At 49.0% G+C, this 230686-nt stretch carries 211 protein-coding genes, 1 tRNA gene and 1 riboswitch (2 of these 213 cut by a window edge); of the genes, 106 read left to right on the top strand and 106 right to left on the bottom strand.

All coding sequences use genetic code 11. The annotated features are described in order from the left end of the window. The 3 genes from moaA to ACJJIE_RS17820 form a co-directional block, all read right to left on the bottom strand. A protein-coding gene (gene moaA / locus ACJJIE_RS17830; protein ID WP_444892542.1) for a GTP 3',8-cyclase MoaA crosses the window boundary here: on the bottom strand, positions 1-226 show its beginning. Its footprint begins 752 nt before the window's first position; the window shows 226 of its 978 coding nt (coding positions 1-226); it begins with the start codon at positions 224-226; its stop codon lies beyond the left edge, outside the window. Beyond that, positions 215-365, bottom strand: a riboswitch (molybdenum cofactor riboswitch). Its footprint overlaps the gene before it by 12 nt. Before the next feature lie 194 nt (positions 366-559). Further along, on the bottom strand, positions 560-1777 hold the full coding sequence (locus tag ACJJIE_RS17825) for an alginate export family protein (RefSeq protein ID WP_282930386.1): 1218 nt from the start codon (positions 1775-1777) through the stop codon (positions 560-562). A 143-nt stretch (positions 1778-1920) separates the two neighbouring features. Beyond that, entirely contained in the window at positions 1921-3231 is a 1311-nt protein-coding gene (locus ACJJIE_RS17820; protein WP_444892541.1) for an MFS transporter, read from the bottom strand. Positions 3232-3633: 402 nt separating this feature from the next. Between ACJJIE_RS17820 and ACJJIE_RS17815 the strand changes: the two genes are divergently transcribed. The 7 genes from ACJJIE_RS17815 to ACJJIE_RS17785 all read left to right on the top strand — a co-directional run bounded on the left by ACJJIE_RS17815 (position 3634) and on the right by ACJJIE_RS17785 (position 10309). After that, positions 3634-5109, top strand: a complete 1476-nt coding sequence (locus tag ACJJIE_RS17815) for a NarK family nitrate/nitrite MFS transporter (RefSeq protein WP_020413728.1) — start codon at positions 3634-3636, stop codon at positions 5107-5109. Between the two features lie 101 nt (positions 5110-5210). Next, entirely contained in the window at positions 5211-6983 is a 1773-nt protein-coding gene (locus tag ACJJIE_RS17810; RefSeq protein WP_444892540.1) for a bifunctional protein-serine/threonine kinase/phosphatase, read from the top strand. Between the two features lie 201 nt (positions 6984-7184). After that, on the top strand, positions 7185-7661 hold the full coding sequence (locus ACJJIE_RS17805; protein WP_444892539.1) for a hypothetical protein: 477 nt from the start codon (positions 7185-7187) through the stop codon (positions 7659-7661). Then, a complete protein-coding gene (locus tag ACJJIE_RS17800; protein WP_444892538.1) occupies positions 7658-7924 on the top strand; it encodes a hypothetical protein in 267 nt (88 codons plus the stop codon). Before ACJJIE_RS17805 ends, ACJJIE_RS17800 begins: the two co-directional genes overlap by 4 nt. Before the next feature lie 621 nt (positions 7925-8545). Further along, positions 8546-8923: a hypothetical protein gene (locus ACJJIE_RS17795; protein ID WP_444892537.1), complete on the top strand. Its 378-nt coding sequence runs from the start codon at positions 8546-8548 to the stop codon at positions 8921-8923. A 111-nt stretch (positions 8924-9034) separates the two neighbouring features. Further along, positions 9035-9649 carry a magnesium transporter MgtE N-terminal domain-containing protein gene (locus ACJJIE_RS17790; protein ID WP_444892536.1) on the top strand — a complete coding sequence of 205 codons (615 nt, stop codon included), beginning with the start codon at positions 9035-9037 and terminating at the stop codon, positions 9647-9649. Positions 9650-9739: 90 nt separating this feature from the next. Next, complete coding sequence (locus tag ACJJIE_RS17785) at positions 9740-10309, top strand: hypothetical protein (protein WP_444892535.1); 570 nt, start codon at positions 9740-9742, stop codon at positions 10307-10309. A 48-nt stretch (positions 10310-10357) separates the two neighbouring features. Here the strand turns inward: ACJJIE_RS17785 and csrA are convergent, their stop codons facing one another. Next, the gene (csrA, locus tag ACJJIE_RS17780) at positions 10358-10546 is read right to left on the bottom strand and encodes a carbon storage regulator CsrA (protein WP_444892534.1); all 189 of its coding nucleotides are present in this window, start codon (positions 10544-10546) and stop codon (positions 10358-10360) included. 912 nt (positions 10547-11458) lie between these two features. On the opposite strand from csrA, the gene ACJJIE_RS17775 reads away from it, so the two are divergent. The 13 genes from ACJJIE_RS17775 (at position 11459) to ACJJIE_RS17715 (ending at position 20106) form a co-directional block, all read left to right on the top strand. After that, positions 11459-11956 carry a DNA-deoxyinosine glycosylase gene (locus ACJJIE_RS17775; RefSeq protein WP_444892533.1) on the top strand — a complete coding sequence of 166 codons (498 nt, stop codon included), beginning with the start codon at positions 11459-11461 and terminating at the stop codon, positions 11954-11956. A gap of 95 nt (positions 11957-12051) precedes the next feature. Continuing rightward, a complete protein-coding gene (locus tag ACJJIE_RS17770) occupies positions 12052-12315 on the top strand; it encodes a hypothetical protein (RefSeq protein WP_282930395.1) in 264 nt (87 codons plus the stop codon). Beyond that, complete coding sequence (locus ACJJIE_RS17765; protein WP_282930396.1) at positions 12312-12467, top strand: hypothetical protein; 156 nt, start codon at positions 12312-12314, stop codon at positions 12465-12467. Before ACJJIE_RS17770 ends, ACJJIE_RS17765 begins: the two co-directional genes overlap by 4 nt. Continuing rightward, the gene (locus tag ACJJIE_RS17760) at positions 12467-12730 is read left to right on the top strand and encodes a type II toxin-antitoxin system RelE family toxin (protein ID WP_282930397.1); all 264 of its coding nucleotides are present in this window, start codon (positions 12467-12469) and stop codon (positions 12728-12730) included. The genes ACJJIE_RS17765 and ACJJIE_RS17760 overlap by 1 nt, the downstream gene beginning before the upstream one ends. A gap of 365 nt (positions 12731-13095) precedes the next feature. Then, complete coding sequence (locus tag ACJJIE_RS17755) at positions 13096-13401, top strand: hypothetical protein (RefSeq protein ID WP_444892532.1); 306 nt, start codon at positions 13096-13098, stop codon at positions 13399-13401. Between the two features lie 577 nt (positions 13402-13978). Continuing rightward, positions 13979-14383 carry a YybH family protein gene (locus ACJJIE_RS17750; protein ID WP_444892531.1) on the top strand — a complete coding sequence of 135 codons (405 nt, stop codon included), beginning with the start codon at positions 13979-13981 and terminating at the stop codon, positions 14381-14383. A 211-nt stretch (positions 14384-14594) separates the two neighbouring features. Continuing rightward, positions 14595-15086, top strand: coding sequence for a DUF4240 domain-containing protein (locus ACJJIE_RS17745; RefSeq protein ID WP_444892530.1), 492 nt, complete (start codon positions 14595-14597; stop codon positions 15084-15086). A gap of 553 nt (positions 15087-15639) precedes the next feature. After that, positions 15640-16098, top strand: a complete 459-nt coding sequence (locus ACJJIE_RS17740) for a hypothetical protein (protein ID WP_444892529.1) — start codon at positions 15640-15642, stop codon at positions 16096-16098. A gap of 79 nt (positions 16099-16177) precedes the next feature. Further along, positions 16178-16630 carry a hypothetical protein gene (locus tag ACJJIE_RS17735; protein WP_444892528.1) on the top strand — a complete coding sequence of 151 codons (453 nt, stop codon included), beginning with the start codon at positions 16178-16180 and terminating at the stop codon, positions 16628-16630. A gap of 1049 nt (positions 16631-17679) precedes the next feature. Further along, entirely contained in the window at positions 17680-18042 is a 363-nt protein-coding gene (locus ACJJIE_RS17730; RefSeq protein ID WP_282930405.1) for a hypothetical protein, read from the top strand. Positions 18043-18137: 95 nt separating this feature from the next. Beyond that, entirely contained in the window at positions 18138-18467 is a 330-nt protein-coding gene (locus ACJJIE_RS17725; RefSeq protein WP_444892527.1) for an energy transducer TonB, read from the top strand. Positions 18468-19108: 641 nt separating this feature from the next. After that, positions 19109-19639: a hypothetical protein gene (locus ACJJIE_RS17720; RefSeq protein ID WP_444892526.1), complete on the top strand. Its 531-nt coding sequence runs from the start codon at positions 19109-19111 to the stop codon at positions 19637-19639. A 164-nt stretch (positions 19640-19803) separates the two neighbouring features. Beyond that, positions 19804-20106, top strand: a complete 303-nt coding sequence (locus tag ACJJIE_RS17715) for a hypothetical protein (RefSeq protein WP_444892525.1) — start codon at positions 19804-19806, stop codon at positions 20104-20106. Between the two features lie 83 nt (positions 20107-20189). Here the strand turns inward: ACJJIE_RS17715 and can are convergent, their stop codons facing one another. From can to ACJJIE_RS17685, 6 genes are read right to left on the bottom strand one after another with little or no spacing between them, the layout of a single operon-like run. After that, positions 20190-20825 (bottom strand): carbonate dehydratase, encoded by a 636-nt coding sequence (can, locus tag ACJJIE_RS17710; protein ID WP_444892524.1) that lies wholly within the window; start codon positions 20823-20825, stop codon positions 20190-20192. Position 20826: 1 nt separating this feature from the next. Next, complete coding sequence (locus tag ACJJIE_RS17705) at positions 20827-21651, bottom strand: peptidylprolyl isomerase (RefSeq protein WP_444892523.1); 825 nt, start codon at positions 21649-21651, stop codon at positions 20827-20829. A 54-nt stretch (positions 21652-21705) separates the two neighbouring features. Next, positions 21706-22395: a respiratory nitrate reductase subunit gamma gene (narI, locus tag ACJJIE_RS17700; protein ID WP_282930422.1), complete on the bottom strand. Its 690-nt coding sequence runs from the start codon at positions 22393-22395 to the stop codon at positions 21706-21708. Between the two features lie 4 nt (positions 22396-22399). Further along, positions 22400-23122: a nitrate reductase molybdenum cofactor assembly chaperone gene (narJ, locus tag ACJJIE_RS17695; protein ID WP_444892522.1), complete on the bottom strand. Its 723-nt coding sequence runs from the start codon at positions 23120-23122 to the stop codon at positions 22400-22402. Positions 23123-23141: 19 nt separating this feature from the next. Next, positions 23142-24689: a nitrate reductase subunit beta gene (gene narH, locus ACJJIE_RS17690; RefSeq protein WP_282930424.1), complete on the bottom strand. Its 1548-nt coding sequence runs from the start codon at positions 24687-24689 to the stop codon at positions 23142-23144. Between the two features lie 2 nt (positions 24690-24691). Beyond that, positions 24692-28462, bottom strand: coding sequence for a nitrate reductase subunit alpha (locus tag ACJJIE_RS17685; RefSeq protein WP_444892521.1), 3771 nt, complete (start codon positions 28460-28462; stop codon positions 24692-24694). Positions 28463-28782: 320 nt separating this feature from the next. Here ACJJIE_RS17685 and ACJJIE_RS17680 point away from each other — a divergent pair, with 320 nt between their 5' ends. Further along, complete coding sequence (locus tag ACJJIE_RS17680; RefSeq protein ID WP_444892520.1) at positions 28783-30633, top strand: histidine kinase; 1851 nt, start codon at positions 28783-28785, stop codon at positions 30631-30633. Positions 30634-31114: 481 nt separating this feature from the next. Next, entirely contained in the window at positions 31115-31792 is a 678-nt protein-coding gene (locus tag ACJJIE_RS17675) for a CHRD domain-containing protein (protein WP_444892519.1), read from the top strand. Positions 31793-31888: 96 nt separating this feature from the next. Here ACJJIE_RS17675 and ACJJIE_RS17670 read toward each other — a convergent pair whose 3' ends face one another. Beyond that, on the bottom strand, positions 31889-33088 hold the full coding sequence (locus tag ACJJIE_RS17670; RefSeq protein WP_444892518.1) for an alginate export family protein: 1200 nt from the start codon (positions 33086-33088) through the stop codon (positions 31889-31891). 378 nt (positions 33089-33466) lie between these two features. On the opposite strand from ACJJIE_RS17670, the gene ACJJIE_RS17665 reads away from it, so the two are divergent. Then, positions 33467-33910, top strand: coding sequence for an SRPBCC family protein (locus ACJJIE_RS17665; RefSeq protein ID WP_444892517.1), 444 nt, complete (start codon positions 33467-33469; stop codon positions 33908-33910). Between the two features lie 201 nt (positions 33911-34111). Here the strand turns inward: ACJJIE_RS17665 and rtcA are convergent, their stop codons facing one another. The 4 genes from rtcA to ACJJIE_RS17645 form a co-directional block, all read right to left on the bottom strand. After that, positions 34112-35131, bottom strand: coding sequence for an RNA 3'-terminal phosphate cyclase (gene rtcA / locus ACJJIE_RS17660; RefSeq protein ID WP_444892516.1), 1020 nt, complete (start codon positions 35129-35131; stop codon positions 34112-34114). 46 nt (positions 35132-35177) lie between these two features. Continuing rightward, the gene (locus ACJJIE_RS17655; protein ID WP_444892515.1) at positions 35178-36338 is read right to left on the bottom strand and encodes a slipin family protein; all 1161 of its coding nucleotides are present in this window, start codon (positions 36336-36338) and stop codon (positions 35178-35180) included. A gap of 369 nt (positions 36339-36707) precedes the next feature. Further along, a tRNA-Ser gene (locus ACJJIE_RS17650) sits at positions 36708-36779 on the bottom strand. Positions 36780-36968: 189 nt separating this feature from the next. Next, complete coding sequence (locus ACJJIE_RS17645) at positions 36969-38198, bottom strand: RtcB family protein (RefSeq protein WP_444892514.1); 1230 nt, start codon at positions 38196-38198, stop codon at positions 36969-36971. Positions 38199-38417: 219 nt separating this feature from the next. Between ACJJIE_RS17645 and rtcR the strand changes: the two genes are divergently transcribed. From rtcR to ACJJIE_RS17630, 3 genes are all read left to right on the top strand, one after another. Then, a complete protein-coding gene (gene rtcR, locus ACJJIE_RS17640) occupies positions 38418-40016 on the top strand; it encodes an RNA repair transcriptional activator RtcR (RefSeq protein WP_444892513.1) in 1599 nt (532 codons plus the stop codon). 60 nt (positions 40017-40076) lie between these two features. Next, positions 40077-41567, top strand: a complete 1491-nt coding sequence (locus tag ACJJIE_RS17635; protein ID WP_444892512.1) for a C13 family peptidase — start codon at positions 40077-40079, stop codon at positions 41565-41567. Between the two features lie 87 nt (positions 41568-41654). Then, the gene (locus ACJJIE_RS17630; protein WP_444892511.1) at positions 41655-42437 is read left to right on the top strand and encodes a TSUP family transporter; all 783 of its coding nucleotides are present in this window, start codon (positions 41655-41657) and stop codon (positions 42435-42437) included. Positions 42438-42520: 83 nt separating this feature from the next. Here ACJJIE_RS17630 and ACJJIE_RS17625 read toward each other — a convergent pair whose 3' ends face one another. The 10 genes from ACJJIE_RS17625 to ACJJIE_RS17580 form a co-directional block, all read right to left on the bottom strand. Continuing rightward, positions 42521-43747, bottom strand: a complete 1227-nt coding sequence (locus ACJJIE_RS17625) for a glycosyltransferase family 2 protein (RefSeq protein WP_444892510.1) — start codon at positions 43745-43747, stop codon at positions 42521-42523. Further along, positions 43744-44727, bottom strand: coding sequence for a glycosyltransferase family 2 protein (locus tag ACJJIE_RS17620; RefSeq protein WP_444892509.1), 984 nt, complete (start codon positions 44725-44727; stop codon positions 43744-43746). The genes ACJJIE_RS17625 and ACJJIE_RS17620 overlap by 4 nt, the downstream gene beginning before the upstream one ends. 268 nt (positions 44728-44995) lie before the next feature. Continuing rightward, positions 44996-46039 (bottom strand): DUF5700 domain-containing putative Zn-dependent protease, encoded by a 1044-nt coding sequence (locus ACJJIE_RS17615; protein ID WP_444892508.1) that lies wholly within the window; start codon positions 46037-46039, stop codon positions 44996-44998. 252 nt (positions 46040-46291) lie between these two features. After that, complete coding sequence (locus ACJJIE_RS17610; protein ID WP_444892507.1) at positions 46292-48076, bottom strand: DUF885 domain-containing protein; 1785 nt, start codon at positions 48074-48076, stop codon at positions 46292-46294. 199 nt (positions 48077-48275) lie between these two features. After that, on the bottom strand, positions 48276-49013 hold the full coding sequence (locus ACJJIE_RS17605) for a YopT-type cysteine protease domain-containing protein (protein ID WP_282930441.1): 738 nt from the start codon (positions 49011-49013) through the stop codon (positions 48276-48278). 979 nt (positions 49014-49992) lie between these two features. Then, on the bottom strand, positions 49993-50817 hold the full coding sequence (locus ACJJIE_RS17600; protein WP_444892506.1) for a hypothetical protein: 825 nt from the start codon (positions 50815-50817) through the stop codon (positions 49993-49995). Between the two features lie 1115 nt (positions 50818-51932). Next, positions 51933-52940: a fumarylacetoacetate hydrolase family protein gene (locus ACJJIE_RS17595; protein WP_444892505.1), complete on the bottom strand. Its 1008-nt coding sequence runs from the start codon at positions 52938-52940 to the stop codon at positions 51933-51935. Next, complete coding sequence (locus ACJJIE_RS17590) at positions 52937-53497, bottom strand: VOC family protein (protein ID WP_252084079.1); 561 nt, start codon at positions 53495-53497, stop codon at positions 52937-52939. Before ACJJIE_RS17590 ends, ACJJIE_RS17595 begins: the two co-directional genes overlap by 4 nt. 14 nt (positions 53498-53511) lie before the next feature. After that, positions 53512-54591 carry a 4-hydroxyphenylpyruvate dioxygenase gene (hppD, locus tag ACJJIE_RS17585; RefSeq protein ID WP_282930444.1) on the bottom strand — a complete coding sequence of 360 codons (1080 nt, stop codon included), beginning with the start codon at positions 54589-54591 and terminating at the stop codon, positions 53512-53514. A gap of 274 nt (positions 54592-54865) precedes the next feature. After that, positions 54866-55117, bottom strand: a complete 252-nt coding sequence (locus ACJJIE_RS17580) for a hypothetical protein (protein WP_282930445.1) — start codon at positions 55115-55117, stop codon at positions 54866-54868. A 350-nt stretch (positions 55118-55467) separates the two neighbouring features. Between ACJJIE_RS17580 and ACJJIE_RS17575 the strand changes: the two genes are divergently transcribed. Both ACJJIE_RS17575 and ACJJIE_RS17570 read left to right on the top strand, forming a co-directional pair. Continuing rightward, on the top strand, positions 55468-56448 hold the full coding sequence (locus ACJJIE_RS17575) for a calcium/sodium antiporter (protein WP_413663970.1): 981 nt from the start codon (positions 55468-55470) through the stop codon (positions 56446-56448). Positions 56449-56586: 138 nt separating this feature from the next. Next, positions 56587-57573, top strand: coding sequence for a glycerophosphodiester phosphodiesterase family protein (locus ACJJIE_RS17570; RefSeq protein WP_444892504.1), 987 nt, complete (start codon positions 56587-56589; stop codon positions 57571-57573). A 6-nt stretch (positions 57574-57579) separates the two neighbouring features. On the opposite strand, the gene ACJJIE_RS17565 is transcribed toward ACJJIE_RS17570, so the two are convergent. The 7 genes from ACJJIE_RS17565 to ACJJIE_RS17535 all read right to left on the bottom strand — a co-directional run bounded on the left by ACJJIE_RS17565 (position 57580) and on the right by ACJJIE_RS17535 (position 63561). Next, complete coding sequence (locus tag ACJJIE_RS17565; protein WP_444894780.1) at positions 57580-57900, bottom strand: chaperone modulator CbpM; 321 nt, start codon at positions 57898-57900, stop codon at positions 57580-57582. A 5-nt stretch (positions 57901-57905) separates the two neighbouring features. Then, positions 57906-58859 carry a DnaJ C-terminal domain-containing protein gene (locus ACJJIE_RS17560; RefSeq protein WP_444892503.1) on the bottom strand — a complete coding sequence of 318 codons (954 nt, stop codon included), beginning with the start codon at positions 58857-58859 and terminating at the stop codon, positions 57906-57908. Positions 58860-59079: 220 nt separating this feature from the next. Beyond that, positions 59080-59448 carry a hypothetical protein gene (locus ACJJIE_RS17555; RefSeq protein WP_444892502.1) on the bottom strand — a complete coding sequence of 123 codons (369 nt, stop codon included), beginning with the start codon at positions 59446-59448 and terminating at the stop codon, positions 59080-59082. A gap of 403 nt (positions 59449-59851) precedes the next feature. Beyond that, positions 59852-60181: a TFIIB-type zinc ribbon-containing protein gene (locus tag ACJJIE_RS17550; RefSeq protein WP_444892501.1), complete on the bottom strand. Its 330-nt coding sequence runs from the start codon at positions 60179-60181 to the stop codon at positions 59852-59854. A 354-nt stretch (positions 60182-60535) separates the two neighbouring features. Further along, complete coding sequence (locus tag ACJJIE_RS17545) at positions 60536-62245, bottom strand: flotillin family protein (RefSeq protein WP_444892500.1); 1710 nt, start codon at positions 62243-62245, stop codon at positions 60536-60538. Beyond that, entirely contained in the window at positions 62246-62899 is a 654-nt protein-coding gene (locus tag ACJJIE_RS17540) for a YqiJ family protein (protein ID WP_444892499.1), read from the bottom strand. Then, a complete protein-coding gene (locus ACJJIE_RS17535; RefSeq protein WP_444892498.1) occupies positions 62899-63561 on the bottom strand; it encodes a PspA/IM30 family protein in 663 nt (220 codons plus the stop codon). The genes ACJJIE_RS17540 and ACJJIE_RS17535 overlap by 1 nt, the downstream gene beginning before the upstream one ends. Before the next feature lie 562 nt (positions 63562-64123). Here ACJJIE_RS17535 and ACJJIE_RS17530 point away from each other — a divergent pair. The 11 genes from ACJJIE_RS17530 (at position 64124) to ACJJIE_RS17480 (ending at position 78547) form a co-directional block, all read left to right on the top strand. Then, entirely contained in the window at positions 64124-64261 is a 138-nt protein-coding gene (locus tag ACJJIE_RS17530; protein WP_444892497.1) for a hypothetical protein, read from the top strand. 37 nt (positions 64262-64298) lie between these two features. Then, the gene (locus tag ACJJIE_RS17525) at positions 64299-65711 is read left to right on the top strand and encodes a nicotinate phosphoribosyltransferase (protein WP_444892496.1); all 1413 of its coding nucleotides are present in this window, start codon (positions 64299-64301) and stop codon (positions 65709-65711) included. 198 nt (positions 65712-65909) lie between these two features. Continuing rightward, positions 65910-67541 carry a TldD/PmbA family protein gene (locus ACJJIE_RS17520; RefSeq protein WP_444892495.1) on the top strand — a complete coding sequence of 544 codons (1632 nt, stop codon included), beginning with the start codon at positions 65910-65912 and terminating at the stop codon, positions 67539-67541. 35 nt (positions 67542-67576) lie between these two features. After that, a complete protein-coding gene (locus ACJJIE_RS17515) occupies positions 67577-68908 on the top strand; it encodes a TldD/PmbA family protein (RefSeq protein ID WP_444892494.1) in 1332 nt (443 codons plus the stop codon). A 27-nt stretch (positions 68909-68935) separates the two neighbouring features. Next, positions 68936-70567 (top strand): TldD/PmbA family protein, encoded by a 1632-nt coding sequence (locus tag ACJJIE_RS17510; RefSeq protein WP_444892493.1) that lies wholly within the window; start codon positions 68936-68938, stop codon positions 70565-70567. 214 nt (positions 70568-70781) lie between these two features. After that, positions 70782-71507 (top strand): DUF4159 domain-containing protein, encoded by a 726-nt coding sequence (locus tag ACJJIE_RS17505; protein WP_282930459.1) that lies wholly within the window; start codon positions 70782-70784, stop codon positions 71505-71507. Positions 71508-71509: 2 nt separating this feature from the next. After that, the gene (locus ACJJIE_RS17500) at positions 71510-72508 is read left to right on the top strand and encodes an AAA family ATPase (RefSeq protein WP_413663963.1); all 999 of its coding nucleotides are present in this window, start codon (positions 71510-71512) and stop codon (positions 72506-72508) included. A gap of 5 nt (positions 72509-72513) precedes the next feature. Continuing rightward, the gene (locus ACJJIE_RS17495; RefSeq protein ID WP_444892492.1) at positions 72514-73416 is read left to right on the top strand and encodes a DUF58 domain-containing protein; all 903 of its coding nucleotides are present in this window, start codon (positions 72514-72516) and stop codon (positions 73414-73416) included. Between the two features lies 1 nt (position 73417). Then, positions 73418-74638: a BatA domain-containing protein gene (locus tag ACJJIE_RS17490; protein ID WP_444892491.1), complete on the top strand. Its 1221-nt coding sequence runs from the start codon at positions 73418-73420 to the stop codon at positions 74636-74638. Next, entirely contained in the window at positions 74631-76859 is a 2229-nt protein-coding gene (locus ACJJIE_RS17485; protein ID WP_444892490.1) for a hypothetical protein, read from the top strand. Before ACJJIE_RS17490 ends, ACJJIE_RS17485 begins: the two co-directional genes overlap by 8 nt. Next, positions 76856-78547, top strand: coding sequence for a hypothetical protein (locus ACJJIE_RS17480; protein WP_444892489.1), 1692 nt, complete (start codon positions 76856-76858; stop codon positions 78545-78547). Before ACJJIE_RS17485 ends, ACJJIE_RS17480 begins: the two co-directional genes overlap by 4 nt. Here the strand turns inward: ACJJIE_RS17480 and ACJJIE_RS17475 are convergent. Together ACJJIE_RS17475 and ACJJIE_RS17470 are read right to left on the bottom strand one after the other, a co-directional pair. Further along, positions 78536-79099, bottom strand: a complete 564-nt coding sequence (locus ACJJIE_RS17475) for a lipocalin family protein (RefSeq protein ID WP_444892488.1) — start codon at positions 79097-79099, stop codon at positions 78536-78538. The genes ACJJIE_RS17480 and ACJJIE_RS17475 overlap by 12 nt on opposite strands. A gap of 140 nt (positions 79100-79239) precedes the next feature. Next, a complete protein-coding gene (locus ACJJIE_RS17470) occupies positions 79240-80016 on the bottom strand; it encodes a ferredoxin--NADP reductase (protein ID WP_413663957.1) in 777 nt (258 codons plus the stop codon). Positions 80017-80140: 124 nt separating this feature from the next. Between ACJJIE_RS17470 and ACJJIE_RS17465 the strand changes: the two genes are divergently transcribed. The 3 genes from ACJJIE_RS17465 to ACJJIE_RS17455 all read left to right on the top strand — a co-directional run bounded on the left by ACJJIE_RS17465 (position 80141) and on the right by ACJJIE_RS17455 (position 82210). Then, entirely contained in the window at positions 80141-81022 is an 882-nt protein-coding gene (locus ACJJIE_RS17465; protein WP_413663956.1) for a LysR family transcriptional regulator, read from the top strand. Between the two features lie 274 nt (positions 81023-81296). Further along, complete coding sequence (locus ACJJIE_RS17460; RefSeq protein ID WP_413663955.1) at positions 81297-81788, top strand: hypothetical protein; 492 nt, start codon at positions 81297-81299, stop codon at positions 81786-81788. 23 nt (positions 81789-81811) lie between these two features. Next, positions 81812-82210 (top strand): ApeA family protein, encoded by a 399-nt coding sequence (locus ACJJIE_RS17455; RefSeq protein ID WP_444892487.1) that lies wholly within the window; start codon positions 81812-81814, stop codon positions 82208-82210. Between the two features lie 58 nt (positions 82211-82268). On the opposite strand, the gene ACJJIE_RS17450 is transcribed toward ACJJIE_RS17455, so the two are convergent. The 19 genes from ACJJIE_RS17450 to ACJJIE_RS17360 are packed head-to-tail and all read right to left on the bottom strand — an operon-like array spanning position 82269 to position 98981. After that, positions 82269-82802: an acyloxyacyl hydrolase gene (locus ACJJIE_RS17450; RefSeq protein WP_444892486.1), complete on the bottom strand. Its 534-nt coding sequence runs from the start codon at positions 82800-82802 to the stop codon at positions 82269-82271. Between the two features lie 36 nt (positions 82803-82838). Then, positions 82839-84065 (bottom strand): beta-ketoacyl-ACP synthase, encoded by a 1227-nt coding sequence (locus ACJJIE_RS17445; RefSeq protein WP_444892485.1) that lies wholly within the window; start codon positions 84063-84065, stop codon positions 82839-82841. Further along, positions 84065-84793 carry a 3-oxoacyl-ACP reductase FabG gene (gene fabG, locus ACJJIE_RS17440; RefSeq protein ID WP_282930472.1) on the bottom strand — a complete coding sequence of 243 codons (729 nt, stop codon included), beginning with the start codon at positions 84791-84793 and terminating at the stop codon, positions 84065-84067. The genes ACJJIE_RS17445 and fabG overlap by 1 nt, the downstream gene beginning before the upstream one ends. Beyond that, the gene (locus ACJJIE_RS17435) at positions 84794-85240 is read right to left on the bottom strand and encodes a hotdog family protein (protein ID WP_444892484.1); all 447 of its coding nucleotides are present in this window, start codon (positions 85238-85240) and stop codon (positions 84794-84796) included. Between the two features lie 5 nt (positions 85241-85245). Further along, the gene (locus ACJJIE_RS17430) at positions 85246-86406 is read right to left on the bottom strand and encodes a beta-ketoacyl-ACP synthase (protein ID WP_444892483.1); all 1161 of its coding nucleotides are present in this window, start codon (positions 86404-86406) and stop codon (positions 85246-85248) included. Between the two features lie 2 nt (positions 86407-86408). Beyond that, complete coding sequence (locus ACJJIE_RS17425) at positions 86409-86909, bottom strand: ApeN family LolB-like membrane protein (RefSeq protein WP_444892482.1); 501 nt, start codon at positions 86907-86909, stop codon at positions 86409-86411. A gap of 35 nt (positions 86910-86944) precedes the next feature. Continuing rightward, positions 86945-88174, bottom strand: coding sequence for an NAD(P)/FAD-dependent oxidoreductase (locus tag ACJJIE_RS17420; protein ID WP_444892481.1), 1230 nt, complete (start codon positions 88172-88174; stop codon positions 86945-86947). Between the two features lie 3 nt (positions 88175-88177). Next, positions 88178-90442, bottom strand: a complete 2265-nt coding sequence (locus ACJJIE_RS17415; RefSeq protein WP_444892480.1) for an MMPL family transporter — start codon at positions 90440-90442, stop codon at positions 88178-88180. Positions 90443-90446: 4 nt separating this feature from the next. Next, positions 90447-91061, bottom strand: coding sequence for a LolA family protein (locus tag ACJJIE_RS17410; RefSeq protein WP_444892479.1), 615 nt, complete (start codon positions 91059-91061; stop codon positions 90447-90449). 2 nt (positions 91062-91063) lie between these two features. Further along, positions 91064-91498 (bottom strand): acyl-CoA thioesterase, encoded by a 435-nt coding sequence (locus ACJJIE_RS17405; protein ID WP_413663945.1) that lies wholly within the window; start codon positions 91496-91498, stop codon positions 91064-91066. Beyond that, positions 91488-93047: an HAL/PAL/TAL family ammonia-lyase gene (locus ACJJIE_RS17400; protein WP_444892478.1), complete on the bottom strand. Its 1560-nt coding sequence runs from the start codon at positions 93045-93047 to the stop codon at positions 91488-91490. Before ACJJIE_RS17400 ends, ACJJIE_RS17405 begins: the two co-directional genes overlap by 11 nt. Further along, on the bottom strand, positions 93044-93967 hold the full coding sequence (locus ACJJIE_RS17395) for a lysophospholipid acyltransferase family protein (RefSeq protein ID WP_444892477.1): 924 nt from the start codon (positions 93965-93967) through the stop codon (positions 93044-93046). Before ACJJIE_RS17395 ends, ACJJIE_RS17400 begins: the two co-directional genes overlap by 4 nt. Beyond that, positions 93964-94704 carry a glycosyltransferase family 2 protein gene (locus ACJJIE_RS17390; protein ID WP_282930482.1) on the bottom strand — a complete coding sequence of 247 codons (741 nt, stop codon included), beginning with the start codon at positions 94702-94704 and terminating at the stop codon, positions 93964-93966. Before ACJJIE_RS17390 ends, ACJJIE_RS17395 begins: the two co-directional genes overlap by 4 nt. After that, positions 94697-96403 (bottom strand): ApeI family dehydratase, encoded by a 1707-nt coding sequence (locus tag ACJJIE_RS17385; protein WP_444892476.1) that lies wholly within the window; start codon positions 96401-96403, stop codon positions 94697-94699. Before ACJJIE_RS17385 ends, ACJJIE_RS17390 begins: the two co-directional genes overlap by 8 nt. Before the next feature lie 9 nt (positions 96404-96412). Next, positions 96413-96913, bottom strand: a complete 501-nt coding sequence (locus ACJJIE_RS17380; protein WP_444892475.1) for a COG4648 family protein — start codon at positions 96911-96913, stop codon at positions 96413-96415. A gap of 47 nt (positions 96914-96960) precedes the next feature. Beyond that, on the bottom strand, positions 96961-97215 hold the full coding sequence (locus ACJJIE_RS17375) for an acyl carrier protein (RefSeq protein ID WP_202862844.1): 255 nt from the start codon (positions 97213-97215) through the stop codon (positions 96961-96963). Between the two features lie 11 nt (positions 97216-97226). Then, on the bottom strand, positions 97227-97484 hold the full coding sequence (locus ACJJIE_RS17370) for an ApeE family acyl carrier protein (RefSeq protein ID WP_108731261.1): 258 nt from the start codon (positions 97482-97484) through the stop codon (positions 97227-97229). Next, positions 97481-98266, bottom strand: a complete 786-nt coding sequence (locus ACJJIE_RS17365) for a lysophospholipid acyltransferase family protein (RefSeq protein ID WP_444892474.1) — start codon at positions 98264-98266, stop codon at positions 97481-97483. Before ACJJIE_RS17365 ends, ACJJIE_RS17370 begins: the two co-directional genes overlap by 4 nt. Continuing rightward, positions 98256-98981 carry a beta-ketoacyl synthase chain length factor gene (locus ACJJIE_RS17360; protein ID WP_444892473.1) on the bottom strand — a complete coding sequence of 242 codons (726 nt, stop codon included), beginning with the start codon at positions 98979-98981 and terminating at the stop codon, positions 98256-98258. Before ACJJIE_RS17360 ends, ACJJIE_RS17365 begins: the two co-directional genes overlap by 11 nt. A 356-nt stretch (positions 98982-99337) precedes the next feature. On the opposite strand from ACJJIE_RS17360, the gene ACJJIE_RS17355 reads away from it, so the two are divergent. Beyond that, a complete protein-coding gene (locus tag ACJJIE_RS17355) occupies positions 99338-100057 on the top strand; it encodes a 4'-phosphopantetheinyl transferase family protein (RefSeq protein ID WP_444892472.1) in 720 nt (239 codons plus the stop codon). 26 nt (positions 100058-100083) lie between these two features. Here ACJJIE_RS17355 and ACJJIE_RS17350 read toward each other — a convergent pair whose 3' ends face one another. The 9 genes from ACJJIE_RS17350 to ACJJIE_RS17310 form a co-directional block, all read right to left on the bottom strand. After that, positions 100084-101709, bottom strand: a complete 1626-nt coding sequence (locus ACJJIE_RS17350; RefSeq protein WP_444892471.1) for a M28 family metallopeptidase — start codon at positions 101707-101709, stop codon at positions 100084-100086. Positions 101710-101885: 176 nt separating this feature from the next. Beyond that, positions 101886-102629, bottom strand: a complete 744-nt coding sequence (locus tag ACJJIE_RS17345) for a hypothetical protein (RefSeq protein WP_444892470.1) — start codon at positions 102627-102629, stop codon at positions 101886-101888. Positions 102630-102643: 14 nt separating this feature from the next. Beyond that, positions 102644-103054, bottom strand: coding sequence for an ACT domain-containing protein (locus tag ACJJIE_RS17340; RefSeq protein ID WP_282930496.1), 411 nt, complete (start codon positions 103052-103054; stop codon positions 102644-102646). 368 nt (positions 103055-103422) lie between these two features. After that, entirely contained in the window at positions 103423-104097 is a 675-nt protein-coding gene (locus tag ACJJIE_RS17335; protein ID WP_282930497.1) for a hypothetical protein, read from the bottom strand. 45 nt (positions 104098-104142) lie between these two features. Then, entirely contained in the window at positions 104143-104622 is a 480-nt protein-coding gene (locus tag ACJJIE_RS17330) for a hypothetical protein (RefSeq protein ID WP_444892469.1), read from the bottom strand. Positions 104623-104887: 265 nt separating this feature from the next. Continuing rightward, complete coding sequence (locus tag ACJJIE_RS17325; RefSeq protein ID WP_282930499.1) at positions 104888-105352, bottom strand: ecotin family protein; 465 nt, start codon at positions 105350-105352, stop codon at positions 104888-104890. A 44-nt stretch (positions 105353-105396) separates the two neighbouring features. Then, entirely contained in the window at positions 105397-106593 is a 1197-nt protein-coding gene (locus ACJJIE_RS17320) for a c-type cytochrome (protein ID WP_282930500.1), read from the bottom strand. A 123-nt stretch (positions 106594-106716) separates the two neighbouring features. Next, a complete protein-coding gene (locus ACJJIE_RS17315) occupies positions 106717-107403 on the bottom strand; it encodes a thiol:disulfide interchange protein DsbA/DsbL (RefSeq protein WP_282930501.1) in 687 nt (228 codons plus the stop codon). 229 nt (positions 107404-107632) lie between these two features. Beyond that, positions 107633-108307 carry a c-type cytochrome gene (locus ACJJIE_RS17310; protein ID WP_282930502.1) on the bottom strand — a complete coding sequence of 225 codons (675 nt, stop codon included), beginning with the start codon at positions 108305-108307 and terminating at the stop codon, positions 107633-107635. A 124-nt stretch (positions 108308-108431) separates the two neighbouring features. Here ACJJIE_RS17310 and yihA point away from each other — a divergent pair, with 124 nt between their 5' ends. After that, positions 108432-109091, top strand: a complete 660-nt coding sequence (gene yihA / locus ACJJIE_RS17305; RefSeq protein WP_282930503.1) for a ribosome biogenesis GTP-binding protein YihA/YsxC — start codon at positions 108432-108434, stop codon at positions 109089-109091. A 76-nt stretch (positions 109092-109167) separates the two neighbouring features. Here yihA and ACJJIE_RS17300 read toward each other — a convergent pair whose 3' ends face one another. The 4 genes from ACJJIE_RS17300 to polA form a co-directional block, all read right to left on the bottom strand. Beyond that, entirely contained in the window at positions 109168-109380 is a 213-nt protein-coding gene (locus ACJJIE_RS17300) for a hypothetical protein (protein WP_282930504.1), read from the bottom strand. Between the two features lie 13 nt (positions 109381-109393). Next, on the bottom strand, positions 109394-109852 hold the full coding sequence (locus ACJJIE_RS17295) for a hypothetical protein (protein WP_282930505.1): 459 nt from the start codon (positions 109850-109852) through the stop codon (positions 109394-109396). Positions 109853-110593: 741 nt separating this feature from the next. Continuing rightward, entirely contained in the window at positions 110594-111562 is a 969-nt protein-coding gene (locus tag ACJJIE_RS17290; protein WP_282930506.1) for a ribose-phosphate diphosphokinase, read from the bottom strand. Positions 111563-112427: 865 nt separating this feature from the next. Further along, the gene (polA, locus tag ACJJIE_RS17285) at positions 112428-115166 is read right to left on the bottom strand and encodes a DNA polymerase I (RefSeq protein WP_444892468.1); all 2739 of its coding nucleotides are present in this window, start codon (positions 115164-115166) and stop codon (positions 112428-112430) included. Positions 115167-115501: 335 nt separating this feature from the next. Here polA and ACJJIE_RS17280 point away from each other — a divergent pair, with 335 nt between their 5' ends. Continuing rightward, entirely contained in the window at positions 115502-115795 is a 294-nt protein-coding gene (locus ACJJIE_RS17280; RefSeq protein WP_444892467.1) for a hypothetical protein, read from the top strand. 74 nt (positions 115796-115869) lie between these two features. On the opposite strand, the gene ACJJIE_RS17275 is transcribed toward ACJJIE_RS17280, so the two are convergent. Then, a complete protein-coding gene (locus ACJJIE_RS17275; protein ID WP_444892466.1) occupies positions 115870-116640 on the bottom strand; it encodes a metal ABC transporter solute-binding protein, Zn/Mn family in 771 nt (256 codons plus the stop codon). A gap of 232 nt (positions 116641-116872) precedes the next feature. Between ACJJIE_RS17275 and znuC the strand changes: the two genes are divergently transcribed. The 3 genes from znuC to ACJJIE_RS17260 all read left to right on the top strand — a co-directional run bounded on the left by znuC (position 116873) and on the right by ACJJIE_RS17260 (position 121301). Beyond that, the gene (gene znuC / locus ACJJIE_RS17270) at positions 116873-117658 is read left to right on the top strand and encodes a zinc ABC transporter ATP-binding protein ZnuC (RefSeq protein ID WP_444894779.1); all 786 of its coding nucleotides are present in this window, start codon (positions 116873-116875) and stop codon (positions 117656-117658) included. After that, positions 117659-118459, top strand: coding sequence for an iron chelate uptake ABC transporter family permease subunit (locus ACJJIE_RS17265; protein WP_282930510.1), 801 nt, complete (start codon positions 117659-117661; stop codon positions 118457-118459). A 229-nt stretch (positions 118460-118688) separates the two neighbouring features. Continuing rightward, positions 118689-121301, top strand: a complete 2613-nt coding sequence (locus ACJJIE_RS17260) for a TonB-dependent receptor (protein ID WP_282930511.1) — start codon at positions 118689-118691, stop codon at positions 121299-121301. Positions 121302-121383: 82 nt separating this feature from the next. On the opposite strand, the gene ACJJIE_RS17255 is transcribed toward ACJJIE_RS17260, so the two are convergent. From ACJJIE_RS17255 to ACJJIE_RS17210, 10 genes are all read right to left on the bottom strand, one after another. After that, positions 121384-121554 carry a hypothetical protein gene (locus tag ACJJIE_RS17255; protein WP_282930512.1) on the bottom strand — a complete coding sequence of 57 codons (171 nt, stop codon included), beginning with the start codon at positions 121552-121554 and terminating at the stop codon, positions 121384-121386. A gap of 2 nt (positions 121555-121556) precedes the next feature. Beyond that, positions 121557-121736 (bottom strand): hypothetical protein, encoded by a 180-nt coding sequence (locus ACJJIE_RS17250; RefSeq protein WP_282930513.1) that lies wholly within the window; start codon positions 121734-121736, stop codon positions 121557-121559. 12 nt (positions 121737-121748) lie between these two features. Continuing rightward, positions 121749-122009 carry a hypothetical protein gene (locus ACJJIE_RS17245; protein WP_444892465.1) on the bottom strand — a complete coding sequence of 87 codons (261 nt, stop codon included), beginning with the start codon at positions 122007-122009 and terminating at the stop codon, positions 121749-121751. Between the two features lie 57 nt (positions 122010-122066). Next, positions 122067-123263, bottom strand: a complete 1197-nt coding sequence (locus ACJJIE_RS17240) for a dipeptidase (RefSeq protein ID WP_444892464.1) — start codon at positions 123261-123263, stop codon at positions 122067-122069. A gap of 197 nt (positions 123264-123460) precedes the next feature. After that, positions 123461-124252, bottom strand: coding sequence for a CPBP family intramembrane glutamic endopeptidase (locus tag ACJJIE_RS17235; protein WP_282930516.1), 792 nt, complete (start codon positions 124250-124252; stop codon positions 123461-123463). Positions 124253-124308: 56 nt separating this feature from the next. Continuing rightward, positions 124309-124977, bottom strand: coding sequence for an SCO family protein (locus ACJJIE_RS17230; RefSeq protein ID WP_413663917.1), 669 nt, complete (start codon positions 124975-124977; stop codon positions 124309-124311). Between the two features lie 7 nt (positions 124978-124984). Then, positions 124985-125878 (bottom strand): heme o synthase, encoded by an 894-nt coding sequence (cyoE, locus tag ACJJIE_RS17225; protein WP_444892463.1) that lies wholly within the window; start codon positions 125876-125878, stop codon positions 124985-124987. A 37-nt stretch (positions 125879-125915) separates the two neighbouring features. Further along, a complete protein-coding gene (locus ACJJIE_RS17220; protein ID WP_444892462.1) occupies positions 125916-127007 on the bottom strand; it encodes a COX15/CtaA family protein in 1092 nt (363 codons plus the stop codon). A gap of 25 nt (positions 127008-127032) precedes the next feature. After that, complete coding sequence (locus ACJJIE_RS17215) at positions 127033-127671, bottom strand: redox-active disulfide-containing membrane protein (RefSeq protein ID WP_282930520.1); 639 nt, start codon at positions 127669-127671, stop codon at positions 127033-127035. After that, positions 127658-128434: an SURF1 family protein gene (locus ACJJIE_RS17210; RefSeq protein WP_444892461.1), complete on the bottom strand. Its 777-nt coding sequence runs from the start codon at positions 128432-128434 to the stop codon at positions 127658-127660. The genes ACJJIE_RS17215 and ACJJIE_RS17210 overlap by 14 nt, the downstream gene beginning before the upstream one ends. Before the next feature lie 17 nt (positions 128435-128451). On the opposite strand from ACJJIE_RS17210, the gene ACJJIE_RS17205 reads away from it, so the two are divergent. Next, positions 128452-128691 (top strand): DUF2909 domain-containing protein, encoded by a 240-nt coding sequence (locus tag ACJJIE_RS17205; RefSeq protein ID WP_444892460.1) that lies wholly within the window; start codon positions 128452-128454, stop codon positions 128689-128691. 45 nt (positions 128692-128736) lie between these two features. On the opposite strand, the gene ACJJIE_RS17200 is transcribed toward ACJJIE_RS17205, so the two are convergent. The 4 genes from ACJJIE_RS17200 to coxB are packed head-to-tail and all read right to left on the bottom strand — an operon-like array spanning position 128737 to position 132925. Beyond that, positions 128737-129627, bottom strand: coding sequence for a cytochrome c oxidase subunit 3 (locus tag ACJJIE_RS17200; protein ID WP_282930522.1), 891 nt, complete (start codon positions 129625-129627; stop codon positions 128737-128739). A 5-nt stretch (positions 129628-129632) separates the two neighbouring features. Continuing rightward, positions 129633-130205 (bottom strand): cytochrome c oxidase assembly protein, encoded by a 573-nt coding sequence (locus tag ACJJIE_RS17195; protein WP_444892459.1) that lies wholly within the window; start codon positions 130203-130205, stop codon positions 129633-129635. A gap of 3 nt (positions 130206-130208) precedes the next feature. Next, positions 130209-131759 carry a cytochrome c oxidase subunit I gene (gene ctaD / locus ACJJIE_RS17190; protein ID WP_282930524.1) on the bottom strand — a complete coding sequence of 517 codons (1551 nt, stop codon included), beginning with the start codon at positions 131757-131759 and terminating at the stop codon, positions 130209-130211. Positions 131760-131779: 20 nt separating this feature from the next. Then, entirely contained in the window at positions 131780-132925 is a 1146-nt protein-coding gene (gene coxB / locus ACJJIE_RS17185) for a cytochrome c oxidase subunit II (protein WP_413663910.1), read from the bottom strand. 953 nt (positions 132926-133878) lie between these two features. On the opposite strand from coxB, the gene ACJJIE_RS17180 reads away from it, so the two are divergent. After that, the gene (locus tag ACJJIE_RS17180; RefSeq protein WP_444892458.1) at positions 133879-135165 is read left to right on the top strand and encodes an MATE family efflux transporter; all 1287 of its coding nucleotides are present in this window, start codon (positions 133879-133881) and stop codon (positions 135163-135165) included. 211 nt (positions 135166-135376) lie between these two features. On the opposite strand, the gene ACJJIE_RS17175 is transcribed toward ACJJIE_RS17180, so the two are convergent. The 3 genes from ACJJIE_RS17175 to ACJJIE_RS17165 are packed head-to-tail and all read right to left on the bottom strand — an operon-like array spanning position 135377 to position 138566. Beyond that, positions 135377-136207, bottom strand: coding sequence for a hypothetical protein (locus ACJJIE_RS17175; protein WP_444892457.1), 831 nt, complete (start codon positions 136205-136207; stop codon positions 135377-135379). Continuing rightward, entirely contained in the window at positions 136204-136482 is a 279-nt protein-coding gene (locus ACJJIE_RS17170) for a YheV family putative zinc ribbon protein (protein WP_282930528.1), read from the bottom strand. The genes ACJJIE_RS17175 and ACJJIE_RS17170 overlap by 4 nt, the downstream gene beginning before the upstream one ends. Before the next feature lie 35 nt (positions 136483-136517). Continuing rightward, positions 136518-138566, bottom strand: a complete 2049-nt coding sequence (locus ACJJIE_RS17165) for a M3 family metallopeptidase (protein WP_444892456.1) — start codon at positions 138564-138566, stop codon at positions 136518-136520. A gap of 65 nt (positions 138567-138631) precedes the next feature. Here ACJJIE_RS17165 and ACJJIE_RS17160 point away from each other — a divergent pair, with 65 nt between their 5' ends. The 3 genes from ACJJIE_RS17160 (at position 138632) to ACJJIE_RS17150 (ending at position 140724) form a co-directional block, all read left to right on the top strand. Next, positions 138632-139186: a gamma carbonic anhydrase family protein gene (locus tag ACJJIE_RS17160; RefSeq protein WP_444892455.1), complete on the top strand. Its 555-nt coding sequence runs from the start codon at positions 138632-138634 to the stop codon at positions 139184-139186. Positions 139187-139205: 19 nt separating this feature from the next. Further along, on the top strand, positions 139206-140120 hold the full coding sequence (locus ACJJIE_RS17155) for a LysR family transcriptional regulator (protein WP_444892454.1): 915 nt from the start codon (positions 139206-139208) through the stop codon (positions 140118-140120). A gap of 85 nt (positions 140121-140205) precedes the next feature. After that, positions 140206-140724, top strand: coding sequence for a carboxymuconolactone decarboxylase family protein (locus ACJJIE_RS17150; protein ID WP_413663903.1), 519 nt, complete (start codon positions 140206-140208; stop codon positions 140722-140724). Positions 140725-140756: 32 nt separating this feature from the next. Here the strand turns inward: ACJJIE_RS17150 and ACJJIE_RS17145 are convergent, their stop codons facing one another. The 9 genes from ACJJIE_RS17145 to ACJJIE_RS17105 all read right to left on the bottom strand — a co-directional run bounded on the left by ACJJIE_RS17145 (position 140757) and on the right by ACJJIE_RS17105 (position 148155). Further along, positions 140757-141158, bottom strand: coding sequence for a hypothetical protein (locus ACJJIE_RS17145; protein WP_282930533.1), 402 nt, complete (start codon positions 141156-141158; stop codon positions 140757-140759). Between the two features lie 15 nt (positions 141159-141173). Next, positions 141174-142007, bottom strand: a complete 834-nt coding sequence (gene aroE / locus ACJJIE_RS17140; protein ID WP_444892453.1) for a shikimate dehydrogenase — start codon at positions 142005-142007, stop codon at positions 141174-141176. Beyond that, a complete protein-coding gene (locus ACJJIE_RS17135) occupies positions 142004-142453 on the bottom strand; it encodes a DUF6841 family protein (RefSeq protein WP_444892452.1) in 450 nt (149 codons plus the stop codon). Before ACJJIE_RS17135 ends, aroE begins: the two co-directional genes overlap by 4 nt. A gap of 30 nt (positions 142454-142483) precedes the next feature. Beyond that, positions 142484-143389, bottom strand: coding sequence for an oxygen-dependent coproporphyrinogen oxidase (gene hemF, locus ACJJIE_RS17130; protein WP_444892451.1), 906 nt, complete (start codon positions 143387-143389; stop codon positions 142484-142486). Positions 143390-143417: 28 nt separating this feature from the next. Beyond that, entirely contained in the window at positions 143418-143984 is a 567-nt protein-coding gene (tsaC, locus tag ACJJIE_RS17125) for an L-threonylcarbamoyladenylate synthase type 1 TsaC (RefSeq protein ID WP_444892450.1), read from the bottom strand. A gap of 16 nt (positions 143985-144000) precedes the next feature. Continuing rightward, positions 144001-144126 (bottom strand): hypothetical protein, encoded by a 126-nt coding sequence (locus ACJJIE_RS17120; protein WP_444892449.1) that lies wholly within the window; start codon positions 144124-144126, stop codon positions 144001-144003. Positions 144127-144277: 151 nt separating this feature from the next. Further along, on the bottom strand, positions 144278-145711 hold the full coding sequence (locus ACJJIE_RS17115; RefSeq protein WP_444892448.1) for a catalase: 1434 nt from the start codon (positions 145709-145711) through the stop codon (positions 144278-144280). 128 nt (positions 145712-145839) lie between these two features. Further along, the gene (gene dprA, locus ACJJIE_RS17110) at positions 145840-147006 is read right to left on the bottom strand and encodes a DNA-processing protein DprA (protein WP_444892447.1); all 1167 of its coding nucleotides are present in this window, start codon (positions 147004-147006) and stop codon (positions 145840-145842) included. A gap of 78 nt (positions 147007-147084) precedes the next feature. Then, positions 147085-148155 carry a LysM peptidoglycan-binding domain-containing protein gene (locus ACJJIE_RS17105; RefSeq protein WP_444892446.1) on the bottom strand — a complete coding sequence of 357 codons (1071 nt, stop codon included), beginning with the start codon at positions 148153-148155 and terminating at the stop codon, positions 147085-147087. Positions 148156-148338: 183 nt separating this feature from the next. Between ACJJIE_RS17105 and def the strand changes: the two genes are divergently transcribed. From def to ACJJIE_RS17060, 9 genes are all read left to right on the top strand, one after another. After that, a complete protein-coding gene (def, locus tag ACJJIE_RS17100) occupies positions 148339-148845 on the top strand; it encodes a peptide deformylase (protein ID WP_282930542.1) in 507 nt (168 codons plus the stop codon). A gap of 71 nt (positions 148846-148916) precedes the next feature. Beyond that, entirely contained in the window at positions 148917-149864 is a 948-nt protein-coding gene (gene fmt / locus ACJJIE_RS17095; protein ID WP_444892445.1) for a methionyl-tRNA formyltransferase, read from the top strand. 2 nt (positions 149865-149866) lie between these two features. Then, complete coding sequence (rsmB, locus tag ACJJIE_RS17090) at positions 149867-151174, top strand: 16S rRNA (cytosine(967)-C(5))-methyltransferase RsmB (protein WP_444892444.1); 1308 nt, start codon at positions 149867-149869, stop codon at positions 151172-151174. 30 nt (positions 151175-151204) lie between these two features. Then, positions 151205-152590, top strand: coding sequence for a Trk system potassium transporter TrkA (gene trkA, locus ACJJIE_RS17085; protein ID WP_282930545.1), 1386 nt, complete (start codon positions 151205-151207; stop codon positions 152588-152590). Between the two features lie 86 nt (positions 152591-152676). Beyond that, positions 152677-154128, top strand: a complete 1452-nt coding sequence (locus ACJJIE_RS17080) for a TrkH family potassium uptake protein (protein WP_444892443.1) — start codon at positions 152677-152679, stop codon at positions 154126-154128. A 97-nt stretch (positions 154129-154225) separates the two neighbouring features. Beyond that, positions 154226-155257: an efflux RND transporter periplasmic adaptor subunit gene (locus ACJJIE_RS17075; protein ID WP_108731210.1), complete on the top strand. Its 1032-nt coding sequence runs from the start codon at positions 154226-154228 to the stop codon at positions 155255-155257. 46 nt (positions 155258-155303) lie between these two features. After that, a complete protein-coding gene (locus ACJJIE_RS17070) occupies positions 155304-155999 on the top strand; it encodes an ABC transporter ATP-binding protein (protein ID WP_444892442.1) in 696 nt (231 codons plus the stop codon). Next, entirely contained in the window at positions 155996-157156 is a 1161-nt protein-coding gene (locus ACJJIE_RS17065) for an ABC transporter permease (RefSeq protein WP_444892441.1), read from the top strand. The genes ACJJIE_RS17070 and ACJJIE_RS17065 overlap by 4 nt, the downstream gene beginning before the upstream one ends. 63 nt (positions 157157-157219) lie before the next feature. After that, the gene (locus ACJJIE_RS17060; protein ID WP_444892440.1) at positions 157220-158407 is read left to right on the top strand and encodes an ABC transporter permease; all 1188 of its coding nucleotides are present in this window, start codon (positions 157220-157222) and stop codon (positions 158405-158407) included. 33 nt (positions 158408-158440) lie between these two features. Here the strand turns inward: ACJJIE_RS17060 and ACJJIE_RS17055 are convergent, their stop codons facing one another. After that, positions 158441-159328 (bottom strand): lysophospholipid acyltransferase family protein, encoded by an 888-nt coding sequence (locus ACJJIE_RS17055; RefSeq protein WP_444892439.1) that lies wholly within the window; start codon positions 159326-159328, stop codon positions 158441-158443. A gap of 159 nt (positions 159329-159487) precedes the next feature. Here ACJJIE_RS17055 and glyQ point away from each other — a divergent pair, with 159 nt between their 5' ends. The 4 genes from glyQ (at position 159488) to ACJJIE_RS17035 (ending at position 166417) form a co-directional block, all read left to right on the top strand. Beyond that, positions 159488-160444 carry a glycine--tRNA ligase subunit alpha gene (gene glyQ, locus ACJJIE_RS17050; RefSeq protein WP_282930551.1) on the top strand — a complete coding sequence of 319 codons (957 nt, stop codon included), beginning with the start codon at positions 159488-159490 and terminating at the stop codon, positions 160442-160444. Continuing rightward, on the top strand, positions 160444-162525 hold the full coding sequence (gene glyS / locus ACJJIE_RS17045) for a glycine--tRNA ligase subunit beta (RefSeq protein ID WP_282930552.1): 2082 nt from the start codon (positions 160444-160446) through the stop codon (positions 162523-162525). The genes glyQ and glyS overlap by 1 nt, the downstream gene beginning before the upstream one ends. A 56-nt stretch (positions 162526-162581) precedes the next feature. After that, positions 162582-163133 (top strand): D-glycero-beta-D-manno-heptose 1,7-bisphosphate 7-phosphatase, encoded by a 552-nt coding sequence (gene gmhB, locus ACJJIE_RS17040; protein ID WP_282930553.1) that lies wholly within the window; start codon positions 162582-162584, stop codon positions 163131-163133. 302 nt (positions 163134-163435) lie between these two features. Next, positions 163436-166417 (top strand): S8 family serine peptidase, encoded by a 2982-nt coding sequence (locus ACJJIE_RS17035; RefSeq protein WP_444892438.1) that lies wholly within the window; start codon positions 163436-163438, stop codon positions 166415-166417. 66 nt (positions 166418-166483) lie between these two features. Here ACJJIE_RS17035 and ACJJIE_RS17030 read toward each other — a convergent pair whose 3' ends face one another. Beyond that, positions 166484-167758 carry a serine hydrolase domain-containing protein gene (locus ACJJIE_RS17030; RefSeq protein WP_444892436.1) on the bottom strand — a complete coding sequence of 425 codons (1275 nt, stop codon included), beginning with the start codon at positions 167756-167758 and terminating at the stop codon, positions 166484-166486. Between the two features lie 426 nt (positions 167759-168184). Then, entirely contained in the window at positions 168185-169180 is a 996-nt protein-coding gene (locus ACJJIE_RS17025) for a GlxA family transcriptional regulator (protein WP_282930555.1), read from the bottom strand. A gap of 369 nt (positions 169181-169549) precedes the next feature. On the opposite strand from ACJJIE_RS17025, the gene ACJJIE_RS17020 reads away from it, so the two are divergent. The 3 genes from ACJJIE_RS17020 (at position 169550) to ACJJIE_RS17010 (ending at position 172134) form a co-directional block, all read left to right on the top strand. Further along, positions 169550-170722 carry a class I SAM-dependent rRNA methyltransferase gene (locus ACJJIE_RS17020; protein WP_444892435.1) on the top strand — a complete coding sequence of 391 codons (1173 nt, stop codon included), beginning with the start codon at positions 169550-169552 and terminating at the stop codon, positions 170720-170722. A 159-nt stretch (positions 170723-170881) separates the two neighbouring features. Continuing rightward, a complete protein-coding gene (locus ACJJIE_RS17015; RefSeq protein ID WP_282930557.1) occupies positions 170882-171325 on the top strand; it encodes a GNAT family N-acetyltransferase in 444 nt (147 codons plus the stop codon). A gap of 128 nt (positions 171326-171453) precedes the next feature. Then, complete coding sequence (locus tag ACJJIE_RS17010; RefSeq protein WP_444892434.1) at positions 171454-172134, top strand: phosphoadenosine phosphosulfate reductase domain-containing protein; 681 nt, start codon at positions 171454-171456, stop codon at positions 172132-172134. A gap of 223 nt (positions 172135-172357) precedes the next feature. On the opposite strand, the gene ACJJIE_RS17005 is transcribed toward ACJJIE_RS17010, so the two are convergent. Continuing rightward, a complete protein-coding gene (locus ACJJIE_RS17005) occupies positions 172358-172864 on the bottom strand; it encodes an SRPBCC family protein (protein ID WP_444892433.1) in 507 nt (168 codons plus the stop codon). Between the two features lie 97 nt (positions 172865-172961). Here ACJJIE_RS17005 and ACJJIE_RS17000 point away from each other — a divergent pair, with 97 nt between their 5' ends. After that, positions 172962-173855: a LysR family transcriptional regulator gene (locus ACJJIE_RS17000; protein ID WP_444892432.1), complete on the top strand. Its 894-nt coding sequence runs from the start codon at positions 172962-172964 to the stop codon at positions 173853-173855. Between the two features lie 251 nt (positions 173856-174106). Here ACJJIE_RS17000 and ACJJIE_RS16995 read toward each other — a convergent pair whose 3' ends face one another. The 5 genes from ACJJIE_RS16995 to dnaA form a co-directional block, all read right to left on the bottom strand. Next, on the bottom strand, positions 174107-175888 hold the full coding sequence (locus ACJJIE_RS16995) for a hypothetical protein (RefSeq protein WP_444892431.1): 1782 nt from the start codon (positions 175886-175888) through the stop codon (positions 174107-174109). 311 nt (positions 175889-176199) lie between these two features. Beyond that, positions 176200-178620, bottom strand: coding sequence for a DNA topoisomerase (ATP-hydrolyzing) subunit B (gene gyrB, locus ACJJIE_RS16990; protein ID WP_444892430.1), 2421 nt, complete (start codon positions 178618-178620; stop codon positions 176200-176202). An 18-nt stretch (positions 178621-178638) separates the two neighbouring features. Beyond that, a complete protein-coding gene (gene recF, locus ACJJIE_RS16985) occupies positions 178639-179745 on the bottom strand; it encodes a DNA replication/repair protein RecF (RefSeq protein ID WP_444892429.1) in 1107 nt (368 codons plus the stop codon). A 117-nt stretch (positions 179746-179862) separates the two neighbouring features. Further along, positions 179863-180969 carry a DNA polymerase III subunit beta gene (gene dnaN, locus ACJJIE_RS16980; protein ID WP_444892428.1) on the bottom strand — a complete coding sequence of 369 codons (1107 nt, stop codon included), beginning with the start codon at positions 180967-180969 and terminating at the stop codon, positions 179863-179865. Positions 180970-181002: 33 nt separating this feature from the next. Continuing rightward, positions 181003-182634 (bottom strand): chromosomal replication initiator protein DnaA, encoded by a 1632-nt coding sequence (gene dnaA / locus ACJJIE_RS16975; RefSeq protein WP_444892427.1) that lies wholly within the window; start codon positions 182632-182634, stop codon positions 181003-181005. 511 nt (positions 182635-183145) lie between these two features. On the opposite strand from dnaA, the gene rpmH reads away from it, so the two are divergent. The 19 genes from rpmH to ACJJIE_RS16880 all read left to right on the top strand — a co-directional run bounded on the left by rpmH (position 183146) and on the right by ACJJIE_RS16880 (position 200917). Then, entirely contained in the window at positions 183146-183280 is a 135-nt protein-coding gene (gene rpmH, locus ACJJIE_RS16970; protein ID WP_020413885.1) for a 50S ribosomal protein L34, read from the top strand. A gap of 29 nt (positions 183281-183309) precedes the next feature. After that, on the top strand, positions 183310-183696 hold the full coding sequence (gene rnpA / locus ACJJIE_RS16965) for a ribonuclease P protein component (protein WP_282930565.1): 387 nt from the start codon (positions 183310-183312) through the stop codon (positions 183694-183696). After that, positions 183693-183926 carry a membrane protein insertion efficiency factor YidD gene (yidD, locus tag ACJJIE_RS16960; protein ID WP_108735100.1) on the top strand — a complete coding sequence of 78 codons (234 nt, stop codon included), beginning with the start codon at positions 183693-183695 and terminating at the stop codon, positions 183924-183926. Before rnpA ends, yidD begins: the two co-directional genes overlap by 4 nt. Positions 183927-183934: 8 nt before the next feature. Beyond that, on the top strand, positions 183935-185605 hold the full coding sequence (gene yidC, locus ACJJIE_RS16955) for a membrane protein insertase YidC (RefSeq protein WP_444892426.1): 1671 nt from the start codon (positions 183935-183937) through the stop codon (positions 185603-185605). Between the two features lie 79 nt (positions 185606-185684). After that, positions 185685-187061 carry a tRNA uridine-5-carboxymethylaminomethyl(34) synthesis GTPase MnmE gene (gene mnmE, locus ACJJIE_RS16950; protein ID WP_444892425.1) on the top strand — a complete coding sequence of 459 codons (1377 nt, stop codon included), beginning with the start codon at positions 185685-185687 and terminating at the stop codon, positions 187059-187061. Positions 187062-187951: 890 nt separating this feature from the next. Then, a complete protein-coding gene (mnmG, locus tag ACJJIE_RS16945) occupies positions 187952-189841 on the top strand; it encodes a tRNA uridine-5-carboxymethylaminomethyl(34) synthesis enzyme MnmG (RefSeq protein WP_444888995.1) in 1890 nt (629 codons plus the stop codon). Positions 189842-189926: 85 nt separating this feature from the next. Further along, positions 189927-190556 (top strand): 16S rRNA (guanine(527)-N(7))-methyltransferase RsmG, encoded by a 630-nt coding sequence (rsmG, locus tag ACJJIE_RS16940; protein ID WP_444892424.1) that lies wholly within the window; start codon positions 189927-189929, stop codon positions 190554-190556. 126 nt (positions 190557-190682) lie between these two features. Next, a complete protein-coding gene (locus ACJJIE_RS16935) occupies positions 190683-191492 on the top strand; it encodes a ParA family protein (protein WP_020413891.1) in 810 nt (269 codons plus the stop codon). Positions 191493-191504: 12 nt separating this feature from the next. Beyond that, entirely contained in the window at positions 191505-192407 is a 903-nt protein-coding gene (locus ACJJIE_RS16930) for a ParB/RepB/Spo0J family partition protein (protein WP_444892423.1), read from the top strand. Positions 192408-192609: 202 nt separating this feature from the next. Then, positions 192610-192972 carry an ATP synthase subunit I gene (locus ACJJIE_RS16925; RefSeq protein ID WP_282930569.1) on the top strand — a complete coding sequence of 121 codons (363 nt, stop codon included), beginning with the start codon at positions 192610-192612 and terminating at the stop codon, positions 192970-192972. Between the two features lie 49 nt (positions 192973-193021). Next, the gene (atpB, locus tag ACJJIE_RS16920; RefSeq protein WP_444892422.1) at positions 193022-193948 is read left to right on the top strand and encodes a F0F1 ATP synthase subunit A; all 927 of its coding nucleotides are present in this window, start codon (positions 193022-193024) and stop codon (positions 193946-193948) included. A gap of 59 nt (positions 193949-194007) precedes the next feature. Beyond that, positions 194008-194253, top strand: coding sequence for a F0F1 ATP synthase subunit C (atpE, locus tag ACJJIE_RS16915; RefSeq protein WP_020413895.1), 246 nt, complete (start codon positions 194008-194010; stop codon positions 194251-194253). A 52-nt stretch (positions 194254-194305) separates the two neighbouring features. Beyond that, the gene (locus ACJJIE_RS16910) at positions 194306-194776 is read left to right on the top strand and encodes a F0F1 ATP synthase subunit B (RefSeq protein WP_282930571.1); all 471 of its coding nucleotides are present in this window, start codon (positions 194306-194308) and stop codon (positions 194774-194776) included. A 12-nt stretch (positions 194777-194788) separates the two neighbouring features. Beyond that, positions 194789-195325, top strand: a complete 537-nt coding sequence (locus ACJJIE_RS16905; RefSeq protein ID WP_108735091.1) for a F0F1 ATP synthase subunit delta — start codon at positions 194789-194791, stop codon at positions 195323-195325. A 48-nt stretch (positions 195326-195373) separates the two neighbouring features. Beyond that, complete coding sequence (gene atpA, locus ACJJIE_RS16900; RefSeq protein ID WP_108735090.1) at positions 195374-196918, top strand: F0F1 ATP synthase subunit alpha; 1545 nt, start codon at positions 195374-195376, stop codon at positions 196916-196918. 77 nt (positions 196919-196995) lie between these two features. Then, positions 196996-197856 carry a F0F1 ATP synthase subunit gamma gene (gene atpG / locus ACJJIE_RS16895; protein WP_282930573.1) on the top strand — a complete coding sequence of 287 codons (861 nt, stop codon included), beginning with the start codon at positions 196996-196998 and terminating at the stop codon, positions 197854-197856. Positions 197857-197909: 53 nt separating this feature from the next. Continuing rightward, positions 197910-199313, top strand: coding sequence for a F0F1 ATP synthase subunit beta (atpD, locus tag ACJJIE_RS16890; protein WP_282930574.1), 1404 nt, complete (start codon positions 197910-197912; stop codon positions 199311-199313). 18 nt (positions 199314-199331) lie between these two features. Then, positions 199332-199751 (top strand): F0F1 ATP synthase subunit epsilon, encoded by a 420-nt coding sequence (locus ACJJIE_RS16885; RefSeq protein WP_444892421.1) that lies wholly within the window; start codon positions 199332-199334, stop codon positions 199749-199751. A 179-nt stretch (positions 199752-199930) separates the two neighbouring features. Then, positions 199931-200917 carry a hypothetical protein gene (locus ACJJIE_RS16880; RefSeq protein ID WP_444892420.1) on the top strand — a complete coding sequence of 329 codons (987 nt, stop codon included), beginning with the start codon at positions 199931-199933 and terminating at the stop codon, positions 200915-200917. A 1-nt stretch (position 200918) separates the two neighbouring features. Here the strand turns inward: ACJJIE_RS16880 and guaD are convergent, their stop codons facing one another. Continuing rightward, a complete protein-coding gene (gene guaD, locus ACJJIE_RS16875; protein WP_444892419.1) occupies positions 200919-202313 on the bottom strand; it encodes a guanine deaminase in 1395 nt (464 codons plus the stop codon). A 239-nt stretch (positions 202314-202552) separates the two neighbouring features. On the opposite strand from guaD, the gene ACJJIE_RS16870 reads away from it, so the two are divergent. Next, positions 202553-202981 (top strand): VOC family protein, encoded by a 429-nt coding sequence (locus ACJJIE_RS16870; protein WP_282930577.1) that lies wholly within the window; start codon positions 202553-202555, stop codon positions 202979-202981. A 113-nt stretch (positions 202982-203094) separates the two neighbouring features. Next, a complete protein-coding gene (locus ACJJIE_RS16865) occupies positions 203095-203733 on the top strand; it encodes a glutathione S-transferase family protein (protein WP_444892418.1) in 639 nt (212 codons plus the stop codon). 78 nt (positions 203734-203811) lie between these two features. Here ACJJIE_RS16865 and ACJJIE_RS16860 read toward each other — a convergent pair whose 3' ends face one another. Next, positions 203812-204810 (bottom strand): hypothetical protein, encoded by a 999-nt coding sequence (locus ACJJIE_RS16860; protein WP_444892417.1) that lies wholly within the window; start codon positions 204808-204810, stop codon positions 203812-203814. Between the two features lie 25 nt (positions 204811-204835). Continuing rightward, the gene (locus ACJJIE_RS16855) at positions 204836-206182 is read right to left on the bottom strand and encodes a methyltransferase (RefSeq protein WP_444892416.1); all 1347 of its coding nucleotides are present in this window, start codon (positions 206180-206182) and stop codon (positions 204836-204838) included. A gap of 409 nt (positions 206183-206591) precedes the next feature. Between ACJJIE_RS16855 and ACJJIE_RS16850 the strand changes: the two genes are divergently transcribed. Genes ACJJIE_RS16850 through ACJJIE_RS16830 form a run of 5 tightly spaced genes read left to right on the top strand, consistent with a single transcriptional unit; the run spans position 206592 to position 215286 of the window. Next, entirely contained in the window at positions 206592-207821 is a 1230-nt protein-coding gene (locus ACJJIE_RS16850) for an NAD-dependent epimerase/dehydratase family protein (protein WP_444892415.1), read from the top strand. 15 nt (positions 207822-207836) lie between these two features. Further along, positions 207837-208814 carry an NAD-dependent epimerase/dehydratase family protein gene (locus ACJJIE_RS16845; RefSeq protein WP_444892414.1) on the top strand — a complete coding sequence of 326 codons (978 nt, stop codon included), beginning with the start codon at positions 207837-207839 and terminating at the stop codon, positions 208812-208814. Continuing rightward, positions 208804-211935 (top strand): glycosyltransferase family 4 protein, encoded by a 3132-nt coding sequence (locus ACJJIE_RS16840; protein WP_444892413.1) that lies wholly within the window; start codon positions 208804-208806, stop codon positions 211933-211935. Before ACJJIE_RS16845 ends, ACJJIE_RS16840 begins: the two co-directional genes overlap by 11 nt. A 13-nt stretch (positions 211936-211948) precedes the next feature. After that, complete coding sequence (locus ACJJIE_RS16835; protein ID WP_444892412.1) at positions 211949-214051, top strand: glycosyltransferase; 2103 nt, start codon at positions 211949-211951, stop codon at positions 214049-214051. Next, the gene (locus tag ACJJIE_RS16830) at positions 214048-215286 is read left to right on the top strand and encodes a glycosyltransferase family 2 protein (protein WP_444892411.1); all 1239 of its coding nucleotides are present in this window, start codon (positions 214048-214050) and stop codon (positions 215284-215286) included. Before ACJJIE_RS16835 ends, ACJJIE_RS16830 begins: the two co-directional genes overlap by 4 nt. A gap of 70 nt (positions 215287-215356) precedes the next feature. Here ACJJIE_RS16830 and ACJJIE_RS16825 read toward each other — a convergent pair whose 3' ends face one another. Beyond that, complete coding sequence (locus ACJJIE_RS16825) at positions 215357-218710, bottom strand: amidohydrolase family protein (protein ID WP_444892410.1); 3354 nt, start codon at positions 218708-218710, stop codon at positions 215357-215359. Between the two features lie 226 nt (positions 218711-218936). Between ACJJIE_RS16825 and glmU the strand changes: the two genes are divergently transcribed. From glmU to ACJJIE_RS16775, 10 genes are all read left to right on the top strand, one after another. Next, positions 218937-220298 carry a bifunctional UDP-N-acetylglucosamine diphosphorylase/glucosamine-1-phosphate N-acetyltransferase GlmU gene (glmU, locus tag ACJJIE_RS16820; protein ID WP_444892409.1) on the top strand — a complete coding sequence of 454 codons (1362 nt, stop codon included), beginning with the start codon at positions 218937-218939 and terminating at the stop codon, positions 220296-220298. A gap of 125 nt (positions 220299-220423) precedes the next feature. Continuing rightward, positions 220424-221515 carry a pyruvate dehydrogenase (acetyl-transferring) E1 component subunit alpha gene (gene pdhA / locus ACJJIE_RS16815; RefSeq protein WP_444892408.1) on the top strand — a complete coding sequence of 364 codons (1092 nt, stop codon included), beginning with the start codon at positions 220424-220426 and terminating at the stop codon, positions 221513-221515. After that, positions 221515-222510, top strand: a complete 996-nt coding sequence (locus tag ACJJIE_RS16810; protein WP_444892407.1) for an alpha-ketoacid dehydrogenase subunit beta — start codon at positions 221515-221517, stop codon at positions 222508-222510. Before pdhA ends, ACJJIE_RS16810 begins: the two co-directional genes overlap by 1 nt. Next, entirely contained in the window at positions 222507-223724 is a 1218-nt protein-coding gene (locus ACJJIE_RS16805; RefSeq protein WP_444892406.1) for a dihydrolipoamide acetyltransferase family protein, read from the top strand. Before ACJJIE_RS16810 ends, ACJJIE_RS16805 begins: the two co-directional genes overlap by 4 nt. Positions 223725-223842: 118 nt before the next feature. Further along, positions 223843-224667: a DeoR/GlpR family DNA-binding transcription regulator gene (locus ACJJIE_RS16800; RefSeq protein ID WP_282930591.1), complete on the top strand. Its 825-nt coding sequence runs from the start codon at positions 223843-223845 to the stop codon at positions 224665-224667. Between the two features lie 2 nt (positions 224668-224669). Next, positions 224670-226499: a glutamine--fructose-6-phosphate transaminase (isomerizing) gene (gene glmS / locus ACJJIE_RS16795; protein WP_444892405.1), complete on the top strand. Its 1830-nt coding sequence runs from the start codon at positions 224670-224672 to the stop codon at positions 226497-226499. Between the two features lie 24 nt (positions 226500-226523). After that, positions 226524-227402 carry an alpha/beta fold hydrolase gene (locus ACJJIE_RS16790; RefSeq protein WP_444892404.1) on the top strand — a complete coding sequence of 293 codons (879 nt, stop codon included), beginning with the start codon at positions 226524-226526 and terminating at the stop codon, positions 227400-227402. A 156-nt stretch (positions 227403-227558) separates the two neighbouring features. Further along, entirely contained in the window at positions 227559-228575 is a 1017-nt protein-coding gene (locus ACJJIE_RS16785; RefSeq protein ID WP_444892403.1) for a zinc-binding alcohol dehydrogenase family protein, read from the top strand. A gap of 310 nt (positions 228576-228885) precedes the next feature. After that, positions 228886-229701 carry a class II aldolase/adducin family protein gene (locus ACJJIE_RS16780; RefSeq protein ID WP_444892402.1) on the top strand — a complete coding sequence of 272 codons (816 nt, stop codon included), beginning with the start codon at positions 228886-228888 and terminating at the stop codon, positions 229699-229701. 455 nt (positions 229702-230156) lie between these two features. Beyond that, positions 230157-230686 carry the 5' end (the start) of a Na+/H+ antiporter gene (locus ACJJIE_RS16775; RefSeq protein ID WP_444892401.1) on the top strand. The gene runs 1090 nt beyond the window's last position, so 530 of the gene's 1620 nt are visible here — the first part of the coding sequence; the start codon lies at positions 230157-230159; its stop codon lies beyond the right edge, outside the window.

The following is a 230686-nucleotide window of genomic DNA, read 5'->3' as shown; positions in this document are numbered from 1 at the left end:
TGCGCAGGGAGGGCTCTCCGCCAGTAAGGCGTACCTTTTCCGTACCCAGGGAAGCGAAAGCGCGCACCAATGTGCCCACCTCGGCCACCGAGAGAGGATTTTCCCCTTCCAGGGAACGTCCGCAACCGATGCCCTCGGGCAGGCAGTAGTTGCAGCGGTAATTGCAGATGTCCGTCACGGACAGGCGCAGGTAATAAAACCTACGGCCAAAATTGTCTTGTAACATTAAACGCCTTTCCAATTTCGGGAGGCCGCGCAGTTTCCCGCTAGACCCTGGTGGCCGGTACGGCCACGGTCCCGGCACCTTGCAACGTCAATAAAAAATGGCGCTGTTTAGGTAGCGGGACTCGGTGTTTAAACTGATGTCAGTGTATCAAGCTGGTTAATTTATGCTTGGGGCAAAGGTGGTACTCCCTTGGCGCTCGAATTGATGTCCCTTTAGGGACATCAAAATGTGGAGCTTCAGTCGATTATAATTTATAGATCAGAAAATCAGGTCAAGGTGCGGGGAAAACCCCGGCCGAAGCCGGGGGCCTCGCTAAGGAGTTCTTTCAGCCGCTTAGAAATTAGCGGTTACCATGATCCAAAGTTTGTCGGTGTCAGCATACGCTGTGGAGTCATCATCAGCATCGAAAGCGGCGTACTTAACCAGAGCGGAAATATCCTCGGTGATTTTGCGCCCATAGCTCAGGTTCCACTCATCTCCGTAACTTTCAGAACCCTCGGCCGCTTCAAAATTGTGATAGGTCAAACCCAGCTTGCCGCCGGCCACTTTCATGGAACCGCCAACATACAGATCTTCGACACCATCAGCGGGGGTTCCCAGGAATTTATCAGTGAAGCCCTGGAACTTGTGCAAGGTTGCCAGCGGGGTTTTAAAACCAACGTCATTGTCGGAACCCAAAACTTCATAACCAAGTTTTGCCGCAACTGGACCCAGATCTGCGCCAAGCTCTGCCAGGTAATAATTAGCGCTATAGTCATACTGGTTGTCACCAATATCTGACTGGTGCGCATAACTGAGGTTGGCTTTTACCGGACCAAATTTACCTTTGTAATCTACCCCATAAGTGCGGCTGGCATTATCGGTGAGATCTTCCAGATCCAGGTTGTAAACAAAAGCGCTGATTTTATGGTTTTCAGCTACTGGATAAATCGCGTGTAGCAGTTGGATGTCGCCGCCCATATCGGAACCAGCACTGTCTTCACCGAAAATACGGTTAACGTTGTAGACGTAGCTATAATCCAGCTGGAAACTATCGGCACTGCCATACTGATAACGCACACCATCGTAGGTCTGCTCGTTTTGTCTCCAGCCAACACCGCCGACAAATCTTTGCCCATCCAGGTTAATGCGCTGGCGGCCGGCGGTAATTATGGAATTCTCACCGCTGTAGCGAATGTAGGCCTGGTTAATTTCAGTTCCTTCCGGATCAGCCACCACCGGATATCCATCTTCACCATTAACAGTGGAGTTGTAGCTGTCATTGCCAACCGCAGTTACATCATCCATTTCCAGGAAGCTGGTAAAGCCACGGTAGCTGCCACTGCGCCAGTTGAGACGGGTTCTTAAAGTGGATGCAACTGCTTCATCATCGATACCATCCTGATCAACAGTCTCTACGCGGTAACGCAGATTCAATCCGACTTCACCGGATTTCAACGCATCTACCAGAGTGGCATTTTCACTTTCCTGCGCAGCGGCCTGCAATGCGACAGTGCTGCAGGCCCCCAACAGTAAAGCACCGAGAATTTTTGGAAATTTGGAAACGGTCATGACGCTTTTCCTTTGCAACAACGGAGTGAACAGTGACAAATTACAATTTTTCAGACTCGACTGAAACCATATATTTTTTCCTGCTTAATTAATCTTTACTCCCTAGCCTTTACACAGGCGTAATCCCTTATTGGTAGTGGGCACTACCTATCCGGCAAAGCCTCGGTTTCACTGGTTTCCTCAAGCAGGAAATTATTTTGCTGTGCGTACTGTAAACGCTGCATATAATTTTCTCTTTGAATCGCCAAATACATAACCAACATACAAATAGCGAGCACACCGTAGAGCAGCATAAAGGCCGCACTGTGGATACCTACTAAGTCCTGAGCGATTCCAAAAAGAACAGGCAGGGTAAAACCACCGAGGGCACCAATAGTGGCTACGGTACCGCCAACACTCCCCATATGCGCGGGGAAATTATCGTGCAGCGCTTTGTAAACAGAAGCGCGGCCAAATCCCTGGGCGATACCAATAACCAGTAGCAGTAAAGTGAACAGCTCAATACCCACTTCAATATTTAAATGCACATCCCGTTCCACCCCATGAATCGTCATGCTGGTGGGCGGGTAACTGAGGAAGAAAAGACAGACCAGGCAGGTCCAGAAAACACTCCAATTGACGGTGCGCGCACCGTAGCGATCGGCAAACCAGCCCCCCAAAGCGCGCAGTGAACTGGAAAGGGCCACAAACAGCAGGGTGAGTGCCATTGCCACCGGCGTACTGACTTGGTACACCGACAGATAGTAATTCGGTAACCACAATAAAAGCGCAAGAAAACTGCCAAAAACAAAGTAATAGTAGAGCCCATAACGCCAAACCCGGATTTGCGTTAACGGCTTTAAATGACTGCGCAGATCCGGTTTTCCCCGGCTGCGCATATAGCGGGTTTCCTCTGGTGCAAAAAATTCGAATAAAACCATCATCAGGATAATCCCGGCTCCGTAAACCGGCCCTATCCACTCGCGGCCAAACCAATTTTGAATGGCAGGAGCCAATGCCAAGGTAATTGCAGCTCCGGCATTTCCTGCACCAAAAATGCCCATCGCAGTACCCTGTCGCCCTCTTTCGAACCACGGGCTGATATAGCGAATTCCCAAAACAAAAGACACCCCGGAAATACCCAGCCACAACCCCGCCAGCAAATGGGCCCCGTAGCTATCGATAAAGGGCAACAAAAAGAGCACCGGCAGCAATAACAGCATCTGCAATAAAATCAGCTTTTTCGCAGAAAAATATTCCACCAGAAATCCCGCCGGAAAACGCAGCAGCGCCCCGCTCAAAATCGGCGCAGCCAGTAGAACCCCGTATTCAGTTGCAGACAGATCCAACTGTCCGCGAATCTCTACCCCCAATACCGCGTAGAGCGTCCAAACAGAAAAGTTAGCGGCGAACATGGCCGAGGCAAATATCAGCGCGCGCCCGGCGAGTTGCTGTGTATATTGCACGGCAGGCATCTCCAAAATATTGGCTGTCGAAAATTAATTGCCACCCCGGTTATTCACCGCATTGAGCCCCCGCCCAAGAAAAGTGATCACAGAATTACAGCTGGGCAAGAAATCTATAGAGGCAAGCTACTGGCAAGATGCACAAAAAATCGGCTAGCGACAATTACTCCCAAAAACCCTTTTTAATCATTATCAATTTCCGCCGACTACCCCCACAGGGGTAGAAACGCACTAAAAACCGCCCCTACCCACTCCGAGCTACTAACCCCAAGGGGTTACTCCCTTCCATATACAAATCGATTTCCCTTCCACTTACCCCTTTTGCGCGCTTTCCCTCTGGCGCTGCTCAAATACTATCGGTCATGACCCTATCCACCTCTAAAAATTTCTGAGAAGCCGGAGAAAATAGTCATGAGTCAATCCAGCGGCCTCAATTTATTTAATTGGGGCGATCCCAAAATAAAGACGCTGCACGTTACTTGGTTTGCGTTTTTCCTGACTTTCGTGGTGTGGTTCTCCCACGCTCCGCTGATGGTCTTTATCAAGGAAGCGTTCGACCTCACCAGCCAGCAAGTAAAAGCCCTGTTAATCCTCAATGTGGCACTCACCATCCCCGCCCGTATCATTATCGGTATGCTGGTGGATAAATTGGGGCCGCGCCTGGTGTACAGCGGGCTGCTGATGACCTCATCTTTAATCTGTTTGGGCTTTGCCACCGCAGACAGTTATGAATCCCTGGCCCTGTTCCGCTTCCTGCTGGGATTTGTGGGTGCCGGCTTTGTAATTGGTATCCGCATGGTGGGTGAATGGTTCCCAGCCAAACAAGTTGGCCTGGCAGAAGGTGTTTACGGCGGCTGGGGGAATTTCGGTTCTGCTGCCGGTGCCATGACCCTGCCCACCATCGCCCTGCTGTTCGGCGGTGAAGATGGCTGGCGCTATGCCCTGGGCCTCACCGGCATCATCGCCGGCCTGTACGGCATCATCTACTACCGCGTTGCCCGCAACACTCCTAAAGGTTCCACTTACTTCAAGCCGAAGAAGAGCGGCGGCCTGGAAGTGACCAGCAAGCGGGATTTCTACTTCTACCTGCTGATGAATGTGCCCATGTACCTGGCACTGGCAGCGCTGGCTTACAAACTGTCTCCCAGCGGTGTAGCCCTGCTGAGCCAGAATGCCACCTACGCAATGTGGGGACTGCTGGTAGCACTGTTCGCCTTCCAGACCCGCATGATCTGGAATGTAAACAAAGACCACCTGCGCGAAGGTGTGCCCGAGCTGGAGAAATACAACTTCAAGCAGGTAGCCATCCTCGACCTGGCCTACTTCGTCACCTTCGGCTCAGAGCTGGCCGTGGTTTCTATGCTGCCTCTGTTCTTCCTGGAAACCTTTGAAGGATTGAGCCCGGTGAAGGCCGGCCTGCTCGCCTCTGGCTTCGCCTTTATGAACCTGGTGGCTCGCCCAACCGGTGGATACTTCTCTGACAAACTGGGACGCCGCCGCAGCCTGATGTTCCTGATCGGCGGCCTGGCAGTGGGTTACTTTGTTCTGAGCCAGATCAACGGCGGCTGGTGGATTCCCGCTGCGGTAGTGGCCACCATGTGCTGCTCTTTCTTCGTGCAGGCCGGTGAGGGTGCCGTATTCGCCGTCGTCCCCCTGGTGAAGCGTCGTATGACCGGGCAGATCGCCGGTATGGCCGGAGCCTACGGCAACGTGGGTGCGGTTACTTTCCTTACCGCCCTGTCTTATGTCAGCTACAGCCAGTTCTTCCTGATTATCTGCGGCGCAGCAGCGGTGATCTTCTTCGCCTGCCTGTTCCTGGAAGAGCCCAAAGGCAATATCGCCGAAGTGCTACCGGATGGCACGGTGCAGCTGATCAGCGTGGAGTGATCGGAAAGCTGTTATCAAGCAACAAACGCAAAGGAGGGCCAATGGCCCTTCTTTGTTTTTCGCCGTTGGTCTGAGGGGATGAAAAGAGAGTGGAGAAAGCTGTGAGCGAAACCAATTCCGGGGTGCAAACAGAAACCGAGGCAAACCCCGAAGCCCAGACACCGCGATTGAGCCACGGCCTTTGCACCAGTGCCGGCATCAAACCGCAGAACGAAGATGCCGCAATCTACCACTGGCCAGACAACCCGCACTTGCAGGAATACCTGGGCGCGGTAGCGGCACTGGCAGACGGCGTCAGCTCTGCCGAAGCCGGCGCCCTCGCCAGCCACACCGCCACCGAGCAGTTTGTGCGGGACTACTACAAGGTGCCGGATACCTGGTCTGTGGCCCACGCCGGACAGAAAATCCTCGCCTCCATTAACAGCAAGCTATACCGCAAGAGCCACGACTTTCCCCAACAGGAAAAGGGCTTCCTCTGCACCTTCTCTGCCCTGATTTTTAAATCCCGCACCGCCCACTACTTCCATATCGGCGACAGCCGTATCTATCACCTACGCGGTGACAACCTTAAATGCCTCACCCGGGACCACAATATCACCCTGGCCCACCGCCAGCAGATGCTGTCCCGCGCGTTGGGAATGGATACCGGCCTGCAAGTGGATTACGGCCAGCTCAGCCTGGCTAAGGACGATGTACTGCTGATTACCAGCGACGGTGTGCACGACTTTATCAAACAGGATTTGCTGCGCGAGCTGCTGGCAGATACCCAAATAAGCGAACAGGAAACAGCGGAAATCCTGGTGCGCCTCGCCGAGGAAAACGGCAGTGACGATAACCTCTCCGCATTAGTGGTAAAGGTAAAGGCATTGCCACAAACCACCCTGGACGACTACAGCCGCCAGCTTACTCGTCTGCCATTCCCGCCGGAATTGGAACCCGGCATGGTACTAGACGGTTACCAGGTGGAACGGGAGCTATTCTCCTCCCAGCGCAGCCAACTGTACCTGGTGCGCGACAGTGCTACCGGCGAAATCCTGGTAATGAAAACCCCCTCGGTAAATTACGAGGACGATATCCACTATATCGACCGCTTTATTCAGGAAGAGTGGATAGGCCTGCGTATTCGCAGCCCCCAGGTAGTGCGCCTGCACCGTCAGACCCGCCCGCGCACCGCGCTCTATTACCTGATGGAGTATGTGCAGGGCAGCACCCTGGAACAGTGGATCACCAATAACCGCTTTCCCAAACCGGCGGAAGCGTTTCGTATCCTTAAGGAGATTGCCACCGGGCTACAGGCCTTCCACGATCAGGAAACCATTCACCAGGATTTACGCCCCGCCAATATCATGATCGACGGCAACGGGCGGGTAAAAATTATCGATTTCGGCTCAGTTTATGTAGCCGGCAGTGCCGAGATTTTCCGCCCCCTGGAGCACCCGGAAGCGCTGGGCACCGCCAGCTACTCCGACCCCCACTATATCCTCGGGCACAACAGCGGTATTCGCGGCGATATCTACGCTCTCGCCACCATTGCCTACGAAATGTTTACCGGCGAATTGCCCTACGGCGAAGAAATTGAAAGCTGCCGCTCCCACGCCGACTTCGAACGCCTGCGCTACCGCACCGCCAGCCAGTTTAATCCCGTAGTCCCCATCTGGTTCGACCGCGCCCTGGAGCGCGGATGCAGTATCGACCTGGAACAGCGCTACTCCACACTGACGGAATTTATGCGCGATCTGGCTAACCCCAACCCGGATTACCTAAGGGAAGATCCTACTGAGAAAGGGGATGCTTCCCTTTTCTGGAAGATCCTTTGTGGGATTTGGGTGGCTACTTTGTTGGCGGTGGCGGCGTTGTTTTCTTCTAGCGCTTAAGGGTTCATTTTGAGTAGCGAAGCTTGATAGATTAGTAATAGCTGAGTATCTATGGTTGCCATTTGGTTGAAAATCTATAACCTTCCGCAAGGATGAACTTTGCCTTGCCTTGGGGCAAATGGGACCAGCCATATGGTCAGCTCTGGGCACTTTAATCAGATATAAATATTTGAAGTAGTTAAAGTTATATAAGGAAATAGAGTGGAGCAGTTCAAAACAACGGAAGACTTAAGGGACTCGATCAAAAGGCTAAGCAAATGGTTTGCAAGACCAATTGTCGAAGGTGAACACCCAACACTGCATGTCAATCCAAACAGTACTAATCGGGAAGTCGTAAATGGTATCCAAAGAGATGATTACGTCTTCTCTGGGTGTGGCAACTGGATTATCCCTTCAGCAGAGCACGGGCTCTCATTTTCTGGACACTGGCAGCATTTAAAGGGTATCCACCGGATGAAGTCCAAAAGAAATCCGGGACAAAGAGTTCATGTATATTGGATATTAGAAAAGGCTGATATTCCCGAAGGTTTAGAGTTCGTAGTAGACCCAACAGACAAAAAGAAGCAACACTACCTTCTTGCCGCTACAAAACGAATGACTGTTTCAGAGTTGCGTTCAAAATTAGAATGGGTCGCTGATAGAATGTCAATAATCCGAGATGCACAGGAAACGTTATGATTGAATTTAGAAATATAAAAGAGAAAGAGCTTTTAATTCATTATGCAAATGAGTTTGGAGACTCAAATATTCTAAATATCATTGAATCTGGTGTCAGTAGCGAATTAGAAGCAGCAGCCTTAGCGAAGTTCTACTGGAAAATAGTTGACGAAACAATTGAGGAAAAAGATCTGGAGTATATTCTTGAGAGAATATACACAACCTTACACATCCATTGTGGCAATAATGGGTACTTAGATGTCTGGGATAACGAAATGCCTTAATCGCAGGCCCTAGACACAACCAACTATCTCGCCACGGAGAAACAATTTCTCGGTCGTAACGGGCAGTAGCGGTAAAGCTAGAGGTACCACAAAAAACCAGCCTGACACTCCAGCGACTACTTTGAACGTCAGTGCTACCACACCGCTAACCAGTTTAATCCCGTAGTCCCAATCTGGTTCGACTGTGCTCTGCAACGCGAATCAGTATCGACTTGGAATGGCGCTATTCCACTCTAACGGAATTTATGCGCGATCTGGCCAATCCAAGTCCAGATTACCTGCGGGAAGATCCTACTAAGAAAGACGATGCCTTTTTGTTTTAGAATATTCTGTGTGTGATTTGGATGGCTACTTTGTTGGCAGTGGTGGTATTGTTTTTATCTAGTGCTTGAGGCCAGGGCCATCCTGTACGATAGTTCGTATTTGCTAATAGTCTGGCTCAGAATATACATAAAACACTCAGCTTTATCAGAGGTGATGATTCAAGAGAATCCGTCCATATCTACTATGCGATTATTTACTAACCTAACTGACATACCTATTAGTATGCTCTTTGATTAAATGGCTTTCTACTCTTTGAATAATTTGACAAGTGATATAAAGTCTTTTTAAGGTTATTTAATGCATCAAACCAGAATGGAATTAAGAACGCCTGAAATATTAGAAGTAAAATTTTTTAAAGATGGGATCGATGACTTTATCAATTTATTGAAAAGTGAAAAAGTTCCTTTTGAGGAATCTTTTCGCTTTCCATCACAAGTAGTAGCTGCCTCTGGAGACTCCCTCGAGATAATGAAAGCAGTTGCAGGCTTATCCATTACTCCATCAATTGCGGCAATAGTTGTTCAGTGGTTAAAGAATAGATCTTCTCGAAAAGTAATCCTCCAAATGACCGACAAAAAGATAGTACATATTGAAGGTTATTCTAAGGAGGAGATCTCTAACTTGATTGCAGATGCTTCGAGTATTACCATTATTCAAACTGAGCCTGACCAATAGTATAATAAGCTAATTGGCCACACCTATATTACGCGTCGTTGTATTTCACTTACAGATAATATAGAAAGCATCCTATCAAGAAAACATAGGAATTCTTAGTCAGGGAAGAAAATGGAAACAAATAGCATAAGAATTAGCAATTTACAAAGGAGCGAACTTCCTGTTCTTTGGAAGAATCTAAATTCTAATGAGCTAAACACGCTCATCAAACGTTCAAACTCAAAAGAGATTTCGTTGCTCATAGGGCACACAAACGAGCAGGGGCTAACATATTTATTCTCTATCTTTGAGTCAGAAAATATAAACAAGATATTTGACAGCCTTTCAAAGAATGAATTAAACAAAATATTTGTCCTTCTTAGCAAGAAAGAGCTATCCAGAATATCAAAAACATTAAATGAAAAAACATTAATAAAAGTACTAGCTTCAGCAAGCCAAACTCAAAGGGATAGATTGCTATCATCCTTTCCTATAGATGAGAAAAAGGCAATTCTAGAAGTAATAGATGAAGAAATTGATCTTGATAAAAACTATAAAAAATATCTTGGAGAAAAATTCGAAAATTCTTTAGAGAGAGAAGCATTTCAAAGAATCATAGAGCTAGAAGAGAAGGAAATATTCCTAGAGAGGCAGCAACAAGTAAGAAAAGACCAATATGTCGAACAACTTGAGAATATGCGTTCTCAAATTGCTCATGCAGAGAAAGAGTATGCATTCCAGACTTAGAGACTTAGAGACTTAGAGAATAATCAATTTAAAAGAGAAAATGATCTAAAGGAACGCATTAGAATACTGCAGGAGGAGCATCAAAAGCAGGTGCAGGGCAAGATAGAATTGAAGGTACCTGAATTTGTAAAAGAAGCAGTAACTACTTTAGAAATAAAGGAAACCGATTTTTCTTCTAAGTCTAAAAACTGGAATATTCAGGGAACAATAGCATTAGGCCTGTCGATATTAGCCGCCGTAGCTGCTTTGATTTATGGCAGCTTTGAATTTAATACTGCAGCAAAAGAAAATATTGACTGGTTCTTTTTTTCTTTTCTCTTAATAAAAGGCTTAATAGTTGTTACCTTATTTGGAGCATGGGCTAACCATGCATACAATATTGGCAATGCTTATATGCATGAGTCACTTAAAAGAAGTGACGGAATTCATGCTATAAACTTCGGTAAGTTATATCTTGAAGTATATGGTAACGATGTAAGTCAATCCGACATGAAGTCAATTTTCGAAAATTGGAATCTAGAAAGTGATAGCGCGTTCACAAAAGTTCAAAAAACTTCATTTGAACCAAAAGTAATTGAACAAGTTACTCAGCTTGTTGCAGTAATTTCTGCAGCAGCCAAAGATACCCAAAGTAAAAATGAAGAAGAAACAAATAAGTAAATCCAGGTGGCGCCTACGGCGCGCCTGGTTTGATGTTTGTTTAAAATCTCAACGATTTCCATCCTCCAACGCCCGTTCCTTTCGGAGATGAATATATATTTCTTCACGATGGACGGGTAAAGATTTGGGAGCACGTATCCCTATCTTCACCTGATTGCCCTTAACTTCCAATACAGTGACTGAAACATTGGTTCCAATCCGTAAATTTTCACCAGTCCGGCGCTTTAAAATCAACATAGTTATTTCCTACTGATAGTTAAACCATGGGTAGAGCTTCCTACGATGGAAGGCTGAGAAAGTAATGCCTTGAGGAAATAAAGGTGGTGCGCGGGAGCGGTAGGCATAGAAGAAGAAAAGGCAGGCACAACGCCTCCAGAGCTTGGGGAATCGCTCCAAGCTGCTGAATGTACTCCACTTTATTGAAGACGAGCGGGTTTCTAGCGTATGATCCATATAGCCATTTTGATAGGTGGTTTATCAATTTGGTCAGCTGGCCCCTGGTGTTGCTGCACCTTGGGTCAGCGCCTTTTACTGTCTCTTACGTCACGCTACCGTTCTCCTGTGAGAAGATGGTTCTTTAGAAAACTCTTAGATATCTTGATTCTCTCGAATCCCTGTGGTCTTTGGTCATCGGCCCACAAAAGGTCACCCAATTCCGGCCAAAATACCAATAAACATCAATCGATTTTACGCAGCTTTGACACTAAAACAAACTGAATAAAATCCAATAAGATCATTTTTGTGCCTATATTTTTATGTGTTCACACTGTGGAAATTTTCAGTTGTCCATAGAAAAAGGGGATTGGATAGGTAGTTTTCTCCAGTTGTAACATTGGAATTCATGAATCAACTAATCACCAATACCACCGCTCTATGAGTTTGCCAGTCTTATATCGATATAAAAGACCTCACTACCTAGGTATCTTGTAGCCTTTGAAAATATTGCTATGGGTTATCGATGACCACCCTATTTTTAGTGGCGACGATATTTTCGTTAAGTACTTAAATCTTGGCCGCTTGGTACGATAGTCCATTCTGGTTAATATTGTTGATTCAGAACGTCCTTTGATTAAGGTGATCTCCCATTATTGAAATATGTTGGCAAGTGGTATAATCCAGCTTCTTTTGAACACCCTGTTAGGCACCACAATGAGCACTATTGCAGGCTTCAGTCCTATCGCAGATAAAGCATCTCGTATTCTAATTTTAGGTAGCATGCCGAGTGAGCTTTCACTCGAATACAGCCAGTATTATGCCAACCCCCGAAATGCATTCTGGAATATCATGGCTGGCATTGTTGGCTTTAGTGCTGAGTTACCCTATGAAGCTCGTATAAAGGCATTAAAAGCATCAGGGATCGCACTTTGGGATGTACTTCATACTTGCGTTCGTTCAGGCAGCCTTGATAGCTCTATTAAATCAGGCACTCGGGTTCCAAATGACTTTCAATCATTCTTTGAAAAGTATCAAAATATTTGTAAAGTTGGGTTCAACGGAGTAGAGGCAGAAGAGAGCTTTAATACTTATGTTAAACCCAATATAAACTGTGAAACTATTAGCTTTGTTCGCTTGCCTTCATCAAGTTCTGCTTATGCAGTAACCTTGGAAAATAAAATTGAAATATGGCAAGAGAAACTCACTCCCTAACAAACGGCGACATTATCATACGTCTCAAAAGACGCGCTTCGCTCGCCTGAGTAACGAGCATATGCTCAATATAAAACAAAACTAAGGAGATCTAAATGGGTATTGATGAATATATAGAAAAAGATGTAACTGATACGGAATCCATTTTGAATTTCGTAAACTCGATCGAAAAAAACAAGTCGGAATTAGTTTTATCGACTAAAGGGAAGGTTGTTGGGGCGATACTTACAGCTGAACAATACGAATGGTTTCTTGACCAAATAGATGCTCAGCAGGATATTGAAGAAATTAATAGCCGCTCAAAGGATAGGCAAGGATCTCAGAGTTTAGATGACTTTAAAAAGGAGCTGGATAAATGATCGACAGTGAAGATAAAAAGCTTACAAATGAAGAAAGAGCTGAAATTGCTAAGCGAAAGCTGGAAATGGAAATCCAAAAAAAAGCAAATCAAGTAACTTCACTTTCTGAACTTAAAAATGAATTAAGAGAACCAAATAAAGGGAATTGGTAATGGCATATGATGTAGTAATTCACCGTGAAGCAAAAAAGGATATTAAAAAACTACATCCTCAAATTAGGGACCGTGTGATTTCGGCATTAGAAGCAATCTCTGAAGATCCAAGGCTTCATGGATCTATTCAACTATCTGGTTACTCTGACTTATACCGGTATAGAGTGGGGCATCATAGGATTGTATATAGGATTAATGATGGTGAATTGGAAGTTTTAGTATTGGATGTAAAGCCGAGAGGCGAAGTATATAAAAAGTACTAATATAAAAAGATTGTATTGCCTTTAAAAGGTATGGGCTGGGACGGCTTATACTACGTGTTGTACCGTCTTAGCTCTTATATTCTCGTATTCTGTGCTATGAATTAGTTCTTAAACTAACTTGAATGCTATAATTTTTTGGTTGCATTTTAGCCCCTGAAAGCTGAAAACATATCGTACGTCCGGCTCTTCAAGCAAAAGGCTTACACATATTTTTATATTCAAAAGGCTTAAGTTAGAAAAGACAGAAATAAAAAGGACCACTATTTATTAACCGTTACAGATCAAACGCTTCTTACTCAATTAATTTCAAAACTTAAGATTGTTGCCCAAGGAATGGCGTTAATAAGAGAAGGGGTTTCTTACCTATGATTACTTATAAATTTCCTGAAGAAAAAGAATACGCGGAGTTCTACGCAAAAAAGTTAGATGATGAATTTATCCTGCAATTCCTTCAATATGGAATTATTTTAAACAAATCTCAAGCCGAGCATATCTGTCGTTTCTTTTGGGCTATGGTAGATGCATCAATTGAGGACGAAAATAACGGAGTAAAGCTTCAATGGAATGAAGGAGCTGAATTTTGGAACGAGAAAATAATGAACTCTATTTCAGCACGCCTTGAAGCCCTAGGCTATGAAGAAGAATGGGAAAATGAAGTCGATAAACAATAAGCATAACTTATAACGATAGATCGCGCACAGGCGCGATCTATCGTTATTAAACACTCGTAGGTCCCCAAGCCAATAGCGTGCACAAGTATTGGCGAGCTTCAGATTAAGCAATTTCCTGATGAGATACTTGCTAACCCCATGAAGAAGATAGAGAAATCATTATTAATAGTCTTAAATGTGTACACACTGGGATTCTTTACTCTAGCCTTGGCTTATTCTCAATTGAGAATTGATCTGAATAAGTATTTATATGCACCATGGATCAGACATCTAGAAATACACAATCCCATAAGAATAACTTATAACAAAAGCGTAGTATTCTAGTGTACACGCTTAGAGGGTTATAGTTATCCGAACCCCAGCAATTAACAAACCGCTGTAGTTCCATACGTTGGTCGATGCGGCGTTATGAGTAATTAAGAATTTTGCGCCAATAAATACAAATACTTTATTATCGAGGCTTTTTAGACTGGAGTGGTTCCCCATTTTTAGAGTATATTCCCGGGTGCTATGATGAGGTTTTTTGAATACGCTGTTTATATGCCTTTCAAACCACTAATCTAATGAGAGCCAACCAATGAATAAAGCTAGCGTCGATGAAATAAAATCACTTCTTTCCGACTGGGCCAAATCAACTCGCCAAGATAAAAAAGACAAAATCTTGGAAAATCATCAACCAGAAGCGGTCATCTTTGATGTCCTGGCTCCCATTAAGTATGAAGGGAAGCTTGCGTACAGAAAGAGCTTTGATGAATGGCAGCCACCTTTCGCTATACCATGCCTTTTCGAGCTATCAGAACTAAACATTCATGCTGGAGATGACACGGGTTTTGCTCATTGTCTTATAAATTGTGGAGGTACCTTACCGGACGGAAAACAGGTTAAAGACACCGTTCGCGCAACCTTTTGCTTTGTTAAAACTAAGGATTCATGGCAATTTGCTCACCACCATATTTCGTCGCCAATGAAGGTTGGCAAGTGAGCCGAAACTTATAGCAAGGGAAACTATACTGAACACCCATAGGTCAGTGGTGTGCTTAGTTACATAGATACCTCTCATATTTTTTACAAATATTAGCTTGCATAATAATAAATATCGCTCTATTCAGAGTGCATTTAGACTCTTGATATTTGTCAGTGGATGATATGATACAGCTTAGTTTGAATACGCTGCTGTATAAAAGGAGGGGGCCGTGGAAGACTCTAGGTTTTGGGATATTGTTGAAAGCGTTACAAATCGAGTTTCTGATATTGAAGACATTTTCGGGGGGTTAGTTGAGGTTGTAAGCAAACTCACCCCTGAAGAAATTATCGCATTCAAGCAAAAGCAATATGAGGTAAGTGACCTCGTTTATCGTTGGGATATTTGGGCTGTAGCCTATATCTTAAATGGTGGCTGTTCTGATGATGGCTTTACTTATTTCAGGGCCGGCTTGATCTCTGGTGGGCGAGAGAAATTTGATGCAGCACTTAAAAATCCTGAATCGCTTGCCGATTGGCTACCTGAAGACTTCGAAGCTGAGGACTTCATGTATATAGCTAATGATGCCTACGAGAAGGTCACCGGAGAGGAGTTTCCTTATGACCGTCTTACTTCTGAAGGCAGAGAAGATCCCGCTGGCGAAGCGTGGGATGAGAGTGATTTACCCAAGCTATATCCTGCTTTATATAGTAAGTATTTTTAACTTCGGGTATTGTCCATAGTAAAACTATATACAGTAAGCAGCTTTCCCATCGTTTGATTTCATAACGAGCGTTATGTTCGCACAAGACGATCAAAAAGAAAGCTGCTACTTGATTATGGGGTTATCTTGCGAAGTAAAGTGAATAAAAAATTACTCGGCATACTCCCTGGTATAGGGGTCTATGTCTATATCTTGGCAACTCAAGAAACTTTATCAGCCTCAAGCGTATTTGGATGGTTGGCATACTCTATATCCATCGGATCAATAATATTCTTTGTCATGTGTGCCCCCTATGGTAAGCAAAGCTCATTCACTGTCTTTGGCCGAAAGCAACGTTATAGGACCCCTGTACCCGTTATTCCAACCAAAGTAGCATTCAGTATCGTTGGGGCTATAGTAGCCTCTCTAACAATCAGTTTTGTTCTCTACCATGTCAGCCAGTAGCCACTTAATAAGGCTTACAGGCAAGGCAGTCCACTCCTCCTACCTTCATCTGCAGTTATTATCTACTAGGCAAAGCTTAAATTCCCATGTCAACTCTAGAAGTAAGTAAATGAAAGAAGTCATCCCGATATCTGAGCAGCAGGCAAAAGCGAAATTGGTAGAGCTTCAAGGAGCAAAGGTCTCTTATGCCTGGAGAGGGCATGGAAGCGCAATCTTTTTGGAGTTGGGTGAGCTGACCCAGTCGAAACGAGGAAATAATCCTTCCGGTGATCAAACAATAATGATTGAATGGTCATGGCGACTGGAGAATAGAGATTCAATATTACTGGGAAGCTGGAGTGACCCAGATGAAATCGAACGGTTTCCAGAATTATTAGTTGGCACCAATATAAAGAAGATCGATTTCTTTAGCCGAATTCCTGAACTAGAGATATCACTGAGCAAAGACCTATGGTTGCTCACGTTTATGACCGAGAAAGCGTATCCTGAGTGGTCAATCAGGTTAAAGAATGGACAGTGGCTATATTATGACGAAGGTTCTTTCAAAATCGAAACAACAAGTGCATAGTGAATTTTAACAAACAGATTTTAGACTTTTTAAATAGCATTCTCTAATACTAATTTTACGAATTTATATACCAATAAAGATGAAAATTACGTTTAAAAATATAACAATCTTGTCACCTTTTTTAATGCTACCATCGCCTTTTTCATTTTCTTGCACAGCAATTGATAGTGTCAGATTTTATGAAACTGAAGTTGAGGTTGTATTGCGAGAATGGAACCAAAAGGGATTTGGCAATAAGATCGAAACCTCTACGATAACGATAATAACCGCACCTGATTATAAAGGTGATATCGTTATTCTACGCAATAATGACGAGAAGTCCGGTTTCACTGCGGAAGTTTACAAACCAAAACCGAATGCACTGACCCCTGATCTATGGAAGTTTGTATCTGGTAATGTTGAAAAATCCATAGTGAAACAACCTAACGGCACATTCCATTTATCTGAGGTGGTTGATAACGGGGTAAGGGTTGAGATTATTAATCTTAATAATAAAAGCTTGAAACCAATGAATTTCTCAGAAAGTGGTTAAATTATCAGTTTCATTGATAGTGAAATAGCTTACATGCTTGAATATAACAAGTACCTCGGTAAAGCAGGCTCTAATTACCAAAATCAAGCAGATCTTTTAAAGAGAAGATAGTATTATTCTAGAATAGATATAAAGTCATACAACTATAGGCATGATGAAGCGATCAGTCACATTTATTATTGGGTTAGGCATTCTGCTATTCGTGGGCGCTTTATTGCTTTCACAACCCATAGCTTGCAGCACAGATTACGAGTTTCAAAAGTCCCTTATTGTAAAACATATTGAATCTAAAGGTTGGCCAATAAAACATCTGACTCCAATGGACAATCCTGATAACAGTTGCCAAGCAAGTTTTCTTTATAGATCAGACAATCAACACGTAAAGTTTGTTGTTGTCGCCGGTACTAAAGTGACATGGTGGGACTTCAATGAACGCGATTAATAGAAACTCAAAAACAATGGCACTATTGAACAGTTAGTTATGTACCAAGTAGGAAGAAATGAATGGCAATAAAATGCCCTGAGTGCAAGTCGAAAAATGTAGATGAAGTATTCCCTTTTAGTTTTTCTAAGTCGAGCTGCCCAGATTGCGGTTTTGAGTATATTTTAAGTATTTGGTACCGCCTATCTATTCATGCGTTCTTGTGGTCGGTGCTGATATTCTTAGTCATTCCTTTTAACTTTATTGTGTCAGCTGATAATGTTTCTAATACAGTAGGGTTTACATTGGTTGGCTTGATGATGATTTGTCCTATGACTTACTGGTATATCACGTATAGATGCTATCGAGTAGAAACTCCCAATAGGGTTAGTAAAACCAATTTTTTGATTTTTTGGGTACTTACTGTGGCAACATATACCCCGGCAGTTATCTACTTAGCAGGCTATAATGCATAACAATGCGCTGTATACCAAGGGCCAACTTTGTGCATTTTTACCCGGTCGCTGCGCTCCCATTATCGTGCATAAAGCGTCCAAAACTGTCCGTAGCTGAACGTGGCGATATTAATCAATTACTAACATCAGCCTTAAACTAAAGAAGAAGAAAATTGAAATATCTATTCCTGACTCTTATCTTTCTTACCATTTTCGGCTGTGCTTCTCAAGCGCCGAGAGAAATTTTGTTACCGAAGATCATGAATATTGAAGGTAAGAATTTCATTTCTGCAAATGTATTCAAAGAGTATGAATTAGAAATAAGCAGGCCAAAGGGTGGTGAATTCACTGTAAATATACCAGAAAAGGAAGCACCAAATTACTATGCATGCGGTGGAGTTTACTGGGACGAGTCCCTATATGCTCAAAAGATTCTAGAAGAAGCAGATTTAGTATTGGATTTTAAGGGCGTGAAAGAAGTTTGGGTCCCAATTGAAGGCGAGCCTAAAAAACTATATATTTTCGAAGTTCGGTAGTATAGCGAGTTTCTGTATCCGATTGTGTACACTTTTTTCGCCATACTGAAGCAGGACGGATTCATTCCGATAGGATAATAAGGAATCAATACCTTATGAGAATAGCCACATTATTTATATTGCTTTTTTTCGCTACATTTAGCTATTCTGAAGAGATTACCCATTGCCCCCAAAAACTTCAACGAATTGAAGGATATGACCCTAGTTATCCAATCCGAGAGAGCCGACAACCTGTAGATGGCTGGGTAGTTCTAACCGCTCGCCTTAATCCAGATGGGGAATTAGAAGAAGTCGACATTGTAGAATCAGTGCCAGATAAATTTTTTGATCGATCTGTTTTAAATGCTGTAAGCAGTTGGAAGTTCGACTGGTCGGGTAGCTGGTGTAAGTATAAAACTAAGCTTAGCTTCGTATTTAGTGGCTGACCATTTTATGACTAAGTCACTTACGAGTACGTTATATAAATTATGAAAAGATACGGCTACAAATTTGCCAAAGATGATGGCGGACTATCTAGGTTAAGTGGGCTCCGATTCTTTATCGGACTATGTACTTTTTTCAGTACAATCGCCAGCTTGATTTTCTCTGGTGAGAGCTACTTAAAGCTATACTTGGCCTCACTCTTCGCTTTCTGGCTTGCGGCATTCTTGGCCGAGGTTACCCCCAAAGTAAGATCCTACCCTGTAGTATTTTTTGCAACAGTGGCATCTATCATTTTTTGGCGTGATCCGAGAAATGTTTTTATAGTCCGTCAGTGTGAAAAATGGCAGTGTGTTGATGTTGAAGATTTAAACGGTAAAATAATATATTTGGGTTTTTGTGGATTAGTAATAATTGCTTCTCTGTGGTCTTTGCGACGGCACTCAGGGTAGTTATTTTAGAGAGGAGAGTGTTACTATCCTAAGAAGTTAAATTCCAGTCATAATAGCAAGAAAGCTTATATGAGTTATTACCCCTTATGCTAAGGATGAATACTGGCACCAATTAGTAAGTGATGTATTTACTAATACTTTTGGTGCTTCGCACCATAAGTCCGCTTATCAATTGCAAGGTTATCAAGCCATTCATGAAGGTTTTTACACTTTTTATAGCACTAATAATTTCTATAAATTTATCAGCCGATCAGCCACCTGATTGGCAGGACTATGTTGTTACTTCAAAAAACCGGAAATGGACCGCATTAATAAGTAGAGACCATACTATCCAAGAGCCCTGGAGAGATAACTGGACGCTTTCTGTCTACGAGGGTTTTAAATATCCATTCCCTAGACCAGACTTTGTTCCCGTTTGGTCTAGAACCTATGAGCACCATGGATATTCAGAGGGAATACTGTCAGATGACGGTGAGATATTTGTCTATGTTGAATTTTGGTATAGAGAAAACTACCCCGTCATCAAGATATATAAAAAAGACTGTACTTTGTCAAAAAATGGTTCTTTTTTTAATATTGGGGAACATCTAGAAAAAAGCACATCACATCAACTTTGGCTTGATGGTAGCGGGGAAATTAAATTCCTTTCTATAAATTCCAAGCCCTATATTAAAGTTCAGACTTTGGCTGGAGATCGATATGTATCAACAACCTGTGGGGAGTAGGCCTTACAATCTCAAGCGGGCTAGTCAGACTTTGCAGGGACTTAGGACCGCTATATTAGTGTAGGCGTTACATATCAATGATCTGCAATCAATGTGGTAAACAATTCAAAAGTGACGAGATTAGGCTGTCCTTGTACGGTTTCTGCTCTAAATGTGGGCGGAAGTTGCAGCTCTACCATGTTTTAGAGGGGTATTGGTGCGGGATTCTTGGATCGGCCCTGCCTATCTATATTTTGATTCTCAGCCCAAATAGCGGCAGTTTATTCTTGCCTATTACTGTCTTGGGACCACTTGCCACATTTGCGGTTTTGTATCTATTTGTTAGGCGTAAAGGCAAGAAGTTTTATAGATCGAAAGTAGAGTTTGAGAAGTGGCGTTTTCTGAAAGAGCTTGCTGGAGCAACTGTTGGGTTTGCGTCAATCTTTTTGTGGTTCTATTTGGCGATTCAATTCATGGGCAGTGAATAGATATAACCAATTACTCGAACTCCTCCAAGGCAAAAGACTGTTTTAGAAGCCATGAAGTTGAGAGAAGAATCTCACCCCTCCTCCTACACCTCACCATAAACATGATAAATTTCCGGCACTTGACCGCGATCATCCATCCGCATACCCAGGTCCCGAATCAGACCATCGCGAATATCGTAGATCCAGCCATGCAAGCTGAGGCGTTGGCCTCGGTCCCAGGCGTGCTGGACTATTTTGGTCATGGCCAGGTTTTGTACCTGCGCCATCACATTTAATTCACAAAGGCGCGCTGAGCGGGATTCTTTATCGAGGGATTCCAGCTCTTGCCGGTGGCGGGCGTAGACATCCTTGATATGGCGCAACCAGTTATCCACCAGGCCACATTCGCTGTGGCCCATGGCGGCCTGTACACCGCCACAACCGTAATGGCCACACACCACCACGTGTTCCACCTTGAGTACTTCTACGGCGTATTGCAGCACCGAGAGGCAATTAAAGTCTGTGTGTACCACCACGTTGGCGATATTGCGGTGAACGAACAGCTCCCCCGGTGCCATGCCCACAATCTCGTTGGCGGGCACGCGGGAATCGGAGCAGCCGATCCATAAATACTTGGGTACTTGCAGGCGGCTCAGGCGTTGGAAAAACTCCGGGTCCTGTGCCGTCCTATCCTCTGCCCAGGCGCGATTGCGCGCGAACAATTGGCGAATCTCTGCCACCTCAGTGGGCCTCCCCCGATAAATCCAGGCCAGAGATTTGCGCGGCCTGCACCATTTTTTGCAGGTAGTCGCTGGTCATCCGGCGGCGGCGTTTTTCGGTCAGGTATTCCTCGATTCGCTCCGAGACATATTCGTATTCCAGTGGGCGGCCCGGTTCGCATTGCTCCACATAAATCAGGTGCACACCGTAGGGAGTCTCCACGGGTTCCGCTACCAATCCGGTGCCCTGCTCGAACACTGCGCGCTCGAAGGAGGCGACGGTATCACCGCGCCCTACTTGGCCGAGGCTACCACCGGCTTCGGAGGAGGAGCAGGCTGAGTGGGATTGGGCCAAACGAGCGAAAGATTGAAGCGGATTGGAGTCGGCGCGAATCTGTTCCAGCATATTCTCGGCTGCGGTGCGTGCCTTGGCGCAGGCCTCGGAGTCATCCGGTGCAGCCGGGATCAGGATATGGCGTACTTCTGCGAGGGGATCGGAGCGGAACTTATACGGGTGGGCTTCGAAGTAAGCGCGGCACTCGGCGTCGGTTGCCGGGTTCACCTGTAGCTCGCCTTTTAATAGATCTGAGACTGCGCGATCGAAAGCCTCACTGTGCAAGTCTTCGTCGGCAGCGCAGAGACCCTGCCCTGCGGCTCGATCTCGTAACAACCAGCCGATAACCAGAGCGCGTGCGGCGCAGTAGATCGCCTGACGCGGAGAATCGGCAGGCTGGTACTGCATCTCTTGGTAGATCAGGTCGGCGGGGATTTCAGTTCCGTTGACGGCCACTACCTCGGCCATCTCAAATTCGCCGCCGGCAGCATCAGTGGCCAGTAATGTATTCATGACTCAACTCCACACTGGGCCCGCTCATGGCGGGCCATTTAATAGTTGCAGGGATTAGCGCGCGGCTTTGGCGCGAACTACCTGGTAATTGCGGCGGAAGTACTGCACCGGAACACTCCATACGTGTACCAGGCGGCTGAAGGGGAACAGCAGGAACAGTGTCATGCCGAGGAAAATATGCAGCTTGTAAATGATGTTCACTCCGCTAATCGCGGCAGCTGCACCGGCACCATCTAGCGTGACAATGGACTGAGCCCAAGCCATCAGTTTGAGCATTTCAGCACCGTCCATATGGCCGGCAGATACAACAATACTGATCAGGCCGAGGATCAATTGCGCGTAGAGCATCAGCAGTATGGCCAAGTCCATTTTGGAAGTGGTGGCGCGTACGCGCTTGTTGGTGAGACGGCGCTTAACCAGAATGGTGAGACCGATAAAGCAGATCACCCCGAAGAAACCACCGATCCCCATTGCCATCATCTGTTTGGTGGAAGCTTCAATGCCGAGGAAGTGCCACACTGCCTTGGGTGTGAGTAGGCCGACAAAGTGGCCCGCGAGAATGGCGATCACCCCGATATGGAACAGGTAACTGCCGATGCGTAATTGCTTGCGCTCCAGCAGCTGACTGGAGCCGGTACGCCAGGTGTACTGATCCCGGTCGTAGCGGATCAGGCTACCCACCAGAAATACCGTGAGGGCGACAAAGGGATAAATGGCGAAGAGCAGCGTATTCAGATAGTTCATCTTGTTACTCCTGTGGTGCGGGCTGGGCAGAATTCTGCGCGGCGTTGGCCCAGTTAAGGGGCTGGCCGTCGCGCAGCTGCGTATTGCTGGGCCGCGTTATTGACTGGTCGCAACTGTTGGCGCCGCTAAAGCTAACGGCCTCTTCCTCCCAGATCTTGTCCAGCGCCTCGGGGGTATCGTCACGTTCTTCGTTGGCGACTTCTTCTTTGAGTGCTGTCAGATCGACATATACCCCTGCCATCTGCAAGAGCGCATCCATCAACAGGTGGTAGGGACTCTCACGCTTGGACAAGCGCGCGCTCAACAGGGCAATCACATGGGTAATATCGTGAACCCAGCCGTAGGCTGCTTCCCCCTGGGTGGCACAGAACTCTAAGTAGGTGGGCAGGTAATCCGGCAGTTCGCGCTCATTCAGCTCAAGGCCGGCGCTGCGATAGCGCGCGGTCAGGTCTACCATGGCTTGGCCACGATCACGGGATTCGCCGTGGATATGCTCGAAGATATGCAGGGATACAGCGCGGCCGCGCTCGAACAAACCGTCGTATTCGCTCTGCCAATCGAGCGCATCCATACGCTCGTAATGAGAGATAAATGCCAGCAGCTTGTCGCGCAGCGGAACATCCAGATCCTCTGATTCAGCCAACCAGCTGGTCAGCTCATCCAGGTGCGCCACCAGCTCATCGGATGGGTAATCCAGCAGGCGGGCGATCAGGTTTAGTACTTTCATCAGTATTCTCCGCTCGACCTTAGTCGACTACTTTGGCGGGTATTACTTCGCGCACTGCGTGCTGCTTGCCACCGAAAATATTGGTGCTGTCGTTGCCGGTGCTACAGCCGTTGCCGAAGCTGAAACCACAAGAGGACTTCATGTCGTAGGCGTTTTCGGCGTAGGCCTTATGGCTTGAGGGCACCACGAAGCGATCCTCGTAATTGGCCAGTGCCATGTAGCGATACATCTCTTCTACCTGGGCTACGGTCAGGCCAGCCTCTTCCAGCAGTTCGCGCTCCTGAATACCGTCCACATGGATGCCGCGCATATAGGCGCGCATCACAATCATGCGTTCCAGGGCACGGGCCACTGGCTTCTCGTCGCCGGCGGTGAGCAGGTTGGCCAGGTATTGCAGCGGGATACGCAGGGTGGAGAGATCGGGGATCTCGGCGCCGCGACCCACGGTAACGGTTTCCACTTGGCCGGCCTGTACTGCGTTCTGGATCGGAGACAGGGGTGGCACGTACCAAACCATGGGCAAGGTGCGGTATTCCGGGTGCAGCGGCAGGGCGATCTGCCAGTCGATAGCCATCTTGTACACCGGAGATTTTTGCGCAGCTTCGAGCCAGGCTTCGGGGATACCTTCGGCGCGGGCAGCTTCCTGGACCTTCGGATCGCTGGGGTCGAGGAAGATATCGCACTGGGCCTGGTAGAGCGCTTTTTCGTCTTCTACAGAAGCGGCTTCCTCGATGCGGTCTGCGTCATAGAGCAGTACGCCCAGGTAGCGGATACGGCCCACACAGGTCTCGGAGCAGATGGTTGGCTGACCCGCCTCGATACGTGGGTAACAGAAGATACACTTCTCAGATTTACCGGTTTTCCAGTTGTAGTAAATCTTCTTGTAGGGGCAGGCGGATACGCACATGCGCCAGCCGCGACATTTATCCTGATCGATCAGAACAATGCCGTCCTCTTCGCGCTTGTAGATGGCGCCGCTGGGGCATGCAGAAACACAGGCCGGGTTGAGGCAGTGTTCGCACAGGCGCGGCAGGTACATCATGAAGGTGTTTTCAAATTCACCGTAAATGTCGGCCTGCACCTGCTCGAAGTTTTTGTCCTTTTTACGCTTCTCGAATTCGGTGCCGAGAATCTCTTCCCAGTTGGGGCCCCATTCGATTTTTTCCATGCGCTCGCCAGTAATCAGCGAGCGCGGACGGGCTACCGGTTGGTGTTTCTGCTCCGGTGCCTTGTGCAGGTTCTGATAGTCGAAGTCGAACGGCTCGTAGTAGTCGTCGATCTCCGGCATATCCGGGTTGCCAAACAGGTTGGCTAGTACGCGGTGCTTGCCACCAATCTTCGGCTGCAATTTACCGTTCTTCTTGCGGGTCCAGCCGCCGTTCCATTTGTCCTGGTTCTCCCACTCTTTGGGGTAGCCAACACCGGGTTTGGTTTCGACGTTATTGAACCAGGCGTATTCAACCCCCTCGCGGGAGGTCCACACATTTTTACAGGTCACCGAGCAGGTGTGACAGCCGATACATTTATCGAGGTTCAGCACCATGCCTATCTGGGCTCTAACTTTCATTGCTACACCTCCTCTCGCGTCGGCTCTTTGACGTCTTCGCCATCCAGCCAATCGACCTTGTTCATTTTCCTGACCACCACAAATTCATCCCGGTTACAGCCCACAGTGCCGTAGTAGTTGAAGCCGTAGGACTGCTGGGCGTAGCCACCGATCATATGGGTGGGTTTCATCACCGCGCGGGTTACGGAGTTGTGGATACCGCCCCGGGTGCCGGTAGTTTCCGCTCCCGGTGTATTCACGATGCGCTCCTGGGCGTGATACATCATGGCCATACCGTCGGGCACTCGTTGAGATACCACTGCGCGGGCAGCAATGGCGCCGTTGACGTTGAAGATTTCGATCCAATCGTTGTCTTCAATACCTGCCAACTTGGCGTCGTACTCACTCATCCAAACGATGGGTCCACCACGGGACAGGGTGAGCATCAGCAGGTTGTCGGAGTAGGTGCTGTGGATGCCCCACTTTTGGTGCGGGGTGATCCAGTTCAGCAGGATCTCCTTGTTACCGTTGGGCTTCTGGTTCAACACCGGTTGCACGGTTTTCAGGTTGATGGGCGGCTTGTACACACACATGTTCTCGCCGAAGTCACGCATCCACTCGTGATCCTGGTAGAACTGCTGGCGGCCGGTGATGGTGCGCCAGGGGATCAACTCGTGCACATTGGTGTAGCCGGCGTTGTAGCTCACATGCTCATCTTCCAGGCCAGACCAGGTGGGCGAGGAGATAATTTTGCGGGGCTGCGCCACGATATCGGCGAAGCGAATTTTTTCGTCTTCCTTGGGCTTGGCCAAATGGGTGTGATCGCGACCGGTAATCTCACCGAGGGCTTCCCAGGCCTTCACGGCTACCTGGCCGTTGGTTTCAGGGGCCAGTGAAAGAATCATTTCGGCAGCATCTACCGCACTGTCGATACGGGCGCGGCCATCGCGAGCAGTTTCGTCTTTCCAAGTGCGATTGAGCTTCTTGAGGAAGTCCACCTCATCGTCAGTGTTCCAGCTGATGCCCTTACCGCCGTTGCCGAGTTTCTCCAGCAGCGGGCCGATAGAGGTAAAGCGGTTGTAGGTGTTGGGGTAGTCGCGCTCCACCTCAATCATGCTCGGCGCGGTAACACCGGGGATCAGGTCGCACTCGCCTTTCCACCAAGCCTGTACACCGAACGGCTGGGCGATTTCTCCGGGGGTATCGTGGTGGATCGGCAGAGTCACCAGATCCTTTTCCACCCCCAGGTGGCCATCGGTCAGGTTGGAGAATTCCTTCGCTATGCCTTTGAAAATTTCCCAATCACTTCGCGCTTCCCAGGCCGGGTCCACCGCCTTGGTGAGCGGGTGAATAAAGGGGTGCATGTCTGAGGTATTGAGGTCGTCTTTCTCATACCAGGTGGCCGTCGGCAATACGATGTCGGAGTAAAGACAGGTGGTGGACATACGGAAGTCCAGTGTCACCAGCAGATCCACTTTGCCCTCACTGGGGGCGTCATGCCAGGCCACATCTTCTGGTTTTTTGCCGCCTTCTTCACCCAGGTCTTTGCCCATCAAACCATGCTTGGTACCGAGCAGATGGCGCAGCATGTACTCGTGGCCCTTACCAGAAGAGCCGAGCAGGTTGGAGCGCCAGATAAACATATTGCGCGGGAAGTTCTGCGGGTTATCCGGGTCTTGGTTGGCGAATTTGAGCGCACCGCGCTTGAGCTGCTGCACCGTGTAGTCTTTGGCAGACATACCGGCGGCGGCGGCATCTTTAGTCAGTTGCAGAGGGTTGATCCCCAGCTGCGGCGCGGAGGGCAACCAGCCCATGCGCTCGGCGCGGCTGTTGTAGTCGATGATGGAAGCCTGCCACTTGCTCTTGTCGGCCAGCGGCGAAACCACTTCATCCATCTCCAACTTCTCATAGCGCCATTGGCTGGCGTGGTTATAGAAGAAGGAGGTACCGTTCATATGGCGCGGTGGACGCTGCCAGTCGAGACCGAACGCGAGTGGGGTCCAGCCGGTCTGCGGACGCAGTTTTTCCTGCCCCACATAGTGGGCCCAACCACCGCCGCTCTGGCCGATACAACCGCACATCATCAGCATATTGATGATCCCGCGGTAGTTCATATCCATGTGGTACCAGTGGTTGAGTCCGGCACCCAGAATTACCATGGAGCGCCCACGGGTCTTGTCGGCGGTGTTGGCAAACTCACGGGCAACCTGGATGACATTCTCACGACGACAACCGGTCACCTTTTCCTGCCAGGCGGGTGTGTAGGGCTTGTCTTCGTCGTAGCTCTGAGCACAGTTGGGGTCGTCGAGGCCGTGCTCGACACCGTAGTTCGCCAGGGTCAGGTCGTAGACGCTGGCTACTTTTAGAATCTCGCCATCTTTGTTTTGAACAAGCTTCACCGGCACCTTGTAGTCTATCACTTCATCGTGTTCGGTATGCTGGAAGTAGTTGTGCTCGTGGGTCTGGCCACCGAAATAGGGGAAGGCGACCTGGGCGATTTCATCGGCGCAGTCTTTGAGGCTGAGCTTCAGCTCCAATTCTTCGCCACTGCGACCATCGCGCTGTTCAATATTCCACTTGCCACGGCCTTCTTTCGCTGAGGGCTCTCCCCAGCGATAACCCATGGAGCCCTGAGGGGAAACCAGCTGGCCATCGTGATTAACACCGATAGTTTTCCATTCCGGGTTGTTATCCTGGCCGAGGTTGTCCGCCAGGTCAGAAGCGCGCAGGAATCGGCCCTGTACCAGCTTGCCGTCGCGCTCTTCCAGGGTCACCAACATCGGCATATCGGTGGTGGTGCGCACATACTCGGTGAAGTAGGCGCTGGGTTTGTCGACGTGGAATTCTTTCAGGATCACATGGCCGAAGGCCATCGCCAGAGCCGCATCGGTACCCTGGCGCGGTGCCAGCCAGGTGTCGCCAAACTTGGAGCACTCTGAGTAGTCAGGGGTGACCACACAGGTTTTGGCGCCCTTGTAACGCACTTCACTGAGGAAATGCGCATCCGGGGTACGGGTTTGAGGCACATTGGAGCCCCATACGATCAGGTAGTTGGAGTTGTACCAGTCGGCGGACTCCGGCACGTCGGTTTGCTCACCCCAGACCTGCGGTGAGGCGGGCGGCAGGTCGCAGTACCAGTCGTAGAAACTCAGACAGTTGCCGCCGATCAGAGACAGATAACGAGCACCAGCGGCGTAGGAAACCATGGACATGGCGGGAATCGGCGAGAAGCCGGTCACCCGGTCGGGACCGTATTTCTTTGTGGTGTAGACGTTGGAAGCGGCAATCAGCTCGTTAACTTCATCCCACTTGATCCGCACAAAGCCGCCCATACCGCGACGCTCTTTGTAGGACTGCGCCTTGGCCGGGTCTTCGACAATACTGGCCCAGGCCTCCACCGGATCGCTGTGTCTCAACTTGGCTTCGCGCCAGAGTTTTACCAGACGTTTGCGGATCTTCGGGTACTTGAGGCGGTTGGCCGAGTACATATACCAGGAGTAGCTGGCACCACGGGGGCAGCCACGAGGCTCGTGGTTGGGCAGGTCCGGGCGGGTGCGCGGGTAGTCGGTCTGCTGGGTTTCCCATGTGACCAGGCCGTCTTTGACGTAGATCTTCCAGCTGCAAGAGCCGGTACAGTTCACCCCGTGGGTGGAGCGCACAATCTTGTCGAACTGCCAGCGACGACGGTAGCCATCTTCCCAGCTGCGGTCGTCATTCGTCTTTTCCCCGTGTCCTCCGGAAAAGGGCTCTTTTTGTTTCTTCAGATATTTCAGTCGGTCCAGGAAATGGCTCATGCGGTACTCCCAGGGCATCGGCATGCGGTTAAAGCATCGGTTTACCGGGAATATAAAAGGGAGGGACGGCGGGATCACCTGACCAAAAAGGGGTAGAAAAGCGACGAACTACCCCCGAATAGGTAGGGAAACGACGCCAGGGGGCCGCTATGGTGGAGCCCTATCCCAGCAATAACAGGGCCTCTGTGTAAAAAACAGGCGCCAGGTTAAATTATGTGCAAAACTGGCGATCTTTAGTGGTACCCACAACTTTGTGCGCCAATGGACGGCACAATAGAGATCAGCCATCCACAACCGCCCCAGGGCGAAGTGAATCCGATATGCTGAACCGAATTCGACAGTCCATCGTCTACCGCATCGGCACCCTGATGCTGCTCACTGTGCTGGTAGCACTGAGCTCTATGGTGGCGTCCTATATTATCTCCGATGCCGCCGAAAACGATGCCGCCGCCGTTAACCTGGCCGGCTCATTGCGGGCTATGAGCTACCGACTTGCGGCCACTGCACCCTCTGGGGATATCGAAGCCACAGCTGAGTTGGCAGACGAGGTGACCGCACGCCTGACCCGGGTACTCAGCATTTCCGACTTCACTGCCAGCGATAACCTGCCCGCAGCGCGCAATTACCGCAAGGTAATCGAAAGCTGGGAGGGAGAAATCCGCCCACTGCTGGAGTCCATTGCCGCCGGGCGCACTTCCATGGACTCCTTGCAATTGGCCAACCGCCTGGAGCCCTTTATCGGTGATGTGGATACATTGGTGTTCGATTATCAGACCATCGCCGAGGAAAAAATAAGCCTGCTGCGTTTGGTCCAGGTGGGCTCACTGTTTGCCATTGTGACCCTGGTTTATCTCTCTTTGTGCATTCTGCACCGCTCTGTGGAGCAGCCTCTCAAGCAGCTGACCAACCGCTCCCTGAGCATCGCCCAGGGAGACTTCAACCAAAACCGTCTGGAGATTAACAGCGAGGACGAGCTGGGGGTTTTAGCGCGCACCATCAATTATATGAGCGATGAAATTCACGCGACTCACCGGGATCTTGCCCATCGCGTGGAGTTGAAAACCTCACAGTTACAGAAGAGCCATGAGGCATTGGACTTCCAGTACCGCTTGGCTCGACGGATAAGCGAGGGGCCGCTCTCGGGAGCGGAATTGGGCCAGTGGCTTGGAGAGTTTGCCAATGTCGCCAGCCTGGACAACCTGGATCTGTGTCTGATGACCCCGGAGGGCGAAGCACCCTACGAGCATCTGGTACAGGGGCTCGGCAACACTCAGTGCACAGGTAGTGAATGCCACATCTGCGTAAACACCTGCGGCCCCTCTGATGAAGACCAACAGCGCGTGTACCGATTCCCGCTGGAAGTGGACAAACGCAATTACGGCGTACTCACCTGCACCCTGCCCCGAGGTGAAAGCCTTGATGAAGAACAGCAACAACGCTTGGCTACCTTTGCCGACAGTGTCACTGCGGCCATCGCTATTAATGAGCGGGAGGCACAGGAGCGCCGTGTTGCCCTACTGGACGAGCGCGCGATCATCGCTCGGGAGCTACACGATTCCCTGGCCCAATCCCTGTCCTATCTGAAAATTCAGGTTACCCGACTCAACCGCGCCAATCGCAGTGAGCAGGTGGACAAGTCCAAGGTAGAGGAGATTATTACCGAGCTGAAAGAGGGTCTGGATTCCTCTTACCGTCAGCTGCGCGAACTGCTCACCACCTTCCGCCTGCAAATAGGTCCCGGCGGCCTGCGCAGTATCCTGGAGCAATCTATCCTCGCTTACCGGGAGCAGCACCCGCAAATTAATGTGCTGCTGGATTACCATCTGGACGAGGTGCCCCTCACTCCCCACGAGGAAATTCACCTGTTACAACTGGTGCGCGAGGCCTCGCAAAACGCTGTGTACCACTCCCAGGGCGACATGGTGCAGATCAGCCTGACCCAGGCCGACAACCACTCCCTCAATGTACGTATCCTCGACAACGGCATCGGTATCAGCAACGCGCCGGAGAAACGCAATCACTTCGGTATGTCGATCATGCAAGAGCGCGCCAGCAACCTGAATGGCAATCTGAATATCCGCCGCCGCGACGAAGGGGGCACCGAAGTGCGTTTCAACTTTATTCCTCTCTACGCCCGCGAGCGGGAGTTGGTGTGGAAGGACGTGGGGTGATAACTCTCTACCTTTATGAAAGGTCACTTGGGGCGAGCACATAATTGCCGCCCCTATCATTCGAAATCCGTCAGTATCTTTATTACTAAAAAGGGAGAAAGAGAGAATACACCGCACTCGGAACCCTATGAGGCATGGATGCCGATTAGGAGGTTACAGGGATGTATTCACTGCGTGTCTCGAGTGCGGTGTATTCTTTCCTTCCACCCCAGTAGTAACTATCTTCAACGACCTTATTACCTATCCAAACGCTCTTCCATCCTGAAGCTCCTCCAACACCCAAGTAGCTATCGTCAAAAATACTGACTCTTAAATTGACCCCCGAGGGCCAATTGCGAGCCCATATGCTACAAGTACTTATCGCTAGCCTATCCCGTGATTCACACCGATGACATTGGTGAATATCAGCTTCCTTGATGGCCTGGCATCCAACCATTCCATCAAGCAATGACTATATCGATTTAATAGAGAGGAGAGGTTTATGAAACTGAGTTCATTGCCCAGAGCCACTTTCTTAATGTTGGCAGTATTTCTTCTGGCTTATTCTGCATTCACGGTTTCCGATAGCCATAACAAAAAAGAGAAAGATCCATCAGCTGCCAAGCATGGGGCTGGTGGTGAGAAAGCCTGGTCCAAAGCGGGCAATGACAAGATGTTCACCATCTTTAAATCTGACTTAACCACCGCTAATGAGAATATGCTCGGCAAGAAGGTGAATCCGCAAACCCCCAAAGATGCCGATGGCTTCTTTATTGGCGCCTACGACAAACAGTCACATATGCTGCACTTTATGGTGGGTTACAGCGATCTATCAAAGGGCGGGGTGGCAATGTCGCACTTCCATATGCAATGTGCAGGCGATGGCAAAGAGCCCCCTATTTGCAAGCCAGGTAAACCCAGTGGCCCAATTATTCAAACCATCTGCGGAATGCCCAATCACCCGGGTATGGTTCCCGACTGGCCCGAGACTAAAACTGACAAGGGCAAGCACGGCCTGGCAAAAAAATGTGCTGAAGGCACCAGTGGATATATTATGGGTAAATGGATGGTGGAGGAACCCTATCGCAAGGCGCTAATGGATGGGAAGGTCTTTGTTAACTTGCATACCCAGCTGGACCCCAAAGGCGAAGTTTCCGGCCTGTTAACAATGGATAAGTAGATTACAAATTTACTGCTGAGACAAGAAAAAGCTGGGCTTCGTTATATACAAGCCCAGCTTTTTTATATCTACCTAAAAATTGTTAATTAACAAAAATCAGAATTTTGCTGTAAGCATCAACCAGAGCTTATCGGTATCTTCACTGTAATCTTCTGCATTGTAAGCTGCGTATTTTACCAACGCTGAGAAATATTCATTAAACTCGTGACCGTAACTGATATTCCACTCAGTCCCGTAATCTGCTGAACCTTCATTGGCCTCAAAACTGTGGTAAGTAATTCCCAAATCTCCCCCGGCAAGCGCCAAGCTGGCACCGAGATATAAATCTTCAACACCATCCGCTGGAGTTTCAATGAACTTATCTGTGTAGCCCTGGAATTTGTGTAGTGTCGCCAGTGGTGTGCTAAAACCCACACCGTCGTCAGAACCCAGAACTTCATAACCCAATTTGCCTTTTACTGGCCCTAATGGCGCGGCAACTTCAGCAAGGTAATAGTCGGCTGCAAAATTACTGGGATTATTGCCGATATCCTCCTGGCGGGCATAACTCAGCTGAGTTTCAAACAGGCCAAAATCTCCCCGGTAAGCGGCACCGAAAGTACGGGATGAGAAGCTCTCAGCATTATCCAGGTCCAAGTTGTAGAAGAAGGCAGTTAACTTATGCGCTTCTACCAATGGATAGCTGGCATGAAACAGTTGAATATCCCCATCCAGGTCCGATAAGTCACTGTCTTCACCAAAAATACGGTTTACGTTGTAGATATAGCTGTAATCCAGCTGTAACTCCCCTTCCCCGCCAAATTGGTAGCGCAGGCCGTCATACGTCTGTTCATTCTGGCGCCAACCCACGCCACCGATAAAGCGCTGATCATCCAGGTTAATTCGCTGTCGACCAGCAATCACCATGGAGTTAAAACCACTGTACTTTAAATAGGCTTGATTAACCTCTGTGCCCTGGGGGTCGACAACCACGGGGTGCTCGGTATTGCCATTCACGGTGGAATTGTAATTGTCGTTGCCAATTTCACTAATATTATCCACCTCAAAAAACGCATCAAAACCTCGGTAACTGCCACTGGTCCAATTCAGGCGGGTTCTCAAGGTTGAGGCGATAGCAACATCGTCCATATTGTCCTGATCAACATTTTCTATCCGGTAGCGAAGATTTACCCCCGCCTGCCCTGAAGTCAGGGCATCAGTGAGTGTGGCGCTTTCATTCTCTGCTGCAATTCCCTGAGAGCCGGAAATGCCAAGGATGATGGCCGCGATTACGGTGGACAATTTCTGTTGTTTCATTCGCCGTTCCTTTGCAAAAATATTTTGGGTGGAAGGCAACTGCACAAATATGATCGAAACTATTACCGATCACAGCAGTTATCCCAGTGCGAGTGAATTATGCAGGCGTAGTACCTAGCGATTTATTGATGTATATCAGATTGATGCCTCGCTTTTAGAAAGATTTACCGGAGGTTTATGAATAAAAATTTCTTACGGGAAAAAATATTGATTAAGCGCAGTTGAAAATACAAAGCTAGCGGCTACTAACAAAAAACGAAATAGCTTTCATATTTACCAGAAAAATTAATGGGCTTAAAAACTTGTGAAAGTAATGCCAGCTGCTAAAAGTTATATTCAAATTCGCTCCAGCAATGAAAACAAAAGGGAAAGACAATCATGCCTGACTACACCACCTCTTTCTTAAGCCCTGTCACTCAGGAAGAAGCTTACCGGGCAGTTGCTGAAAAGATGTCCCAATGGTGGACGCCAACTAGCGGCCCTTTCCTGGCAGTGGGTGATACCGCCAAGACCGGATTTGGTGGCGAGTCCTACTGGGTGTTTCGCGCCAAAGCTTTGGTGCCGCAGAAGTTAATCGAACTTGAGTGTGTAGAGTCTTATATGGTTTCTGAGCAGGTTGATGATCCCCAAGAGTGGCAAGGCAGTACTCTTCGCTTTGAATTTGCTAGCGAACCCGGTGGTACCCGCCTCACCTTTACCCATATCGGTCTCTCGCCAGAGATGAAATGCTGGAAGATGTGCAAAAGCGGATGGGATTACTATTTGCCAGGAAGTCTTCAGGATTACCTCAAAGATGGGACTGGCAAACCAAATAGCTATTAGTGAGGTAAACGTGCCCCGCAAATGCGGGGAACAAAAGGTGTGAAAGCAGGGCTTTTAATCGCCTTCCGGTTTACCGCTGCATCTACAGAGAACACTAAAACTCTAACCTATTGTTTTTAAACAATTTTTCGACGGCTTTGGCAATATCTCAGGGCTGGGGCAACCCAGCCCCTTGTACCTAACATCGGGCTTTCTTTTCTCTTAGCAGTTCTCAACCACTACTCGCCACTGATCCTCTCCCACTTGGTTCAAATCGATGGTCACTCCTGTTATCTGACGCACAACTTCGATACTGGTCAAGAGGTGGAGGCTCGGCTTCAGGCTAGTGAAGCTTCCACCGGCCCCCAGCACCAATGGGAGTATTAGCTGGTCGGCCAGATGTTCGCCCACTGGCACGCCGGCGTGCATATAGCGCTGCATCTGCCGAATCGCGCGATCGGCAACGCGCTCAGCGCTAACACCCTGCTCCCCCATAGCCTCAAACACCTCAGTCACTTGCTGGGATTGCAGACGCAGGGAAAGTACATTGCCAGGCCCTTGGGACTTCACCTGCCTTTGATGCAGACGCTCCGATCGCCATTCGCACTTCTTACGTACCTGTGCCAACTCCCGCTGGGCCACATGAGCAGGAATATGGGCCGAGGTCGCCACAGCTTCAGCATCCAGAAGTTCACCCCGTTCTGTCAGCTCCAGTTTTGACCACTGCGATAGCGGCTGGATACGTGTGCGCCATGAACCACCCCCGGCAGGATAGAAACCGTAATCATCCAGAGCCACTTCCACACCAGCGCCCATGCGAGCCAACAGAGGTAAATATGCCTGGGCTATAAAATCAAAGCTGGGAGCCTTTTTATTATGAGTGCCGCCTTCAAGACACAGCTCACTGACACCATCGGACAATAACAGCGGTAGCAAGACGGTTTGAAACACCAAACTGGTACTACCGGCCGAGCCAATAGGGAAGTGGTATTTACCGGGACGTACTTTTCCCGGTGCAAAAGTTATTTCCGAAGCACCCAATTGTTCGCCGCTAACTTCGGCATGGCTAATCGCTTTAGCTGCTCGCAAGCAGGCTAGGTGCTGACGCAACAAACCGGTTTTTTTACGACCCGCTCGAATATTCTTAATTCGAACCGGTACCCCTAAACAAACAGACAAGGTGAGGGAAGTCCGCAAAATCTGTCCGCCGCCCTCCCCCTGGGCGCCGTCTATCTCAATCACTGTTTAATTCCTTAAAATTTACATCTTTTTTTGGTTAATGGCGCCTTTAAGCCGTAGGACGTAACTTCACCAACTCATTCATCACCCCATCGAGACCGCCATATACGGAAATTTTATCGATGCGGGTACTGACCCGTTCCAAAGCTTCCAGTTCTTTCAAGCGCAACAGTACCGGGTTGTTATCCATCAGCTTGGCGGTATTGTGCAGAGATCTCATTGCTTGGGTTTCTTCTCTGCGCTTAATCAGATTTGCCTCAGATTCCTTCTGCGCTTCTACAACCTGATTAAGGATCATCTTCATATCACCGGGCAAAATAATATCCTTGACTCCCACACTGGTAAGCTCGATACCATATTTCGCCAGCTTGTCGCGGATGCCGGTCGCAATCACAATATTCAACCTGTCCTTATCAGCCAGAAGGCTATCCAGGGTTTGAGTACCCACGGCCTCGCGCAAGTGCAGCTGCAATTCGCGATAAATAAAACCTGTACTATCGCTGAGCTTTAGCGCTACTTTTTTTGCATCGGCAATTTTGTAAGCGCCAGTCAAGTTGATACGCAGGCTGACCCGATCCTTGGTCAGAATTTCCTGGCCGCTAACTTCGATGGTTTTCAATCGCAAGTCCAGTACCTTGACCTCGATAGAGCGGTTGTATTTCCAGTAGCCATAACAGCCGGGCTGTAACACCTTTTCCAACTTACCGTTGACCATTAACAGGCCCACGTGCTCATCGGGAATCTCGTTGTAGCTTACCGCCTGAAGGGCGGTGCGCATTTGTCCAGCACGTACACCTCGCCCCAGTAAGCCCAGGACTTTTTTATCGATGGCGTATTCCTCAGAGATATCCACGATTTCCACCCGCACGGATTCACCGCCCTTCCACACAGCGCGAAAAGTACCCGGTGGCAAAATATCGACCAAGTGATTATCCCGGTAAAACAATCCCACCTGATGGTCTGACAATTCATAGGATTGCAGGTAGTCACCAAGGATCTCACCATAGGTGTTTAACAAAAATTTGGCTTTGATTTCACCGAATACCACATCGGTAATATCGTAAGTTTCTGCCCGTACATCACCGGACAATAGGGATATACGATGGCTGCCAGGTGGCAGCACCCCTTCAAAACGGTTGCGGCGAAATAGCAACACTCGCTCGCTATCCGCAACATCCACGTTCTTCCATATTTTGAACAGAGATATCATGGTTCTTATCTTTTATTCCATTTCCATACTGCGCTACCCCATTGGGCCGCAAGGGTGGGGCCCGTCCAGCGAAAGGTGGTAAACCGTTTGTGCCGAGCGGGGCCCAGCGGCAGAGGACTTACGATTTCCCCCACATGGCTCCCCCTGAGCCTGCAGCCAATATCCTTGGCCAGGAGACACAATCATAAATCTTGCCGCTGGATCGCACAGGGCAGACCCACGATTAACGACACAGTTGCCAGAATGCCTCCGCAGTAAATCGCTAAATCCTATTTACCGTATCGAGAGGCTATCGGACCCCAGGTAGATTTTTAATGGGGAGTCGAACCCCAGGCTCTCGCCTCTTTCCAGGTCGTTTGGATAACGATGGGACTTTGGCAGGAATCGAACCTGCTACCAATCGATAAGTTATCGACTGCTCTACCAAATGAGCTACAAAGTAGGCGTTTGAACTTCTATCCCGTGGGTACACCTGCCGCCATAGGCGGTGGTGCCGGGCCGGGATTCAGAACCGGCTCCGCTGACGGGCTAAAGGCCTCAAACTCGGTTGCGGCAACCCGGCGAATTCGCCCGGCGGCCTGCATACTTTAGCAATTGCCTTAGTTCGGCCGATCCCTGGCCTAAAACGCGTCAGCCTTTGACGCAAACCACTTGCTTGAGGGTGTAGACGATTTCCACCAGGTCTTTCTGTGCTGCCATAACCTTTTCTATAGGTTTGTAGGCCGATGGGGTTTCATCGATCACACCCTCGTCTTTTCGGCATTCCACATCGGCGGTGGCCGCGCGATGCTCTTCCAGGGAGACCAGCTTTTTGGCCTTGGTACGGGACATCACTCGCCCGGCCCCATGGCTACAGCTACAGAAGCTTTCTTCGTTACCCAGCCCCCGCACAATAAATGACTTGGCCCCCATACTACCGGGAATAATACCCATTTCACCGGCACGCGCTCTTACAGCGCCTTTCCGGGTCACCAACACATCTTTGCCATAATGATGCTCACGGGAAACGTAATTGTGGTGACAATTCACCGCTTCCATCCGTGCCTCAAAATCCATCCCCAGGGCCTGCTTCACCGCGCTAATAGTTCGCACCATCATTACTTCGCGATTGATACGGGCAAACTCCTGCGCCCACTCCACCGCCTGCACATAGTCATCAAAGTGCTCTGTACCTTCCGGGAAATAGGCCAGGTCACTGTCCGGTAAGTGGATATGCCAGCGCTCCATATCCCGCTTGGCTTTCTCAATAAAGTAAGTGCCTATTCGATTTCCTACTCCCCGAGAGCCACTATGCAACATCAACCACACGCTACCCTGTTCATCCAGGCACATCTCGATAAAGTGATTGCCTGTACCAAGTGTTCCCAAGTGATTGATATTATTAGTATTTTTTAATACCGGATGCCTCTCTTTGAGCAGTTCAAACTGGGCGGCTAGAGGCGCCCAACCGGCAAGTGCATCGTCCGGTGGATTCTCCCAGGCCCCCTTGTCCCGCCCTCTCCCCCGGTGCCGGCCAGTGCGGCCGTGGGGCACGGCGCGTTCGATGGCGCTGCGCACTCCAGCCAGGTTGTCCGGCAGTTGCCCCGCCGTCAGACTGGTGCGAACCGCCATCATGCCGCAACCAATATCCACCCCTACGGCAGCGGGAATTACTGCCCCCAGAGTTGGGACCACACTGCCAATGGTGGCGCCTTTGCCAAGATGTACATCGGGCATCGCCGCAACCCATTTATGGACGAATGGCATCTGCGAGATATTTTTGAGCTGCGCTTTGGCCTCATCTTCAAAAGGCACACCCAGGGTCCAGGACTTAATCGGTACCCCACCTGCCTGCATTACTTCATATGGCATTGGTTTCATCTTCCACTCCTTTTGAAACCGCGCTTGGTATTCATGTGTTTCATTTAGTTATTGATATAGCGAATTGGGTGCCAACTTTTGCAAACAGCTGAAAAATACTTGTAACTTATTGTTTTTTAACGATTTATTTTCTATCTCAGGGTTTTTTAGTAGATTTCTTGAGACAAGGGATTCATAAATATCTATCTTTTTTGATAGTTAAATCATATTTTAGATAGCATGAAGACAATCGCTATCAGTATTCTCGGTACCAGTAAGGACCGGCGCGGCAAAGGCGACAAGCGCTGGGATAAGTGGCGCCCAAACATTTCCATGTGCCAGCACGATGACCTATTGATCGATAGGCTGGAGCTCCTTTTCGACAACCACTCGAGAAGCCTGGCTGACCAGGTCACAGAAGATATTGCGCGGATCTCTCCAGAGACCGAAGTGGTCCACCACCGGGTGAACTTCAATGACCCTTGGGATTTCGAGAGCGTGTATAGCAATCTGCTGGATTTCGCCCGCGCCTATAACTTCAAGCCGGATGACGAGCAGTACCTGGTGCATATCACCACCGGTACCCATGTAGCCCAGATCTGCTTGTACCTGTTAACAGAAGCGGGGTATTTCCCCGGACGTCTACTGCAAACTTCCCCGGCGCGAAAGAACAGTAGCTTACCGGGCGAATACCAAATCATCGATTTGGACCTGTCCAAATACGACCAGATTGCCTCGCGCTTCCAGAGGGAACACCAGGAGGGCACCACCTATCTGAAGGGGGGAATCGAGACCAACAATCTCGCTTTTAACCAGATGATCGAGCAGCTGGAGCAGGTATCGATTCGCTCCGACGCCCCCATACTAATTACCGGTCCCACAGGGGCAGGTAAATCCCAGCTGGCCCAGCGTGTCTTTGAACTACGCAAGCAGCGGGGCAAGCTGGAGGGTGGCCTGGTAGCCGTTAACTGCGCCACCCTGCGCGGCGAAAATGCCATGTCCGCCCTGTTCGGCCATCGTAAAGGCGCCTATACCGGTGCCACCACCCACCGGCCAGGCTTGCTTATGGAAGCAGATAAGGGCCTGCTGTTTCTCGATGAAATCGGTGAGTTGGGATTGGATGAGCAGGCCATGTTATTGCGTGCGATTGAGCACAAACGCTTTATGCCTTTCGGCTCTGATAAGGAAGTAAGCAGTCACTTCCAGCTGATTGCCGGTACCAACCGGGATCTGGTACAGCTCTGCCAGGAAGGTAAATTTCGCGCGGACCTGCTCGCCCGTATCGATCTGTGGACCTACCGACTGCCCTCTCTACGAGAGCGTATTGAAGACCTGGAACCCAATATAGATTTTGAGCTGGAGGCTTTCTCCAGGAAATCCGGGCATCTTGTCAGCTTTAATAGAGCAGCACGGGAAAAGTACCTGAGTTTTGGGCGCTCCCGCGAGGCCAGCTGGTCTGCGAACTTTCGCGATCTTAATGCCAGTATCCTGCGTATGGGTACCCTCGCCAATGGTGGGCGTATCACAACTCAGGTAGTGGAAGAGGAAATCCATAGGCTGCGAATTAAATGGCAAAATCCACTAACAGATTCATCGCTACCTCTTGCCCACATTGAAGCACTGTTGGGCCCTGATCAGATAGAACAGATGGATTACTACGAGCAAATCAAACTTGCTGGGCTAATTCAAGTTTGTGAAGAATCCAACTCGATGGCCGAGGCCGGACGCAAATTATTTCAAGTGAGCCGCACCTCAAAAAAATCCAACAACGACTCACACCGGGTACGCCAACTTTTAGATAAATACGGTCTTAAATTCGACCAGCTGAATAAAACATAGAGGCCACTTAGCATCATTTTTTGTTAGTCTGATTCCAAAAGCCGGACGCTGGATCATGGAATGAGATACACCTATTTAACGCCTTTTATTTTCTTACTCAGCGCCTGTGAACCAACCCAGTTCGCAGGTGGTACCGCCTTGCCAGATGGCTCTGTTTACAAAGGCGAGATGCTTAACGGTCTGTTTCATGGGCAGGGTCAGCTCGAATGGCCCAATGGCAGCCATTATCGTGGCGACTTTCGAGAAGGTCGCATGACAGGTGAAGGTGAGTTAACTGGAAGTGATGGCTGTAGCTATGAAGGGGAATTCCTCAATGGAGAGCCCCACGGCAAAGGTCGCTATAGTTGCGATGAAACTGAGTGGGCGGGAGAATTCCATGAAGGGGAGCTGCAAAGCGGTACTTTAAATTGGGATGAAGGTGGGAGTTATCATGGTGAGTTTTTAAACTTTGATCCCCATGGCGAAGGCAAACTCACTGAGGAAGATGGCAGTCTTTATCAGGGCGCCTTTGAATACGGATACTTAATACAGGGCAGCTACTCAGATAGCGATGGCTATCGCTATACCGGCAACTTCGAGTACGGCTCCTATTCCGGCGAAGGTGAACTCACACAGCCCGACGGTACGATTATCCGTGCCACTTTCCGCTATGGAGAAGCAGAAGGTGAAGGTGTGCGAATTAGTGCCGATGCTAAGGGTAACACAACAGAAGAGCCTGGTTATTTCTCCGATGGCACTTATTATCCCAGCGAAGACGCCTGGCGCGCACAGACGGATATTCCCGGTGCCCAGGCAGAAACCCGTCTCTATAGCGAAAGTGAGCGCTTACATGACGCTATAAAAGCCCTCCCCTCGCAGAGGCCCGGCGTGCGCGATATTTATACCCTACTTATAGGTGGTGATGGCACCTCTCCAGTATTTGCCAGGGAGCTGGACTGGGTGGCAGAGCGCCTCGACGAAGCCTTTAGCATTGACCAACGTATGCTGCGCCTCAGTAACGGCGGCGGATACAGTTTCCCCCTAGCTACCCGCACCAGTATCCAGGAAAGCCTTAATGCAATTGATCAGTTAATGGACCCCAAAGAAGATTTACTTCTTATACACCTGGTCAGCCATGGTGCTCGAAATGGAGATTTCAAAATTGCCGAGGGGGAGATTCCCCTAAATGATTTCTCACTGAAAGATGGGCAACGATTGCTGAACAATATTAACGCCCAGTACCAGTGGATCGTTGTTTCAGCCTGCTTTTCCGGTCAATGGGTAGAAGCCCTACATAGCCCCAATCGGGTCATCTTTACTTCGGCCGCTGCGGATCGCAGCTCCTTTGGATGTAGCGATGATTCCGAGCGCACCTGGTTTAGTTCCGCGCTTTACGGTGAAGCCCTCAATCAGGGAGTGAATAATCCTGGGGCATGGTTTGAAGCCGCCAAGTTAAAAGTAACCGAGATGGAACAGGAACAGGGGATTAAAAGAAGCCGCCACTCCCTGCCCCAATATTCAGTGGGAGAGAATTTCCTAATGTGGTGGCATGGAAAAAAATCGATTTATTAATTTTGGAATTCCGGTACAAACCGACTAAAAATTATTTTTGGTACTAATCACTATCTACCATAATACCAAGCGAAAGGAGATACCTTCTTGGAGTTCGCTAGCCTCTCTATAGAGTTATTGTTTATTTTGTTTTTCGTCGCCGTTATTGCGGGCCTACTTGATACACTAGCAGGTGGGGGCGGCCTGATAACTGTACCGGCCCTTATTCTTAGTGGCGTCCCACCACTAGCTGCCTTGGGCACCAATAAACTACAAGGCAGTATTGGTACTGCAACTGCTACCTACATGATGCTTAAAAACAACAAGATCAGTTGGGATGGAATTAAAAGTCTAATGCTATTTGCCTTTATTGGCGCAGCCATGGGCACAATAGCGGTACAGTTCATCAATACTGATGTTTTGTCATTTATTATCCCTGCTGTTCTTCTATTTATCGCTATTTATTTTATAGTTTCGCCATCCCTTACTCATAGTAGTACTAAACCCAAGGTCTCAAGAAAGAAATACCAATATGGCGTAATCCCATTTATTGGTTACTATGATGGTATGTTTGGCCCCGGAACTGGATCATTTTTTGCTTTATCAGGCGTTGCCTGTAGGGGACAGGATTTACTAACCTCCACGGCCAATGCAAAACCTCTCAATTTTTCCACTAATATCGCATCTTTAATCGTATTCTTATTTGCCGGTCAAATTTTATGGGTTGCGGGAATCTTAATGATGATTGGACAAGTTATAGGTGCCTGGCTGGGATCTCATTTTCTATTTAAAATTAATCCTGGTTATTTACGGGGATTGGTAGTTCTTATGTGTGGTGGAATGTTAATAAAATATATCCACTCTATGGGATGGATAGATTATATTTTCTGAAGGGTATGGGGTGGCTGGAATTCAGAAAAACCAGACTAAACATTAAGACTTTGGATTATTTTATGGAGCATCTAAAAAGATCTTTAATGAACTTCTTTTTTAAGCTCCATCAACTCCTTCTTGATCTCGGCAATTTGATTCGATAGCTTGCTCTCAAAATCCTCATTGATTATCGACATATACTGCTCAAACCGGCTCTGTTTTATTAGATATTCTAATCTTTCTAGCAATTCATCATTGGAAACTCTTCTCTTGGCTCGTTTCCTGGTAAATTTTATCAGTGGCTTTACCCAGTCAGGCAGTCGATAATAAGTATTTTGAAAACCTCTGCTCATGGAGTATCTAAAACCATTTTGCTGCATATAACTAGCTAGTTTTAATGGTAGCAACCTATAAAATAGACTGAAATATTTATCCATCTTATTGCAGCCAGAATGCCACTCTCTCACCAAAATTTTCTTATCTCTTTCCAACTCCAGACACGCTAAAGCTTCATTAAATTCTTTTTCTGTATATCTTTCGATTAATTTTGACTTAACTAATAGAGAATTTACTTTTTTATCACCATAAATCGGACGCAACTCTAATAAATATAACAACCAACATCCCAAAAGATAATTTTTATAATCCGTATCACTATTATTTTTTATTAAGCAATCAAATACAAAGTGGTATTGATTCGCCAATTGCTGAACCATTAGATCACTTTCTATTTCATCCTCATTGAATAAACTATACGAACCAATTTCTGGTAAAACTAATACTGATTTAGCCTTGACAGTTGCTATCCAATGTAGGGAATGACTATTAACGCAGGAACCCAAAGCAAATTCGGATATTTTATTTCCGCGGACAAAGTCCCTTCGATAAAACCTCCTAACATTTATAGAATTTATTTTTAAAACAAACTTGGATTCATCATCAATAGATTCAGTAAATTTTTGTAGGGGTTTATTATGACTAAAAAATACTACATCTGGGTTCTCACTATTGACTACATTCTGTAAGTTAGGGATCAATGTAGGATACAAGCAATCTCCCTCATCGACAAACCCAACATATTCTCCAAAAGTATTTTTTACGCCAAATTCAAAAATCAACTGGTCATTTATCTGTGAAGTACTTGGAAAATGAATACTTCGAATTCTGGGCATTGAACCTGTAAAGTTATTAACCCGACTGCACTCATCATTTTCGAAAAAATGCAGAACAAGAATCTCTATGTTCTTGCATTGCTGTCGAATAATACTCTGCAGACAGGTATTGAGATAAACACCGCTGGACTTTGAAATAACGACGATCGAAATCATGCGCATACCACTGAAGTTCGGTAATCTAATACAGAATTAGCAGTATCTGGATCTTTGTCAAAGAGCATTCTCAAATCCACATTACTCAATGATAGAAAAGATCTTGCAAACTGAGCTTGAAAGCTCCCCCTATACTCTTCGTCAAGATTACGCCAACACCAGTTAAACAATGCTAACTTGCTTTTGACATACAAGTGATAAAATCTATCTCTAAGATTAATATTATTTTTAAAGAACTCTTCAATTTCATCGAAAACCTGTAATACAGATATACGCCGTGCATCTGAAATATTTGACAGCCTATTTCCTGTGGAATCTACATTATGAATACAAAAAGGGGATTCAAATAATACAATATCTTTAGCATTTGTGAGCAAATTCCAATGTGCTAATACATCATTATGTACAGGCGTTTGTGAAAATCTAAGGGAAACCCTTTTTGCAAAACTGGTTTTAATCAATCTATTCCAAGGGAAGGGTGTTAAACATAGAATGCTATCAAAATCAAAAGTGGAGAAAGTCCTGTTACCAAAGGCTCTAAGCGCTCTGTAGAAAATGGAATTGTCATCACCTGCCATACCGAGATTAATAGTATTTTCTGGGAATCTACACTGGTAGGCCATCAACAAAACATCAGTGTTCATTTTTGTAGCAATTGAAACAGCTCTATCCAACATATTTGGGAGGATTAGATCATCGGCATCAAAAAATAAAGTCAGCGGTTCAGCTATTTGATCGAGAGCGCTATTCCTACAATAGCCTGCCCCATTGTTACCATCGTTTAAAATAATTTTATATGGGATTCTATTTTTCTGAAGAAAATCAGCGGCCAACCCAGCCGTGGTATCTGAGGAATTATCGTCAGATAAGTAAATTTTTACATCAGTCGTATTATTATGAACAATAGAGTTCAACGTATTAACAATATTATTTTCTTCATTGTATGTTGGTATCACCACCCCAACTTTACTGTTAGGCATACAAATTCTCTTTATAATTCTCTCAATTATCCCAAAGCAGCAGAATTAAATGTAAACACAATAAGTAAATTAATTTGAATATAATCAAGTCTGATAAAGGCTGTACCACTTAAAGTAGACAGCTATACACCTTTTTTCAAACTTATTAATCGATAATTTGCTTAAGCTAGATGCTTTCGGGAAGGCTAGGGTATGTAACAAGAGAATTAGACGCCTACCCAAGGCGCCTAGATTTTCCAGAACCAACTCTTAGAGTTTTGATTAGGTGCTATATGGCAAGAATAATATCTTCAATCGGTTTATCAAATTTTATTAAATCTTTATTTTTCTCATCTTTATATAGCTTGATATAAGCTTTAAACATAGCTGAAGGTGATTCCTGCAAAAGTGAAACCAGATAATCCCTACCCTTTAACTCTTCGATTCTATTACCGATATAGAAACCTACAAAATACAACGGACTATCCCATACTGCAGAAAAACCCAAATGATAGATTTTGTCAAAGTCTAAACTTGAGTCAATGCATGCACGAAAAAGCATTATTTCAAATAAAACAAAGTTACTATCTATTCGCTGCAAATTTCTTTTAAATTTTTTCTTAAACCATTCTGTGTACTCTTTTCCGTCTGTAACATTTAATGGAGAACCCACAATAGAGGCTATACCCTCCAGACGGGTTTGATTTAAGATTTTCTCACAATTAGAGTCTGGATTTTCTCCCTTTCCATAAAAATTGGACTGAACAACATGATATAACTCATGTGTTGAAAGTGTCAGTAAACCTTCATAATCTCCTTTAAAATACTGCAGCGCAATATAAAAGTTATCATCTTTGGCCCAACCGTCAGAAGTTCCCCCGACTACCATAAAAATATTGGTATCAAAGGAAATATCTTTAGGAGAATAATCACCAATCCCCCTCTTTACACTGTTTAAGTATTGCTGAGGATTGCTCTTTATTATCTTGAGTATATCTTCAACTTCGGACAATCGTTCATTTAACTGTTGAAATCTAAAGGGATCATTTTTAACTGGATTACCTTCAACAACGTCGATCAAACTAGACCGAAATGACTCAGTATTGGCTTTACTGTCAAATCTTGAGGTTTGATGGATCGTTGCTTGTATACCCTGCAAACTCACCAGCTTATCTAATTGATCATCAGATACTTTGTCTCCAGATAAAATATCAACTAATCTATCAGCACTCTCAAAATCAATTGTTATATTATCCGTTACTTTCCCTGAGGAAAAAGCCGTAAGACTTATCAGCGACAAGCCTAAAAAAATCACGCACTTAAAGATATTCATTTTACCTCTCGTAAAAATGTAAAAGAAAAGAATAACCAGGTATTTAATCTAAAAAGAATGCTTATTGTGTGATTATTAGACCTTTATTGCCTACACAACCTCCACTCCGAATATGAGACAAAAACAATGCACTTTATGCCAACAAAGCGACTTGTGTTTTCAGCTGTCTCTAAGAAAGTTTTGCTTACGACAGAGGAAATCTTAAAAAGATTAAATCCCACCCACAGGTTGTGAATGGGATTCAGGGTAGGCTTAGGCAGACTTCTGTTCTTCAATAAAGCGCTGCATCTGCTCTTCCAGCATCGAAAGAGGCAAAGCACCATTACTTAACAGTGCATCGTGAAACGATCGCAAATCAAACTTATCGCCAAGCTCCTTTTCCGCAAGAGCTCGCAGCTGGCGAATTTTGATTTCCCCCATCTTGTAAGATAGCGCCTGCCCCGGCCAGGATATGTAGCGATCTACTTCTGCGCGTACATTTGCTGGGGACAGCGAGGTGTTATTAGATAAGAAGTTCAGTGCCTGCTGCCGTGTCCAGCCCTGAGAGTGAATACCGGTATCGATCACCAAGCGAGCGGCACGCCACATTTCATAGCTGAGTCGCCCAAAGTGCTCGTAAGGAGTGGTGTACAGCCCCATCTCTTTACCCAGTCGCTCTGAATAAAGTGCCCAGCCCTCTCCATAAGCGCTAAGGTAAAGGTTGCGACGAAAGTCCGGTACATTCTCAAGCTCTTGCGAGAGAGCATTCTGTAAGTGGTGGCCAGGTACAGCTTCATGCAGGCTGAGAGCTGGTAGCTCATACAGGGGTCGCTGGTCCAACCCATGAGTATTCAGCCAATAGGCACCGCCACGGGTGCCGCCAACGGCGGCTGGGTTATAAGAAGCTGTGGTGTAGTTGGGTGCTATTTCACTAGGCACCGGTACCACGCCATAGGGCGTACGTGGTAACAGGTTAAAGAACTCCGGCAGTACGTAGTCAATACGTTTGGCAATATAGGCCGTTTCCTTGAGCAGCTGTTCCGGTGTTTTGGCATAGAACTGCGGATCTGTACGCAGGAATTGAGTAAACTCAGAAAAACTTCCTTTAAAGCCTGACTCCTTAATCAGAGCTTTCATTTCCGCGCGGATTCTCTTCACCTCAGCAAGTCCTGTGCGATGGATCTCTGCGGGGTCCAGATCCAGAGTCACGTAGTAGCGGATGTTGTGACGATAGTAGTCACTGCCACCGGGCATCTGCTCAGCACCCAGGGTCTTACTGGCAGCCTTCAGGTAGTCACGCTCAAGGAAATCCGCCACCCGTCCAAATGCGGGGATCGCCACTTGCTCAATCGCGGTAAGGCCCTGCGCACGCAAGCGCTTTTGTTCATCGGGAGCTATGGTTTGCGGCATTTCAGCAAAAGGTTTGTACAAACTGCTCTTGCTGGGATCTTTGTATACCTGGGCGCGTACAGTTGGTGCTATACCTTCAACAACGATTTTGGGCAGCACAAAGCCTGTGCGAATTCCCTCGCGCATGTTGGCAATATTCTCATCGAAATAGCGACCAAACTCACCAATACGGGCGATATAGGCTTCGTAGTCAGCGACATCCCTCATCCCCAAACCACTATTTGCCTCCAGTGCACTAGCGTAGAAGCTCGAGAAGGTGTTCAGGGGAATTCGATCAAGGAACAGCTCTTTTTCTTCAACGGAGCTGGCCAAGACCCAAGAGAGCAGTTCACTGTTCACTCGATCTGAGGCACTCAGCTTACTTTGGTCAATCGCTTCCAGACGCCCTATAAAAGCCTGCTCTGCCTCAATACGACGCTGGCGGTCCTCGGCAGTAACGCCTGGCAGCTTGTGGTTATAAGCGGAAACCCCAACCCGGCCCGCAGTAATCGGGTTCTCTCTAAGGGTGAACTGCCAGTGATCGGCAATAACACTCTGAAGCTCTTCGGTAGCAGTTGCAGCCCAGGCTGAGGGCACCATTAAACTGGCGGTAATCATCGCTCCCGCCAGTGACTTCAGATAATCAGTAAAGGATCTCTTGGATTTCACCCTGGGCTCCATAGTGTTGTTAGTAGCTTTAGAGAACAACAGAGCTTGCTCAATTAATTCACCTAATGACCATAGGGAAGCAAGCTTGTTTCAGCACTATACATGAAGGGAGCTAAAGGGGCTCGGTGGGATAAACATGCCACTACGGCAAAGGCGGGGAAGTATCCCTCCCTCCGCCAAGTGGTCAGCCTATTGACAGTTAAGCAGCATGGGAATAACAGAACACATCGTATTTTTCACTCAGTCCGAGGGAGTACATCGATTTACTCCAAAATGAGTTGATAAACCAGTTGCGGAATTCGTCCGTGGTTGGGAACCAAAATTCACCAAAATTTGGATCGAAAAACGCTACATCCTCTGCAACCCAGGCCGCCATAGCATGACCTCCCATTTTTCCTTCAATGCCGATCTTCTTATAGGTACCCACACCTTTAGGCGGCTTTCTCAGAATTTCATTAACCAGATTGGCCGGATTCTGCCGTGTCGTTTTTCCTCTCCCATAAAAGTCGCCATGAAAAGCCTGGATTCGATCCGGGGCATTTGCTCCACGATTCACGACGCTGTCATTTGTGTGTACTCTTAGAATATTATTGGATCGGAGCCATGACTCAGAGACCCTATCCTGATTAACGGCATTTCCACCAATCTGGTGCAAAGTCATTACGTGAAAAAGATGCTGTTCACTCAGTGTGCCATTGGGGAAAAGCCAATTCCAAAGGCTGCCTTCCTTTGCGTGATGCTTTATCCAGTGTACAGAAAGAGATTCACAAATTCCGGCAGAGGTATCTTTATGTATAGTGATCAGTCCCTTCACCGGATTTAAACACTGACTGAAATTGTACAGGAGCGTGCCACCATACTGTTGCACCGATCTCTGAACAGGAGCAACTCTTGTTCCAGTAATTGAAAGTACTGTTTTATCAAACCAAATTGGCATACCCACACCTCTGTATTTGCAAAAATATAAGCACTCTGTCTAGTGCATTACTGTGTCTGCGTAAGATTGAAACAAAAAAAAATTAGGGTAGGTAGGTGTCTATTTTTTTTTAAAATCGACTCTGGAACTTTTTTATTTTCGCTATAAACGCCAACTTAAAATCGGCTCTGGCACGGATATAAATTTGACTCTGGCACTATTTTTAATAGCTAGGAACATCATTGCTATTCATCAAAAATTTTCCCCTGTATCAGACTAAAACTCACAAACTAGTCAACTTGCACATATTCTATAAATCGACTCTGACACTATTTTTAATTAAAAAAAATCGAATTATGACTGAGTTCCTTTCTGCTTTACGCCGTATTTATCTATAGATGACAGGCTATGCCTGCAGTTTCAGGTAAGTAACCACCAACTCGATATGGTTGTCTTCAAGGTGAATGTATAGTCAGATGGGCTTAGGGAGCCTCTGAATAATTCCATGGTTCCTATGTCCTCAGAGCAGTTCGCAATCGAGGCGCGGCTTTGTGCAATGTCCAAGCCTTTCCGAAAATCACATCACTAAGTGTAATTCGCTCTGAAAACCGGACAAGATGGGGCTTGATGGCCACGGCTACTGCGTTGCGGCTTTTGCAAAGAACTGAGGCCATTAGTGCGAGCTGTACCTGACATTTTTAGCCTTCAAGACCCGCTGAGATATTACGAAATTGGTCGGAGGCTCCATAAATAAAGGTAACGGCTAGCAAAAGAAGGCAGCCGAGAATCCGGCTGCCAAGTGCCCATGGGGGGAGGGCTAAGAGGGTAGCATTGGTAGCGTTCTACTATTCCACCAGTACTACAAATTAAAACAATACCTAACCTACGCCCGACAAATATAAGAACCAACTTTATAGCCGCAGATTCAGCCATAGATAACTATTGGTCCAAAATAATAACTGATAAGGGATATTATTGATCTGGCTTATATTTTAATTTATTAAAACCCAATTTTTTCTTTTCTTCCTACACCAAGACCTCTATATGGTTGGGGAAGCCTGAAATTAACAGGATGGTATTCCAAATGTACAGGTTGAGCATTTTGGGAAATCTGTATAAATTTCTTAGCTTGACGTGCTTTCTTACTCTCAATATCCTCAAGCGCTATTTTATACTGCTCAGAATCTTTCGGTATTCTTCTCAACCTCAATATTTTAAGTGCTGGATCTTCTGGCGGCTGAAGACCTCCCTGATCTATGCCACCAAATTCAATGTCTTTTGATTTGATAGGTGTAAAATAGCTAAATTCCACTCCATTCTTCACAATCATTGCCAGCACTTTCATGTCGGGACTCATCGCATATTTTACTTTATGCTGTCTAAGGAGATTGAGAGCTCTCTTGTTAGGTGCGTTGGGCAGTTTGAGCCTTCTATAAACCTCTTTCAGTCCTTCTTCACCATCTTCCCAGCCAAATACAGCCATTTCAGGTGAAGTATATTTAGTTTGCTGGCCGGCATAACTCTGATTACCCGGCCCGGCCCACGAAAGAAGGCCAGCGGAATTAGATGCTGTATGCTCTTGAAGTAAACCTGGATCTAAGGCAAAGCTACGCATCATGGCTACGCCTCTGTAATAGAGCCACGTTTCATTCATATTTGGACATTTGCAGCCCATTACGCCGTTGACCTTATTCTGACACTTAAGAAATCCACTGAAGCCGCCCTTATGGGCATTCAAGCCTAATTTAGGAACCAATCCTCCGGCACTGAGAATGTCAGCTTTTGAGCGGGTTAGCTCGCCTCTTCTACCTGTTAATATCGGCATACTTTCTCTCCATAACTTCTATCAGGTTTTTCAAAAAAACTATTAAAGCTTTAGCTAAACTCTATCAGCCTATCTCACATCAAAACCGAGAAAATTTAGCATTCACGAAAACCCATAAAAACTAAAAAAACAACGAGCTATGTTCCACTGACGTAAAGCCTGAGAAGAATAGTTTTACCAATCCAAACTGGTATTTTTATTTCCTGGATTTTTTTAGTAGTAATAGGCATTCAAAAATCCTTTTAAACAAACATCACAGAATTTTTTGGAAGTCCTAGATTGGATCATGCCTGGTATTGAAACAGAAAAATTTTGGCGCAAAAAGTCAAACCCAGGACTTTTTAAATCCACTCTGGCACCATTTTTTTAAGCCATATAAGTTTTAAGCCTGGAAGGGAACTCGAGGAGCTGTTAGGCGAATTTAATTGATTATTGTATTGTTTTTTAATCAGTATCTTGTAAGTGGAGAAAATTTGTAGAAAGACTTGTTACACCTTGACTACAAAATGAGATTCTAGTCGCGCAATAAAAATAGGATAATTACTATTTACGCTAACTGTATATACAAAACCATTCAGTTCTCTAATTGCTTAAAAACTGTCAGCATAAAAGCTGACTTTAGCCTACACGATGATCACAGTGCGCTACGGGAAGCTATCGCGAATCCGTCAATCGAACCCGGTGATGAAGCCTGTGTAATAACCTTGCCTTAGGGGCAGCCCCGGCTAAGTATCTGCTTTGACCTGCGCTTTCCCGAACTCTACCGACGTTGGCAATAATCAGCGCGGAGGTTTCTGTGGTGCCTTCGGCGTTAACTCACGCCACCGGAAAGGCATAATGGATAAATTTATTGGGGGCACGCACCATCGAGAATGGCTGTTTATGATTGCGGCCAACCAGAACGGCGCGCACTAGGATAAAAGACGTACCTGGGCACACTCTTTGATTATTGAGCTATGGGAAACCGTGATCGCCGCCCGGCCAGATGCTAAAAGACTGGCCACGGCGCGTTGCCAAATGCCGCCGCTCTCCATGTACCAGCTCGGTGTCTAAATAAAAAAGGACACCCAACGGGTGTCCTTTTCCAAGATCTTAGCCGTGACCAAATGGTAGTGTTAAATCTGCTCTACCGTCTGCTCAATACGCCCAAAAATAGATTGGCCCTCACCATCCAACATCTCAATAGCGATGGTATTGCCAAAGTCCATAAACGGTGTGCTCGCTGAACCCTTTTGGATGGTCTCAATCATGCGAATCTCAGCAATACAGCTGTAACCAACACCGCCTTCTGCTACAGGCTTACCGGGGCCGCCATCCAACTTATTGGACACGGTTCCAGAGCCAATAATAGTGCCTGCACAAAGTGGACGAGTTCTGGCCGCATGGGCGACCAGTTGCCCGAAGTGGAAGGTCATATCCACACCGGCATTGGGCTCGCCAAACTTCTCACCATTCAGATGGGAAACCAGTGGCAGCTGCAATTTACCCTCGCTCCAGTTTTCACCCAGTTGTTCAGGGGTTACGCAAACAGGGGAGAAAGCACTAGAGGGTTTGGACTGGTAGAAACCAAATCCTTTGGCCAGTTCTGCAGGTATCAAACCGCGCAGGGATACATCATTGACCAACATTACCAACTTGATATGGGACAGTGCATCCTCAGCGGACACCCCCATAGGGACATCATCGGTAATCACGGCGATTTCTGCCTCGAAGTCGATGCCAAAGCCATTGCTTTGCGGCATTTTTACCGGCTCGCGCGGGGCCAGGAAGGTATCGGAACCACCTTGATACATGAGCGGATCACTGTAGAAGCTCTCCGGCACCTCGGCACCGCGGGCTTTGCGCACCAGCTCAACATGATTCACGTAAGCACTACCGTCGGCCCAGTGATATGCGCGCGGTAAAGGTGAAGCACACAGAGTTTGGTCAAAGGCTTCCCCTTGAATCTCACCATTCTGCAGGCGCTCATGTAGCTTCTCCAACTTGCTGCTGACAGATGCCCAATTGTCCAACGCACTCTGCATGGTGGGGGCAATATCGCCAGCTGGCACCATACGGGTAAGATCGTCGCTAACAACAACCAATTGGCCATCGCGGCCGGATTTAAGGCTGGCTAACTTCACTGTGCCTCCCCTTCAGTTTTTTCCACAAATTCTTCTTCCCCATGCATCCAGGCGGCGTGCCTTGGGGCTTTTTTAGTACGCGACCACTCTTCCAACATATCCTCAGCAACCCGCTTCAGCTCTTTGTGCATACCAGGCTTGGCGGTATTGGCGGCCAGCTCAATACGATGGCCGTTGGGGTCGAAGAAGTAGATCGACTGGAAGATAGTGTGATTGGTAGGGCCGAGTACGTCGACCCCGGCCGCCTCCAGTCGCGCTTTAGTCTCAAGCATTTCTTCCATGGACTCCACTTCGAAAGCGATATGCTGCACCCATTTAGGTGTGTTCTCATCGCGCCCCATCTCCGGGGAGTTGGGGATTTCGAAGAAGGCAAGCACATTCCCCATACCCGCATCCATAAAGACGTGCATGTAAGGGTCCGGCTCACCGGTTGAGGGTACCTCGTTTTCGGCAATGGCCAGCTGGAAGTCCATGCCGAGAAGATCGCGGTAGAATTCCACTGTCTCCTTGGCGTCCCTACAGCGATACGCCACGTGGTGAATGCGCTTAATGCCCATTGAAGCCTCCGTTATTATTCCTTTTCTTTAATGACGCCACGCTTGAGCTGGTCGCGCTCAATGGACTCGAACAGGGCCTTAAAGTTACCCTCACCAAACCCTTCATCTTCCTTGCGCTGGATAAACTCAAAGAATACCGGGCCGAGCATATTAGCGGAGAAAATCTGTAGCAGCAGGCGTGGTTGGCCGCCCTCGGTGGTGCCATCCAGCAGGATGCCACGGCTCTGGAATTCTTCAGTAGGTTCACCGTGCCCAGGCAGACGCTCTTCCAGCATTTCGTAGTAGGTGTCCGGCGGCGGGGTCATAAACTCCATGCCGCGCTCTTTCAGGCGATCCCAACAGGCAATTAAGTCATCACAAGCAAAGGCGATATGCTGGATACCTTCGCCGTTGTACTTCATCAGGAACTCTTCGATCTGGCCGCCGCCACCAGCTGCTTCTTCGTTCAGCGGAATACGGATCTTGCCATCCGGTGCAGTCATCGCCTTGGACAGCAGGCCGGTGTATTCACCTTTGATATCGAAGTAACGAATCTCGCGGAAATTGAATAGGTCTTCGTAATACTTGGCCCAGTAATCCATACGGCCGCGATACACGTTGTGGGTAAGGTGATCCAGAGTGTGGAAACCACAACCTTCAGGGCGACGCTCTACGCCTTCTTCCCAGATAAAGTCGATATCGTAGATGGACTCACCATCTTCGTAGCGATCAATCATGTACAGGGTTGCACCGCCAATACCTTTGATTGCCGGCAGGTGCAGTTCCATCGGGCCGGTATTCACATGAACAGGCTGTGCACCTTTACGCAAGGCCTCTTCGTAGGCGAACTTGGCATCTTTCACCCGAAAAGCCAGGCCACAAGCGGAGGGACCGTGCTCCTGGGCGTAGTAATAGGCGTGGCTGTCAGGCTCGTAATTGGTGATAAAGTTGATATCACCCTGGCGCCACAACTCCACTGCCTTGGAGCGGTGACGGGCGATTTTCTCAAAGCCCATGGCGGAAAAAACGGTTTCAAGGATGCCTTTTTCCGGCGCTGTAAACTCTACGAATTCGAAGCCGTTAAGTCCCATCGGGTTTTCAAATAAGTCGGCCATGCGGTCCTCCATTTCTTATCATCGCAGCACTTCAAAGCGGGGCTGCGGATTGTGGATTTAAAGCGCAAACGAAGTTAGTTGCAGATGTAACTAATGTCAAGAAACTCTGGATCAGCTAACAAATGAGTACTAAAAGAGTATTTTTAGTCACCAGCCTCCAAAGCTAGCGCCTGGAAGAATAACCAGCTGGCAACGGGTCCTTGGACAGGATCGGAAGAGTAATCGGGAGCCGGGTGCGACACATTGGCTGCGCCACACCCGTGCACAACCGACCTTATTTACGCGTGCATTTTCCGGTATCGGTACGACACATATGATCCTTGTGAAACTTGCCGGTCATCTGGTCGCACTGGGATTTGCTCACATCTCCGGCACAGGCATTTTCGGCATGCTGGCAGCAACCGGTTTCAGCGGTACCCATTCCCTTACCGCCTTCCATACCTTCATCTTTCTTGCGCTGTTCGCAGGCAGATAGGGTCAATACCATCGCTGCGGCCAGTATCCCAATTGAAGCTTTGAGTCTCATTAAGGCCTCCTAAATACCCGGCTTAGCGGCCGGTGACATGGATATCGCGGAATCTGCCGCGCATAGCTTTGTGCGACCCGCGTAGATTTACCCGACATCTCCACCAGCTCAGGGATTTTGCGATTAGGCGCGCCATCCCATTGTCACCCTGCAGATTTACCGGGCCATGCATTGACTGTAGCCCACACTGGCAGCGAAACCATCTGACTGACGGGACATTTACGTTAATTTGCCCCTGACAGCCCATCCAAATAACTGAATACCTTTTTGTATTTGCCAGAGCCGGTACAATCGGCCCCCGTTTGTCGGGTAAAAAGCCCCGACAGGAATGTATTTATTGAGGACCCCCTATGCTTCTCGCCGCTGCTGCCATCATTGCCGGCTTTATTGTGCTGGTCTGGAGTGCCGACCGCTTTGTGGATGGAGCTGCCGCCACGGCCAAACACTGCGGTATGCCCACATTATTAATTGGTATGGTGATCGTCGGCTTTGGCACTTCTGCCCCTGAGATGGTGGTCTCAGCCATTGCCGCCTTGAATGGCAACCCCGGCCTCGCCCTGGGTAATGCCTACGGTTCCAATATTGCCAATACCGGTTTGATTCTCGGTTTCAGTGCCCTGCTGATCCCACTATCGGTACACTCAAAGATTGTGCGTAAAGAGCTGCCACTGCTGCTGGCAATCACCCTGCTCAGTGGTGCCTTCCTGTGGAATGACCGCTTGGAGCGCTGGGAGGGTATTGTTCTGTTATTCGGTTTCTTCGCCTTGATCGGCTGGAGTATCTTTTCTGCCATGCGCAATAAAGGTGACCAGCTTGAGGGAGAAGTAGAAACTGAGCTGGAAGACAACCCTATGCCACTCGGAACTGCCATATTTTGGTTGGTAGCGGGGCTGGTACTATTGATTGTCAGCTCCCGAATCCTCGTATGGGGAGCAGTAACCATTGCCGAATCTTTGGGGGTCAGTGACCTGGTGATAGGCCTGACTATTGTTGCCCTGGGAACCTCACTGCCGGAACTGGCCGCAACTTTAGTGGCCGCACGAAAAGGTGAGCACGATATCGCCATCGGTAACGTTGTCGGCTCCAATATGTTCAATCTGCTGGCGGTGGTTGGCATTGCCGGCACCATTGCTCCCATGAACAACGTACCCCACGAGGTGCTGTCCCGGGACTGGCCGATGGTTCTGGGCCTCACAATTGCCCTGTTTATTTTTGCCTACGGCTTCAAAGGCCAGGGCCGAATCAATCGCTGGGAAGGCTCCGCGCTGCTAATGGCTTACCTCGTATATACCGGCTACCTGGTAGGAACCATTACCAAAGCTGCACTCTGATAATATTCGGGGTGGTGCCGCACCACCCCATAGTTACTGCCTGAATTCACCGTAATTCGCCACCTCTGGCCCATTTCTCTTGCCAAAAACTGACTAATATCTGCAAACACCTTCCAAGGAAAAGTGCTGAGCAGCTTGATGAAGAGAAGCACCATTGGCAAAACCGTCGGGCTAACCGCCCTATTTGGACTCGGTGCAATTTACCTTCTCAATGCCTCTTGGCTGGCGACAGCCCAGCAAGGGGAACCGATCCTGATTGCCCATCGCGGCGTCTATCAAACTTACAACCGGGATAATTTGACCCGTGACGCATGCACCGCAGTCCGTATCTATACCCCGCAACACCGCTATCTGGAAAACACGATTCCCTCTATGGAAGCTGCCTTTTCTCATGGCGCGGACATTGTCGAAATCGATGTCCATCCCACCACTGATGGCGACTTCGCGGTATTTCACGACTGGACCATAGACTGCCGCACGGATGGAACAGGTGTCACCCGGGAACAGTCCATAAAGGACTTAAAGAAGCTGGATATTGGTTACGGCTATACCTTTGATGGCGGCAAGACATTTCCCTTTCGTGGCCAGGGGGTGGGCTTACTTCCCACTTTAAAAGAAGTCTTACTGCACTTTCCCAGCAAGCAGTTTCTGATCAATATTAAGAGTAATGATCCGACAGAAGCAGACCGATTGGATAACTATCTTCGGCTACACCAATTGCCTATTAATTCCCGGCTTATGATCTACGGCGGCGATCGCCCAATTAAAAGGATACGGCAGCTGCGGCCAAATGTACTGGCCTTCAGCAAAACCAGTGCCAAGCAATGCATTCTGCGCTACGTGCTACTTGGTTGGAGCGGTTATTTCCCCGAGGCTTGCCGAAACAGCATTGTTGTTGCACCCAATACCTGGCGGTGGGCTTTATGGGGTTGGCCCAATCGCTACTCTGAACGAGTGGCCAAAGCCAATAGCTTGGTGATGGCGGTGGACCATAAAAATGGTAAGCGGGGCTTGCCCGGTATTTACACACCGGAAGAACTCAGTTTTCTGCCCGAAGGTTACAGCGGAGCTATTTGGATTGAGAAGATAGAGCTTATTGGTCCATATCTACAAGCAAGACAATAAATAACCTTAGCGTTTTCGAACTTTCTCCAGCCGTGCCAGATGCGCCTGAAGACGCTCTATTTCTTCCAGCAGCTCTATCGCTAATGCAGCGCCGGCAAGATTTACCCCCAGATCACGCTCCAGGCTGTAAACCCGGCGCACCCGGCGCACACAAATTCCGCTAAAGCGCCACTGCAGTTCCCTGCTACGCGGCTCAATAATTCCCTCCTCAACCAAGGCAATAATGCGCTCCGCCGGCACACCACAAGCCCGGCACAGTTCGCTCAAAGTTAACTCACTCTCTTCATCCAGGAGAACACCGCTAAGCTGCTCAACCTTTTTAGGCATCACAATTATCCTCCCATGGACTGACGCGGATTGAAGTTGAATGCGTCTCCAAACTGACGGTATGCCTCGCGTTCATTATCAGTCGTGGCTGGCGGCGTAACAGTTTGCATCACTATATACATATCCCCCGGCTGCTTTGCCGGGATACCGCGGCCCTTGAGGCGCAGTTTTTTACCATTGGTGCTGTTTGCTGGAATGGTCACTTTAATGGGACCATCGGGAGTGAGTACTTGCACCTTGGCTCCAAGCGTTATCTCCCAGGGAGCCAAAGGCAAATCCAGGTAAACCGTTTTACCTTCTGTATGGAAAAGGGGATGGGGGTTGAAAGCAATTTCCAGGTAGAGATCACCAGGCTTACCTTCTCCAATGCCAGGCTCACCCTGTCCAGCCAAGCGAATCTGTTGCCCTTCAGTGATCCCCTTGGGAATTTTTATATTGAGAATGCGCTCACGCAATTGCGGTCGCCCATCTGCACCCAACACCGAGTGCTTTAAGGTTACTTGGCGCGTACCGCCACGATAACTATCTTCGAGGTCTACTGTGATGCGGGCATAGGTATTTTCACCCTGGGCACTGTAAGAGCGGCGCTGCCCCTGCCCATAAGCCTGACGAAACCCGCTGCGGCCAAACAAGCTTTCAAAGAAGTCACTAAAAGCTTCAGGGTCAGCTTCGGTATATCCACCACCGTGAAACTCAAAACCCTGGTCCCAATTGGGGGGCGGTCGGAAATCCTGCCCAGACTGAAAACCACTGCCGAGCTGATCGTAAGCAGCTCGTTTCTCTGGGTCCTTCAATACTTCATAGGCCTCATTTACTTCCTTAAAGTGCTCTTCGGCGCCCTCTTCCTTACTGACATCAGGATGATATTTGCGTGCTAGCTTGCGATAGGCACGCTTAATCTGCGCCTGGTCAACGCTCCGATCCAGGCCGAGTATTTTGTAATAGTCCTTGTATTCCATGGCTTTAATAAAAGCCGATGATGGTACATTTTTCCATCATTCTTAAATAGTAAAACTACCCCTTGCCAATATATCTCCCATAAATTTCTAACTAACAGGTCTCAGTTATTATTAGGTTATTATCTACCTCTGGCCTCGGTTGAGTATTTTTTATCTAGAATAATTTTATGAAAATAGTATAGATTTGGCGCCAACATAAAACTGGCGCCAAACCCACTAATTAGTGGCCGGTTTCATACCACATCTCAGCTTCAACATATTCAATGCTGCCGTCATCATAGTGAATATAAGCTTGTGCTTCATTGGATGTATAAGCCCTTACGGTAACCGAACATGAAAGTCCAGAAGAGCATCCTTTTACCCAGAAAATTCTATCGATCGATTTGGTTACATTTGTAATGCTCCACGAACCTGATGTGGAATTACCAAAACTAAAATCCTGCCCGAAACAATAAGATGTTCCATTGCCAAACGCATATCCACCGGACTTAACACTTACATGACATACGAGATCAGCAGACATAGCTGGAAGGGCGAGAGATGATGAAACAATCAATAAACTCGCTAACAATAACTTTCTAATATTCATATTTATAACCTTTATTGTTTTTATACTTCGATTATTCTGACAAATGAGCTTGCAACACAACTGAGACTACCACTACAGCCGTGAACTTTATATGGATTTACAATTATATATTTATAGATAAATGAGCATAAGGTATCAAATTAAATCGACTTAAGTTCGTTATACTAAAATAATATATAAATGTTGCTCATATAAATATTCTACATATGTAAATCGAAACCTTTTGTTCAGTTTGCAGCATTTCGTAGAATCCCCTAAACACTCGTTCCCGGTGAAATTTTCTTAGGAATTACCAAGATGTGCAAACTAAATAATACCAAGATAAAGCATTATCACTTTGAATCCAGCTGTTAGCTAAATTAGCTGTATCTAGTTGTTTGCCTAATAATCCCCATAAGATGATTTACCTCTCTGCAGAATATGGGTCCTCAGCATTTAAATAAGCCAAGATATCTGATTTATTTTCGTTGGAAATTAACCACTCACGAACTTCTTTAACCTTATCATAAAGATCCTCACCAAATTTATCCTTATACATTTCAGAGAAATTCTTATACGCCTTACTTTCTCTTATTTTCTTTTGCCATTCATGGGTTACCAAAAAATTTAGTGAACCTGCAAGTCCCTCAGCTTTTAACAGATTCCACTCGCCCTTATCCAACCAAACCCCACCGACAACAGTGCTGTAATCGATACGACGCTCACTACTTGCCAGTATTTTTACCTTCTGCATAATGGAGCCCGATTCCGGGCACAAAATCGCCCTCTTGGTATCTTCAGCAACTATATCGCTAAGGTTATTTATATCTTCTGAAAAATGGTATTCAGGATTTTGTCTTTTCCAGGTTAAGTAATCTTCAATAAGAACCCAATTTCCCCCACAGGAAGAACAGGTATAACCACGAAATAGTTATTCGATAAATCCTGGGTTAAGAATGCCATTTTTACAGCTAGTGCAACATTTCATATTTTGTATATCATAATAAAAAATCCGGATCTATTTATTTAGATCCGGATTAAAGAAATCAATTTTTCTAACTACATTATAGTGATTTGTGCAATATGTCTTTCAAATACGTACGGTTCACTAACTATCAAGCTCTGTAGTTTTATTCAAGTCGCCAACTCCAGCTTCTTTTAAGAGCGAATCTACCAGTGGCGCCATGGCTCGGTGTTTAAGGGCACTGCCTACTAATGCTTCAGGTAAGCTTTGGCCCTTAGATTCAGCGTCGCCATCTAAAATACCGCTACTTGCCCGGCCATCAACACCATTTAAGCCTTCAACAGAGATAATTTTCATACCCTCAATACTCTCCATTGGCTTAACGCTTTCACGGATAATATTGGGCAGATTTTCGTGCAGACTAAGCACTTTCTTAAGTGCGATCTGGGCTTCATTGAGGCTATTAAAAGCCTCATTCATCAAGCGTTGACCTTCAGCATCCACCGCATATTTCTCACGGTCAGCTTCAACTTTAATACGAACGGCTTCAGCTTCTGCAGCAGCCTGTAAGCGCAATGCTTCAGCCTTATCCTCTGCAGCCGCTTTCTCTGCATCGGCCATTACCTTAATACCAGTCGCCTGGCGCTCCGCTACTTTTTGAGCTTCGATGATTTCAATGCGCTTATCACGCTCGGCAACTTCAACATCCTGAGCCGTGCGAACTTGCTCTTCAGCTTTTACTGCCTCAGCTCGAGCTACGTTGGCCTGTTGGTCCGCGAGAGATTGTTCTTTGGACTTTTCTGCAACAGCAATTGCACGTTCCTGCTTGGCAATTTCCACTGACTTCTCTTTGGAAATACGCTGCTCATCAAGAATACGCTCACCTTCAATCTCTTGCTCTTTCAAGCGACGCTCTTTCTCGATTTCCAGCAACTTAGTTGCCTGTTCCGCAGCAATTTGGGATTGACTGACTTCACGCTGGGCTTCAATTTCAGCTTTGCGTGCTGCGCGTTCCTGCTCTGCTTGTTCACGGGCAATATCCGCTTTCTGAGCAGCTTCACGATTTTCCAGCTCGCGCTGCTGCTCCAGATGTGCGTAACGTTTTTCTTTATCAATTTCTAACTTTTGGCGTTCAGCTTCGAGGTTTTTCTTCTCGATCTGCACCATGGTTTCCTGCTCGACATCATTGACCTCTTTACGACGCGTCTCAATAGAGCGGGTCATACTGGCGAGGCCCTCAGCATCAAACACATTATCCTGATTGAAGAATTCTTTATGGGTTTGATCCAAACCAGTCAAAGATACAGCCTCAAGTTCCAATCCATTTTTCAATAGATCTTCGGAAACTACCTGCTGAACTTTTTGTACAAACTGACTGCGCTGTTCATGCAATTCAGCCATTTCCATTTCAGCTGCTACCGAGCGTAACGCATCAACAAATTTACCCTCGATCATTTCTTTTAATGCTTCGGGGTCTAAAGTACGCAGACCCAAAGTCTGTGCAGCATTGGCTATCGCATCTGCATCCGGCTTTACCCGCAGATAAAATTCAGCAAGTACATCAACACGCATACGATCCTTGGTGATAAGCGCTTGATGCTCTTTTCGGGAAACCGCCAGGCGCAAAGTATTCATGTTCACAGGAATAATTTCATGTAGAACCGGTAGTACCAATGCACCTCCATTCATTATGACTTTTTGACCACCCATACCGGTACGTACAAATGAGCGCTCTTTTGAGGCTCTCGTATACAGGCGCGCAAAAATAGTTCCAATAACAATTAAGGCCACTAGTACAGTCCCGGCAATAAATACCATAACCGGTAGGTTTCCTATCACTTCTAGATTCTCCATTTAGTTATTCTCCATAAGATGTATACTGCTGGGGCGAGTTACTCGAAAATGTGCTCCCAGCTCTTCAACCAGCAACACCTTATCCCCCTGATTAAATATTTCACTTTCATCCGGTTCCACCATTACATAGTGTGTGGTTCCGTATTCATCACTAAAACGCGCTTCTGCTGGTGAACCGATTTCTGCTTTACCGATCGTAATAATCGCTACACGGCCAATAAAGGAATTTCTCTCAACTGCCTCGGATTCATCACCCACAGCGAAGCGCCGCATAATGTTGCCAACAAAACGTACCTGAGGTAGCGCAAGAAAAAAGACTGCCACAGCAAGTAAACCGCCCGGCAATAAATATCCAACAAGAGACTCTATGAGCATTTGGGCTACTAGGCCGGTCACTCCAAAGCTAACCAGAAAAGTTACTAACAGTATAAGTGCAGGAACTTCACCGAAACGCAACCACCCAAGCAGCTTAGTCATCCCGCCAGACAACCCTGTATCTGGCACGTCAACATCAAAATCTGGTAATAAATTATCCAGTAAATCTGAAATACCAACACCAATCAATGTCATGACGCCTTCAAGAAGCGCTATCATAAACATTAAAATCAGCGCACCGGTAAAGACCAGGTTTTGGTCTTGCAATAAAAATATCATCAGCCCCCCGATTTAATCTTGGCTAAACGTTCTTTCACACGATTATTTCGCGCGAACTCCTCAAGCTCTGCTAATTTGCTGGCATCTATCCCAGAGTCAAATGTCGATATAGCTGTATTACCTACTGCTCGATTAAATGCATCGGTAGCTTGTTCTACCTGGGCTTTTGGCTTTCTATCCCTGCCATATTCATCGGCAGTAACTCTATTGCTTACCTTTTTATTGGCTGCAATAAACTCTTGTAACTGCTCACGCATTTCACGTTTCTTACCTTGCAGGGCAAGAATATAGGAACCTAGTTCCTTTATTTCTATCTCATTTTCATTGATCGCTTTTTCTAAAATTGGAAGTTGCGCCTCAATATCCATTTGTTTGGCAATGGCGACTTCAGCCAGATCATCACGACCTTCACTTATAGCAATATCAATTTGTTCAGCTAAATTCTTATGACGTTTGTTTTCGTCACTTAACGCTCTACTGTTTAGATACTTGGATGCCTCAACTTTCCCTAGCTGATCTCGCACATCTGCAATTGCATCATCCACCTCCCGAATTGCCTGCTCCATCATTGACTCTGGTGCAGTGGCTTCAACCGAGTCCACGACGGCATTGGCGGACACAGAGATTAAACGTGATATACGCTTAATAAACCCTTCACTCATAACTTATCTCCCGCTCCCAAATAGAAGAATCCACCTTATTATTAGCTACAAACTTCAAGTGATGTCGAAACAGTATCCAATCTCTCACCATAGATACTGTTTATGCTTTCCTGCTATGACGGCAAGACAATTTTTCCGCAAAGTATTACGAGTCTGCAGCAGCAGTTTTTATAAATAGCTCAATAGAATTGGAATCATTACTAAATTATATCAATGCCGTATTCTCTACGAGCAATTTCAATATCATTCCAATTAGTAAACTGCGATGACTTTTTCTCAAACAACAAGCCATTAAAGGAAGGAACACTTCTACATAAGAAAGTTATGACCGGGCAGATTTCTTTCTGCTCTGCCGAACTTCTCATTATAGCAATCAACTTACGGGTTTTTACTTCGTATGACAGCGCTACTGTGATCGATCAACACCAAGGCAGGCACAGTCATCCGCTGGTAAATACGCCGAAATCTGCTGGGGCTCATTGAGTATGACGTTCCTTTGCCTCACATGCATATAAATGTACACATACCAATAGAGTAGGTCAATCAATAGGAGATAAAATGAGTGGATGACAAGTTTTTAAACGTGCATCGCTTGCATTTATGCTTTGCTAAAGTAGCAGCTAATAGCACTGTAAAACTGAACATTGTGGTAGGCATACAATTCAAAAATCAATTACACGCTATAACAGCAGGCAAATGATGACCTAAAATCGACGCCAACTTATGGTTTTGAAAATATGAACACGCCCTGTTCTAATTCATCCTTTCAGTGCTTGGGAAATCCTATTCTCAATGTCGATAGCTATAAAACTAGCCATTATCTGCAGTACCCCCCAGGAACATCACATATAAGTAGTTATGTAGAGTGTCGTGGTGGTGAATTTGCGTCGACGGTATTCTTTGGCTTGCAGGCGTTTATAAAGCAATACCTGAGCACCCCCATCAGTTCTCATCAAATAGATGAAGCTGAAAATATTTTAAAACCCCATGGACTGCCATTTAATCGTGCTGGATGGAATCATATTTTAAATGACCACAATGGTTTAATGCCCCTTGAAATTACAGCGATAGAAGAAGGGCAAGTCATTCCAGTAACCAATGCTTTAGCTCAGGTTGTTAATACCTGTCCTTACTGCTTTTGGCTTACCACTTATATTGAAACCGCACTTTTACGAAGCATCTGGTATCCATCAACCGTAGCTACCCAGAGCCGCGAAATAAAGAAAATTATCTCACAGTATTTATTTGAAACAGCAGAAAATCTGGATACTCTGGAGTTTCGTTTACACGACTTCGGGGCTCGGGGAGCCAGCAGTCTCGAAACAGCCATGCTGGGAGGTATGGCTCACTTGGTGAATTTTAAGGGGACTGATACGATATCCGGAATATTAGCCGCGAAAAGATTTTACAACGCCGCTGTACCTGGAGCTTCCATTCCCGCCGCTGAACACAGCACAATTATTGCTTGGGGACAACAGCATGAGGAAGATGCTTACCGTAATATACTTGAGCAATTTTCTGGGGAAGGAAAAACTGTGGCTGTTGTCAGCGATAGCTACGATTTGTGGAATGCTATAGAGAATATCTGGGGAAAAAAATTAAAGGATAAAGTTACTCACAGTGGCGGCACATTAGTAATAAGGCCTGACTCCGGCAACCCAGAGGAAGTCGTGATAGAAGCAATAGAAAGGTTGATGCGGATATTTGGCTCGCAGAAGAATAAAAAAGGATATCGATTACTACCCCCCTTTATTCGAGTTATACAAGGAGACGGTATCACCCGCTTTGTAATCCCAAAAATTCTCCAAGCAATGAAAGAAAACAATCAAAGCACAGAAAATCTGACCTTTGGTATGGGCGGAGGATTACTACAAAAAGTTGACCGCGATATGATGGGATTTGCAATGAAAGCCAGCGCTATCTGTATCAATGGCAGTTGGTACGATATTTTTAAGAATCCTAGAACCGGGCCCGAGAAAAGGTCCAAGGGTGGCCGCCTTGCCTTGATTCGCGACGATGATGGTGCACTTCGAACTATTGCGCAGAGCGATCTAAAATCAGAAGCTAACCTGCTGAGGCCGGTTTACCGCAACGGTATTCTGCTTAAGGACATTACTTTCGACAAAGTTCGAAGAAATGCTGCCCTCTGATTCCCGTTCCACCCTCACAACGTCTTACCCCTACGAAACTTCACTTTACCGAGCGAGTACTTTACAACTTTAGGTTGGTCCTGTTAGTTGTGCGTATCCAAAGTCTGACCTCCGTGCACACAAGGCCTCCAGCGTCAGTCGTAATAACAATAAGTACCCGCAGAGAGTGCTCGTGCTCTCGTGGGGTAAAGGTAGCCAATGGAAAGAAGAAAATTCCTCAAGATCGCCGGCGTCGGCTCCAGTGGTATTTTGTTGCCTCTACAGGGCATTCAGGTCAGCGCCGAGCAGCTGCTCAATGAAGGCATGCACAGCTCCCATAAAAGACACCTGGCGGATGTAGTCTTGAATACCGCGCGCAAAGCCGGGGCCAGTTATACCGATGTGCGTATCGGCCGCTATCTGAACCAGTACGTTATGACCCGCGAAACCAACGTGGAGAATATCGTCAACACAGAATCCCTTGGCGCTGGTATTCGTGTGATCGCCAATGGTACCTGGGGCTTCGCCGCCACCAACGACCTTACAGCGGATGGCGTCGCCCTTGCCGCGCGCCAAGCAGTAGCCGTAGCTAAGGCCAATGCCAAGTACCAAACCGAGCCCGTGCGTTTGGCACCGGTAAAAGGCGTGGGCGAGGTTTCCTGGCAGACACCTATCGAACAAAATGCCCTGCAGGTCCCCATCAGTGAAAAAGTCGATTTCCTGATGGATGTTAACAATGGGGCACTCAAAGCTGGGGCCAGCTATATCCGCTCTTCCCTGTATCTGGTCAATGAGCAAAAGTACTTTGCTTCTAGCGACGGCTCCTATATTGACCAGGATGTCCATCGCCTATGGGCACCTATGCAGGTGACCGCTGTTGATAAGCAGAGCGGTGCTTTCAAGACTCGCAACGGTCTCAGTGACCCAGTGGGGAGAGGCTATGAATACCTGGCCGGTCACGACAAAGACAAGATTCGCGGTCAGACCACGCTCTACAAAGCTTCCTATGATATGGCCGAGGATGCAGTGCTTGCAGCCGAGCAAGCCCAAGCCAAGCTATCAGCCAAGTCCATCGATCCGGGCAAGTACGATTTGGTACTGGAACCCTCGCATCTGTGCCTGACCATCCACGAATCTGTGGGCCATCCTCTTGAGCTGGACCGCGTACTGGGTTACGAGGCCAACTATGCGGGAACTTCCTTCGCCACCCTGGATAAGTGGCGCAGCGGTAAATTCCAGTACGGCAGCGATAAGGTCACCCTGTTTGCCGACAAGGTACAACCGGGTTCCCTCGGTGCAGTCGCCTATGACGACGAAGGGGTTAAAACCAAGCGTTGGGACTTGGTGAAAGACGGCATCCTGGTGAACTACCAGGCTACCCGCGATCAGGTGCATATGATCGACCAAAAGGAATCCCACGGTTGTAGCTATGGCGATAGCTGGTCCAGTGTGCAGTTCCAGCGCATGCCCAATGTCTCTTTGGCGCCAAGCGAAAAAGAATACTCGGCAAAATCCATGATCCGCGATGTGGAAAAAGGCATTTACATTGTCGGACGCGGCTCTTATTCCATCGACCAGCAGCGCTACAACTTCCAATTCGGCGGGCAGCTGTTCTATGAGATCAAAAACGGTGAGATCGTCGGCCAGGTTGAAGACGTCGCCTACCAGTCCAACACCCAGGAATTCTGGAATTCCTGCTCGGCGATTTGCGACAGCAGTGATTACCGCTTGGGCGGAACCTTCTTCGATGGCAAGGGCCAGCCGAGCCAGGTGAGCGCAGTCTCCCACGGCTGTTCCACCACTCGTTTTGACCAAATTAATGTAATCAATACCAAGCGCAAGATTTCCTGAGCGGCGCACAAGAATAAGTAATTGGAGAAAAGGCAATGGCCATTCTGAGTAGAAGTGAAGCGAAGCGTATTCTCGACAAGGTTTTAAAATACAGCCGCGCCGATGAAGCCAGCGCGCAGCTGGCCGGCAGCGAAACCGGCAATATTCGCTACGCGCGCAACAGCGTTTCCACCAGTGGTATCGTCAACGATATCGAGCTGGCCGTAGAGGCCCGTTTCGGCAAGAAATCCGGTGTGGCCACTATCAATGAATTCAGTGATGCCTCCCTGGAAAAAGTGATGCGTCGCGCCGAAGAGTTGGCCAAGCTATCTCCGGAAAACCCGGAGGCCATGCCGATGCTGGGACCGCAGAAATATGTCAGCGTAGACGGCTTCGCCAAGTCCACTGCAGATATCACTCCAGACCAGCGCGCCAAGGCTGCGGCAGATTCCATTATTGCAGCCAAGGAAAAGAAAGTGGTTGCTGCGGGTTACCTGGAAGACCAGCGCTCTTTTGCGGCAGTCGCCACCAGTAAAGGCTTGTTCGGCTACCACGCTTCTACCTCTGCCAATTTCACTGTAACTATGCGCACCGAGAATGGCCTGGGTTCTGGTTGGGCCGAAAGTGACGTTACCGATTTCGGTGCAATGAATACCGGCAGCACCTCCTCTGTCGCCATCGACAAAGCGGTCCTGTCCCAGGAAGCCCGTGCCCTGGAACCGGGCAAGTACACCGTGATCCTGGAGCCCAATGCGGTGTCCGGCCTGGTGGGTTACATGATGAGCGGCTTCGATGCGCGCAGTGCCGACGAGGGCCGCAGCTTTATGAGCAAAAAGGGCGGCGGCAACCGTACCGGCGAGAAGATGTTCGACAAGCGAGTAAATTTCTACTCCGACCCCACCAGCCTCGATGTGCCGGCTCAACCCTGGACCGACGGTGATTTTATGCAGCTGGGACGCACCGAATGGGTGAAAGATGGGGTAGTGAAAAACCTGGCGCGCAGTCGCTACTGGGCCGAGCAAAGCAAAGGCGAAGTGGTCCCTGAGCCCAACAACCTGATTATGGTCGGCGGTGATAAATCCACCGAAGAACTGATTAAAAATACCCGCCGAGGCATTTTAGTAAGTCGCACCTGGTATATCCGTATGGTCGATCCACAGTCCATGCTCCTGACCGGCCTCACCCGCGACGGCACCTTCTATATCGAAAACGGCAAGATCAAATACCCGGTGAAGAACTTCCGCTTCAACGAGAGCCCGGTAATCATGCTCAACAATATCGAAGATATGGGTGTACCCCAGCGAGTGGGTATGTGGGACATGTCCGCCATGATTCCCGCGTTGAAAGTGCGCGACTTCACCTTCAGCAGCCTTTCCGACGCCGTATAACAGCCAGCACCCATCGAGGATAACGAAATGGAAAGAAGAAAATTTCTCCAGCTCAGCGGTGCCGGCCTGGGTGTTTCCATGTTGCCGCTATCCGGCAATCTGGTCGCCGAGAGCAAACTGACGCAAAGCGGTATTGATCTCTCGGTAAAAAAAGAATTTGCCGATGTCGCCCTGAATACCGCCACTAAACTCGGCGCCACTTATGCCGATGTGCGTATTGGTCGCTACCTGAACCAATACGTGATCACCCGCGAGATGAAAGTGCAGGACGTGGTGAACACCGAATCTATCGGCATGGGGATTCGGGTTATTGCCAACGGCACCTGGGGCTTTGCTGCCACCAATGACCTGACAGCCGATGGCGTTGCTCGCGCCACCCGCCAGGCAGTAGCTACCGCCAAGGCCAACTCCAAGTACCAGCAGGAGCCCGTACAGTTGGCTCCGGTAAAAGGCCACGGCGAGGTGAGCTGGCAGACACCCATCCAGAAAAACGCTATGCAGATCCCCCTGGCCGACAAGGTGGACCTGTTAATGGACGTGAACAAGTCCGCTATGGATGCCGGCGCCAACTATATCAACTCCATGTTGTACCTGGTGAATGAACAAAAGTATTTTGCCTCTACCGACGGCTCCTATATCGACCAGGACGTTCACCGTTTGTGGGCGCCCTTCTCGGTCACCGCAGTGGACAAGAAAACTGGCGGTTTCCGTACCCGCCAGGGCCTCAGCCAGCCGGTAGGACGCGGCTTTGAATACCTGGATGGCCGCGCCGAAGACAAGATCCAAGCACAGACAGTGCTCTACCGCGACTCCTACGATATGGCCGAAGACGCACGCCTGGCGGCGCAACAAGCCAAGGAAAAGCTCACGGCTAAATCGGTCAAACCGGGCAAGTACGACCTGGTGCTGGACCCCAGCCACCTCTGGCTCACCATCCATGAATCCGTCGGCCACCCACTGGAGCTGGACCGCGTGCTCGGCTACGAGGCCAACTTTGCCGGAACCTCTTTCGCCACTATCGATAAATGGCGCAGCGGCAAATTCCAATACGGCAGCGACAAGGTCAACCTGTTTGCCGATAAGGTACAGCCCGGCTCTCTCGGCGCCGTCGGCTACGACGATGAAGGCGTGAAGACCCGCAACTGGGATCTGGTAAAAGACGGTGTGCTGGTGAACTATCAGGCCACCCGCGACCAGGTACATATGCTGGGGCAAAAGGAATCCCACGGCTGCTGCTACGCCGACAGCTGGTCCAGCGTGCAATTCCAGCGCATGTCCAACGTTTCGCTGTTGCCTGGCAAGGAGGAGCTGAGCGTCGACGATATGATCAAGGATGTGGAGAAAGGCATTTATATTGTGGGTGCCGGTTCCTTCTCCATCGATCAGCAGCGCTACAACTTCCAGTTTGGTGGACAACTGTTCTACGAGATTGAAGACGGCAAGATTACCGGCATGGTGGAGGATGTCGCCTACCAGTCCAACACCCAGGAATTCTGGAATGCCTGTTCGCAGGTCTGCGGCAAAGATGATTATCGTCTGGGTGGTTCCTTCTTTGACGGTAAGGGACAGCCGATGCAAACCAGTGCCGTGTCCCACGGTAGTTCCACAGCACGCTTCGACGGTATCAATGTGATCAATACCAAGCGCAAGCTGGGCTAACCACTGATCCACACGGGAGCTGGCCAGCAAACCAGTCAGCTCCCAGTATTGAAAATAAATGGGTAGAAGGAAAGAAGGTGCTCCGTTCGAGACCGTATGAGGCATGGATGCCGATTACGAGCGTACAGGGATGTATTTACAGCGTGTCTCGAACGGAGCACTTTCTTTCCTTTGCTCTCAACAATAAAAACCAACGCAGTAACAGAGTTATCCCGTGTCCCTCACCCGCAAGGCTTTTCTTCAGCGCCTGATCCTGGGTAGCTGCGCCGCAGCGCTGCCTCTGGGCACACGCGCACAAAATACAGCACCGGGTAGTGCACAGGAGCACTACGATTTTTATTTCACCCGCTTGATGTACGAATCCGGTGACTGGGATGTGGATCAGCGCATGCCCTCCAACCTGCTCAATTCACTGGTGGAATACACCAATCTCAGGGTTGATCCCAAAGAGCACATAGTGCCGCTGGCCGATAAGAAAATGCTGCTGGCGCCTTTCTGCTACCTGGCCGGACACAAGCTGGTGCAATTCACTACGGAAGAGGCAAAGAATTTTCGCGATTACGTCAATCGCGGTGGCTTTGTATTTGTTGACGACTGCAACCACGATATCGACGGTCTCTTTGCCAAATCCTTCGAAGCGCAAATGGCCGAGCTGTTTGGCGAAGACTGCCTGCAAAAACTCCCGGACAATCACGACCTCTACCGCTGTTTCTTTCAATTCGATGAATTGCCGGTAACCAGCTTTGAATTAAATGGCTGGGGTGATGATCTGGTACACGACTACCTGAAAGCCATTGTTGTAAACGGCCGTATCGCCGTGCTTTACAGCAACAAAGATTTCGGCTGCGAATGGGACTACGACTACCGCAACAAACGCTGGCTCGCCATCGATAACACAAAATTTGCGGTGAACATTGTTATTTACGCACTGACGAGCTGATTATGCTGACCACCCTGGAAAATAGTATCGAACAACAACTGCACAGCCTCGACAATCTTCAACAGGAAATTGCGCGGGTGATTGTCGGCCAGAAACCTGTGGTGGAACAGATGCTGATCTGCCTGTTGGCCGGCGGCCACGCCCTACTCGAAGGGGTGCCGGGACTGGGTAAAACCCTGCTGGTAAAAACCCTCGCCGATGCCAGTGCGCTGGATTTTAAGCGGGTACAGTTCACCCCGGATTTAATGCCCGGAGATATTCTCGGCAGTGAGATCCTCGAAGAGGATCACAGCACCGGCAAGCGCTTTTTTAAATTCCAGCAGGGCCCGGTTTTCACCAATATCCTGCTCGCCGATGAAATTAACCGCACACCGCCGAAAACCCAGGCAGCCCTATTGGAATCCATGCAGGAAGGCTCGGTAACCGTGGGCGGTAAAACACTGAAATTGCCCGATCCTTATTTCGTACTGGCCACACAAAACCCCATCGAGCAGGCCGGCACCTATCCCCTGCCGGAAGCTCAGCTGGACCGCTTCCTGTTAAATATTCATATCGACTATCCCGATGAGCGGGATGAAGTTGAAATCCTGCGCTCCACCACCGGTGCCAGCAGGGTCAAACCCAGCCCCAGCCTGGATGCGGAGCAATTGCGGGAAATGCAGAAACTGGTGCGGGAAATTCATGTAAGCGACGATTTGTACCGCTACGTGGCGGCACTAGTGCGCGCTACCCGTATGGAAACCAGCGGCAGCGATACCCTGCAACAGTGGATCAAGTGGGGCGCCGGCCCTCGCGCGGGGCAGGCTCTGATTCTCGCCGCCAAGGCACGGGCCCTTTTGCAACGACGCCTCGCCGTCACCCGCGAGGATATCCGCAGCTTGTTACTGCCAGTGCTGCGCCACCGGGTGTTGCTCAGCTTCCAGGCCCAGGCCGATGGCGTGCAGATGCCACAGCTGATTGATGAATTACTGACGGCGGTGCCGGAACCGGGCCGGGACTGATCAGCGTGGAATACCTGTCCCCCAAAACCTTGGCCAGTTGTCGCGATCTGGTGTGGCTGTCGCGGCATATCGCCGAGGGCGTAATGCTCGGTGTGCAACACAGCCAGCGCCGTGGCACCGGCCTGGAATTTCATCAATACCGAGGCTATCAAGCGGGTGATTCCATCCGCCATATCGACTGGAAACTGTTTGCCCGCAGTGATCGCTACTATGTGCGCGAGACCGAGCAGGAGAGCCGTATGCACGTGTGCTTTGTGCTCGATACCAGCGCCTCCCTGAGCCAGGCAAGCTTTGTCGAGCCCAGCCTGAATAAACTGCATTACGCCAAGTGCTGGATTGCCAGCCTATGCTGGCTGCTCAACGCCCAGGGAGACAGCTATTCCCTATTGGCGTTTAACAGCCGTCGGACGGTTTATGTGCCCGAAGGCCAGGGCGAGAGCCACCAGCGTCAAATCGCTCTTCAGCTACAACAACTCGACGCCAGCGACCACTGGCCAGGTCACACTCAACTGGCGCCGCTGTGGCAATACTTTGAGCGGCCCTGTCAGGTGGTATTACTGAGTGATTTTTTTGAACAGGGTAATGAGATCGGCGATTTTGCCGCACGCCTGCATGCCGCCGGCCGCCCCTGCCTGCCACTGCAATTGTTAATTGAGGCAGAACAGACTTTTCCTTTTGGCGGAGAGCTAAAGCTGCTCAATCCAGAAGTAAGCGCCAGTACTCCCGCAACTTTAGAAGTGGATGCCGAGCGGCAACGCCAGTCTTACCTGGATGCTTTTGCTCAAGCGCAGAGCGAGTTAAAAGCACGCTTCGCCACACAGGAGTGCTCACTACAGACCGACCTTATCGAGCAGCCTGTGGAAAAGTCACTGCGGCAATTTATTCAACTGCACGGCAGGTTGTGCTGAGATGTTGTGGATAAATAACTTATTTCAATCCCCACAGTGGCTATGGCTATTCACAGCCCTGATTATCCCTATCGCCATTCATTTGCTGCGCCGAAGTAATCCACAGCAGATCTCCTTTGCTGCGCTGCAATGGGTACAAAGATATTCACAGAGTCGCGCGCGCCGCCCTATTGTGGATAACAAGTGGTTGCTGCTATTGCGCCTGCTAATCGTCGCCCTGCTGGCAGGTTTATTGGCACAGCCGCTGATTAAACGGGAAATTTATCCCCAAGAGGGCGTGATACTGGTAGACCCCAGAATTGGGGCGGGCGAAGCGAATACATTTATCCACAATTCACTGCCACAGCTTGTCGGGGAAGGTTATAAAGTACTGTGGTTATCCCCAGAAACACCTTCCGTAACCTCACCCCCACCACAAAATGTGGACCTGTGGAAAACTCTATTAGTACTATCACGCCGGGCGGATTTGCGCAGGGCTCATATCCTGTTGATAAACAACGGGGTTCCAGCATCCCACCAGGCACTAAGAGTCAGTCCCCATTGGCAGTGGCACAGCCTCGACAAAACATCCATAGCTCCGAGCCCGGTATTACCGAGTATCGCTTTAATGGGCAAACCACCCAGCTGGTGGGCGCCAGTGCTGGAAGACTGGCAAAGCAATATGCCGGGACTATCGGTGCATATTCAGGAACAAGAAGAGACACCCAATGCCGAGCAGGCAGATTGGTTGATCTACACGGGCCCCGCTCCCCTGCCACAAGCCGTGCTGGAATTTGTTTCAGATGGCAGCCTGTTAATCACCGACAACAGCATCCCCCCTGCCGATAATCTCAACTTCGTTGCTGTGGATAACAGCCAGTCAGCTCAAGCGGCCTCAGTGGGACGGGGAAGTTGGCTGCGCTACGAAAGTGACTGGTACAGCGAGGCCTTTTATCGCCGCGCGGATTTGCCCGAACTCCTGTGGCAGCACTGGGCTCTGCAAGACTGGGCTCTGCAACACCACAATCGTGGCCACTGGTCTGCCAATAAAGTAGTGGCAGACATAGCTGGGGCAGGCCTTCCTGTAGAAGACAGCGAGGTAGAAAACCGCCGTATTGAACAACTGCAACCCTGGTTAATAGCCGCCCTACTGTTACTTCTGGCTTTTGAACGCCTAATTGTCCTATCGCGACCCGCAGTCATCATGGCAACTGTTAGTAACGGGGAGGCCGACCATGGATAAGCGTGAGTCCACCCTTAACGCTGTGCACAGGCGCTGGCAACTGACAGCCCTGCGGCCCTATCTCTGGCTTGCCACTGGCCTCAGCCTTCTGGCTGGCTTGGGCATTTTTGTATTCGGCTGGCCACAGTGGCTATTGCTCGCCTGGCTCGGAATTATTGTTGTAGCAATTCTATTGGATCGCAGCTGGCGCCCAAGCCCTGAAAACCTTTGTCGACAGTTGGATGGGCAATATCCACAGCTGCAAGACAGCAGCCAGTTGCTTAGCCAACAGAAAACCAACCTAAGTCCATTGCAGCAATTACAGCGCACGCGTATCGAAACAGAGCTGCAACAACTGCTGGAAAGTGGCGACCGGTCGTCTTTCGGTCCAAAAAAACTCCGCCGTACCCTGACAAATGCCTTCGGTGCCTGCCTGGGACTTTTGTTATTTGTACTGAGCGATTCTCACTTCACCGGGGATAAAACTGAGACCACGCAACAAAATACAGCTATTCCCGTTGCCGAAAAACTTGCCATAACGCGCGCGGCAACCCATATCCAGCCGCCCGCCTACACTGGGCTCGCAGCCGACAGCCAATCCTTACAAATCGATGTGCCGGAGCAGTCTGCGGTCGAGTGGCAAGTTGAATTGAATCAGCCGGTGCAAGGGCTGGAAATGTTGGCCGAAGCTGAGCGCTTCACCTTTTCTCCGCTAGGTAATCTACCCAGTAAAAAATGGCAATTACAACGCACTATCGCTAAGGCAGACTTTTACCAGCTCTCAGTGCAACTCGCGGAGAGCCAAATGCTATTGCCGGAAATTCATAATATTCGGGTGCAAAAAGACAATGCTCCGGAGTTTACCTTTGAGGCACCCAGCTTGCGCGTCGATACCATTAAAGGGAGCGCTCAAAGTATTCCCGTGAAAGTAATCATTAATGATGATTACCAGGTGAGTTCTGCGGATTTATTGGTCACCCTTGCCAGCGGCACCGGGGAAAATTTACGCTTTCGCGAAGAGCGTATTCCGCTCGCCAGTTTGCACTCCACTGCTTTATCAACAAGCCTCTCGGAAGATAAGAAAGCAGCTCGCTACGATTTCCTCCTGCCCATCCACCAGTTTCCCATGGAAGCGGGAGATGAACTCTACTGGTATCTGGAGGCCAGGGATAACCGCGAGCCCAGCGCCAACGTTGCCAAGAGCCAACACTTTATCTTGCGCTGGCCGCAAGAAGAGATTTTCGGGCTGAGTGACAGCGAGGGGATGGCGATTAAGATATTACCGGAGTACTTCCGCAGCCAACGCCAGCTGATTATTGACACCGAGGCCCTGCTAGCCGAGCAAGAGCAGCTGCATCCGGAGGAGTTTCGCAAACGCTCCGAGGGTTTAGCCTATGAACAGAATTTGCTGCGCATGCGCTACGGCCGCTTTCTCGGCGAAGAAGACTCGGAAGCGGAGCATTCTGGAGGAGATGGTGAGCAGCACGAGGATGAAGAGGAATCTGAACACGACCATGACCACCATCATCCAGAACAAGGTGAGCACAAGGTACATGGTGAAGAAACTACCGCTCCCTTTGCCCAGCGTGGCTCCCGTTTCGAACTGGCAGAGCGCATAGTCGCTTCCGTCGGGCATCAGCATGACAGCTCTGAACACGCCACCCTATTTGACCCACAAACAAAGGAGCTACTGCGAAACGCTCTGAACGCCATGTGGAGTTCCTGGCGCGACCTGTCGGTTATAGAGCCCCAAGCCTCTCTGCCCCATCAACACCGGGCGCTGCGCTTTATCAAGGAGGTACAGCAGGCCTCGCGTATTTACTTACAAAGAATCGGCTTCGAGGCGCCTCCCATAGACGAGAGCCGTCGGCTTAGCGGTGAACGGGAAGACGTAGCGCCAGAAACTGTCGACAGTGCCTTTGAACAAAAACAAAGAGCGCAGGTGCTCGCCCTAATGGCCCAAGTAGACTCTGGCGCCGAACTCGATACCGATCTGCTGGTGCAGATAAATGAGCTAGCCACAGAGCAATCATTAGATCTTGGCCTGGAGCTGTCCAAACAGCTGCGTTTATACCAGCAGCGCCACCAGCAACCGAATTGCATTGATTGCACAAACTCCCTGAATCAGCTGCTCTATCAGCTACTACCAGCACCGGAATCTGCGCCTTCACTGCCTTTGCAAACTGAGGCAGACGGCCATTTCAGCCGTTGGCTGCACCAGCAAGGGGAGAAGTCATTGTGATTGATTTCTTGATACCCGGCCTGTGCCTGTTGGCCTGTTTAGTATCACTCGTTCTGTTGCGCCGCCGTGGCGCCAAGCCGTTCGACTATGGCCTGCAACTGGCGATTTGGTTGAGCGCCTGGATACTTTGGCAGCCGCCGGCAATCATTCCCGCCGAGCGCAATATCTCTATCGACAGCAAACAGCTGGCGAGCTCACATCCAATAAATCTCAATGGTGTGGAAAATATCTCTCTCAATGGGGAGCCACTCGGCCGCGACAAACTTCGGGACCTGGCACCGATGCGTCTGGAGTTATCGAAGATCCAGGAATCTTATGGCCTCTGGGAATTGGACTGGCAGCGGAAAATTACCTTGGGTGATTCTTTAAAGTTAAAGGTTCACAACAACCAGCCACTGACTGAAAACGTAAAAATTAGTCTGCTCAATCCCTACGGCCATATTGAAGACAGTCTTGAGCTGAAAGTGGGAGAAGCAATTCAGGCACAACTCACTGCCATTCCAAAACTCGCAGGCCCCCAGCTATACCGAGTACGGACGGAAAGCGAAGCCGGCGAAACCCATACAGATCCTTTACCCATCCTGGTGCGTGAACCGCTCCAACCCAAATTATTACTGTGGCTGGCACGCCCCTCTTTTGAGACGGCCGCCCTCTCTCGCTGGCTGCGCCAATCCGGTGTAACAGCACAAGTGATGACCCAGTTGGCACCTGAAATCATAAGGAAAGAAACTCTCAACGGCCTTCCACTTACCGAGTCTGCAGATCTATTCACGAATGAAAGTCCCTTCGATTTAGTGATACTCGACAGCAGTTTGTGGCCACAATTTTCTGCTCTGCAAAAGCGTCAGCTCAACGAGCTGGCCACTACAAAGTCACTGTTGTGGTTGGTCACTAGCGATAGCTCTGAAAAGTTTCTCCAGTACGCTGCTGCCCAATCCATGCCTCTACAAAAGGAAGAAGCCAACCACTTACATTCCGGCTTTGGCTACCAAAAAGCGGACAATCCAGAGATTCCCCCACTGCGTAATCTTGGCTTCAAAATCACGCAGCCCGGCTCATACGACTTTTTACTGGGCAATGGAGAGTCCCCACTTTTCTGGGGGCGTTCGACTGAGACACAACACCTGGGGTTTATCCTATTTAGTGACAGCCATCGCTGGCTAACCGGTGGGTTTGCTACTGAATTCGCCAGCCTGTGGAAGTCCATTATTGATTACCAACTCAAGCATTTGGGTAGTCAGCAGCCAGTAATCCTCTCCAGTGAGTTACCGCGTACACAAGAACGCATCACCCTATGCAGCCCACTTTTTTCTGATCAGAGTCCATTCTTATCAGAGTTTCAAGATAGCTCCCGCTCTACCGAAGGAATCGCCGCAAGCAGAAGTTCCCAGGGTCAGTGCTACAGCTTCTGGCCCCAAAATTCAGGTTGGCACCAGCTTTGGACTGAATTGGAAGGGGAGTCGGTACTAGACTTCTATATCTTTGCCAAAGAGGACTGGCCTCTATGGCAGCAGTCCCTGAATGCCAGGGAAACCCAACTAATGGCTGCCGCACGTTTGGGGCCAGAAGCAAATAATCACGCAAACAGGGTTTTGTTGGGGCGCCAATGGCCGGCCCTTATATTGCTGTTACTAGTGTGTATAAGCTGGTGGCGGGAACGCAGGCTTTTGAATAGATCACGACCCTGAGGGCCTCGCCGTAGGTTTATTTCCCGGCTTAGCCTCTTGCTTGGGAAATATCATCTGGTCGACGGGATACCCCAAAGCTTTGGCCTTCTGTAAAAACTGCTCCAACACATCCTTGGGCATGGTTGGGGTGCGGGACAATATCCACAGATAGGATTTATCGTAGCCAGATACCATCGCGTATTGGTAGTCATCCGATAGAGCAATCACGATATAGGATGAGTAAAAGGGGCCAAGAAAAGAGACTTTCAAATGGCCCACATTTTTCGGGCCGACAAACTCGGCCCTCCCCTCCGCCATTTGCCAGGCATCACGCGCTTTTGAATAGCCGGTATTGATCACCGCGACAGAACCATCATGGTTGAGACTGTAGTCGGCAGTTACCTGGGTCAGGCCGCGCTCGAATGAGTGATCCAATCGAGCAATCTCATACCAGTGACCTAAATATCGCTGTAGCTGGAAGTTTTGGACAGGCTCAACCCCCTCCGGCACCCGTGTACAGGCACCCAGCCAGAACAAGGAAAGCAGTAATACACCCAGTGAAAACAGCTTCATCTAGCCACTCCCAGTAAGATCCCCCTCAAGTCAGAATAGAAGGCAGGGGTTTCACAAGATCAGGATAGTTTCGGGAATCTGTATTTCACCCATAAAAAAACCACCGCGAGGGTGGTTTTTTTATCGCTGGACTGACCAACTTATTTTTCGACGAAAGCGCGCTCAATCACATACTCGTGAGGTACACCTGCGCGGGTCTCCTTGAATCCCCAGTCATCGAGGATATTGGTGAGATCCTTCAGCATTGCCGGGCTGCCGCACAGCATAAAGCGATCTTCCTCAACACTCGGCTTGGGCACACCCAGATCGGTGAAAAGCTTTCCGGACAGCATGAGATCAGTCAGGCGGCCAGTATTCCGATAGGGCTCACGGGTGACGGTTGGGTAGTAAAGCAGTTGCTCGCGTACCATCTCGCCAAAGTACTCGTGTTCCGGCAATTCGTTCTCGATCTGCTCCTGGTAAGCCAGCTCAGAAACATAGCGAACGCCGTGAGTAAGGATTACCTGGTCAAAACGCTCGTAGACCGTGGGATCTTTGATGATGCTCATGAAAGGTGCCAAGCCAGTACCCGTGGACAGCAACCACAGGCGTTTGCCCGGCAGCAGGTGGTCCGCCACCAGAGTACCGGTGGGTTTTTGGCTCACGTAGATCTCATCGCCCGGCTTAATCTTCTGCAGGCGGGAGGTCAGGGGGCCATCGGGAACCTTGATACTGAAAAATTCCAACTCGTCTTCGTAGTTGGCACTAGCAATAGAGTAGGCGCGCAGCAGTGGACGGCCATTGTCCTGCTGCAAACCGATCATCGTGAAATGTCCGTTCTCAAAGCGAAAACCCGAATCCCGGGTGGTCTTGAAGCTAAACAGTGTGTCGTTCCAGTGATGGACTTCCAACACCTTCTCTATATTCAATTTGGACATAAACTTAAAACCGGTTATTCCACGAGTCTCTTGATAGTTGAATTTTAGCCCTAGAAGATCTATTGGCAAAGTGGGATATTTCGATATTCCTTATCTATTTTAACGATCAACTGGAGATTTCCCTTTGCGCTACACGCTCCGCCAGTTAGAGGTGTTCCTTGCCTGTGCCCATCACGAGAATGTCAGTCGTGCTGCGGAGAGCCTGAGTATGTCCCAGTCCGCAGCCTCCACAGCGCTGAAAGAGTTTGAACAGCAGTTTGAGTTGCGCCTGTTCGAGCGCACCGGTAAGCGATTGCGTCTCAATGAACTGGGACGGCAATTGTGGCCAAGGGCGGAAGAACTCCTGGAGCGAGCCCAGGAACTTGAGCAGACACTGGCCACTCACCGGGAACTGGGAAGCCTGAAGATCGGAGCCACCCTGACCATTGGCAACTACCTGACTGCCAGCGTGATGGCTCGTTATATGGAAGAGCAGCCCGGTACTCAAGTACAATTGGAAGTTGCCAATACCGCAGCGATTGCCGAGAGGGTGCTCAATTTTGAATTGGACCTGGGATTAATTGAAGGAGAGATCAATCACCCGGATCTGGAAATCATCCCCTGGCGCCATGATGAGCTGGTTGTTTTCTGTGCACCAAACCACCCTTTGGCAGGCCGCAAGCGCCTCGCCGATAAAGACCTGATCGGTGCGACCTGGATCACCCGGGAATCGGGCTCTGGAACGCGACAGACTTTTGAAAGAGCCATGGCAGGGCTATTGCCACAACTACATATCCTATTGGAATTGCAGCATACAGAAGCGATCAAGCGAGCCGTAGAAGCGGGATTGGGAATCAGCTGCCTTTCCCGTGTTTCATTAACTGATGCTTTAAAGCGCGGCTCGCTTATTGAGCTACCCGTACCACATAGAGACTTTCATCGAGAGTTCTATTTTGTCCTGCATCGACAAAAATACAGAAGCGCCGGAATTAAACGATGGATGGAATTATGTGACTCAGCAGGATAAAAAAAGATTAATTATTTGAGAAAATTTGTATTTAAATCATAGAGTTATCTAGTTTGCTTAAAATCAGTAAAGTTACATCATTTCAGTCTTTAAGCCGTATGGGCTAACCCTGCATTTTGCGTATGATGAATTCTTATCCACCTCTACCATCAATCCAAGATCTACTACCTATCTACTTATTTTGGTAAATTACGCAACCTAAGACGACCTCCCCAACTTATAGTTTTATCTACGATTATTTAAGTGGTCTGCTCCTTACTTACAAAGAGATTATATGAAGATTAAAGGAATTTTATTGTTTTGTGCTGTTTTCAGCCTCTCACTATCCGCTTACGGAAATGGCCTGATTTCCATCAATGAAAAAGCCGAATATCACGACGAAGAATTAATTGCATCCAATATAGTTAAAGAGTGTAATAACCTTGGTTATCAATTTTCAAGCTCAACCAAGAAATTTCTTGGTAAGCATGGATTTGCCAGTTCACTAGACCCAGAGTTGGATATTCAATCAGAGGGATACAGTCTTAAATTAACAATTCTCAATGCATATAGCGGAAGATATATTTCAGGTAGCCATCAAAAATCAGTCTCAATTGAGGCTGAACTCTACAAAAACGGCGACTTGATAGATACTCTCAAGACCACCAGAAATTCAAGTGGAGGTTTATTTTATAAATTCAAAAGCTCCTGCAGTGTTCTCGAACGTTGTGTTCACACCCTTGGTAATGACGTAGCCAAGTGGATCTCTAGAAACCATAAAATTTAGCTTCACCCAAATAAGGAAACTTCATGAATTATATTATTAAGTCCATATCTATTGCAGCCTTTGCATTAATAGTATCTGGCTGTACAAGCAACCCGATTATGAATATTGAAAGTAGATTAATTCCCGATCGTCTTGACGGGTCAGCTCAAACTCAAGATTCAATTAAAAAATCAATTATTGCAGGGTGCATCGAGAGAAACTGGATTTGCCAACAAGTTGCTCCTGGGAAAATATTAGCCACCATTAACGTTCGCAAGCATCATGCTGAAGCAGATATTATATATAACCTTAATAGTTATAGTATCACCTATAAAGATAGCGATATGCTTGACTATAGTGAAAAATATTACACCATTCACAGAAACTACAATCGCTGGGTTAGAAATTTGAATGACGCGATTATAAAAGAACTATCCATTTGATAGCTTTTATATCTATCCCCAGTAGCTGTGACTATTGGGGAGCTATCTTAACTGGAAATTAGATTTTCATGCCCAAATTAATAACAAACGGAACATCTATTCCATCATTGTCACTGAACAGGTTGGCGTTGGAGTAGTGTTTCCAGGAAACCATTAGCACCAGATCTTCTTTCCCTCTCCAGTTAATTCGCGCAGCATATCCAACCTGTGCCTGGAAAGAAAAGTTATTATCCTGACGACGGTTTCCCAATTGGTTGCTGGAAATATAGCTAGGACCCAACGCTCTAACAAAGAAATAAGGTTGCCCCCAACTTCTTTGCCTGGGATATAGATTTAATTGAGGATAGATGGAAAACGCTCTTATACGTTTATTTTCATCAGTATCAGTAGTTAGCTCAGTATAGCTAACACCTATATCAATATGCTGACGGTAACTCTTTTTAAATGTTTTAAAGGAATAATCTATCCCGTAGGTTTTATTATTCTGACTTGAATCAGGTTGCGGGCCACCGCCAAAACTCACTAAAAGTTCATCAGCAGTAACTGGCTGAGCCAAAAGAATTGTCGAAACTACAGCCAGTACCCACTTCATATGCTATCCCTAGGTTAAAGCTCTCTAAGAGAAAAATTAAATACGTCTTTTAAATATTAAAGATGTATTGATTCCGCCAAAGGCAAAATTATTACTCATCACATACTCAGTATCGATGTGCTTTCCACTGCCCTGGATATAATCCAATTCCGCACAGTCAGAATCAACCTCTGCCAAATTAATCGTGGGATGGAACCAACCGTTACGCATCATCTGGATGCTTGCCCAAGCCTCCAATGCGCCACAGGCACCCAATGTATGACCGGTATAGCTCTTAAGTGAGCTTATGGGTACTGCATGCCCAAATGCATTACGGGTTGCGTGGCTTTCCGCAATATCGCCTCGGTCCGTAGCTGTGCCATGCGCACTGACATAACCTATTTCGCTAGTCTCTACCCCAGCCTGTGCTATTGCCTGCTGCAATGCCACCTGCATAGTTGCCGATTGAGGTTGGGTAACGTGGCTGCCATCAGAGTTGGTTCCAAACCCTACGACCTCTGCATAAATCCTGGCTCCACGGGCAATCGCGTGCTCATACTCTTCCAAGATAAGTGTACCGGCGCCCTCGCCGATAACTAATCCATCCCGGTTGCGGTCGAAGGGACGAGGAGACAATTCAGGGGTGTCGTTCTTTGTTGAAGTCGCATATAAGGTGTCAAAGACCGCAGCCTCAGTTGCACACAACTCCTCTGCACCACCGGCCACCATAATGGTTTGGCTACCATTGCGAATTGCCTCATAGGCATACCCAATCCCCTGGCTTCCAGAGGTACAAGCGGAGCTTGTGGTATAAACCCGTCCACACAAGCCGAAAAATACCCCAATATTGACCGCCGCCGTATGGGACATCATTTTTATGTAACTGGTCGCATTGAGGCCGTCGGTGCGGTGATTTATCAACATATTGCCGAAATCAGCCACTGCTGACGGAGTGCCTGCTGACGAGCCATAGGAAACTCCGACAGCACCACTTTTGAGAATGGGGTCATCCAACAATCCCGCATCCTCAAGCGCAATCTCACTGGCGCGAACCGCCATTAATGAAACGCGCCCCATGCTGCGCACACGTTTACGGTTGTAGTGGGCCGGTTTTTCGAAGTCCTTTACCGGCGCGCCCAGTCGGGTTTCAAGCCCCTCATACTTATCCCAGTCTTCCATGTAGGAAATGCCTGAAAGACCGCTCTGTAAAGCCTGACTAACCGAGTCCCAACCCTGGCCGATAGGGGATATTCCGGCCATTCCTGTAACAACCACGCGTTTCATTAGCAGAGACCACCATTTACTGAGATAACTTGACGGGTGATGTAAGCAGCACGTTCATGCATCAGGAACGCTACAGTTGCCGCCACTTCTTCTGGTTTACCCATTCTGCGGGCAGGCACCATTTTTAAAATTTCTTCAACGGGCAAGTCTTCATCCAACATATCGGTGTCAATGAGGCCCGGAGCAACACAATTCACGGTAATCTTTCGCTTGGCTAACTCCAACGCCAATGCCTTACTTGCACCGATCAAACCCGCTTTGGATGCGGAGTAATTTACCTGGCCGCGATTTCCAGCAATGCCGGATACAGAAGTCATCACGACAATACGGCCGGGCGCACGGCGCCTGACCATTGGCATGGTTAAGGGGTGTAAAACATTGTAGAAACCATCCAGATTGGTGTGTACAACAGAATCCCAATCTTCAGCAGGCATCGCAGGGAAAGCATTGTCGGCAGTAACACCAGCATTGCACACAATGCCGTAGTAACAGCCATTACTCTCGACATCTTCCAATAAGACATCCCGTGCTTGCTCCCGGTCGGCAATATCAAACTGCAAAATTCTGCTTTTTCGCCCTAACTTAGCAATCTCTTCTGCTGTTTCCTCTGCTTGATCACGGCGGCTGCGGCAATGTAAAACAATATCGTAGCCATCTTCAGCTAACTGAAGTGCAATCGCCCGGCCAATACCACGACTGGAACCGGTAACTAAAACCCACTCTGACATTTAGTTTCTTTCCTTCAAATACTGTTCTACGTTATCCGGCTGATAAACATTAAGTCGTGCACTCTGCTCGATAGATGAGCCGGTTATCACACACTCAAATGTCGCCATGCCATTTTCAGCCTGGAGAATGCGCTGGACATCAATTGTTAATTCTTCCCCGCAGCGATAACTCTCGATATTTGACAGGAACTTGCGAGTACCCAGTAAAAAACCCAGGCGAACGTCTTTACCCTGCTCTTTTGCATGATATCCGGAGAAAGCTGCGATGGATTGGGCCATATATTCAATGCCCACGTAAGCGGGAACACGACCGTTGCGGGAAAATATTCCATCATCACGAACTCGCAACTTTGCCTGTAGCTGCTCCTCGCCTACAGAGATCACTTCATCGAGGAGTGACATATTTCCACTGTGTGGCACCAGTTCTTCAGCAGTATATTTTTGCATCTATTTTACCTCTGACTGCCCAAGATTACCGAGCAATTACTCCCACCAAAGGCAAAAGAGTTACTCATTACATAGCGCAATTTTCCAGGAGCCTCGTGGCCTTGATACAGGTTCAGTCGCACGATCTCCGGATCATAGTGGCCATCATACTGATGGCGGGGAAATTGATCATATTGTAAGGCAAGCCAACAAAAAGCCGCTTCAAGAGCGCCTGCAGCACCGAGTGTGTGCCCGGTGAGAGGTTTTGTGGAAGAACACGGTAGCTGGCTTCCAAACACTCTTTCAACGGCCAGAGCCTCCATAGAGTCGTTATGTGGCGTTCCCGTACCATGAAGATTCAGATAATCAATGTCGGCGGTATCCAAGCCGGCATTCTCCAGAGCCCCGCGCATACAGGCTTCCGCACCACGTCCTTCTGGGTCTGGGGCCGACATATGGTGGGCATCAGACGTGGCAGCAACACCGGATAGAACTACAGGACCAGGCTCTTTGCTCAGCACAAACATTGCTCCAGCTTCCCCGAGATTAATACCATCCCGATTAACGCTGAAAGGATTGGTCTGGCCGGTACTAAGTGCCCCCAGGCTATGAAACCCCCGGACTGTCATGCCACAGAGAGAGTCCACACCGCCAACAACAACGGCATCACAAGTACCGGTTGAGATAAGGCGCCGGGCACTGGCAAAAGCATTGGCACTGGAGGAACAAGCTGTGGAGACGGTGAGCTGAACGCCTTGGATTCCCAGGTACTTCGCAACAAAGGTACTCAAACCAGCCATTTGCTGTTGAAGCCGATAATTATATCCGGTCTCTTTCTCACCACTTAAGTAGGCCTCACCTGAGTCTATTCCCGAGGTTGAGGTTCCCATCACAACGCCAATTCGGCCCGCACCATGTTTTTCTATTAGTTCAGCGACTGCACTTTCAATTTGAGTCAGCACAGCCATAGCCAGCTGGTTATTGCGGCAGTGGTAATCTTGCAACGAACTCGGTAAATCAGGCAGCTTCCCCTGCACAATACCCAGATTCCCTCTGTATTGTGGCAAATAGGTTTCATCGACCTGCATATGAGAACTCTCATCACCGAACAAGGAATTAGCTACTGCCTCAGCAGTATTTCCCAGGGTGCAGATGATCCCCATATGATTAAGATAGAAATTTTTCATACTTAGAAATTCCTAATGCTTAACCTATAACCCAGTAGTTTGTGCTCCAGCTCAATTTGGGCCTTCCAAATATCTTTACTGCTATAGCGAGCCACTGAATTCACTTCACCACTGCGTGAGAGTTTTCGCGTGTAAATTCCCTCGACAATAGCCTCGTCCAAATTCCAGCCTACGGGCAATACTTCACGAAGCTGGGCTATTGGCCAGTATACAAACTGGATATCTGCCAGCAATTTCTCTGGTGGCACTCTCTCTACTCTACTCATATGGTAATCGGTGCTGACCTGATTACCATCGTATGTAACATCCAGCAGGCTTATCCCTTCAGGGCTGAGAAGAGATATCTTTAAACTCTCCATAGTGTGGAAAGTAGCCGCCATCAATTCATACTCATCGCCTTGATAGACAATGCGTAAATGTTGATTGAGCTGGCGCGGTCCCTCGCTCAATAGCGGGGCCAAAGGCCAACTTTGCAGCTCTTCTTTCCTCCCCCCTGTGGACATACATCCCACCAGAGTAAGAAAGCTCAAAAACAGTATTACTTGGCGGAACATATTTCTACCAGTGTATTCAATCGACGCTCAGCAGCGGCAACAAACGGATTTTTTTTATCCCATGCATAACCAGCCAAGATTGAGCAAATCATGCCTTTTATTTCTTTTTGGTCGGTTTGATAAAAAATTACATCCTGGAAACGACCGTCATACCAAGCTTTGACATAGGTTTTAAAAACTTCCACACCATGCTTCAGGGGTTCAACAAACTCTTCATCCCAATCAACCACATCCCCTGAGAGCTGGCGATGCAGGCACTCAACTGCTAACTCTGAGGATTTCATTGCGATGGTAACACCGGATGAAAATACCGGGTCTAGAAACTCTCCGGCATTCCCCAAAAGCGCAAAACCAGGGCCGGCCAGTTTGGTCACATCACTGGAATATCCGCAAATACGTTGTATTTCCGTATCGAATTTTGCATTGCGCAGAGTTTTTGCCAACTCGGGGGCGGAGGCAATAGCCCCTTTCAATATCTGTTCCGGATCCTGCCCCCAGGCCGAAATCTTTTCTTTCTCACCTACAACCCCAATAGAAGCTCTTCCATCTGCAAAGGGAATCAACCAGTACCAAATATCCCGCTCACTGGGATGCACAGTGATTAAGATTTTATCCCGGTCAAAATGGCTATCATCAATATTGTCTTCAACATGTGTAAATACAGATTCTCGAACAGGAAACTCTGACGGACGATCGAGATCAAGTAATCGCGGTAAAACTCTGCCAAAGCCACTGGCATCCAATACAAAGCGCGCCTGGAAAGCCAGGTTTTCTCCATCATTCTCGGCGATTAACTTTGCGTTATTCTCAGCAATATCAACTGACACTACAGAATGGCGATAATAGACCTTAACTCCCTGGCGCTCGGCTTCATCAGCCAGGATTTTATCAAACTTAGCTCGCTGTACCTGGAAGGTGGTGCCATGTCCAGGGGAGAACTTCTCCCGGAAATCAAATGACGTACGAGCACCATCCCACTCAAAAGCAGCACCATTTTTATATTGAAAGCCCGCTGATTTCACAGCTTCTAACATATCTGCTTTTTCAAGATACTCGATACATTGAGCCAGTAGGCTTTCGCCAATAGAAAAGCGAGGAAATTCTTCCCGCTCAACTATCGAAACTTGCCAACCTTTTTTAGCCAATAACGCACCTGCGATAGCTCCGGCAGGACCGGCACCAATAATAACAACGTCAGACTTAATTTCTTTCATTGGCTAATATCCCTTACCCCGTGTACAAAAAAATAAAAATGCCAACAACAAAGTTAATACTGTGCCCACAGCCAGGACTAACCCAAAATTTGCTATCGCCGGTGTGCCAGACAATGCTAACAAACCAAACCCTAAAAAAGTTGTTAACCCAGCCATAGCTATCGCCAGCAGGGTATAATACTGCTCTGCCTTTCTGCTTGTATGGCTAAATATTGCGTAATCTATACCAATACCAAAGACAAGTAATAAAGCCGCAACATGAAATAAATTAATTGCTGATCCCTGTAAAATCACTATCGCCAGGGTGCCTAGTACTGCGCTGGTTGGAAGTGCAACTATACTTAAGGCTTGTTTTATTCCTGTTTTAGTTGCAGTTACCAGAAATACAACAATGAATATTAATGGCAGTAATTGCAGCAACAGATCACGCTGTTGTGACATAATATTAGAGATATTTCTGGTAGTATCGACATAGGTTACTCCAGACAGTAACTCTAAAGATGACAAATCTTCTTTTAAGCCATAAATACGAACCACAGAATAACAGTGATTATTTTCACAACCCAACCATAGTCCTTTATATTGCCGACCTGCAACTGGCAACCATTCAGAGAAGTTAAAGGTATTAAATGGCTGTATTTTAGAACTTAACTGCTGGTTAATATCTTGTGCAGAATAACCTAATTGCTGATAAAAAGACCTAACAGCATCCCCACTGTAGAACTTCGACAATAACTTCCAATCAGCTTCTTGAACCTCTTTTGGAGGTATCCGGTTAGTTACCCCCTGAAAACCACTAATAATTTCCTTTTCTACTAAATAGCCCAGTTGATTTCTAAGTTCCCATTCTCGTGTTAATACTTGTTGTTCATCTTCACCAAAAACCAAAAAGTAACGGGAGTCTGGCCGAGATTTAATCAGAGAATTTAGATCTATTTCATCTTGTGTAAGAAATTCTGGAGGCTGGTAAAACAGTTTTAGGTCATCATTAAATTGAATTTTCTGAAGTGCCGCAGATCCAAAAATCAACAGCCCAACCAATGGAAACAGGTAGTACCTAATATTGAGTTTAGGAAACTGACTGGAAAACGATAAAGGCCTATGCTTAATATTAATCCAGCCTGGGAATAGCAGGATTACAGTCAACCAAGCCCCTATTAAACCACAACCGACAAAAACCCCTATTTGTTGTAAAAGCGGAAAAGGTGTTAATGCAAGAGAGAAAAATGCCAAGCAGCTTGATATCAAGCCCAGCAATAGCCCAGGTAATATATCCTTATCTTTTGGCTTGCCCAGCCTCAATCTATTACAAATAAAGTGAAATGCGTAATCGATTGCCAATCCAGAAACCGTTGTACCAAATACAAAAGCCAGTATATGAATTTGGCCTAAAATGATAATAACACCAGATATACCACTGGCCATGCCACATAGAATTGCGAATGTACAGGCTAGTAGAGGTTTTAATGAGCGAAAGACAACAATACATAGACAGCAAATAGCAAGGATCGAAAGGGAGCCAATTAGGCGTATTTCATCCTGTGCCATAGCAGCAGCATACTCTGTGTGCAGGGGGGCCCCAGCTACCAGCAGAGAATAACCATTTTTTTGGGCCCATTGCTTTAATTCTGACTGTAAAGAAAGAAGTGATATATCGCTCTCTCCAGTCAAATCAACTGGTGCGGCCAGCGTATAAAGTAGGGTAAAACCTTTATGTCCTTCTGTATGTACCGGGATTCCATCAAAGACTTGTGGAGTAACTCCAATATCAGCGGTAAAGTAATTGCGAAAAGTTGAGAAAGTATCTTTCTCCAAGTCAATTCCAGCGCCGTCAGGCCCGTATAACTTACTCAATTGACGCTGTATAAGTTCCTCTGGCGTAGTGTCTAATAACGCCCTATCTTCAGGGCTGAGTAGCTGTTGGCGCAGAGGGAAGAGCAGCTCCCACTCCTCTTTATAGCTTTCAGAATCGGCCCAACGATATTCAACAGACTCTAAAGATTTAGTGGCCTTTAGTTTCTGCGCCAACTCTTGGGTATGCCTGGCCAGACGTTGTGCTTCTTTTCCTTCAGAAACTAAAACCCAAATTAGACTTCCCTGTAATTGCTGACTGACTTTTTTCTGGATGCCAGCACTACTTACCGAGTCGGAGTTATTATCAGCTAATAACAAAATATCTGTTTGTAGCCAGCTAGATTGATAGCGTAATACAGTTATCCCAAGGATTACACTAACAAAGGAAAACCAAATAACAACTCGACGTGACATGGGATTATTTCTGGTTATCTTCTGAGAATTCACTCAGCAGTTGACTGTTATTAGCTTCAACTGAATGTAAATTCATAATATCTATTTCAGTAATTGCCATGTTGGCTTCAGCTAGTACTATTTTCCGAATCTTTTTGTCTCCCACGACTTCTATCGATTCAATAACCTTTCTAAAAGCCTCTTGCTTGGGAATTAAGTTAATTCGCCATTGCTCTTCTGCGATCTGTGGTCCCACCGTAAAAGTCTGATCCAACTCGCTAAAATCACCACTGATTATCTTTAATAGAGGATCAGCCACATGATTTCCTACAATATTGCTATTGACCCGATTTCCGGAATCAGCATCATCTAGTTTAAATATTCGATGGGATTCTATTGGATTCTCTATTCGCCAGCTTAACCCTAACTCTTCGGAAATAGCCAGGACGCCTGAAGAAACCAGAGGCCTGGGCAACTGGGGCAGCCTCTTTGTCTGGGAAAAAGTGCCAAGCATCTGTGGAGATGACACAATGTTTTTCTCTATCTCCCGCAAAATCGCCTGCTGCTCCGAAGTCAAAGCAGAAGTTACTGTGGAAAATAGAAAACAAATAAAAAATAAAACCAAACGCTTGGCAGTCATCACTAATTTACCCCCAATTTTTCCAGCAAAATTGGAGGCGATGCAAACAGCATTTCGGCACTGCTTATTTCGACAGCTACCTGTACGGTATGTCCTTTTGTTAAGCGTACACCGGTATCTCTATCTGTTATCGTATAATTAATCTTAAATCGATTTTCATATTCAGAAACCTCAGCGCGAATAACAATCCACTGCTGAAATCGCAAAGGCTTGGCATATCGTACGCGCAAATCTATGACCGGCCAGGCAAAACCTGATTCCTTCATCTGTTGGTAGTTATATTCCAACTGATCAAACAATGCACATCGGGCTATTTCAAAGTACTTTGCATAATGCCCATGCCAAGCTATCTCCATCATATCCACATCGTGGAAAGGAATTTGTAGTTCAACTTGTGCCGTCCATTTTTCAGGGCGCATAGGTTTATTAGTTTTCATATAAGCGCCAATGTCTTTGCTGAATTAACGAAACGAATTTTCTCAATGGCTGTTCAAGCTCTCTATCTTCCTCCAGAAAAGAAAATTCATCTCCTATCTGCCTGATTGTGGTATTAAGAGCGGTGGATAATTTTTCCAAATCCACTCCTCCACTACGAACCCGAAGTTGAATGCCCTGCCAAGCAACCATCAGTGCCGCTGCGGTTGTTTGCTCCGTTAACTGTAATACCCTGATACAGTCCCTGGCAGCAATGGTGCCCATACTGACCTTATCCTGGTTATGACACTCCGTTGATCTGGAAAAAACGCTTGCGGGCATGGTCTGCTTTAGTGCTTCAGCAGTCCAGGCACTCGCACCAATTTGAACAGCCTTAAAGCCATGGTTAATCGATCTTCGAGGCCCGGTTACACCTGATAGGTTTGCCGGGAGTCCATTATTGAACTTAACGTCTACCAGTTGGGCTATTTGTCGATCCAGTAAGTCAGAGAGGTTTGCTACCGCATTCTTCAGGCTATCCATGGCGAAGGCTATATGCCCACCATAGAAGTGCCCACCATGAAGCACCCTCTCGTTTTCACCATCGATGATCGGGTTATCATTGGCACTGTTTAGTTCGTTATGAATAAACTGCTGGAGCCAGGGCAGAGAGTCCTGTAATACACCCACTACATGGGGAGCGCACCGAAGTGAATAGCGATCCTGCAATCGGCTATTTTGTCTTGGAGCGGCACCAGCATTGAGATCGTCATGAATCCACTTTGCAATTTGGTTTTGACCGGGGTGAGGCTTCACTGCAAAAAGCGCGCTATCGAAATGATAGGCATTGCCATCCAACGCAACGCTCATCATGGAGGTAATACGAGCACTCAGCTGTGCTAGATACTCTGCCCGTTTGTAGGCTAAGCACGCCAAGCCAGTCATTGCGGCGGTGCCATTCATTATCGCCAAACCCTCTTTTGGGTATAGCTTCAATGGCTCAATCTGTAATTCATCGAATACCTCAGCAGTATCTCTCTGATGGCCTCGGTACCAAACTTTGCGCTCCCCGCACAAAACCGCAGCAACATAAGACAGTGGGGTCAAGTCGCCACTGGCTCCCACAGAACCCTCTTGGGGAATTACCGGAATAATGTCTTTCTGAAGTAACAAAACCAATTGCTGCAACAGCCGATATCGGACCCCTGAACTGCCCTTTGCGAGGCTGGCAATCCGGGCAGCAACAATCGCTCTACTCTGCTCAAGAGTAAAGACTTCCCCCATTCCACAACCATGGAAGGTAAATAATCGATGAGGTAACTCTTCCACCAGGTCTGCAGGAATACTTTCAGTACAGGAATCACCATATCCAGTGGTTACTCCGTAGATCACACCTTCCTTCTGCCAAAGGCTATCCAGGAACTCGGCACCGCGATTTATCCTTGCGACAAAGGCCTCTTCATCAGATAGAGAGATATCGCCACGGCCAGCTGCAATGGTGTTTACCTGATCAATAGATAGATCTGTGCCATCAAAGACTATTTGGGTTCGTTGTAATACTGCTGAATTCATTTTTGCTGATCCCAGAACGGGTAAAAGTTATACCATTGCAAAGGTGCTATATGACAATAGCGTTCCAACCGTCGCGCAAACTCCTCGACAAGAGAGCGAATATGCCCCTCTCTGTCACCGCGTTTCATCACAACGCGATCGCAGAGTTTTTCCATATAAATATCGTATCCGGAAGTACTGCGCAGACAGAAAAGTGTGTACACCGGGCATTTGAGCAGCGCAGCAAGAATATAAGGCCCCTGGGGAAAAGGCGCTTTTCGCCCTAGGAATTCTGCCTCGCAGGTGCGCCCCATAGAGTTAATAGGTGTTCTATCACCGACAATAACAACCAGCTCCCCAGCCTCAACAGCCTCGGAGAGTCGCATCGCTAAAGCGGGAGTTACTTCTGTCACCTGAATAAGCCGTACTTGACTCAGGGGATTGAGCATCTTCATCATGCGATTAAATTTCACCGCATGCTTTGTATGCACCAACACATTTACCCGTACCTTTGTCAGGCTGCCAAGCGCTCTGCAAACCTCCAGGTTCCCGAGATGAGATCCAATTATTAATCCACCCTGGCCACTAGCCGCCAACTGGTGAAGACCCGCTCTTTTCGGGAAATTTACCTGACTATCCGGGATACCCACAAACCAGGCTTCAAGCTTTTCTCTAGCGCTGTTAGCAAAATTAAGAAAAATTCTAAATCCGGTTTTCCAATTCGGTTCTATACCGCAAGATGGATAGCGTTTGGCAAATAATTCCAAGTACTCACGGATCGAATTGCGGCCACTCTGATTTTTTAGGTAATAGCATAAAACTACCGGGTATACCGCAACTTTAAAGGCAATTGGACCCAACCAGTGATGCAACCAGAATAAGAACTTGATGCCCAGGAAAAAGCCTTGTTCCCGGTATTTTGACCAGTGTAAATTACTCACGCTTTTCGCCCTACTGTCGAAATACGCAGAGTTCTGGCCAACATGCCAAAAAATAGACGGGTGTGCATTGCCGATATAAGGAAGTTATCCTCAAATCCCCGGAAATGGGAAACGCCATCTATTGGGTAGCTCACATTAACAGGTACCTGGCAAAGACCGCCTTTGCTCCAATACCACCGTACCAAGATCTCTGGATCAAAATCCATTCGATCACCGGTATACTCGTTATCTAACAAATCTACAGTTCGAGATAAGGGATAACAACGCAGCCCACACATGGAATCCTTAATCTCCAGAGAAAGAGTATTAATCCAGATCCATACATGAGTTAGATAGCGTCCCCACAAACGAACTTTAGGTACTGATTTATCGTATTGCGGATAGCCACAAATCAGTGAATCAGGGCACTTTCTGCTTTTCTCTAGGAATTGAGGTATGTCAGCGGGGCTGTGTTGACCATCGGCATCGACTTGAATTCCATGACTATATCCAAGCTCTTTCGCAGCTCGCAGACCACTTTTTACCGCAGCACCTTTTCCACCATTAGCCTGGCGAACAACCAAGTGAACCCGGGGACCATAGCTCTGCTCTAAGCGTTGTAGTTCAATTCTACAGGGTTTATCACAGCCATCATCTACCAGAATGTAAGGCAGGTTAAAGCCATCCAGAGATGCCAGCGTCTGTGCGATCGCCCCCTCATGATTATAAACAGGTATTACAAAACAAAAGTTAGACATGGCTGAAGCACAACCTACCACTGCTATATTCTATATTGCCATCTTGAGTGTTTCGAAAAGAATAATTTAATTTGTTCTTTTCCTGGCTGAACTCCAAAGATAAAGTGACAGCATCACCGGGCATCATTAACTGTTTAAATTTAATCACTTCCATTTGGGTAAACGTACTGCCGGCTTTTACAAGTGGGCGGCCAAAATGCATAGCCCAATCCAGCTGTACCACTCCCGGCACTACCGGTGAGCCTTCAAAATGACCATCCAAGCAAGGCAAATCGTCATTAACCGTAAAATTAACTTGACGAGTATTATCTAATATTTCGCTGCTAATAATCTGTGGCACCATTGCTGCCGGAATTTCATCAAAAAGTTGCATTAGCAGGTCTCTCGTTATTTTTCCCTGTAAGTTAGTGGGAATTTCATCAACAAAACGCCAAGAACGTGGCACAGCCACGCCATCAAGATCCTTGGCCAGGGTTTCTCTAAGTTTACGAACAAGAGAAGCCTTTCCTTTCTTTTGCAATAGTTCTTTCCCGGATTCCGTAAGTGTGGCAACAGCGGCAACTACTTTTCTTTTACGCTCCAGGACAAGTGCATTGGCTTTTACAATATATGAGCTACCAACTAGTAGGGACTCAACCTGTGTAAGAGAAATTCTTTTCTCTTCAATCTTAATAATGCGATCAGCCCGCCCCTTAAGTTCGAACATACCGTCTGTACTTATTTGTACTTTGTCCTGACAAATAAACTCCTTGGGTAACCACGGAGAAGAGACTTTGAGTAACCCATCGCTATTTTTTGCAATGTTCACTCCTTTTAGTGGACTCCAACTTTTCTGACGCAATTGATTACGCCAGGCAATCCCCCCGGTTTCAGTGCTTCCATAGACCTCTATGGGCTGGATTCCACACAACTGATCAATCGCCTTTGCATCTACTTCCAGTAAAGGCCCCCCAGAAGAAAAGATATCCACTAAGGACTTTCCTAACTCCCATGGCCAGGAAGAAATACGGCGACTTAACTGTGCAGGGCTTGCAACCCACACGGCAGGCCCCCATTTCTGGGCGTCTTGGAGTAATCCCACAATATCCACATAAGTCTTACTAACAAATCGACGCCCGCTGGCTAGCGGCCACAGTAATTTAAACAGTAAGCCATATATATGCTGGTGGCTTACTGTTGCCAAAGTAATTGTATTAACCACCCGGGATGACCACTTCAGATTATGGGCCTTAACCTCATTGAGCAATTGAGATAAGGTTTTATCAACGGTTTGTGGTTCACCGCTGGTTCCTGATGTGAATAATTGAATACCAGCATCAAAATAACTGGGAACAGATAGCTCTTCGCTATATTGATCCGGAATATTTATACTAAATGCCGAGCTATCTTCCCAGCTGCCCAGTAATAGGGTTTGCTCACCCAGTTTTTGCTGAGTAAATCGCTTGTTATTTGCCGGAATAACAACGACTTCACAACAAGACATAGCTGCAAAAAAGAGCAAACTAAACTCGTAACTATCTTCACAGAAAATGGCAGCTCTTTTGATCCCAGCTTCGTTTAGGGATTTCTTTAGCTTTCGCTCAACAAATGCCAATTCACGTTTAAATTGTGCGAATGAAATTTCCCCACGACTTGAATAGCTAACTACTGCCTGGTCATTCGAGTAACCAAACACCTGTTCAAACTGTACTTTGTCCACGGCCTTAACTCACACCTTATTTTGGACGCGACGACGCAGTAGCCATTCACCACCCATCATAATTCCCATTAGCACGTATGAAACAAGGCCATTGTAAAGAGTCCAGACTTTCATATCGCCGTTTAAAACAGTTGCCAGTGCGAGGCTTCCATTAATTAAAAAGAATAGACACCATGCCTTGGTAACCTTTCGTGTATATACAATACCTTCAGGTGGTAAATCTGGAGTCGTAAGGCGAGCAAGCCGTTCTACTAATGTTTTCGGTTGACTCAAACTGTATAAAAACATTGAAAATAGAATCAGGTTACAAAGTACTGGATACCAAAGAAGTCCGTTTGAATCGCCCCTTAACCAGGAAACCCCAACAACAAAAGCCAAGGCCACAGCCATTAACTTGGTGCCAATCGCCTTATTCGCGCCGCCAAACAATACCCTTAAAACCGCAACCATCAACAGCAGTAACAGAATACTACTTAAAGACAAGTATTCTATGCCAAAGTAAATTGCCATAGGGTATAGTGTCAGAATAATGACCAATATTAGCTGCGCGAATCGACTCACTTCTCTGCCATTACCTTTTCAATTGCACCAACTACATCTCCAACAGTTCTTACACTTTTGAACTCTTCAGGTGCAATTTTCTTTCCTGTTACTTCTTTCAAGCGAACAATTAGGTCCACAGCATCAATACTATCTATATCAAGATCATCAGAGAGGTGGGCTTCTTCTGTTATATCTGCCTCATCGACCTCAAACATCTCAACCAGAATTTCGGTCAATTTTGGTAAAATTTCTTCTCTGCTATTCAACATAAATACCTCTATTATGCGCGGCTGCTGCTGACAAAATTTGCCAGGCTATTCACATTAGCAAAATGCGATTTTGTATCTTCGCTTTCTGCATCTATTGATATGTTGTATTTTTTTTGCAGAGCAAGACCTAACTCTAGTGCATCAATAGAATCCAGCCCCAAGCCCTCTCCAAAAAGGGGCTCATCTGCTACGATTTCTTCTGGAGTAATATCTTCCAGATTTAATACATCAATAATCAGAACTTTAAGCTCTTCAACTAACTCTTTCACGCAGCACACTCCTCGGTAAAAAATGCTTTTAATTCTTGAGTAACCTCTCGGGCTACTTGTGGTGTTTCATCTTTTTCTTTTACTTGAATAAAACTCTCTGATTCATTCACATCGAATTGAAAATGTGGTCGACTCAGAGGAATACTGTACCAAGGAATATTTTTCATCAGCATCGGTGGATTACACCGTATTGTTACCAGAGTTGGGGTCACCCCGGAGCGTAACGCCATGTAGGCTGCCCCACGCTGAAACCTAAACGGTTGTCCTGGTACAGAGCGAGTTCCCTCTGGAAAGAGAACTACTGATTCCCCTTTTTGTAGTGATTTCGAAGCCAGTTCGATAATCTGTTCCGGGTCATCATTAGGTATATAGCCTGCAGTCATTACTGCGCCGCGCATAAACGGGTTTCTAAATAAACTGGCTTTTACAATACAGTTGGCATTCGGTATTCGGGATATTAGAAATACCACATCAATAAGCGATGGATGATTTGCCAATATCAATTGGCCTGGTTTAGCTAACTTTTGTTCATCACGAAATTGATAGGTGTAGATTCCCGTGATATGCATAAAGCCAATAAACAATCGAAAAGCGTTGTGGATACACAAACGAGCCTTGCATTTTCGAACTTCTGTGTCCCGATAGATCACCTTTAATGGTGGGAACAGAACAAACCGCAGTATCAATCCACCGATACCGAACAGGCTAAATGCTATCGCCGTAGCGACCAACCTTAGCCAATACTTGTCTTTTTTCTTTACCGGCAATAAGTTAACTGGCATTGATCTGTAGCTCCCATCTCTCTGAAACAGGTATACGCCCCTCGCGATCAATCAAAGATCTAATCAACGGAAGCTGGTAATCAGGCTCTGCAAATACTGACTCAGCTCCCGCACATTCACTGGCAATTAACGATAGTTTTATATCTGTATCACTAGATTTATGTTTCGCCAAGCGCATAGCCGTTGCGCAAATATATGTTGAACTCTCAGCGCTGGGATAGTACATCTCAGGTAGTGTTTCTTCACAGAACACTAAAAGCAATTCCTCAGCACCCTCTTGGAGTAGACCAGCAGCCTCTATAAAACCCGACTGCATAGGAAAATCTCCCCCAGCTAACGCAAGTGCTGGAGACCTGGTTTTACAGGCAATAGAGAACTGTCCTGCAATTGCGTTGTGTACAGAAAGTCCAAATGCAGTTGGCGATAGGTCTTCACTTGCTGCAACGCCTTGTAACAAGGAATAAGTCCTCATTGCTTCGCCATGCACTGAGCAAAGCAGTAAAGGAATATCTTCCTGCTCTAATAGCGGAAAAGCGGTATTAAAAACGGCTTTAGCCAGCGGACTCAACCGACGGCGCTGCATTGCGGGAAGAAAAGACACATCCGCCTGGCTATTTCCACCAAGCTGCTTTTCTCCTCTACGCCAACCCTGCCAATCCGATTGATCTGATATTCCCGAGCACCATGCTCGCCAATTACTGACAACAAATTCCATAACCAAACATTAATTCTGGAGCAGAGCTCCATCCCCCAAAATCAAAAAGCTGAAGCTGGCCTTTCCCACCATTATTTTTAGTTGGCTAATAGGTATTGCGCGACCAGAGACAGGGCGGGAATGGTACACAAAATGACCAATAGCCGCCAGTAAAAGCGCTGAATTATAGGTCGATGCGCGGCCTTAGATTACAGTGAAATACACGGGCTTTTCCGGCCACTTATTCTCTCGTACTATGGTACACATTTGCCATGGAAAACTTGTATTGCACAGCCCCCCAGCCGTTAAAGTGAAGGTTTTTTAAGTCGACCAGATTCCATCGCTTCCAAAGGGAACAAATTCTTAGGGGTTATCAAATGCCTTACTTTACCTACTCTTCCTTCAATAGCTGGTCAGGAAACTGGCAGGGAGAATCCGTTCATCTACTGGGAAGCACTGAGCTCTCACGGCTGGAGAAAATACACAGCATTAAACGCCGAGCCCAGTTCCTGGCCGGGCGAATATTACTGCGCACTTTAATTGCGGAGCAATACGAGTATTCACCTTGGGAAATTACAGTTGAGGCCGAAGCACCGACCATTGCTATGGTTAGAGGAAAACCCCTTTGTCATATTTCCATAAGCCATTCCGATGACTTTGTTGCCGTAGCAATAGCGGAAACTCCAGTAGGTATTGATTGCGAATATGAGTCCCGCCAAAGGAATTGGTTGGCCATGGCTAAGCAATACTTCCACAAGGCGGAGATAACCGAACTAAACTCGCTCCCGACATCGCAAGTAGCTGCTTGTTTCCTCACTAAATGGACCGCCAAAGAAGCATTAGCTAAATGTTCTGGTGTCGATTTGGGGCAGCTGCTGGCCTCAGCCCCTGTAATTAACCGACCTCAGCAATTGAACCATCCGTACAAGAATTACCTATTGTGGACAGGACAGCCGAGGCCTGGAGCCTACCTAAGCCTTGCGGTTAAACACAATCAAGCCACCTCTGTCGTAAACCCAATAGGCACATTTAGAGCTAGCCACTGCGGGAGAACAAGCGATAGTACTATCCTGAAGCCAATCAATGGTTTCAGTTAGGGTTGCTCCCAGGGCGTTCAAACCGCTCAATCCCTGGAAAATAAATCCCCAAAGAAATCACCTTCGTACCAATATGGTTGACTGTCGGCATCGGCAACTTGCCGGGCAATCAGGTAATTTACCTGGGTAAATTGCTCAGCCGCCTCATAATTAATCTGCTCGTCCGCAGCATCCCCTGGCTTGTGGTAGCGCTCGCGAAAGAAAGCCATCTGTGCAGCAGTACCATCCACACTGGGGTCTTTTGCCTCCCTTCCGGTAATCAAGTAGATTGAGGGCACTCCGCGACGGACAAAATTGTAGTGGTCACTGCGCACGAAGATAACTTCCTCCGGCATAGGATCGGGACTGAGTTTAAGCCCGGAACGGTTTGCAGCCTCCTCCGCAACTCGCCCCAAAGATGAATGTTCAGCACCGAAAGCAATAATATCGCGGAATGGATAGAGCAGCATGGGCATATCAAGGTTGATATTGGCTACGATCGATTCCAGTGGCACCGTGGGGTACTCGGCAAAATAATCCGATCCCAGCAAACCTTTTTCCTCTGCGGTAACAGCAACGAACAGCAGTGATCTTCGAGGATTTTGCCCGGATTCAACAAAAAGACGTGCGGTTTCCAACATCACCGCGATACCGGCAGCGTTATCCTGGGCACCGTAGTAAATCTCGCCGTCCTCTTTCTTTCCAACATGATCCAGGTGTGCGGAAAAAACAACATATTCATCTTTCAGGAGTGGATCACTTCCCGGTAAAACGGCCACTACATTCGGGCTGGTTACGCGCTTGTGGTTAGAGCTGCTGCTCATTTTTGCACGGTAACTAAGGGGGAAGCCTTCTGGGTTTTTTCCTTGCTCGATATCGGCAAAAATACTTTCAAGACTGCGCTCAGCGCCATCAAACAGCTTGCCGCCTGCAGCGATGCTCAACATTACTCCCGGGTGCATCCCCGGGATTGCACTACCGGGCATACCAGTCTTTTTCACCCAGTCAAAAGTGTCGTCAAAACGGTGCTTCGCATAGTAGTCAAATGGGCGGCGTTTCTCCCGCTCAGGTGTATAAAGGCGAACAAAACCCACAGCGCCATGTTTTGCAGCAACCTGGCGTTTGGTGCGAGGAGAGGAGTGGTGAGCCCCCACTTCACTGGGCAAGCTCTGCGGCCGGCCAGCTAACACGACGACAATCTTTCCCTGTACATCCAGGCCGTGATAGTCATTAATGCCAAAATCCGGAGCCTCAATACCGTAACCGACAAATACCAACTGGGCATTGATCTGCGAGCGCTCACTCAGTGCGGAGGGCGATGCTAGAAAGTCCTCGCCAAATTGCATGGCGATTTCATCGTTCTGGCCCTCTAAGACAAATTCAGGATCACTCCCATCCCAACTGGCACTGCGAAAAGGCACTTCCTGGAGGTAACCTTGCTCCCCTGCTGGAATCAGCCCCATCTTTTTAAATTGGCCAGCCACATACTGTGCCGCTTGGCGATAACCCTCGCTACCGGTATCGCGACCCTCTAGTTCCGCTGATGCGAGGAAATTGATATCTCTACGGATATAATCACTATCTGCAATGGGGCCAGTGCTGTTAATGCTGGAGGTGGTACAAGCCACCAATAGTGCCATAGCCAGGGCACCCAATAGACTTTTAACTCTCATGGGGAGTGCTACTTCTCAGGAATACAAAGCGTGATTGTTGATACGGACAGGTCATTTGAAATCGCACCACTACAGGTGCTTGTGGACCGTCAAGCAATTGTCCATCTTACCACGATTTAGGGCAATCTAAGCTGAGGCCCAGTGAGCTGCGCCCTGACTGTACTCGCTAAACTCATCTATGCAGCCTTCCCCAAACCGGGGAACGCTTGTCCAACCGCATAAGCTACTTTCTCGTAGGCATTATCCGCACAAAAATCTCCATGAGCCGCAAGAAAGTGCAAAAATGGCTGCCTTAGGATTTGTTCGAAATCGTACTTCAACCACAGCCTGGCATTTTTATCACTTGGTGTCACCCTTGCTCTCCAGGAGGGAGCAATCTGCATACCTCGGCGGATACCAGAAAACCTCAGCAGGTTTTTACCAAACCAGGTACATCCATTCCATGACTGCCAGTACTGCAGGGCATCACAACTGACCAGTAGTCCGCCACTAAACGGGAGCCACAATACGGCCTCTGGAAACTGACTTTGGGAAAAGACAATAAAGCGCCCCCCCGGTATTGGACAAACATCCTCCTGTCGCAACACCTTATCTGCTTTTGGCGGATAAAAATCTGAGCCGCGCTGTGTCCAAAAGGTAAGATCAAAGTGGTCTCTGTAGTAGAGATCATCACGTCCATGGTGATAACCGAGCCGTATCGCGTGACTCACACGCCCAAGATCTTTTAACTTTTCCTCCTGCTGTGGACGCAATCTGATGGGATTAATCAAGGTAAGGTGATCCTGCCAGCGAGCGATTCCCATATTGCGATTGATAGTCACCCCCGGCGCTAGTTTGATAGTTCCGGGAACATAAAAAAAATTAGGTAACAACTGGCGAATCTCGCCATGGGGCTCTGTGGGGGGGTAGTTGATACGCACTGGCAGGCTACATATCAGCTATATTGAACTCGATTTCGAATACCGCGCAGAATTTTTACTGCAAATTCCGCGCGCTCATCAGGGACAAAAATGTGGTCACAGTGTAGTGTGGAAACCACGCTGGTATCTATTCCAGCCTCCATTAATTCCTGGGCAACCACAGGAATAACCCGCACCGCATCAAGGCTAGCCAGGATCTGCAAAGTGATTTGGCGAAATGGGGCGCTTGCAGCAATATCTAATTGCCGAGCCGAACGTTGAGGCAGTATCACACTCATTCCCTCACCTTCTCGGAAGAAACACAAACTCTCTGACAAAATATCTGTAAACCGATTATCTGAAACCTGACAAAATACATAGATTTCATCGTGCAGCTTGGGATACAAAGTTCTCAATGCTCTCACTATGGATAGATCAGCTTTCATGCTTTCATGCTTTCATTGCCGTCTGGAAGTTTTCTCCAGCCTGATGAATACGACCGGCTTCTATACAATCGCACTGTTTTTGGATCAATCTTGCTGATTAATACCTGTACTTCAGGTGAAAGTAGTCCAATTCTAAAACTACTTTTCGCGGGATATCTATTACCCGGCAGGATATTTTAATTTGGAAAAAGCAAGATCACGCATTTTTTTAGAATTATTTTCCTAACAGGGTTAGCTGTTTAATAACTAAATATTTTTAAGAATTTTCCTGAAGTTTCGAGAAGTCGGATTTTAGGTGGTGGATAGTTAAAAATATATTGATGGGATTAATTCTTATTAAGAGAAATTGACCCAATGACGGTAAGAAGTTACGGATTTCTCAGCTCTTCACCATCAAATTCCGGTTCATTGGGCGCGGGAGTTGTATCCACTTCCGACGAATCCTGTTCAACCTCCCAGCTCTTCAGCACCGCATCAATATCCTTTTCCAGGCGCACACGGGGAAATTTGGGGCAGGGTGAATCTCTATCTGGATCATGCCATGCGGACAGGGGGGCTACAAAAACCACATAGGATTTATGCAGACGATTTCGTCCAATACTCACTTCCGTCCATGTTGTTTGCCAGGCAAACTTTCCCCTCACCGCATAATCGCTTTCGTAGGATTTTAAAGTGAGAAAATAGGGATAAATCTTCCCTCGCTTGCAAATAATTCTGCGTCCGGTCTTTATATTGGCCATTTGAGTAAATGGATCAAAATACCAATTAATATCGTATCCAAATACGAATTGCATCTCTCCATTTTGCCTTAAAAAAGCGTAGGATCTCCCAGTGCCATCGGGCTTGAGACTCCAGACATGCCGCGCTTCACCATCGCGGGAAATCAGCCAGGCCCCAACCCATTGACTGGCATCGTAGCGTGATTTTGCATGCCAGCCTTCATTGAGTGTTTTTCGTTTCTCTTCACTGGCATTTGCACTTACGACAAAAATTAGCAGTGGCAGGAAGAGATAGAATTTTATCCATTCCCACCCACTACTCATCTTTTCCACGCACGGATTAAATAGCGTTCGCACGGAAGTAAGCTGCTAGCGACTGACAATATCCGGACAACTTGCACCGGCCTTGGGGGTTCGCCAATCAGCCAACCGACGCTGAAAGCTCAGAAGTCCGCCGCCCGCCTGCAGCCAATGACGGCCATCAATCACTGCAAATAGGAGGGTGGCACGGCTCCAATCTCGAAATGCGACAGATACAACCCCGCCCTTACAGCGCACCGAAGTTCCCGTTTTAACTCGCACCCGGTCACCATCCAATTGCCAGTTAATGGCAAAACCATGGGTCAATAGGCCTTTGGCATTAAATCCATAGGCATATCCGGAGCCATCGGCATGCAATTGCCACACTAATTGATCATCGCCTTCACTCACAACCAGCCAATTTCCCGCCCACTTTTGCTGGGCGGACTCCGCCGAGGCCCACATTGGTATCGCTAGGAAAATTGCTGTGACAAATGGAACAACCGGCTTGATAAAATGCCGCTTTTGTAAAAGACGCAAAAACTTCATGCGCTGCCCTACGGTATCGGCCCCAGTGCATTACAGGGGGCGGGTTATTCAAAAGACGACTGGGGAAGTCGCCAATTTTCCTTTCCGATTACGGGGCTAAAGCCTCACTTATCGGCATGAAAAAACGCTTCGGCGCTATTTTTCACATCCCTCGAAAAGTAAGGCTAGACGCAATTTACAACGGTGGCAGGTTAAACGTTAAAAATATTCAAATTTACGACAAATTCACAAAAAGAATGCCAAGTCATTTTTACCGGTAGTCCAACTATCTGGATTTTGCTTCGGAAAAATTCTTGTCTGCTCTCCACACCCGATACTTTAACTGCACGCCCTGTGGCAGATATATAACCATTGGCAACTTACTGCTATAAGGCAGCATCAAGCCATCACCGCGCACGGTGATAAATCGCCGGGATTCACTGCCTTGGGCACAGACCTTTTGCGTATCTGTGGTCGGGGTCAAGTCGGACAGGACATAAAAGGGGTAACCCCAGCCTGGGAGTATGTCCTTACGCAATGGAGCGCTAAAGCTTTGCAAGTTGCATTCCGCGACTTGGCTTTTTCCCGGTATCAATTCAACCCTAAAGCGACTTTCATCAACAACCTTGGGCAGCTTGATAACGTGACGTAACTTGCCATCAACCTCCTCTGGAAATGCATCCAGAGGCTCAGAACTGTGGCAATCCAGGGCCAGTAACAACATGAAGGCAGTGGCAACTAATTTTGACATGGTATGGCCTCACTACTGCGCCGGGAAATGGCGGACAAAACTTTTTAAAGTCTAGTTCGCTTTTGTCTTCGCAGTCCCCACCAGAGCAGCACCCCCAAACCAATTGCCAAAGCAAACAGAGCGGCAGTCCATAGGTATCGCTCCTCCCCCATCGCAGGTGGCTCCAACTTGGAGTGGGCCAGATTGAGATCCGCCCGCAGATTTTGAAACGCGGCAATAACTTCTGTAGAACTGGCACCACCAATCAAGTCACCCCGCAATTGCTGCCATTGGACCTGAAGCTGCTCCACCAGTACCTTGTCACGAATCAGCAGCTCCTGTCGTAACGGCCTATACCCATCACGATAAGCCAGCATTAACTTACCGTATGCCGCTGTTATATCTCCTCCTCGATAGTCCGTCTCCGCCAGCTGCAGCAAGCCAATTGCGCTGATAAGAGGGGGGATCAGAGTGCGTACAAGGTGGGGGTTTCCGCGCCACCACATCAATGCTTGTTGCAGAGTTGGCTCTAGTTCCGCCGGTTTAGTGGTCGCCATTCCCGGGAGTCCCAGTAACCCGGGATAACGGGTCGCCAAGTCGGAAGAGGGTGGTAACTGATTCGCCACTGGAAAAGCAGCGACAGTCACCGCTAATGCCCAGCGCTGTAGGCCGGTCAGATCTCCATCAATGTCGACTGTGTGAATAGAGTCAGTTTCTGGGTCCAGGGTGTTATAAAGATCATAAAGACTGAACCCCGCCATTCTCTCAAGATCATTGAGGGCTGGGCCTTCATTACTACCCTCACCGTCGACACCGTGGCAGACGGCACACCGCTGCTGATAAACAGGCATCATAAAACCCGGCGAGGGCAAAGAGTAACTGGGTGACCGCTGCAGCTGATACAAAGCAGCAAGGCGATCGGCGATTGCATTGGCTCGACGGCGCACCTCTGCGCTGGAATCCTTATCCTCAATCGCCTTACGCAAGCCCGAGAGGCTTTTCTGCAAACCCTGCCGACCAGGCCGATCGGGGAGTTGAGTGACCAGACGCAGTACTTCTTCTACCTGTTGCTTCTGTAGTTCATACAGAGGAGTGTCCAGTCGCTGCCCGTTCTCTACAGCGTCGCCGTAGTCTACCGCTATATAGGAGAGAAGATTGCTGGCCTGAGCGGCCACAGTATTGCTGCTTGACGTGTTCTGGGCTGAAACAGGTGCGATTAAGCCAGCTAGGAGGGTAAACAGTAAAATCCATTTGAATCCCATTAGTGGCTTCCGGATCGGGCAAGGTTGATCGATGTTAGGAGCCTCTCGACAGATTGCGGGGCACCTTTCTTAGGGTAGAAATAAAAAACCCCGCTCGAGGCGGGGTTTCTTCAATCGGAAAGCTTAGCCGCGATCCGCTCGCTCTTTGGCAATCAGGTAATCCGCCACTTGCAGCATCAGCTCCTGGCCATTGCTCTTACCTTTATATCCCGGGAAAGAGGAACTGATACGGTATTTACCCGCAACAACTACTTCCGGGGTACCGGTCATTTTGTAAGCGCGCTGATTGGCCATACCTTGCTTCACTTTGCTGTTGATAGCGAAGGAATTCATCAGCTTCGCAGCTTTGGCACCATCTTCACCATGTTTGTTAAACAGTGCCTCAATAGCTTTCAAATCGGGCTTCCAGTTGCGACCTTCACGGATAGCCAGCATCTGACGCTGATTGTAGATAGTGTTAAAAATTGGAGTGTGCATCTTCTCCAGAACGCCCATCGCATCAGCAACGTAGAAAAGGCGTGCATGAACATCCATCACCGGCTGCCAGATAGCTGGCAACTTCAGCAGTGCCACATCGCTGGGCATCTTTTCTTTCCAGCGCTTTAAGGTCGGTTCGAAGTTGTAGCAGTGGGCACAGCCATACCAGAACATCTCAGTCACTTCGATCTTGTCGGTGCTTTTTTGCGGCACCGCCTGTGGCAATACCTCGTAATGCTGGCCCGCTTTAAACTCGCCACTCTCCTGGGCGCAGGCAACGAGACTGAACATTACAGCCAAAACCATAGTGATTGGGGCGAGAACTGCTCTCATAAGTCATCTCCAACTTTTATTTAGTGGTGCGAACGCCGTTAGCCGGCGGGCTGTCGAGCCACTGAGGACACAATAGACAACGCAGATTATTTAAGTTCCCAGACCCTCACGCAAGGAAACACTGCAAAAACTGCCCAGTATGCCCAGGTAATGAGGTCTTTTGATTAGGCGACAGACACAAAAAAGGCCGGTCTCAGACCGGCCTCAGTGTACTCAAACCCTGTGACTATTAGTCAGTCAGGCCTGCAATATAGTTGGCCAGCGCCTTGATCTCTGCATCGGAGAGTTGCTTGGCCACGGTGCGCATAGTGCGAACTTCACCGTCATTGTTGCGAGTACCCGCACGGAATGCTTTCAGCTGGGCTTCGATGTACTCTGGATACTGACCACCCAAACGAGGGTAACCGGCCGGCGCATTGCCCAGTCCAGCAGGTGAGTGGCACCCCATACAGGCGGGAACACCAGTCTCCATATTGCCACCGCGGTAGATTTTACGTCCAAGCATCAGGCCGTCGACGTTCTCACCGTTGTTTAGCATCACGGAAATAGCCTCAGATCCGGTCAGCTGCATTGGCTGCGAGGCAAAGTAAGCGGCGATATCCTGCAGGTCCTGATCGTTGAAGTTGTCCAACTGACCGATCATTTGCGGCACATCGCGGGCCTTTTTACCGTCAGGTGTACCTTTAATATCTTTAAGCTGCTTATACAGATATTTTTCGCCGAGTCCGGCAATCTTTGGAAAAGCCGGAGCAATACTGTTACCGTCTGCACCGTGGCAGGCTGCACATTGAGCGGCTTTTGCCTTGCCCGCAGCAGCGTCGCCCGCAGCCAGCGCCAAGGGCACGGCGCCCAAGCCGAAAACTAAACCGAGTGCCAGTGCAGTGTTCTTGATAATGCTGTTCATACGTCGTCCCGTTGCGCGCTGAGAGATGGCGTTTCGCACCGCCCCCGATAGTCCTGCGACGCGAAAACGGCGGCATTATATACTTGCGCGCCAAGCGAGTGTACCGAATAAACAGACTTATACGATGTCAAATACAGAATTTAAAGCCCAACCACCAAAACTGAACTACCGTTCCATACAATTTCTCACCAGTGCCCCCACCCTGACTGAGTGTCCGGAAGACTTTGGTGCCGAGGTGGCCTTTGCCGGTCGCTCCAATGCGGGCAAGTCCAGTGCTATCAATGCGCTCACGGAAAACAACAAGTTGGCGCGTACCTCTAAAACACCGGGACGCACCCAGTTGATCAACTTCTTTCGCCTCTCCGACCAGCAGCGCCTGGTGGATCTGCCCGGCTATGGCTTTGCCAAGGTCGCCCGCAGTATGAAAGATGAGTGGCAGCGCCATCTGGCCACCTACCTTGAGAAGCGAGAGTGCCTGCGTGGACTCGTGTTACTAATGGACATTCGCCAGCCCCTCAAGGAGTTCGATCTGCATATGCTCACCTGGGCAGTAGAGGCCGAGCTCCCAGTGCACATCCTGCTAACCAAGGCCGACAAGTTGAAGAACGGTCCAGCCAACAATACCCGCTTTGCCGTAGAGAAGACCCTCAAGGAACAGGGACTTAATCACGGGGTCACTCTGCAGATCTTCTCATCGACCAAAAAAACAGGCCTGGATAAACTCGAGCGCAAGCTCAATGAGTGGCTGGAAATCCCAGAGGAAGCCGCCCCCACTGAAGATTAAACGGGCTGGGAGCCTGGGGGCAGCGCCCCCCGAGCAACACAAGCACTTCAATTTTTCTCACACCAGGAGGAAATTCCTAAAAGTGAACTCCGGGCACACCAGTTGCCGCTGCTTTGCGCTTCTGTTCGGGGATCAGGGAGCGAAGCAGTACCCGGTGCAGCCGTCGGCGTGCCCCCGGAGTTAAACAATGCAATTCCTCTGCATGTAAGTACCTCTGCGCGAGAAGAGCGGCAAGGGTTTCTTCGTGTATGGCAATTGTCAGCAGACGGGAATTGCCATCAGCACTCATCTTTTCACACTCCTCAGTGCAAGCTGTTTCCGCCATTGATACAGGCGGATAATCTTGCTGTGGAGAAATTGCGTACCTGATGCTGTGTCTCGCCGGGGTAGAGTGAGCTGATACAATCCGCCGCAACCCTTTGCTTATGGCTGTCGCCCAACTCACGGGCGAGCACTGAGCTGGCACCGGCAAGTATGTAGTTTCGAAGCTTTTCATCGCCCAATTCCCGGTAAGCAGCCATTAACCAGATAGCGCTTTCACTAAAACGCGTTGCCGAAATAGCATAAGTTGGCCACTGCCTCTCCAAAAGAAAGCTGGCCAGATCGAAGGCACATCCCAAGTAGGGTATTGCTTCGGCGTCATTGGACTCTTCAAGCAAAAGCTTGCCGCGCTCAATCCAATCGAGCCATGCCTTTTCCGCACGATCCGTGTCAGCAGTCAACCATTGGCGATGGTTGGCACATAAGTAACGTAAATTCACCGACAACCCCCCATATTTGATTTAGATCAAAGATAATGCGAACCATTATCATTTGCAAGTGCATTTGCGGGTAGCTTTTGCTTTTGTCGTGAATTTTTTGGTGGAGTCATTTGCTTAAATAAAAAAAGCCGGCAGATGGGGGCTGCCGGCTAGGGGACAGTGCCCTTGGGGTGGGGCACTTGTCAGACGCACCCAGGGGGACGGGTACGCCTGAGGGTTCTTTTCAATCCAAAACCTCTTTGCCTAGTTCGATAGTAGGCTGGGCTTGCAAGCTTCCCAAGCACATGTTTGCACCTTCTAAAATTGCCAAGCTTAGACCCCAGAAAGCAATTACTCCGAAATTAGGATCCAATCGATATAACCGGGGGCCTGCAATCAATTCTGTGATATCGCCGAGAATCTTGAAGGTTGCCGATCTGAAGAGCTGCTTAGCGTAGAATTCAAACTGCTGCACAATTTGCAGAGTTATACAGAGACTTCCAAAGCCCCCCTTCTCGAATGGGAAAGAAAAATTACACAGGTACAAAAAATAAATTTGTGAAGGACATAAAAAAACCCCGGAGTTGGGGACCATCCGGGGTAGAAAAAGCTAAACGCTTTGGGGTTAGGGAGCAACAATGAACTGACTACTTGGATAGGCTCTCAAGCCCGATGGTTCCCGCCCCTTTGGTAAATAAGTGTAAACAAAATACGTGTTTTGGCGCCTCATACGTTCTTCTATGTAAAGGCGGTCGATTTTTATCAAATTGTTAGCTCAGCCACTGGCCCATTGCTGTGCAGGCGGCGAATACAATCTGCTATCAGTGGCGCGCAATCTATCCATTCGCAATTCCCTTGTAACTGTGACTGAGGCAATGAATTAGTCACTATAATTGATTCCACCGGCAGTCGCGCCATCGTCACATGAGCATCCTCGCTGAATTGGCCATGAGTACAAAACACTAGGATGCGTAGCGCCCCCGCTTTTGTCGCAGCTTTTACTGCTCCCGCAACTGTAGCGCCAGTAGCAAGTAAATCATCAATAATAATGACTGTGGCGCCTTTAACTTCCCCAATCAATGTTCCACCGCTGATCAAAGTGCCACTGCGATGCTTCTCTACAAGCGCACTTGCCACTGAAACTCCAAATGCATCTCTCAACGCTAAACGAAATTTTTCCGCACGTTTGATGCCTCCCTCATCTGGCGACAGAACAACCAGGGGGTCCAAGTTTCCAGATAGGCGAACTCGGGCAGCTTCGATCCATAGAGGGCGAGAAACTAGATGGACAGTTCGGCACCGAAAGGCATTCTCGAAAGCCGCAAGGGAGTGAACATCCATAGACACCACCACATCAACCCCTGCAGCTTCCAGGAAGCTGGCCATATAACGACTGGGTAACGGGTCACGCAATCGGGTTCGCCGCTCCTTTCTCCCATAACAGAGATAGGGAAAGATTGCAGTCACCCTTGCAGCACCAGCATCCCTTAGTGCCCCGATAAAGAAAAGACAGCGCATAAGCTTTTGGTCAACGCAACTACTGGCATCGGTGTAAAGGGATTGGACCAGAAAAACATCCGCCCCTTCCACATCGTCCAGTGACCTAACTTTATGTTCCCCATCATCAAACTGGCGCTCTTCATGGTGAGAAACCGGCTCACCCAGACTTGCCGCGACACGTCCAGCGAAATCTGCTCCAACATCAAGACTGAATAATTTAATACGCCCCATAAGCTCACCACCCTGCCTGGCGCCTCTCGCTCGCTAAGCGCCTTGCCCACGTTTTAATAGAATTATGGACGGTGGAAGTTAGGATCTGGAGTACCACAAGTGTTGTGGCTTATCGACAACGAGGGAGGAAGAGTCTTTGCCCATCAGGGCTAGCTCTAGGCAAAAAATAAAGGGGTTCAAAATATTGTGTTAGTTTTTGAGCTGAGATATCGTCAAATTCCAAAATGCAATTAAAGGGAAGTAAATTATGCAAGCAGAAACTGATACCAAGGCTGGCCCATCTATCATTGACACCTATCCTTACCCCCCTACACCAGAGCATTAGGGTTGGCTATCTCTCTCTAGCTAACCTATTCAGATCTATAAATGCTGCTTTTGGCTCAGGCCCCTTCAACTTTTGCAGGGGCTCCACTCCACAGAAGCTGGCAATCGATATAAGGCAATAAAATTGCAACGAAGTGAGACTCCAGTTATGCCGGGGTCTTTAAGGCTACTGATATCGCCGCAGATCCAGGCCAGACGAATCGAGTTACTTCCTACATTTTGACAAAAGTGGCCGGTAAGCTCTGACTTACCGATAGAAGAGAAGTTAGACCGGGAGAGAACAGATAAAAAAATGCCCCGGACTTGGGGGAGTACCGGGGCAAACATCTGACTTCCTTGGGGGATGATGACGCATTCCAACAATCTTGCCTGTTTAGAGGGGCTGTCGCCGGAACAGTTCCACGGAATTTCAAAAAGCTTGTAAAACCGCCTAACAAAACACAAAAGTTGGCACTTTATTCATCCGCACCAATAAGAGCGCGCCAAAATGTTCCGAGCAGCACGCCCTATCCCCAATTCTTAGGTGGCTTCTTCAGTCAAATTAGTGTGCCTGATCCCAATCTCGGCCCTGCCCCAGATCCACAATCAGGGGAACGTGCAGTTCTGCCGCACCCTGCATCAATTCAACAATGCCAGCGGCCACAATTTCGACCTCATCCTTGGGTACTTCAAGAACCAATTCATCGTGTACTTGCATAATCATCCGGGTAGCCAGCTTCTTCTCTCTGAGCCAGTTATCCACAGCGATCATGGCCCGCTTGATAATGTCGGCGGCAGTGCCCTGCATTGGCGCATTAATTGCGGTCCGTTCTGCTGCTTGGCGCTGCATACCGTTGCGTGAGTTAATTTCCGGCAGATAGAGGCGGCGTCCAAACAGGGTTTCCACATAGCCCTTTTCCGCGGCCTGTGCGCGGGTATCTTCCATATAGCGCAATACACCCGGGTAGCGCTCAAAGTAACGGTCGATATAAGTTTGAGCGTCGCCCCGGGGGATATCCAACTGCTTGGCCAGGCCAAAAGCCGACATGCCGTAAATCAAACCAAAGTTGATCGCTTTGGCCCGCCGGCGCTGCTCATCAGTCACCTCATCCTGAGCTACTTCAAAGACTTCTGCCGCCGTCGCGCGGTGAATATCTGCGCCTTGAGCAAATGCATCCACCAACCCTTGGTCCCCAGACAGGTGAGCCATAATACGCAGCTCAATTTGGGAGTAGTCCGCAGCGATGATCTCACTGCCACCATTGATTCTTGGGTCAACGGTGAAGGCCCGACGAATACGGCGCCCCTCCTCTGTACGAATAGGAATGTTCTGCAAGTTGGGGTCACTGGAGGACAGGCGCCCCGTAGCCGCAACCGCCTGGTGATAGGAAGTATGTACACGACCGCTACCCGGGTCGATCATCTTTGGCAGTTTATCTGTGTAGGTATTCTTCAGTTTGGCCAGGCCGCGATACTGCATTATCAGTGCGGGCAGTTCATGGTTGTGGGCCAATTCCTGCAATACCGCCTCAGCGGTAGAGGGGGCACCTTTGGGGGTCTTCTTGATCACTGGAATCTGCAGCTTCTCAAACAGGATCGCTCCCAGCTGCTTGGTAGAGCCCAGGTTGAACTCCTCGCCAGCTAATTCGTAAGCCTGCTGTTCCAGTTCTCGCATTCGCTGCTCAAGTTCAGCACTCTGCTCCGCCAACATCTTGGCATCGATATAAGCACCGTTACGCTCCATACGGGCCAGGACTGGTAGCAGGGGCATCTCAATTTCATCGAGTACCTTTACCAGAGTTGGCTCTCGCTCCAGACGCGCACTCAACTCATTGTGGAGACGCAGGGTGATATCTGCATCTTCAGCCGCATAGGGGCCCGCTTTGTCCAATTCAATTTGGTTAAACGTCAGTTGCTTGGCGCCTTTACCGGCAATATCCTCGAAATGAACTGTGTGCTCCCCCAAATACTTGAGTGCAAGACTGTCCATATCGTGACGGCTGCCGGTGCTGTCCAGAACATAGGACTCCAACATGGTATCCCGTGCGATGCCGCGCAATTCAATATCGTAGTTGGCCAGGATATGACTGTCGTACTTCAGGTTCTGCCCCACCTTCTTCTGCTGCGGATCTTCCAGCAGGGGTTTGAGTTTGGCCAGTACTTCGTCAAACGGCAGTTGCTCTGGTGCACCCATATAGTCGTGGGCCAGGGGAACATAGGCTGCACGATAGGGCTCCACCGCGAAGGACACCCCCACTAATTTTGCCTGCATATAATTGAGGCTGGTGGTTTCCGTGTCGAAGGCAAAGATGTCTGAACTCTTCAGTTGTTCCAGCCAGGCATCGAACTCCGACATTTCTGTGACGATGACGTAATCGCGCTCAACGGCTTCCGCCATGGCTTCTTCAGCCTCTTCACTGGTTAGCTCTTCTAACCAGCCGCGAAATTCATTCTGCGTGAATAGCTCAACCAGTGCCTCTGTATTGGGCTCTGAATTGTGCAGTTCCTGGGGGTGATAAGGCATCTCCACATCGGTTTTGATAGTAGCGAGCTTATAGGAGAGTTCTGCCGCCTCGCGATGCTCCGCCATCTTTTTACCGAGGGTTTTTGAGCCACGGAATCCCAGCGGTGCAATGGCATCCAGGTCGGAATAAATGGTCTCCAAGCCTCCCAGATTCTGTAACAGTGCAAGAGCGGTTTTCTCGCCCACACCTGGAACTCCGGGGATATTGTCGGATTTATCTCCCATAAGGGCGAGAAAATCGATAATCAGTTCTGGACCTACGCCAAATTTCTTAGTCACGCCCTCGCTGTCCATTTCGGTATTGGACATGGTGTTAACCAAGGTAACGCCCGGACGCACCAGCTGCGCCATGTCTTTATCGCCGGTGGAGATTATGACTTGCTGCCCCTGACTCTGGGCCTCCAGCGCCAAAGTGCCGATTACATCATCAGCTTCAACACCATCGACCACCAAGCGCGGCAATCCCATAGCGTCGATGATGTCGTGAATGGGCTGAATCTGCTCGCGCAGGTCATCCGGCATAGGAGGGCGGTGGGATTTGTACTCGGCAAACATCTCATCGCGAAACGTCTTGCCCTTGGCATCAAAAACAACCACTACAGGACTGCCTGGATGCTCCTTGAGGTGGCGGCGCAGCATACTGATCACACCGCGCACCGCACCAGTAGGCTTACCCTGGCTGGTGGTCAATGGCGGCAACGCGTGAAAAGCGCGATAAAGGTAGGAGGAACCATCCACCAAAATCAACGGGGCGGCTGAGGTGTTTTGTTTGCTCATAGACGATGAATTCTTGCTTGCTTAGTTTGGCGTTCAGGACGCGCGGCAGGCCGATAGGATAACGCCCTTCGCTCTGTTTTTCCGCTTACTGATTCTTTCCCGCCAGACACCGTAGGCAACCTCTGCACAAAAGCCCACTCGACTTACCCCGCCGATTAAAACTATCGGCGCATCGATCTCACCAAATCCCCAGGCTTGGCTAGTCTTCCCGGTAGCGACCTTATGCGTTCGCTACTCCCCGGAAATCAAATTGTCACAGGCTGCCCACCGGCAGTCAGGGATCTTTTATTTCCAAAAAAACTGTGCCACCCGATGTTGAAGGAAGGATTCTAAAGATGAGAGGAGTGATGCGTGCCACCCTGTTGTTTTCCGCAAGTGTATTTGCCATTTCGGCAAATGCCGGCTCGGATTGCAGTGCAGAGCATACCGCTGAAGTCAAAACGGCTGATGAAATACATTCGCAGCAGTCAGGGGTAACAGAGCACGAGCTGATACTCAGGCAGGCCATCCGTGAAAGAGAAAATGACTTGCTAGAGAGGCAAAAGCAACAGTTGGAAAAACTGCAGCAACAGGCGGAAAGAGACGCTGCTCGGGCAGAGAAACTGCAGCAGATAACCAATCGTTCCTAAAAGCTACCACACAAGATCCCGCCCCTCCTTGAGCCGGCGGGATACTTGGTACCTTTAAGGGCCTCTGATTGAACCTACTTCTGGTCGGGAACTTGGCTTAAACAAGTACGGGCCTGGGTCAACAGGGATTCTATCAAGTCCCTATAGTCAGCATTTTCACTCAACTGATCTCCCAACAGGTCCAAAGCGGCGTAACGCAATCCCAAATTGTCAGCCAGTTGTTGATCGCGGTCATTAGCCGGCATTTCACCAAAGAGACAGCCATCGCCAATCTGGGACAAATTCAGCATCGCCTTGGCACCATAGCCTCCGCCACTGCCATCCCCCAGGGCAAAGGTCTCCACTCCTGCGGAACCAAAAAAGTGGCCATAGGCATCGTGGGTAACAACGATGGGAACTTCGCGATACCCATACAAAGCCCGGTCGAGTGCTTTCTGCAAGCTGGCCATCGCACTGGAAAACTGCCGTGCACGCCCCATAAACAACTCCGCCTGCTGTGGCTGTAATTGCGCCAGGCGCTCAGCGATCTGCGCCGCAGCTATTGCCGCATTGCGGGGGCGCAACCAGAGGTGGGGATCGGTAGCACTGGCTCCCTCATATTCAAGGGTCTCGATATCCAGCAGCTGCATTTGCCGGCCTGCTGGTAACAGGGCTGCCTGTTTTGCCAATACCCCCTCCATTTGTGGCCCTAACCACACCAAAAGTAGAGCGCGTTCAAGTGCAGCTCGATCGGAAACAGTGGGGGCATAGTGGTGGGGATCGGCTCCCTCAACCAGAACCCGAACCGGAATATCCTCACCGGTAATTTCTTGGGCAATCAGGGCTAATGGACGTACGCTGACCACTAGCTCTCCACCACTGTCGGATTCCGGTTTGCTACAGGCCTGGAGAAAGAGCCCGATTAGAAGCACCGTGGAGATTGTAAAAAGACGTTTGAAGGGATACATCAGTGACATTAGGCGGCGAAAAATTGCGATATAATCACAACCAGCGCCAAGCTGCCAGCCTGGTTATCCATATCCGGCACATAAGGTATGGAGGCAAACATCCTAAAGACTTCCCTGCGGAGATTGAATTCTGAATCCACCCCAGCCGCTTATCACAGCTGACAATATCGCCCTTCAGGTGGGCGGCAGGCAGTTACTTAAAGATATTACAGTCGAATTGTCCCAGGGGGAGATTGTCACTTTAATTGGCCCCAATGGAGCCGGCAAAACCACTCTCCTTCGCCTTCTATTGGGGCTCAGCAAGCCGAGCCAGGGCCGCGTATGGCGAAAAGCAGGGTTGCGTATCGGCTACATGCCGCAACGGCTTCACATCGATAGCTCAATGCCCATGTCAGTTGAACGCTTCTTACAGCTTGGCCAACCGGCGATGAAGCCCGAACAAGGACAGTCGGCATTGGAGAGAGTGGGTGCAGGGCAGCTTTTAGGCGCCTCTCTGGCAAATCTATCCGGTGGAGAAATGCAGCGGGTCTTACTCGCCCGTGCCGCATCACGCAAACCTCAGCTGCTGGTCCTGGATGAACCCACTCAGGGAGTAGATGTCGGTGGTCAAAGTGAGTTGTACCAGTTAATTGCCACTCTGCGCGACGAGCTCGGCTGCGGTGTGTTACTGGTTTCCCATGACCTTCATTTGGTTATGGCCGCCACCGACCGGGTCCTTTGTTTGAACCAGCATATCTGCTGTCACGGACACCCGGAGCAAGTAAGCCGTCACCCTGCCTATCTGGAATTATTTGGGGACAAGGTCGCCCCCTATACCCACCAGCATAACCACCAACATAAATTAAGTGGAGATATTGCGCCCGCAAGCAGCTGCAATCATCAACACACAAATACAAAAAACAAAGAGCAAAAATAAGTGGTCGATTTCGGCGAATTACTGCACAGCCAATTTCTCTGGTACGCCCTCGCCGCAGGCCTTATGGTCGCTGTTGTCAGCGGCCCTTTAGGCTGCTTCGCTGTGTGGCGGCGCATGGCCTATTTCGGCGACACCCTGGCTCACTCAGCCCTTCTCGGAGTGACGCTGGGTTTTGTACTTCAAATTATGCCAACGGTGGCTGTCGGTATTACTTGCTGTGTACTGGCACTGCTGCTGATGTATTTACAACAACGCCAAAAACTCGCTGTAGACACCTTGCTAGGCATATTGTCCCATTCAATGCTGGCACTGGGGATTGTCACCGTTAGTTTCTTCAAGATTAAGGTGGATCTCTTATCCCTATTGCTGGGAGATCTACTCGCCGTTAGTGGTCAGGATTTGGTATTGATGGCTATCGCCGCAGCCACAATCTTGGGGCTGCTCTACTTCCTGTGGGAACAATTATTGGCTTTTACCCTGCACGAGGAGTTGGCTTCGGTAGAAGGTATCCCTATCGAGCGGTTGCGGATAGCCCTAATGCTGATGCTGGCAATACTGATCGCCATTGCAATGAAAGTTGTGGGGGTTCTGCTAATTACCGCCCTGCTGATTATTCCTGCAGCTACCGCGAGAAAACTGTCCCCCACACCAGAGCGTATGGCTGTGCTGGCCTCATTACTGGGATGCTTAGCGGTAGTACTCGGCCTTCTAGCCTCTATCCTATGGAATACGCCGGCGGGTCCGTCCATTGTTCTGGCCGCAGCACTGTTCTTCCTCACTTCACAACTGCGAAACAGTTAAAGCCCCTGCGGGCGAACCTCATCCTAATTTCTTATTTGATATCGCCATTTGTCGCAAATTGGCGTGCAAATCTACTTCTCAATGAGATATTTGTCACCATTTATCGCAATAAGCTGATGGTTAGCCGCTAGCCAATTGTGTCAGTTTTCCGTCGTTGCTAGTGTTGCCCGACGACCAGCCTCTTTAGGACGGTCACCAATAATGACAAAAAAAATGGACGCACAACGATATGGAAAAATTCTCTCTTCGTCGCAAGGTATTAACTACAGCCATAGTGGCGGCAACCGCTGCCACTAGCCCGCAAACACTTTTTGCCGCCGAGGATCAGGCGATGGAAGAAGTAGCGGTTGTAGGCTCTCGCATTAGTCGCAACGCTGAATTTGAAACAGCGACACCAATCCAGGTAATGGATCGCGACGCAATCGAAAGATCCGGCTACACCAACCTGCAGCAACTTTTTGAGAAAAACCCAGCCGCCGGTAATGGTACCTTCTCAACCCGAGGCAACAATCAGGACTCTACGGCCAACGGAGCTGCCGCAGTGAGCCTCCGCGGCATGGGCGCCGATGCCACTTTAGTACTGGTGAATGGCAAAAGAGTAGCTATCAGTGCATTTGCCGAGAGCATCACCACCAACTTTGTGGACATCAATAGTGTGCCTTTAGCGGCAATTGAACGGGTAGAAGTCCTAAAAGATGGCGCCTCAGCAATCTATGGTTCCGATGCCGTCGCTGGTGTGGTCAATCTGGTATTACGCAAAGACTTTGAAGGCACTGAGGTATCTGTCGATTACGGTGGTGCCGATGGTTACGACGAGCAATCCATGTCTGCCGTCTGGGGCATCAATGGGGATGACTCAAACCTGACTGTTATTTTCGACCACCATAAAAATAGCCGCCTATCCAGTACCGAGCGCAGTGGCCTGGACACTGCTAACCAGTCCAGCCGCGGTGGAATGGATTTCCGTTCATCTAGGGGCTACCCCGGAAGCTTTAGTGTCAATGGTACTATTGTTCCCGATCCAGACTGCCCAGATGAACGCGATACGGGAGAAGTCTGTGTCTATGATTACGGCCCCTGGACCCTGCTCACTCCAGAATCTGAGCGCACAGGCCTATTAATGCTGGGCCATACCCAGTTAACCGAGAGCGTAGAATTCTTTAGCGAGATCGCTGTTCAGCACAATACCTCCGTAGCCCAAGGTGCACCCACCCCACTGGACGGCGATGCAGGTCTCTATGTATTGGCTGACCACCCCAATAACCCATTCGGAGAAGATGTAGATATCTACCGCTATCGCACTGTAGATGCCGGCGCCCGCCAGTGGGATATCGAAACCGACAACCTACGCGGTGTCTTCGGCCTACGCGGCTCTATAGCCGACTGGGACTGGGAAGCTTCCGTACAGCGCTCCCGCAGCGAATCCACGCAGACCGGAGATCGCTCCCAGGGCTGGGTGCGTACGGACCTCCTACAAGAACAGATTGATGCCGGTAATTACAATCCCTTTGGAGGGGTTCAGAACCCGGATTCTGTGATCGATGCCATTACTACCAGCTTGGTGCGCCAAGGCAAGTCTGAACTGACCAGCTATGACTTATCAGTCAATGGGGATTTATTTGACACTTCCAGTGGCACCATTGCCATGGCTGCGGGTTTGGAGTACCGGGAGGAGAAGGCTTCCGATATTCCTGACGACCAGTTCCAGCGTGGCCTGATCTTCGGTACTGAGTCAGTATCCGCCAGTGCAAGCCGGGATATTTCCTCAGCTTATGTCGAAGTTGCCATTCCTCTTCCCGCCAGGTTCGACCTGACTGTAGCTGCTCGCTACGATGACTACAGCGACTTTGGCAGCACCACCAACCCAATGGCGAACTTGCTGTGGACGGCAACCGACCAGCTGTCTCTGCGCGCCTCCTGGGGCACGGGCTTCCGTGCACCATCACTGGCTCAGGTAGGCCTCGGCCCATCCCAAGAATCACTATTCTTTGTGGATACTTACGGCTGTGAAGTTAATGATGCTTACTGCGCAAGCACAGATTACACCATTATTTTCTCCGGTAACCCGGATCTAGATGCTGAGGAGTCTGAATCCTTCAACATCGGCGCTGTGTACGAGCCCATAGAAGATCTGCAACTCTCTATCGATTACTGGAATATCACCCAGGAAGGCAAGATTGATGAAGTACCCTTTGGCTATATCTACAGCCTTTACTGCTGGGATCAAGACAGCACCGTCTGCCGTCGCGATACACCGCTAGAAGGCGAAACCCTAGGCGCCCTGCAGTCTATCGATAGCAGCTTCACCAATATCGGCGAACAGGATGTATCAGGTGTAGACCTTAGTATCGTCTACAGTGGATTCGAGTTAGTAGGTGGTGAGCTTGGTCTGCGGCTGGATTACTCCTACCTGGCTGAATTTGAGCGTGTTGAACTGAACTCCAGCGGAGATGCATTTATAACCCGCGACCTGGCTGGCGAGTACGAGTATCCACAACACCGATGGAACGCTACCGCTGACTGGACCTTTGACACCTTCGGATTTAGCGCCGGGCTCAGCTACATTGGTGAATTTGAGGATACCCCGGACATCGATTTCGACGGGACTCTCGACTATGACACCAATAATTCCCGCACTGTAGACTCCTTCCTGACCATGAATATGCAGGCCCGTTATACCGGCTTCGAGAGTATGGTTTTGAGCCTCGGCGCGGATAACGTGTTTGATGAAGAGCCACCTTTCGCAATCGGTGATGGTAATGCGGACCTATATGGTTACGTGCAGTCACAGCATGATCCCCGTGGCCGCTTTATCTACGGCAAGATGACTTACAGTTTCTAGTATTTGTTATTAACCAAAAACAGAAAGGGAGACCTTTAGCCTCCCTTTCTGTTTCGCATTTATTAAGGTACTTGACCTATAATTACTTTTCCACTCCATTCCTTCTAGATTTATTTGCTGCGACCTCAAATGAAATGCGTTGTTTAGCCATCTCTTCTCCAGCCTTTCGAAACTCGCGAATTCCCAGCAAAATACCAACCAATTCAAAAAGCGAAACTGCCACTCCAATAAATAATAGGTAGATTTCTGGCACGTCTAATTCCTGCGGGCTAGCAAAGCTGTCACTTTGAAATAGATACCCAACGTCAGAATAGTGGGAACCCAAAGTGCGGTAAAAATGCCCTGCTCCTTATAGCCGTTAAACCACAAGCCGGCTGACAGTGCCAGAGAGACTAAAACCGCCACCAAGATAAAGAAATCTGATACTTTTAACACGCACCACATCCTCTAATCTTCATCAAATTTCCAGAAACCAAGCGCTGCCATTAGCAAGCCGAAGATAGTTATACCTGCAGGAATCCGCAATCCCAGTACACCAAAAACATCCAACATAGAGGGAATAAAAGTAATAAACCCCAAAATACCCCACAGAAAGAATACACTGGAAATCAGTATTCCAGTCCAACCCACTATCAATCGTAACTTTTTGGATCGAAAATAATCGGCCAAAATTAAAGACTGCGCTAATAGTATAAGAACGGGCTTCATCGGCTCGAACACTAATAACAGAATAGTGCAGTCTAGCTAAGTTCGAAGATTAGGTGCCTAACCTTTATGGCGCTTGGCATAAGCTTCATTAGCTTGCCAAACTCTGACTAAATTTCCACCCAGAATTTTTTTAATATCTCGCTTGCTATATCCACGTTTTAGTAGTCCTTCAACCAAGTGTGGGTACTCTGAGACGTCTTTTAAACCGATTGGCAGACTATCTCCGACGCCATCAAAATCTGAACCGATGCCAATATGGTCAACTCCTACCAGGTTTCGGATATGATCGAAATGATTAAGAACATCATCTAATTTCGCAAAGATAAACTTCTCACGGGAAAGCTTGTCAGTGTATTCCTCCACTTCCTTACTATCTTTGGACAAGCCTTTTTCCTTAGCAAAAATATCAACCAACTCACTTATTTCACGGTATGAATTCAGTGATTCTTTACTGATAAATGTGGAGCCAAAGTTAATCATGATAATGCCACCGTTATCGGCTAATGCTTTTATCATTTCATCATTCATATTTCGTTCAAATCCCGGCGTAAAATGCCTTGCCGAAGAGTGTGAAGCGATAATAGGAACAGCAGATAAATCAATAACTTGCCAAAAAGCCGCATCCGACACATGGGAAATATCGATCATTACTCCCATCCGATTCATCTCTCGTACCAAGCGCTTTCCAAAAGCACTCAAACCTTCCCAAGGCCTGTTTTTATCATACGAGGAATCAGAGATATGATTGCTCTTTGAGTGGGCTAAGGTAATGTACCTCACCCCTCTATCAGAGAAGTACTTTAAGTTGGTAAGATCCCCCTCAATAGGAGCCCCGTTCTCTATACCCAAGGGTAAAGAAATTAAGCCGGCATTGACTTGCTTTTGTAGATCATTTATTGACTTAGGTATTGCAAATTTATCCGGGTGCTGTTTGACCATTGCCTCTACTTTATCAATCAAAGTATCTGCATAAGATTTGGCAATACCCTCATCCTCCTTTTCTGCTGGAACATAAATAGACATAAAAGGGGCATTTAGTCCACCTGCTTTAGCTCGAGGGTAATCAAAGTCTCCCTTATCCGTACTAATCCCAACATCTTCTTCAGCTTGTTCGAGACGATAGGGAACATCCACATGTCCATCAACAATCAAATACTCTTGAACCAGTTCTTGAGCTAGATCTTTACCTTCACCTGCAAATACAGGGTTGCAAGTTAGTGCACATAATGTTCCAACTAAAAAATAATTTTTCAAATGACAATCTCCCTATTTGTATGAATATATCTGCAAAATTCACGATAGATGATGTTCATCTAGAGCCACATTTCTTAAGTACATTAATTTGATTCGTTAATCCACAAAGATTAAATCGTTGTCTTTCTTATAGCTGCAGATTGGCTGAATCTTAGGGGTAACATTAAAACAATGACCAAAATTAGATGATGTATAGCTTAGCCGGGTAACGGGTAAGGTAGCAAAAGCATATGCAAAAGATTTACCCCCCAATGCGCCATTACGCATATCCAAAAATTCTGTCGCAATGTCCAAATCAATGCATAACAGATTGAAGCGACTATCAATAATAGCACTGCGGAGATATCTGTTGACCACCCTCCATGTAGAAGCACAAATACCGTAGCTACAACTGGTACGGACAACCAGCGCCAGCGCCCTAGTAGCTCTTCGCTACCCCGCTGTAATATCCACCGGAAGAAGCCCTCCTCAGAAATGCAAACAATTACTAAGTTAATCATTGCTGCAACGGCGATAGTGCCAGTAAATTTTATCGAAGGTGTATACAGGAGTAGACCTAATGCAATGGGAGTAAATATAGCCAATAAAAGATAGGGTAAGTCCGTAAAACGGAAGGTCTGCTTCATGCGCAACATAAAAGCCAATAAAGCAATAGAAATAATTGCTTTACCGCTGTTTATACTGGCATAGATAAGATTACCACTTGTATCTGTATAGGGCGCTAATACTTGGACACGTTCACTGCCGGGAAGCAAATTTAATCCCGATATAAGCATTAAAAGAGCTACAGAAAGAAAAGACAGCGCTCTTGACCAACCGCTAGTAGACTCAATTGCCCGCAGAAAAATCCAGATTACGGGGGCTATCAGCCCACTCCAGCCGAAAGGAATGAAACAAAGTGATAGCAAGATAGGTGCAGCCCAAGGACTCACCATACCAGATGGTGTCTGATCTCTTCTTCTCCTTAAAGCAGCAACTTCATTTTGCATCGATTGGCCCAGAATTAATATCTTATTTGATAACAATAGCTCATACGATTCCTTCACTATCCATTAAAGGTCGCTCGTATTGAACGATAGGTCAACTTCATTTTTGCAGGATCTAAAGGTGCCTTAAAAAAAGCGTGATAATGCCCTCTAGGATTAATTAATACAACTTGAGACCCATGATCGATAGTATAACCGCCCTCAGCAAGAGAAACTTTATTAAAAGGTACATTTAGCTGAGTGGCAAATTTCTTCAGCTTAAAAAAATCACCGGTAATACCACGAAATTCAGAATTAAAATACCGGACATATTGCCCCAACTGCTCCGGCTTGTCCCTACTTGGGTCAACCGAGACGAGTACTACGTCTGTAGATGCTCTGGTACTTTCGTCTAAAGTTTTATAAAAATTATTAAGTGTAGATAGAGTTGTTGGACAGATATCTGGACAGTGGGTAAACCCAAAAAATACCAGAGTCCACTTACCTTGAAAGTCTTTGGTATAGAAATCTCTACTGTCATCAGACAATAATTGTATATCTTCTATGATTCTTGGTCTCTGCAGTTTTACAGTGCCATTAATTCTAAGCTCCTCATCAGTGATAATACGAGGCTGTCCGAGCTTATGTATGAATCCTGCAAGCACAGCAAGAATCAATACTAAAAGAACAATAACGGTAATTCTAATTCCACGTTTCTGTTTATCGATGGCAGAATATTGATTTTCCACTTTTCCCTCACACTTCAATTAAATAATGATCTAATAGCATGATAAAAAATAGTGCCATTAAATAGATTATCGAATATTTGAAAGTCTCCATACCAGCATTGGGGTTTTTTCCAATGAGCATTACAAAGCTCCAATAAACAAAACCAAACCCAAGTACGACAGCACCCAGTAAATATAACCACCCAAACATCGCGGTAGCAAAGGGCAATAGGCTAACGGCCAGTAAAATAAAGGTATACAAAACTATATTTAGGTTTGTATAGGGTATTCCATGCGTAACCGGTAACATAGGAATATCAGCTTTTGCATACTCTTCTTTTCTATGTACGGCAAGGGCCCAAAAATGTGGAGGAGTCCAAGCAAAAATAATCAATACTAACAACAATGCATGCCCATGCACTTCCCCAGTAACCGCAGTCCATCCCAGTAAGGGCGGAGCGGCTCCTGCAAGCCCACCTATAACAATGTTTTGTGGTGTGGCGCGTTTCAGGAACATGGTGTAAATCACCGCATATCCGAGAAGAGATATTAAGGTTAGCCAAGCGGTAAGGGCATTTACAAAAACCAATAGGATAAACATCCCCGTCACGCCCAAGCTAAGAGCAAAAGCAATAGCTTTAGTTGGCTCAACCCGTCCTTTCGCAATCGGGCGATTGCTAGTACGAGCCATTTTTGTATCAATATGACGATCAACTAAATGATTTACTGCCGCAGCACTACCCGCACAAAATGCAATTCCCAAATTACCAAATACTAAAATATCTAGCGGCACCATTCCTGGAACAGCTAAAAACATTCCAATAACAGAAGTTAACAGCATAAGCATAACTACTCGAGGCTTAGTAAGCTCATAGTAGTCCCGCCATTGAATTTGATGTATTCCCGTGGAATTTATGGCCATATTCGCACCTATTTTTATATTTATATACGCTTAATATCTAATTAAGATTGGATACGGTAGTTAAACCTTCTCCCCGCTCTATTACTTCCACATCGACTACCTCTTGTTTATTTATAATGACAGCATTCATTGTGTATATTCGATAACAAAAAGTTAGCAGACTAAGAAGTAGAAGAGCTGCGCCAGCATTGTGTGCCACAGCAATCCCTAATGGTAGAGACATAACAACATTTGCTATTCCCAAGCTGACTTGAAGAAGTAGTACCCCGTTAAGCCATAATGACCAACCTCTCAACCCAGACCTCCAAGCTAAAACTGAAAGAATGAGTACAATTGCTGTTGTAATCAGTGCTCCAATACGATGGGCAAGATGTATTGCCGTACGTGCATCACTCTCTAATGCACCACCTAAATAATTTGGGCCAATTTGTTGAAAAATATTAAAGCCTTCTACAAAGTTTGCCTGTGGCCACCATTGGTTATGACAAGTTGGAAAATCTGGACAAGCTAAAGCTGCGTAATTAGAGCTGGTCCAACCACCGAGTCCAATCTGTAGAATTACTATTGCAACTGCAGTCAGAGCAAGTAGCCGTAATCGCCTTATTCCCGGCAAATACCTCCCATGTAATTGTCTAGGTTTATCAGCCAACCTTTCACAGAGAATCCACAACATAGATAATGTTGCCATTCCACCTAATAGATGAGCAGTAACTACCTGCGGCCAAAGCTTCAAGGTTACCGTCCACATCCCAAAAGCAGCTTGCAGTATAATAATAATTAAAAGAATATGTGTTTGCTTAAAGGTTGGGGCTTGCCGATCTCTCCAAGCAAGATAAGTGAGTAATACAACGAATAAAAGTAAAGTTCCTGCAAAGTATCGATGAACCATTTCCGGCCAAGTTTTACTAACATCTACCGGAGAGTCCGGAAAAATCATATTGGCCGTTTTAATTTCTTTTATATCATTCGGCCAGGTGAGATGACCATAACAACCAGGCCAGTCTGGACAGCCCAAACCGGCATCCACCAACCTAGTAAATGCACCTAGAACAACAACTACGACAGCTAGAATACAGGCCGCCCAGGTAATGATATGTCGCCAATTCTTAGGGGTTTCTTGTTTAGACACTACTGAAAATCTCCGAATACTATTCTTATTGCTCGTAGGAGTACTTCAATAATCTTTTTATATCTTTAAGCAATTGGTTTCCGCTATGCTGCCGATCATAGGCCATCATTGCATAACCCTCCTGATCAACCAGCAACGCCTTGGTTAAAGTCACACCGTCATGATCAGTTTTTTGTACCAACTGCTTAAAGTTTTCATCATCCAAATTCACTATTTTTAGTTTCGGATGCTCAATTTGTATTTGTTCTTGTCGTTCTTCATCCAAACTATCACCAACCACCAGTAGCCTCTCAACCCTATGAGCTTTTTCCCCCAGCCGAATATGAACCTGCCTACTTATATACAAGAGATCTTCACAATCTTTACCACAATCACTGTCACTTAATATTAGATAGCGCCATTTTGATTCTCCCTCTTGTGCCAGGGATTGCTGTTGCCCTTGAAAGGTGATTTTTATTTCAGTGATATCAAATGGGGGCTGCAATAATTCACCTTGATTAATCGTCTCTTTAGGCATGCCTAAGCCCGTATAGTAAACGACATAGGCAGCTGTAATTGGGAGTACGACGGATGCTAGCACTGAGAGTCCTTGAATGATTTTATTCGCTGGCTTCCTTTTGCTCAGATTTCTTTCAGGTGAAACTGGCTGACTATTTGATTTCATTTTGAAACTCCTTTTTCAAACTTCTACTCAATCTACGACGTAATCTAAAAATAATATTTGTGGCTGAATAAGCCCATAAAAGCCAGATAGCTATTGCCATCGTGAACCACTGGAAAGCATACGCTTGATGTTTTTCAGGGCCACTATTGAAAAAATTCCAATCAGTAATTAAAGCTGCACCTGAATCCGCAAACAAACGGATCGACCATCTATTGTTGACTAAACCGGTAGCCTCAATGAAATTTGAATTTATTTGTTGAATTCTATTTTTAAAAACCGGGTCTATACTAACATTCGAGTAGGATTCAGTATCGATAGGGTATAAGTAGCCCTGAAGTGATTTCACATCAAGTAAAGCTGTTACTTCAGGTAAGCTATCTCGGTCGCCAGCAGAGGGAATCCAACCTCTATTGACAAGCCAATCAGTATTTTCTGTTGAAAATACTTGTAGTACTTCATAGCCCACACGACCGTTTCTGGTCCGGTTATCCAGAAAATATATTTCCTTCTGGAAAACTCCCGCTAAAGTTACAGACGCATACTCTTGATAAGAACTTAGATTTGAAATTTCCTGCGGTTGCAGAGAGAGCCTACTCTCTACCTTTTGTATAAGTTCGACTTTCTGCTTTGCTCTATCAAGCTGCCACAATCCTAAAAAAATAAAAAGGATGAATGCACCCAGAGAAAATATCGTGATGGGCCAATTGCGAATCAGTGGTAAACTGATATCTTTCGCAGAAGCTGATGGAATATCTACTATCATGCGCAACTACATAAATAATGGAAAATAATAAAATGTGGCTAAAGATTGTTATTGTTGTCCTATTCCTTTCCGTACTTGTCAGTCTTTCAAGTGCACTTTTTTTTCTACTTAGAGATATGGGAACACCTCAATCCAAGCGCACACTCTACGCATTAGGTATTAGAATACTCCTAGCGTCACTCTTACTTCTTGCCATTTGGTACGGCTTTGAAAGTGGCATTTTGGCAAAAACGGCACCTTGGGCTGATAAATATTAAGAAAACAAAGGCTTTCTATTTATACGATAGAAAGCCTTGCCCACATTAAGCACCTAGAACATATACAAATATAAACAGCCCGACCCAAACTACATCGACAAAATGCCAATACCAACTTGCTGCTTCAAAGCCGAAGTGATCATCAGGTCTAAAATGATTGGCTATCACAGACCTTAACAACATGATCAACAACATAATTGTACCGAGTGTGACATGGGCACCATGAAATCCGGTCAGCATAAAGAATGTTGTACCATAGATTCCTGACTCAAGTGTTAACCCCAAGTGTTGATAGGCTTCGTAGTATTCTTTACCTTGTAGAAAAATAAACGCCCCACCCAATGCCACAGTGATTGCCAGTAATATATTGAAATTTTTTCTTTGATTCTTTTTCAGGAAAACATGTGCGAAGTGTACAGTTACACTGGAGGTGAGAAGTATGATGGTGTTCCATAGTGGCAAGTGCCATGGGTCTATCACATCTTTAGGCCCCATAAATTTTGCCGTTTCTCCGTTTGCTGCGGCGTCAGGAGTCACATATAGGGGCCAGCTACTTTCGAATCCCTCCCAAAGCATATTGGAAATTCCACGATCACCTTCACCACCTAGCCAGGGAACTGTAAAATTGCGTATGTAATAAAGTGCTCCAAAGAACGCAGCAAAAAACATCACCTCAGAAAATATAAACCAGCCCATCCCCCAAACATATGATCTCTTTAACTGTTCACTGTTGAGCCCTGCCATATTCTCTTTGATTACGGCAGCAAACCAAAACCACAAAACTGCGGCCATCGCTAACGCACCGGTGAAGAAAATATAAGAGCTTCCTCCATTAATCCAATTTGCTGCGCCGAACGCTATTAGGAATAGACCTATCGTCGCAAAAATTGGCAGCCTGGATTGTTCGGGCACGTAATAACTGCTTTCACTAGCCATAATTTTTATCCCTCTCGCTCGGGGTCGATATCATTCTTATCGGTTTTATTGGCAAACCTTTCCGTTACATCAAACAACGTATAGGAAAGCGTTACAGTATTAACACTTGCGGGAAGATCTGGATCCACAATAAAACGTAGTGGTAATTCTGCAGTCTCTCCCGCTTTTAATTCTTGCTGGTTGAAGCAAAAACACTCTGTTTTATGAAAGTACTCAGCAGCTTTGAAAGGAACCATACTGGGAATTGCCTGACCAACCATATCCCTAGATGTCTTATTTTCTGCAATAAAAACAGTATCTTTAATTTCTCCAGGGTGTACTTTCAAAGACATCACACCCGGGCGAAATTCCCATGGCATATTTTCATTATTGTTTGCCACAAATTGCACTGTGACCAGCCTATTTTTATCAACCGCAGCTGGCACAGCTTCATAACGACCACCGGTTTTACCATTGAGCCCTGTGATTTCACAGAAGACATCGTAAATAGGCGGCATAATGAAAATTGCAAATACCAGCATGCTGGTCGCCACGGCCAGCAGCTTGATAGTTACCTTTGCATTTGCTCCAACTTTCATAGGTCAACGTACAACCGGTGGCGTACTAAACGTGTGATATGGGGCCGGGGAAGCAACCGTCCATTCCAGTCCTTCAGGATCATCCCAAACCTGATCAGATGCTTTTTTCCCGCCCATTACAGTTCGAACCACATTAAACAAAAATACTATTTGTGCAGCGCCAAATAGGAAGGCACCGATACTGGATATTTGATTGAAATCCGCAAATTGCAGTGCGTAATCAGGTATCCGACGTGGCATACCGGCCAGGCCAACAAAGTGCATTGGGAAGAAAGTTACATTGAGACCAATAAATGCCAGCCAGAAATGTACCTTGCCCATAACTTCGCTATACATATGGCCAGTCCATTTGGGCAACCAATAGTAAACACCAGCAGTAATTGAGAAGATTGCACCAGGAACCAGCACATAGTGGAAATGGGCAACCACAAAGTACGTATCGTGATATTGGAAGTCTGCAGGCGCAATCGCTAGCATCAGACCAGAGAATCCACCGATGGCGAAAAGGATGATGAATGCAATTGCAAAAAGCATCGGGGTTTCAAACGTCATGGATCCCCGGAACATGGTAGAAACCCAGTTAAAGATTTTCACTCCTGTAGGTACAGCGATCAGCATTGTGGCATACATAAAGAACAGCTCACCAGCAATCGGCATTCCCACAGTAAACATATGGTGCGCCCATACGATAAAGCTCAGGAATGCAATTGCTGCGGTGGCATATACCATGGAGCTGTATCCAAAAAGAGGCTTACGAGCGAAGGTGGGAATAATTGCAGAGATAATGCCAAAGGCCGGCAAAATCATAATGTAAACTTCCGGGTGCCCAAAGAACCAGAACACATGCTGGAATAAAACCGGATCACCGCCACCGGCTGCGCTGAAGAAACTTGTGCCAAAATGAATGTCCATCAACATCATGGTCACTACTCCGGCTAACACCGGCATTACGGCAATCAAAAGGTAAGCAGTGATCAGCCAGGTCCATACAAACAACGGCATTTTCATCAAGGTCATACCAGGAGCACGCATATTCAAAATGGTAGCGATAATGTTGATCGCACCCATGATGGACGAGGCACCCATAATATGAATGGCAAAAATGAAGAAGGTTACGCTGGGTGGTGCATATTCCGTTGAAAGTGGCGCATAAAATGTCCAGCCGAAATTAGGTGCTCCTCCTTCCATAAATAAGGTCGATGCCAACATTGCGAAAGCAAAGGGCAAAATCCAAAAACTCCAGTTATTCATTCTTGGCAGTGCCATATCTGGCGCACCAATCATCATTGGTATCATCCAGTTAGCCAACCCCACAAAAGCCGGCATAACTGCACCAAATACCATGATCAGACCATGCATAGTGGTCATTTGATTGAAAAATTCCGGCTGTACAATTTGCAAACCGGGCTCGAATAATTCAGCGCGTATAACCAATGCCATACATCCGCCGAGCAGGAACATCGCAAAACTAAACCACAAATACATAGAGCCTATATCTTTGTGGTTGGTCGTATAGAGCCAACGCTTTATACCGGGCTGAGGACCATGTGCCATTCTTAAATTCCTCCGGGCGCTTACTGCTTATTCTTGAAGTTGAGGATATCTACGGGTTGGACGGTATCACCCATCTCATTGCCGAAAGCGTTTCGCTGGTAAGTAATTACCGCAGCCAGATCCACTTCTGATAGCTGCTCACCAAAAGCCTGCATTGCGGGGTTTACCGTAGAACCATCGATAACGATATCTAAGTGGCCATTGAGGGGACCGGTAGCAATTTTTGATCCAGCAATCGCCGGGAATACACCGGGTACTCCCTGCCCGTTCGGCTGGTGGCAGGCGGCACATGTGCGTGTATAGACTTTTTCACCCTGAGCAAAAAGCTCTTCGAAGGTAAATGTCTTCGCTGTAAGTTCACGCATTTTTATGGCTTCTGCTGCACGAGAACTCAACCAGGCATCGTATTCAGCCTGTGGCACAGCTTTCACAACAATAGGCATAAATCCATGGTCTTTTCCGCACAATTCAGCACACTGTCCGCGATATATTCCCGGCTCCTCAATACGCGTCCAGGCATCATTGATAAAACCAGGGATTGCATCTTTTTTAACGGCTAGATCTGGGACCCACCAAGCATGTATCACATCATTGGCAGTTATCAGGAAGCGGATTTTTTTCTTGATAGGAACAACCAGGGGCTCATCGACTTCTAGGAGGTAGTTGGCACCCTTAGGCTGGAGGTTATCAATTTGAGCTTTGGGAGTGGACAAGCTGGAAAAGAATGAAACATCAGTGCCCCGATATTCATATTTCCACTTCCACTGATAACCGGTGATTACGATATTGAGATCTTCTTCCTCAGTATCGTAAATATCATAGAGTGTTTTGGTTGCCGGAATCGCCATCAGAATCAGGATGACAGTGGGAATAATAGTCCACACCAACTCCACAACCGTGCTCTCATGAAATTGGGCCGCTTGGTATCCCTTACTTTTGCGGTGACGCCACATGCTGTAAAACATGATGCTGAACACCAATGCCCCTATAGCCACACAAATCCAAAAGATCAGCATGTGTAGCTCGTAGGTGGTCTGGGCGACTTCTGTCACCCCCTGGGGCATATTAACCCCCCAGCGCTCAACGTCCTGCTCATTCGCTAACACCGCTTGTGCAGATAGCGAAGTAGCCAGCAAGGCGAACAGCCGATCAAAGCCTTTCAACATCGCCTACAGATCTCCGTGGTTGCGGGTCTCTCAGAGAAACCCGTAATTTTTATTTTGGCCACTGGCCTTCACGGATAAGCGAATTTTACCTGTATCAACTGCCTAACAGGATTAATTCCACACAAAATTTGTGGACATACTGTAGTAACACAAGACTACATACACTGGGCGAGGAGACCACCTCGCGTTACTGCCGTCAGTGCAACTTGTTATTCTTAGTAAAAGATTTTTTACTCCAGATGTCGTCGTCCGGAAAGGTACAACCAACAACCAGTTTCTTTATTTGTCGCAACTACTGCAGGTACAAAAGGAACACATCGACAAGAAAAAGTCAATCGGGATCATTTTTGAATAACGTTGTCGCTTTGTGAAAAAATTCGGTGATTAACAAATAAATTTAACCACTTTGATAGGATACTTTTCCACAAGTAGAAAAAAAGTCGCTCCAAATAGAGACATGGCAATTTATTTGGTGAAAGATGACAACTAATCAAGCATTAATAATGCTGCCACGAGAAGTATAAATCCTCGGGTTCAAGTGCCCCTGATTGCTTTTACACAGATTGACAACAATTTTTAATCTCTAATACTAAATTCTGACTGCTTCACACAACCAAGACAGATTAGTTTCAATAAGCTTGAGGATTGTCAGGCAGATCAATACAGAATCCTGTACTATCTACACTCAATCAAAATGATTTTTCCGCCAAATATTTCGTTTCGATTTTGTAAGCGTTATGAAATGAATTGCTAATAGCAGTATTGGGAGACCGATTTAGGAAAAGTAACTTATCAGCTCTGTACTGACACCATTGGTAGAATCCACCTGCACAGCTTTTCTTTTTCCGATTTCGGCTAGAAGCCAATCTATCCGTTAGTTGTTATGACTTATGCCTTCTTCTACAAAACTTGAATCCCAACCTATGTCTCGCGTCTGGAATCTGGCTTGGCCAATGATACTGAGTAATATTTCAGTGCCCTTACTCGGGATAGTAGATACCGCAATTCTTGGTCACCTTCCATCTGCAGAGTACCTATCCGGTGTAGCTATCGGGGCTAGCGTAATGTCGATGCTTTTATGGGCATTTGGGTTTCTGCGCATGGGTACTACCGGACTGGTGGCTCGGAGTACAGATCTTGGGATTCAATGGTTAGTACGTGCACTAGTATTAGCCATGGGGTTGGGAATCACTCTGTTTATTGTTGCCTCTCCTTTAATCTACTATATCGTTGAGTGGATGAATGCCAGTCAGGAAGCACAACCCCACGCACTGGCCTACCTACAAATACGTCTGTTATCTGCCCCCCTGGCTCTGGCAAACTTTGCCATTCTGGGTTTTTTTATTGGTCGACAAGATAGCCGTGCGCCTCTATATATACTTTTCGCTGCCAATCTACTGAACATAGCCCTCGATTTCCTATTTATTCTTGGCCTGGGCCTAGGGGCAAAAGGTGCAGCAGCGGCAACGGTACTCGCCGATATTTTTGCATTTCTACTGGGTCTATATCTTCTTACCAGGGTTCATGTTGATATCTGGGCCTATATACGCAAAGAAATTGGGCAGAAGAAACTTCTCCCCTGGATCGATTCATCCCCATGGATTAATCTTTTAAAGATAAATACAGACTTATTTATAAGAACCTGTTTGCTCTTGCTAACACTCACTTTTTTTACTGCACAAGGGGCAGCCCAAGGTGATAATGTACTTGCTGCAAATGCTATTCTTATACAGTTATTAATGATGACTTCCTATGCCCTGGATGGTTTTGCTCATGCTACCGAGGCCTTGGTTGGGGAATCCATGGCAAAGAGATCAACGGCTCTATTCAGAAATACCGTTCGCAGTGCAGGTTTGTGGGCCCTGGGAAGCGCTGTCCTGATTACGCTGGTACTAGTTTCAGGGAAACCCTTGATTCTATCCTTATTTACAGATATCAAACCAGTAATCCACCAAGCGGAACAGGTATATTGGTGGCTCTGTGCACTACCTTTATTAGCGGTTTGGAGCTATCAGCTCGATGGTGTTTTTATCGGTGCTGGGAAAAGTCGCGATATGCGTAATACTATGTTTATAGCCTCAGTACTGGTTTTCTTTCCCGCCTGGTGGTTTACAAGGGATTGGGGGAATGCAGGCATATGGTTCAGCTTGTTTTTGTGGATCGGAGCACGATCTTTAGGACTCATAGTATATTTTCAATACTACACTGTAACCAATTCCTGGATACGTAAATTACAGTAAAACTGTGGCAGGATATTTAGAGTTATTTTTTAATGTATAAATAACAGAATATGACAAATTTTGCGATTGAGAAATTAACTATTTCAGTCAGGATTACTCACTATCAAAATAGTAAATCTCTTATGATGCTACAAACACATTTAAAGCTATAATCTCAGGTTGGTAAATAATGAGCGGGCAAAGCAACAAATAATAAAACCCGCTCATATTTTTAATAGCTTGAAGACTGTACCTGTTTTTGCACTAGAATTTGCTTAAAATTTCCATAAAACGCTCCCTCCCCCTGTATAACAGCGCCATATAGGTCTTCAACCCTCTGCTTTAATTCTTGGCTATAAAAATATAGGCTGCCGTTTCGGACACTATAGGACTTTGGATTCTCAGCCATGGTTTTGTAAAAAAGGGATACTCTTTCCAGATAGGTATCTGCCTGCTTTTTGGAAAAATTACCTTGTTGGTAATTATCTAAAACCTGAGAACTGATTTTTTGAAGAGTTAATTCGCGCTCTTTATCTGAAAAACGAAAGGCTTTTAATTGCGTATTGATATCTCGCTTTAGGTCTTTCATATAGCGAGCTGCAGCTTCTGCTGATTCATATAGTGCGTGAATAGTCTTTTCCCGCTTCCGCAGAGCACCGCGATCTTTCAAGGTATATATATTGGAGATTTCCTTTTCGGAGAAATCGCCCAGAGGACGAAAAATAGTGACATGTTGCAAATTGCTATTCCTTGTGAGCTTGTCACAAATCTTTATTGCATGTCTCCACTTTTCAAAAGATTCTCCTTTAAGGATTTGATCAGGTAAAGCTTTTACAGCTACTCCCAACCTATTTTCCTCTTCAATGTAAAAATCTGGATGGGCTTTCCAGTCATTTGCTTGTAAACGGAATAACGTAAGTATCCCCTGATTCACACAGCTCGCCAATAGGTAGGCAACTTGTTCTCTCTGCTGCTCTGTTTTTTTTCGATGGCGATCAAGGCCATAGAGACCTATGATCGCAACCGCAATAAAAACCACCAGTATAAAAAATATTTTTTTCACTTTTTACGGCTACTTGTGGGTTGGATAAGTTTCACTGGCTCCTCGTGAATATCTTTCTCTGTATCTTGGTTAACACGAGTAGACAGTTCTGTTGGCGCTGACTGCAATCGAATTTCATCCTTAAACCCACAGGCAACACATTCCCTATAATTTTTCCCATCCTTGTGATAGTTAATAATTTTATCCATTTCGCTACAGCGGGGGCACACAGCCCCTGCAATAAAGCGTTTTTTTACGATCTTACCAGACTCAGCCGAATCTTCTTTCTTCATCATGACTACTACTCAATATTTCATGATTGACTTATCCGTTACACAGGACTGATATTCAGCTCTTGCTGCTCGATACCAGAGTGACGCAATAGGGCATCAATTTGCGGCTCTCGTCCACGGAATTGAACAAACAGCTCCAGCGCATCACGGCTACCACCCTGTTCCAAAATACTGTGCAGAAATTTATTTCCCGTCTCTCTATTAAAGATACCATCTTCCTCAAATAGAGAAAAAGCATCTGCCGAAAGCACTTCTGCCCATTTATAGCTGTAATATCCTGCGGCATAACCACCAGCAAAAATATGGCTAAAAGCATTTTGGAAGCGGTTTTCTGCGGCGATAGGCACAACAGCAACCTCTGCTCGTACCTGATCCAGTAAAACCTGAACTTTATCGGCGGTCAATGCCTCTTCGCTGGCATGGAGGCGAAAATCAAAAAGTGCGAACTCCAACTGGCGTACTGTAAACATGGCAGACTGGAAATTTTTCGCTGCCAGCATTTTATTCAGTAAAGCTTCGGGAAGGGCCTCTCCAGTTTCGAAATGTGCAGAAATTATGGAAATAGCCTGGGGTTGCCAACACCAATTTTCCAGAAATTGGCTGGGCATTTCCACCGCATCCCAAGCAACACCATTAATACCAGAAACTGCTGCCACATCAATCTGTGTCAGCATATGGTGGAGGCCATGGCCGAATTCATGGAATAAAGTGGTTACTTCCGTGTGGGTTAAAAGTGAGGGGATATCACCTGCAGCCGGACTGAAATTACATACCAGATAAGCAATAGGCAACTGGAGTCCGTTGAGCGTGTGGCGACGACTACTTACTGTATCCATCCAGGCCCCGCCACGCTTTTTCTCACGCGCGAACACATCCAAATAGAAACCAGCTATCTTTTCGCCATCTCTCAGCAGCCAAAAGAACTGCACGTCGGCATGCCAAGTAGCAACGCTGGTATCTTCTTCAACTGTGATTCCGAATAATTTATCCACCACAGTAAAGAGGCCGTCAACGACTTTGGCGTAAGGGAAATAGGGCCTCAATTCCTCTTGGCTGATGGCGTATCGCTGCTGTTTGAGCTTTTCTGCGGCCCAGGCCACATCCCATGGTTGCAACTCTTCAATACTGAGTTGGTCTGCAGCAAACGCTTTCAGCTCAGCCATTTCTCGTTGGGCAGCTGGCCTGGCTCGTTCTGCCAGATCCTGTAGAAATTCCAAAACCCGCTCTGTATTTGGAGCCATTTTGCTGGCCAATGACAACTCCGCATAGCTGTTCATTCCCAGTAAACTGGCCTGTTCAGCGCGCAATGCGAGAATTGCCTCCATCACTTCGGAGTTATCGTATTCACCTGCCTGGGGACCAACTTCGGATGCGCGACTAACAAAAGCCAAATGGACATCCCGACGCAGAGATCTATTTTCAGCGTGGGTCATAACAGCGAGAAAGCTGGGCCCCTCTAAGGTAATCAGCCACCCATCCAGGCCTTTTGCCTCAGCTGCATTCCGTGCAGCGGCGAGAGCAGTTTGAGGAAGCCCCTGAAGCTGAGCTTCATCATTCGTATGCCAGGTCCAGGCATTGGTTGCATCGAGGACATTGTTGGCAAATTGGCTGGATAACTCCGCCAAACGCTGACTGTTAACGGCAAACTTTTCACGGGCCTCTCCTTCAAGGCCTACACCACCGAGTTCAAAGTCTCTGACTCCCAGCTCCAAAGACTTCTTGCGTGCCTGTGGCCAGTTTACAAACTCGGGCGACTGCATTAATTGGAGATACAGGTCGTAAAGTTCGCGATTTTGCCCCTGCTTTGTCCAGTAAGCCGTCACTTTGGCTAAAGCGGCCTCATAGGGCGCCCGCCAGGGGCCACTTAGAACGCTATTCAGGTGACTGACTGGGGAGAAGGCTCGATTTAGCTGGTCTTCCGCCTGCTCCAGAGGCACCAGCGTATTATCCCAGCTGGGGGTCTCCAATCCCTGTTGAAGGGTTTGCTCACACGTTTTAATCAGTTCGGCGATGGCGGGTTCCACCTGCTCGGGCTCGAGATTATCAAAAGGCGGCAGCAGCGGGATATTCAACAGTGGATTGGACATATAAGACTCTGTGCTCGAATTAGGATAAAGCTATGATAGAGGATTCATTGTACAGGAGCTTATTTATGTCCCCACTGCGCAGCCACGATGATTCCCACGGCGAAAAGTTTCCAGAACTTGGCGACAGCGTATATATCGATCCGCAATCCGCAGTCATTGGTGACGTTACCCTGGGGGATGATTGCTCCGTATGGCCCATGGCCGTTGTGCGCGGTGATATGCATAAGATCCGAATCGGCGCGCGAACCAGTGTACAGGATGGGGCTGTTCTCCATATCACCCATGCGGGACCATTCAACGCCGACGGTTGGCCGCTGACTATTGGCGAAGATGTCACTATCGGTCATAAAGCCTGCCTGCACGGTTGTACCATCGGCAACCGGATCTTAATTGGTATCGGATCTATTGTTCTCGACGGAGCCATTATTGAGGACGATGTCGTACTGGCAGCCGGAGCACTGGTTCCGCCCGGTAAAACCCTGGAGAGTGGTTATCTCTATGTAGGCGCCCCCTGCAAAAAGGCGCGCCCCCTGTCTGACAAGGAAAAGGCTTTCTTTAAGTATTCCGCTGAAAACTACGTGAAACTGAAAGATCAGTATCTCCTTAAACAGCAACCATAGTGACAGCCGGCTCCCCGCTATGCTTAACCTGAATATGGACCAGCTGCATATTTTTGTGCGCTCCTGTGAAGTCGGATCTTTTTCGGCGGTTGCTCGCGAAGTGGGCCGGGCTCAGTCTTCTGTAAGCAGCTTGATTCAAAATCTTGAACTCGACCTGGGGCTGACTCTCTTTAACCGCGAAGGGAAATATCCCCAACCCACCGACGCCGCTTTGGCATTACTGCCATTAGCACGTCAATCGTTGGGGCAGTTGCAGCGCTTCCAACAGGCGGCAAATTCCTTCCAGCGGGGAGAAGAGCCCCAGCTCAATATATTATTTGAAGAGCTGGTAATGCCGGATCGACTCAACGATATGCTGGTAACTTTCAGCGAGCGCTTCCCGCATACTGAGCTTCAGCTCGGCAGTGTTACTGGGAAGGAAGCGGTCCAGCAGGTGACACAGGGTGAAGCCGATTTTGCCTTTGTCACCTCCAGGGATTCCTATCCCAGCTCGCTGGATACCAGTAACCTGGGACAACAGCGGGTACTTAGCCTGGCCTGTCCGGAACATCCCCTGGCCCAGAAAAAACAATCCTCATTGAATGAAGCGGCCCAGCACCGACAGATCACCACAGCACCAGAATCCCAAAGGTACCGTTGGCAGCTCTCTGCACAGACTTGGCGAAGTGATTCTCTGCTACAGGCCCTGGATCTGGCATGTAAGGGGGTTGGGTGGGTCAATGCGCCCTACGAACTGGCCCGACCCTTTTTAAAAAGCGGCAGGTTGGTTGAGCTCAACTTAACCGGTTCTCTCAATACCTGGAGCCTCGGTGTGGATCTGCTCTGGTCCAAGCAGACGCCACAAGGCTTAGCTGCGCAATGGTTCGCCCGAGAGGCCCGGCGACTCTACGGTAACTTTTACAGCCCACCTATCGAAATATCCGATAGAAACTAATTTTTACCTATCAGGCTTTTACATAAGACTTGGCGTTGTAGGCCGATGGTCTGTGACTCAATCCGACTTGATTAGGAGCCAAACTATGTCCAAACAGCAATATCTCCAGGAAATGGAGGCCTTCTCCCAAAAATACCGCTATGACATGGACTACTTGCGCGAGTTTCTTCAGGGCTCTCCTGAAGGCTTTGAAAAATTTAGAAATTTTCAGCCCTTATCCATGCACAGGGAGTTTTTACCTATTGATGTTTTTTGGGTGAGTAAGATAGCGGCAATGCAAGTAGCTGATTGCGGCATGTGCCTGCAACTGAATGTGCGTATGGCCTTAGAGGCTGGTGTTGAACCCCACTTGGTGAAAGCTTGTATCCAAGGCGGCAGCGGCCTGCCTGAGAACTTGCAGGACATTTTTGATTTTGCAACAGCCGTGGCCAGCTACAAAACAATCGACCCTGTTCTCAACGAACGGATAGGTGCACAACTGGATAACCGGCAGAGAATCGAGCTGGGGGTCAGCGTCGCTACAGCGTCAGTCTTCCCCACGATCAAGCGGGCTATGGGATATACCCAAAGCTGCAGCTTGGTTGAGATCGAATTTAAACAGTGATGTGGCAGGCCTTGGCAACCAAGGCCTCCTCACTATTTACCCTGTAGACGCAGCAGTGCCGATGCACCTATGCCGCCAATGGCACAAGCCAAAACGATAACCAGGGGCGTCATTTGTCCCAGTACCAGAGCACCGTAGTCATAACCTCTCTGCGGCAGAAGATACAACAGCATCAACCCTGCCGGCACCAGGGATAAGAGGAAGCCCCGTATTAACCAGGCGTTGCGCAAAGGCAACAAAAACAGCAACCCGAAAACTCCACCCCAAACTACGCGCTGGTACAGGTAGGCATTGCTCAGGGATGGCGCCAAATCTACCCCTAGAAACTGAGTGAAACCATACCGCCCCATCGCCCATAGCCCCACGGCATAGCAAAGCCCACCGAAACACCCCACAGCAAAACAAATCGACAGATTTCGCACAATATCACGCACAACGCTTTCTCTCTTTTAATTATCGGTTGTCTGGTTGAGGTCCCGGCGCAGCTTAGCCATGACTGGCGCTGTTTCTGGACGAATATTCCGCCACAGCAAAAATGATTCAGCGGCCTGCTCTACCAACATGCCTAGACCGTCAGCAGTCTCTGCCCCCTGCCCACGGGCCCATTGTGTAAAAGGCGTTGGCTTAGCTCCATACATCATGTCGTATGCTTTGCCATGACTCGCAACGCAACCTTCAGGCAATGGAGGTAGCACACCGCCTAGGCTTGCAGAACTCGCATTGATAATCAGGTCGTAGCAGCCTCTCAACTCCTCCAGGCCACCACCGCTCAACTCTCCCAACTGGGAAAATTCTGCCGCAAGCTGCACCGCCTTTTCTGCGGTGCGGTTGGCAATATGCAAATGCGCGGGTTGCTTTGCCAGAATTGGAAGCAGTGCTCCCCGAGCAGCACCACCGGCACCAAGCAAGAGAACTTTTCTATCCCTGATTTCCCAACCCAAGTTGCTGTTAATATCAAATACCAAGCCAGCCCCGTCGGTGTTATCGCCGAGAATCTTCCCGTTTTTCGCTAGAGCCAGAGTGTTAACTGCGCCAGCGGAAGCTCCCCGTTCAGTCAGGGTATCTGCCAGTTCGAAGGCCTGTAGTTTAAAGGGCACCGTCACATTGAGGCCACAACCACCCCCAGCAAAGAAAGCCCGTACGAAGCCGCTAAAGCCATCCAGGGGAGCAAGCTGCTTACTGTACTCAACCCCCTCTCCCGTTTGTGCCGCAAAAGCGCTGTGTATCTCCGGTGAGAGAGAGTGTTTTATGGGATTGCCCACTACTGCGTAGCGGTCACTCATGACCCCGCCCTCTTACGCGCTCTGACCGCCTCTCGAATTTTGGCACTTTCATCGACAATTATCAGGCCATCTATTTTGAGGCCGTCGGCAGCTTCAGCAACCAAATAGCGGGTGTGGGAACTATACAGCTCTACCGCCTTTTCCTCCCCCAGTGAATGAAGCAGGGTCCAACGCAAGCTCGCAAGGGTGCTGTATTCGTTTAACTCTATCACCTCGGTGACAGTGCCAAGAATCTGACAGACTCCCAGCCGGCGGTAAGCGTTGAGCAATTTAACCACTTGCTGGATAAACTCATCCCTCGCCACAGCGAGCTTTACGCCATCCTCCCGATAGTAATGCAGAGGGAAGCGATAAAAATCAGCTATCTGTTCCACATCTCCCGTTTCAAAATGCCGCCTGTAATCGAGAAACAGGGAATTAATGCCTTCCAATCGCGATGGGTGCACAGCAAATCTCCATTGTGACAAATTGGCTGCCTATACCCAGTCTCTGTGCGGCAGAAAATCGGTGTAGAGTTTTTCTTCCTCAGAGCCCGGCTCCGGTTGCCAGTCGTATTTCCAGCTCACCAACGAAGGCAGGGACATCAGTATGGACTCAGTTCGCCCGCCACTTTGCAAGCCGAACAGGGTGCCACGGTCAAATACCAAATTGAATTCCACGTAGCGCCCGCGACGATAGAGCTGAAATTCACGCTCACGCTCACCGTAAGGAGTCTCTTTGCGCTTCTGCACGATTGGCAAATAGGCCTCCAGATAACTATCGCCAACTGCGCGCATAAGCGCAAAAGCGTTGTCGTAGCCGCCTTCATTAAAATCATCAAAAAAGAGCCCGCCAACTCCCCGTGCTTCATCCCGATGCTTCAGGTAAAAGTATTTATCACACCACTGCTTAAAGCGGGGATAGATCTCACTGCCAAAAGGCTCACAGGCCTGCTTGGCTGTTTGGTGCCAATGTACGACATCCTCGTGATAGCCGTAATACGGGGTAAGGTCATAGCCACCACCAAACCACCAGATGGGCTCAGCTCCAGGCTTTTTAGCCACAAATAGACGCACGTTTGCATGGCTAGTGGGCATGTAGGGGTTGCGCGGGTGAATTACGAGAGAGACGCCCATCGCCTCAAAAGAACAGCCGGCCAGTTCCGGGCGATTTGCCGTAGCCGAGGGTGGAAGTCCATCCCCATAGACATGGGAAAAGTTCACGCCCCCCTTTTCAATCAGGTTGCCCTCTTCCAGTACCCGGGTTCGACCACCACCGCCACCGGGCCTTTCCCAATTATCTTCGCGAAATGGTTGGCCGTCTTCTTCACTCAGGGCATTACAAATGCGGTCTTGTAGGCCGAGGAGATAGGCCTTTACTTCCTTGGTATCGATATCACTCATAGGCGAAAACTACGTCACTGTTTTGAAATTAAGCACCCGCCCTCAGTACGCGGCCACTTTGCAGATCGCGTATTTCACTGGGGGCGCTGCGACCACCGGTTGAGCCGCCACCGACAAAGTCGAGATCGCGGCCGAAATAGCGCAGTACCTGGTATTTATTGCGGGCGGGTTGAGACCCGGCCGGGTTTGCTGAAGTGGATACGATAGCACCGCCAAAGGCGCGTGTTAACGCAGCGGTAAACGGATGATCGGTGCAGCGCAGGGCTACAGATTTATGCACCCCACAGACCCAGGAGGGAATCAGGTCCCGATGGGGTACAAGCCAGGTAACCGGGCCCGGCCAGCTGCGATCCAACTGTTCCTTTTGTCCATCACTGAGATCGCTGAGGAGGGGGGCAAAATGTGTTCTATCACCGGAGACCAGGATCAAACCCTTTTCAAGCGGACGATGCTTGAGTTGTAACAGGCGCCTAACAGCCAACAGGTTATTGGGATCGCAAGCCAAGCCCCAAACAGATTCAGTGGGATGGGCAATAACACCACCCGCTGCCAGGGCGCGGGCAGCCTGTTTTACGGAAAGTGGTGAGTACTTCATCTTATTAATGCCGGTTTTACTTCATCTCTACGCTGCTGCAAATCTTGCTGCAAGGGAATATGGAACGGACACCAAAGGCAACTTCCACTACAGGCACATCGAAGTCAAAACCCGTCAGGATCGCTACAAAAGGCTTTCTCATTTCGGCTCGCCTTAATGTCAAGCGAGGTGAACCGAGGCAATCTAGCGGATTGCCCAACTGTGCACAAGTTGTAACCGCCTTGCTCAGCCCAGCTTTCTATTTCAGACAAAGGCTGTGGCAATTTATATAAAAGCGGCCAGGAATCCGCTCTTCAAAGCGCCATTTTTACCCCTGACGCATAGCTGGGATGTACTTTGTGGAACTCAGCCAATTGTCGCTGAATTATTTCATCCGGTACACCCGCCATCGCTTCTGCAATATTCTTATATAAGCGCTGTTTTTGTTCATCGTCGAACAAGTCAAAGAGCGCTCGAACCTGACTGTAATCATCATTGCCTTTGCGGTGGTCATATCTATCTGCCGCACCAGATATTGGTAACGGGGGTTCTTTCGCTTTTGGGTCCTCCTCTGGCCCAGAAAAACTATTGGGCTCATAAAAGGCATCCGGATTGCCACTGCGAATACCCGTACTATTCATTTCACCATCCCGATAATAATTATGGACAGGACAACGCGGTGCATTCACTGGAAGTCTCTCATAGTGAGTTCCCAAGCGGTGACGATGTGCATCGGCATAAGAGAATATACGCGCCTGCAGCATCTTATCCGGTGAGAAACTGATACCCGGTACGATATTGGATGGAGAGAAAGCTGCCTGCTCAATTTCTGTAAAGTAGTCTTGCGGGTTGCGATTCAACTCCATGGTTCCCACCTCGATAGGTGGGTAATCACCGTGGGGCCAAACCTTGGTGAGGTCAAAGGGGTTGTAGCTTGTTTTGCCAAGGTCTGCCTCGGGCATGACCTGAATTTGGAATGTCCACTTCGGACATTCCCCATTTTCTATCGCGCTGTACATCGCCTCCTGGTAACTCTCCCTCGAACGTCCAATCACAGCTTCAGCTTCCGTATTGGTGAAGTACCTATGTCCCTGCTGAGTCTTAAAATGAAATTTGACCCAGAAGCGCTCTCCACTGTGGTTCCACAGGGAGAAGGTATGGGAGCCATAACCGTTCATATGCAATGGAGATATGGGCAAACCACGATCGGAGAATAGTATGGTCACTTGGTGAAGACTCTCGGGACTCAACGACCAGAAATCCCACATGGCTGTGGGGGAGCGCAAGTGAGTGCGTGGATGCCGTTTTTGTGTGTGGATAAAGTCCGGAAATTTGTAGGGGTCTCGTACAAAAAAGACTGGCGTATTGTTGCCGACCAAATCCCAATTGCCCTCCTCCGTATAAAACTTCAGTGCAAAACCACGCACATCCCGTTCCGCATCAGCTGCACCCAATTCACCGGCCACGGTTGAAAAACGGGCCAACAGTGGGGTCTCTGCCCCCGGCTGCAGCACCCGGGCACAGGTGTAGTTTGAGATATCACCGGTAACCCTCAAAATCCCATAGGCGCCCCAACCTTTGGCATGTACCGCCCGCTCGGGTATACGCTCACGATTTTGGTGAGCCAGTTTTTCAATAAGCTGATAGTCCTGAATCAACAGGGGGCCATCTGGCCCCGCTGTAAGACTGTTTTGGTTATCGGGAACCGGAGCGCCGGCATCAGTGGTGAGTTTGGGTTTATCCGCCATAATCAGACTCCAGTTTTGGAATCCACTGAGTATTAACGCTGCCATAGAACTGCGCGAATTGATCGGCGGCTACACCAACAACCAAGATGTTTCTGACTGAATAATTTTATAACTTCCTTCTAAGACCTTTAGGGACTCACTAACTCCTCAGGGGTTTTAGCCAGTACCCTCCCGTCCGTGTAGCGGCTTCCCTTCAGAGTTAGCTGGTAAGACCCTGTGAGTTGCTCGACCAAGCCCTCTAACTCCAATTCCATCAATACAGCCATTAAATCACCCGGCTCAATTCCGGTATCCCGCGATAAAAGTTCGATACTTCGAGGCCCACCGGCAAGCGCCCTGATGACTTGTTGCTGAAGCTCTGGCAGCGGTTTAGCGGGGGGGAGATCAGTAGGTGTGGGGTCTGCCAGTAAACCGCCAAGCTGGCTAGCTACATCTGCGCTGGTTTCAACCAGTGTCGCACCTTCTTTAATCAGGTGGTGGCAACCCCTGGCCATTGGGTTGTGAATAGAACCTGGGATCGCAAAAACCTCTCGATTCTGCTCCAGCGCCAAACGCGCCGTAATCAGAGAACCTGAGCGCATCGCTGCCTCTACCAGTAATACCCCCATTGAAAGGCCACTGATAATCCGGTTCCTCCGAGGAAAATTCTTCGCCTCAGCACTGCTGCCAAGAGGCAATTCGCTGACCAGGGCGCCGCCTGCAGCGAGAATATCCTCCGCCAGGGGGCGATTGTGTTTGGGATAAATGCGGTCAACGCCACTACCCAAAATAGCGATCGTAATGCCCGCAGCCTGTAGCGCCCCCCGATGAGCTGCGGCATCCACGCCCAGGGCCAGCCCGGAAGTAATAGCAAATCCGGAACCCGCCAATTCTGCGGCGAAGGCCCGAGCATTATCCAAACCTGCCACAGTGGCCCGACGGGCACCCACCATCGCTACCTGAGGCAGCTTCAGAGCGCTTCTTTCACCACGGATATAGAGCACAGGCGGGGGGCGTGAGGTCTCAGATAACAGGGCGGGATAATCGGGATCGCTGTGACAAACTAGCTGTACCCCCAGGTCTGCACAGCGGGCCAGCTCACGCTCAACCCAATCAGCGAGCTCACTGGCGGCAGATCGGCTGGTAAATTCCCGCCACTGGATTTGGGCCCGCGGTGATAATTTTTGCAGAAGAGGTTGAGGAAACTGCTGGAGAGCCTCTTCGGCAGTGGCAAAGTGCTCCAGTAATTGCCAGTAGCGAGCCGGGCCAATTCCCTCGAGACGCAGCAACGCCATAGTAGCGGTCAATGCATCCATGCAACTTACCATTTTCTGTTTTGATAGTTGTGCGGCAGGGCAAACAGCAACACCTGCCGCGAGATTTTCTGGGATCGCTTAGGGGTTGCGCACCATATCCATCACTGCCAGCGGGCGACGAGCGTCCAGTACCAGGGCTAGGCTCATTTTTTCAAAGGTGCGGAACACCATTAACTCACCAGCGCGGGTATCGGGAAGCTTAACCACATCACCGGTAATACGATCGCGTACCGTTGAACCCGCTTTGTATATCGCCAGGACATTGCCCGGCAGTAATCCTTCCCGTTCACCAATATTGAGGATTACGACATCAAATTTACCAATTTGGGTAACCCCTTCATCAACCCCTACAATCAGGCTATCGATAGCGATAGTGGGCGCACTGGGATGAAACAGGGCTTCAATTGAGCGCTCCTCCACCGGCATCAACCGGTCATCGAGGCGAACCTCACGGGCAGTGCTGCGTACGCCCATAGTCGCAACAGAAAAGTCAGGATTGTTGTCCGGGTCCAGTTGGAGCAAGTCGACAGAACCTACGCCAAGGGCTTGTCGCCCGAGGACTTCACCCGAAACAGGGTCGGAGTAAACGGGGCCGGGGCGATAAATACCATAAGACGGCAGTGGAGCACCAAAATCACCGCGCGCATAGATGGTATCACCCGCTCCCATCAGAATATGGTCATCGGAGCCGGAAACAATGTAAGGGGTACCTTCAAAAGCACCGGGCTCGACAATACGGGTACGGGATAAGAAAGCATTAATTGCATCCAGCGGAATCGCCGGAATTGCATCCTCAACTGCCTGGCGGCGGATCGAGGGCGACAGGCGGTTGCCATCAACCCCCGGCGACAGTTGATACGCCCGGGGGCCGCGTTGCAGCTGTAGCTGTGGTTGGCCGTCTATATAAACAAGGCGCAGGCTATCTCCTGGATAAATCAGGTGGGGGTTTTCCACCTGTGGGTTCACTTGCCAAATCTCCGGCCAGTACCAGGGTTGCACCAGAAACTGACTGGAAATATCCCAGAGCGTATCGCCCTTTTGCACCACATAAGCGTCGGGGTAACTGGGGTTCAGGCGAACCTGATCCTGTGCTTCGACACCAAGGGCAACCGCTAACATCGAGATCGCGGCCAGGATAATTTTTTTCATGGAAGCATTCCTATGCTCTTTATCGCTATAATTCTCAGCGCCGGGCCACTCCCGTGAAGGGAGCGAGACCGGACCCGGGCGCATAGCGCCAGCAAAAACAGGGGTCCACTCGGTAAATTTTGAGCGCGATCATAATGTTATCAGCGCACGTTCAACGAATACTAGAAGTTTGTCACAGGTGTTATGGCTAAACTCGAGATACTGGAATTTCCCGATCCGCGCCTGCGCGAGGTCGCTAAACCCGTCGCTGAAGTGACCGACGCCCACCGCCAATTGCTCGACGACATGTTTGAAACCATGTACGCCGCGCCCGGCATCGGCCTCGCCGCCATCCAAGTCAATGTGCAGGAGCGCATTGTGGTGGTGGATATCTCTGAAGACGGCAATGAACCGCTCGGGTTTATCAACCCCGAGATCGAAGTGCTGGACCCGGAGATCCACCAGTACGACGAGGGCTGCCTGTCAGTTCCCGGTTTCTACGAAACGGTAGAACGCCCGCGCAAAGTGCGTGTTAAAGCCCTGGACCGCAATGGCGAACCTTTTGCCCTGGAGGCCGAGGGATTGCTGGCGGTCTGTATCCAACATGAAGTCGATCATTTGGACGGCAAGCTGTTCGTGGATTACGTCTCGCCACTGAAGCGCAACCGCATCCGCTCCAAGCTGGAAAAATCCCAGCGCCGCCGCGCCTGATCTGCGCCAGCCGCAGGAGCCTGGAGCTGCCGCCTTACGGCAGCTCTCCCCCCTTACTTGAGAGCAAGTCAGTGAATATTATTTTTGCCGGTACGCCGGACTTTGCCGCTGTGCACCTGCAAGCGCTGCTCGACAGCGAGCACAATGTCATTGCCGTTTACACCCAACCGGACAGGCCGGCTGGGCGCGGTAAGAAATTGCTGGCCAGCCCGGTGAAACAGCTGGCACTCTCCCACAATATCCCGGTGTACCAACCCCTGAGCCTGCGCGACGAGACGGCCCAGGCGGAGCTCACTGCCCTTGGAGCGGATATTATGGTGGTGGTGGCCTACGGCCTGATACTACCGCAGGTGGTGCTGGATACCCCGCGTCTGGGCTGTATCAATGTGCACGCCTCTTTGTTGCCGCGCTGGCGCGGTGCGGCACCGATCCAACGCGCGGTGGAAGCGGGTGACAGCGAGAGCGGTGTCGCCATTATGCAAATGGAGGCGGGCCTGGATACCGGCCCAGTTTTGGTGGAAAGCCGCTGCGCGATTACTGAGTCCGATACCGGTGGCAGCTTGCACGACAAGCTGGCGGAACTCGGCGGCCCATCCCTTCTCCAGGCCTTGGCTCTACTGGAAAGTGGCAGTGCCAACCCTCAGGTACAAGACGATACCCAGGCTAACTACGCCAACAAAATTACCAAGGAAGAGGCGCAGATCGACTGGCAGCGCCCCGCTGCTGAACTGCATCGATTGATACGCGCTTTTAACCCCTTCCCGGTGTGCTGGAGCACTTATCAGGACAAGAAGGGCGAGCAGCGCCTGCGTATCTATAGCGCCGCCATCGAACAGGGTTGCCACAGTGATCAGCCCGGTACCATTCTCTCCAGTGACGACGAAGGTATTTTAGTGGCCTGCGGCCGCGAGGCCCTACGCCTCCAATTAATACAGCTACCGGGTAAAAAAGCGCTTCCCGCAGCAGAAATTTTGAAAGGCTACCGGGAGCAGTTCGCCCCGGGTACCAAACTGGGATAATTATGAGCAGAGATGTACGCGCCGAGGCCGCCCGAGTTATCGCCTCACTGCTGGAAGAACGTGGCTCGTTGGCAAGACTTCTGCCTGCCGCCGAGGACAAAGTCGAGGAGCGCGACCGCCCTCTGTTGCGGGAGCTCTGTTACGGCAGTGCCCGCACGGCACCGCGCCTGCAATTGATCGCCGCCAAGTTGCTGCGTAAAAAAGTCTCGGATATTGAGATCAATGCACTGATCCTGCTGGGCATTTACCAACTCGAGTACACTCGCATACCCGATCACGCCGCCATATCTGCAACCGTCAATGCCGCGCGCAGCCTCGGTCTGGACAGAGCGACCGGGCTGATCAACGGGGTGCTGCGCAACGCCCTGCGCAACAGTGAGCAGCTTCAGCGCAAGCTGTCCGGCAATCCACAGTTCAGCTCTATGCACCCGGCCTGGTTACAGCAGCAGATTAAAGCCGCCTGGCCTGAGAAGGCGTCAGACATCTTCCGCGCCAACAATGCCAACCCACCCATGACCTTGCGGGTAAACACTGCCAAGATCTCGCGCGCGGACTATTTACAACAGCTCGATGAAACCGGCCTCTCCGCCGAACCCTGTACTATTTCCCCAGTCGGTATCACCCTGGTTGAGCCGGTTTCAGTCACAGTGCTACCGGGCTTTGCCGAGGGCTTGGTCAGTGTTCAGGATGAGTCCGCACAATTAGCGGCGCTGCTGTTACAGCCGCAGGAAAATGCCCGGGTGTTGGACGCGTGTGCGGCACCTGGAGGCAAGAGTTGCCACTTATTGGAGCAGGAATCCAGCATTCAGTTGAGCGCGTTGGATATTGAGGAGGACCGCCTGGTGCGGGTCGAGGAAAACCTCGAGCGCAACGGGCAGAGTGCCGAGCTTATCTGTGCCGATGCCACGTCTCCGAATGAGTGGTGGGACGGGCAGCAATACGACCAGATACTACTGGACGCACCCTGTTCGGCAACCGGGGTAATTCGCCGCAACCCGGATATCAAACTATTGCGCCGGGAAGAAGACATTGCCGAGTTAGTGGCTTTGCAGGGCAAGATCCTGCGCGCTCTGTGGCCCCTGGTTAAACCGGGTGGGCAGTTGCTTTACGCCACCTGTTCCAGCCTACCGACGGAAAACAGCGAAGTCGTCGCAGCGTTCATTGCGGAGACAGAGGATGCGAGCGACAATACCCCTGAACTGCTAAACGATAAGCCCTGGGGCGAGAAACAAGTTGCCGGTATGCAGCTTCTACCCCAAACCGGCGGCGGTGACGGTTTCTACTACGCTCTGCTGAGCAAAGCTGAATAACGACGTCGCTAGTCGCGAGTCTCATCCGATATGAAAATTGTCATTCTCGGCGCCGGCCAGGTGGGCGGCTCTCTAGCGGAGGCCCTGGCCTCCGAGCGCAATGATATTGTCCTGGTGGACAGCGACGAGAAAACCCTGCGCGAACTGCGCGACCGCATCGATATCGGCGTGGTACTGGGCCACGCCTCTCATCCGGATATTCTGATGGAAGCCGGGATTGAGGATGCGGATATCCTGGTTGCAGTCACCAATAACGATGAGACCAATATGGCGGCCTGCCAGATTGCGCACTCTCTGTTTCGCGTCCCCACCAAAATCGCCCGGGTACGGGCCTCCTCCTACCTGCAATACCCGGAATTATTCGATACCCAGGCCATCCCTATCGATGTACTGATCAGCCCGGAGCAACTGGTTTCAGAGTATATCTCCCGCCTGATGGAACATCCCGGAGCCTTGCAGGTATTGGATTTTGCCGGTGGTCGCGTACAGCTGGTAACTGTTTTAGCCGTTCAGGGCGGGCCTCTGGTTGGGCACCAACTGCGCTATTTGCGCGAGCATATGCCCAAGGTAGATACCCGGGTTGCTGCGATTTATCGCCGCAACCGGCCAATTATTCCCCAGGGTGATACGGTGATTGAAGCCGGCGATGAGGTGTTCTTTATTGCCGCGCGAGCAGATATTCGCGCGGTAATGAGCGAACTGCGTCGATTGGAACACGGTTATAAACGAGTGGTGATCGCCGGCGGCGGCAATATTGGTTTGCGCTTGGCCACCCGGCTGGAGAATCGCTATTCGGTAAAAATTATTGAGCAGAGCCACGAGCGCTGTGTATTTTTATCCGAGGAGCTGTCTCACACCATTATCCTGCACGGCAGCGCCTCCGATCAGGAGTTGCTGCTGGAAGAGAGCATCGAAGATACCGATGTTTTTCTTGCCCTGACCAATGACGACGAGGCTAATATCATGTCGTCACTATTGGCCAAGCGTCTGGGCGCACGCAAAGTGATGACGCTGATCAATAACCGCGCTTATGTGGACCTGGTACAGGGCGGTGAAATCGATATTGCCATCTCACCGCAGCAAAATACGATCGGCAGCCTGCTCACCCATGTGCGCCGAGGGGATATGGTCAACGTCCACTCCCTGCGTCGAGGTGCAGCTGAAGCCATTGAGGTTATCGCCCACGGTGACGAGCGCACATCCAAGGTGGTGGGGCGCAAGATCGAAGATATCGACTTACCCGAGGGCGCCTCGATTGGCGCCATAGTACGGGAAACGGAAAATGGCAGCGAAGTTTTGATGGCACACGATGATGTCATTGTGCAAAGCGATGACCACGTGATTGTCTTCCTTATCGACCGCCGCCAGACCCGCCATGTAGAACAGCTGTTCCAAGTTGGTTTTGGCTTTTTCTGAGCAAATAATATTTTCGTTTTCCGGCGATAACGGTCTCCGCCGTCCAGATAACATTGCAACAAATAACGATAGGCTGATAGGCGCCAATGCGAATTGCGGTAATTGCGCGAGTTTTTGGAATTCTCTTGACGGTGTTCAGCCTGACTCTGCTGCCGCCGATTGGCGTATCCCTTTGGTATGAAGATGGTACTCACAGCGCATTTGTCGCAGCTTTCATCATCACTCTGATCACCGGCCTGTTCATGTGGCTGCCAGTGCACGATTTGCGCGAAGATCTGCGCACCCGGGACGGGTTCGTAGTGACATCTTTGTTCTGGCTGGTACTGGGCAGCTTCGGTGCCCTGCCCTTTATTATCAGCCCACAACCTGACTTGAGTATCACCGACTCTATTTTTGAATCCATCTCAGGGCTAACAACCACCGGCGCCACGGTGATTACCGGGTTGGACTCACTGCCTCCTGCCATTCTCTACTACCGCCAGCAGTTGCAGTGGTTTGGCGGTATCGGCGTAATTGTTATCGCCCTGGCCATCCTGCCGATGCTGGGTATCGGTGGTATGCAGCTGTATAAGGCAGAAATTCCCGGCCCGGTAAAAGATACCAAATTGACCCCGCGTATTGCCGAGACGGCACGGGCGCTAATTGTTATTTATGTAATTCTTACAATCCTCTGCGGCATCGGCTACTGGTGGGCCGGCATGACGGTATTCGACGCCGTTGGCCATGCGTTTTCCACTGTGGCCAATGGAGGCTTCTCCACCCACGATGCCAGTATGGGATTCTACGCCCACAACCGCGCGATCATGATTATTTGTATCGTGTTTATGTTTACTGCTGCCATTAACTTCGGTCTGCATTTCTTCGCATTTCGCAACAGGACCCTCAGCCACTATTGGCGCGACTCAGAATTCCGCTTCTACGTTATGCTGATTCTCGGTGCCGGCCTGTTGATCAGCTGTTACCTGTGGATATTGAATATCTTTTCCCCCGGCAACAGCCTGCTACACGGTTTCTTCCAGGTGGTATCGATCAGTACCACTGCCGGCTTTGCCTCGGAAAATTTCTCTGCCTGGCCAGTATTCTTACCCTACGTCCTTTTACTATTGGGTATTCTCGGTGCCTGCGCCGGCTCCACCTCGGGTGGCATTAAGGCGGTGCGTGGTATGCTGATTATGAAGTCTGGTATGCGCGAGCTGAATCGCCTGGTACATCCCAATGCGGTTATCCCTATCAAGATCAACCGCAAAATTGTCCCCGATCGAGTTACCGACGCAGTGTGGGGCTTCTTTGCGGTCTATGTTTCATCCTTTTTTATCCTCGCCATTATCGTCATCGCCACCGGTGAGGACTTTGTCACCTCCGTTACTACAGTAGCCTCCTGCCTGAGTAATATCGGACCCGCCCTCGGCGAAGCCGCTGCCCACTATGGTGCGGTTAATGAAGTCGCCAAATGGTTTCTTATCCTGGCGATGCTGATGGGACGCCTGGAAATTTTTACCCTGCTAGTACTACTTACCCCGGCTTTTTGGCGCCACTAGCGACGCAAGATGTCATGGCCACGCTAACGCGTGGCAATATTTTTTAATTTCTGCCACAGTTGCTGTTTACAGGAAGTAACTAATAAAAACAGGCTGTATGAGCAGAGATACTAGTGCGCTGCTCGGTCAACTCAAAATTGATCGGGAAACAGCGCCCGAACCCAGTTCCCCATCGCGCAAAGTTATATTGGCGGCATCTGTCGGCCTAGTTACTGGCATAGTTATAGGCCTTGCCGGCGCTTCTCTATTTGCAGAAGACAGTACACCAGTGCTCCCCCAAAGTAGCGAACCTCAAGCCAAGACTCTCAGCTTGATTCCCAGGGAGGAAAAATTTCACGAGACCATTCTCAATGCTTCCGGCTATATCACACCGAGGCGCATGGCTACGGTCTCTGCTGAAGTAATGGGCCTGATCAGTAGTGTGGATGTCGAAGAGGGAATGCAGGTCGAGGAGGGGCAGGTTCTGGCCCGCTTGGATGATGCCAAAGCGCGGGTCGCGCTGGATTTTGCCCAGGCACAAATTCAAGTGCTTCAAGCCAAGGAAGCGAGTATTCACGCGAAGTTAAAAGAGGCTGAACGCCAATATCGGCGTTTTGCCGGACTTCGGGACAAAAATTATTCCAGCAAAGCGCAGCTCACCCAAAGTGAATCCTCGGTAGAGGGGTTACGGGCAGACTTGAAAAGTGCCCGCGCCAATATTCAAGTCGCCATTCTTGAAGCTGAGAGGCAGCGCGAACGCCTGGCAGATCATATTATCCGCGCGCCTTTTGCCGGCGTAGTCACGACAAAAAATGCACAACCTGGCGAGATAGTTGCCCCCAGCTCTGCTGGCGGAGGTTTTACCCGCACTGGAATCTGTACCATCGTGGATATGAATTCACTCGAAATCGAAGTGGATGTGAACGAGGCCTTTATCGGCCGGGTTGCCAAGGGACAGAAAGTTAACGCCAACCTGGATGCCTACCCGAACTGGGACATCCCAGCTACCGTTATCGCCATCATTCCAACGGCCGATCGAGCCAAGGCGACTGTCCGGGTACGAATCGCTATCGACGACAAAGATGCCCGAATCCTGCCGGATATGGGCGTTAAGGTGGGCTTCCTCGCAGGCGAGGCCGCAGCTCCTTAGCAAACACCAATAAAAACACAACAGTATTTATAAGAGGGAATTTGAGATGTCAGAGGAAGGGTTGTTTCAGCTGAAGGATGTCAGCAAAAGTTTTACCAAGGGCAAAGAGACCATTTCCATTTTTGAATCCCTGAATATGGAAATTGATCGCGGTGATTTCGTTGCCATTATGGGGCCTTCGGGCTCCGGTAAAACAACGCTGTTAAATATGTTGGGCGGCGTCGATCAACCCAGCGGTGGAGAGATATGGTTTGACAGCGAGCGCATTGACTCCCTCAATGAAGGCGCCCTAACCCGCTGGCGAGCGAGAAATATTGGTTTCATTTTCCAATTTTACAATTTAATGCCGATGCTCAATGCCCAGCGCAATGTAGAGTTGCCGCTACTGCTGACAAATCTGTCCAAATCACAACGCCGCCACAATGTGGAAACCGCACTGGCCCTGGTGGGATTAAGTGATCGGGCAAAACATATGCCCAGTGAAATGTCCGGCGGGCAACAACAGCGTGTTGCCATCGCTCGCGCCATCGTTTCCGATCCAAAACTGATTCTGTGTGATGAGCCCACTGGTGACCTGGATCGGGCCACAGCAGATGAAATACTGGAAATGCTGCAATTGTTAAACCGCGATCACGGCAAAACCATCGTGATGGTTACCCATGATCCCGCGGCTGCAAGATACGCCAAGCGCACCCTGCATCTGGATAAAGGACAATTTGTGCAGAGGGAAATAGTGGCATGAGTGATTTTTATTTGGTTTTTAAAAATATGACAAGGAAGCCCTTGCGGCTATTCCTTACTTGCTTTGCTATTTTTATCGCCTTCTTGATTTTCGGTGCGGTTACCAGCCTCAAGTCCGCATTAAATTCCAGCGTGGAATTATCCGCTGATAATCGTCTGGTGGTATTCAATAGAATTAACTTTACCCAGTCACTACCCATTGCCTATGTGCAAAAGGTTGCAGCCGTCAAGGGAGTGAAACATGTAACTCATCTCAACTGGTTTGGCGGTTATTTTCAGGAACCCAGCCGGCAGGTCGTTTCAATGGCTGTAGATCCAGAATCCTATTTAAAAGTCTATGAAGAAATTGTTATTCCCGAGGAACAAAAGCAGGCTTGGTTTAACAATAGGCAAGGGGCCTTGGTTGGGGAAAAACTCGCGCAGATTTACGGCTGGAAAGTGGGCGATAGGATTCCTTTATCCTCCAATATTTTTTCGCATAAAGATGGTGGCTACACCTGGGAATTTGTGATTTCCGGGATTTTTAAAGGGGATACGGAACAGTACGATACACGCCAATTATTGTTTCATTATAAATATTTTATGGAGACACAGACTTTCGGTGGTGACTGGATTGGCTGGATGGCACTAACAACCGATGACCCTGCCATCAATGAAAACGTCGCAAAAACTATCGATGACAATTTTGCCAACTCGCAGAGTGAAACCGATACCAGTACCGAGAAAGCCTTTAATAAAGCCTTTATTGAACAAATCGGAAATATTGGCTTAATTATTTTTTCTGTAGTGTTTACTGCCTTTTTCACCATATTGGTAGTGGTTGGCAACACTATGGCGCTGGCTATTCGCGAGCGTACCGGGGAAATTGCCGTATTAAAAACCCTGGGTTTTTCCAGCACCCGTATTTTCCGAATGGTGCTGTCAGAGTCCCTGTTAATTGCCTTTGTCGGCGGCCTTTCCGGCCTGGCCGCAGCCTGGCTGCTGGTCGAAGGGGTAAAAACCTTCCTTGCCCGCTTTTTGCCCAACTTGATTTTGGATGGGGATATCGCCCTGCAAGCCATTCTATTTATGTTGTTGTTGGGTCTGATTACCGGGCTGATGCCAGCCTTTCAGGCTCTGCGACTTAACATAGTAACTGCATTTAACCGACAACAATAAACTGGTGCCCCACTGAAACTACACAATGGTTTTCACTGGGGAAGCCTTAAAGGAGAAGAAATTATGGGTTCTCTTATTGCACAAATTGTTTCGGTAACCCTGATGAATCTGGGCAGCCTGCGTCGGCGCCTGTGGATGTCACTGGCCATGGTATTTGCCTCGGCAGTTGTCGTCGCAATCCTGCTGGCGTTTCTCGCTATGGCCAAGGGATTTGAGGCGACCATGAGTGGGGCCGGCTCCAGCCAGATCGCTATCCTGATGCGAGAGGGGTCTGCCAGTGAAATCAACTCTGTAATCCTGCAGGACCAGGTCAACCTGATTGCGGAATCCGCCGGTGTTGCCAGGGATACGAACGGCCCGCTGGTATCACCGGAGCTCTACGTTATTGTCGATGGCCTGAAGAAATCCACCGGCACCGAAGCCAATATCCCCTTGCGCGGTCTCAATGAAACCGGCATGGCCATGCGCAATATCATGCGTATGGTGGAGGGGCGTATGTTTACTCCCGGCACTAACGAAATGATTGTTGGTGAAGGGGTATTGCGTGAATTTAATGGTTTCGAAATCGGTAAAGAAGTGCGCTTTGGCAAAAACCTGTGGACAGTTGTTGGGGTCTTTTCCACAGGGGGTAATATATTTGAGAGCGAGCTGTGGGCAGATATCAAAATTATCCAAAGTCACTACAACCGGGGTAACAGCTACCAGTCAATCCGTTTGCAATTGGAGAATAACGGCGATCTCAAGCCCATTCAGGAAACCATTAAGCGCGAGCCCCGCCTGAACCTGGAAGCGCAAACCGAACAGGAGTACTTCGCCAGCCAGGGTAAACAGCTGCAATATATCGCTACTTTTGGCTGGATTATCAGCTCTGTGATGGCGCTAGGCGCATTGGCCGGGGCGCTCAACACCATGTATACCTCGGTAGCGGACCGGGCTCGTGAAATCGCTACTTTGCGCGCATTGGGGTTCAGCAACTTCTCCGCGTTCTGCGGCACTATTGCTGAGGCCATGGTTTTAGCTGTTGCCGGTGGGCTTTTGGGTTCCCTAGCTGCTTACCTGTTTTTCGACGGTCTCAACACCTCAACTCTGGGAGGCAGTTTTACCCAGGTGGTGTTTAGTTTTGAGATGTCCCCAGACCTGTTTGTGCAGGGCGCCGTATTGGCGCTGGTGATCGGTTTTATCAGCGGCTTCTTCCCAGCCTGGCGCGCGGCACGCATGCCGGTTGTGGTCGCTTTCCGGCACGCGACTTAAATAATTTTATGTGGGGGCTTCTATGAAGAGCCCCTACTTTTTCTTGCGGTAAATTTTACTCTTGCCTTCCGGCTGTTTCCTGAAGCGCTTGTATTCCCACTGATACTGTTCCGGTGCCTGGGCAATACAAGCCTCTACACCGCGATTCATCGCCGCCAGGGAAACTTTCTGCTCATCGCTATAAATGGCCTTTTCCGCAGGAACAAATACCAGCTCAAATCCACCTTCAACGCGCTTGCCGAAACCAAACACCACATGGCAATTAGTGCGCTGTATCAAATTGTGAACCAAGGTCATCGTCAATGCGGGGCGCCCAAAGAAAGGGGCAAAATCCCCCCCCATATCCGGCTCCTGATCGGGAAGTATCAGGGCAAAATTACCGGCTTTGAGAGCCTTAAGTAGCGAGCGAACCCCATGTACGTTGGTAGGAACCATCTTGCCACCGGTCACTTCCCGCCCATTGCGAATAACCGGGTCCAAAGCTTCAATTTTGGGAGGCTGGTATAGCACTGTGCAGGGAGCCAGGGTGCCTACATGCAAGCCAAAAATTTCCCAATTGCCCGTATGCGGCATCAGTACAATTGTGCCGGTCCTGCCTTCTTCACTCCCGTCGAGCAAGTGCTGGTTGCGCACTCCCACAATCGCATTCTTACTTTTGGCCCAGGGGGTGTTCCATAGGGCCGCCATCTCAAAGCCGGTCATTGCAGTACCGATCACGCTCTCTCTGGCGAGCCGTTCGCGCTGCTTTGGGTCCATGGCCGGATAGCACAACTCCAGGTTTATACGGCTCAGGCGCAGCCCCTCGGAGCGCGTCCACACAGCAATTTTGCCAACGAGTAAACCGAGGTGTCGCGACCAAGACAACGGCAGTTTGCCAATGATTTTCAGTGCCCCTACTGCAAGGCGCCCTTTAATATCCACTGAATTACTTCCTATCCACAAAAGCCATTTTGAGACGGCTATCTAGTTCGAGAATGAACATTGACACCTCCGAAGCGGCTATAGCGCTTTAAGCACAGGAGCCGCTGCCGCTATAATTGCGTCCCTTTGCCCACAGCAGATACTGATCCGGAGATAGCGGTGTCCAAGCAATACGATCTCAGTACCTTTCAGGGACTCATTTTTGCCCTGCAGGATTATTGGGCGCGCCAAGGGTGCGTCATTCTACAGCCTCTGGATATGGAAGTGGGCGCCGGCACCTTTCATCCAGCGACCTTCCTCCGTGCCATAGGCCCGGAAAACTGGAATGCGGCCTATGTACAGCCCTGCCGCCGCCCTACCGATGGCCGCTACGGCGAGAACCCCAACCGCCTTCAGCACTACTACCAATACCAGGTAGTAATGAAACCATCCCCGGACAATATCCAGGAATTGTACCTCGATAGCCTTCGCGCCATGGGCGTAGATCCCGCTGTCCACGATATTCGCTTTGTTGAGGACAACTGGGAATCCCCAACCCTGGGCGCCTGGGGCCTCGGCTGGGAAGTTTGGCTGAATGGTATGGAAGTTACCCAGTTCACCTACTTCCAGCAGGTTGGCGGCCTCGAGTGCTACCCAGTTACCGGCGAGATCACCTACGGTCTTGAGCGTATCGCCATGTATCTGCAAGGTGTCGAGTCTATCTACGATTTAGTGTGGACCCGCAACCCGGATGGCAGCCCCGTCACCTACGGCGACGTTTTCCATCAGAACGAAGTGGAAATGTCCCACTACAACTTTGAACACGCCGATGTGGAGTTCCTGTTCGCGACCTTCGATCACTGCGAGCGCGAGAGCACACGCCTGATTGAGCTGGGCCTGCCGCTCCCCGCTTACGAGCAAGTTATGAAGGCCTCCCACGCCTTCAACCTTCTGGATGCGCGCCACGCCATCTCAGTGACTGAGCGCCAGCGCTATATCCTGCGCGTACGAACCCTGGCCCGCGCCGTGGCACAGGCTTACTACGATGCGCGCCGCGCCTTAGGCTTCCCCATGGCAGATGAAGCACTGCGGGCAGATATTTTGGCGGAAGACATCGAGCAAGAGGAGAAGCAGTAATGGCTCAGGATTTTCTGGTAGAGCTGGGCACCGAAGAGCTGCCGCCCAAGGCGTTACACAAATTAATGAGCGCTTTCGCCGATGGTATTACCCAGGGCCTCAAAGGCGCCGAGTTGTCTTTTGGCGAAGTTAAAGCCTACGCAGCCCCCCGTCGCCTGGCCGTAGCAGTATTCGGTTTGGCAGATAAGCAGCAAGACAAACAAATTGAAAAGCTGGGCCCGGCTGTCAAAGCCGCTTTCGATAAAGAGGGTAAGCCCAGTAAAGCCGCTGAGGGGTTCGCCCGCAGCAACGGCGTAGATGTTGAAGAGCTGGGACGCAAAGAGACCGACAAAGGCGAGCGCCTGGCCTTTATCAGCGAGCAAAAAGGCGCTGAAACCGAATCCCTGTTAGCGGGCATTGTCGAGAAGGCATTGGCTCAACTGCCAATTCCCAAGCGTATGCGCTGGGGGGCGCGCCGCGAGGAGTTCGTGCGCCCGGTGCACTGGCTCGTCATGCTGTTTGGCAACAAGGTAGTAAACGGTGAAGTACTCGGCTTAAAAGCCGGTAACACCAGCCGCGGTCATCGCTTCCACTGCAATCGCGAGCTGGAGATCCACTCCGCCCACGACTATGCACAGGTTCTGCGCGAACCCGGCTACGTAATGGCTGACTTCGCCGAGCGCCGCGAAGCCATTCGCGCCCAGGTGATCGCCGAAGCCAACAACGTCAATGGTGAAGCGGTCATCGATGACGATCTGCTCGACGAAGTGACTGCACTGGTTGAATGGCCTGTAGCCCTCACCGGTCGCTTCGAAGAGCGCTTCCTAGAAGTACCCGCTGAAGCCCTGATCTCCTCCATGAAGGAGCACCAGAAATATTTCCATGTGGTAGATGAAGATGGCCAATTGCTGCCTTTCTTTATCACCGTGTCCAATATCGAGAGCCAGGATGCCGCCCAGGTTATCCACGGCAATGAGCGCGTAATCCGTCCGCGCCTGGCGGATGCCGCCTTCTTCTTTGAGACCGACAAAAAGACCAGCCTGGAATCACGCCGCGAGAAACTGCGCCAAATCGTGTTCCAGCAGCACCTGGGTAGCGTCTACGACAAGACTGAACGGGTAGCCGCCCTCGCCCGCACCATCGCTGAGAAAACCGGAAGCAACGGCGACTGGGCCGAGCGCGCCGGCCGCCTGTGCAAGTCGGACCTGGTTACCGAGATGGTGTTCGAGTTTGCCGATATGCAGGGCATCGCCGGCTACTACTACGCCGAAAATGACGGCGAGCCGTTGGATGTGGCCAAGGCCATGTACGAGCAGTATATGCCCAAGTTTGCCGGTGATGAGCTGCCCGCCAGCGACACCGGCACTGTAATCGCCCTGGCGGATCGCCTGGATACTTTGGTCGGCATCTTCGGCATAGGCCAACCCCCCAGCGGCTCCCGCGACCCCTTCGCCCTGCGCCGCGCCAGCCTGGGGATCATCCGTATTCTCGTAGAGAAGCGCCTCGACCTGGACCTGCGCGAATTGCTGGAATTGGCCCGCGACAACTACCCGCGCACCGCCCTGGGTGAATATGACAAGGTGGTGGAGCAAACTCTGCAGTATGTACTGGAGCGCTTCCGCGCCCGTTACGAAGATCAGGGTATCGCCACCGAAGTATTTATGTCCGTTGCCGCGCGCAAGCTGTCGCGCCCGCTGGATATCGACAACCGCGTGCACGCGGTCAACGCGTTTAGCCAGCTGCCGGAGTCCGGTGCTTTGGCCGCCGCCAACAAACGCGTTTCCAATATCCTCGCCAAATTAGACAGTGCTGTACCCAGCAGTGTTGATGAAGCTCTGTTGCAGGAAGAGGCGGAAAAGGCTCTCTTCGCCGCAGTACAGGTTGCCCGCACAGAAGTCGAGCCCCTGTATAGCGATGCGCTCTTCGCCGAGGGCCTCGCCGGTCTGGCTGGCCTGCGTGAAACCGTAGACAGCTTCTTCGACCACGTGATGGTAATGAGTGACGACGAGCAACTGCGCAACAACCGCCTGGCCCTATTGGCCCAGCTGCGCGCACTGTTCCTCGAAGTTGCCGATATTTCCCTACTGGTTCCTGCCAAGTAATGACTTGCAGAGGCGGGGCATTAAACCCCCGCCTCGCAAATCAGGGAGATACTAATATGGCAATTATCATTCTCGGCCGCGACGGGGTGATCAACGAAAATCCCGATAAATTCGTCAAATCCGCCGACGAATGGCAGCCCCTGCCCGGCAGTATTGAAGCACTGGCAGCGCTCAGTCAGGCCGGCCATCAACTGGTGATAGCCACCAACCAGAGTGGCCTGGCGCTGGGCCAATTTGATCTGGATGACCTGGAAGAAATGCACGCTAAAATGCGTACTCAGGTGGAAGATGCCGGTGGCGAAATCGCCGCTATTTTCTACTGTCCCCACGGCCCTGAAGATAATTGCCGCTGCCGCAAACCCCTGGCGGGTCTGCTAGATGCAATCGAAGCGGAATTTGATACCAGCCTGCACGACTGTTATTTGGTTGGAGATAAGCTGGCAGATCTTTATCTGGCGTTAGAGAAGGGGTGTAAACCCGTTCTGGTAAAAACCGGTGCAGGTGATCAGACTTTACAGCACCTAATCGAGCAGCCGGATCCCCGCCTAACCACCACCTCAGTTTTCGCTGATTTGGCGCACTTTTCAAAATATCTCCTCCCCCAGTAAATCTCTCACCGGTACCCCCTGCAAGATTAATTGTGCGCCATATTTCGAACTTAGTGCACTGTGTTCGACACAACACGTTTATCCGCCCGCCAAGTTATTGAGTTGCACGACACATTCCTATAAAAGCGATTGGCGGGAGGGCGAGCCCATAGTTGTATCAGCACGTTGTGCCAAGCCATGGATGGGCAAGGCTTGAGTGACGCTCTAAGTGGTTCTGCCAGGGAAATGGAGTATTGCCCTGGTGGAGAGCTCTTTTAAGCCTTTTGTTGCCGCCTGCACAAAACAACAAAAGGGATATTCCAATGAAAAGAAAAATTCTTTCTGCCCTGACAGCAGGTATATTGCTATCCAGCAGCGTACTTGCTGATTCAGCTGCGGAGAAGTTTGCCCCGAGTCAGGAAAAAACAAAAAAAGTCTATATTGTTCAACTTGATGGTGAGCCTCTAACCTCTTATAGCGGCACCATCCCGGGCTTATCAGCTACCAAACCGGCCAACCGTGGCAAACTCGACCCTCAAAGCAGTAGCTATCAACACTACTCTGACTTTCTTAGATCGCGGCGGGAGCAGGTTCTATCCACAATCCCCAACGCGCGCACAGTTCACGAATATGACACCGCATTTAATGGCTTCGCTGCGGTAATGAGTGAAAAAGAAGCAGCTGCACTTCGCGGCCGCGCTGACGTCAAAGGGGTTTGGGAAGATGAACTATTAAAACCCCATACCGATTCCACTGCGGATTTCCTCGGTATCACAGATATGCCCAGCCCCTGGCTCTGGGGCATTACCGGCGAAAATATAGTAGTGGGTATTATCGACTCCGGTATTCACCCGGAGCACGAAAGCGTCGCCGACATAGCGACACCCTTGCAAGGCAACTTGGGAGCCCATGTTCCTTACGGTTCAATTCCCGAGTCCTTTACAGGCGAAGGCTGTGAATTCGGTAACAGCGACCAAAACCCCAATGATGCCGCATTTACTTGTAACAACAAGCTGATTAAAGCCAAGTCTTTTTCCGATGCATTTCTGGCCAATAAAGAGTTGGCGGACTATGAATTCCTTTCAGCCAGAGATGCAGATGGGCATGGGACTCATACCGCCACAACGGCCGCCGGTAACTATGGCGTTACTACTCCAGACGGGAAAACCCTTACCGGAATGGCACCGCGAGCCCGCATTGCAGTGTATAAAGTTTGCTGGGATGCTCCTGACCCGGACGATAGCGGTTGCTCTTCGGCCGACTCAATGGCCGCTATTGATGAGGCCGTAGCCGATGGTGTCGACGTAATCAACTATTCGATCGGTGGCTCTGGTACTACTTTTAGTGGTGCCGATGACATCGCATTCCTATTTGCTGCAGATGCCGGCGTTTTTGTCGCCACATCTGCCGGAAATAACGGGCCTGGCCCAGAGACCATGGGTACCCCTTCAGGGATACCTTGGATAACCGCAGTCGGCGCTTCTGAAGATGACCAGAGCTTTGGCTTAGCCCTACAAGTATCCTCACCAGAGTCGGTTTCCGGCATTTACGAGGGGCGTGAGGGCAATGGCACAGTAAGCCTTGAAGAGGTTGGAGCAGTATCTGCTGAGGTTGTTCTCAGTGAGCCGTTAGAAGCTTGTACTGAAGTTACTAACAGCGAATCTTTGGAGGGCAGTATTGCCCTGGTGAGACGTGGAGGTTGCTCCTTTACTGATAAATATAATAATGCGGCCGATGCCGGCGCTGTAGCTATCGTAGTTTACAATGATGGTACTGCCGATGACCGCATCAATCCGATCACGATGTCGGCCCCGGATACTCGCATTCCCGGCATGATGATTTCTTTCTACGAAGGCGAGACTCTTGCAGCCAGTGGCGGAGTTTCCGGAGTTATTGATCCGTCTCAGTTGATTGCCAGGGAAGACCGCGTCGCAAACTTTTCATCCCGCGGCCAGAACGGTGGGGCGCCGGATATTATCAAACCGGATATCAGTGCCCCCGGGGTTGGCATTATCGCGGGAATTTCTCCGGTATTAAGTGGAGGAGAACTGTTTGGGGCTCTGAGTGGCACTTCCATGGCGAGCCCGCACGTGGCCGGCGTAATGGCCTTGTTAAAGCAGGCTAACCCGCACTGGAGCCCGGCAATGGCCAAATCCGCACTGATGACGACTGCGCGCAATGATTTGCGTAAGTCTTACGGTCTAGCGGATGCAACACCATTCGATATGGGTGCCGGTGCCATAGTGCCCCGTGACGCCTTCAAGCCAGGTCTGGTTTACGACGCGGGCTTTAATGATTATCTCGCCTTCCTTTGCGGCGCTGAACTCCAACCCGAGTTGGTCGATAGTGCAACCTGTGATGCGTTGACGTCCTTGGGATACTCTATCGATTCCAGCGACCTGAACCTCGCTTCTATGGGAGTCGCTGACCTGCTCGGCAGCCAGACCATCAAACGCCGGGTTACCAGCGTCGCTCCCGGCCAGCGTTGGTATTGGGCATCCATCAACGCACCACTCGGTATCGATGTAGATATCAATCCGAAAGTTCTGCGCCTCAGGGAGGGGGAGAGTGCTGAGTTTGAAGTAACCTTCACCGCCACAGAGTCCGCCGAAATGAATACTTGGGTTTTTGGCGACCTCACTTGGCAATCCGTGGGGTCTCAGATTAGCGTGCGCAGCCCAATTGCTATTCGCCCTGTTCCGCTAGCTGCACCCCAGCAATTAACTGGCAGCGGCACCAATGGCAACCTCGATCTCAATGTGGGCTTCGGCTACAACGGTGATTTCCAGGTGAATGTCACTGGCCTGGCAGAGGGTGAGGCCACTACAACCACTGTTGAAGATGGCGATGTTCAAGTAATTTTCTTTGATATACCTGAAGGAACAGAGCTTGCGCATATCGCTATGTATGATGCCGATGTGGGCGACGGTAGCGGAAGTGACGACCTGGACCTGGAAGTTTATGGCCCAGCGCCAAACTATCCCGAAGTCGGTACCAGCGGCAGCGCCACTTCCGCAGAGTCAGTTTCCCTGGCTAACCCCTCTCCCGGTCAATATGCAGCCGTTGTTGTCGATTATGCGACATCCGCCGGCCCCACCAATTTCAGCTTATTCAATTTTAATCTGAACGGGGACAATGGAAATACCGCAGTGGATGCGCCGGCTCAAGCACAGATTGGCGGAACTGGGGTAGTTTCTTTGGAGTGGATGAACATTACTCCCAATACCCGCCATCTTGGTATTTTGGCTCATGGTGACGGAGAAAAAGAATTTTCCGAAACTCAGGTCATGATTAATACTCAATAGGCCTCACACGCTAATAATTGATGGTAAGAAGTGAAAGTCAAAACCGGCCGGAGTTTGGCCGGTTTTTTATTCGCAATTGAGTGTATTCTGCTGATGAATAAAAGCGCTCGCTATGTCTAGGGATACTCGACCAAAGTCCCAAAAATCTTTTGTCTTTCGATTGATATTCACAGCAACAGAAAGCTGATATTCCGGTAATATCATTAACCAACTCTGACTGCCACGACTAACTCCGCCGTGATTGGCCACTTTTGTTAATCCTACCTCAGGGATTTCTACTTCAGTCACCCGCCAACCCAAGGCATAGTTTTGTTCATTCACTTCACCATTGGCCAATTTTTGTGGCGCCCAAAATATCTCACGGACTCCTGGGGACAAGTAGTCTGCTTTCAGGAACTGAGCCCCCAGTCTCACCAAGTCACTGGGTGTGGAAATAAAGCCTCCCCCCGGCAGGCGATGACTTAAATCCACTGGACGCCATTCCCGCAGGCGAAGGGCACTGCCAGACAAGCCATTACTTTTGTAGAAACGAGCAATATTACGTTCTATATCACCATTCAGTGGCGATACCTCTGTGCTGTTCATTCCGCTAAGCGTAAATACCTCATCATGCATCACTTCCAGGTAAGGTTTGTCCTCAGCACCAGCCAAAACGGCTCCCAGAAGAACTGTGCCCAAAGTACTGTAATAAAAATCGGTACCCGGTTCGAAAAGTAATTCACTAGCATCAAAAATTCCAAGAGCCCGATACATATCCTCATAGTGAACATCCAGTGCCAGAGTTTGATACAACCCCAGCCAATCGGAGTTCTTTTTATAATGTGGCAAGCCAGACATATGGGAGGCCAATTGGCGCGGGGTCATTGACGCCCAATCGGGGTTTGGTAAGGGTTCCAAATAATTTGAGATAGATTTATCCAGATCAATAGCCCCCCTCTGTACCAAACGCGCCAATGCGGTTCCTGTTAAAGCCTTAGAGGTGCTACCAATACGAAAGCGAGTCTCTGTAGAAACAGGTACTCGCTCTTCTAAATCGGCCCAGCCGGCGGCCCCTGCCCAAACTACTGCACCACAAGCAGATACTGCCGCAGAAATTGCCGGAGCACCGATTTTCTCACGATGATCTTCAATTGCTTTAAGCGATTGCCCTGCGGCAAGCTGCAATCCAATATCGGAAAGTTCTTGCGTGGACGGCGCTTTTGTAGGTAGAGCCTGCCACCCCAATGGACTTAACGGCACTGCATTTAGTGACCAGGCATAGAATTGATAAACTGGCCACAACATATAAGTAAAACCACACAGAAGTGTGGCCACGCTCATCAATATGAGCTTACGTCTCATACCCCCTCCGAATTAAGCTTTAGGTCTGTTGCCCGATTTAAAAGCAAGCTTGACACAATTAAAAGTGTCGCAGGAGACACATTTACGACCAATTCCGACACGATTTTAGGTCGGCCCTAGGTCTCAAATTTTATTCTATTCCCATGCTTCCTATGCGGTGAACAATATCGAAATTTATTTTTAGATTTTTCCATAAAGAAGTATTTCATTGGCAAACTAATAAACTCTAGCGCCATTAGGGTATTCATAGGTTTACCTCCAACTCAGTAAATTTTCTCTAAAGTTGAAAACTAACCTTCAATAAACAATTATTAAAAATTCCGTTTGGGAGAGATTTAAAGAATCATTTACTTTTTAACTAGGCTAAATATAAATCTCCCAAATTAAATATTAAAAATTGGCTGCAAGCAATTAATAATTATATTTTTAGTGAAAACGCTTTCGATATTCACTCGGCAAAATACCCTTATGCTTTTTAAAGGCTCTTCTCAGTTGCTCTTGGGATTGAAAACCACATAGTTTTGCGACCTTCTCCTGAGATTGATTTTGCTCAGAAAACAACTGACATGCTCTTTCCACTCTTATCTGTTCAAGAAAGCGGGCGGGTGTCACACCAAGTTCACGTACAAAAGTACGAGCAAAATTTCGCGGACTCATTGCCGCCTCTTGAGCCAGCCTTTCTACAGTGATTAGTTGCTCTATATTTTGGTACATCCACTCAATTAAAGCCGCAAAACGATCGCTATTTATCTGATTCTCCAAACGAACACTGAACTGCTGCTGCCCACCATCCCGTTTTAGATACAGTACAAGGATACGCGCTAGATTAAGCGCCAAGCCCCGCCCATGATCTTCTTCAATCATGGACAGAGCCAGATCTATTCCTGCTGTGATACCTGCAGAGGTGTAGACATTACCATCGCGTACAAAAATCGCATCTGGATCAACTTCAATTTCAGGAAATGTTTGCAGTGTCGGCACATCCGCCCAGTGTGTTGTAGCCCGCCGGCCATTAAGGACACCAGCTCTGGCAAGTATTAGGGCTCCGCTGCATATCGACCCAATTCGAGCCACTTTTGCCTGCTGTCCGGCCAACCATTTAAGAAATGTGCTATTCGAGCAAGCCTCTAGGCAAGACTCTGGAGGCAAACCACTAACTAGCAGTGTGTGGATATCTTTGACATCTTCAAAGGCCTGGTCAATGTAGAGTTTGATACCAGTTGATGTTTTAACTGGGCCCGAATCTAGCCCCACAAGCTGGATTTCATAATAGTCATTGGTAAAGCGCCCTTGTGAGCGAAGCTGATCATTCGCTAGAGCAAAGACCTCCAAGGGGCCAGTGATATCCAAGCTGGTTGCCCCTGGGCAGACCACCATGGCGACCTTTCTAACTTCACTTTTTGTTTGTTGGCGCTTATTCATCTCGGCAGTTTTCCACAGTGTTTGGGTGACAAGAATGACGTATTGGCGCTAAATTCTGCCATTTTCAGTCACTTTAGACACCCTTCACAGAAACTTTGAGGGCACTTCTCCTGACTGTAGGCGTTTTAAGCTTCAAGAGTTTGTGTGTATTTCATTGATATTCGCCCTCAGTATCAAGCGATGATCTATGCAGATAGGCTGTTCTATTTCTGAGCATGATAAATCCTTCATTTTCATTTGCTTGCACAAATTCTTTACCAAAGCCCAGTGATAGACACCTCCTAGGTACTGGAATCCAGACTTGACCTTCACCTTGGAGTCCGCACAATTGGCCCCAATTTTGTACCCATTGACGGAGATTCCCTTTTGGTGGAGTTGATTCTAAACCGAGGCGCAGAGCGTCGACTCAAGCGCGGCCACTTGTGGATTTACAGTAATGAGGTGGATACCAAGCGCTCCCCACTGAAGGGAATTGATGCGGGTAGCCAGTGCCAAATCCACGATAGCCAAGGCAAGTTACTTGGCACTGCTTTTGTAAATCCGAGCCAGCTAATTTGTGGCCGAATAGTCAGCCGAACTATTGATTTTTCCAAGGATACTGTTTGTGAGCGCATACAAACTGCTTTTGAGCAACGCCAACGGTACTTTTCCCATCCCAGCTACCGGATGGTATACGGTGACTCTGACTGGCTTCCGGGCTTGGTAGTGGACAGGTTTGGGGATTATTTAGTAGTCCAGGTCAGCAATTGGGGAATGGAGCGCTACCAACAAACGATTGTGGATAAGTTGGTCGAGATGGTTAACCCCAAAGGCATCCTGCTGCGCAATGACCATCAGGGTCGCGCAGTTGAAGATATGCCGCTGGTACACACTGTGGCCTTTGGAGATGTACCCGAGATGGTCCCGTTCGAGGAGAACAGCGTTCCACTTCTGGCCCCGGTACACCAGGGGCAGAAAACCGGTTGGTTTTACGACCACCGGGAAAACCGCAGGCTATTGAATCGCTGGGTCAACGGCAAAAGAGTATTAGATCTGTTTTCCTACGCAGGCGGTTGGGGTATTCAGGCACTGGCCAATGGTGCGGCAGAGGTAGTGTGCGTAGACGCCTCACAGCAGGCCTTGGACTGGTGTTTGCTCAATGCGGATCACAATGGATTCGCCGACAAGCTCAAAACCATCCAGGGTAAGGCACTGGATGTCCTCAAAGGGTTGGTCGCAGAGGGGGAGAGGTTTGATGCGATTGTGCTCGACCCACCGGCTTTTATTAAGCGGAGGAAAGATCATAAAGCCGGCTTGGCGGCCTATCGCCATATCAATGAACTCGCAATGCGTTTGTTGGCGAAGGATGGGCTGTTAGTAAGCGCTTCCTGCTCTATGCATCTGCAATCCGATGAGCTTCTCGACTGTGTGCGTGGCGCCGCGCACCGATTGGGGCGCAAGGCGTCAATTCTGGCCAGTGGTGGCCAGGGCGCAGACCACCCAGTCCACCCAGCAATCCCTGAGACCAATTACTTAAAGGCGCATTTCGTCCATCTGGGCTAGTCCCACCTTCAATTCATGCTATCCCCGGCGGACTGTATCCACAGCTCAGTCCGCTCTTCCTTCAAATTGATGTAAGTACTCACTTCTTACAATGGGTTTTTTGGGATGTGGCGCCCTTTTTGACTAGGATTTGCCCAATTGTTCAGGATGGTGCTTGTTATGCTTCGAGCCGTAAAAGACACAGATCTGGATCGACTTGAGCAGCTCTGGTTGCACTCTGCGGCTCACTCCCACCCCTCTCTTCCACGTCAATTTTGGCTGGACCGCAGCCACCAATTCCGCCTGGACCACCAGGGCTCCAAACGCTGTATCGTGTTTACTGATCGACACGCAGCTGTGGCTGAAGCATTTATTACTATTACCAAGAATTATCGACTGGCTTACCTGTGCGTCAGCCCGCTATTTTCAAACTGCGGCATAGGTGCTCAATTGATATCAAAAGCGAGTCGGGGGCTCCCTAGGCTCCAGGCTGAACTCCTCAGAGAGAACCTACGCACACGTTACTTTCTCCAAAAGCATGGGTTTGTCGAAAGTGACCGCCACTATGAGGCCGAATACGGTCAACATATACTCGTGATGTCACATGACGCAGCTTTCACTTAGCACATCGAAGGTGAGAAAGCCGCTACTTATAACTTTAACTTCTTGAATCACTTCTTTTTATTGTTTCTACGCGACTCTTGAACCGGGTAGCATGCCTCCATCATAATTTTCCTGAGCGCTGAATTTTTATGGGACGCAACGCTTCCAGCCAAACTTTACAGCCTATTCCAGAACGCACCTTTCATCACGATGCGGATCTGGGGTCCATGAACCTTCGTTTCGCTGGCGCCAAGCCAAGCGAAATTATGCAGTTCACCATGGAACACGCTCAGAACCCGGTGGTTTTTACTAATTTCCGCCCATTGGCAATAGCCTTTCTTCACTTGGTTACCCGCGCCAAACCGGATATCCCGGTAATTTGGGTGGATCACGGCTATAACACCCCGGAAACCTATCGCCATATCGAAAACGTGGTCAAATCTCTCGATTTGAACCTGCGCACCTACTCACCGAAGATGTCCGCGGCCCACTACAACGCCGTTTACGGGGGAATCCCGCAGCTGGATACCCCTGAGCATGACTTCTTCTCCAGAACTGTTAAATTGGAGCCGTTTAACCGCGCTATGCAGGAATTGCAGCCGGATGTATGGCTAAACGGTATCCGCCATGATCAGAATTCGCACCGCAAAAACCTGGATATTTTCACCCAGGGCAACCACAGTACTATTCGAGTGGCACCGATGTTCCACCTGAAGGAAATCGATGTGGAAGAGTATGTTTACGAGAATGATCTTCCCGATAACGATATTTACTTTGATCCAACTAAAGGTGAGGAGCACCGGGAGTGCGGATTGCTGTTGGAAAAATAGAATGGACTACTCGGCGAGGACTAGCGTACTTCGCCTATCTCTTTAACAAGGCCCTCTATCCCAGCCGTTTATAAAGTAAATACTTTTTACGTATTTACCGAATAATAAAATCTATTACAAATAGGCGGGTCTCGACTCGCTGTATTTTTTTCAAAAAGGAGACTCTTCTATTTACTTCCGCGTAAATCCAGAAGAGTCCTTAAATTACTTATCATGCGATAGGCTAGGCGACTGCCCCTTTTGCAAGATGACCTCCTTTTTCCATATAAATTTTCAGGTCCTTCAGCATTTGCTCAAATTGAGAGCCAGTCATCTTCTTCACCACAGGGCTCAACACGCCTCCTAAAGCATTTAACTCCATATTTGCAGTGAAATTCACTGTTGTGCCTCCACCAACAGAGGGGCTTAATTTAAATTGAGATAAACTCTTTTTAACGGGGAATCCCGGTGGCGTATTTTTGGTTTCAACCGAGACATCCAGTTCATAGTTTTTCTCATCAAACCTTGTAATAGTTTCATCTGCGACAAGACCCGACGGTCCCTTATTTGTCAGCACACAAACCCGGCCTTCTACACTCGCATTTTCAACGGGTTTTCCATCCTTAGCGAAAGAGTGAGGGATTAACGTCATCCACTCGTAAGCTGTATCAAAATCAACGGCGAGGACCTTCCAGACCTCATCAATTGGGCGGTTAATTGCGATTTCTCGGTTTACTTGTGCTTCTTTCATCTCTGATCTCCTGGGTTTCTCTACGGGAGTGCTATTGACGGGAGACAGATTAACTGGACACTGTATGCAACGGAATACAGCAAAATAGGACAGTGTGTTGCATAAAGAGTCCATCGATTGGGGAGATATCCAGTTCTTTATCGCGGTAGCCAGGAGTAAGAGCGCTCGCAGCGTTGCTGACGACTTTAAAGTCAGCCATTCCACAGTTTCTCGCCGTATTGATGCCCTGGAGGAAAAGCTCCAGGCCAAGCTGTTTTATCGCAGCTCCAAAGGCTATCAGCTGACGGAGGATGGCAAAGCGATGCTCGACTACGCCCAATCGGCAGAGCAGTATCTAAATGCCGCGCAGAAGCATTTACGGGGGGGGAGTAACCAGCTCTCCGGGGAAGTTCGTATCACTATGCCGGATGTAGTCGCATCGCACTTAATTATCCCCTACCTAAATGACTTCTCACGAGCGTATCCAGAGATCAACGTACAGCTACTGGTTACTAGCCACGTTCTCGATTTGGAAAGTCACCAGGCCGACATAGCACTTCGTATTCTCCCCAAAGGCGACGTCGATGTTTCGGATCGACTTGTTGCTCGCAAGCTCGCCGACCTACCCAGTTGCTGTTACGGTTCTCCGGGGTATATCGAGAAATCTGTACCTGACGATGGCCACTGGCTCGGCTGGAGTGGCGATGACGCCACATTGAATTGGGCCAAAGACACGCCCTATCCACAGATGCCTTATCAGCACCAGATTAATCACGGTTTGATACAGCTAGAGGCAGTTAAGAGTGGACTGGGGCTGGCCAGGCTGCCCTGCTTTCTTGCAGATGGTGTTGAAGGAGTCGTTCGGGTCCCTGGGGCAGCTCCATCCAGCCTGCATGAACTGTGGCTAGTCTCCAACCCAGAGCACCGCAATGTTATGCGTTTTAAGGTTTTTAGGGAGTTTATCGTGAAGTTGTTTAGCCGCCTGAATGATAAGTTAATAGGCAAGGCTTAACTGCATCGACTGATATTTTTCTAAAAGTGATGGGATGTATTGTGGCTTTAGTGATAACTCAATACTGATTTACACGCTTTTTGGTCTTAATTTTTGCCGACCAATACCCAATTTTCTGGGAGCTGATTGTCAGAGTGGATACTTGGTAATGGGGTAATCGGCTCATCCACTCTCATCACCAAGCTTAATATTGTCGCAAAGCAAGCTCTATTACAGCCTACTTTGCGCCTTACCTAACGCCCACTGGATAATTACATCCTCGTAGTTGAATTCACCAATACTTCACCTTCCGCGTAGAGTTCACAGCGATCCCTTATCTGGTACTGCTTTCGCTGTTCCTCACAGGCCTGAAGAGCGCTTTGACTCGCCTCAGCTTGGGTGCTTCCACCATCTTCGTTAAAACCGGCCACAAATGCGCCACGATAGTCCACAGCCATTGCCAGGGCCTTGTTTCCTGAGTGCTTCCTGTAAGTTGACATTAGTTGGCCCAAACCACTGATCTCAGGCTCGAACTCCAATCCCTCTTCCTCCTCCAACTCATCCAGCATCGACTGCAACTGTGCCCGCGAGCCTTCTTCTGCAATTTGCATGAATAGCGGTTGGGAGACTTTTGCGAAGAGATCTTTATCTCGGTCCAGGTAAAGCTCCAGCACATACCACCAAGCGATTCCTGTTTCTCTCGGTGCGCGTAAATACGCCTGCTCCAACATTTCCGTATACTTCTGGCGGGGATACCCCAAAACTTGCATTGTGATCGCCAGTTCATGCCAGTACGCCGGTACTTCCCCATTGGCATTTACCAATTGAACATATTTATCCCGAATACGTTTCATGTTTCTGGGACTGGGGTGTCCCTCCTCCGCCAAGGCTGCCGATAAATCATTTTTTGCCTGGGCTTCAAGATACCAGGTTTCTCCCTGGTACTGCGCCGGAATAGAGTTCAAGACTTCCTCAGCGCGGGAATAGTTTCCTTCACCTGTCAAAGCAATGGCCAGTGCGGACTTTAACGATGGGCTAGAAGCCTGCTTTTTATCTGCATAGGCAATATATCTCTCTAGTGCTTCGGATCCCTGCTCTGAAATTGCCATAAAGTAGGCCAGTTCTGAGACTGCGGTACTACTTTCCATCAGGTTAACGGTGGGGGACTCAACAACACCATTATCGGAAAGCTCTCCCTCGTAATAATTGAAATGACTTTTCGGCAATTTCTTATACTGCTCATTGAGCTCGTCAAAAGTCATTCCCAGAGCTTCAGGTAGGCCCGCAATTGGATCATCGCCGGCGTTGAAAGCCTCCAAATATTCATTTAAGGCTTTATTTCTACCTTTATCGAAAATCATCCAGTGAGCTAACATCCATCCACTGGCATAAAGTGCCCCGGTATCCCTTGAATTCAGCGAACCAGGAGTGGCTGAAAGCAGCTTATCCAGTGGTAACTCTCTCGCTCGAGTAAGACTAATCGCTCGATCAACAGGTATTTTTCCAAAGCTGTACTTTTTATTTTCCTCAAAATCTACTGTGGAAAATACTTCAGCAATACCTTCACTAAACCAGTAGGGGTAGAGGTGCTGGCTTCCGCTGTAGGTCAAAAAATGCGTATATTCATGAAACAACGTCTGACGGGCCGGGTTGTCAGGAAGGAGGCGATTTCCGTTTAGGTTCAATAATGCAAAACTCCCATACGCAGTATTATGGAATTGTCCAATGACAGTTCTAGACGACTCACTACCGCTGACTCCTTTAAAACTGAGCCGATCATCCAGGGCGTATATCGTCAACTTCTGTTGATCTGCTGAATACCTGATATATTGTTTTGCAAAAATCCGAAATCGTTCTAAGTCTATTGCCAGTTTTTCAACTTGCTTGGGGTTGTCATTGGTAACGATCCGAAAATGCTCGGTTTCGATCTCATACCATTCGGAATTCACTAATTTCTGCGTGCTTGTGCAACCGTATAAAGCTAGTGCAATCACACCACAAGTAGCTACAAAACGACGAGCATTGCCGAGAATAGAAGAGATTAGGTTCCCCATAAGCCTTATGGTCCGTTTAATTTTATTTTTTCGTAGAAATAGATAGGTAGGAAGGTTACCTATAATTTTTTCTTTTTAAAAATACAACAAAATTATTGCTTGGCCAGAATTTACTAAAAATTTTACTGTTTACTTTGATTGTTTGTCAGTAATTTCAGGCTTTAAAGGAAGAGCAGGTACGGATCGGCGTGACGCTTTTGATAGGGGAGAAAAAAAGATCGTATTTATCGCAAGTTATTTTTAAGCGGAAAAATATCCACAGTAATTCCCCCTTTTGGGGAATTACTGTGGGATTTTCGGAAAAATGGCAATTAGACGTCGAGGTTTTCCACCGCCAGGGCGTTGGTCTCGATAAAGTCACGGCGTGGCTCTACCTGATCGCCCATCAGGGTGGTAAAGATCTGGTCTGCTGCGATAGCATCTTCAACAGTTACCTGCAGCATACGGCGGCTCTCTGGGTCCATGGTGGTTTCCCAAAGCTGCTCCGGGTTCATTTCTCCCAGTCCTTTATAGCGCTGAATACCGTAGCCTCTGCGACTCTCGCCCATCAGCCAGTCCATCACTTCAGGGAAGGTACCAACAGGGTGCTGCTTCTCGCCGCGCTGGATAAAGGCACCCTCTTCCAATAGACCCACCATTTTCTCACCCAGAGCGCAGATAGACGCGTACTCGGCGGAATCGAAGAACTCATGGTTAATCAGGTAGTCGCTGCCGACACCGTGAGCCACGATATGGATATGGGGCAGGAATAGGCCGCGCTCGGTGTTCTCCTGAACCGTCACTTCGTGACGACGGGTTCCACCACTTTCTTCGTCACCAAGTTTCTCCTGGAGCTTCTCACTCCAAGCTGCGACTTTCTCCTGGGACTGTAGGTCTTCCTGAGACAAGCTGGGCAGGTAGATCATGCTGCGCAGCACTTCCTCGGGGTACAGACGCGACAGGCGGTCGATTGTCGCCAGTACGCTGCGGTATTCGCCTACCAGGCTCTCCAGGGAGGCACCAGAAAGCCCTGGGGCGTCCGGGTTCACAAACAGCGTGGCGCCTTCCAGGGCGGCGTTGGTGAGGAACTGGGTTAGAGCGCCCTCATCCTTCAGGTACTGTTCCTGTTTGCCCTTGGAGATCTTGTACAGCGGCGGCTGGGCGATGTAGATGTGACCCCGCTCGATCAGCTCCGGCATCTGACGGAAGAAGAAGGTGAGCAACAGGGTGCGGATATGGGCTCCATCCACGTCAGCATCGGTCATGATGATGATACTGTGGTAACGCAGCTTGTCCGGGTTGAACTCGCTCTTGCCGATGCCACAGCCCAGTGCGGTAATCAGGGTACCCACTTCGGCACTGGAGAGCATTTTGTCGAAGCGCGCTTTTTCCACATTGAGGATCTTACCTTTCAACGGCAGGATCGCCTGGGTGCGGCGATCGCGTCCCTGCTTGGCAGAACCACCGGCGGAGTCACCCTCCACCAGGTAAATTTCAGATAGTGCCGGATCTTTTTGCTGGCAATCAGCTAGTTTTCCAGGCAGGCCGGCAATATCCAGTGCACCCTTGCGGCGAGTCATTTCACGGGCTTTGCGGGCTGCCTCACGAGCTTTGGCCGCGTCGATCATCTTGGTGACGACAGATTTGGCTTCCTGTGGGTTCTCCATCAGGTAGTCTGTGAAGTGGTGGCCCATCTCCTGCTCTACAGCGGGTTTCACTTCGGATGAAACCAGCTTGTCCTTGGTCTGGGAAGAGAATTTCGGGTCCGGAACCTTCACAGAGATAATCGCGGTGAGACCTTCCCTGGCGTCATCGCCAGTGGTGTTCACCTTGTCTTTCTTGCCCAGGCCTTCCCGCTCGATATAGCTGTTCAGGCCACGGGTCAGGGCTGCACGAAAGCCCGCCAGGTGGGTACCGCCGTCGCGCTGGGGAATATTGTTGGTGTAGCAAAAGATGCTTTCCTGGAAGCTATCGTTCCACTGTAATGCCACCTCTACTGCTATGCCGTCTTCACGCTGGCTTTGGAAGTGTAGAACCTTGTTAATCGGGGTTTTGTTCTGGTTGAGGAACTCCACAAAGGCACTCAAACCACCTTCGTATTCATAGACCTCTTCCTTACCGCTGCGCTCGTCCTTCAGGACAATACGCACACCGGAGTTTAAGAAGGACAGCTCGCGCAGGCGCTTGGCCAGCACGTCGAAATGGAATTCGATATTGCTGAAGGTACCCTCTGAGGGTTTGAAGTGCACCGTGGTGCCGGTGGTATCGCTGTCACCCACAACTTCCAAGGGTGCCTGGGGCACACCGTGGTGGTAGGTCTGCTCGTGGATCTTGCCACCGCGACGGATAGTCAGCTTCAGCTCCTTGGACAGAGCGTTTACCACCGATACCCCTACCCCGTGCAGACCGCCGGAGACCTTGTAGGTGTTGTCATCAAATTTACCGCCCGCGTGAAGGACGGTCATAATCACTTCTGCTGCAGAAACCCCCTCTTCCGGGTGAATCTCTGTCGGGATACCACGGCCATTGTCCGATACGGAAATGGACTCATCCGGGTGGATGGTTACACGGATCTCATCACAGTGGCCGGCCAGCGCTTCATCGATGGAGTTGTCGACCACCTCAAATACCATGTGGTGCAGACCGGTGCCATCGTCGGTATCACCAATATACATTCCGGGGCGCTTGCGCACCGCATCCAGGCCTTTTAATACCTTGATACTGCTTGAGTCATAGCTTTGCTGCTCTGACATTTATTCGCTCCATTAAACTTATTGTGCGGCCGAAGCTTCGGCACTGATCTTCCCATGTTCCACGTGGAACACTTTCGGGCAATTCCAAGGGGCATCTAGTTGCCGCCAGGGGCGGCTTGTAGTGCCCTCATCAATTCCGGTTACAAGCACCTGGCTGGCACAACGCCCAACCCAATGCGCAAAAATCTGTTGGTTACTGTCATCCAGCTCTGCCGGCAAGTCATCTACCAGGAATACTGGCATATCCCCCTGCCTGCAGACTACCTCCGCCATGGCCGTGCGCACTGCACACACCAACATCTTCTGTTGGCCTCGAGATAGGATATTGTGGGCCGACTCACCGGCTACGGTAAAACGAATATCCGCCCTATGGGGACCAATACGCGTATGCCCCTGTGAAACATCTGATTCCCGTGATTCAGATAGAGCGCTACGCAGGTCAACTTCTTTACGCCAGCCACGACGGTAACTCATATCGACACGGCTCAACAGGCTCTGTGGTAACTCACCGAGAAGTTGCGAAACAGCGGTCTCCAATTGAGAGAACTGAGCTAATCGCAGATCGTTTACGCGCTCGCCACTAAGGGCCAACTGCTCCTCCCATACGCCGATGCTGGCCTCATCGATTTTACCACGACGCAGGAGAGCATTTCGCTGCCGTAGTGCGATTTGATAATTTTTCCACTCTTGGGCAAATAAATGTTCCACGTGGAACACTGTCCAATCCAGTAACCGACGCCGAACGCCGGGGCCACCATCAAGTGCAGAAAAACTTTCACTGTTTATCAGTTGAAGGGGCAGGCAACTAGCAAGCTGTGAGCTGGATTCCGCTGGCGCCTGGTTTACCCTGATTCTGCCCGAGCCATCTGCGAGGCGCTCTACCCCCAAGTTAAAACCTGTATCGAGCTGGGCAAAAACCGTAAGCCCACCAGTATCATGCTGAATAACCGACTTATGCAGGCGAGAGCGAAAGGAACGACCGGTTGCCAGCATATGTACCGCCTCTAACAGTGAAGTCTTGCCACTGCCATTCGCACCACAAAACACATTAACGCCAGGACCCAGCTTGAGATCCGCAGAGCAGATATTTCGAAAATTAGATAAGAGAAGACGGGTCAGCGCCACAGACACCTCCCCCAGAGTGAAGAGCGCGATGCACAGGCATCGGTTTGTTTATCGGCTACCCCACCGAGCGGGGAGGTAGCCTCAATCCATTCAGAAAAGAGCAATGGGTGGGCTGCCTTACAGGCGCATAGGCATAATCACGTACAGTGCATCACCTTCTTCAGGTTGCTGCAGCAGAGCACTGCTATTGGCATCCGCCAGACTGATACGGATCTGGTCACTGTGAATAGCACCAGTGACGTCCAGCAGATAGGAAACGTTAAAGCCAATCTCCATTGGCTCACCCACGTAATCCACCATCATCTGCTCTTCCGCCTCTTCTTGCTCCGGGTTGTTGGCAACAATCTGCAGCAGCCCCTCAGAAACCTGAAGACGCACCCCGCGGTATTTCTCGTTGGAGAGAATCGCCGCTCGGGAGAAGGCCTGGCGCAATCCCTGGCGATCCGCATAAACCACATTGCCCGCGCCTCGCGGCAACACGCGCTCATAGTCAGGGAATTTGCCGTCTACCAATTTAGAGGTGAAAGTAAACTGACCACTAACCACACGAATATGGTTGTTACCCAGCACCACCTTTGCCTGTGCATCGCTGTCCTCAAGCAAACGACCCAGCTCGAGTACGCCTTTGCGCGGCACAATAGCCTGGATAGGCGTGGAGACATCCAGGCCGGGGGCATCGCGATCGCAGAGTGCCAAGCGGTGGCCATCAGTAGCAACCGCGCGCAGCTGCTGCGGGCGACACTCTAGCAGTAAACCATTCAGGTAATAGCGCACATCCTGCTGAGCCATAGCAAAACTGGTGGCTTCTATCAGGCGGCGGATCTCGCGCTGGGAGATATCGAAACGAGTCTGTGCACTGGCCTCTTCCTGGTTCGGGAAGTCCGCTGCGGGCAGAGTCGACAGCTGAAAACGGCTGCGACCACTGCGCAGTATCAGGCGCTCGCCATCGCGCTCAAACTTTAGTTCAGCACCATCGGGCAGAGAGCGACAGATATCCAGCAGCTTGCGTGCGGGAACGGTCACCTCACCTTCCATTTCTACACCGTCTACACCGAGACGGCCGACAATTTCCACTTCCAGGTCAGTACCGGTCAGGGAGAGTTCCTGGCCCTGTAACTGCATCAACACATTGGCCAGGACTGGCAGTGTTTGGCGTTTCTCAACAACACCGGCCACCAGTTGTAACGGCTTCAGAAGGGCGTCCCGGCTCACATTGAATTTCATCGGTAGTTTCGCCTTGTTTTGTCAGTTATTCGATTAAGTGGTCAGCGACCGTGTCAGCAACTTAACGTCCTCGCGAATATCCGCGTCGGACTCCTGCAACTCACGTATTTTGCGGCAGGCATGCAGTACTGTTGTGTGGTCGCGACCACCAAAGGCATCGCCAATCTCCGGCAAGCTGTGATTGGTCAGCTCCTTGGCCAGGGACATAGCGACTTGGCGGGGGCGGGCCACCGAGCGACTGCGCCGCTTGGAGAGCAAATCCGCCACCTTGATTTTGTAGTATTCAGCGACAACCCGCTGGATATTATCCACACTGACCAGTCGATCCTGTAGGGCCAACAGGTCTTTTAGTGCTTCGCGCACAAGGACATCGTCAATAGCGCGACCGGTAAATTGCGAATTGGCAATTACGCGACGCAGTGCACCCTCGAGCTCCCGCACATTGGAGCGAATACGCTGCGCAATAAAGAAAGCGGAGTCGTGAGGTAAATCCACACCCACCTGCTCGGCCTTCTTCATCAAAATAGCGACTCGGGTCTCGAGCTCCGGAGGCTCTACAGCCACCGTTAATCCCCAGCCAAAGCGGGATTTCAAGCGCTCTTCCAATCCGTCGATCTCTTTCGGATAGCGATCACAGGTTAGGATAATCTGTTGACCACCCTCCAGCAGGGCATTGAAGGTATGGAAAAACTCCTCCTGAGAGCGCTCCTTACCGGCAAAAAACTGGATATCATCAATCAAAAGGGCGTCAACAGACCGGTAATAGCGCTTAAAGTCGCTGATGGCATTCAGCTGTAGCGCTTTCACCATATCTGCAACAAAGCGCTCGGAGTGCAAATACACCACCTTAGCATTGGGGTTGCGTTCCAGCAGTGCGTTGCCAACCGCGTGCATCAAGTGAGTTTTCCCCAGACCCACGCCCCCATATATAAAGAGGGGATTGTAGGCGCCGCCCGGATTGTCAGAAATCTGTTGTGCCGCAGCGAGGCCCAGCTGGTTGGACTTACCTTCAACAAAGGATTTGAAAGTAAAGTTACGATTGAGTGAGCTGCCGTGCTTGATAGCCCCCTCCACCTCAACCTGCCTGGCCGGCTGCTCCGGTACGGGGCGAGCCATACCATTCATAGCCGGTGGTCGCAGATCTGTCAGGGCCAGTTCGCCTGTTGTCATTTGCTCGGCAGTCACCTCCTCAGCCATCGCGGGGTGAGGCACCGGCCTGCTGGCGCCAAACCCAGATCCCAGCGGTGAAGTCACCGGAGGTGGCGCAGTGGCAACAGGTGGCACTGATACCGGTGGCGGTACTACTGCCGGCTGGACTGGAGGTGGTGGCGGAGTTGGCGCCGATGGCGCGGGTGTCGGTACCGGTGTCGGAGGGGCATTATTTGTTACATGGCCGCGCTGGAAGCGAGCCGGCCGGCGAGCGGTAATCTCAAGCGCCACTTGCAGAGGGCGCCCCGGTGCAAACTGTTGCACCAACTCGCGAATGCGGTTCAGGAATTTATTGCCAACCCAGTCCAACACAAAGCGGTTCGGAGCGATCAGGCGCAACTCGCCCTCCGCACTAACGGGATTGACGCGCAACGGCCTGATCCAGGTATTGAACTGCTGAGACGGCAGCTCGTCCTGTAAACAGCTCGCGCACTGCTTCCATACGGATTCAGTCAAGAAACCCCCCAAAAAACCCCAAAATGGTAAGACCAAGGAGAGACGGCAAGGCCGGATTAGAAATCACCCGGGACCGTCAAATAAGATCGGCGCAGTATACCTTTCCACCTTTAGGTTATCCACAAGAAAGACTGCATCTGTTGAAAAAACTGCGCAAAAAGATCCACACAATCAAGGATTTGCACAACAATTAGACAGTTGAGGTGGAAACCCTTCGAAAGTTATCCACAGAAAGCTGTGGGTATCTTGGGGTCAATCAGTGGGCATTCAGAGATACCCCTGATGACTCAACGACTTGTCTAGTTGGCGTAAAAAATTACAGTAAACTCGCGCACCAATAAAAAGAATTTCCCTGATTAGCGCGTTGCTTTCGCTGCTGGCTTTCTATACAATCCGCGGCCTTCGCAGCGCGTAGCTCCGTCTGCACCGGCTTTGTGCCGGACCGGAGTCCAGGCCGCGGCCGGGAAAGGTCCCGAGAAATTTTGAACACAAAGTCTCAGGTAGCAAGACTATGAAACGCACATTTCAACCAAGCAACTTGAAGCGCAAGCGCACTCACGGTTTCCGCGCTCGCATGGCAACCAAAAACGGCCGTAAGATTCTGGCCCGCCGTCGCGCTAAAGGCCGCAAAGTACTGTCTGCATAAGATCTCTTCCCTTTTAGAGATATCTCTTTATGCAGCAGGTGCGCAGCAGCTTCGGATTTGCCAAGACGCTGCGCCTGCTTAATGCGGCGCAGTATCGCTTGGTATTCAATGAAAACCAGGTGCGCGCCGCACACCCTCATCTGTTGATCCTCGCCCGTCCCAACTCCTTGGAACACCCGCGTCTCGGCCTCGTTATTGCTAAAAAGCATGTACGCAACGCCTCCGACCGCAATCAAATCAAGCGTATAACCCGGGAAACCTTCCGTCTGCAGCAATATGATTTGCCGCCGCTGGATGCCGTGGTGCTCGCGCGCCCTGGGGTCGCAGATCTGGATAAGGCCGAGTTGGCGAAACTACTGAATAAACTCTGGCGTAAACTGGCCAAGCGGGCTCGACAGCCGCAACCCCAACCATGAAGTGGATACTGATCAAGCTGATCCATGTATACCGCTACCTGGCCAGCCCCTGGGTAGGCAACCAATGTCGCTTCTACCCCACCTGCTCCCGGTACTCTGAAGAGGCCATTGAAACTCATGGAGCGATAAAAGGGGGTTATTTAACTCTGCGCCGCCTTATAAAATGCCACCCCTGGCACCCTGGTGGATTGGACCCGGTTCCCCCCACCAGACACAAGAACACGCTCTAGGTAACAAGATGGATTGGCAACGCTATACGCTGCTCGGCGGAATTCTCGCGGTTCTCCTGGCACTTATCTTCCAGTGGAACGCATTTCAAGAGCAACACACTCCTGAACTCGACCGCGAAACCGTCGTGCAGACTGGCGGCGAGACTGTCAGCCAAATACCCGCCGAAACACCCGCGAGCACCGGCGACAGTGATGTTCCCCAACTTCGTTCCCAGGTGCCCGCTTCCGATGAAGGCAGCAGTACTGAGAGCAAGCTGATCAGTGTCACCACCGACGTTTTTGATCTGCTCATCAATCCTCGTGGCGGCGATATCGTCAAAGTGGCGCTGCGCAAACAACAAGAGAAGTTGGATACCCCGGATCAACCCCTGATCCTGTTGAACCAGACCCGCAACCATACCTATATTGCCCAAAGTGGCCTTATCGGTAAAAACGGGACCGACAGCGCCGCTGGCCGCCCGGTTTTCAAGGTGGCAAAAACCGAATATGCGATGGTTGAGGGCGACGATACCCTGATAGTAGACCTGACTCTGCAACAGGAAGGCGCCAATATCACCAAGCGCTTCACCTTCAAGCGTGGAGACTACCTGATCCAAGTGGCCTACCTGGTGGATAACACCAGTGACAAACCCTGGTCCGCGGCCATGTTTGGTCAAATTAAGCGCGATGCCAGTGAACCCGCAACCGACACCGGTTTCGGTATGTCGCCTTTCCTCGGCGCCGCCATCCGCACCAACGAAAAGAACTACTTCAAGCAGGACTTCGAGGAGATTGCTGAAAGCCCCACCCGCGAAACCATCGAAGGTGGTTGGGTAGCTATGGTTCAGCACTACTTTATCAGTGCCTGGATTCCCCCCCAGGACGAGCGCAATACCTTTGAATTGAAGGAGCTATCCAACGGCCTCTTCCGCATGGGCTTTACCGCACCTCAAGTGCAAATCCCCGCTGCCACCCAAGGCGAGCTGAGCGCTTCTTTCTACGCTGGCCCGAAAGATGTCTACCGTCTGGAAGAAATCTCTCCCGGCCTCGACCTGACCGTCGATTACGGCTGGCTCTGGTGGATCGCCAAACCGCTGTTCGGTGTCCTGCACTTTATCCAGGAACATATTGTCAGCAACTGGGGCTGGGCGATCATCCTGCTCACCGTATTTATCAAGACGCTGCTTCTGCCTCTGTCCGCCGCTGGCACCAAATCCATGGCGCGTATGCGAAAGTTTGCGCCGCAGATGAAAAAGCTGCAGGAACAGTACAAGGATAACCGGCAAAAGCTGGCGGAAGAGACTATGAAGCTCTACCGCCGCGAGAAGATCAATCCGATGGGTGGCTGCCTGCCGATCCTGTTGCAGATGCCGGTATTTATCGCGCTCTACTGGATGCTCACCGAAACCGTTGAGCTGCGCCACGCGCCCTGGATCTTCTGGATTCACGATCTGTCGGCGAAGGACCCCTACTTTATCCTGCCGGTACTGATGGGCCTGTCTATGTGGTTTATGCAAAAGCTGAACCCGGCTCCCACCGATCCAACCCAAGCCCGCATCATGCAGCTGATGCCGGTAATGATGACAGTGTTCTTCCTGTGGTTCCCAGCGGGTCTGGTTCTGTACTGGATCGCCAACAACCTGATTACCATTGCGCAAACCTGGTATATCAATAAACAGGTGGATGCCGGTAAGTACTAACCAGTACCGATCTGCAGCAACACAATAAACAAGGGCCGCTAATGCGGCCCTTTTCCGTTCTGTCGAGTAAACTCAGCCGATGACACAAGAAAGCCTCAATCGCGACACTATTGCTGCTGTTGCCACCGCGCCCGGGCGCGGCGGTATCGGCGTTATCCGACTGTCGGGCACAAGAGCCCTGCAAATTGCCCAACAAATCTGCGGGGAAAAATCCCTCCAGCCCCGCTCTGCCCACTACCGGAACTTTACCCACAAAGAGCAGTTAATCGACCAGGGATTGGCGCTCTTTTTCCCCGGTCCCAACTCCTTTACCGGGGAGGATGTGGTGGAGCTCCAGGGACACGGCGGTCCGGTAATTCTCGATCAGTTACTTCAAGCCGCTATCGAGTTGGGCGCTCGACAAGCCCGCCCCGGAGAATTTTCCGAACGGGCTTTCCTCAACGACAAAATGGATTTAACTCAGGCCGAAGCGATCGCCGATTTAATCGACGCCGGCAGTGCCCAGGCAGCGCGCAATGCCATGCGCTCACTGCAAGGCGCGTTTTCCGAGAAAATCGAAGACCTGGTGGAAAATCTTACCCATCTGCGTATCTACGTGGAGGCCGCCATTGATTTCCCCGAAGAGGAAATCGACTTCCTCGCCGATGGCAAAGTGGCAGCTGATATAGAAACCCTACTGGCACAAATGGTGGGTGTAGAAACCCAGGCGCGCCAGGGCGCAATAATGCGCGAGGGAATGCGAGTTGCTATCGCAGGACGCCCCAATGCAGGGAAATCCAGCCTTCTCAACACACTGGCCGGACACGACGCCGCTATTGTCACCGATATCGCCGGTACCACTCGGGATATCCTGCGTGAACATATTCATATCGACGGTATGCCCCTCCAGTTTGCCGATACTGCGGGATTAAGGGATGCCCCGGATAGAGTCGAACAAATTGGTATCGAACGCGCCTGGGAGGAAATCCATGGCGCAGACCGGGTACTACTTGTCATGGATGCAGAGCAGCTCCACTCCCTGGATCCCACACAAGTTTGGCCAGAATTTACCAGTCAGCTGAGAGATCTCGATAAACTGACATTAGTACTGAATAAGATTGACCTCACCGACTACAGCGCTGGCCTTCAGGCACACACTGAAGGCGTGCCAGTGATTGCCATCAGTGCAAAAACAGGTGCCGGGCTCGATGCGTTAAAAGAACATTTAAAACAGAGTATTGGTTTCAGCGGCGCTGGAGAGGGAACATTCAGTGCCAGGCGCCGACACCTGGACGCACTGGGCCGGGCACAAGCTTTTATACATCAGGGCCAGCGGCAACTTCACACTAGCGGTGCAGGCGAACTGCTCGCCGAAGACTTACGCCAGGCCCAGCAGGCTCTGGGAGAAATTACTGGCACCGTCAGTGCCGATGAATTACTCGGCAAGATCTTCGGCAGTTTTTGTATCGGTAAGTAAACGCCCCACCCCAACTTCCAAGTTATCCCAAGGGGGAGGCAACTTTATCCTCCCTCTCTTCTCTCCTTCCAGCTTCCCAACATATTTCTCACTTCTTTTACACAGGTTTAACCCCGACTTTCAGGCCGGATAAATTAAATCCCCAATTTTTCCAGATCTTATTAAATAGACTGCCAAAAAAATCTGGTAAAAAACTCTGCAAAATAAGATATGGCGCCGATCGAGTTATACATGTCCACGGGGATTTCCCGTGGATATCTTTTCACTTGTTTCAATCACCTGTAAATCACATAGATACAGCAACAAAACTCACAGACTTATACAATATTCACTCTTACGCACAATTAACTCCCAAGTCTTATCACCCTCTACGCACAAGCTAAAACCTGAAATTGCCAGGTGTGAGTAAAAAAGGGGATAAACACCTGCGTAAGCAACGAATGCTATGATGATAACTTTCCCGCCAGCACGAGGCGCGCAAAGTTGTCCCGGCTTTCCACAATCGTCTACCGGGGTTGCCCCCCCTTCAGCCAAGGGGTTATTGCCCATGTTTTCATCAGTGTAAACTGTTGATTTATAAGACTTTTTTTAGCTTATACATGATTTGCCGGACACTAATAAAAACAACTAAATCAAAAACCTCTCTCTAAGAAATACATTTATTCATTTATATAAACTTAAGAGAGCCAAAAAATAATTTGCTCTAAAGCTAGCTCTAGAAGGTTTCCTTGGAGAGAGAGCCCCGATAGCATGGAACTGGATAGTCTCAGTTTTTACAGCTTTACAAGCGTCTGCCAACTAGAGTGCAGGAATATGCTTGTAGCCAATTGCTGACTCACACCTACTGCCTATAAAATGTGCGCCCCCAGTTGTAACCAGTAGCAGCCACTATGGAATTCCCTAAGACCTATGATGTGATCGTGATCGGCGGAGGCCACGCAGGTACCGAAGCCTCACTGGCAGCGGCACGTATGGGAGCTTCCACTCTGCTGCTGACCCACAATATCGAGACCCTTGGGCAAATGTCCTGTAACCCGGCGATCGGTGGTATCGGCAAGAGTCATCTCGTGAAGGAGGTCGATGCCCTTGGTGGCGCTATGGCAACGGCAACAGACCTGGGCGGAATTCAGTTCCGGGTCCTCAATGCCCGCAAAGGCCCCGCAGTAAGGGCAACTCGCGCCCAGGCCGATAGAGCCCTGTATCGCGCCGCTATCCGTTCAATCCTGGAAGCACAGGAAAACCTGGAGATCTTCCAACAAGCGGCGGATGACCTGATTGTCGAAGGTGAACGGGTTGTGGGCGTTGTCACCAATGCGGGGGTGCGCTTTCGCGCCAAGACAGTGGTACTGACCGCAGGGACTTTCCTCGGTGGGCGTATACACATTGGCTTGGATAACCATGCCGGCGGCCGCGCTGGAGACCCGCCCTCGATCGCCCTTGCAGATCGTCTGCGCGAGTTGCCTTTCCGCGTCGATCGCCTCAAAACCGGTACCCCTCCCCGTATTGATGCCCGCTCAGTAGATTTCAGCGAACTGGAGGAACAGTGGGGAGATAGCCCCACACCGGTAATGTCTTATTTGGGTAGCCGCGATCAACACCCGCGCCAGGTCTGCTGCTGGATTACCCACACCAATGCCCGCACCCATGAAATTATCCAGGGGGGGCTCGATCGCTCGCCCATGTATTCCGGCGTGATTGAAGGGATTGGCCCGCGCTACTGTCCCTCCATCGAAGACAAGGTGCACCGCTTTGCGGACAAAGACAGCCACCAGGTGTTTATCGAGCCTGAAGGGTTGACCACCAACGAGCTGTACCCCAATGGTATTTCCACCAGTCTGCCCTTCGATGTACAGATTGAGCTGGTGCACTCCATTAAAGGCTTTGAAAAGGCGCATATCACCCGCCCGGGCTATGCAATTGAGTACGATTTCTTCGACCCGCGCGACCTTTTGCCGTCCCTGCAAACCAAATTTATCCAGGGGCTCTACTTTGCCGGCCAGATCAATGGCACCACCGGCTACGAGGAAGCGGCTGCCCAGGGACTCCTGGCTGGCGCCAATGCCGCCCTACAGGCCCAGGAGCGCGAAGCCTGGTCCCCCCGTCGGGATGAAGCCTACCTGGGCGTGCTTGTGGATGATTTGATCACCAGCGGCACTAAAGAGCCCTACCGCATGTTTACCAGCCGCGCGGAATATCGCTTGCTGCTCCGTGAGGACAATGCTGACCTGCGCCTGACCGAAAAAGGTCGCGAATTGGGCCTGGTCGACGATACCCGCTGGGCAGCGTTCAGTGAAAAGCGCGAGGCGATCGCCCGGGAGACCCAGCGACTACAAGATACCTGGGTGCACCCAAAGACGCCCCAGGCCGCCTCTGTAGAAACCAAACTGCCGCAGCCATTGGCGCGGGAATACAGCCTGATGGACCTGCTGCGCCGCCCGGAACTGGGCTATCAGGATGTGGCGGGTCTCAAAGGGGAAGCGGTAACCGACGAGCAGGTTGCCGAACAGGTGGAAATCTCGGCCAAGTACGCCGGCTATATCGATCGCCAGCGCGAGGAAATTGAGCGCTTGCAGGCCTACGAAGATACCCCGATCCCGGCGGACTTCGACTACAGCGATATTTCTGGTCTATCCAATGAGGTTAAGCAAAAGCTGGGAGAGACCCGCCCGGATACCCTGGCGCGGGCCTCGCGGATACCGGGTGTGACGCCCGCATCCATATCCCTGCTGCTGATCCAGTTGAAAAAGCGCGGGCTGCTGAAGCGCAAAAAAGCGGTATAAATCGGTTTTCCACAGGGTATCCCGCGAGGCCCTGCGGGGTTTGAGTTTCGCGGGACTACTGGGGGATAGACCCATTTCTCACTCAATGGAACAGTTTCGTCCGCGCCTGTTAGAGGCGGCGGCACAGATGTCGGTGGTACTCAGTGACCGGCAGCAGGATCAGCTACTGGAATACCTGGCGCTTTTCGCCCGCTGGAACAGTGCCTACAACCTGTCCGCCATACGCGACCCAGAGCAGATGCTGGAGCGCCATATTATCGACAGCCTCAGTGTGGTAAATCTCTGTGGCGAAGGCTCTTTGATCGATGTGGGTAGCGGTGGCGGCCTGCCGGGAATTCCCCTGGCAATTGTGCATCCGGAGCGCTCCATCACCCTGCTCGACAGCAATGGCAAGAAGACCCGCTTCCTGTTCCAAGTGGCCAGCACCCTGCCCCTGCCCAATATCACGGTAGTCAATGAGCGGGTAGAAGCCTTTGTGCCAGAACAGCCTTTTGCCGGTGTGGTGTCCCGCGCCTTTGCCTCCATCGAAGATATGGTCAATGGCAGTGAGCATATGTTGGCACCCAAGGGTCGTTTTTATGCCATGAAGGGCAAGCTGCCTGAGGATGAGTTGAGCGCTCTGCCAAAAGGCATTAAGGTCGAGCAGGTGCACCGGTTGTCGGTGCCCGGCTGCGACGGTGAGCGACATATGATTCAGCTCTGTCGCACAGAATAAGATGATAGTTTGGCGGGTTTGTCGCCCGCCCAATCCTGCTCCCCTATCGTGGGGCACAACAGCCGCCGCCCGAAGCCGAGCCGGCGTCGGGGCAAACGCACCCGGAAACAACAAAGGACAAGAATCTTGAGCAAGATATTTGCTGTGGCCAACCAGAAAGGCGGGGTTGGCAAGACCACTACCTGCGTCAACCTGGCCGCATCTTTGGTTGCCAACAAGCGGCGCGTATTGCTGATCGACCTGGACCCCCAGGGCAATGCCACCATGGGCAGCGGTGTGGATAAGAGTGACCTTGAGGTGTCCGGTTACGATGTGCTGGCCGCCGAATTACCCGTTGAGCAGGCCATTGTATCCACAGAGAGCGGTTTTGATTTGATCCCGGGTAACGGTGACCTGTCTGCGGCAGAGGTGGAGTTGCTGAATCTGGAGGGGCGCGAATCCCGCCTGCGCCGCGCCCTGGCTGCGGTGAGTAATCGTTACGACTACGTGATTATCGACTGTCCGCCATCGTTGAATATGCTGACCGTAAACGCCCTCTGTGCAGCTCACGGCGTATTGATTCCCATGCAGTGTGAATACTATGCCCTGGAGGGGTTGTCAGCACTGGTGGACACCATCACCCAGATCCAGCAGGCCGCCAACCCGGACCTGAAAATCGAGGGTATCTTGCGCACCATGTACGATCCGCGCAACAGCCTCACCAGCGAAGTGTCGGCGCAGTTGCAGGAGTTTTTCGGCGATCGTCTGTATCGAACCTGTATCCCGCGCAATGTCCGTTTGGCAGAGGCTCCCAGCTTCGGCAAGCCGGCGCTGGATTACGACCGCCATTCGAAAGGGGCTATTGCCTATCTGGCACTGGCTTGCGAAATCAATCGCCGCCATCCCGCCAATCAATCTTCCAATAAGAAAAGCCGCCCTGTGGCGGAAGCCGTATAAGGGGTAATTACTATGGCCGCCAAACGCAAAGGACTGGGCCGGGGTTTATCCCACCTGATCAGCAATAAAAACAGCACCGCGATCGCCGAGGCTACCGGTGAAGCTGAAACCGAAACCGCCGTTGTCGACGGTGAGCTGAAGGAGTTGCCGATAGAGTTTTTGCAGCGCGGCCGCTACCAGCCACGCCGGGATTTTCCACAGGAATCCTTGCAAGAGCTGGCGGACTCGATACGCGCCCAGGGCATTATGCAGCCGATCGTCGTCCGCAGTATCGGTGAGCAGAGCTATGAAATCATCGCCGGTGAACGGCGCTGGCGCGCGGCCCAATTGGCGGGACTGGAGAAAGTGCCGGCACTGGTGCGCAGCGTTTCCGATGAAGCTGCAATCGCTATGGCGCTGATTGAAAATATCCAGCGTGAAGACCTGAATCCGGTAGAGGAAGCTGTAGCCCTCAAGCGTTTACAGGATGAGTTCAAGCTGACCCAGCAGGAAGTGGCCGATGCGGTGGGCAAATCCCGTACCGCAGTAACCAACCTGTTGCGACTGTTGAGTCTCAGTGAAGAGGTGCGGACTTTCCTGGAGCGTGGCGATCTGGAGTTGGGGCACGCCAAAGCCCTGCTCGGTCTATCCGGTGCCACCCAGCGCTCTGCTGCGCGCCAGGTGGTCGAGCGCAGCCTTACCGTGCGCCAGACAGAGGCGCTGGTGCGCCGTTTACAACAGCCGGCTGCCCCCGCACCGGAAAAACCGAAGCCCGACCCCAATATCCGTCGCCTAACTGAGCGCCTGGCAGAAAAAGTCGGAGTGCCCGTATCTATCGATCACAACGATAAAGGTAATGGCCGCCTGGTACTCAAATACACCACTCTGGAAGAGCTGGATGGAATCCTCGCCCACCTGGGTTACGCCGAGGACTGAGGCCACAGGGAAATGCGCGTCCTAGTGGCGCGCGCAATAACTGTTGGCAAATACTCACTGCGGCGAGTAATTCCGTGCAAAACCTCCTGAAAATCAAATAAGTTGACGACATTTGCCGGTTGAATCGGCGATGCTGTTGCCGCATAATTCGCACGCCCAAATTTTGGGCGGACAGCGCAAAAAAAGTCGGCTTATCCCGTCTATGACAAAACCCCCGGTATTACGAATAGCCGCGGTACAGCTTCTGCTGATATCGGTGGCCAGTGCGGCACTGCACTTGAGCGGTAAACCGGTGACTGCGCTCTCCGTATTTATCGGCGGTGCCCTGTGTGCACTGCCCGGAGCATATTTTGGCAGGCGCGCCTTTCGCGATAGCGGTGCGCGCGCGGCCCATCGCGTGGTAGGCAATTTCTACCGCGCGGAAACCGGCAAATTTATATTGACCATGGCAGGTTTTGCAGCGGTGTTTGCCACCGTCAAACCACTGAATGCTGCGGCGCTTTTTATCAGCTACGTCCTCTGTGTAATCGTGCAGTGGATTTTGGTAGCGCGCATGGTCCGCTAGCCGGTGGATAAGAAAAAAGAATTCTTACTTTTACGATTGTTGAGGAACTATGGCAGGCGAAGCTCAAACCGCGACGGGGTATATCCAACACCACCTGCAAAACATGACTTACGGCAAGCTGCCGGCCGGGTATACCCGCGCCGACGGTAGTGTGCTGAATGAGTCTACTTGGACTATGGCGCATTCCTCCCAGGAAGCTGCGGATATGGGCTTTTGGGCCCTGCACGTAGATACCCTGGGCTGGTCTATCGGCCTCGGTCTGATTTTTTGCTTCCTGTTTGCCCGCGCAGCCAAGAAGGCCAGTGTGGACAAGCCCACAGGCTTCCAGAGCTTTGTGGAGCTGGTTACCGACTTTATCGACAAGCTGGTTAAGGAAACCTTTCCCCACCGCAACACTATGGTTGCCCCGATGGCTCTGACCATCTTTGTGTGGGTTTTCCTGATGAACCTGATGGATTTGGTACCGGTGGACTGGCTGCCGATGGCTGCCGCCAAGATTTCCGGCAACGATCACCTCTTCTTTAAAGTGGTCCCAACCACCGACCCGAACGCCACCCTGGGTATGGCCCTAGCGGTATTTGCGCTGATGATTTTCTTCAGTATTCGCGAAAAAGGTGCCATCGGCTTCCTTAAGGAGCTGACTCTGCACCCTTTCCATACCGGCAAGTTGTTCTTTGACATCCTGCTGATCCCGGTGAACTTCCTGCTGGAAGCAGTATCCCTGATCGCCAAACCGATCTCCCTGGGCCTGCGTCTGTTCGGAAACCTCTACGCCGGTGAAATGATCTTTATCCTGATCGCGATTGTGTTTGGCGTTGGTGTTCTCGGCTTTATTGGTGCGGGCCTCCTGCACATGGGCTGGGCGATTTTCCACGTACTGGTAATCGTGCTGCAGGCGTTCGTATTTATGGTATTGAGCACCGTGTACATGGCGATGGCACACCATCGCGACGATGAGCACGAGCACGATCAATAAGTTTTTAACCCTTTTTTCGACCTTTACAACAACTCTTTAACTTTGATTTGGAGAACACAATGGAAGCATTAGGTCTGGTTTACATCGCAAGTGCACTGCTGATCGGTCTGGGCGCCCTGGGTACCGCTATCGGTTTCGGTACTCTGGGTGGCAAGCTGCTGGAAGGTTCCGCTCGTCAGCCTGAACAGGCTCCGGCTCTGCAGGGCAAGATGTTCCTGATGGCTGGTCTGCTTGACGCGGTTCCGATGATCGGTGTTGGTATCGCTATGTACCTGATCTTCGCCGTAGCTCCTGGTCTGGTTTAATTACGCCGTTCCAATTGCCCTTAACCCTATTTAAAGAGCAAGAGGTGTCGGAGTGAATATCAACCTGACTCTAATCGGCCAGTCGATTACTTTCCTGTTTTTCGTCTGGTTTTGCTGGAAGTTTGTTTGGCCGCCGCTTTTGGGCGTGATGAAAGAGCGTGAGCAGAAGATCGCAGATGGTCTCGCTGACGCCGAACACGCACAGAAAGATCTGGAACTGGCCAAGCGCAAAGCTGCCGAGCAGTTGAAGGAAGCCAAAGATCAGGCTAACGAGATCATTGATGGTGCCAACAAGCGCGCCAACCAGATTCTCGATGAAGCCAAGCAAGCGGCTCAGTCTGAAGGCGATCGCCTGAAAACTGCGGCCAAAGCTGAGATCGACCAGGAAGTGAATCGCGCTAAAGAGCAACTGCGCAGCCGTGTGGCAGACCTGTCTGTCCTGGGTGCGGAGAAGATTCTCGCGGTCAATATCGACGCTAAGGCGCACGACGACCTGATCGATAAACTGGCAGCCGAGCTGTAAGCGAGGAACCCAATGGCGGAACTCAGCACACTGGCCCGGCCCTACGCTAAAGCCGCATTCTCTTATGCGCAGGAAGCCTCCCACTTAGGTGGTTGGAGCACTGCGCTGAGCACTGCGGCAGCGGTCAGCCAGAACGAAAAAGTGCGTGAGCTGCTGGATAATCCCCAGCTCACCAGTGAAGAGCGCGCAGATAAATTCCTGTCGATCTGTTCAGACGAACTCGGCGAGCACGGAAGGAACTTCATCCGGTTGCTGGCGGAAAACAACCGCCTGCAGCTGCTGCCGGAAATTTCCGAACTGTTCGAAGAGCTGAAAGCGCAAGCGGAAGCCACCCTCGAGGTGGAAGTTGTTTCCGCGCACGCCTTGAGCGATGCACAGGCGCAAGCACTGGGCCAAAAGCTCAGCGCGAAGTTTGAACGCGAAATACATCTGCACAGCTCGGTGGACGAGAGCCTGCTGGGCGGCGCGATCATCCGCGCCGGTGATACAGTCATCGACGGTACCGTACGCGGCCGTCTGGCCAAGCTCGCCGAGGCGATGAACTCCTAAATTACTCTCCCCGTTGGCGTTAGCCGGCGGGGACTTGAGGAACAGAGCATGCAGCAACTGAATCCCTCTGAGATCAGTGAAATCATCAAGAGCCGCATCGAAAATCTCGATGTGAGCACTGAAGCCCAAAATGAGGGCACCATTGTTTCCGTATCCGACGGCATCATCCGCATCCACGGCCTGGCCGATGTGATGTACGGCGAGATGATCGAGTTCGAAGGCGGCGTTTACGGTATGGCGCTGAACCTGGAGCGCGACTCCGTTGGTGCTGTAATCCTGGGCGACTACAAGGCGCTGGCTGAAGGCCAGAAGTGTCGTTGTACCGGCCGTATCCTGGAAACCCCCGTTGGTCCGGAACTGCTCGGCCGCGTTGTAGACGCGCTGGGTAACCCGATCGACGGCAAAGGTCCGCTGAACAACAAGCTGACCGACGCGGTAGAAAAAGTAGCGCCTGGCGTTATTGCCCGTCAGTCCGTTGATCAGCCTGTACAAACCGGTTTGAAAGCGGTTGATACCATGATCCCGATTGGCCGTGGCCAGCGTGAGCTGATCATCGGTGACCGTCAGATCGGTAAGACTGCTGTGGCGATCGACGCCATCATCAACCAGAAAGGCACCGGCGTTAAGTGTGTCTACGTTGCCGTGGGCCAGAAGCAGTCCTCTATTGCCAACGTAGTGCGCAAGCTCGAAGAGCACGGCGCTATGGATCACACCATCGTAGTAGCCGCTGGCGCCGCCGATCCGGCAGCGATGCAGTTCCTGGCTCCCTACGTCGGCTGTACCATGGGTGAGTACTTCCGCGACCGCGGTGAAGACGCCCTGATCGTATACGATGATCTGACCAAACAGGCTTGGGCCTACCGTCAGATCTCCCTGTTGCTGAAGCGTCCGCCTGGACGTGAAGCCTACCCCGGTGACGTTTTCTACTTGCACTCCCGTCTGCTGGAGCGCGCCGCGCGTGTAAACGCCGACTACGTAGAGAAGTTCACCAACGGTGAAGTGAAAGGCAAGACCGGCTCTCTGACCGCCCTGCCGATCATCGAAACCCAGGCCGGTGACGTATCTGCGTTCGTACCGACCAACGTGATTTCCATTACCGACGGCCAGATCTTCCTCGAGACCGATCTGTTCAACTCCGGTATCCGCCCAGCGATCAACCCGGGTATCTCTGTATCCCGTGTAGGTGGTGCAGCGCAGACCAAGGTGATCAAGAAGCTGTCCGGTGGTATCCGTACCGCTCTGGCTCAGTACCGCGAACTGGCGGCATTCTCCCAGTTTGCCTCTGACCTGGACGAAGCTACCAAAGCCCAGCTGGATCACGGTGAGCGCGTAACCGAGCTGATGAAGCAGAAACAGTACTCTCCGCTGTCTATCGCGGACATGGCTGTTTCCGTTTACGCCGCCGACAAGGGTTACCTGAAAGAAGTAGAAGTTGCCAAGGTTCTCGATTTCGAAGCCGCCCTGCTCGCTTATATGAACAGCGAACACGCAGAGCTGATGGAGAAAGTGAACAGCACTGGTAACTACAACGACGAAATCGACGCAGCTTTCAAAGCCGCTATCGAGAAGTTCGTCGCTACTAGCAGCTGGTAAGAACTCCCTGGAGAGCGCGAGAGAGCGGCGTGTCCGCTCTTTCGGAATCTAACTTCCAGCGAACAAGGTAAATCACTATGGCAGGCGGAAAAGAAGTACGCACAAAAATTGCCAGCATCAAGAGCACGCAGAAAATTACTGCCGCAATGGAAATGGTTGCAGCCAGTAAGATGCGCAGGGCTCAGGATCGCATGGCACTGGGGCGTCCCTACGCCCAGCGCATACGCGCAGTGATCGGCCACGTCGCCAACGCTTCGGCCGAGTACCAGCATATTTACCTGCAAGAGCGCGAGGCCAAGCGGGTCGGTTTTATCCTGGTATCCACTGACCGCGGACTCTGTGGTGGCTTGAACGTCAATATGTTCAAAGCCGCTATTCGCGAGATGCAGGCGTGGTCCGAAAAGGGTGTCGACGTCGAAGTCTGCGCGGTAGGTAACAAGGCGGCCAGTTTCTTTAATGCCATCGGCAGCAAGGTTGTCGCAGCGGTACGCGATCTGGGCGATGCGCCCCAGGCCAACCAGCTGATTGGCTCAGTTAAGGTAATGCTGGACCGTTACGCAGAAGGCGATATCGATCGCCTGTTCCTGGTATCCAATGAGTTTATCAACACCATGTCCCAGAAGCCGCAGGTTGAGCAATTGCTGCCGCTGCCGAAGGACGAAGATGAAAAACTCATGCACGAGTGGGACTACCTCTACGAGCCGGATCCGGTTGAATTGCTGGATGGATTGCTGGCTCGCTACATCGAGTCCCAGGTATACCAGGCAGTAGTTGAAAACAAAGCCTGTGAACAGGCAGCGCGTATGATCGCGATGAAGAGCGCCACCGATAACGCCGGTGAGCTGATCGATCAGTTGCAGCTTGTCTACAACAAGGCGCGCCAGGCGGCCATTACCCAGGAACTGTCCGAAATTGTCGGCGGTGCGGCGGCGGTTTAATCCGCTGCCAGTAATGGTCAGCCTAGAAAGAATTTAAAGCTGAGGATCCGGAAATGAGTAACGGGCAAATTGTGCAAGTGATCGGAGCGGTCATCGACGTGGAATTCCCACGCGATTCTGTTCCGAATGTATACGACGCACTGGTGGTTGAGGACAAAAACCTCACCATGGAAGTGCAGCAGCAGTTGGGTGACGGCGTGGTACGCGCTATTGCCATGGGTTCATCCGAAGGTGTCAGCCGCGGTCTGTCCGTGCGCAATACCGGCGCTCCGGTTTCTGTACCGGTTGGCCTGGAAACCCTCGGTCGCATCATGGACGTGCTCGGCAACCCGATTGACGAGTGTGGCCCAATCGGTGAGAAAGAGCGCTCCTCTATCCACCGCGCTGCACCGACCTACGAAGAGCAGTCCAGCTCTACCGAACTGCTGGAAACCGGCATCAAGGTAATCGACCTGGTTTGCCCGTTCGCCAAGGGTGGTAAGGTTGGTCTGTTCGGTGGTGCCGGTGTAGGTAAAACCGTAAACATGATGGAACTGATCAACAACATCGCTACCGAGCACTCCGGTCTGTCCGTGTTCGCAGGTGTTGGTGAGCGTACCCGTGAAGGTAACGACTTCTACTACGAGATGGCTGAATCCGGCGTTGTTGACCTGGAAAACAAAGCCAACTCCAAAGTGGCGATGGTTTACGGCCAGATGAATGAGCCGCCCGGCAACCGTCTGCGCGTAGCCCTGACCGGCCTGACCATGGCGGAGAAATTCCGTGATGAAGGCAAAGACGTACTGTTGTTCGTCGACAACATCTACCGCTACACCCTGGCCGGTACCGAAGTATCCGCACTGCTGGGCCGTATGCCTTCTGCGGTAGGTTACCAGCCGACCCTGGCGGAAGAGATGGGCGTTCTGCAGGAGCGTATTACCTCCACCAAGACTGGCTCTATCACCTCTATCCAGGCGGTATACGTACCGGCGGATGACTTGACTGACCCATCTCCGGCGACCACCTTCGCGCACTTGGACTCCACCGTAGTACTGAGCCGTGATATCGCCGCTAAAGGTATCTACCCGGCTGTTGACCCGCTGGACTCCACCTCTCGTCAGCTGGACCCACAGGTAATCGGTCAGGAGCACTACGAAGTGGCTCGCGGCGTACAGTCTGTACTGCAGCGCTACAAAGAGCTGAAGGACATCATCGCGATCCTGGGTATGGACGAGCTGTCTGAAGAAGACAAGCAGACCGTAGCCCGCGCGCGTAAGATCGAACGTTTCCTGTCCCAGCCGTTCCACGTTGCGGAAATCTTCACCGGTGCACCAGGTAAATACGTTTCCCTGAAAGAAACCATCCGTGGCTTCCAGGGCATCCTGAATGGTGAATATGACCACATGCCGGAACAGGCCTTCTACATGGTGGGAACCATCGACGAAGCTGTGGAAAAAGCCAACAAAGCCAAGGGCTAATCGAGAGAGGCATATACTATGGCCATGACAGTACATTGTGACATTGTCAGCGCCGAGCAGTCTCTCTTCTCCGGACTGGTAGAGATGGTGATTGTGACTGGTATCGAGGGTGAGCTGGGTCTCTCCTACGGTCACGCCCAGTTGCTTACCGCTCTGAAAGCCGGTCCGGTGCGCATCATCAAGCCCGGTGGTGAAGAGGAAGTACTGTTCGTCAGCGGTGGCTACGCCGAGGTACAACCTAATATGGTGACTATCCTCGCCGATGTAGCCGAACGTGAGATCGATGAAGACGCCGCGCAGAAGGCCCGCGAAGAAGCGGAACACGCCCTGCACAAGGCACCGTCTGAAGTCGACTACGCGCGCATCTCAGCCCAGCTGGCCGAAGCCGAAGCGCGTCTGCGTACCCTGCAGGCAATCCGCAAGGCGGCCGGTAAGTAAACAGTTCTTACCTTCTCGTAAGGCCTGTTTCCAGGCGACAAAAAAGCAGCTTCGGCTGCTTTTTTTATTCTTCTGGAAAACTCTAAAAGCCTACCCTTACTCCTACCCTGCGCACACCCTATAACGGCTATAGTTTCAAGTGATGGTTGTATGTTTAAGGATTGAAGAAGCTATCAACTATGAAATGGATGTTAACTGTCGCGTATTTACTTTTCATGTTTGCGCCCTTGACTGCCACTTCTAACAAAGTGATTGCAGCCTCTATTAAAACTAGTAAAGAACCTACTACAGCTGAAAATCTAAAGTCCCCTAGAGCGTTACTAATTCACGGAAGTATCACCTCCCCTATATATGTAGATCCTGAAAATAATGTGCCTGAACACTTGGTGGAGTTTGGTTTCTTTCATTCCGGATGGACTGTCGATGAAATTGCTGAGGTATCGCAATTTACAACGTTTGTTGACGTCTATTACAATGAAATAGATATTATGAAGGTCGCAAGAAGTCATGGACTAAAGATATGGGTACAAATAGCTCCGATATTCTTTGATGGTTATCCGACCTATAGGAAGCGAGCGGATTATTTGGAACGGTGGGAACTAGCAAGGAAACGATTAGAGCCATTTAGTGATATTATTATAGCGTTTGATCCATTAGATGAACCTTTCCATCGCTCAAAATTAAATAATCAAACACTAAAGCTATATCTAGAAGAAATTGCTCAATTAGTGAAAGAAAGCTTTCCTAAAGCAAAAAGAGCAATTACATTTATGAATGAAACAGTTAGGAAGTCAAATTTCAAAAAAATAATTCCTAAAAAATATAATTTATTTGCTGTAAATTACTATGTAGGAGAGAGTTTTCAACAACAACTAGTAGAAAAGCTAATGGTTAAAACATCACATTTAGATGTTAAATATTATTTAATTCCAAGAGCATTTAAAACCTCGAATAGAGGTTTCGGTAGTATTTCTGAATCACAATTAATCAGCCAGGCAAAGCAAGCTTATGATTTTGCAATAGCAAACCCCAAGGTTATCGCCATTTATCCCTTTGTTTGGGAGAGCATTTTTGGCAAAGACGACTACTACCTTGGGGTTGACAATCTCGAGCGAGTACAAGAAGAGTATCGAAAAATAGGTCACGCGATATCAAACACCAGATAAACTATTTTTTATCACCCATTATGTAAGTGCTGTATATAGCTCTATCATCACCAAGAACCTGCAGGGCAAATAGTTTTTCTTCAAGTGTCTTTACAGACTTCATTCTAAAATCCATTAAATCAGTTGATTTTAAATCAATGACAATAAAATCTGCTTCTTTTCCTTTTTCAAAGTTTCCAACTTTGTCATCGATATCCAATGCTTTTGCAGATCCTAAGGTTGCAAGATAGAAAGCTTTTAGCGGAGAGAATGTCTTTATATTGTTGTTATTTCCAATCGACTTTTGCAGCTGAACTACCTTATAGGCCTCATCCATAGTCTCTAACATAGAGAAACTGGTGCCGGCTCCCACATCGGTTCCCAGGCCCACGCTAACATTGATTTCTTCACCTCTATTAAGCGGGAATAATCCGCTCCCTAGAAACAGATTAGACGTTGGGCAAAAAGCAATAGCGCTGCCGACAGAAGCCATACTTTCCATCTCTTTGTCATCCAGGTAAATACCATGAGCAAACACTGAGTGGTCCCGATTTAATCCATATATGTTATAAACATCAAGATAACTATTTGCTTCTGGGAACAATGATTTTACCCAATTAATTTCATCCTTATTTTCGGAAACATGGGTATGCATATACACATCGGGATATTCATCTAGTAACTTAGCTGCCTGCTTAAGCTGCTCAGGAGTACTTGTCGGGGCAAATCTTGGAGTAATGGCATAGCTCAATCGATCCTTATTATGCCAACGTTCGATCAGTTTCTTGCTATCGGAATAGGCACTTTGCGGTGTATCTTGCAGGTATTCTGGCGCATTGCGATCCATCAGCACCTTACCTGCAATTAGTCGCATGTTCTCTCGTTGAGCAACTTCAAAGAGAGCATCTACAGACTCTGGGTGAACGGTACCAAATACAAGTGCTGATGTTGTGCCATTCTTTAGTAACTGACTAATAAAGAACTCTGCAACCTCCTTTGCATGTTCTTTATCGGAAAATTTCCTTTCAGTTGGAAAGGTGTATTCTTTAAGCCACTCTAATAATTGCTCACCATGAGCCGCAATCATTCCCGTCTGTGGATAGTGAATATGAGAATCGATAAAGCCGGGAAGTATTAACTTGCCGCGATAATCTACAATCTCTGCGCCTCTTTTTTTTACCGAAATTTCTTCTTCAGAAATTATCCCGGCAATTATTCCATCTTTGACAATTAATCCGCCATCCTCAATATACTCATAAGCTTTACTAGTCTTCGCCGGGTCGGAAGTAAAATGAAGTATGTCACCTTGAAATATAGTTGTCTCTGCATAAACAAAGTTGCTAGAGGCTGAGAGTAATAGAAATAATTTAGCTATATTGGACTTTATATTGCTGCTTAAAGATAAATATTCGACCACCAATTCACTCCGTTAAAATAATAAGCAAACCTACATATTTAGCATTTGAAAGATAATGTGACAAATTTATTTCGATTGTCTCTAGAAGAGCTGGAATACAAAACAACAAATTAACTTATATATTGAGTAATAACCTACTTAAAAATACAGAAATTTGATTTGTATATCTTGTATTTGGAAAAAACTTAATAAATTCCATCTAAACTTGTACTTAAATCTAGATTGAAGGCTCTCAATCCATGTTTAAACATCCAGATCACGTAACAGTAGTTGTTACGAAATTAGAGGAAAGTGTCAGCTTTTTTGAATTGCTGGGTTTTGAGCTTCTACTCAAAAACTTTCTAACTGGCGAGAAAGCGTCACGGTATCTCCAGGTGGATAATGTAGAAGCAGATCACTTTACGATGGTACTAAAGCAGTCATCTCCGAAATTTGAGATACAGCTACTTCACTACCGAAATCCAGTGGTTAAAACTAATCCATCACTAATTGACTTGGCAAGGCCCGGTTATAACCATCTGTGTTTAAAGGTAGATAATTTGAATGAAGCTTTAGAGTATTTATCGAAGCAAGGAATTAGTACAAGAAGCGGAATATTGGAGTATCAAGATAAAAAATTAGCTTTTCTCTTGGGACCAGAGAATATAACCGTTGAATTAGCCGAGTGAATTGTCCAAGCAAATAGATAGTACTTCTACTCAAACTTGACATGTAAATCTCTCGAAGAAATGATACTAGCCTAGCTAAAATTTATGTCTCCATATAAATTCGAGATATTGACATGGCAAATGAAATCATCTTTTATACGAATCCTCAGTCGAGAGGCTGTATTGTTCGATGGATGTTAGAGGAGATATCAGTACCCTATCAAACCAAAGTACTTGAATATGGCGAAGACATGAAATCGCTAGAGTATCTTGCTTTGAATCCCATGGGGAAAGTTCCAACACTAGTGCACGACAACAAAATAATAACTGAAGCAGCAGCAATATGTGTCTACTTGGCTGATGTGTTTTCCGATTCAGGTTTGTCTCCGATGAATAACGAAGAGCGTGCCAATTATTACCGGTGGATGTTTTATTCGGCTGGACCTCTAGAGTCCGCCATTGTGAATAAATATATCTTTGATGAAGATGTGGCTAAAGATAAACAGCAAATGTTGGGTTACGGTAATTATAAACTTGCACTAGATACGCTATCTGGTGCAATAAAATCAAACCCGTATATTGTTGGAGAACGTTTTACAGCAGCAGATGTATATATTGGTGCACAGCTGGGGTGGGGGTTACAGTTTGGAACTATAGATGGACGTGAAGAGTATCAGGAGTATGTAAATCGTTTATCTCAACGTAAAGCATTTCAACGAGCTCAAGAACTTGATGCAGCTTTGGAAAAAGACATGAATATAAGCCCAGCTTAAATTTAAATATATTTTGTTTGAACTAAAAGGTCAGAAACTATATTCCTGACCTTTTTGATTTATCCCAAATACTAGTTTTCAACTAAAAATTCCGCTTTTTATTTGCCGGACAGCTCTGTTGAATCGAAAACGATCATTTCTGTCTATAGAAGTATTTTCATCCATCATATGCTCATAATCACTTTCAACTACTTTGAGATAATCTAGTGCTTCATCTTTATCCCCTTTCATTGCAATAAGGTATGAGCGAGACAAGCACATTCTTAATTTATGAGCATCTGTTAGATGTTCTTTAGGATGATTATCGTGGAGCTTCAAGCATTCCTCTAGGCTAGCTTCGGTGAATGGGTCGTATTCAGCTACTTCCTTAGGAATTGGTTTTTTACACTTATAGATTGAGCTTGAAAATACTTGCCCATACCAGTCGAAATAATCTTCAAGATATCCCATGGTTACTTTAATCCATGGTAAACGATCAAAGAAAAAATCCTGATTAATGAAAAATGATTCACGCTCAATAAGCTTTGGCATAAACTCTGCTGAAACATGTTTATTTAGGTTCTGAGTTTTACATACATCAATGAAACAAATTTCAATTGGATTATCAGGCCAGGAAAACTCATTAAAATCACCGATATTCAGTTCAATCAATGATTCAAATGGAGAAATACTATTTTCTAGTATAGGAACAAAAGATTCACCAAACTTATAGGTTAGTGAATCACATTCCCAAACACGATCCGAACCATTTACAGGTTTAGGTAGAAAACCCAATTCATAACTACTAATAGGTTTACTATCCAATATATTTGAGTTTCTGTTGTTCGAAAAATCTGAGTTACTCATCAACCCATGTGCGAGAGAAACCACAGACGCTCCCATAAAGCTTCCGGCATCAACAATATACCCTTTTTGTTGGAAATTTTTTGACGCTAGTGAATATAGTAATTTACGCTCCGCAATCGAAACCATTCCTGGTGTTTCAAATACGCTCTGGGGAACTTCGGTTTTAGAAAATGAAATTTCTGGGTGTATATAACAACCCCTTGCAATTTCCGCATCATCAATTTCGTACATTATTTTGCTCCGGAAATAAAATTAATTACTTAGCGTAAGCTACACAAAAAACAACATTTGTCTTCATTTCATCCAGTGTAATATCAGGAATTTCCTCTCTTACTCTGGTCTCTATTTCCGGAGTTAAACGTTCTAAAACATTACTATGGGAAGGCTGTAGTTCCCAGGTTTCGATATTAAAAAACTTACGTGTTAATGCGCGCAATTCATCGACTCGAATGCGATTTAGATGTGTGTGTAAATAGTGATCATGTGGCAAATGGCGAACAATATTAATATGGTTCCAATCACAAAACTTAAGATGATCTGGATTCCCTTCATCTAAAACTGATGGATTATGAGGAGGCATATGGTGCCCACTCCAGCCATAAAAGTTGTGATGCAGAAATATAATTTTTCCTCCTTTCGATAACAACCCCGCAATATCCTCGAATACACCCTCAATTTCCAATAGGTGCTCAGTGACATTGTGTAGGCAAACCGTATCAAAGGTCTTTATACCAACGAGATCGCGGGTAGAGCACTGGCGTAAATCAATATCCGGGATCAAATCCATGATGTCCTGGCCGGACATTGGCGCGTTAACCCACTTTCTTATCCTTTTATTGCGAACTCTCCTGGAGTCTAAAGACATTGCAGGGTCTACACCGGTATAACTGTTTGCCCCAGCACAGAGGTAGCCCATGGCATAGCCGCCAAAACCACAACCGACATCTAAAACATTGCACCCTTGTACATATTTATGTAGTTTTCTTGGCCATGAACAGTAGCCGAGTTCAACGGCACTAGTGATGAGGTCAGAATCAAAATTCTTCAGTGCGTGGCGTATATTAGTGCAGTTGTGGAAAAATGCGATTTTAGCCTGTAATTCATGATTGTCCCAATCTTCTAAAGGCTCGATTTTCTTCAATTGTTTTGCTGCTTTTGAGCGGGAAAGTTTTGAAAATGCAGGGTGAGAACGGGAGGTGTCTAAAATTTCAATCGCTTCCCTGGCGTTATTTTCGATTCGTATCAGTTTGACTTGGTCAAAGACTTTTAGCGCTCGTTTATGTTCTGGACTGCACTTGATTGCTATTTTTATATCTTTTTCAGCTTGATCTATATCTCCTTTAGCTATATTTAGCATAGCGGAGATTATTCTCATGCCTACATGGTGTGGATGTCTTGATATGAAGGTCAGCGCATATTTATCACAATTTAGAATCGAACCATTTTTTGATTCGGCATAGCAAAGAAAATAAGTAGCCGGATGAAAAGGGTTGAGATCGGCAATTGGACGCAATAACTCTCTCGCCAGGTCTATTTCTCCAGCTAATGCAGCTTGCTTCCCTTGTTCAAAATTATCCAGCTGATTGATTTCTAAAGTAGACATTTAATTTTCCAAGTAATGGTAACCAGGTTTTTTGGCGTGGATATTGACTTGCATGCTGCAAATAGGTGCAGTTGCGCTCGATTTAAATCAAATATAATAAGATTGCTTATTATTGAGTACATGCTCGCAGCTAGCATTGATTTTCTTAAATTATGAAAATATTCATAAATGTGAAAGTTGGAGCTGTCAAATAATAAATTTATTTTCTCTGGGAAAACTATTCAAGGTGCAATCTGTAAAAGTTGGCGCGGATGCTAACTCGTATAATCGGTAAAGCTGTAAAGCCTGTGTTATAAATTGGATTTTGTAAGATTCACGTTATCCAATTAAGCAGCAGACGATAACACCTCAACCCTGAATAAATTGATCTGCCAACGGCCTGGTTGGCAAAACTTGTGGAGGTGGCTCTTTGAAACTGATAATAGTCGGTGGCGATGGCTTTTGTGGATGGCCAACCTCATTACATCTGAGTAATTTAGGTCATGAAGTTATTATTATTGACAATTTTTCTAGAAGAAAAATTGATAGTGAACTCAATGTAAAGTCATTAACACCGATTCGAGAACTGAAAGAACGTATTGATACTTGGTTTGAGTTAACGGGAAAGGTTATTCGCTTTGTCGAGTTGGATGTTTCCCAGAAATTTAACGATCTTGTAAATCTAATAGAGGAGGAAAAACCAGATAGTATAGTTCATTTTGGTGAGCAGCGTGCTGCCCCCTATTCGATGAAAAGTAGCGCTACTAAAAATTATACTATCGCTAATAACATTTGTGGTACCCATAATATTCTCAATGCGATTGTAGCGACACAGCTTGATATCCACTTGGTTCACCTCGGTACAATGGGTGTATATGGTTACGGCCATGAGGAGCCCATACCAATACCTGAAGGTTACTTGGATGTAAAAATAGAGACAATTGATAATCGTCAAATTTCAGACTCTATCGTTTATCCGCCTAATCCAGGCTCCATTTACCATATGACCAAGACGATGGATTCGCAGATGTTTCAGTATTATGCGAAAAATGACAGGCTTCGTATTACCGATCTTCACCAGGGGATTGTTTGGGGAACACAGACTGAACTCTCTAGTCTGGATGAGCGCCTGATAAATCGTTTTGATTATGACGGGGACTACGGCACAGTCCTAAATAGATTTCTAATGCAAGCGACTGTCGGTTTTCCACTGACTGTTCATGGCACAGGTGGTCAAACTCGTGCATTTATCCATATCTCTGATACTTGTAAATGTATTGAGCAGGCACTTTTACATCCACCGGAGCTTGGTGAACGGCCACTGATTCTCAATCAGATGGCGGAAACACAAACGCTTTCCGATCTTGCACAATTAGTTCAATCACTGACAGACTGTGAAATAAGTTATCTGCCAAATCCGAGGAAGGAGGCAGAGAGAAATGATCTCAATGTAAAAAATGATTTACTTCGTTCATTTGGATGGCAGCCGATTCTTATTAAAGATAGCCTTCTGCAGGAAATTACAGATATAACAATGCAATATCAAGATCGGGCTGATCATTCAAAAATACCTTGCGTTTCCTATTGGACACAAGGTAATAAACTTGCCGATATTTCCTATCGGGAAAAAACTAGTGAAGTTACTGAAACCATTTCCTAGTGGGTAGCTTTAGCTATGTCTACGCGAATCCTTATTACTGGTGGATGTGGATTTATAGGGTCAAATTTAGTCAAATACCTCAATACATTGAGTTTATATGACGAAATTTTAGTTTTAGATAATGAGGTCACTGGCACTACCGCAGCATTAGCCGGCATACCTCATAAATTTATTAGAGGAGATGTTAGAAATCAGCGGGATGTGGATGAGGCAGTAAAACATGCTGATGCTGTTATACACTTAGCTGCAGATACACGTGTTATTAATTCAATAAATAATCCTGTCTATAACTTCGAAGTAAATGTACAGGGGACAGTCAATCTTCTGGAAGCAATGCGAAGATATGAGGTTAGACATCTAATTAATGCTTCTACAGGTGGGGCGATCATTGGGGAAGCTGATCCACCTGTACATGAACTAATGCCGGTGAACCCCGCATCGGCTTATGGTGCGTCTAAGGCTGCAGCAGAAGCTTACTGTTCTGCATATTCTCAGAGCTATGGACTATCAATAACTTGTTTACGATTTTCTAATGTTTATGGTCCGCTTTCCCTTCACAAGGGAAGTGTGATAGCAGCCTTTATAAAAAATATTCTGAAAGGACAGGTCTGTGATGTCTACGGAGATGGCTATCAGACTAGAGACTTTATTTTTGTAGGGGATCTCTGCCAGGGAATAATGAACGCTCTGGAAAAGAGAGAAAATGGAGTATTTCAGCTAGGCAGCGGCCAGCCAACGTCAATTAACGAAGTAATTAGTTTACTAAGGGATGTCTCGGGCTGCCATGAAGACCTTGAAATAGTTAACCACCCTTTCAGAGCAGGTGAAGTACGTCATAACTATACCGATATTACTAAAGCAAAACAGTACTTGGGCTTTAGACCGGAAGTATCATTAAGGGACGGTATTCAAATTACATGGGATTACTTTGTCAATAAGGAGGATGTTCTGAAGCCCAGCCTCTCGCAGAGGGCCCTACAGAATGCAGATTGACAAATTTTCAGTAGATTCATTCCCTGATTTAAATACTTATGCAGGTTTTGAGTCGGACCAGAAGCTCAGAGTTTGTATAGCCACAGAAGAAATCCTAGGTCCGGTGAGAAATGGAGGGATTGCTTCAACCTACTATCACCTAGCGAAAGGACTGGCAGCACATGGGCACGAAGTACATGTGCTCTACTTAAAGGGTGAAACGGTTGAGAATGAAACACCTGAGTATTGGGTTGAGGAATTTTCCAATTTTGGTGTTTCACTGCACTACTTGGTGCACTCGGATGAAACAATTATCGGCCCCTCACAGAGTTGGCAGCGACGATATAGTGCGGCATACCGATGGTTAATTGAACAGAGACGTTTTGATGTTATCCACACTTCCGAATGGCGAGGTGGATTAATTTATGCGTTGATGGTTAAGAAATTGGGTTTGGCGTTTAAAGATACTTTATTTATTGTAAAGACATCGTCCCCGCACCTCTGGAATCGTCATTATCAAATGCAGCCATTGGTAAAAAGGGAGCTGTTACCAGCGAGTTTTGCTGAGCAGAAATGTGTTGAATTTGCCGATATGGTAATTGGTGGTAGCGCACACCTACTTTGCTTTATGCGCTATGTCGGCTATAAGCTGCCAACATCAACTTATGTTCAGCCAAATATTCTCGATTTTTCTGAAGTTCCTGTTGATGATAAACGCATTAATCGAAAGCCTGGTGATATAGTTCGCACTAACGAATTGACCTTCTTTGGTCGTTTGGAAATGCGGAAGGGATTGGAGCTCTTTTGTACGGCTCTGGATTTACTTGAGCGGACGGGGAATTGTCCTACCAGAGTTAATTTCCTAGGTAAATATGGTGAAGCCTTACCTAATCAAAACAATGAGAAGGTTGCGGACTATATTGAGCGAAAAGCATCTACTTGGAGTTTTGAAGTCAATTGCATCACAGATTATAACCAGCCGGAAGCTCTCTCGTTTTTGTGTTCCAGGGATATGATAGCGGTAATGCCCTCCCTGATTGAAAATTCCACCATGGCAGTATATGAAACACTAGAGAATAATATTCCTTTTATTGCAACGCGTGTAGGGGGAACTCCAGAACTTATCGCAAAAGAAGACCATGAAAGTTGTCTTATAGCACCCTACGCATTTGAGCTAGCGAAAAGGCTAGAAGAGGTGCTGAAGAATGGGCATAGGATTGCGCATTCCAGTTTTGATAATAATTATAACCTTCAAGTTTGGTATGGTTTTCATGCCTACTTAGCAGATCTTTTTAAGCAGTTTGGTGGCCCTGAAGCGATCACCAAGATTACAGGCTCTCCAGCCTTAACAGTTTCTAATGAGATTGAGCTACCGACCCTAGAAGTGGTTGTTCTATTGCGGAATACTGAGGGTGTTATGGAATTTTCTGAGGCACTTTTAGTTGATAGACCCGACTCGATCAAATTTTTATTAATCGATTCCTTTCTTGAAAATATTGCTGAGAGAGCTTCTAACTTTCTATTGGAAGCCGGTCTCGATTGTAGTTTGGTGGATTTCATTGGATTTCCAGCAGGGATTGCACTGGCTAAAAGTCTTTCTGAAAGTACTCTAGATGCTTGCATTCTCTGTGATGGTACATCCTCTCGATTAAGTGGAAAATTTTGTGGTGAGTTACGCAAAACTCTTCAAATAAATCATGAATTCATAATCACTAGCTTTTTATCTCTACCTGAAAACAAGGTGGTAATGCCGATAGGTGGAGATATCGTATCTGAGATCAGCTTTGGAAATGCTATAGGCACAAATATTATTTGTATCCCAAAACTGGTATCAAGCAAGGTGGGGTCAATACTCCCTTATGATATTCGCTACGGTTTGGTACAGGAATATATTTTAAGGGCGAACAAAGAATTTGGGTTTGAATTGATGGTTATTCCTGAGTGCCATCTTCGGAGTGATTACTATTTAGAGGAACTGGAAGAATCTCGAAATAATGCTAACTCAGTCTATTTGCGCTCAATGTCGTTGATTGAAAATGACAATATTGCCTATCGTAAATTAGCCCTTCTTCCTTCAGCTCAGCCGATTGGAGCTAAGTTAAGACCAGCACTTTATCGGGATAAGAATCGTTTGGATGAGGAACCTGTGTGGCTTTTACATGCCGACCGGCCTCGTAAAATGAAAAACCGCAATCCTAGGGTGGTTGTTGGTTTGGACGAGAGAAACTCCCATTTGCTCTGTGTAGCCAAAGGTCAGGGAAATAGGCAATTAATCGTTAATGGCGAGCCTCAGTCAATTTCTTTGGAGCTACAAGATAATGAACTTACTTTACATAGATTCCCAATTCCAGACAAATGGGAAGAAGGCGAAAAGTTTAATATTAAGTTTCTGCTAGAAGATCAAGAAATGACTTACACCCGTTTTATACGGGTTATAAAACTTTCTAAAAATGTGTTTGCAGCTATCTCTGGAAGTCCAATACTTAATGAGGTGGCTGTTGAGGAGATATTTAACCAGAAATATACCTGGAGTTTCTTCTCTAAATCGGAAAATAACATACCTGAAAACATTCAAGGGGTAGATGCTGAAGATACCACTTTATATGGACAAGATCACGCAGAGGTAGGAGAGTTTGTAGACAAGGATTATACAGTAGAAGGTAAGGATGAGCCTGAACATGATATTGCAAAACTTATCCATGAGCAGGGAAAAATCAATGAAACTGAATTTAAACCCAAGTTTAGTTTTCAGGCTGTGATTCAAAAATCTGGCACTACCTTGCAGCGCATATTCAAGGGATATACCGGCTCACCTATTAAAGGTTCAATTCCACCACGAGAACTATTTGCACTCGATCCACGGGTTCTTGAGGGATGGGCATGGGATAGAAGCAATATAGCTAAAAATTTAGTGATTGTCTTAGAGGTGAACGGAAATATTGTAGCTGAAACCATGGCGAATCGTTATGTGGAACGTTTCGGTACTCGAAACCCGAAACTAGCTTGGTATGGATTCCGGTTCTCTTTAACCCCAGAAATAAAGCAGGAAAACTCAGAAATTACCGTACGTGTTAAGGAAAATGGACTTGTCTTACGAAATGGCCGATTGCGTTATCTTAAACAAATGTTAGTCGCGATCTAAGGTGGCTTGAATAATGAAAGAGCTTCACGAGGATATACGCCTTGAAGCTGTTCAGAAATCTAAACGTATTTGTATCCTAACGGAGGATATGTTTGGTCCAATAAAAAATGGTGGTATTGGAACGGCTTACTTTCATTTGGCTATTTTTCTGCAGAGATCTGGTCACAAAGTCACCATCTGTTTCGTTAATGGTTTAGCAAAAAATCCTGTGAAAATGAAAATCACAAAAAAATTTTTTGCAAAACTCAATGTTGAATTTCATGGTGTTGCACCGCAAGCGCTAGCCAAAACGACAATGGCTCGTACTATGGCAATGCCCTATGCAGCCTATGAATGGCTCAAGCGAAATGATCGCTTTGATATTGTCCATGTTTCAGAATGGCGTGGAATGGGTTATATAGCGTTACTTGCCAAGAGTCTTGGTATTGCATTCCAAGATATACATTTTGCTGTTAAAGGTTCTTCCCCAACACTCTGGTCTGCTGAAGGTAATCAACAATTCCTTAAAGAGGAACGGCAATTGGGGTGGGTATTTATGGAGCGCAGAAGTGCCGAGATGGCAGATACTCTGATCTGTGGAAGTCAGCATTTAGTCTGCTGGATGGAAAATAATAAATACCGCCTGCCTGAGCGCAGCTACTATTGGCCAAATGTATTTTTGGATGATCTATTACCTGATAATGAAGCCATAAAAAATAGTAATTTAGAGACAAAAGAATGGGTGTTTTTTGGGCGGCTTGAGCCTCGCAAGGGGGTCATTCTTTTTGTGAATGCATTAAACACTCTTGCTAAAAGAGGGGTTAGATTACCATCGATTACTTTTTTGGGTGGACACTCTTATCGATTTGATGCGCGAAAATTCATAGAGGAAAACCAGAAGCATTGGAGTACAGAAGTCTCATTTATAAGTGATTGTAATGCTATACAGGCTGTAGAGTATTTGAGTGGAGAAGGACGTTTGGCTGTGATCCCAGCTTTGTTAGAAAATTCCCCGATTTCTGTCTACGAATGCCTTGCAACTAAAGTACCATTTATTGCTGCTGATACTGGTGGTACTCGAGAGTTACTTGATGACGAAAATGGAAAAAAAATCCTCTTCAAGCCAAATCATATTGCTTTAGCGAGAAAGTTAGAATTACATGCAAAGAAACTGCCTGCGCCGGGTATAAAACACCAGAGGCTTAAGAAGTCGTTAGATGTATGGAATAAATGGCATGGCCAAGAGCATTCAATTATTAAAAACGCCCGATCTTCCAATAGACATGATCCCTTAGTTTCTATATGCGTAACTCATTTTGAGCGTCCAGACTTTCTCTATCAAGCGTTAAAAAGCATTGAAGATCAGACTTATAAGAACATAGAAGTTATTGTGGTTGATGATGGTAGTCATTCACAAGAAGCGCTACACGCGCTGGAAATTATAGAAAGTCACTATCAGAAGAAGGGCTGGCAGTTTGTATACCAGGAAAACCGATATGTAGGGGCTGCTAGAAATACTGCAGCACAAAATGCAAGCGGAGATTATCTACTTTTTTTTGACGATGACAATGTCATGATGCCGGAAATGGTAGATAAGTTGGTTTGCGCGGCAACTTTTGCAGATATTGATTGCCTGACCTGTAGCTCTATCCGATTCAGCGGCAAGGGGGCACCTAATACTCCAGAAGGTAAGCTTGGAACTCAAATTCGTTTTATGGGGCCAGCTAGAGCTTGGGCAACGAAAGTAAATATAGTCGGTGATGCGACGTGTCTGATAAAAGCTACTAAGTTTAGAGATCACGGAGGTTATACAGAGAGATATAGAACAGGTAAGGATGATATTGAATTCTATAGCAAGCTAATTTTAGCAAAGGAAAGTGTATCCTATTATCCTGATCCTTTATATTACTATCGCACCGGTGACAATTCTATGAAATCCAGAAATCACCTTCAAGAAGAAGGAGATTTCAGGCAAATAAGTCCTTACCTTGAAGGGCTCGACTCGGAAGAGAAAAGTCTCCTACTACTAAGAAAACAGCAAAAAGAAGCGAAAAAAAATAAAGGGGGAAAATATAAGCCAGGGTTTTTAAAGCGAACGATTCGAAGGCTGCGTAAATTCGCTAGGGTGAAAGTTTGAAAGTAGTTAAGTACATTGAAAGTGCTAGTGAAACACGCTTCCCCCTTATTTGTATCTTCCGAGATGAATTGGATATTCTCCCAGCTTTTCTTGACCATTACCGGTCTTTAGGTGTGACATGTTTCCATTTGGTGGATACGGGAAGTAGCGATAACTCGGTAAGCTATCTACTGAAGCAGAATGATGTCCAGCTATACGAAGTTGATTGTGGCTACCCCCAGGCAAACGCAGGTGTAGATTGGGTTAACCGAATTGCCCGGAACTATTGCCAGGGAAAATGGACTCTTGTGGTTGATGCTGATGAGTTTCTCTGGTTACCTGAAATTTCAGGTAAAACTTCCCTGAAAGTTATGACTCAGCTTATGCAGGGTGAATTAGCTTTTGCTCTATATACTCCACTAATAGATTTCTTTAGCGACAACCTTCAAGGGAATACATATGACATAAGAAATCTTTCCGAGTTAATGGAATCAACGCCTAACTATGTATCTTATAAAAACTTTAAGAAAAAAAGCATATTAGCTTTTCCTTTTTTTGAAATTCGCTCCAAAGCCAGAGCGCAAATATCTGGTATTTCTGATTACTTTGTTAAATCCTATAAAATTCCGCTGGTTTATTGGCGGACGGGTTTTCAATATTTACGTTCAACCCACTCATGTACGCCGGTTCCTCTCAGTAAAAATTGCGCTCATCTTCTCCATTTCAAATTCCGGTCCGGCTTTCAGCAAAGGCTTAGTCGGGAATTGCAGAACCCTGACCGGATGAATGCTGATGTATATCGCATTTCCAAGGCCATCATTAAAAATCAGATAACTATCCCTCAATACACATCGGATCTGCGCAAGATAGATGGATTCGGGGAAAGCGATTGGCTAACAAAGATGGATTTTGATACTGATTGGCAGAATGAAAATAAGTCCAAAAGCCACTATTTCGAACTGCTCACACAGCAAAAGATAGCCTCGGAGAGCTTTCTCGCCGATAACTTAAACCGTATAACCAAGTCTTTTAGTTGGCGACTGAGCCGGCCTTTACGCAGATTTCTGTTTCATCGGGGCATATTGCGACACGATCACTATCCAGAAAGGCTCGACCAGGATCATCCATTAGTGGATCAGACGATTGCCATCTATGAGTCATTTTGGTGGCTGGTTACGGGAATCTTTAGACTGCCTGTCGCAATCTATCGCGCCATTCTCTGGCATAAGCTGGGAGGACGTCGCCGGACCAGGTAGGGCTTTATACAAAAAAGGCCGGGGAGGTTTGTCCCCGGCCTTTTGTTTGCATCTCAGTTTGTGCCTGAGGTTAGTGTACCCAGTGGTGGCGTTCCATCTTCTCCTGTACCGCTTCTGCCGTAGGAGCGGGCATAGCACTGATAGGCAGGCGTTCGTGGAAGAATGCCAAGCGTTCGCCAGCCCCTACTTCGTTCATGGTTTCCGCCTCAAACATACGGCCATTAATTACCGTGTAGGTAATGTTCTCTGATAGGCGCAGGTTATCCAAGGGGTTGCCGTCAACCACGATCAGGTCAGCCAGCTTACCAGCTTCAATGCTGCCGATATCACCGTCCATACCCAAGTAGCGGGCACCATCGATAGTACCGGCACGGAAGGCTTCCCAAGGAGTAAAACCGCCCTGCTCCATCATCCACATCTCCCAGTGGGCTCCAAGTCCTTCGCGCTGGCCGTGGGCGCCGATATGTACGGTGACACCTTCGTCACGCAGCTGCTTGGCCTGACGGGCCACATTAAAGTGGTTGTAGTGGGCATCCGGCGCAGTCGGGCGACGGATAGAGCGGGGGTTAACGATAAAGTCCGGAGTAAAGCGGGTCAGGCGCTCGTTCTTCCATACCTCAGTGCGGTCATACCAGTACTCCTCACCCCAGAGACCGCCGTAGGCCACGACAAAGGTCGGTGTATAACCCACTTGGGTTTGGCTCCACAGTTGCTCCACATCGCCGTAGACATTGGCGATCGGCAGTGAGTGCTCGATACCGGTGTGCCCGTCCACAATCATGTTCATATTGTGCTGGTACTTACCGCCGCCCTCGGGCACTACCATAATGCCGGCTTCGCGGGCTGCCTGCAGCACTTGCTGGCGCTGGTCGCGGCGGGGCTGGTTGTAGCTCTTCACCGAAATGGCGCCCATTTCCTTGAGGCGGTTCACGTGGAACTGAGCGTCCTCAAGGGAGTTGATCTTGGCTTTGTAGCCTGGACCCTTGGCGCCATAGAGGATGGTGCCGGTGGAGAAAATACGCGGCCCAGTAATCAGGCCGGCCTTTTGCATTTCTGCGGCGGAGAAGATTTCGCTGCTGTCATTGGAGGGGTCGTGAATAGTAGTCACTCCAAATGCCAGGCTGGAGAACAGGTTCCAGTTCTGCTGCGGGATAATTTCTTCGCGACCCTGAGCACCGTGGGCATGAGCGTCAATCAGCCCCGGTAAAACGGTTTTGCCGGTGATATCGATACGCTTCGCTTCGGTGGGAATCTCCACTTCCGCAGCGGGTCCAACCGCGACAATACGGTTGCCCCGGAACAGAACCACACCATTGTCGATAATTTCACGGGTGTTTTCCGCATCGCGCATAGTGACAACCTTGCCGCCAGTGAGGGCAACGAGACCTGCGCGATTGTCGAAGGACTGTTCAAAGCTCAGGTCGATGCCTTCAGAAACTGGCCCTGGCAGTTCCACCGGAGCGCCGGCGATAAATTCGAAGGCGTCCTTCAGTTCACGCTCGAACAGTTTGGGGCCGTGTGCCCAGCCCAAAGTATCGCTATCGGCAGACCAATGCAGGTTTTCACCGGCGCGCTTGGATACCTGGGTGACTTTGACCGCTTTGCTATCGGGGCCGATAACCTCGGATTTGCCGGTATGCATAAAGGGCGCGACAAAGGCTTTGAAGTCCTGGGTGAAGGCAACCCACTTGCCGTCCGGAGACAGGCGGAAGGAAGTAATCTCAGCGCCGTGCAGGTGCTCGCGCTCATCCTTGCCTTCCAGGTTGGTGCTTTTCAGCACGCGCTTGCCGCCGTCAGCGTTTTGGTACTCGGAGAAGTAGATACGATCTTCGCTGGCGCCGAAATGAGGCTCATAGCCGGACTTTACGACCCGGCGTTGCCAGTCGCCGTCGGCGTCTGCCAGGTAAATGCCCGGTTCCAGGGAGTACTCAGGGCTGAGCAGATAGCCACCGGTAAAGCGACGGTAGGCCACTGCGTCACCACTTGGAGAAAAGCTTGGTTCAACGTATAGGCCCGGCTGCTTGGTGATGTTTTTACCGCGACCGTTGCGAGCGGAAACTACCCTCACATGGCCCAGGTTTTGGTCGTCCCAAGAGACATAGGTGATCTCGCGTCCATCGCGGGACCAGCTGGGATAGAACTCAAAGTGGTCGTCCTGGCGGGTCAGACGACGGCGCTCACCACTGGCGATATCCTGAATATAAATCTTGCCCAATGCCTGGAAAGCGACCTGCTTGCCGTTGGGGGATTTCTGCGCCCAGCGGATCATCTTCACATCGAAGGTTTCCGGCGCTACGTCTACCGGGAAGCGCACCGCATCTGCTACCTGTTTCTCAACTTTCACATGGGCCGCAATCGGTGCGACGCTGTCGCCGTTGATGGAGATGCGCAGGAATTTACCGCCAGTCCAAACGACCAATGACTCACCATCGGGCATCCAGTCGTATTGAACGTAGTTGCCATGGGGGCCAAAGATTTCCTGCAGGTCGCGTTCGAGGCCGGAGTAAACCGGTGTTTCCAGTCCTGTGTCCAAATCTTTCAGGAACAGGGAGGTCTGGTTGTCCTGGCGGCGAATAAAGGCCAGTTTACTGCCATCCGGGGATGGTACAGGTGCCACTGCGCCACCGGGACCGGAGACAAAGGTCTCCTCTTCACCATCCTGGAGGTCATAGCGGTTGATGGCAAAAATTTCCTGGGTGGAGTTTTTGTTGTACTTCCACACGGTGCCGGGGGTGGTATCGATGGAGTAATAGACATAGCGTCCATCTGGAGAGAAAGCTGGATCGGCAATATTTTTCTGGGCGATATCGCCACCGATGCGCTCTTTCAGTTGGCGACCTTCACCCCCACCGTAGTGGTACATCCAGATTTCACCGGCGGGGATACTGCGGCCAGACATAAAGCCTTTACGCGCTACCAGGTACTGGCCATCGGGGCTCCAGTTGGGTGAGTGCAGCAAGTTTTCCTTCTCTGTCGTGAGCTGGCGAAGGTTGTCGCCATTGCGATCCATCAACCAGATGTTGTCGGCGCCGTCACGGTCGCTGATAAACACGATGGTCTTGCCATCCGGGCTGAAGCGCGGCTGCATATTCCAGGCGATTTCATTGGTCAGGGCTACCGCCTCGCCGCCTGCTACCGGCACTGTGTAGATATCGCCGAGCATATCGAACAGGATAGTTTTGCCATCTGGGCTGATATCCAGGTTGCTCCAGGTGGTCTCGCGGGTGTCCAACTGGATCGGTTTGAATTCGTAGGGTGGCTTGTTGATATCCCAGGATTGGGCTTCCGCCTTTTCTACTTCCTTGTCTTTGGTAGCTTCGAGAGCGCTTTCGGCTTCTGCCACAGCACCCATCGGCAGGGTCAGTGCCAGGACAGCCAGAGCCAACAAATGGCGGCGCGGCTTGTTCTGCTTGGTGGTGTTCATTGAAATATCCCTCCGCCCGATTCTGTGTTTGGCGGCTATATTTGTTTTGTTGGGTTGAGTAACCGGTTGATTTCACAGGGGGTAAATTACCGGGATCAAAGCGGCGCAGCAATCTTAATGCGTTGAATACCAGGGCCCCGGGGCGAACTGTTGTTCACTTGAGTAAACCGGGTCTAGTGGCCACAATGCACTCAAATCTTGTAGACGATTGGAATATCGACCCGTTATGACTATCGATGTTGTGATTTTGGCCGCCGGAAAAGGCACCCGCATGCACTCTGACCTGCCTAAAGTGCTGCATCCTATTGGCGGTATTCCCATGCTTGAGCGGGTAATTGATACCGCCATGTTGTTGGGAGAGGTACAGATTACCGTGGTAATCGGGCATGGCGCAGACCTGATACGTGACCGCTTTGCTGATCGTGGTGTCAGGTTTGTGGAGCAGGAACAGCAATTGGGTACCGGGCATGCCGTGGCCCAGGCGGTGCCCTATTTCCGCGAGGGAGCCACCGTTTTGGTGCTCTATGGCGATGTGCCTCTGGTCAGGGCCGGCAGTTTGCAATCACTGCTATCGGCAGCGGATCACGGACCCGCCCTGCTGTCAGTTGAAATGGCCAATCCCGCCGGTTACGGGCGCATTGTGAGGGATAACAGCGGCTGTGTGCAGTCGATCGTAGAGGAAAAGGATGCCGATGCGGACACCCTGGCTATCCGTGAGGTCAATACCGGCATTTTGGCGACTCCTGGAGCTCTGTTGGCTCGCTGGTTACCGGAGTTGTCCTGTGATAATGCTCAAGGTGAATACTACCTGACCGATATTATCGGTCGTTCGGTCAGTGAGGGGATTCCTGTAACGGGCGTAATTGCCAGTGATCCACTGGAAGTGGCGGGAGTAAATAGCCGTGCGCAGCAGGCGCAGATGGAGCGCGCTTTGCAGCATAACCATGCGACCAGCCTTATGAATGCGGGGGTGACTTTATTGGACCCCATGCGTATAGATGTTCGCGGCAGCCTGGAGTGCGATACCGATGTCTCTATCGATATCAACTGCATTTTCGAAGGGACAGTTTCACTGGGTAAGGGGGTACAAATTGGACCCAATTGCCTGCTAAAAAACTGTCGCCTGGCAGATGGCACCAAAGTAGAGGCCAATTCCATCATCGAAGGCGCTGAGATTGGTGAGGCTTGCACTATCGGTCCCTTTGCACGTTTGCGTCCGGGCACAGAGCTGGCCACCGGTGCCAAGGTCGGTAACTTTGTCGAAACCAAAAAAGCCAAAATTGGTGAGGGCAGTAAGGTTAATCATCTCTCTTATGTCGGTGATGCCCTGGTGGGCGAAGCGGTCAATATCGGTGCTGGCACCATTACCTGTAATTACGACGGTGTGAACAAGTCCCTAACCGAGATCGGCGATAAAGCCTTCATTGGCTCTAACACGGCTCTGGTGGCCCCGGTAACTGTGGGCGCCGGAGCCACAGTGGGTGCTGGCTCCACCATTACCCAGGCTGTGGGGAGCAAAGAGTTGGCGGTAGCACGCAGCAAGCAGCGCAATATTACCGGCTGGCAGCGCCCTTCCAAAAAAAGCTAAATAACCCTTACCGTAATTGGGTTGCCCCTCGGAAACTGTAATTCCGGCGGGCCTTCCCTCTCTACGCCTGTTGATAGCCACCCTATCCATTAAACTTGCGCTTCGGGAACAAAAGGAATGGCCCGATGCACAAGCCCAGATTACAGCTGCTTGCCAGTTTTGATATTGCCTCGCTGCAATATTTGGATGAACAGGGACAGACGACCCAAGCCCTACCGGAATTTGCCACCCCGGATACCCTGATTGCTTACTACCGCCAGATGACGCTGGCTCGTATGGTGGATGATCGCGCGGTAAAAATGCAGCGTACCGGTCAACTTGGCACCTATCCCTCCAGCCTCGGCCAGGAAGCTATTGGTGTTGGTCTCGCAGCCGCCATGGCCAAAGAGGATATCTACTGCCCCAATTACCGGGAGACAGGCGCTCTTCTGGAGCGGGGCGTCACTATTGAGGAGATCTACGCAATCTGGGGGGGCGATGAACGGGGGCAGAACTTTCGCCATAGCCGCGAAGACTTGCCCTTGAGTGTGCCTATAGCCACCCAGATGTTGCACGGTGCCGGTGTAGCCTTTGCCCTGAAATATAAACATGAGCATTTCGGTGAACCCATGCGCGTCGCTGTCTCGACCGGCGGCGATGGCTCTACTTCGCGGGGAGACTTTTACGAGGCGATAAACCTGGCTGGGGATTGGCACCTGCCTTTAGTGATCGTTATCAACAACAATCAATGGGCTATTTCCCTACCGCGAGATGAGCAAACTGCCTGTAAGACCTTGGCACAGAAGGCTATTGCCGCCGGAATACCCGGCTTGCAGGTAGACGGCAACGATGTGATTGCCGTTCGTGAGGCGGTGGCTGATGCCGTGGAGCGGGCGCGCAGTGGTGCTGGCCCAGCTCTGATCGAAGCGATCAGCTATCGCCTGTGTGACCATACCACCGCCGATGATGCCAGCCGCTACCAACCCAAAAAAGATGTCAGTGAAGCCTGGTCCCGGGAGCCTTTGCGGCGCCTGCGATCCTACCTGGAAAACTGCGGTGCCTGGGATGATGCGCAGGAAGAAGAGATGCAACGGGAGCTGACACAGAAGCTGGAGAGAGCGGTCCACATCTACCGGGAAACCCCCAGAGATGTCGCCACAGCAATATTCGACCACCTCTATGCAAAGTTGCCGGAGCCTTTTCTGGAGCAGTATCAGCAGTTGCAGGGAGATAGCTAATGGCTGAGATAACTTTGGTCGAGGCTGTCACCCAGGCTCTGGCTTACGAGATGCAAGCAGACCCGATGGTGGTTCTATTTGGTGAAGATGTTGGTCTGAACGGTGGCGTATTTCGCTCTACCGAGGGATTGCAGGCCAGGTTTGGCCGGGACCGGGTGATGGATACCCCCCTGGCCGAGACCATGATTGCCGGAATGGCTGTCGGTATGGCGGTGCAGGGCCTGCGACCGGTGGCTGAATTCCAGTTTATGGGTTTTATCTATCCCGGTCTCGATCAGATCCTCAGCCACGCTTCGCGTTATCGCAATCGCACTCGCGGCCGCCTCTCCTGTCCGATTGTCTACCGCGCCCCCTATGGAGGTGGAATCCATGCACCGGAGCATCACTCCGAGAGCACCGAGGCCCTGTTTGCCCATATTCCAGGTCTGCGCCTGGTGGTGCCCTCCTCTCCTGCGCGGGCTTACGGTTTACTATTGGCGGCAATTAGAGACCCGGACCCGGTCATTTTCCTGGAGCCCAAACGTATTTACCGAGCCGTTCGCCAGGAAGTGCCCGACACTGGCGAGGCTCTGCCACTGGATCGCGCCTTTGTGTTGCGGGAGGGCCGCGATATAACGCTTATCGCTTGGGGCGCTTCCCTCAAAGAGACCCTGCAAGCCGCAGAGCAGCTCGCAGAGGAAGGAGTAGAGGCTGAGGTTATCGACCCGGCCACCTTAAAACCTCTGGATATTCACACGGTAATAGACTCCCTGGAGAAAACCGGGCGCTGTGTCGTTGTGCACGAGGCGGCCAGGTTTTGTGGCCTGGGTGCCGAGGTGATCGCACAGATAAATGAGTATGCCTTCGATCTCTTAAAGGCACCGGTACAGAGGGTGACCGGTTTCGATACGGTGATGCCTTACTATCAACTGGAGGATGAATATCTACCCGGAGTGCCGCGTATTTTGTCGGCCGTACAGGAAGTGCTGGACTACGCCAACGGAGGGCCACAATGAAGACTTTTACCCTTCCGGATCTCGGTGAAGGTCTGCCCGATGCGGTAGTGCGGGAGTGGCATGTCAAAGAGGGAGATACCATAGCCGCCCATGAAACTCTGGTGACAGTGGAAACCGCTAAGGCCTTGGTGGAAGTGCCGGCTCCTTGGGGTGGCACTATCGAGAAGCTATTTGCGGCAGTGGATGAGACTGTGAATGTTGGCGATCCCCTGGTGGGATTTATGGCCGAGGGAGGAGTCGCAAATGAAAGCTCGCCCACTAAAGTTGAAGAATCGGAACAAGAGACTAGTCCTCGGGCCGACAGCGGCACGGTGGTGGGAAAAATAGAGCAAGGGCAAGGTGTGTTGGGGGCTGAGCGGGGGCCGGAGGTGGGCTTAAAGCGCCTGGCCACCCCGAGAGTACGGGCCTTGGCCAGGCGTTTGGGGGTAGATTTACAGTTAATATCACCAGCGGGTGCACTGGTAACGGAAGCTCAGGTACTTACTGCGGTGGGACTGGGAACAAAGGCCAAAACTGTGGCGAAGGGGCAGCATCCATCACCTGCCCGCGCTTCTGCCGTACAAACTACAGCCGTTGCACCCCAATTCGATTCTGAGTCCGAAGTCATGACGCCTGCGCGTCGCGCAATGGGTTTGTCCATGAGCCGAGCGCGGGATGAGGTAAAGCAGATAACGCTGTGTGACGATGCGGATATTTCCAACTGGTGGGGTAGTGCTCCGGCGCTGCTGCGATTGATTCGTGCAGTACAGGAAGCTTGTGAGGCGGAACCTACCCTCAATGCCCTGTATCAGGATGAAAAGCTTGCGCCACAGGGCAGTATCAATATTGGCTTGGCAGTGGACTCTCCACGAGGGCTTTATGTGCCGGTACTCAGGGATGTCGCCCAGCGTACTGATGAAGATCTGCTCCAGCAGGTGGCGGACTTTAAACACCAGGCCCGCGAGACCGGGATCGCCCAGCGAGACCTTCAGGGGGCAAGCATACTTCTCTCCAACTTCGGCTCCATAGCCGGTCGTTATGCCACTCCGGTAGTCATGCCGCCCACTGTTGCCATTGTCGGTGCCGGGCGGGTGTGCCAGGGAGTTGTGGTGGTCAATCGATGGCCGGCACTTCGCCCCCTACTCCCTCTCTCTATCAGTGCCGATCACCGGGCCGTTACCGGTGGAGAGTTGGCGCGCTTTCTTCAGGCAATGTTGGAAACTTTGTCCCTCTAACAGCCTGGTGAGTCCTATACCGGTATCTAATCAGTTGAGTAATGGTTATTGATAAAAGTTGTGGGAACTTTAGTTTCGTTTTGCTATCTTTAAGTTTCGAAACGAAACTTGTATACCTATGTCCAAACGTAACACCCAACAGCGCCGCCACGGCATTCTCCACTTGCTAAATGAAGTAGGAGAGACCAGTGTCGAGCAATTGGCGCGGCAGTTCGGAACTTCGGAAGTTACGATTCGAAAGGATCTGACGGCAATGGAAAATCACGGCTTGTTGCTGCGTCGCCACGGTGGTGCTATCCCAGTGCCGAGGGAGTTGGTCAATGAAGAAGGGCCCTCAGGGAGCAAGCGGGCCATTGGTCGAGCCGCTGCTGAACTGATACCGGATCACCATCGAATTGTGATCGATTACGGTCGCACCACGGCGGCAATGATTCCTGAGCTTGAAAGCAAGCGTGGCCTAGTGGTGATGACCAACTCGCTGCATGTGGCCAATGCACTGCGCGAACTTGAAAACGAACCGACGCTGTTGATGACCGGAGGCACCTGGGACCCACACTTTGAGGCCTTCCAAGGGCAGGTTGCAGAACAGGTACTGAGAGGATACGACTTCGATCGCGCTTTTATTGGTGCCGATGGAATCGATTTGCAGCGCGGTACCTGTACTTTTAATGAACAAATTGGCCTCTCCCGCGTAATGGCGGAAGTTGCGCGGGAAGTGGTTGTACTGGCGGAGTCCAGTAAAGTGGGGAAGCGGATTCCCAATCTGGAATTGTCCTGGGAGCAGGTCGATATCCTGGTAACTGATGATGGCCTGGCGGATGCCGTGGGCCAAAAACTGGAGCAGCTGGGTATCCAGCTCATTTGTGCCGCTGAAGACAGGAGCAGAGGCGCTCAGCCTGAAATGTTAATGGGCGGCGAGACTCCCAGGTTAATGAGGAAATAATTATGTGCGGAATCGTAGGTGCGCTGGCACAGCGCAATGTGACGGGGATTCTTCTGGAAGGGCTGCGCCGCTTGGAGTATCGCGGTTACGACTCAGCCGGAGTCTGCTTAAGCAGTGGAGATGGCCAGCTGCAATTGCGCAAAAGCCTGGGCAAGGTCGCAGATTTGGAAGCCAAATTAAGTGAGGAGAGCGCCGAGGGTCATATTGGCATTGCCCATACCCGTTGGGCTACCCACGGTGTTCCCTCCGATGAAAATGCCCATCCCCATCTGTCTGGCCATATCGCTCTGGTTCACAACGGCATTATCGAAAACCATCAGGAATTGCGTTCAGAGCTTCAGGGAAAAGGCTATGAGTTTGAGTCTGAAACCGATACTGAAGTTGTGGTTCACCTTATTCACTCATTAAGTGCCGAGGGCCGCAGCCTGGTCGACTCAGTGACTGAAGCCACGCATATACTGGAAGGTGCCTACGCCCTCGCGGTTGTTAGTCATGAAGAGCCAGAAGTTTTGGCCTGTGCCCGCTCTGGTAGTCCGCTGGTCCTAGGGGTGGGCATTGAAGAGAACTTTATTGCATCTGATCCCATGGCCCTGCGACAGGTGACTGATCGCTTTATATTCCTCGAAGAGGGCGATGTGGCGGAAGTACGTCGCGGTGGCATCGCAGTTCGAGACAAGTTGGGAGAGGAAGTCAGTCGCCCGGTGCACAAATTGACCGGCGGTCATGAAGCTACTGATAAAGGGCGCTATCGCCACTTTATGCAGAAAGAGATTTTCGAGCAGCCCCAGGTGGTCGCAGCCACTCTGGCGGGCCGTATCGGTGAGCGCTCAGTGTTGGCCCAGGCCCTCGGTGCTCGCGCCCAGGAGATTTTGCCCAAGGTGCAGCAGGTACAAATAGTAGCCTGTGGCACCAGTTACCATGCGGGCATGGTAGCCCGCTATTGGCTGGAGGACTGGGCCGGTATTCCCTGCTCGGTGGAAGTGGCCAGTGAACTGCGCTATCGCAAGAAAGTGGTGCGTCCGGGAACGCTGTTTGTGAGTATTTCCCAATCCGGGGAAACGGCCGATACACTCGCCGCCCTGCGCCAGGGCAAGGACCTGGGCTATCTGGCCTCTATGACCATCTGCAATGTGCCCAATAGCTCATTGGTGCGAGAATCTGAGCTATCGCTAATGACTGAGGCGGGCCCTGAGATTGGTGTGGCCTCAACCAAAGCCTTTACGACCCAATTGGTAGCCTTACAACTGTTCTGTATCGCCCTCGCCAAGGTCAATGGACTGTCGGCGGAGCGTGAAGCTGAGCTGGTCAGCGCCTTGCACCAGTTACCTGAGCTAATGGAGAGTTTTACCGGTCTGGATAAGGTGGTTAAAAACACCAGCAAGGCCTTTGCAGAGAAGAACCACGCGCTTTTCTTGGGGCGTGGTGTCGAATTCCCCATTGCTCTGGAAGGCGCTCTAAAACTGAAGGAAATTTCCTATATCCACGCGGAGGCCTATCCCGCCGGCGAATTGAAGCATGGCCCCCTGGCACTGGTGGACGGCGATATGCCCGTGGTTGTCGTTGCCCCCAATGATGAGCTGCTGGAAAAACTCAAATCCAATTTGCAGGAAGTGCGTGCACGGGGTGGGCAACTGTTTGTTTTCGCCAGCCCCAAGGCCGGATTTACCAGTGAAGAAGGTGTTACCGTGGTGGAAGTTCCAGATTCCCCAGAGAGTCTGGCGCCGATTCTCTACACCGTGCCGCTGCAGCTATTGAGTTACCATGTGGCGTTGCTAAAAGGTACGGATGTGGATCAACCCAGAAACCTGGCTAAATCAGTCACGGTTGAATAACCGTTCACCTGCCGCAAAAGGTTTATGCACAAGCGAGTAAAGCTGTGTGAATTTACTACCTCTGATAGCGTCACCCTGCGCTATCTAGAGGCCGGCAACGGGCCCATATTATTGATGCTACACGGCTGGTCCCAGGGGGCGGTGTTGTATAAACACCAGCTCGCTGGGCTCAGCGATCAGTTTCGTGTGATCGCGCTGGATATGCGTGGTCACGGTCAGTCTGACAAGCCCAATCATGGCTATCGAATTTCCCGCCTCGCCAAGGACTTGCAAGAGCTGATCTCAAGTCTGCAACAGGAACCCCTTTATTTACTCGGCCACTCCGCCGGCTGCTCGGTGATATGGAGCTACCTGGAAATGTTTGGTGGGGATAGGGTCAGTGCACTAGTGCTAATCGATGAACCCCCCTGTCTACTGTCAGATCCCGCCTGGAGTGAAGCGGAGCGATTGTCTGCTGGAGGCATACTGACCCCGGAGAGCCTCTTCCAGTTTGTGGATAACCTGGTTGGAAAAAAAGGTGTTGAGGCCACTCGCCAAATTCTTATGTCTATGGTTACGCCTTTGATGGGGAAAACCCAACGGGATGAACTGGTTGCGGTTAATCTGCAGTGTCCCCGGCGCTGGGCTGCAAAGCTTTTTGTGGATAACGTAACAAAGGATTGGCGGGATTTTATCCCCAGGATTGATAAGCCGACGCTAGTGGCTTTCGGTCGTGCCAGTCCACACCCAATAGAGTGCCAGCAGTGGATTCACCAGCAAATTGTGGGTTCCAGGCTTGAGATCTTTGATGTGGCGGAAGGAGGAAGCCATTTCCCGTTTCTGGAAGCGCCACACAGATTTAATGCCCTGGTGAGTAAATTCCTTCTCAAGTTTTCCACAGATAGCCATTTCCCCTCGCCCTAGTTCAGCTTTGTGGATAACTGTGGATAGAGTTATCCATAGTTACTGGAATTTAAAAAAATAATTGAAACAGCTTCTGCGAGAAGGCAGTTTCTCCTGTGGATATTCCTTTTTAAGATACCTTCACACCCGTTACCCCATTGGAAAAGGATAAAACTGATGATGAAGGCCGTCGGTTATCAACAGTCTCTGCCAAGCAGTGATAAAGAAGCGCTACAGGATATAAGCCTCCCCATACCGCAAGTCTCCGGCCGGGATCTGCTGGTAGAAGTACAGGCCGTTTCAGTTAACCCGGTAGATACTAAAGTGAGGCAGCGGGCCAGCCCGGATAGCGGTCAGTGGAAAGTACTTGGCTGGGATGCTGTGGGCATAGTGAAAGCGGTAGGCCCGGAAGCGGGACTCTTTAAGGTTGGCGATCGGGTCTGGTATGCAGGCGACATCTCCCGCTCGGGCAGCAATGCCCAGTACCAGCTGGTGGATGAGAGAATCGTTGGTACTGCCCCCAAGACGGTTGGCTGTGCCGAGGCGGCGGCGCTGCCCCTCACTGCGATTACCGCTTGGGAAATGCTATTCGACCGCCTCCAAGTAGCGGTGGGTAAAGGGGCAAACAACAAGTCATTGCTGATCATTGGTGCCGCTGGTGGCGTGGGTTCGATTATGGTCCAGTTGGCCCGTCGTCTGACCAATTTGACTGTGATAGGCACTGCCTCCCGCCCCGAAACCAAAAGCTGGCTTGAAGAGCTTGGAAGCCACCATGTGATCAATCATCGTGAGTCTCTTAGCGAGCAGTTAAGCCGCGAGGGCATCGATGGCGTCGACTATGTTGTTAGCCTCACTAATACCGAAGAGCACTTGGCGGAAATTATCAAAAGTATCAGACCTCAAGGGAAGTTTGGTTTGATTGACGACCCCGCCTCCTTGGATGTTATGGCACTGAAGCAGAAGAGTGTGTCTCTTCACTGGGAGTTTATGTTTACTCGCGCGCTGTTTACTACCGAGGATATGGCTGCCCAGCATATTCTGTTGAATGAACTTGCGGAATTAATTGACCAGGGATTAATTAAAACCACTATGGGGCAGAATTTTGGGAAAATAAACGCAAGTAATCTTTTAAAAGCGCATCAGCTTATCGAATCCCAGGCTGCAAAAGGAAAGATAGTCCTGGAAGGTTTTTGATAGAGTAAACTCTCTCCTACTCAGAGTCATATCTATGACATCTGGGTGGGAATTTACTTTGAGTAAGCGGTCCTAATTATTCGATAAAAGAAACTAAGTGCAAGATACTTATTTTTCATTATTTGGCAGTAAATTTTTGCTTATATTTCTACAGGGCGAAAATAAACTGATAGAAAAGACATCAAAGTCACTTTTATATTTTTCCGCATTATGCAGTCACCATTTTATTAAGTTATTAATCCTCGCATAGAAAATAAAAGTCATGCTATAACCATGCCTCGGCATTTTTCAAAGATGAGAGGGCCGCTAGGTGGCTACGACAGAAAAAAATAAAACAAAAACCGGTATTGATGCTGCTGTTATGAATGGCGACATCAATATGTTGCTTGGCGAGCCAACCCAGCCGCCAGAACAAGTTCGTGAAGAGCGCAAGAGGAAGCTGACGGCGGCTTTTCGGCTGTTTGGAAAATTTGGATTTGATGAAGGCGTAGCCGGTCATATCACTGTCCGTGACCCGGAATATGACGATCATTTTTGGGTCAACCCCATGGGGGTTTCCTTTAAACAGATGACGATGTCACAACTGTTGCTGGTCAATCATCAAGGAGAGGTGGTTGAGGGGGATGGTTACCTTAATGGCGCTGCCTTTACTATTCATTCTCACATTCATAAAACCCGCCCGGATGTGGTAGCCGCTGCGCACGCCCATTCCCTTTATGGGAAAAGTTGGTCTACTCTCGGGCGCTTTCTGGATCCCATTACCCAGGATGCTTGTGCCTTTTATCGGGATCACGGTTTGTTGGATACTTTTTCCGGCGTGGTATTGGAAATGGGAGAAGGCGCAGCCCTTGCTAAAGCCTTGGGTAACCACAAAGCACTGATATTGCAGAATCACGGATTACTAACGGTGGGTAAATCCGTCGATGAAGCTGCCTGGTGGTATATCACTATGGAAAAAAGCTGCCAGGCTCAATTACTGGCGGAAGCAGCTGGGCAGCCTATTCTGATCGATCCAGAGGTGGCAATACGAACCCGGGCGGTTGTGGGAACTGAACTGGCGGGATTATTTAGCTTTCAGCCTCTTTACAATGTAATTGCAAAAGAACAGCCGGATATGTTTGAGTAAAGAAACCCCAAAAACACTGCCAAATTTGCAGAGTAATTTTTTGGAGCGCTGCAAAGCACTGGCACTTTTTCTCAGAATTTATTCCCTGTTTTCTATTCTCGCATAAACTTCCTGATATTGAGTGAACAGCACTAGGGAACCTCTGAATAACTCCATGATACCTCTGGCATGCAGAGCGGTTCACAATCAAGGCGCGGCTTCGCAGGAATGTCTAGACCTTTCAAGAAGTCGCAACGCGGAGTGTGAATCGCTCTGCAAGCCCCGAAGGGCGGGCCTTGAAGGCCACATCTGCTGCGTTGCAGCTCTTGCAAAGGGCTACGGCCATTCGCGGCGAACTGCGCCTAACATCTGCAGCCTTCAAGACCCGCAGAGGCATTACGGAGTTATTCAGAGGCTCCCTAGTTACTCGATAGAGATCTATTTCAATAAGGCGTCACAGGGAACTTTAGCGAGTAATGCACTATCTGGTTATTGCGCTGGTGCTGTTGTTAGTTGTGGCCATTACCCTGGTTATTGCGCGCCTGTTGCCTTTACCTATTCCACTGCCTTTATTGCAAATTGCTGCGGGAGCAATACTGGGTAGCTTTTTGGGAATAGAAATACCCCTCGAGCCAGAAATTTTTTTCCTGCTGTTTGTTCCGCCCTTATTGTTTATTGCCGGTTGGCGAATACCGAAAGGCGCTCTGTTTCGAGATATCGGTGCCATTGTTACCTTGGCTATTGGATTGGTGCTTTTTACCGTTGTGGGTATGGGATATTTTATTTCCTGGCTGGTGCCGGTCATGCCAATGGCGGTGGCTTTTGCAGTAGCGGCAATTTTGGCACCGACCGACCCCGTGGCGGTATCGGTGGTACACGGTGGAACTTCTATGCCACCACGGCTGGAGCATATCCTCGCCGGAGAGTCCCTGTTTAATGATGCCTCGGGATTGGATATTTTCCGTTTTGCAGTGATTGCCGCCCTCACCGGGACCTTTTCATTTCC

The organism is Microbulbifer maximicatervae (SeqCode) (assembly GCF_052467325.1).
The sequence above is the reverse complement of the archived record's forward strand: the minus strand, read 5'-3'. Positions and strand labels throughout refer to the sequence as shown.

Excerpts from the sequence above, each read along its gene's own strand:
- ACJJIE_RS17545 (WP_444892500.1), bottom strand. The coding sequence starts at position 62,245 with ATGGAGAATCTAGAAGTGATAGGAAACCTACCGGTTATGGTATTTATT.
- ACJJIE_RS17615 (WP_444892508.1), bottom strand. The coding sequence starts at position 46,039 with ATGAATATCTTTAAGTGCGTGATTTTTTTAGGCTTGTCGCTGATAAGT.
- ACJJIE_RS17165 (WP_444892456.1), bottom strand. The coding sequence starts at position 138,566 with ATGTCCAATCCACTGTTGAATATCCCGCTGCTGCCGCCTTTTGATAAT.
- ACJJIE_RS17800 (WP_444892538.1), top strand. The coding sequence starts at position 7,658 with ATGATTGAATTTAGAAATATAAAAGAGAAAGAGCTTTTAATTCATTAT.
- yidD (WP_108735100.1), top strand. The coding sequence starts at position 183,693 with ATGAAGTGGATACTGATCAAGCTGATCCATGTATACCGCTACCTGGCC.
- ACJJIE_RS17680 (WP_444892520.1), top strand. The coding sequence starts at position 28,783 with ATGCTGAACCGAATTCGACAGTCCATCGTCTACCGCATCGGCACCCTG.
- ACJJIE_RS17520 (WP_444892495.1), top strand. The coding sequence starts at position 65,910 with ATGGAAAGAAGAAAATTCCTCAAGATCGCCGGCGTCGGCTCCAGTGGT.
- ACJJIE_RS16880 (WP_444892420.1), top strand. The coding sequence starts at position 199,931 with ATGAAATGGATGTTAACTGTCGCGTATTTACTTTTCATGTTTGCGCCC.
- pdhA (WP_444892408.1), top strand. The coding sequence starts at position 220,424 with ATGCACAAGCCCAGATTACAGCTGCTTGCCAGTTTTGATATTGCCTCG.
- ACJJIE_RS17705 (WP_444892523.1), bottom strand. The coding sequence starts at position 21,651 with ATGAATACATTACTGGCCACTGATGCTGCCGGCGGCGAATTTGAGATG.
- csrA (WP_444892534.1), bottom strand. The coding sequence starts at position 10,546 with ATGTTGATTTTAAAGCGCCGGACTGGTGAAAATTTACGGATTGGAACC.
- ACJJIE_RS16785 (WP_444892403.1), top strand. The coding sequence starts at position 227,559 with ATGATGAAGGCCGTCGGTTATCAACAGTCTCTGCCAAGCAGTGATAAA.
- ACJJIE_RS17750 (WP_444892531.1), top strand. The coding sequence starts at position 13,979 with ATGAATAAAGCTAGCGTCGATGAAATAAAATCACTTCTTTCCGACTGG.
- ACJJIE_RS17410 (WP_444892479.1), bottom strand. The coding sequence starts at position 91,061 with ATGACTGCCAAGCGTTTGGTTTTATTTTTTATTTGTTTTCTATTTTCC.
- ACJJIE_RS17330 (WP_444892469.1), bottom strand. The coding sequence starts at position 104,622 with ATGAAGTTTTTGCGTCTTTTACAAAAGCGGCATTTTATCAAGCCGGTT.
- ACJJIE_RS16905 (WP_108735091.1), top strand. The coding sequence starts at position 194,789 with ATGGCGGAACTCAGCACACTGGCCCGGCCCTACGCTAAAGCCGCATTC.
- ACJJIE_RS17670 (WP_444892518.1), bottom strand. The coding sequence starts at position 33,088 with ATGAAACAACAGAAATTGTCCACCGTAATCGCGGCCATCATCCTTGGC.
- tsaC (WP_444892450.1), bottom strand. The coding sequence starts at position 143,984 with ATGAAGTACTCACCACTTTCCGTAAAACAGGCTGCCCGCGCCCTGGCA.
- ACJJIE_RS16925 (WP_282930569.1), top strand. The coding sequence starts at position 192,610 with ATGACAAAACCCCCGGTATTACGAATAGCCGCGGTACAGCTTCTGCTG.
- ACJJIE_RS16790 (WP_444892404.1), top strand. The coding sequence starts at position 226,524 with ATGCACAAGCGAGTAAAGCTGTGTGAATTTACTACCTCTGATAGCGTC.
- ACJJIE_RS17620 (WP_444892509.1), bottom strand. The coding sequence starts at position 44,727 with ATGCCTAACAGTAAAGTTGGGGTGGTGATACCAACATACAATGAAGAA.
- ACJJIE_RS17470 (WP_413663957.1), bottom strand. The coding sequence starts at position 80,016 with ATGTCCAAATTGAATATAGAGAAGGTGTTGGAAGTCCATCACTGGAAC.
- ACJJIE_RS17380 (WP_444892475.1), bottom strand. The coding sequence starts at position 96,913 with ATGGCAATTTACTTTGGCATAGAATACTTGTCTTTAAGTAGTATTCTG.
- ACJJIE_RS17510 (WP_444892493.1), top strand. The coding sequence starts at position 68,936 with ATGGAAAGAAGAAAATTTCTCCAGCTCAGCGGTGCCGGCCTGGGTGTT.
- ACJJIE_RS17010 (WP_444892434.1), top strand. The coding sequence starts at position 171,454 with ATGGGACGCAACGCTTCCAGCCAAACTTTACAGCCTATTCCAGAACGC.
- ACJJIE_RS17310 (WP_282930502.1), bottom strand. The coding sequence starts at position 108,307 with ATGAACAGCATTATCAAGAACACTGCACTGGCACTCGGTTTAGTTTTC.
- ACJJIE_RS17415 (WP_444892480.1), bottom strand. The coding sequence starts at position 90,442 with ATGTCACGTCGAGTTGTTATTTGGTTTTCCTTTGTTAGTGTAATCCTT.
- ACJJIE_RS17450 (WP_444892486.1), bottom strand. The coding sequence starts at position 82,802 with ATGAAGTGGGTACTGGCTGTAGTTTCGACAATTCTTTTGGCTCAGCCA.
- ACJJIE_RS17280 (WP_444892467.1), top strand. The coding sequence starts at position 115,502 with ATGAGAGGAGTGATGCGTGCCACCCTGTTGTTTTCCGCAAGTGTATTT.
- ACJJIE_RS17290 (WP_282930506.1), bottom strand. The coding sequence starts at position 111,562 with ATGGGGCGTATTAAATTATTCAGTCTTGATGTTGGAGCAGATTTCGCT.
- ACJJIE_RS17340 (WP_282930496.1), bottom strand. The coding sequence starts at position 103,054 with ATGAAAGCTGATCTATCCATAGTGAGAGCATTGAGAACTTTGTATCCC.
- ACJJIE_RS16885 (WP_444892421.1), top strand. The coding sequence starts at position 199,332 with ATGGCCATGACAGTACATTGTGACATTGTCAGCGCCGAGCAGTCTCTC.
- gyrB (WP_444892430.1), bottom strand. The coding sequence starts at position 178,620 with ATGTCAGAGCAGCAAAGCTATGACTCAAGCAGTATCAAGGTATTAAAA.
- ACJJIE_RS16860 (WP_444892417.1), bottom strand. The coding sequence starts at position 204,810 with ATGTACGAAATTGATGATGCGGAAATTGCAAGGGGTTGTTATATACAC.
- ACJJIE_RS17570 (WP_444892504.1), top strand. The coding sequence starts at position 56,587 with ATGAAGAGAAGCACCATTGGCAAAACCGTCGGGCTAACCGCCCTATTT.
- ACJJIE_RS17300 (WP_282930504.1), bottom strand. The coding sequence starts at position 109,380 with ATGAGTGCTGATGGCAATTCCCGTCTGCTGACAATTGCCATACACGAA.
- glmU (WP_444892409.1), top strand. The coding sequence starts at position 218,937 with ATGACTATCGATGTTGTGATTTTGGCCGCCGGAAAAGGCACCCGCATG.
- trkA (WP_282930545.1), top strand. The coding sequence starts at position 151,205 with ATGAAAATTGTCATTCTCGGCGCCGGCCAGGTGGGCGGCTCTCTAGCG.
- fabG (WP_282930472.1), bottom strand. The coding sequence starts at position 84,793 with ATGTCAGAGTGGGTTTTAGTTACCGGTTCCAGTCGTGGTATTGGCCGG.
- ACJJIE_RS17590 (WP_252084079.1), bottom strand. The coding sequence starts at position 53,497 with ATGGGCATTAAGCGCATTCACCACGTGGCGTATCGCTGTAGGGACGCC.
- ACJJIE_RS16810 (WP_444892407.1), top strand. The coding sequence starts at position 221,515 with ATGGCTGAGATAACTTTGGTCGAGGCTGTCACCCAGGCTCTGGCTTAC.
- ACJJIE_RS17080 (WP_444892443.1), top strand. The coding sequence starts at position 152,677 with ATGCGAATTGCGGTAATTGCGCGAGTTTTTGGAATTCTCTTGACGGTG.
- ACJJIE_RS17405 (WP_413663945.1), bottom strand. The coding sequence starts at position 91,498 with ATGAAAACTAATAAACCTATGCGCCCTGAAAAATGGACGGCACAAGTT.
- ACJJIE_RS17155 (WP_444892454.1), top strand. The coding sequence starts at position 139,206 with ATGCTTAACCTGAATATGGACCAGCTGCATATTTTTGTGCGCTCCTGT.
- ACJJIE_RS17215 (WP_282930520.1), bottom strand. The coding sequence starts at position 127,671 with ATGAAATCAAATAGTCAGCCAGTTTCACCTGAAAGAAATCTGAGCAAA.
- ACJJIE_RS16825 (WP_444892410.1), bottom strand. The coding sequence starts at position 218,710 with ATGAACACCACCAAGCAGAACAAGCCGCGCCGCCATTTGTTGGCTCTG.
- ACJJIE_RS17445 (WP_444892485.1), bottom strand. The coding sequence starts at position 84,065 with ATGAAACGCGTGGTTGTTACAGGAATGGCCGGAATATCCCCTATCGGC.
- ACJJIE_RS17105 (WP_444892446.1), bottom strand. The coding sequence starts at position 148,155 with ATGAAAAAAATTATCCTGGCCGCGATCTCGATGTTAGCGGTTGCCCTT.
- ACJJIE_RS17580 (WP_282930445.1), bottom strand. The coding sequence starts at position 55,117 with ATGAGACTCAAAGCTTCAATTGGGATACTGGCCGCAGCGATGGTATTG.
- ACJJIE_RS17115 (WP_444892448.1), bottom strand. The coding sequence starts at position 145,711 with ATGGCGGATAAACCCAAACTCACCACTGATGCCGGCGCTCCGGTTCCC.
- ACJJIE_RS17795 (WP_444892537.1), top strand. The coding sequence starts at position 8,546 with ATGCATCAAACCAGAATGGAATTAAGAACGCCTGAAATATTAGAAGTA.
- ACJJIE_RS16805 (WP_444892406.1), top strand. The coding sequence starts at position 222,507 with ATGAAGACTTTTACCCTTCCGGATCTCGGTGAAGGTCTGCCCGATGCG.
- ACJJIE_RS17150 (WP_413663903.1), top strand. The coding sequence starts at position 140,206 with ATGTCCAAACAGCAATATCTCCAGGAAATGGAGGCCTTCTCCCAAAAA.
- ACJJIE_RS17790 (WP_444892536.1), top strand. The coding sequence starts at position 9,035 with ATGGAAACAAATAGCATAAGAATTAGCAATTTACAAAGGAGCGAACTT.
- ACJJIE_RS16800 (WP_282930591.1), top strand. The coding sequence starts at position 223,843 with ATGTCCAAACGTAACACCCAACAGCGCCGCCACGGCATTCTCCACTTG.
- ACJJIE_RS17030 (WP_444892436.1), bottom strand. The coding sequence starts at position 167,758 with ATGAGACGTAAGCTCATATTGATGAGCGTGGCCACACTTCTGTGTGGT.
- ACJJIE_RS17760 (WP_282930397.1), top strand. The coding sequence starts at position 12,467 with ATGGCATATGATGTAGTAATTCACCGTGAAGCAAAAAAGGATATTAAA.
- rpmH (WP_020413885.1), top strand. The coding sequence starts at position 183,146 with ATGAAACGCACATTTCAACCAAGCAACTTGAAGCGCAAGCGCACTCAC.
- yihA (WP_282930503.1), top strand. The coding sequence starts at position 108,432 with ATGTCAAATACAGAATTTAAAGCCCAACCACCAAAACTGAACTACCGT.
- ACJJIE_RS17515 (WP_444892494.1), top strand. The coding sequence starts at position 67,577 with ATGGCCATTCTGAGTAGAAGTGAAGCGAAGCGTATTCTCGACAAGGTT.
- coxB (WP_413663910.1), bottom strand. The coding sequence starts at position 132,925 with ATGTTGAAAGGCTTTGATCGGCTGTTCGCCTTGCTGGCTACTTCGCTA.
- ACJJIE_RS17350 (WP_444892471.1), bottom strand. The coding sequence starts at position 101,709 with ATGAGAGTTAAAAGTCTATTGGGTGCCCTGGCTATGGCACTATTGGTG.
- ACJJIE_RS17500 (WP_413663963.1), top strand. The coding sequence starts at position 71,510 with ATGCTGACCACCCTGGAAAATAGTATCGAACAACAACTGCACAGCCTC.
- ACJJIE_RS17825 (WP_282930386.1), bottom strand. The coding sequence starts at position 1,777 with ATGACCGTTTCCAAATTTCCAAAAATTCTCGGTGCTTTACTGTTGGGG.
- ACJJIE_RS16930 (WP_444892423.1), top strand. The coding sequence starts at position 191,505 with ATGGCCGCCAAACGCAAAGGACTGGGCCGGGGTTTATCCCACCTGATC.
- ACJJIE_RS17815 (WP_020413728.1), top strand. The coding sequence starts at position 3,634 with ATGAGTCAATCCAGCGGCCTCAATTTATTTAATTGGGGCGATCCCAAA.
- ACJJIE_RS17335 (WP_282930497.1), bottom strand. The coding sequence starts at position 104,097 with ATGAGTAGTGGGTGGGAATGGATAAAATTCTATCTCTTCCTGCCACTG.
- ACJJIE_RS17060 (WP_444892440.1), top strand. The coding sequence starts at position 157,220 with ATGGGTTCTCTTATTGCACAAATTGTTTCGGTAACCCTGATGAATCTG.
- ACJJIE_RS16840 (WP_444892413.1), top strand. The coding sequence starts at position 208,804 with ATGCAGATTGACAAATTTTCAGTAGATTCATTCCCTGATTTAAATACT.
- ACJJIE_RS17740 (WP_444892529.1), top strand. The coding sequence starts at position 15,640 with ATGAAAGAAGTCATCCCGATATCTGAGCAGCAGGCAAAAGCGAAATTG.
- ACJJIE_RS17625 (WP_444892510.1), bottom strand. The coding sequence starts at position 43,747 with ATGATTTCGATCGTCGTTATTTCAAAGTCCAGCGGTGTTTATCTCAAT.
- ACJJIE_RS17400 (WP_444892478.1), bottom strand. The coding sequence starts at position 93,047 with ATGAATTCAGCAGTATTACAACGAACCCAAATAGTCTTTGATGGCACA.
- ACJJIE_RS17170 (WP_282930528.1), bottom strand. The coding sequence starts at position 136,482 with ATGATGAAGAAAGAAGATTCGGCTGAGTCTGGTAAGATCGTAAAAAAA.
- ACJJIE_RS17075 (WP_108731210.1), top strand. The coding sequence starts at position 154,226 with ATGAGCAGAGATACTAGTGCGCTGCTCGGTCAACTCAAAATTGATCGG.
- ACJJIE_RS17525 (WP_444892496.1), top strand. The coding sequence starts at position 64,299 with ATGAACACGCCCTGTTCTAATTCATCCTTTCAGTGCTTGGGAAATCCT.
- ACJJIE_RS17575 (WP_413663970.1), top strand. The coding sequence starts at position 55,468 with ATGCTTCTCGCCGCTGCTGCCATCATTGCCGGCTTTATTGTGCTGGTC.
- atpB (WP_444892422.1), top strand. The coding sequence starts at position 193,022 with ATGGCAGGCGAAGCTCAAACCGCGACGGGGTATATCCAACACCACCTG.
- ACJJIE_RS17360 (WP_444892473.1), bottom strand. The coding sequence starts at position 98,981 with ATGGAATTTGTTGTCAGTAATTGGCGAGCATGGTGCTCGGGAATATCA.
- ACJJIE_RS17490 (WP_444892491.1), top strand. The coding sequence starts at position 73,418 with ATGTTGTGGATAAATAACTTATTTCAATCCCCACAGTGGCTATGGCTA.
- ACJJIE_RS17720 (WP_444892526.1), top strand. The coding sequence starts at position 19,109 with ATGAAGGTTTTTACACTTTTTATAGCACTAATAATTTCTATAAATTTA.
- ACJJIE_RS17635 (WP_444892512.1), top strand. The coding sequence starts at position 40,077 with ATGAGATACACCTATTTAACGCCTTTTATTTTCTTACTCAGCGCCTGT.
- ACJJIE_RS17035 (WP_444892438.1), top strand. The coding sequence starts at position 163,436 with ATGAAAAGAAAAATTCTTTCTGCCCTGACAGCAGGTATATTGCTATCC.
- gmhB (WP_282930553.1), top strand. The coding sequence starts at position 162,582 with ATGGCAATTATCATTCTCGGCCGCGACGGGGTGATCAACGAAAATCCC.
- ACJJIE_RS16995 (WP_444892431.1), bottom strand. The coding sequence starts at position 175,888 with ATGGGGAACCTAATCTCTTCTATTCTCGGCAATGCTCGTCGTTTTGTA.
- ACJJIE_RS17435 (WP_444892484.1), bottom strand. The coding sequence starts at position 85,240 with ATGCAAAAATATACTGCTGAAGAACTGGTGCCACACAGTGGAAATATG.
- ACJJIE_RS17160 (WP_444892455.1), top strand. The coding sequence starts at position 138,632 with ATGTCCCCACTGCGCAGCCACGATGATTCCCACGGCGAAAAGTTTCCA.
- ACJJIE_RS17200 (WP_282930522.1), bottom strand. The coding sequence starts at position 129,627 with ATGGCTAGTGAAAGCAGTTATTACGTGCCCGAACAATCCAGGCTGCCA.
- ACJJIE_RS16865 (WP_444892418.1), top strand. The coding sequence starts at position 203,095 with ATGGCAAATGAAATCATCTTTTATACGAATCCTCAGTCGAGAGGCTGT.
- mnmG (WP_444888995.1), top strand. The coding sequence starts at position 187,952 with ATGGAATTCCCTAAGACCTATGATGTGATCGTGATCGGCGGAGGCCAC.
- ACJJIE_RS17235 (WP_282930516.1), bottom strand. The coding sequence starts at position 124,252 with ATGCAAAATGAAGTTGCTGCTTTAAGGAGAAGAAGAGATCAGACACCA.
- ACJJIE_RS17770 (WP_282930395.1), top strand. The coding sequence starts at position 12,052 with ATGGGTATTGATGAATATATAGAAAAAGATGTAACTGATACGGAATCC.
- hppD (WP_282930444.1), bottom strand. The coding sequence starts at position 54,591 with ATGGCCGACTTATTTGAAAACCCGATGGGACTTAACGGCTTCGAATTC.
- narI (WP_282930422.1), bottom strand. The coding sequence starts at position 22,395 with ATGAACTATCTGAATACGCTGCTCTTCGCCATTTATCCCTTTGTCGCC.
- atpE (WP_020413895.1), top strand. The coding sequence starts at position 194,008 with ATGGAAGCATTAGGTCTGGTTTACATCGCAAGTGCACTGCTGATCGGT.
- ACJJIE_RS17475 (WP_444892488.1), bottom strand. The coding sequence starts at position 79,099 with ATGAAGCTGTTTTCACTGGGTGTATTACTGCTTTCCTTGTTCTGGCTG.
- ACJJIE_RS16845 (WP_444892414.1), top strand. The coding sequence starts at position 207,837 with ATGTCTACGCGAATCCTTATTACTGGTGGATGTGGATTTATAGGGTCA.
- ACJJIE_RS17355 (WP_444892472.1), top strand. The coding sequence starts at position 99,338 with ATGCCTTACTTTACCTACTCTTCCTTCAATAGCTGGTCAGGAAACTGG.
- atpG (WP_282930573.1), top strand. The coding sequence starts at position 196,996 with ATGGCAGGCGGAAAAGAAGTACGCACAAAAATTGCCAGCATCAAGAGC.
- ACJJIE_RS16855 (WP_444892416.1), bottom strand. The coding sequence starts at position 206,182 with ATGTCTACTTTAGAAATCAATCAGCTGGATAATTTTGAACAAGGGAAG.
- ctaD (WP_282930524.1), bottom strand. The coding sequence starts at position 131,759 with ATGGCACATGGTCCTCAGCCCGGTATAAAGCGTTGGCTCTATACGACC.
- ACJJIE_RS17735 (WP_444892528.1), top strand. The coding sequence starts at position 16,178 with ATGAAAATTACGTTTAAAAATATAACAATCTTGTCACCTTTTTTAATG.
- ACJJIE_RS17675 (WP_444892519.1), top strand. The coding sequence starts at position 31,115 with ATGAAACTGAGTTCATTGCCCAGAGCCACTTTCTTAATGTTGGCAGTA.
- aroE (WP_444892453.1), bottom strand. The coding sequence starts at position 142,007 with ATGAGTGACCGCTACGCAGTAGTGGGCAATCCCATAAAACACTCTCTC.
- dprA (WP_444892447.1), bottom strand. The coding sequence starts at position 147,006 with ATGGATGCATTGACCGCTACTATGGCGTTGCTGCGTCTCGAGGGAATT.
- ACJJIE_RS17665 (WP_444892517.1), top strand. The coding sequence starts at position 33,467 with ATGCCTGACTACACCACCTCTTTCTTAAGCCCTGTCACTCAGGAAGAA.
- ACJJIE_RS17120 (WP_444892449.1), bottom strand. The coding sequence starts at position 144,126 with ATGAGAAAGCCTTTTGTAGCGATCCTGACGGGTTTTGACTTCGATGTG.
- ACJJIE_RS17315 (WP_282930501.1), bottom strand. The coding sequence starts at position 107,403 with ATGAGAGCAGTTCTCGCCCCAATCACTATGGTTTTGGCTGTAATGTTC.
- ACJJIE_RS17555 (WP_444892502.1), bottom strand. The coding sequence starts at position 59,448 with ATGAATATTAGAAAGTTATTGTTAGCGAGTTTATTGATTGTTTCATCA.
- hemF (WP_444892451.1), bottom strand. The coding sequence starts at position 143,389 with ATGAGTGATATCGATACCAAGGAAGTAAAGGCCTATCTCCTCGGCCTA.
- ACJJIE_RS17655 (WP_444892515.1), bottom strand. The coding sequence starts at position 36,338 with ATGATATCTCTGTTCAAAATATGGAAGAACGTGGATGTTGCGGATAGC.
- rnpA (WP_282930565.1), top strand. The coding sequence starts at position 183,310 with ATGCAGCAGGTGCGCAGCAGCTTCGGATTTGCCAAGACGCTGCGCCTG.
- dnaN (WP_444892428.1), bottom strand. The coding sequence starts at position 180,969 with ATGAAATTCAATGTGAGCCGGGACGCCCTTCTGAAGCCGTTACAACTG.
- ACJJIE_RS17420 (WP_444892481.1), bottom strand. The coding sequence starts at position 88,174 with ATGAAAGAAATTAAGTCTGACGTTGTTATTATTGGTGCCGGTCCTGCC.
- ACJJIE_RS17765 (WP_282930396.1), top strand. The coding sequence starts at position 12,312 with ATGATCGACAGTGAAGATAAAAAGCTTACAAATGAAGAAAGAGCTGAA.
- ACJJIE_RS16835 (WP_444892412.1), top strand. The coding sequence starts at position 211,949 with ATGAAAGAGCTTCACGAGGATATACGCCTTGAAGCTGTTCAGAAATCT.
- ACJJIE_RS17425 (WP_444892482.1), bottom strand. The coding sequence starts at position 86,909 with ATGTCCACAGGGGGGAGGAAAGAAGAGCTGCAAAGTTGGCCTTTGGCC.
- ACJJIE_RS17540 (WP_444892499.1), bottom strand. The coding sequence starts at position 62,899 with ATGATATTTTTATTGCAAGACCAAAACCTGGTCTTTACCGGTGCGCTG.
- ACJJIE_RS17065 (WP_444892441.1), top strand. The coding sequence starts at position 155,996 with ATGAGTGATTTTTATTTGGTTTTTAAAAATATGACAAGGAAGCCCTTG.
- ACJJIE_RS17535 (WP_444892498.1), bottom strand. The coding sequence starts at position 63,561 with ATGAGTGAAGGGTTTATTAAGCGTATATCACGTTTAATCTCTGTGTCC.
- ACJJIE_RS17210 (WP_444892461.1), bottom strand. The coding sequence starts at position 128,434 with ATGATAGTAGATATTCCATCAGCTTCTGCGAAAGATATCAGTTTACCA.
- ACJJIE_RS17775 (WP_444892533.1), top strand. The coding sequence starts at position 11,459 with ATGAGCACTATTGCAGGCTTCAGTCCTATCGCAGATAAAGCATCTCGT.
- ACJJIE_RS17600 (WP_444892506.1), bottom strand. The coding sequence starts at position 50,817 with ATGCCGATATTAACAGGTAGAAGAGGCGAGCTAACCCGCTCAAAAGCT.
- ACJJIE_RS17005 (WP_444892433.1), bottom strand. The coding sequence starts at position 172,864 with ATGAAAGAAGCACAAGTAAACCGAGAAATCGCAATTAACCGCCCAATT.
- ACJJIE_RS17195 (WP_444892459.1), bottom strand. The coding sequence starts at position 130,205 with ATGAAAGTTGGAGCAAATGCAAAGGTAACTATCAAGCTGCTGGCCGTG.
- ACJJIE_RS17390 (WP_282930482.1), bottom strand. The coding sequence starts at position 94,704 with ATGTCTAACTTTTGTTTTGTAATACCTGTTTATAATCATGAGGGGGCG.
- rsmB (WP_444892444.1), top strand. The coding sequence starts at position 149,867 with ATGAGCAGAGATGTACGCGCCGAGGCCGCCCGAGTTATCGCCTCACTG.
- ACJJIE_RS17455 (WP_444892487.1), top strand. The coding sequence starts at position 81,812 with ATGAATTATATTATTAAGTCCATATCTATTGCAGCCTTTGCATTAATA.
- ACJJIE_RS17560 (WP_444892503.1), bottom strand. The coding sequence starts at position 58,859 with ATGGAATACAAGGACTATTACAAAATACTCGGCCTGGATCGGAGCGTT.
- ACJJIE_RS17460 (WP_413663955.1), top strand. The coding sequence starts at position 81,297 with ATGAAGATTAAAGGAATTTTATTGTTTTGTGCTGTTTTCAGCCTCTCA.
- ACJJIE_RS16870 (WP_282930577.1), top strand. The coding sequence starts at position 202,553 with ATGTTTAAACATCCAGATCACGTAACAGTAGTTGTTACGAAATTAGAG.
- polA (WP_444892468.1), bottom strand. The coding sequence starts at position 115,166 with ATGAGCAAACAAAACACCTCAGCCGCCCCGTTGATTTTGGTGGATGGT.
- narJ (WP_444892522.1), bottom strand. The coding sequence starts at position 23,122 with ATGAAAGTACTAAACCTGATCGCCCGCCTGCTGGATTACCCATCCGAT.
- glmS (WP_444892405.1), top strand. The coding sequence starts at position 224,670 with ATGTGCGGAATCGTAGGTGCGCTGGCACAGCGCAATGTGACGGGGATT.
- ACJJIE_RS17725 (WP_444892527.1), top strand. The coding sequence starts at position 18,138 with ATGAGAATAGCCACATTATTTATATTGCTTTTTTTCGCTACATTTAGC.
- narH (WP_282930424.1), bottom strand. The coding sequence starts at position 24,689 with ATGAAAGTTAGAGCCCAGATAGGCATGGTGCTGAACCTCGATAAATGT.
- ACJJIE_RS17070 (WP_444892442.1), top strand. The coding sequence starts at position 155,304 with ATGTCAGAGGAAGGGTTGTTTCAGCTGAAGGATGTCAGCAAAAGTTTT.
- ACJJIE_RS17485 (WP_444892490.1), top strand. The coding sequence starts at position 74,631 with ATGGATAAGCGTGAGTCCACCCTTAACGCTGTGCACAGGCGCTGGCAA.
- ACJJIE_RS17325 (WP_282930499.1), bottom strand. The coding sequence starts at position 105,352 with ATGTCAAAATTAGTTGCCACTGCCTTCATGTTGTTACTGGCCCTGGAT.
- ACJJIE_RS17025 (WP_282930555.1), bottom strand. The coding sequence starts at position 169,180 with ATGAATAAGCGCCAACAAACAAAAAGTGAAGTTAGAAAGGTCGCCATG.
- ACJJIE_RS17180 (WP_444892458.1), top strand. The coding sequence starts at position 133,879 with ATGATACTGAGTAATATTTCAGTGCCCTTACTCGGGATAGTAGATACC.
- ACJJIE_RS17605 (WP_282930441.1), bottom strand. The coding sequence starts at position 49,013 with ATGCCAATTTGGTTTGATAAAACAGTACTTTCAATTACTGGAACAAGA.
- ACJJIE_RS17565 (WP_444894780.1), bottom strand. The coding sequence starts at position 57,900 with ATGCCTAAAAAGGTTGAGCAGCTTAGCGGTGTTCTCCTGGATGAAGAG.
- ACJJIE_RS17205 (WP_444892460.1), top strand. The coding sequence starts at position 128,452 with ATGGAAAATAATAAAATGTGGCTAAAGATTGTTATTGTTGTCCTATTC.
- ACJJIE_RS17260 (WP_282930511.1), top strand. The coding sequence starts at position 118,689 with ATGGAAAAATTCTCTCTTCGTCGCAAGGTATTAACTACAGCCATAGTG.
- glyS (WP_282930552.1), top strand. The coding sequence starts at position 160,444 with ATGGCTCAGGATTTTCTGGTAGAGCTGGGCACCGAAGAGCTGCCGCCC.
- rsmG (WP_444892424.1), top strand. The coding sequence starts at position 189,927 with ATGGAACAGTTTCGTCCGCGCCTGTTAGAGGCGGCGGCACAGATGTCG.
- mnmE (WP_444892425.1), top strand. The coding sequence starts at position 185,685 with ATGACACAAGAAAGCCTCAATCGCGACACTATTGCTGCTGTTGCCACC.
- ACJJIE_RS17375 (WP_202862844.1), bottom strand. The coding sequence starts at position 97,215 with ATGTTGAATAGCAGAGAAGAAATTTTACCAAAATTGACCGAAATTCTG.
- ACJJIE_RS17550 (WP_444892501.1), bottom strand. The coding sequence starts at position 60,181 with ATGCAGAAGGTAAAAATACTGGCAAGTAGTGAGCGTCGTATCGATTAC.
- ACJJIE_RS17245 (WP_444892465.1), bottom strand. The coding sequence starts at position 122,009 with ATGAAGCCCGTTCTTATACTATTAGCGCAGTCTTTAATTTTGGCCGAT.
- ACJJIE_RS17755 (WP_444892532.1), top strand. The coding sequence starts at position 13,096 with ATGATTACTTATAAATTTCCTGAAGAAAAAGAATACGCGGAGTTCTAC.
- ACJJIE_RS17365 (WP_444892474.1), bottom strand. The coding sequence starts at position 98,266 with ATGCCAGTTAACTTATTGCCGGTAAAGAAAAAAGACAAGTATTGGCTA.
- atpA (WP_108735090.1), top strand. The coding sequence starts at position 195,374 with ATGCAGCAACTGAATCCCTCTGAGATCAGTGAAATCATCAAGAGCCGC.
- ACJJIE_RS17645 (WP_444892514.1), bottom strand. The coding sequence starts at position 38,198 with ATGAAACCAATGCCATATGAAGTAATGCAGGCAGGTGGGGTACCGATT.
- def (WP_282930542.1), top strand. The coding sequence starts at position 148,339 with ATGGCTAAACTCGAGATACTGGAATTTCCCGATCCGCGCCTGCGCGAG.
- ACJJIE_RS17685 (WP_444892521.1), bottom strand. The coding sequence starts at position 28,462 with ATGAGCCATTTCCTGGACCGACTGAAATATCTGAAGAAACAAAAAGAG.
- atpD (WP_282930574.1), top strand. The coding sequence starts at position 197,910 with ATGAGTAACGGGCAAATTGTGCAAGTGATCGGAGCGGTCATCGACGTG.
- ACJJIE_RS17430 (WP_444892483.1), bottom strand. The coding sequence starts at position 86,406 with ATGAAAAATTTCTATCTTAATCATATGGGGATCATCTGCACCCTGGGA.
- ACJJIE_RS17820 (WP_444892541.1), bottom strand. The coding sequence starts at position 3,231 with ATGCCTGCCGTGCAATATACACAGCAACTCGCCGGGCGCGCGCTGATA.
- yidC (WP_444892426.1), top strand. The coding sequence starts at position 183,935 with ATGGATTGGCAACGCTATACGCTGCTCGGCGGAATTCTCGCGGTTCTC.
- rtcR (WP_444892513.1), top strand. The coding sequence starts at position 38,418 with ATGAAGACAATCGCTATCAGTATTCTCGGTACCAGTAAGGACCGGCGC.
- ACJJIE_RS17320 (WP_282930500.1), bottom strand. The coding sequence starts at position 106,593 with ATGGGATTCAAATGGATTTTACTGTTTACCCTCCTAGCTGGCTTAATC.
- cyoE (WP_444892463.1), bottom strand. The coding sequence starts at position 125,878 with ATGGCCATAAATTCCACGGGAATACATCAAATTCAATGGCGGGACTAC.
- ACJJIE_RS17015 (WP_282930557.1), top strand. The coding sequence starts at position 170,882 with ATGCTTCGAGCCGTAAAAGACACAGATCTGGATCGACTTGAGCAGCTC.